Origin of the sequence: Bacillus velezensis (assembly GCF_001461825.1) — a bacterium.
Classification (GTDB): domain Bacteria; phylum Bacillota; class Bacilli; order Bacillales; family Bacillaceae; genus Bacillus; species Bacillus velezensis.
Map to the genome: position 1 here is coordinate 173,015 of NZ_LLZC01000019.1, position 230,686 is coordinate 403,700.

Below are 230,686 nucleotides of genomic sequence, written 5' to 3' on the forward strand. Positions count from 1 at the left end.
GAATCGGCAGCGCGTACAGCGTCAGACGCCGGTAACCGAACGATTAAAGGGCTAAAGCCCCGCTGTCAGGCGGGACTTTTAGCATCAGCTTATTGCTGGTTTTGTATGTAGTTCACAGCGTCGCCGACTGTTGCAATCTTTTCAGCATCTTCGTCAGAAATCTCCATATCAAACTCGTCTTCAAGTTCCATAACAAGCTCAACTACATCTAGGGAATCAGCACCTAAGTCTTCCTTGAAAGAAGCTTCAAGTTTGACGTCAGCTTCATCAACGCCAAGGCGGTCTACGATGATTTTCGTTACACGCTCTAATGTATCTGCCATAGCAATTCACCTCCCCTCAAGTATTATAGTGGATTCGTTTTTAAAAAACTAGAGAAACTAGGATGAAATTTTAAAAACAAATCTTTACATCACCATTCCGCCGTCAATATGAAGGGTTTGGCCCGTCATATAACGCGATCCTTCAGAAGCAAGGAACGTAACAACGCTGCTGATATCGGAAGGATCACCGAAACGCGCGAGCGGAATCTGCTTCAGCATTTCATCTTGGACTTCTTTAGAAAGCTTGTCCGTCATATCCGTGGAAATAAAGCCCGGAGCAATGGCATTAACCGTAATATTGCGGCTCGCAAGCTCTTTGGCTGATGACTTCGTTAAGCCGATTACACCGGCTTTTGCCGCCACGTAGTTCGCCTGGCCGGGGTTTCCGCTGACGCCGACGATTGATGATACGTTGATAATCCGGCCGGAGCGCTGTTTCATCATCTGTCTTGTAACGGCTTTCGTGCAGTTGAATACACCTTTTAGGTTAATGTTAATGACATCATCCCATTCATTTTCTTTCATTCTCATCAGAAGATTGTCTTTTGTGATCCCCGCATTGTTCACGAGAATGTCGATTGAAGAAAATGCAGCGACAGCCTCTTTCATCATGTTTTGTACTTCTTCGGAATTTGATACATCGGCTTTTACCGCGATCGCGTTTCGGCCCAAAGATTTGATTTCATCTACGACTTCGTTCGCTTTCGCTTCATTCCCGGAGTAGTTGACTACTACGTTACAGCCGTTTTTCGCAAGATCAAGCGCGATCGCCCGCCCGATTCCGCGGGACGCTCCCGTTACCACTGCTGTTTTTTCATTAAGCATCCTGATTCTCCTCCTTCAGCGTTTGAATCGCCAGTTCGATGGTTTCATGGTCAGAAACCGCGATTGTTTTAAGGCGGCGGTTCACTTTTTTCACAAGGCCTGAAAGCACTTTTCCGGGCCCGATTTCAACAAACGTCGTGACACCTTCGTCAATCAGTTTGTTAATGGTTTCTTCAAAGCGTACAGGTGAGTACAGCTGTTCGATCAATTTTTTCTTGATATCGTCTTTTTCTGTCATAACGTCAGCCGAAACGTTTGAAATCACGGGAACAGCCGCATTTTTTAACTCACAGGCGCTGAGCACCTCCTCGAGTTTTTGCGCTGCCGGCTTCATTAATTCAGAATGGAACGGTCCGCTTACTTCTAATGGGATTGCCCGTTTTGCTCCGTTGTTTTTCGCTTCTTCTGAAGCCAGCTCCACGCCTTTTGCCGTTCCGGAAATTACGATCTGACCGGGGCAGTTCAGGTTTGCAAGCTGTACGAGATGCCCGTTTTCCGTCACTTGATCCGTTACCTTTTTCAAGGACTCCGCATCCATTCCGAGAATCGCTGCCATGGCGCCTTCTCCGGCCGGCACGGCTTCATTCATGAATTCTCCCCGTTTTCTTACCGTGTAAACAGCATCTTTAAACGTCATCGCTCCCGCCGCAACAAGCGCCGAATATTCTCCGAGGCTGTGGCCGGCGGTGAAATCAGGGGTGATGCCGGATTCTTTAAACTTTTCCAATACGGCGATGCTCGTTGTCAACAGCGCAGGCTGCGCATTGTATGTAAGGGTCAATTCTTCGGCGTCACCTTCAAAAATGAGCGAGCTCAGCTTTGTTTCAAGCGTTTCATCCGCTTCATCAAAAATACGTTTTGACGCTTCTTCGCGTTCGTACAGGTCTTTTCCCATACCGATATATTGTGATCCCTGTCCGGGAAATAAAAATGCAATCTTACTCATGATGCGGTAACCTCCAGACTACTCATCTGTTTTTTCTTCTTTTACTTCTTCTTCTATAAATGCGGCCACGTTTTGGCTGACCATTTCTCTCGCCTGGCGCAGCGCATGGTAAACAGCGCGTGCGTCAGAAGAGCCGTGCGCTTTAACGACGGGCGCTTTCAAACCGAAAAGACTCGCCCCGCCGTACTCAGAATAGTCCATTTTCAGTTTCATTTCCATCAGCTTCGGCTTCAGCACTCCCGCTGCGAGCTTAGTAACAAAACTTGAAGTCAGTGTATCTTTCAGCATTTTGAAAATCGATAACGCTGAACCTTCCAATGTTTTCAACGTGACGTTGCCCGTAAAGCCGTCTGTGACGATGACGTCAGCAGCGCCTTCGAGCAAGTCTCTCGCCTCAACGTTTCCGACAAAATTCACGTTTGTTTCTTTTAATAATTCAAACGTCTTTTTTGTCAGGTCGTTTCCTTTCTTTTCTTCCGTGCCGACATTTAACAATCCGACGCGGGGCGAGCTGATTCCGAGAACCTGCCGGGCATATACAGATCCCATAATTCCGTACTGGACGAGATGCTCCGGTTTGGCATCGACATTGGCTCCCACGTCCAAAAGAAGGAAACCGTCGCCTGAAACGGTCGGAAGCGTCGGCGCAAGCGCAGGCCGGTCGATTCCTTTAATTCTGCCGACGATAAACAGTCCCGCTGTCATGAGTGCGCCTGTATTCCCCGCTGAGATGCAGGCGTCCGCTCTGTTTTCAGCCACTTCCTGCGCCATCAGCACCATAGAAGAGTTTTTCTTTCTGCGTACGGCGCGGACCGGTTCATCCGTCGGTTCAATCACTTCATCGGCGTGCAACACAGTGATGCGGTCTGATGTTGTTGGCAAGTGTGATTCTATCGTTGTCTTGTCACCGACCAGCGTAATATGAAGATCGTCAAATGCCTCAATACTCTTCATTACTCCGTCAATAACAGCTTTGGGTGCGTTGTCGCCTCCCATTGCATCTACAGCTATTCTCATGCATGCTCCACCTTTATGATTGTTTTGAACGGTACATGTCAAAGCTGCCGGAGAACACGACTTCTTCTCCCACATAGCTGTTGACTTCAACTACCGTTCTGCCTTTTTCTTTTTCGACTGCCGTCACTTTGGCTTTCGCAACGACGCGCTCGCCTTCTTTCACCTGTCTTGTAAAGCGGATATTTGCGCTTGCGGTCAGCGCCAGCTCATCATCAATGACGGCTACGGCGAGTGAGTTCGCCTGCGCAAACAAATGATGCCCCCGCGCAATTTGATTGCGGCTGAAGACATGTTCGCGTCTTACTTCTAATATGGAAATGGCCTGGCCGTCAAGCTCCAGATCAATAATTTCACCGATCACTTCGTCTAAAGACAGTGATTTCACTTCATCATCAAGCGTTTGTTCTGCCACGTTTTTAATTCTTTCCCTCAGCTCCGGTATTGAGAGCTCTAAGCGGTCTAAACGGATCGTCTGAATGCTGACGCCGAATTTCCCCGCTAATTCTTCATCTGTGATGAAGGGTGTCGATTTGATCGTCTGCTGCAATAATTTTTGGCGTTCTTTCTTGCTTCTTCTCATCTGTAAACACCATCCGGACAATTAAGACTAGGTACTAATAGTAGTATATAATCTCATAGATTGGAATGCAATGATTGTTTTTTGAAAGCCGCCGAATTTTACAGAATCAGCTTAATTTCTCCCCTTCTAGGACGCCGCTTGAAAGTAATTGACCGCGCAGCATGCGGTATTCGTCATCTTTCCAAAAAGCCTCTGAAGACACCAGATTGGCCGCATCCTGGCGGGCCGTTTCCAAAGCTCTGTAGTCATGAACCATATCCGCCACCTTGAACTCGGGCATACCGCTCTGTTTTTTTCCGAAGAAATCGCCGGGGCCGCGCAGTTCAAGGTCCTTTTCAGACAGCTCGAAGCCGTCGTTTGTCTCTGACATGATTCTCATCCGTTCCTTCCCGGTTTCGGATTTCGGATCGGCCATCAAGATGCAGAAAGATTGGTGGTCTCCCCGCCCGACCCGGCCGCGGAGCTGATGAAGCTGAGATAATCCGAAACGGTCGGCGTCATAGATGACCATAATCGTCGCATTCGGCACGTTCACCCCGACTTCTACGACGGTTGTTGACACAAGTACCTGACATTGATTGGCGCTGAATTCTCTCATCACCTGATCTTTTTCATCAGAATGGAGCTTCCCGTGCATCAGGCCGACATTCCATTTACCGCGGTAAACGTCAGACAGCATGTTATATACGTCAATCGCATTCTGTACATCCAGTTTATCCGACTCTTCAATGAGCGGGCAGATAATATAGGCTTGCCTTCCCTGTTTCAGCTCTTTTTCTATAAAAGCCAAAATCCGCTCCAGCATGTCGTGTTTCACCCAATACGTTTCGATTTGTTTTCGCCCCGCGGGCATTTCATCTATCACGGAAACATCCATTTCTCCGAAGACGGTAATGGCCAACGTTCTCGGAATCGGGGTGGCTGTCATAAACAGCACATCCGGATCCTGACCTTTATTCTTGAGTTTTTTGCGCTGTTCGACTCCGAACCTGTGCTGCTCGTCCGTAATGACAAGGCTCAGCGCTTTAAATTCCACTTCGTCCTGGATTAAAGCATGGGTCCCTACTAAAATATCAATCTCTCCGAGAGCAAGCCGCTCCAAAAGCTCCCTGCGCCGCTTTCCTTTTACAGAACTCGTCAAAAGCGCGATATTTACATCTTCATTTGCAAACAACGATACGAGAGAATCCGCATGCTGTTCGGCCAGAATTTCAGTCGGCACCATTAATGCCCCCTGATACCCCGACAGAATCGCAGCGTACAAAGCGATGGCGGCGACGGCTGTTTTCCCTGAACCGACATCACCTTGCAGCAGACGGTTCATTCGGTAAGGGGATGTCATATCAGCGGTAATTTCCCGAAGCACGCGCGTCTGTGCGGTTGTGAGCGAAAACGGCAGACTGTCTGTGAAAGCGGCGAGCTTTTCAGCAGGAAACACATGGCTGATGCCTTTTGACTGTTCCCTTTCCGCTTTACGGAACGCCTGCATTTTCAGCTGAAATAATAAGAATTCCTCGTAAACAAACCGGCGTCTTGCCTGCTGTAACGATTCCCTCGTTTCAGGCTGATGCATCGTCTGCAGGGCATGTTTGTAATCAGGCAGCTTGTAGCGGATTCTCAATTTTTCAGGAAGCGGATCGGCCGCACTGTCCAAATGATGCTGCAGCGCTTCCTTAATAAACCGTCTCATCATTTTTACGGTGACGTTTTCTTTAACGGAATAAACAGGCTCAATGCTTTTATCTTCTTGATGAGGACCGTTTTTTAATTCCTGCACGGAAACGGTCTGTCTGTGTTTATCCCATTTCCCGGATATCGTGACGACTGAACCTAACGTCAGTTTCTTTTTTAAGTAGGGACGGTTAAAGCAGACCGCGGTAATTAAATAATTGCCGACAAGCACCCTGAATGTCAGCCTGTTTCGTTTTTTGCCGTAATAGGTAAGAGAAGGTTCTGAATGAACCTTCCCTTCTACCGTCACTCTTTCTTCATGTTTTACTTCTTCTAAATCCCTCAGCTCATAGTCGTCATAACGGTAAGGGAAATAATTCAGAAGATCAGAAATGTCATAGATACCAAGTTCGTGCAATGTTTTTTCTGTTTCCGGCCCAATGCCCTTAATCTCCGCTATACTAGTTTGCTGATGGTGTGTCACTTGATTTCAGCGCTCCTCCGAAAATTTTTTTCTCTAATTCTCTTCCCGTCGGTGTCGCGGCTAAACCGCCTTGTCCCGTTTCACGCAGTGCTGTCGGCATTGTCTGGCCGATTTTGTACATCGCGTCAATCACCTCATCGCAAGGAATGCGGCTTGTAATCCCGGCCAGCGCCATATCCGCCGCGATCATTGCGTTGGATGCTCCCATTGCGTTTCGTTTGACACACGGCACTTCTACCAATCCGGCGACCGGGTCACATACGAGACCGAGCATATTTTTCAGTGTAATCGCCATTGCTTCCGCTGATTGCTGAGGCGTTCCGCCCGCCATTTCCACAATCGCAGCCGCTGCCATGCCCGATGCTGACCCGACTTCCGCCTGACAGCCTCCTGCCGCTCCTGAAATACTTGCATTGTTTGCTACGACAAAACCGAACGCGCCGGCTGTAAACAGAAAACGGATCATTTGTTCTGTCGTAGGGTTCAGCTTATGCTTTACGGCGAATAACGTTCCCGGCACAACCCCCGCAGAACCGGCGGTCGGTGTAGCGCAGATCGTTCCCATGGCCGCATTGACTTCATTTGTCGCGACAGCTTTAGAAACGGCGTCTAAAATCAGATTGCCCGACAGGCTTCTTCCCGATTGGATGTATGCCTGAAGTTTCACGGCATCCCCTCCTGTTAAACCGGTCTGACTCGTGACGCCCTTCAGCCCTTTTTCAACAGCTGCTTCCATGACGGAGAGATTGCGCTCCATTCCTTGAAAGATTTCTTCCCGCGTTTTTTGCGTCACTTCCATCTCTTGGGTGATCATCACTTCCGAAATCGGAATTTGTTTTTCTTGAGTGATTTCTATTAATTCTTTTACATTACGAAACATGTCATTTTCCTCCTGACTTTTTAGTCAGCTATCTTAGTAACCTGTATAATATTAGGAAGTGTTGAAAGCTCGTCAAGCACTTCTTCTTCAATATTCTGATCGACCTCAATCGTCATCAGCGCTAGCTGGCCGACGTCCTTACGCGCCACTTCCATATGTCCGACGTTGATGGAGAATTTCGCCAGCACATTGGCGACGCCTGCAATCGTGCCGAATTTATCATTGTGAACGACTAAAATAGCCGGATGGTTTCCGGAAAGACGCAGCTCAAAGCCGTTGAGCTCCGTGATTTCTATTTTTCCGCCGCCGATGGAAATACCGGTAAGGGCAAGCTCTCCCTCATCATCAGAAATGACGATACGCGCCGTATTCGGATGAACGGGCACGGCATCCTCTGTACGGAACTCTACATATATGCCCTTCTCTTCCGCAATTTGAATCGCTGTTTTAATCCGTTCATCAAATGTATCAAAATCAAGCAGGCCGCCGATAATCGCGACATCAGTGCCGTGACCCTTATACGTCTCCGCAAATGATCCGTAAAAAGACACAATGATCCGGCGGGGCTCCCGCCTGAATAGGCTTCTGGCCACTCTGCCGATCCGGGCGGCGCCTGCGGTATGTGAACTGGACGGACCGATCATTACCGGGCCGATAATATCAAAAACGCTTCTATACTTCATGCTGGTTTGTTCCTCCTTAACATCACTTCATTCAGCGCTTTTCTTTAGACTAATTGAACATTTCTCAATTGGCAAGCAGGCACACTGCCGCACTGCCGCAGGTAAATAAAGACATAAGAATAGAAGGGCCTGATAAGCCCTTCTATTCTGCCGCAAATATATATGGATACAGAGGCTGTCTGCCGTTATGGATTTCAACCTCGATATCTTCACAGACGCTAGCAATATACTCAGCGAGTTTCTCAGCTTCTTCTTCCGGCGCGTCCTCTCCGTACAAGATGGTGACAATTTCATCTTCTTCCCCGATCATTTCATCCAGCAGCAATTTCGCCGCACTTATCCGATCTTCGGCGCTGCCGATAATTGAACTGTTTAAAATGCCGATAAAATCACCTTTTTTAATATCTTTGCCGTCAATATGGGTGTCTCTGACTGAATATGTCACCTGTCCGCTTTTCACATTCCGGATGGCCTCAAGCATATTGGCTTCATTTACGTCAGCCGGCTGGTCAGGGTTAAACGCAAGCAGGGCGGTCATGCCTTGAGGGACCGTTTTTGCCGGAATGACAATGACATTTTCTTCAGCCACGCTCGCCGCCTGATTGGCAGCCATCACAATATTGGAATTGTTCGGAAGAATGAAAACCGTCTCCGCATTGACAGACTGAACGGCTTCAACAATATCTTCCGTGCTCGGATTCATTGTCTGGCCGCCTTCGATTACGTGTGAAGCGCCGATGCTCGTAAACAATTCAGAAATGCCCTCTCCCATTGCCACAGTCACGATGCCAAAAGGCTTGCGGGCTTCTTTCATAACGCCGGCCGGCTTTTTTTCATCATGTTCTTGGCTGATTATTGAAGTATGCTGTTCCCTCATGTTTTCAATTTTAATTTTAATCAAATCGCCGTAACGCTGTGCGAGATTGAGTACGTTCCCTGGTTCTTCGGCATGAATATGGACTTTCGCCAGCGTATCATCAGCCACGACCAGCAGTGAATCGCCGAAACGGCTCAGTTCGTTTCTGAACGTCTCTTCCTTGAACGTCCGTTTATCTTGATCCAGCCTCACCATCACTTCCGTACAAAATCCGAATTCAATGTCTTCTGTACTCAGCATGCTCTGCGCGCTTTTATGATGCTCGGCATTCACCATATCATCAAGTGCCGGAAGAACCGCTTTTTTCGGTACGGCCTCTCCTTTTAAAGCAGCCAAAAAGCCTTCATATACACAAAGCAGACCTTTTCCGCCGCTGTCAACGACACCGACGTCCTTTAAAACAGGAAGCAGATCCGGCGTGCGGTTGAGCGACGCTTCCGCTTCTTCAATAACGGCCTCCATGACCGAAATAATATCGGTTTCTTCTTTGGCCGAGGCGACCGCTTTTTTAGCCGCATCCTTAGCCACGGTTAAAATCGTTCCTTCAACCGGTTTCATGACCGCCTTATATGCCATATCCACTCCCGCTTGGAGTGCTGCGGCAAATTCTTGGGCGTCTATTTGGTTTTTGTTTTCAATGCTCTTTGTGAAACCTCTGAACAATTGGGACAAGATCACCCCTGAGTTTCCTCTCGCTCCCATAAGCAGGCCTTTTGACAGGGCGATGCCGACTTTGCCGATGTCGGGTGAGTCAATGTGCTCTACCTCTCTTGCACCGGATGACATCGATAAATTCATATTTGTTCCGGTATCGCCGTCAGGCACGGGAAACACATTCAGCGCATCCACCGCGGATGCGTTTTGAGACAATGTCTCAGCCCCCGCCAGAATCATTGCCGCAAAAGCTCTCCCATCTAAGTTTCGTCTAGACAATACTCATCCTCCTCACTACGGGTTCGTTACTCGTACGCCTTGGACATAAATATTTACAGAATCAACTGCAAGTCCGATTGTTTGATTTACTGTGTATTTTACCTTCGTCTGAACATTGTGGGCTACTTCGGATATTTTAGTGCCGTAGCTGACAATAATGTACATGTCGATATGTATTTGTTCGGCTTCCTGACGGACATGTACGCCTTTTGCGAAGTTCTCTCTCCGGAGGATTTCAGACAAACCGTCTTTAATCTGGTTTTTTGAGGCCATCCCCACTATTCCGTAACAGTCAATGGCAGCGCCTCCGGCAACCATTGCGATGACTTCGTTGGATATATCAATCTGTCCGTATTTTGTCTTCATTTCAATGGACACACAGGTTCCTCCTTCAGGTGCATAGAGTTATCATTATTCTACTATATGTATCCCATTATGAAAAGAAAAGATACAGACAGCGGCCTTCAGCGCGGAAATGTGATTGGTTTTACATGTCAAGTGATTTTTCTTGAAAGTAAGGGAAACAATAGTTGCAAACGGTTTTTAGCTGTGGTAAATTATTTAAAGTATTGTATAACGAAAGCATCTGAGAAACTATGTTTGAAAAGATGTTTCGCGCAGTTAGGAGGGAAACAAATGGCACGTAAATGTTTTATTACAGGTAAAAAAACAAAAGCCGGAAACAACCGTTCTCACGCAATGAACGCTTCTAAGCGTACTTGGGGCGCCAACCTTCAAAAGGTCCGCATCCTCGTTGACGGCAAACCTAAAAAAGTGTATGTATCTGCCCGGGCTTTAAAATCCGGTAAAGTTGAGCGTGTATAAGCAAAAATGAACGCCTGCCCTTTTATGCGGCAGGCGTTTTTTATGCGTTCAAAGAGGGCAATTTCAGCTTCTTGGGCTTACTCTTTTCTAAATGAGCCCAGCATCGCCCGGACAATTCCTCCTAAAAACTTCGGCAATTTAATGGTATAAAATTTCATTTTGTCCCCTCCTATAAGTCCCGTATCCGCTGCGTTCATCACTTTAGGATTCATGGTTTTTTCCGCATATGGCAGAAGCCGCTTTTCTAATCCGCGCTCCTTACCATTATTAATATGCCTTTTGCAAACGAAAAAGTACCTCGTGAATGAATGAGTTCGTTACTAATACATAGTGTGGAACCCAGAGGAATATGACAATTATCAAGGGGATATTTAAAACCGTCGAGTGTCAGGCCGTCTGCCGCTTCCGTAAACGGAATGAAAGAAATATAGCGTCTGCGCGCTTTTTCTTCAATTGTATAACGGCCGGGCCCGAACATCTGAATGTCATTCTGCCGGTCGATCAGCTCGACATCGGTATTCTTGTGTAAGGCTTTATACAGCAGCTGGATGTTCCCTAAAAAGTGATCGGCTCTTCCGCCCGTCACACCGAATATCCGAATGGTTTCCGGTTCTTTTTGTAAAGCCCAGTCAAGGGCGAGTTCAAGATCGGTATAATCTTTTTCCGCCTGATACACATGGAGGGCCGGCGCCGCTTTTTGAATCTGCATGAGCTCCTCTTCCGTAATGCTGTCAAAATCACCGAAAGCTTCCTGCGGAATGATTCCGGCTTCCAAAAGAGCAACCGTCCCTTTATCGACTCCGACCCACGTCGTATCTCCGTCAGTGTATTCGGATAGATCGGGAATAAGCTCCCGCGGGCCGCCCGCAACGATATTGATTGTCTTCATATGTTTTCCTCTCTTTTAGACGCGAAAAGAGCCGGCGGCTTTCACCGGGCTCTTTTTCAGCATGTTTATTACGCGTTTCGGATGTCAGCGATGGCTTTTTTCCGATCCGGCTGATTATATACGGCAGACCCGGCAACAAGCAGATTGGCGCCCGCTTCAGCGCATAAAGGGGCTGTTTCTTTATTAACGCCTCCGTCCACCTCGATTAAAAGCTCAGACAGGCCTTTCTCCTCAGCCAGCTGTTTGACCTGACGGATTTTCGGCAGAACCGAATGAATGAAGCGCTGGCCGCCAAAACCGGGGTTAACCGTCATTAACAGCACAAGGTCAAGTTCCTCGATCACATGTTCAATCATTTGGACGGGCGTATGCGGATTGAGCACAACTCCCGCTTTTACCCCCTGCTCTTTTATCAATTGAATGGTCCGGTGAAGATGCGGACACGCTTCAGCATGAACGGAAAGGATGTCCGCGCCGGCTTTTGCGAATGCCGGTATGTAGCGGTCCGGGTTTTCAATCATAAGATGGACATCCAGCGGCAGATCAGTCACCGGACGGACGGCTTCAACGATAAGCGGCCCGATTGTAATGTTAGGGACGAAATGGCCATCCATGACATCAATATGGATATAGTCCGCCCCTCCTTTTTCCACGTCTTTAATTTCCTCGCCCAGTGAAGCAAAATCGGCGGAAAGAATTGATGGCGCAACCTTAATCATATTAATACCTCGGCTTTCTCTCTTTTATTTCCTGCATAAATTCTTTGTAATGCTCATAGCGGTACGGCTGAATCTCTCCTTCTTCCACCGCTTGCTTTACCGCGCATTTCGGCTCCTTAAGATGCAGACAGCCTCTGAATTTGCAAGAGGCGCTTATTTCTCTGATCTCAGGGAACGTGCTGCCCAGCTCATCTTCCTCAATGCCGGTAAATTCAAGCGAACTGAACCCCGGAGTATCCGCCACCAGACCGCCTGATGTATGAATGAGCTCCACATGGCGCGTCGTATGTTTTCCGCGTCCCAAATGCGCGGAAATCTCGTTTGTTTTCAGCTCAAGCTCCGGGCTGATCGCATTTAAAAGCGAAGATTTTCCGACTCCCGACTGACCGGCAAACACCGTCGTTTTGTTCTCGAAGTGTTTCACAATGCCTGTTAAACCGCTGTTTTCTTTTGATGACGTCACATATACGTCATAACCGATCCCCTGATAGTCTTTCACGTAAGAAAGTATCGCCTCTTTCGATTCCCCGTCTGCAGCTAAGTCTATTTTGGTTATGCAGATGATCGGGTGAATGCCGTTGGCTTCCACAAGGACGAGAAAACGGTCCAATAAAGACGTGCTGAACGCCGGCTGAACGGCAGAAAAGACGAGAACGGCCTGATCGACATTTGAAATCGGCGGCCTGATCAGCTCGTTTGTTCGTTCTTTGATTTCCAGCAAGTAGCCTTCTTTATCATTTTCAGCCTGATAAACGGCATAATCGCCGACCAGAGGCGTTATTTTATTTTTTCTGAAAATGCCCCGGCCCCTGCATTGAATGATCTTGTCCTGTGATTCATCCAAGACATAATAGAATCCGCTTAACGCTTTTATAATTTTGCCCTCAGGCATAGGGTCCCTCCTTGTCAGTCATTATCTTTCGGGTATTCAATCGTTTTGTAGCTGACGACTTTATGATCGACCATCACTTGGTAATACCCCTTCTGTCCCTGATCAATCTTCAGTTCAATTGTTTTTTCAGTCGGCTCTTTTATTTTAAATGAGTCATACGTATCAGAGATGCTGTGGTCCTTATCATCGATGGCGATTTGCACTTCAAGCTCGTCCCCTTCATGTTCGGGTTCGTAAGGAATGCTGATTTTTTCTTTTACCGTTTTCGCCGGTTTTTCTTCAGGTCCGAGCGAGAACGTCACTTCAACATTACTTCCCGGCTTAACCGCAGTGCCGGCTGCCGGCTCTTGCTTCATGACTTGTCCTTTTGGCACGTCATCTGAATGGGCTTGTTTTTCAACAAGCTGCAGGCCGTTATCTTCAAGATACCCTGAAGCCGCTTCTTTGCTGTAAGTCTTTAAGTCCCTCAGCGTAACGTCCGCCGGGCCGAGGCTGACCGTTAGATTGACTTCATCGTCGCTTCCGACCATGTCGGTGCCGGCTGACGGGTCCTGATCAATTACGGTGCCGGCCTCGCTGTCATCGTTCTCTTCTTTGACATTGACATGTTTGAAGCCTTTGTCCTTCAGCGCTTTTTTTGCGTCGCCGATCTGCCGCCCTTTCACGTCGATCAGCTGGGTTTTCGGTTTTCCGATGCTTTTGTACAGTTTTACAGAAGAGCCTTCTTTAACGGTAGACCCCGCTTTTGGGTCCGTTTTGACCATTAATTCCTCTTCTATTTTGTCATCTTCAATGTCCGTTATATCAGGATCCGCCCGGAGCCCGTTCTTTTCAAGCAGTGCTTCCGCTTTTTCGTACTTCATGCCCCGTACGTCGGGGACGCTTACATCTTTAGGCATAAATAAAGACGGGAACACAGTGACAGCAAGAACAGCCGCCATAATGAAAATGAAACAAACGGACAGCAAAACCCACGGCCATTTCCGTTTTTTCTTTTTGGCGGGCTGCTGTTCCTTATCGTCCGTCTCCCCCGGCGTTTCCGCCTGAGGTGCGGCTTTTGCGCCGTCAGTAATAACGGGAATGGCTTTTGTCATTTCCTCATCATCCTGAACGGAAAATTTTTGTTCATTCAGCCTGCCGGCGTCAAAAGCCGTTCTGATGTCCGCTTCCATGTCCTCGGCGCTTTCATAGCGGTGAAACGGGTCTTTAGCGGTTGCCTTTAAAATAATGTTTTCGACGCTCTGCGGAATGGAAGGGTTCCACTTTCTGGCGGAAGGCGTTTCTGTTTGCAGATGCTTAAGCGCTATGCTGACTGCTGATTCTCCGTCAAAAGGGATTTTACCTGTTAAAAGCTCAAACAGCACGATGCCGAGCGCGTAAATATCTGATTTTTTCGTTGCAAGACCGCCTCTCGCCTGCTCCGGAGACAAATAATGAACCGAGCCCAGCACAGAATTCGTATGTGTGATTGTCGTAGACGTAAGCGCTGTGGCGATGCCGAAATCCGTCACCTTGATATGCCCTAAATGATCTATCAATATATTGTGCGGTTTAATATCCCGGTGCACGATATGGTTTTGATGGGCATGGGCGATGGCCGAGACGATCTGCTCCATAACGGACAGCGCTTCTTTCGGATGAAGCGGCCCGTGTGCGGTTATGTATTCCTTTAATGTCATGCCTTCCACATATTCCATGACAATGTAATAAATATCGCCTTCCTCTCCGATATCGTAAATACTGACGATATTCGGATGATCGAGGCTTGATGCCGACTGTGCTTCTCTTCTGAAACGCCTGATAAAATCAATGTCATTCACAAAGTCAAACCGCAGAATTTTAATTGCGACTTCACGTTCGAGAATGATGTCCTCAGCTAAAAAAACGTTTGCCATTCCGCCGCCGCCAATGGGCCGGAGGATATGATAACGCCCGCTGATCCGCTTGCCGGTTAGCACTTGTCTTCACCCTCTTTTGCATCTGCGGAAAACTCAATCAACACAGCCGTGATGTTATCTTCGCCGCCGTTTTGATTCGCTTTGCTGATGAGAAGGTCTACTTTTTCCTGAGGATCAGATTCGGCTTGAAGCATTTGTTTGATCTCGTGATCTTCTATTTTATTTGACAGTCCGTCAGAGCATAAAAGCAGCTGATCGCCGTCAGACAGTTCAAAAGAACGGGCGTCGGAACTGATGGTTTCATCTGTCCCCAGCGCTCTCGTCAATACATTTTTCCGCGGGTGGTGCTCGGCGTCCTCTTTCGAAATTTCCCCCGTCTTGACCAGCTCATTCACAAGCGAATGGTCTTCAGTCAGCTGAGTGAATTCCCCATCTTGAAGCAGGTAGCACCGGCTGTCTCCGATATGAGCCACAGTGACAAACTTCCCCGTGAATAAGGCGCAAACAACGGTGGTGCCCATTCCCCGGCATTCTTCATTCGCTTTAGCGTGGTCATGTACTTTGACATTCGCCTCATGAATCCGGTCTTTCAGCCAATCCTCGCAAGCAGACGGCAGAGAAGGAACCGTTTCGGTCCGGTTCCACTGCTCTTCCATCGCCGCAACCGCCATCCTGCTCGCTACATCTCCGGCAAGATGACCGCCCATGCCGTCGGCGACAACCGCAAGCACCGCGTCTTCTTTTGTGAAAATGCCCGCCGCATCTTCATTATGCCGGCGGACTTTACCTGTATCTGTTTTCAAGGCTGTAATCAACCTCTTCACCTCGTCTCGTCTTGACGCTCCTTCGCGCGAAGCTGACCGCAGGCCGCGTCAATGTCATGGCCTTGCTCTCTTCTGATCGTGACATTTACACCGCGGGATTTTAACGTTTTTTCGAATGCGAAAATCTGATCTCTCGGTGTGCGGACGTAATCCCGTTCAGGCACATAGTTTACCGGAATTAAATTGACATGGCATTTCACGTCTTTTAACAGTTCTGCAAGCTCTTCTGCATGTTCGACCTGATCATTTACGCCGCCGAACAGCCCGTATTCAAAGCTGATCCGTCTGCCTGTTTTCTCGATGTAATATTTGACGGCCTCCATAAGGTCAGGAAGCTTATAGGCTTTGTTAATCGGCATCAGGCGGCTTCTGATTTCCGTATTCGGAGCATGCAGAGAAATCGCGAAATTGATCTGCATTTTTTGATCGGCGAAATCGTAAATCTTCGGAATGATTCCGCTGGTGGAAACTGTGATATGACGCGCTCCGATGTTCAGCCCTTTATCGTGGTTAATGATTTTCAAGAAAGCGAGCATTTCGTTAAAGTTATCAAAAGGTTCACCGATTCCCATGATCACGACTGAGCTGACGCGTTCATCCGTTTCATCAAGCGCCTTTTGCACTTTCACGACTTGAGCGACGATTTCTCCCGCTTCAAGATTCCGTTTCAGACCGCCGAGCGTTGACGCGCAAAATGTGCAGCCGATCCGGCAGCCGACCTGTGTCGTTACACATACAGAATTACCATACTCGTGTCTCATTAAAACCGTTTCGATCGTATAACCGTCATGAAGCTCAAATAAAAATTTCATCGTGCCGTCTTGAGATGTCTGTTTTACAGCCGTTTTCAGCGTTGTCAGCACAAAATGGCTCTCGAGTTTTTCACGCAGGCTTTTTGAGAGGTTTGTCATTTCATCAAATGAAGAAACCCGCTTTTCATAGAGCCATTCAAAAATCTGTGCTGCGCGGAACGGCTTTTCGCCATTCTCAGTCAGCCATTGTTTGATTTCATCTAATTCAAAAGAGTAAATGGACGGCTGCTCAGTCCGCAGCTCTTTCCGTACGCTTGTCTTTTTTAATTGTGTCATTTTTTATCCCTTCTTTCTCATGCTGCTAATAAAGAAACCGTCTGTTCCGAAATAATGCGGAAGAATTTGAAGGCTTCCATCCTGAACAAAGGGTCTCGCCTTTTCAGGCAGCCGCTTTTCAAGAGACAAATCGGGTTCAAACTCAGGGTGTTCTTGTATAAACGCATGCATAACTTCTTCATTTTCTGTCCGGTCCATTGTACACGTACTGTATACGAGTGTGCCACCTTTTTTTACTAATGGGGCGATTTCCCTTAAAATGCCGAGCTGGATTTCTGACAGCCGTCTGCTGTCCTCCGGCGTCTTCGTATATTTCATATCGGGTTTTCTTCTGATGACGCCGAAACCTGAGCAAGGGGCATCAACGAGAATACGGTCAAACCGTTCTGCGCCAAAGGCCTCTCCCGCTTTTCGCGCATCCATCGTTTGTGCGTCGATGATCGTAAGTCCGAGCCGTTCTGCGCCCTCTTTAATCAGCTTCACTTTATGGCGGTGAAGATCAAGCGATGTGAGGCTCCCCTCGTTCTCCATCAGTTCCGCAATGTGAGCCGACTTTCCGCCCGGTGCGGCGCATGCGTCTAAAACGGTTTCGCCCGGCTTCGGGTCCAGCGCCCGCGCGACAAGCATTGAGCTTTCATCCTGTATGGATACCCGGCCGTTTTGGAAAAATGCCGTGTTCGCGATGCTTCCTTTTAAAAGCTTAATCGCATCAGGAGAAAGGTCTCCGGCTTCTGCTTCCAGACCGGCATTCTCCATCTCATTCAGCACCGTTTCCCTGTCGCTCTTTATGTGATTGACACGGAGCGTCTGCTTCGGCGGAATGAGATGAATCCGGCAGATCTTTTCAGCCGCCTCAAAGCCGTACGCCTCGACCCACTCTTTTACGAGCCATTCGGGATGGCTTGTCTCTGCAGAAAGACGGAGAACCGGGTCTTCAATTTCAGCGAATGACGGCGCCCCCTCACGCTGCAGGGAGCGGAGGATGCCGTTGACAAAGGACGCAATGCCCTTATGCCCGCGTTTTTTGGCGATTTCAACCGCTTCATGGATGGCGGCGCGATCCGGAATTTTTTCTAAATACTCCATTTGATACGCGGACAGACGAAGCAGCTGAATCACCCACGGCTTCACCTTATTCGGCTTGCGGATAAAAGGCTTCAGCATAAAGTCTAAGGCGATTTTATTTTGCAGCGTTCCGTAGACAAGCTCTGTCAGCAGCCCTCTGTCCTGATCGCTGAGCGTGTTCGTTTTGATAACCGATGTAAGAAGCAGGTTGCTGTATGCCTGATTTTGCTCAAGCTTCTCAAGCGCTTCGAGGGCGAGCTCCCGGACATTAATTTTTTTCATTTGCTTCTCCTAACACGTCACCGGGCTGCACATTTTTGCCCCTTACAAAATCTTCGCCCTTCATCCGTTTTTTTCCCGCCGGCTGCAGCTCTGTGATTAAAAGGGCGGTGCTGTTTCCTGATGCGACGACAATGCCGTTTTGCTCCGTGCGGATGACTGTTCCGGGCGCAGCTTCAGTTTTTGCCGCAACTTTTTCAGAAGCCCATACTTTAATATTTTGACCGTTCAAAGTTGTATAGGCGACAGGCCAAGGGTTTAAACCTCTGATCTGGTTGTAAATCTCTTCTCCGGGCTTTGCCCAATCAATCCGCTCCTGCTCACGCTTAATGTTAGGCGCGTAAGTCGCTTTTGATTCGTCCTGTTTGATCGGTTTAATATTCCCGGAAATGACGTTCGGAACGGTCTCTGACAAAAGCTTTGCCCCCGCTATGCTTAATTTGTCGTGAAGCGTGCCGACGTTATCCGTTTCATCAATTTCCACTTCGATTTTAGAAATCATATCGCCCGCATCAAGCTTTTCAACCATATACATGATCGTCACGCCCGTTTTCTTCTTGCCTTGGAGAATCGAATAATGTATCGGCGCTCCGCCTCTTAATTCAGGCAATAGTGACGCGTGTACGTTGATACAGCCGTATTTCGGGCCGTCCAGCAGCTGCTTGGGGAGGATCTGTCCGAATGCCGCCGTAACAATCAGGTCCGGCTTCAGGCTGAGCACTTTTTCTATTTCTTCTTCGAGCCTTACTTTTTCGGGCTGAAGCACGGGAATGCCGTGACGTTCAGCTTCAGCCTTTACAGGAGGGGGCGTCATGATTTTTTTTCTGCCTTTCGGGCGGTCAGGCTGCGTAACGACACCAACCACTTCATATCCGTCTTCAATAAGCGTGCGCAGGACGGGAACTGAAAAGTCGGGCGTTCCCATAAAAACGATCCTTGTCATCCAATCATCCTTCCATTTCTGCCAGTTCTTCTTCAGTGTAGTAAGCCGTAATTTTTGATGTGAATAAAATGCCGTCTAAATGATCCATTTCATGCTGAACGGCTCTGGCCAAAAAACCCTCCGCTTCTAAAATAAACGGTTTTCCTTTACGGTCATAGGCTTTTACCTTTACGTAATCCGGGCGGGTGACATCGCCGTAAACCCCGGGAAAGCTTAAGCAGCCCTCGACTCCGGTCTGTTCACCGCTCTTTTCAAGAATAACCGGATTTACAAGGTCGATCCGGCCGCTTTCTTCACCGATGTCCACGACGGCCGCTCTTTTTAAAATGCCGATTTGCGGCGCGGCGAGGCCGACGCCATCCATTTCGAGCATCGTATCGTACATATCATCAAGCAGTTTTTTTAATTTTTTATCAAACACTGTCACTTCTTCGGCAGGTGTTTCCAGAACCTCCGCCGGGTGTGTGACGATTTTTTTCACAGCCAAAATTTTGCCCTCCAAAAACTAATGTTACATCAGCATGTACGGATTCATATCGATTGAAATCATTACATGCTTTTGCGCAATGTCGCGTTTATAGTGCTCCAGTATCTTTTTCAACTGAATCTGCAACTCGTTTTCCTGTCTGTATTTTATCACGCATTGATAGCGATATCTATCTTTGATCCTGGCGATCGGGGAAGCCGCCGGCCCGAGAATTTTCGAATCAGGCCCGCATCCCGCTCTTAAATAGTTTGTAATCTTTTCTGCGGTGACCGCGGCTTTTGCCGCTTCTTCATGAGAAACGGTCACCAGCGCCACGTAATAATAAGGCGGGTATGACTGGGCCCGTCTGTGCGCCATTTCCTGCTGAAAAAAAGTTTCATAGTCGTGCGTTTTCGTCAGCTGAATGCTGTAATGAGACGGTGTATACGTTTGAATGACCACCGTTCCCGGCTTTTCATGCCGCCCGGCCCGTCCGCTTACCTGCGTCAGCAGCTGGAATGTCTTCTCCGCAGCCCTGAAATCAGGGATGTGAAGCGTCGTATCTGCGCTTAATACTCCGACGAGCGTCACGTTCGGAAAATCAAGCCCTTTTGCGATCATTTGCGTACCGAGCAGGATATCCGCCTTCCCTTCACCGAACGCTGACAACAGTTTTTCATGGGCGCCTTTTCTTGAAGTGGTGTCCACATCCATCCTGATCACGCGCGCCTGAGGCAGCACTTTGGTAAGCTCCTCCTCCACACGCTGCGTGCCTGTGCCGAAAAAGCGGATATGTTCGCTGCCGCATTCCGGGCATGTTCCCGGGACAGGTTCCTCATGGCCGCAGTAATGGCATTTCAGCCTTTGTCCGTAGCGGTGATAAGTCATTGAAATGTCGCAATGCGGACATTGCGGCACATAACCGCAGTCCCGGCACATCACAAACGAGGAATACCCCCGTTTATTCAGGAAAAGGACAGCCTGCTCTTTTTTTGCAAGCTTCTCTTCCAGCTGTTCCATCAGCTCTCTTGAAAACATTGATCTGTTGCCGTTTCTCAGTTCTTCTCTCATATCAACGAGAGAAACGTCAGGCATGAGCTGGCGATTTACGCGATGTTTTAACGGTAGCAGCTCATAAACGCCTTTTTTCGCCCGCGCAAATGATTCCAATGTCGGCGTGGCGCTCCCGAGGACGACCGGACAGCTGTGATGCTCGGCCCGGCGGATGGCTACGTCCTTTGCATGATACCGCGGCATTTCCTCCTGCTTATAGGAAGATTCGTGCTCTTCATCAATAATGATCATGCCGAGATTTTCAAACGGGGCAAAGATGGCCGATCTGGCTCCGACAACAAGCCGGACTTCCTTGCGCTGAATCTTCCGCCATTCATCGTATTTTTCACCTGTGGATAATCCGCTGTGCATGACCGCAACCTGTGAGCCGAAGCGGCCTTTAAAACGGTTGACCATTTGCGGTGTCAACGAGATTTCCGGAACGAGCACGATGGCTTCTTGTCCTTTTGCCAGCACTTTTTCAATGGATTGCAGGTAAATTTCCGTTTTGCCGCTTCCAGTGACGCCGTGAAGCAGAAAGACGTGATGGACATGGTCGGCTACGGCTTGTTTAATCGGCTCAAAAGCAGCCCGCTGCTCTTCTGTAAGAGAGAGCGGCTCTGTTTTTTTGAACATTCTGTCCTGATAGGGATCGCGGTAAACCTCCTCAAAGCTTTCCGTAAGAAGCCCCTTTTTAAGAAGCGTTTTCAGCGTCGCGGAACTGGAATCGGTCTTTTTGCAAAGCTCGGCCGCGGAAATCTTTGCTCCCCCGCCGATAAAATAAGTAAGCACGGCGAGCTGTTTAGAAGCCTGCTTTGTCAATGAATCTGCGTGCCGGGCGAGTTCTTCTTTGTCTGCCCCCGCTTCGATCATGCGGATCATTTTTTTATTCGTTTTTTGGGCGACTTTATATGTGACATCAATGCTTCCTTTGCGCACGAATGTTTGAAGTGACGAAAGAATGCTTTCATCGGTAATATCCGAGTAGAGAAGACTTTTTTGATTCCTGAAAAGCTGTTTAATGTCCGGTGTCAGCGCTTCTTCGTCAACGACTTTCAGCTCTTTCTCGTACTTCGCCTTCAGTGCGGCGGGCAGCATTGCCTGAAGCGCCGTGATTTTAAACGACAGCGTTTTGTCAGAAAGCCATGAAGACAGCTGCATCAGTTCCTCAGTCAGAACGGGCGTCAAATCAAGAAGCTTCTCGACTTCCTTCATTGAGCCGCCGTTTAATTCAGACGAATCTTTCAAACCGGTCACAAATCCTTGAAGCTTGCGCGGGCCAAACGGGACAATCACCCGCATGCCGACTTCGATCATCCCTTTTAAATGATCGGGAATTTTGTAATCAAAGGGTCTGTCAATGTTTTTGGAGCTGACATCGACAATGACTTCTGCTACATTCATACCGGTTTTCGGTCCTCGGCTTTCAAAGCGGTCATTTCCTTCAGCATTTCAAAGGAAACATCAAGTTTAGACATAAGCGCAAGCTCCCGTTTTCTTCCGTCCCGGAAATAGAAGGTGACGACATTCGTATCCGTGCCAAATCCGGCCCCTTCCGCTTTCACATTATTCGCAACGATCATATCAAGGTTTTTCTGTTCGAGTTTTCTGCGCGCATAGCGTTCGACGTCTTGCGTTTCAGCCGCAAATCCGACCAGCAGCTGGTGTGTTTTCCGTTCGCCGAGTTCTTTCAGTATGTCTGCCGTACGGTTGAATTCGATCACGAGCGAACCGTCTTTCTTCTTCATTTTGTGATCAGAAACAGCCGCCGGCGTAAAATCGGCCACGGCCGCCGTCTTAATCACCATGTCGCATGAATCAAACACAGAAAGCACGGCTTCTTTCATATCAGCTGCCGATTGCACAGGAAGAAACTGATACAGCCCGACTGGCGGCTCTATTGACACCGGACCTGAAATCAGCGTCACCCGCGCTCCGAGACGGACGGCGGCTTCAGCAGCGGCGTAGCCCATTTTGCCGGTGGATTTATTTGTGAAGAAGCGGACAGGGTCCACGGCTTCGCGCGTCGGACCGGCCGTAATGACAATATGTTTTCCTTTCAGCGGCGCATCGTCTTCAGGCTCCTTAAAATGCTCTCTGACACGCTCAACAATAAGCTCCGGCTCCTCCAGCCTTCCTTTGCCGACATATCCGCATGCCAAATAGCCTTCACTCGGCTCGATAAAGCGGACCCCGTCCTGATAAAGCACAGAGATATTCCGTTTCACCGCCGGATGATCATACATATGGACATTCATCGCAGGCGCCACCCAGACCGGGGCCTCAGCCGCCAGCACCGTCGTTGTGAGCATATCGTCAGCAATTCCGTTGGCAAGCTTGCCGATGATATTTGCCGTAGCGGGCGCGACAATAATTAAATCCGCCCAGTCAGCGGCATCAATATGAGAAATCACCTTCGGATTTTGTTCATTAAATGTATCTGTATACACTTCATTCCGGCTCAGCGCCTGAAATGTCAGCGGAGAAACAAACTCACGCGCGGACTCAGTCATAATCACTTTGACGTTTGCGCCGGCCTGAACCAGCTTGCTCGTGAGTGCGGAAGCTTTATAAACGGCAATTCCTCCGCTTACGCATAGCAGAATGTTTCGGTTTTTCATGAAGTCTTCTCCCCTTTATGAAAGCATTGGACAAATCCCAAACGGAAAAAAATAACAACCTATGTAGAGATAGGTTGCTACGTGTGCTTGTTATTCGCTGTCTTCTCTTTCAAACGAAAGCAGGCCCGCGTCAATTTCTTCTAAAGCTTTGCCTACATATTTGTGAGAAATGGTATGTTCAATCTGCTGGTCTTTTTTGATCTGCATTTCACGCGCGCGTCTTGCAGACACGGTCACCAGCGTATATTTAGAATCTAATTTATTCATTAAAGAGTCAATTGACGGATCTAACATAAGTTATTCTACCTCCAGCATTTTCTTATATCTCGGAGCGACGCGTTCACGTTTTAAGTGCTCGGCGAGAACGATTGCGTTAATCTTATCACAAGCCGTTTGGATATCGTCGTTTTCAACGACATAATCATACGCGTCCATCATTTCGATTTCAGCTTTTGCGGCATTCATTCTGTTTTCGATTAAATCGTCGGTTTCAGTCCCTCTTGTCACGATTCTGTTTTTCAGCTCAGAAAGACTCGGCGGCGCTAAGAAGATAAACAGGCCTTCCGGAAATGCATTACGCACTTGGAGCGCGCCCTGCACTTCAATCTCTAAGAAGACGTCTTTTCCTTCTTGAAGCGTCTGTTCGACATAATCAACGGGCGTTCCGTAATAGTTGCCGACATATTCCGCCCACTCAAGCAGTTTGTTGTTTTCAATCATGCGTTCGAATTCATCTCTTGATTTAAAGAAATAATCGACGCCGTCGACCTCGCCCTCTCTCGGGTTTCTCGTCGTGACTGAAATTGAGTATTCAAATTTCGTGTCCTGTTGTGAAAATATTGCTTGCCGAACCGTTCCTTTTCCAACTCCGGAGGGACCTGAGAGAACGATTAATAACCCTCTTTCTTTCATGCGGCAATTACCCCTGCCCTTCATCCATAATTTCTTCTTTCACAGAAAGTCTGTGTGCAACTGTCTCAGGCTGGACGGCAGATAAGATAATGTGATCACTATCCATGACGACAACTGCACGGGTTCTTCGTCCGTATGTAGCGTCTATTAGCATTCCGCGGTCTCTTGCATCCTGGATCATTCGCTTTATTGGCGCAGACTCCGGGCTGACAATCGAAATCATCCGATTGGCGGAGATGATATTGCCAAATCCGATATTAATCAGTTTAATCGTCATCTTCTACGTTCCCCCTGTAAAATAGACGTCTCTAGTGTAACCTGAAGAGACCGTCTGTAAACAATACGCACAGTCGCTATTCTATATTTTGCACTTGTTCCTTCAATTTTTCAATAGAACTTTTCATTTCAACGACAAGCTTTGTGATTTGATGATCATTGGCTTTTGAGCCGATCGTGTTCGCTTCCCGGTTAAGCTCCTGAACAAGGAAATCAAGTTTGCGGCCGACTGCCCCGCCTTCTTTTAATATATCACGGAATTGAACAAAATGGCTCTTCAATCTGGTAATTTCTTCCGTAATATCAGAACGGTCGGCGAAAATGGCGCATTCCGTGATCAGCCTGCTTTCGTCGAGTGCGTCCTCCGTCCATTCCTTCATTCGGGCGTAAAGACGCTCGCGGTATTGAATAACAACGGCCGAAGCGCGCTCTTTCACCTGTTCGGACAGCGTCTCAAGCCGCTCAATGTGCAGAAAGCAGTCTTCCGCCAAAAGCCGTCCTTCTTTTTCCCTCATGTCACAAAGTTCCTTTACAGCCAGCTCAGCGGCTTCCCTGATGACTTCTTCAAGCTTGTCATCACGCATCTGTTCTTCGTGTATCTGCGCAATATGTTCAAATTTAAAGAAATCCATTGCATCGGGTTCTGCCGCCAGGCTGTAGCGCTCTTTCATGACGCGTGCGGCGCTCACATATTCATCAAGGAGCTCCCAATCGATGTTCAGGCTTCTTTTTATGAGCGCGTCACTGTTTACAGTGAGAAACAGCTCTACTCTTCCGCGCTGTATATGCTGCAATATCGTTTGTTTCAGCTTATCCTCTACATATAGCAAAGGCCGTGGCAGGCGGGCGTTCACTTCTTTGAACCGGTAATTGACGGATTTCAATTCAACGGTTGCCGAGAGATCGCCTTTTGTGCTGCTTGCGCTGCCGAAGCCTGTCATACTCCGTATCATATGAAACACCCAATTCTTTCCCGTTATCAAAATAAAAGGGCAATAGACATGCTATTACCCCTAAGATTATATCATATGGAATTATTTTTTTCTTGTCAAAAGTGAACCCGCCAGCAAAAAAGTAGGTATGCCCGACATACCGATAATCAGCATCCAATCGCCCGGCGTAATCGGCACTGTTTTGAAAATCGGCTGCAGCGGCGGATAATAGATGACGATGACCATCAGGAAGATAGAAGAAATGATGGCGCCGAGCAGATAGATATTTTCAAACGGATTCCGGGAGAAAACAGACGTTTCGCTCCGGCAGTCAAACACGTGTATAAGCTGAGCCAGGACAAGAGTCGCGAATGCAACGGTCTGTGCGTAGGGCAGATTTTCAGGATTGCGGTGATAGACGATGATAAACGCTAAAATGGTTGCGGCTCCGATTAAAAACCCTCTTGATACGACTTTCCAGCCCAGTTTTCGCGCAAACACTCCTTCTTTCGGATGCCGCGGCTTCCGCCTCATCAGATCTCCTTCCGGCTGATCCATACCGAGGGCCATCGCCGGCAGCCCGTCAGTGACTAAGTTCACCCACAATATCTGAATCGGAACGAGCGGCAGCGGCAGAGCGAGAAGCATCGCAAACAGCATCACTAAAATTTCACCGACGTTGGAGGCGAGCAAATATCGGACGAATTTTCTTATATTTTCATAGATATTCCGTCCCTCTTTTATGGCTGATTTAATCGTAGCAAAGTTATCATCCACCAGAATGAGAGAAGAGGCTTCCTTTGCCACATCCGTTCCCGTCACGCCCATGGCAACACCGATATCTGCCTGCTTTATGGCCGGCGCGTCATTAACCCCGTCTCCCGTCATGGCGACGACGTGTCCGTTTTCCTGAAACGCTTTGACGATTTTCAATTTATGTTCAGGTGACACGCGTGCGAAGACGTAGACATCATCGACCGTTTCGATAAGTTCTTTCTCCGTAAGCTCATTCAGCGTCTTGCCGTCCATCACACGCCCCTTTTTCGGAAGAAGACGCAAATCTTTTGCAATGGCCTTTGCCGTTTCGACGTGATCTCCTGTGATCATAACCGTTTTAATGCCGGCCTCACGGCATTCTTTAATGGCCTGTCTGACCTCCGGACGGGGCGGATCAATCATGCCTGACAAGCCGAGCATCGTCAGATTTTTTTCCGCCTGCTCCATTGTCGGCTTTTCTCCGGGCTTAAGCGGTTTATAAGCAATCGCGATCGTACGCAAAGCTTGCGACGCCAGCTCTTTCAGAACCGCTTCCGTTTCTGCTTTCTTTTCTCCTGAAAAAGGCGTACTTCTTGCGCCGTGCATCAGATGTGACGAGCGGTCAATCAGCACATCGGGCGCTCCTTTAGTGATGACGAACTGCTTTTTTTCCTTATCCTCTATAATGACGGTCATCATTTTGCGGACGGAGTCAAACGGAAACTCGGCAACCACGCGGTATTGCCCGCTGAGCCAATCGTTTGAATAGCCGCCCTTTCTTGCAGCCGTCAGCAGCGCTCCTTCTGTCGGATCACCGTCGAGTACATAACGGCCGTCTTTCAGTGAGATTTCAGATGTGTTGCACAACGCGCCGAAAACCAGCATCTGTTCAAGAATCTTCTCATCTTTCGGCTTGATTTCCCGCTCATCGCGAGTGAAAACGCCCTCCGGCACATAGCCGATGCCCGACACTTTATAAATTTTGCCGCCTGACCACATATGGGTGACGGTCATTTTGTTTTGTGTCAGCGTGCCGGTTTTATCAGAACAAATGACAGAGGCGCAGCCCAATGTTTCAACCGCCGGGAGCTTTCTGACAATTGATTTTTGTTTGATCATGCGCTGGACGCCGATTGATAATGCCACCGTAACAATGGCGGGAAGCCCTTCCGGAATCGCGGCGACGGCCAATGACACCCCGGCCAAAAACATGCTGTAAAGATCATGTCCCTGTAAGACGCCGACTGCAACGACCAATACCGTTAAAAGGAGCGCGACGATAATTAAAATTTTGCCGAGCTCTTCAAGTCTTCGCTGTAGCGGTGTTGAAAGGCTGCCGGCGGATTCCAGCATATCGGCGATTTTCCCCATTGCCGTATTCATTCCTGTACCGACAACGACGCCGACACCGCTGCCGCGCGTTACGATCGTACCCATAAACGCCATATTGCTGATGTCGCCTAACGAAACATCCGGCTTTCTCAATTTATCGGCTTGTTTAACCACCGGAATTGATTCCCCGGTCAGCGCCGATTCCTCAATTTCAAGGCTTTTCGCTTCAACGATCCGCACATCCGCGCCAATCCGGTCGCCGCTTGAAAATTTCATGATATCGCCGGGAACGAGCTCCTTGGACTGAATTTTCTTCCAGCTCCCGTCCCGCAACGCTGACACATACGGCGTTGACAGCTCTTTTAATGCATGTAAAGACTTTTCCGCCCGCCGCTCTTGAAAAAAACCGAGAACCCCATTGACAAATACAATCGCCATAATCGCTACGGCATCTACATATTCGCCTAAAAACCCGGATATTAAGGTTGCCGCCAGCAGCACGAGCACCATAAAATCTTTAAATTGGGCGAAAAACACGGCGATCGCCGGTGTCCTCTTGCCCTCCTGAAGCTCGTTCGGCCCGTGCTTTTCAAGGCGTTTTTTCACCTCTTTTTCGGTCAACCCCTGTTTAATGGACGTATTTGTTGCTTTCAGCAAATCGGTTTGTCCCATTTCATGAAACTTCATTCTTCTCGTCCACTCCCCTGCCTCGCTTTAGAGATGTCACTCTGTAAACAAGCTTATTCTGACTCGTCCCTTTTCATGCTATAATTATCGAATGCAGGAAGAAGGAAAGGGTGTTTTATATGTCTTTTGATGGCATGTTTACATACGGAATGACACATGAATTAAACAGCCGGATTGCCGGAGGCCGGATCACGAGAGTCCATCAGCCTTTTAAGCACGATGTGATATTCCATATCCGCGCTAACGGAAAAAACCATAAATTATTATTATCGGCGCATCCGAGCTATTCACGGGTGCACATGACGAATCAGGCCTATGAAAATCCGAGCGAGCCGCCGATGTTTTGTACGCTGCTCAGAAAGCATATAGAAGGCGGATTTATTGAGAAAATAGAACAGGCCGGATTAGACCGGATTATGATATTCCGCATAAAAAGCAGAAATGAAATCGGCGACGAAACCGTAAGAACGCTGTATGTTGAAATTATGGGACGGCACAGCAATATTATCCTGACTGACGGAGAAGGAGCCATCATCGACGGGCTGAAACATTTATCTCCGTCGATGAACAGCTACCGGACCGTTCTGCCGGGCTATGATTACAAGCTTCCTCCCGCTCAGGAAAAAATTTCGCCGCTCGCCGCGGACGAAGAAGACGTTTTGCGTTATCTCAGTTTTCAGGAAGGACGGCTTGACCAGCAGATCGTCAGACATTTCTCCGGTGTTTCTCCGCTGTTTGCAAAAGAAGCCGTTCACAGAGCGGGTCTCGCTAACAAAATAACGCTGCCGAAGACGCTGATTGAAATGTTCCATGCCGTGAAAGATTGCAGGTTTACACCAAACATTACAACAGCCGGCGGAAAGGAATACTTTTATCTCCTGTCTCTCACACATGTAAACGGAGAGGAGCGCACCTTTCACTCACTGAGTGAGCTGTTGGACCGGTTTTATTTCGGCAAGGCGGAACGCGACCGCGTCAAACAGCAGGCTCAGGATCTCGAGCGGTTTGTCGCAAATGAACGGAAAAAGAACGCCAATAAGATAAAAAAGCTGGAAAAGACGCTCGACTACTCAGAGAATGCGAAGGAATTCCAGCTATACGGCGAACTGCTGACGGCGAATTTGTATATGCTGAAAAAAGGTGACAAAGAAGCGGAAGTCATCAATTATTATGATGAAGAAAGTAAGACGGTGACCATCCCTTTAAATCCGAACAAAACACCGTCAGAAAACGCGCAGATGTATTTTACAAAGTATCAAAAGGCGAAGAATTCCGTCGAGGTGGTAAAAGAACAGATCCGTCTGGCCGAGGAGGAAATCGCTTATTTCGATCAGCTGATCCAGCAGCTCTCCTCCGCCTCCACAAAGGATATTCACGAAATAAGGGAAGAGCTTGTGGAAGGCAAATATCTGCGACCGAAACAGCAGCGAGGACAGAAAAAGCAGAAGCAGCACGTTCCTGTTTTGGAGCAATATGAATCTTCACGGGGATTGACGATTCTTGTCGGCAAAAACAATAAACAAAATGAATACTTAACGACAAAAGCTGCCGCAAGGGATGATTTATGGTTCCACACGAAAGACATTCCGGGTTCCCACGTTGTGATTAAAAGCAGCGATCCGGATGAACAATCCATACTGGAGGCGGCTGCGATCGCCGCTTATTTTTCCAAGGCGAAAGATTCCGGCTCCGTTCCCGTTGATTATACAAAAATCAGACACGTGAAAAAGCCAAACGGCGCAAAGCCCGGATTTGTCACCTATGACAGCCAGCATACCGTATTTGTCACACCTGATGCCGACCTTGTCATACGGCTGAAAAAATAAACGCACCTCCAAGCTGAAACCCGCACTCAGCTTGGAGGTGTTTTTTATTACTTATAAACGGTGACGAAACTCTCCCAGCCGTCAGAACCGATCTTTACAGTATCTGATCAGTTTCCCGTCATGTCTGCCTGATCCGCCGGGGCCGTCTCTGATTAAAACGGTCACACCTGATTTGGCGGCGGATACTGTCACCTTCCCTCGCCGAACCTGAGCACATCCGGGCGGGTCTCTGACCTTTCCTTTGTATGCGGGCGGAATCCAGGCGGCATCGGGACCAGATACATATTCCGCGTCACTTCGCAATCCTGACCGCTTGTCGGCATATAACATTCAAACTGCCCGCTTTCGTTTTGAATTGTTCACATTCGGGGACTGTCAGGACAGTATAAAAAATACCCTGCCTGATGACAGACAAGGTGTTTTTTATGATCTTCTTCTTTTCTCAAATAAACGATCCACTTCTTCAGCCAAATCAGCAGTAATGAGAGGCTCTATGTCCTCAGCCAGTCTTTTCGTATGTGCCGGGCTTGCGCCGCTTGTTGATACGGATACTTGAATGCGACCTTTGCGGATGATCTTCGGCATATACACGCTGCCCTGTTCAGCCTCGCTTACACAATTGACCAGCTGTGTTTCAGAAGCGGTCGCGGCTATCTCCTGATTCACGCTGCGGTCATTTGTCGCGGCAATGATGAAAAAAGCGGGCGCGAGATCCTTCATTTCAATTTTACGGGAAACCCAGCGAATACGTCCTTCATCCGCCAGCTGTTTAATTTCAGGCAGGGCATCGGGACTGATTACAGTAATATCCGCGCCTTCCGGAAGCACCGTTTTGAGCCTTCTTAAGGCAACATTGCCTCCGCCCGCGATGATAATTCTTTTTCCGCTTAGATTAATGTGCAGAGGCAGCATACTGTCCCCCCTTAAAATCAAACTGGCCGCCGGGGTTTCGAACAGCTTCTGACACACGGTTCAAAAACGCCTGCTTAATATGCGGGTGAAAACCTAAGTATGAAGCGAGATGAACATTTTGATTGATCGTTTGAAGCTTTTGAACTTCCCGTTCAATCTCAGTCATTAAAAGCCCGGTAAACAGAAGATATGGAACGATAAAAACGGGTGCTCCGTCATCCTCTTCAAGGCCGGCAAACACTTCTTTATAGTGCGGGTCACATGCTGTTAAAAAACAAGGGATGACTTCTTTAACAGGTGTAATCGCCTCAAGTTTTCCGGCAATCTTACTGACTGCGTTTTTAACTGCCGGATCTGTGCTTCCTCTTCCGATCAGCACCACTTTCGCCTGCTCAATGGGCACTCCGGTATCTTCAATGCGATGATGCACCGCTTTTACGACTTCATCGTCCACTCCGATCGGAACACCATATGTCACTTTTATATCGGGATGCAGGGCCGCCGCACGGGCGATTTCAGCCGGAATGTCATGTTTTGCGTGGGCAGCGGTCAACAGCAGCAAAGGCACGGCCGCAATATGAGTGGCGCCTTGTCTGACACATGCTTCAAATCCCGCTTCAATAGACGGTTCCTGCAGTTCTAAAAAACAAATTTCCTGAATGGGAGCGTCAGCGTGCGGCATGCACCCTTTTAAAAACGCCGCCGACTCTGTCTGCGCTTTTTTCAGCCTGCTTCCGTGCCCGATGTATAAAATCGCCTGCTTCATTTACAACGCCTCGCTCAAATCCAGATTTTTCTGTTCAGATGCATACCAGTCCAGTTTGCAGTGATAATTGACGACATCACCGATAACAATTAAGCTCGGGTTTTTGATTTCTTCTTTTATCACTGTGTCTGAAAGCGTGCCGACGGTGCAGACGACTGTTTTTTGCCTGTCCGTCGTTCCCCAATGAATAAAGGCTGCCGGGGTGCCGGCGTCTCTTCCGTTTTCCAGCAGCATTCTTTCTATCTGCCGGATATTTTTAATTCCCATATAAATCACCAGCGTATCAATGCCCGTCGCCAGCGCTTTCCATTTTTCTTCAAAGTCGTCTTCTTGTTTATAATGCCCCGTAACGAATGCGACATTGGAGCTCGCCTCTCTGTGCGTCACGGGAATGCCGGCATAAGCAGCAGCCGCGATTCCTGATGTAATGCCGGGAACGATCTCAAACGGAATGGCGTTTTGCGCGAGAGCCTCCGCTTCTTCGCCTCCGCGGCCGAAAACAAACGGGTCGCCCCCCTTGAGCCTTACAACGGTTTTTCCTTTTTTCGCATACTTCACAAGGAAACGGTTGATCGTATCCTGTTTCATAATGTGAAAATCCGGGAGCTTGCCGCAGTAAATCAGATCCGCTTCTTCTCCGGCATACTGTAAAATCTCTTTGCTTACCAATCTGTCATATAATATAACATCCGCTTTCTGTATGGCTTTCATTGCCTTGACCGTTAATAAGTCCGGATCTCCCGGACCGGCTCCAACGATAAATACTTTCCCCATAGCATGTCTCCCCGATCCGTTTTGAAATCTTCCCAGAACAGCCGCGAGGCCGCACTTCAGCTATTTTACCATATCCCGCCATTAGGGGGGATATCCGGCTGATTGCGCGGCCTTTTTGGACCTATTATGCTAAGCTGTTTTTCACAAAGTCAACCAGTCTTCCCGTGCATTCTTCGCGTTCACATTTGCCTGAATCAAGTACGAGCTCAGGCGCTTTCGGCTCTTCATACGGTGAGTCGATCCCCGTAAAGAACGGAATTTCACCATTTCTTGCTTTTTTATATAAACCTTTCGGATCGCGTTTTTCACATATATCGAGGTCGCATTTCACATAGATTTCATTAAATTCGCCCTCTGCCACAAGCTCTCTCACCTGATCTCTGTCCTCACGGAACGGAGAAATAAAAGCCGTGATGACGATGGTTCCCTGCTGAACGAAAAGCTTCGCCACTTCCCCGATTCGGCGTATATTTTCCTTGCGGTCATCATCGGAAAAACCTAAGTCCTTGTTTAAGCCGTGGCGGATGTTATCACCATCAAGCACGATGACTTGATAGCCTTGTTCAAACAGCTCGCGCGCTGCGGCGTTTGCAATCGTGGATTTCCCTGAACCGCTTAAGCCCGTCAGCCAGAGGATAGAGCTTTTATGCTTGTTTTTCTGCTGGTATTCTTCTTTCGTTATTGAGGCTTCATGCCACACGATATCACGATTTGTCACTCTATTTTCCTCCTTAAGAAACGCCTGCTTCTTCTTTCGTTTTCAGCCCTTTAATCAACACCTCGACAACTTCAGGACGGCTGAATTCCGCCGGCGGCATGACGCCGCTTCGCAGCATTTCTCTAACCTTTGTTCCTGACAGAATGACGTGGTCTTCTCTGTCATGCGGGCATGTTTTGGCCGTTCCCATGTTGCCGCATTTCCGGCAGAAGAAGCTGTGCTCGAATTTCATCGGTGTAATCCCGAGTTCATCCGCTGTAAATTGATCAAACAGCTCTTGCGCTTCATATGTGCCGTAGTAATCACCGACGCCGGCATGATCGCGGCCGACGATAAAATGCGTGCAGCCGTAGTTTTTGCGGACAAGCGCGTGGAAAATGGCTTCTCTCGGCCCCGCATACCGCATTGCCGCCAAAAATACGCCGAGGAAAACACGGTCTTTCGGATAATAATGATCGAGCAGCACCTGGTAGCTTTCCATTCTGACATCCGCCGGAATGTCATCTGATTTTGTTTCACCGACGAGCGGGTTCAAAAACAGGCCGTCAACCGTCTCAAGCGCGGTTTTTTGGATATATTCGTGGGCGCGGTGAACCGGATTTCTCGTTTGGAAACCGACGATGGTTTTCCAGCCCTTTTCTTCGAAGCTTCGTCTTGTATCGGCAGGTTCAAATGTAAACTCGGGAAACTGCTTTGACGCTTTTTTAACTAATGTGATCGGCCCGCCGATATACGTATCGCCGCGTGAAAATAATTTTTTCACGCCCGGATGCGCGGCATCATCGGTTTTATATACGTGAACAGCTTCTTTTTGTTTATCCGGCGTATAAATATCTTCGATGTCGACGACGCCATATGTTTCTCCGCCGTAAGTCAGTTTCACCGTGTCGCCGACGGCAAGCTCAGCCGCTTTTTCTGAATCGACCGGAAGCGTGATCGGCAGGGACCAGACAACCCCGGATGCCAGACGCATATTTTCAACGACTGACACGTAATCTTTTTCTGTGAAAAATCCTTCAATCGGGCTGTACCCCCCGATGCCGATCAGCTCTAAATCAGCGAACGAAATCAAATCAAGCTCAATTTCTTTTTGGACGGATGTAAGATCATACTGCTCATTCACCCGGTTAATTAATGTTCCTCCGTGCGGTGCTAAACTCATAATACATGATTCCTCCCAGTTAACAGATAAATAAACTCAGATTAATAGTTAAATGCCCCCGCCTTGTTCATGGACAGAGCGTTTCTCTTTTCGGATGGCTTTCATCAGACTGGCGGCTCCGCCAGCTGCCAAAAGCACGCTGGCCATCATAAAGATGGAATAGTAATCTCCTTTTAACAGCAGGGAGACAAGCAGATACGAAATCGATAGTGACAAAAACGGCGAAACGACCCATACTTTGAGCATCGTTTTCACGACTTCTTTATGAAAAACGTTCGGCCCGTTTTTGGCCATTCCGATACCGATAATTGATGATGATGTGACTTGCGCCAATGGGACCGGCAGACCGAAGACGGAACTGATAATGACAAGCCCCGCGCCGGTTCCTGAAAGCAGTATGCCTTCTCCGGCTGAAAATCTCGTAATCTTTTTCCCGTTGGTTTCAAGCACTTTACGTCCTAAAAGCAGAGCGCCGAGAGCGACAAAGATGCCTCCGTACAGCGTTCCTTTGGACACGCTGAGCACGCCCGCAGCAACCAGAGGGCCCACTGCATTTGCGACATTATTCATTCCGGCTGAAAAAGCTTCCCAAAACCCCGCAATCAGCAGCACAATCCCTAAAATCTTCTGTTTCCGATTCGAAATGACTCGAATATTCAGAGAACTGAATACCTTCGAGACGAGAAACGTGAAACAGAACGCGACAAACGGTACAAGCACCCAAAAACTCACGATGACCAAAAGATGCTGTAAAAACAATACTTTGTACGCGACGCCGACACCGACAATCGCCCCGACAGTGACCTCACTCGTCGACAGCGGAATGCCGAGCACATTCGCCGTGAATAACGATAGCGCCGCCGATCCGATAATAATGCAGACAATGGTGAGCGTAATGGTTTGTTCGGGAATGATTCCGCCGCTGATCGTCTTAACAACTTCACCGCCGCCGATAACCGCCCCTGACAGGACTCCGGCCGCGCAGATGATCAGCGCATACGTTTTCTTTTTAACGGCGCCGGACCCGTAAGCGACTCCCATTGAAGCCGCGGCTCCGCTGGCTCCGATATTCATGGCAAAAAACAGGCAGAATAAAATAGCGGCTAATTCCATCGTGCAGCTCCTTTATTCATGCAGTCCGCATTCTGTTTTCGCCATGCCGTTCCATCTGCCGCTCCGCAAATCTTCCGCGGTAAATGCAGGTGAAGTGCACGGTTCACAGCCGATGCTCGGATACCCCTGATCGTGGAGGATATTGTAATCCAGCTCATGCTTGGAAGTATATCTCCAGATGTCTTTCCATGTCCAATGGATCAGCGGGCATACTTTAATCGATTGAAACTTGTCGTCTTTATTCAGGAAATTCGTATTCGCCCGGCTCGGCCCTTGATCCCGGCGAAGACCGGACAGCCATGCCGGATGCCCCGCGAGCGCTTCTCTTAACGGCAGAATTTTTCTGATGTAGCAGCACTGGTTCGGTTCTCTTTCCCACAGTTTATCTCCGTGAGCCTCGGCCTGTTCCTCAAGAGTAAGGCTTGGCTTTTTCAGGATAATGTTCAGCCCCGGGTAACGTTCTTTCACTTTTTCAATCGTTTCATATGTTTCTTTAAAGTGAAGACCCGTATCAAGAAACACGATTTCCGCGTCTTTCTTTACTTTAGAAATTAAATCGATCAGGACGATGCCTTCAATCCCGAAGCTGCACGCGTAAACAAGCTGGTCTCCGTAGTGGCCGTATGCCCATTTTAAAACGGACAGCGCGCCTTTATAGGAATCGTCTTCCGGAAATGTAATCGCCGGCTCTTCCCATGTGTCATACGTTAGCATTTTTTCTTTCCTCCTCCCGGAGACAATCAAACAGCTGTTGTTTTCTGCCGGTTGTCTTATCCCTCAATCTTTTTTTCATATAAAAAACTTTCAATCCAGCGGAATGAAAGACAGTGACCCGGTATAGCCCTTATCTTCAAAATGCTGTGCATTTTTCTGGATGCGGCACCTTGCAATTCACGCAGGTTGCCGGGCGTCATCGGTCCAGTCCCTCAGCCGCTCTTGATAAGCTTTTTAGATTTGTACTAAATTTTAGCACAATTCTAACAGAAGTCAACCCGAGTTTTTTGATAGGAATAATAAAACAGGCCCTGAGGCCTGTTTTTATTGTCATTATTTTTTAAACCAATCTTTTGACTCGGGATTTAATTTCCATGATTTCAGTTTTTCAATGTCAGCTGAATGAATCGTTCCGTTTTCAAGCGCGACTTCAATCAGCGTGTCATAATCCGTTAACGAGTAATAAGGAAGACCCGCTTTTTTAAAGGCTTCTTTTGCTTTCGGCAGTCCGTATGTAAAAATGGAAATGACGCCGAGAACTTCCGCGCCCTCTCTTTGAAGGGCCGCCGCAGCTTCAAGCACGCTGCCCCCGGTAGAAATCAAGTCTTCAATCACGACTGTTTTTTGTCCTTTCTTAATGGCGCCTTCTATTTGATTTCCTTTGCCGTGCGCTTTCGGTTTGCTTCTGACGTAGCACATCGGCGCGCCTGTACGATCTGCGAGAAGCGCAGCATGCGGAATGCCCGCCGTTGCAGTGCCCGCGATCATCTCCGCCTCGGGGAAATGCTCTTTCAGCAGTTTGCCGAGCCCGTCCGCCACATCATTTCTCACTTTTGGATACGACAATGTCAGACGGTTGTCACAATAGATCGGTGATAAAATGCCGCTCGCCCACGTAAACGGCTCATTCGGGCGTAAAAAGACAGCTTCAATGTGTAATAGATGTTTTGCGATAGCCTGTTTCATCGGCGAACGCCCTCCCATTCCAGTTTAATTGCTTCATATGCTTTAACGGGGTTTTCCGCTTTTGTAATTGAGCGGCCCACGACGATGGCTGACGACCCGTTTTCTTTCGCAAATGACGGAGTCGCCGTCCGGACTTGATCGTCAGCTGCGTCACTGGCCGTGCGGATGCCCGGTGTGACTGTCAGAAATGAAGGCCGGACCGCTTCATAAATGGCTTTTGTTTCATGTACCGAACATACCACTCCGTCCAGCCCGCACTCTTCCGCCATTTTGCCGTAATGCACAACCGTTTCTAACAGCGGCTTATGCAGCAGAAGCTCTTCCTTCGCCACCTGCTCTGAAGTGCTGGTCAGCTGAGTCACCGCGATTAAAGACGGGCGTTTTCTGCCTGCCGGCGTGCCTTCTTCAAGCCCCTCAAGGGCCGCGCGCATCATGCGTGCGCCCCCTGCCGCATGCACATTGACGAGATCAACGCCGAGGCCGGCAAGCCGCCTCATCGCTTTATTGACCGTAGTCGGGATATCATGAAGCTTTAAATCTAAAAATATATCACAGTTCCGTTCTTTTAATTGGTGAATGATGGCGGGGCCTTCCTGATAAAAAAGTTCCATCCCCGTTTTGACAAAAAGCCTTTCCTTTTCAAACAAGTCTAAAAACGTTAAAGTCTCTTCCCCTGATGCAAAATCAAGCGCGATGATGGGCAGGTTGTTTTTCATGTTTCCAGCTCCTTCCGATGCATTCACTTACAGATTGAAAGCCGTGTTGGCGCAGCACACGGGGGAGCTGTTCTATGATTTCCGGGCAGACGAACGGATTGACGAAGTTCGCCGTGCCGACGGCAACCGCACTCGCTCCCGCAAGAAGAAATTCTAATGCATCCTCTGCGGTCTGAACGCCGCCCATCCCGATAATCGGGATTTGAACGGCCTGGCTGACTTCGTATACCATCCGGATGGCGACCGGTTTGATCGCCGGGCCTGACAGTCCGCCCGTTTTATTTGCTAAGATCGGCCGTCCCGTCTTGAGATCGAGCCTCATCCCGATGAGTGTATTAATCATCGTCAGACCGTCAGCACCGGCCGCTTCAATCGCTTTGGCAATTTCGGTTATGTTTGCGACATTAGGCGAAAGCTTCACATACACAGGCACTGCGGAAACTTCTTTCACCGCTTTTGTCAGTTCGGCCGCCATGACGGGATCAGTGCCAAAAGCAATCCCACCTGTTTTGACATTCGGACATGAAATGTTAAGCTCAAGCGCATGCACATTCGGCGCTTGGCTGATGTGCTCGGCCACTTCTTTATAGTCGTCCACCTGAGAACCGGCGACATTTGCGATAATCGGCGTGTCAAATTGTTCGAGCCAAGGCAGCTCATGATTGAGCACATGCTCAAGCCCGGGATTTTGCAGTCCGATGGCATTCAGCATTCCCGCGCTTGTCTCCGCCACTCTCGGCGTAGGATTTCCGAAGCGGGCTTCGTTCGTCGTTGCTTTAATCATAATGCCTCCGAGACATGATAAATCGTAAAATCCGGCATATTCTTTCCCGAAACCGAAACATCCGGAAGCGGGGATGATCGGATTTTTCAATTGGAGACCCGGCAGATTCACTTCTAACATTACAGCGCCACCTCCTCAGCTTTAAATACCGGCCCGTCAAGGCAGACCTTTACATAGGATGTATCGCTTTCACCCGTGCGGCACACGCAGGCGAAGCAGGCCCCGATGCCGCAGCCCATCCGCTCTTCCATCGAAAGGTAAACCTCTTTATAGCCGTACTGCTGCTTCAGAGCTTTCAGCATCGGTGTCGGTCCGCAGCTTAGCAGGACATCGAATTCGAGCTGCTTTTCACGGATGACATCGGTGACAAATCCTTTCTCTCCATATGTTCCGTCAGCCGTCGCCACATAGGTGTCTCCGTACGCACGACATTCCTGTTCGTAAAAAACATCCTTTGCTGATTGAAATCCAAGCACATGAATGACGTTTACGCCTTTTTCCGTCAGGCGCTTTGACAGTTCCTGCAAAGGCGGAACCCCGACTCCGCCTCCGACTAACAGCGCGGTTTTGCCGGGTTCAATCCGCCGGACGGGGAATCCGTTGCCGAGAGGGCCGAGAACGTCTATCCTGCCGCCCTCTTTTTTCTCGGACAAAAGACGCGTTCCCTCACCGTCAGCTCTGTAGATAACGGATACTTCATTCGCGGCGAAATTGACGTCCGCAATGCTGAGCGGTCTTCTTAATAGCGGCGTGACCGCGTCACTCACCTTCAGATGAAGAAATTGACCCGGCTCGGTAAGGTGCCGGACAAGCTCTCCTTTCAGCACCATCTTATAAATCCTGTCGGCAATCTCTAAGTTGGATTGAACAGTCAAATGCGCTTTCTTCATATCGTGACTGCCGCCTTTTGATTGGTTTCGGATGCAGGCATATGATCCGCCCGGAATGTCATGCTTTCCAATACCCGCAAAATGGCTTCGGCCGTATCTAAAGATGTCAGGCAGGCGACTCCGTTCTCAACGGATTCGCGGCGGATTCTGAAGCCGTCTCTGGCCGGCTGTTTGCCCTTTGTCAGCGTATTGATGACAAATTGCGCTTCGCCGTTTCTGATGACATCGAGCAGATTTTTCCCTTCTTCGCCGATTTTTCCGACGACCTGAGCCGGAATCTGAGCGTCTTTCAAATAAGCCGCCGTTCCTTCCGTTGCCAAGATTTTATAGCCGATGGCGTGGAACCGCTTGGCGATCAGCAGTCCTTCTTCTTTATCTTTATCGGCAACAGTCAACAGCACTGAGCCGTAGTTCGGAATTTGAATGCCAGAGGCAATCAGCGCTTTATAGAGCGCTTTTTCAAGGGTTGAATCTTTGCCCATGACCTCTCCCGTCGACTTCATTTCAGGGCCTAACGTAATATCCACTCTTCTCAGCTTCGCGAATGAGAAGACAGGCGCTTTCACGAATACCCCCTGCTGTTCAGGCTGCAGCCCCTCTTGATAGCCGAAATCAGCAAGCTTTTGGCCGAGGATGACCTTTGTCGCCAGGTTCGCCATTGGGATTTTTGTGATTTTGCTTAAGAACGGCACGGTTCTGCTTGACCGCGGATTTACCTCAAGCACATACACCTCACCTTGCGACAGGACGAACTGGATGTTCAGCAACCCGATGATGTTAAGGCCTTTTGCTAAGGCTACAGTGTATTGTTCGATTTTTTTCTTAATGTCTTCGCTTAAAGACTGAGGCGGATAGACGGCGATTGAATCCCCTGAATGGACGCCGGCCCGCTCGATATGCTCCATAATTCCCGGAATAACGACTGTTTCGCCGTCAGATACGGCATCGACTTCGATTTCTTTCCCCGTCAGATAACGGTCGATTAACACCGGATGCTGCGGGTTGATTTTGACCGCATTTTTCATATAGTGAAGCAGCTCTTCTTCGTGATAGACGATTTCCATCGCCCGGCCGCCGAGCACATACGAAGGGCGGACAAGTACCGGATAGCCGATGGATGCGGCGATTTTGACAGCTTCGTTCACCGACACGGCGGTTTTTCCAAGAGGCTGCGGCACATTCAGCGCCTCAAGCGCCTGCTCGAACTTATCCCGGTCTTCCGCACGGTCTAAATCTTCAAGTGATGTGCCGAGAATTTTGACGCCGCGGGCGCTCAATTCTTCCGCAAGATTGATCGCCGTCTGCCCGCCGAATTGGACAACAACGCCTTCCGGCTGTTCCAAATCAATGATGTGCATGACATCTTCAACCGTCAGCGGTTCAAAATACAGTTTGTCTGATATGCTGAAATCAGTGGACACCGTCTCAGGATTGTTGTTGATAATAATCGCTTCATAGCCTGCCTGCTTGATCGCCCAGACAGAATGAACGGTCGCATAGTCAAATTCGACGCCCTGTCCGATACGGATCGGCCCGGAACCGAGGACGACGACGCTTTTTCTTGAAGTAACCTCAGACTCGTTCTCTTCCTCATATGTGCTGTAGAAGTACGGGGTTTCTGATTCGAATTCCGCCGCGCATGTATCCACCATTTTATATACAGGCTTGATGTCTGCTTCTTTTCGCATTTGATACAGCTCTTGTTCCGGCATATTCCATTCCCGGCTGATATATTTGTCGGAGAAACCGAGTTCCTTCGCTGTTTGAAGGACGGCGAGGCTGCCTTTTTCCGCTTTCAGCTCTGTTTCAAAAGCGACCAGCTTCCAGAGCTTGTGCAAAAAGAATACGTCAATTGCGGAAAACTCATGAAGCTGCTCCACTGTATAGCCTCTTCTGAACGCTTCAGCAAGATAAAACAGGCGTTCATCCCCGGCTTTTCTGATCCGTTTTTCCAAAAGTCCGTCAGAAATCTCTCCCGCATCCTTCAGTTCCAGGTGATAGACATCGGCTTCCAGTGAGCGGACCGCCTTTAACAGCGATTCTTCAAGGGTGCGTCCGATGGCCATGACCTCTCCGGTGGCTTTCATTTGCGTCCCGAGCCTGCGGTTTGCCGACTCAAATTTGTCGAACGGCCAGCGCGGGATTTTAGAAACGATATAGTCAAGCGCGGGCTCAAAAGCCGCATATGTTTTTCCTGTTACGGGATTCATCATTTCATCAAGAGAAAGCCCGACTGCGATTTTCGCCGCAAGCTTTGCGATCGGGTAACCCGTCGCTTTTGAAGCGAGGGCAGATGAGCGGCTCACCCGCGGATTCACTTCGATAATGTAATATTGGAAGCTGTCGGGATCGAGCGCGAGCTGAACATTACAGCCGCCTTCAATGCCGAGCGCGCGGATCAGCTTTAATGAAACATTGCGCAAAAGCTGATATTCCCGGTCGCTCAAAGTCTGGCTCGGGGCAACGACGATGCTGTCGCCCGTATGGATGCCGACCGGATCGATATTTTCCATGTTGCAAACGACGATCGCGTGATCTCTGCTGTCTCTCATGACTTCATATTCGATCTCTTTGTAACCGGCAATGCTTTTTTCCAGAAGGCACTGATGGACGGGGCTGAGTTTTAATCCGTTTTCGACGATCTCTTTCAGTTCTGCTTCATTCGAGCAGATGCCGCCGCCCGTTCCGCCTAATGTGTAAGCGGGGCGCACGATAACCGGAAACCCGATCCGGCCGACAAATTCCTCGGCTTCCTGTAAAGTGCGGATGATCTCACTTTCCGGCACCGGTTCATTCAGCTCATTCATCAGCGTACGGAATAAGTCGCGGTCTTCCGCCTGCTGGATGGCGGACAGCTTTGTGCCGAGCACTTCCACCCCGCATTCCTCAAGAACCCCGAGTTCAGACAGCTCGACGGCAAGGTTCAGTCCGGTCTGTCCTCCCAGAGTCGGCAGGATGGCGTCCGGCCGTTCTTTTCTGATAATACGCGTGAGAAACTCCGGCGTCAGCGGCTCTATGTATACCCGATCAGCCATTTCCGTATCCGTCATAATCGTTGCCGGATTCGAGTTGACGAGAATGACTTCATAGCCTTCTTCCTTTAAAGCGAGACACGCCTGTGTGCCCGCATAATCAAATTCCGCCGCCTGTCCGATAATAATCGGGCCTGATCCGATCACTAAAATCTTTTTAATATCTACGCGTTTTGGCATACCGCTTCCCCTTCTTTCTCAGTTGTTTCGATCAAGTCAATGAATCTGTCAAATAAATGATTGGCGTCTTCCGGCCCCGGTGAAGCTTCAGGGTGGTACTGAACCGTAAATGCCGGCAACGTTTTATGCTTGAGTCCTTCGATCGTTTGATCATTGATCGCAATGTGCGTCACTTCAAGCTCTGTCTCATCTATTGAAGAAACTGTATATCCGTGGTTTTGGGCGGTTAAAGCGACTTTCCCTGTCGCAAGCTCTTTAACCGGATGATTGGAACCCCTGTGTCCGAATTTCATTTTTTCCGTTTCCGCTCCGGATGCCAGCGCAAATAATTGGTGGCCGAGGCAGATTCCGAATAACGGCACCTTCCCGAGTATGCCTTTTATCATTTCAATGGCTTCCGGCACATCTTTCGGATCTCCGGGTCCGTTAGAAAGCATGATGCCGTCCGGCTTGAGCTGAAGCACTTCTTCCGCCGTTACATTGTACGGCACAACGATGACATCGCATTTTCTTTTGTTTAACTCTCTTAAAATGCCGTGCTTCATACCGAAATCGACGAGTACGATGCGTTTGCCGCGGCCCGGACTCGGATATGCCGTTTTCGCAGATACTTGAGCGACTTGATTTCTCGGCAGTTCCGTTTCTTTCAGCCTTGCAAGAACCTCACCGACATTCTCCTCACTTGAAGCAAACGTTCCTTTTAATGCGCCGGCCGTGCGGATCATTCTTGTGAGCTTTCTCGTGTCAATCCCTTGTAAGCCGGGGATATTTTTCATTTTCAGATACTCGTCAAGCGTGTAAGCCGAACGCCAGTTGGAAGGCAGCTCGCACAGTTCTTTTACGATCAGCCCTTTTACAAAAGGAGTGATGGATTCAAAGTCATCTCTGTTAATTCCGTAGTTGCCGATCAGAGGATACGTCAGCGTCACGATCTGCCCGCAGTAAGAAGGGTCTGATAAAATTTCCTGATAACCGGTCATTCCCGTGTTGAATACAACTTCACCCGCGGTATGTTCCAGGCTCCCGAATGCTTCACCCTCAAATACCGCTCCATTTTCCAGCACTAGTCTTCTTTTCATTTGACGAGTCTCCCTTCTTCATATGCAAGCTTACCGGCAGCCATCGTTGCAACAGGCCAGCCGAAGCACTTCATCTTGTTGAATGGCGTATTTTTTCCTTTAGATAAAAATGTATCTTTGTCAATGGCTGCTTCTTTTTCCAGATCAATCAGGGTAATGTCAGCCGGCGCCCCCGGTGCAAGCGTTCCGTACGGAAGACCGAATGCCTCGCAAGGTTTTACCGTCATGAAATCAACCAGCTGCTTCAGCGTCCACGTCCCGTTTTTCACAAAATGTGTGTACAGAAGCGGAAAGGCTGTTTCTAAACCGACGATACCGAAAGGCGCAAGCTTCATATCCGTGTTTTTCTCTTCTTCTGTATGCGGCGCATGGTCAGTGGCGATGAAATCAATCGTGCCGTCTAAAAGCCCTTCAATCAGCGCCTCTCTGTCCTCTTTGCTGCGAAGCGGCGGATTCATTTTAAAATTGGTATCAAGTCCCGGGATATCTTCGTCACAAAGCAGCAGGTGGTGCGGCGACACTTCCGCCGTCACGCGGATTCCCGCTTTTTTTGCGTCTCTTACGGCTCTGACGGATTCTTTCGTGCTGATATGACACACATGGTAATGGCAGTCCGCCGCTTCCGCCAGCAGGACGTCACGGGCGATATGTACCGCTTCACAAATGGAAGGTATGCCGTTCAGGCCGTTCGCTTTTGAAAAAGATCCTTCATGCACGCTTCCGCCGTAAATAAGCGAGTTATCCTCACAATGAGCGACAATCGCTTTATTCATTGAAGCCGCCCGTTTCATGGCTTCATACATCATTCCTGCCGTCTGAACGCCGACGCCGTCATCGGTGAAGGCGAATGCGCCCGCTTCATGAAGCGCCTCAAAATCTGTCATTTCTTCGCCGATTTGTCTGATCGTAATTGATGCGTAAGGAAGGACCCTGACAGATGAGGTTTCTTTGATCCGGTTTTGCAGCCATTCCATCTGCTCTTTCGTATCCGGCACCGGTCTTGTATTCGGCATGGCTGCGACTGTGGTAAAGCCGCCCCGCGCCGCGGCTTTAGAGCCCGTCTCAATGGTTTCTTTTTTCTCGCCGCCCGGTTCTCTGAAGTGGACATGAAGGTCTACGAGCCCCGGTGAAACGAACAGTCCCTCAGCGTCGATCACCGTTTCTCCTTCTTTCGCTGTCAGAAGCCCGGTTTCCGTAATGAATTCACCCGTTACCCGGATATCCTGTGCCACTTTTTCTCCCTGTTCATTTAACATCCAGCCGTTTTTAATGAGATAAGACATAAGCCGCTTCTCCCCTTTTCACATTGGTTTGCAGTGCTCTTTTTAAGACTGCCATTCTGATATACACACCATTTTCCATTTGTTTAAAGATTCTTGATTTTCCGCATTCCACTAATGTTGTGTCAATTTCGACTCCTCTGTTCACCGGTGCGGGATGCATGATGATGGCATGCCGCTTCATGCTCTCCGCCCGCTTTGCGGTCAGCCCGTATGCTTCCAGGTAGCCTTTTTGGTCAGCTTCTGTCTGATGCCTTTCATTTTGGATGCGGAGCAGCATGACGACATCTGAAGCTTGTATGGCTTCATCCGTCTGAACACAGGTGCCGAAGGCGTTTTTCTCATCCTGCCATTGCGGCGGACCAGAAAACAGCACGCGTGCGCCGAGCCTTGTCAGCACCTCGGCATTCGACCTTGCCACCCTGCTGTGTTTGATATCGCCATGAATGGAAACCGTCAGGCCCTGAAAGGTCTCAAATTCCTCTTGAATCGTCATTAAATCGAGCAATGACTGAGTCGGGTGCTGGCCGCAGCCGTCGCCGGCGTTTAAGATCGGAATATTGACTCTGCCGGTCAGATCTTTGTAATATTCATCCGTGCTGTGCCGGATGACGCAGGCGTCCGCTCCGATTGATTCCAGTGTTTTGACCGTGTCATATAAGGACTCGCCTTTTTGAACGCTTGTGCTCGTATCGTCTAAGCTGAGCACGTTCATTCCGAGTTTCTTTTCCGCCACTTCAAAGCTGAACCGCGTTCTCGTGCTCGGTTCAAAAAACAGATTCGCAACAAATTTTCCCGCGAGATCGGGGCGGACTGTTCCCTCTTTTATCGCTTTTGCCTCACGCAGCAGTTCTGTAATTTCAGCCGTGCTCAGTTCAGACATCGCCGTTAAATGATTCATGTTTTTCTCCTCCGTTTCCGCTTGAAGGCCGTAAAAAACACCCCGGTCTATAGACTCGGGGTGCGGTTAAAGAGAGAAGCAGCGTACAGCTTCTTCCCGTTATAACCCTTCCAAGCCTCTCTGGACTTTCTTTAAAAGGTTTTACATATGATTTTGTTTTTCTGATGCAATCGCGTCTTCTTCATTTGCATGCGGCAGGATGAGGTTCAGGATGACTCCGACGATTGCCGCAAGCGCCATGCCGGATATTTGGAACCCGCCTTTTGATACTTGAATAAAAGCCCCTCCGACGCCGATCACGAGGATGACGGATGTGATAATTAAATTTCTCTTGTTTTCATAATCAATGTTGTTGTCAATCAGCATTCTTAAGCCGCTGGAGGCGATAATTCCGAAGAGCAGGAAGGAAACGCCTCCCATAACCGCGGACGGAACAGAGCTGATCAGCGCTGATACTTTTCCTATAAATCCGAAGCACAGCGCAATCACACCCGCGCCGCCGATGACAAAGACGCTGAAAACTCTCGTAATTGCCAGTACACCGATGTTTTCGCCGTATGTTGTCGTCGGCGGGCCGCCGATTAACGAAGCGATAATCGTCGCTACGCTGTCCCCCATTATGGAGCGGTGCAGTCCCGGCTTTTTAATGAAATCCTGTCCGACGACTTTACTCAGCACCATTTGGTGGCCGATATGTTCTGACATCGTCACGAAAGCGACCGGCACCATCGCAGCCGCAATGCCCAATGTCACTGACGGCGTATAGTCTTTGAAAGGGATGATAAATTCAGGAGCGGCGAACCATTTTGCATCAATGACCGGCTGAAAATTGACGATACCCTGTGTCAGCGCAAACAGATATCCGCCTATAATGCCGATCAATACCGGAATCAGGCTTAAAAATCCTCGTAAAAAGATGGCGCAGATAATGGTGATTGCCAAAGTGACGCCGGCTACACTGAAATGTTTCAAGCTGTAGACGAGTTCCTTCGCATTCGGATCAGCATACATTGCCATATTGACGGCTGTGCTTGCCAGTCCGAGGCCGATGACGATGATGACCGGCCCGACGACCACCGGGGGCAGCAGCTTCATCAGCCACCCCGTTCCAAGCTGCCTGATGAGAAGTGCGATCAGGCCGTACACAATTCCCGCCAGGAAAGCGCCGACCATGGCAGCCCCCGGCCCTCCCGTCGCCTTCACCAAGATAATCGGTGATATAAAGGCGAATGATGAGCCGAGATAAGCGGGAATCTGGCCTTTTGTCACCAAGAGATAGGCGAGTGTCCCGATTCCGCTCGTGACAAGCGCCACAGCCGGGCTCATTCCGACCAGTTTCGGCACGAGTATGGTTGAGCCGAACATGGCGAATAAATGCTGCAGGCTGAATGACAGCCAGGACAATGGATTGGGGACGTCCCTGACTCCCAGGTTTACTTTTTTCTTACTCATGGCGTTTTCCTCCCGGTTGACTTTCAAATGGTATAAAAAAACCTCTTTGCTTTTTGCGCAAAGAGGCATACAAAACCCGGCCGCGTCGATCCGCCCGGCTTTGTGTTTTAAAATCCTCTTTGCAAACTCTCTGGAATGCATTTAAAAAGGGTGATTATTCATTTTCATAAATGGCGACCATATCAGTCTGATCAACTTCGCTCAGCTGAACCATCACTTTTTCAGCTTTTGAGGTCGGAATGTTTTTCCCGATATAGTCCGCTCTGATCGGCAGTTCCCGGTGCCCTCTGTCGACAAGCACGGCAAGCTGTATCGATGACGGCCGCCCGACATCAACGAGGGCATCCATCGCAGCTCTCACCGTCCGGCCGGTATAAAGCACATCATCAACCACAATGACCTTTTGGTCTGTGATATCGGCCGGAATGTCCGCGCCTTTTACAAGCGGCTCTTCATTGCTCGTTTTTTTCGTGAGATCGTCACGGTAAAGGGTGATATCGATTTCCCCGACGGTGACCGGATTCCCTTCAATCTGTTCGATCCGCTCGGCCAGCCGCTTCGCTAAATAAATGCCTCTTGTTTTAATTCCTACAAGAATGCAGTCATTCATTCCTTTATTCCGTTCGATCATTTCATGGGCTATCCTTGTCAGCGCCCGCCTGATCGCCTGTTCGTCGAGAATAACAGCTTTTTGATTCACTCGTGACACCTCTCCATTCGTATATAAGAAGAAAAAACCCCTCCTGCCAGAGCATAGAGGGGTTCCTTTCCAGGACGAAGACACACGTGTATCTCTTCTGTCCTATCCGTTATCCTTCTCAGCCTCTCTGGACTGTGTTAAAGAATCTATTCAGCTTGTTTTTATTATTTCAGAAAAGAAACTCGCTGTCAACGGCTATTTCTTAAATCTTCAATGAGTTTTTTCATATCTTCAGGAAGGGGCGCTTCAAACTCCATGTATTCGCCCGTCCGGGGATGATCAAAACCTAATATTCCGGCATGAAGCGCCTGACCGTTAAAATCAACGGTTTTTCTCGGTCCGTATTTCGGATCGCCCGCCAAAGGAAATCCGATATATTTCATATGAACACGGATCTGATGCGTTCTTCCGGTCTCAAGACGGCACTCTACGAGCGTGAAATCTTGAAAACGCTCAAGCACGTGGAAATGCGTGACGGCGTTTTTGCTGCTTTCTCTTGTTACGGTCATGCTTTGACGGTCTTTTTTATCTCTCCCGATCGGAGCGTCAATCGTTCCGTCATCATGTGAAATCATCCCGTGGACAACCGCTGTGTACTTTCTGGTCACGGTTTTATTGACGAGCTGATTAACGAGTGATTCATGCGCCATATCGTTTTTAGCGACCATTAACAGACCGGAAGTATCTTTATCAATCCGGTGGACGATTCCCGGGCGCATGACGCCGTTAATGCCGGAAAGGTCGTTGCAGTGAGCCATCAGTCCGTTTACAAGCGTCCCTGTCACATGGCCGGGCGCCGGGTGTACAACCATGCCCCGCGGTTTGTTCACAACCAAGACGTCCTGATCCTCATAGTAAATGTCCAAATCCATCGGCTCTGCAAGCACGTCCAATTCTTCCGGTTCAGGAATGGTGACGTTTACCTGATCGCCGGGCTGCATTTTATAATTCGCTTTTACGGATTTGCCGTTAACGGATACCAGTCCCTCTTTTACCCACTGCTGCACTTGAGTGCGTGACCAGTTTTCTCCCGTTGAAGCCAAAAATTTATCAATCCGTTCGCTCTTTTGTTCAGGCTGAACGGTTATCTCAAATTGATTCATGTTATTGCTCCTTCTTTTTCCCGCTGTCAAACAGCATATGAATAAATAAAAGTATTACACCGACGCACAGTGAGGAGTCCGCGATATTAAAAATCGGATAGTGATAATCCACGATGATGACATGAATAAAATCCACCACTTCCTGGCGCGCCGCCCGGTCAATAAAGTTTCCGGCCGCACCGCCCAGCATTAAGCCGAGAGAAATTCCGAGTAACATCTGCCCTTTTGCATAACGCTGTATGTAATAAACGATTCCGATAATCACGGCGATGGTAATGACGTAGAAAAACCACATTTGGCCGGCTAAAATCCCCCACGCCGCTCCCGTGTTGCGATGAGATGTGATATAAAGCACCTGATTGATGACAGGTATGCTTTGTCCCAATTCCATATGGCTGACGACAAGCCATTTGGTCAATTGGTCGGCAATAATAATAAAAAGAGCGATAAGATAATAAAGCACACACGTTCCTCCAGTATACAGTTACTTTTATCCTTTATGAATTTTATCAGTAAAAGATGCCAGAGTAAAGGCAGATCATAAGCGCATGCAAACAGACGCTGTCACTCATACAGCGCCTGATCATATGCATAATCTCCGGGTTCCCAATATGGAAGGGTTTTCTTTTCAAATTGAGCGGGATAATAAAAATCATCAGCGGTTCTGGCCGTCGGCAACACCGCAAGTTTTTCAATCGGAATGGGGGCGCCTGTTTTTTCACAATAACCGTACGTATTGTTTTCAAACTTAGACAGGGCAAGAAGAACGTCCTGAAGTTCTTCTTTTATATGATAGATCAGAGTTGCTTCTTGGTCGTTCATTGAAGGTTCAACAGATGCTGACATTTGAAAGCAAGAATATTCGAATAATCTTGATTGAAGTTCTTCTTTCATCATGAGAAGCTCCGTGTGGATTGCGGTCAGTTGATCATTCATTCATCACAACTCCTGCTCTTGATGTTATGGCTTTATTGTTGCCCCCAGAGCGCCATTTGAAGCCCATAAGATTTTTCCTGTCGTTCTAATCGATGACATTGCTGGCATGTAAAAAAGCGCCCGGCTGACACCGGGCGCTTTCCCATTTATTATTTTTGATAATATTTTTCAACGATTTCTGCATTGCGCAGTGATAATGTCGGATATTTCGGATTGGCTCCGACATCTTTAGAAATTACGCGGGAACGCTCACACATCTGGCCTTCCGCTTTTTCTACGGTCATTTTTCCTGTTGTGAAACTTTGCGCGTTTTCAGGCGCTTCACTTTCGTCTTTTACTGTCAGTTCTGAGACGATAAACAGCTGCGCGATGTTTTCTTTAATGGATGACAAGAGGTCGCGGTTTTCTTTGTTCGGATACAAAGTCAGGCTCGCTTCCAATGATCTTCCGATAATTTTTTCGTTACGGGCTGTTTCCAAAGCTTTCAGCACGTCGTTTCGAAGCTCCATGAAGCGGTCGAACTTTTCTTCTGTCGCTTGACTGTCCGGAACAGCAATGGTTTCCGGCATATCTGTCAGCTGCACGCTTGCTTCTTCAACAAATGATAAGTGAGACCACATTTCATCCGCCGTATGCGGGAGAATCGGCGCCGTCAGCTTCACTAACGCCAGCAGCGTTTCATAAAAGACGGTCTGCATGCTGCGGCGGTCCGGATGATCCGCATGCTCGATGTACACAACATCTTTTGCAAAATCAAGATAGAAGGAGCTGAGCTCGATCGTACAGAAATTGTGAATGCTGTGATAAACCACCGCAAATTCATATTCATCGTACGCTTTTTTCACCTTATCAATCAGCTTATTCAGCTTGATCAGCATATATTGATCCACTTCGCGGAGATCTTTTACATCAACGGCATTGACACTTGGATTGAAATCGAACAGGTTGCCGTGAAGGAAGCGGAACGTGTTGCGGACTTTCCGGTATACTTCCGCAACCTGCTTCAGAATGGCGTCAGACACGCGAACGTCCGCCTGATAATCCACTGACGATACCCATAATCTTAAGATGTCGGCACCAAGCTGTTTCATGACTTTAGCCGGAACAACAACGTTACCGATTGATTTACTCATCTTGCGTCCTTCTCCATCCAGTGCGAACCCATGGCTGAGCACACCTTTATACGGCGCTTTTCCTGTTACGGCTACTGCTGTAGAAAGAGAAGAGTTAAACCAGCCGCGATATTGGTCAGATCCCTCTAGGTATAAATCAGCCGGGCGAACGAGGTCATCACGTTCTTCAAGCACTGCTTGATGTGAAGAGCCTGAATCAAACCAAACATCCATGATATCCTGTTCTTTTGTAAATGTGCCGTTCGGGCTGCCAGGATGCGTAAAGCCTTCCGGAAGAAGATCCTTTGCTTCTTTTTCAAACCAAATGTTTGATCCGTGCTGTCTGAACAATTCAGAAACATGTTCAATGGTTTCATCTGTAATAATCGGTTCTCCGTTTTCAGCGTAAAATACCGGAATCGGCACACCCCACGCACGCTGTCTGGAAATACACCAGTCTCCGCGGTCCCGAACCATGTTGTGCAAACGCTGCTCACCCCATTCAGGAACCCATTTGGTTTCTTTAATGGCATCCAGCAGGTCTGATCTGAAATCTTTAATAGACGCAAACCATTGCGCTGTCGCTCTGAAAATGGTTGGTTTTTTTGTTCTCCAATCATGCGGATAAGAATGAGTAATGAATTCAAGCTTCACAAGTGCGCCTTTTTCATCGAGCTGCTGTGTGATCGCTTTGTTTGCATCATCATAGAACATGCCTTCAAACCCAGGGGCTTCGCTTGTCATTACACCTTTTTCATCGACTGGGCAAAGCACATCTAAACCGTATTTTTGGCCAATGATAAAGTCATCTTCCCCATGTCCTGGCGCTGTATGAACACAGCCTGTTCCGGCATCAGTTGTTACGTGTTCACCAAGCATAACGAGAGAGTCTCTGCCATATAGCGGGTGTTCAGCGATAATGTTCTCAAGGTCTTTTCCTTTGACCGTTCTTGTCACTTCATACTGATCAAATCCGCATGCTGATGCAACACTTTCGACTAAGGCACTTGCTACGACAAAGCGGTCTTCACCTACTGCAATCACGCTGTACTCAAGATCAGGGTGCACTGAGATTCCGAGGTTCGCCGGAATTGTCCAAGGCGTTGTTGTCCAAATAATGATGCGCTCGCCGTTTTCAAGAACGCCTTTTCCGTCTTTTACACCAAAAGCGACGTAAATAGATGCTGAACGTTTGTCTTGATATTCGATCTCGGCTTCAGCCAGAGCAGACTCACTTGAAGGTGACCAGTTAACCGGTTTAAGGCCTTTGTAAATGTAGCCTCGTTTTGCCATTTCACCAAATACGCGGATTTGCTGCGCTTCGTATTCCGGTTTTAATGTCACGTATGGGTTTTCCCAGTCACCGCGGACACCAAGACGTTTGAATTGCTCACGCTGTCCCTCGATTTGCTTCCAAGCGTACTCTTCACATAGTTTGCGGAATTCCGCTACTGACATTTCTTTCCGGTTTACTTTTTTGTTTTTCGTCAGCGCCGTTTCAATCGGCAGTCCGTGCGTATCCCAGCCCGGCACGTACGGTGCGTTGTAGCCGCTCATTGATTTATAGCGGACGATGAAGTCTTTCAGGATTTTGTTCAGGGCATGGCCCATGTGGATGTCTCCGTTTGCATAAGGAGGTCCGTCATGCAGCACGAATTTCGGGCGGTCTTTCGTCCGTTCTTGAACAAGACGGTAAATGTCCTGCTCCTCCCAGTCTTTTTGCATGTCCGGCTCACGATTCGGCAGATTTCCGCGCATCGGAAAATCTGTTTTCGGCATTAACAGCGTATCTTTGTAATCCATTTTCATTCCTCCACAACATTTTTCAGAAAATAAAAAAAGCCCTCTCATCCCATAAGGGACGAGAAAGCTTATCTCGCGGTACCACCCTTTTAGAAAAAACGGATCATCCGTCTTTTCCTCTCGAACATCGTAACGTGATGGAACGTCCTATCCTACTCTCGGTTCAGAAAGGAAACTAAAGGGCTGATCTGCATGATTCCGGCCATCCCGGGCTTTCACCTTCCCCGGGTCGCTTTATAGCCTGTTTTGAGTCATGCCGGTCCCTTTCAATCGTCTTTTCATCTGAATTTATGAACGTATTATATTCGAACGGGCCGGAGAATGTCAAGAAAATCAGAAAATTATTCTTTTTCCTCAAAAACCGCGTCGACTTCATATTCCAGCAGATGATCCCAATCATCGTTCTTCAGCAGGTCGAGCTGCGCCTCAATCAGCATTTGGAAACGCGTTCTGAAGACTTTAGACTGTTTTTTCAGCTCTTCAATTTCCATTGCGATTTTTCTTGATTTGGAAAGCGACTCATTGATGATGCGATCAGCATTTTTTTCTGCTTCACGGACGATCAGCTTCGCTTCTTTCTGCGAGTTGCGCTTTACGTCTTCTGCGGCTTCCTGAGCTACGAGAATTGATTTATTCAGCGTTTCTTCGATATTGGCAAAGTGGCCGATTTTTTCGTCCAGCTCGTTCACTTTCGCCTCAAGCTCCGTTTTTTTACGGAGTGCGATTTCGTAATCTTTTCTGACCTGCATTAAAAATTCATTTACTTCATCTTCATCATATCCGCGAAAACCTTTTGTAAACGTTTTGTTATGGATATCATTCGGCGTTAATGGCATATTGCCACCTCCATTTTTACATTTCAGTACGGTTATCTAGTTCACATTATAAAACAAATACGGCACAGATGGAGAAAAAAACTGAAAAAACGACTCATTTTTGCCGTTCAAATGTAACTTTCCATTTGTCTTTTTTCGTTTTTCCGTCAACTTTTGCCAAACTGCATCGTCCGAAGCCGCGAATCGAGAGCATGTCCCCTTCAGCAACCTGATAAGACGGATCTTCAATGGCTTTCCAATTCACCTTAACGAGCCCGTTTTTCACAAGCGCCTGCGCTTTCTGACGGGATTGCCTGCTCATTGAAGCGCAGACGGCGTCGAGACGCAATGAAGAAACCGTGTCATCCCTTATTTCGACATCTGAAGCGGGAATGTGAAGAGCGGAAAGCTCGATTTTCTCAAGCTTTACCGGCGCTTTGCCCGCTTTGGTCAGCTGAGTGCTGACAAAATCGGCGATTTCACCGGAGACGATCAGCTGCACGGCTTCCTCTGAGAAAATCAGATCGCCGTATTTCTGCCGCTTTAAGCCGATCCCCATTAATGATCCGAGAAGAGAGCGGTGGTCAATGCTGACGAATTTTTCAGCGTATTGAACGTCAAAAGCCCGAAGCTCAAAATCATCCTGTTCAGGTTCCATATATTCAGGGTATAAAATCGCGCGTTTGCGCTCAGCTCTGTCATATCCTCCGAAAAACGCAAGACCGCAGGCGTCGCCGATAACGGCTTTTACAATCACCTGTTCTCTGGGATCTAAGAAATCAGTCAGCTTCATCCGATACTGGTCCAGGACAATCTGTTTCCATTCAAGCGCCTGATCAATAAAAGGCCGCTCGTCTTGTCTGAAGTGCTGGTAAATATCGCTCATGTTCTTTCCTTTCTATGTAAAGAGGCTTGGCTGGTGCCAAGCCCGTATCAAACTGTCGCATTCAAGTATACATTGCGATCATGCGGTATAGGCCCCAAAGTCCCGTCGTGGCAAACCGAAGCACGATAATCGCTACAATCGGGGATATATCCAGCATGGCAATGGGCGGAATGATCCTTCTGAACGGCTCTAAATACGGTTCGCAAATCGCTGCGAGAAACCGTCCGACCGCCGTTTCTCTCGTACTCGGCACCCATGACATAAAGATATAGATGATCAGGGCAAACGAGTAGATGTAAATTAAATAACTCAGAACGGAAAAAATTTGATAAAGAATCATCCTGCTTTACCACCTCTGATGTTCGTCTTCATTTATAAGCTCCGAAATCGTGCCGGAAACGTCGACATTATCAGGCGTGCACAGAAAAATATCTGAACCGATTCTCTGAATGTCGCCGCCGATGGCGTAGACGGTACCGCTTAAAAAGTCGACGATTCTTTTCGCCTGATCATGCTGGATGCGCTGCAGATTGACGACAACCGCCCGCCTGTTCTTTAAATGATCGGCGATTTCCTGCGCTTCCGCATATACACGCGGTTCACTCAACACCACTTTAGAGGATTTCTGAACACTTTGCAAGCTTACTACGTTCTGCTTGCCCTGCGGCTTCTGAGCGTAAGCAGGCTGTTTATCTTTCTGCTGTTCATGCTCTTCCGGATGATCCTGCTCCGTTTCAATGTATTCGTACTCGTACTCCTCCTCATCCATTGAGAAAAAGTTTTTCAGTTTATTTTTCATGCTCATTTGTTTACACCCCCCGGTTCATTTCCGACTAATGAAGAGCCGATTCTGATAAAAGTTGCGCCCTCTTCAACAGCGATTTCATAATCATTTGACATGCCCATTGACAGTTCCCGGCACGGTGCGTTTGTCAGATTCAGTTTTTGCACCTGATCCCTCAGATCACGCAATTGCCGGAAGCAGGCTCTGATCGTTTCTGTATCGTCTGTCAGGGGAGCCATCGTCATCAGGCCCTCTACAGAAATGTTTCTAAACTCAGAAAGCTCTCTGATAAAGGGGATGACCTCCTCTGCTTTCAAACCGTGCTTAGACGGCTCAAGCGAAGTATTCACCTGCACAAAACAGCGAACCGTATGCTGCGCCCGTTTTTCAATCTCTTTTGCCAATGACAGTCTGTCTAAGGAATGAATATAAGACACACGGTCAACGACGGCCTTCACCTTTCTGGACTGAAGACTGCCGATAAAGTGCCACTCCGGGCTGCCTTTGATGACTTCCTGCTTACGGATAAGCTCGGCATCCCGGTTTTCTCCCAGACTTGTAATACCGGCATCAACGGCCTCTTGAGCCCTTTCGGCTGATACGTATTTTGTAACCGCGATGACGGTAACATCTTCGGGGCTTCGGCCCGATCTGTTACATGCTTCGTTTATTCTTTCGTTTATATGTCGTAATTGATCAGCAACACGCAAGATCTTACGCCTCCTTCATTCCGATAAAGGACATCATGCGTCCCGTTTTCCCTTTGTCGCGGCGGTGTGAAAAGAATAGTTCACGCTCTCGTTCGGTGCATAAACCGCTGACTGAAATGTTTTCTTCCGGAATGCCGCAATGTATCAGAAGAAGACGGTTGACCTCTTTTAAATCAAGCTGATACTGGCCTTTTTCCGTTTCGCATATGGCGGATTCAGCCGTAAAAGGCAGCGCCCGCACTTCATTGATGACGCGGTCGTCGACTGTATAGCTTCCCGCACTGATGGACGGACCGATGACAGCCTGAATATCTGTTAAACGGGAGCCTTCTTCGTTTACCCAGCGTTCCGTCATGATGCGTCCGATTTGTTTGACCGTCCCCTTCCATCCGGCATGGGCAGCGCCGATAATGGATTTCACCGGGTCATAAAAATACAAGGGCACACAGTCCGCAAAACAAAGGGCCAAAAAAAGATTCGCATCTTTCGTGTAGAGCCCGTCCGTCCCGCGGAATGCGGAAGAATAGTCTCTCGCTCCTTTTCCTTTATCCCCGGCTGTCACGCGCCGGACGCGGTTTTCATGTGTCTGGTCGGCGAACACCCAGGAATCCAGATCAGTACCGCATAAGGACGCTATGACTTCACGGTTTGTCACAACATCATGAGCTTCGTCCCGGACGTGCAATCCGGTATTTAATGACTCATACGGAGGATTGCTGACCCCGCCGTTTTTCGTCGTGAATCCGGCGATGACCTTTGTGTTAAGCTGATTCACACAGTTCCAGTCTTCTATCATGAGTGCCGAGGGGGTGGTAAGACTAAACGGGTGATATGTATTCATGGAGATCCAACCTTTCGACAAACATTAAAAAAGCGTAATTTCCCACTCATTTTAACACAATTTTAAGCATACGTTTAGCGGCTGATTGAAAAATGAGATAAATAAATGTGCCGGAAACATTGAGATTTCCGGCTTTTTACAAGTGAAGGGAGGATTACGCTCCCCCCTTTGGTTCATTTACACGCACTAAGATGACATCTTCCCCAATTTTAACTATATTTCGCCAAGGAATGATCATTTCCTCTTCTTTTCCGAAAAAACCGAGAACTTTTCCGCTTCCGCCTAAAATAATCGCCTGAATTTTTCCCGTTGTCACGTTAATATCAATATCACCGATGCTTCCGAGTTTTTTTCCGTTCGACACGTTTACCACATCTTTTATTTGAAATTCAGATATGCTGATCATCCGTATCACGCCCTTTGCCCGTTCTTTTTCCTATTATATGAACGGCCGGGCTGAACCTTGTCACATCGGGCAATCTTTTTTGCGGCTGCACCAGCCGAGGATAAATCTCAGTATGATTTTCGTATAGTCCATAAGCTCATCAACGGACACTTCCTCGTTTACGGAGTGGGCGTTTTTTAAATCGCCGGGGCCGTATATGACGCTCGGAATCCCGGCATGATAAAGCCACCCTCCGTCTGTTACGGTTTGGGAAACATCAATGACGGGCTCCTGTTTTTTGACGGCTGAGTGTGATGCAGCCAAGACAGAAACTGCCGGATGGTCCGGGTCGATTTTCAGCGCCGGGAACACCTCTCCTCTGTCTTCAATCATCGAAGATCCGCCCCATTTGAACACCGGCCTGTTTTCTTTGAGCCACAGATCACTGTCAGCGACACGATTAATATAGTCTTCGATTTCTGCGGCTGCTTGTTCGTGCGTTTCGTTCGGATAAAAGTGGACGGTGATCCATAACCGGCATTCATCGGCGACAAACGCTGCGTGTCTTCCGCCTTCAATGACGGCGGGGTTGATCGTATTGGTGCCGGGCGCAAAGCCGGGATAGCTTTTCGTTACCGCCCAGTGGCGCTCCAGCTCTCCCAAGGCAGCGATGATTTTCGCCATTTTTTCGATGGCGCTCGCTCCGAATGTGCCTCCGCCCGCATGAATCATATTGCGCCTCATGCCGTCATGAAATGTTTGTTTGCTTTTCAATTCTATCCAGCCGGTGATGACACCGCCCTGCCCTTGAATATGCAGGCTGCTCGTATCCGCGACAACCGCAAAATCCGCGTGGTAGCCGCGTTTGCAGCATTCCAGCGTCCCCGCCTCACCGACTTCTTCTCCGATTACAGACTGTACAATGAGGTCGCCCGGAAGCTTAATGCCGGCATCATGGATCAGCTTCAGAGAGAAAAGAACACACGCCAATCCCCCTTTCATATCAGCGGCGCCCCTTCCGATCAGCATGCCGTCTTTTACGAGCGGCTGAAACGGGTCAGAGTGCCAGTCTTCGCCCCCGGCTTCTGCCACATCAATGTGTCCGTTTAAAATCAGGCTTTGATGCCTGCTTGAATCTGTCCCTTCTAAAACACCGACTACATTCGGGTCTTCCGGATACACATCCCACATATCGACCGAGCAGCCCGTTTCTTTTAAAAAGCCGGCCACCCACTTTTGGGCTTCTGCCGTATTTCTTGCTGGCGGGGCCGGAGTGGGAAAGGCTATCAGTCTTTCAGCAATATGTATGAAGTCGTGCCGCCGTTTCTCCGCCTGGTGTAACAGCATATCAATCTGATGCATTGGAAATCTCCCCTTTGGCTGTATCAAAAAACCCGTTCATTCATGAAATGAAACGGGTAAAAAACGGATCTTCCTCCGCTTTTTTCACCGCTTCCCTCCGCCGGCATGATCCGGATCAGGTCCGTTAAGGGTTGAGACAACGTCTCTCTCAGCCGCGTGGCAGCACCCCCAGGGTGAATTTATGTTATTTTACGGATGATGCCTCATTTGCACGTGTTAAAAACGGGCGGCCATTGTTCCATAAGACATTGACAGGCATATCGAAAAACGCTGTAAGCCGCTCGTCAGAAAGCATGTCCCTGATTTTCCCGGAGGCGAACACCTCGCCCTGTTTTAAAAGCAGCGCCTGATCAAATACCGGCAGAATTTCTTCAGCGTGATGGGTGACATAAAGGATGGACGGCGCATTTTCTTTTTCGGCGATCGACGTAATCGTGTCCAGCAGCTGCTCCCTTGCCATAAAATCAAGACCCGTCACGGGTTCGTCCAAAATCAGCAGTTCCGGATCAGCCATAAGCGCCCGCGCAATCAGCGCTCTTTGTCTTTCCCCTTGTGATAATGTTTCATACCGTCTGTCGGCGTAACCGATGGCGCCCAAATCCTTCAGAAGACCGATCGCTTTTTCCCTTACTTGCTCACTCGGAGTTTCGTACAGCCCGATTGAGGCGTACGCGCCGCTGAGGGCGATTTCAAAAGCGGAGTCCGCGGCATATAATTTGTGCTGAAGACCTGCCGAAACAAGGCCGATTTTCCTTCTGAGCCTGTCACCGAGCTCTGTTTTGCCGAATTGATGGCCGAGCACCTGCATCTCTCCTGAAGTGGGGAAGTAATAAGAGCATAACATATTCAGCAAAGCCGTTTTCCCGGCTCCGTTTAATCCGTACAGCACCCAATTTTCGTTTTTCTCGACGCGCCAGTTGATATCTTTCAAAATCCATTTCCCGTTTCTTTTTAATGACACACTGTCCAGCTGTAAAATCATTGCAGTTTCCCCCGTTTGTTTTATTTAAATTTTCTAAAAACTTTTACACATTAGAATACATCACTTTTTTGCAAACGTAAACCATCGCATAAAAAAAGCCTTTAAACAAGGTTTAAAGGCTTTTTCCGTTATTGATGGATATTCTTATTCATTTGTTTAATGGCTGCCTTTTCAAGCCTTGAGACCTGAGCTTGGGATATGCCGATTTCTTCAGCGACTTCCATTTGGGTTTTCCCTTGGAAAAAGCGCTTTCGCAAAATCATTTTTTCCCGTTCGTTCAGTCTTCTCATGCCTTCTTTCAGAGCCAGCTCCTCAATCCATTGTGTATCCTTGTTGCGCTCATCGCTGATCTGGTCCATCACGTAAATCGGATCGCCGCCGTCATTATAAATCGGCTCAAACAGTGAAACCGGATCCTGGATGGCGTCAAGGGCAAACACAATTTCTTCATGGGGCACTTCAAGAACTTTGGCGATTTCCTCTGCTGTCGGCTCCCTGCTTGTCTCACTGATTAACCGCTCTCTTACTTGAAGCGCTTTATATGCGATATCGCGAAGCGACCTCGAGACGCGGATCGGATTATTATCCCGCAAATATCTGCGGATTTCTCCGATGATCATCGGTACAGCGTATGTTGAAAACTTAACATTATGGCTTAGGTCAAAATTATCAATGGATTTCATTAGTCCGATGCAGCCGACCTGAAATAAGTCATCAACATACTCTCCTCTGTTGTTAAACCTCTGAATGACGCTTAAGACAAGGCGCAGATTGCCGTTTACAAGCTTTTCCCTCGCTGAATCATCGCCCTCATCCTGTAATTGCCTAAACAGCTTTCTCATCTCTTCATTCTTGAGCACCGGTAATTTGGAGGTATCCACCCCGCAAATTTCGACTTTATTTCTTGACACGTTTTTCCCTCCCACTAGGAGCTGCTGTACAACGTTAAGTATCTCCTCGGGTGGGAAAAATATGCACCGCCATTTTACAGAAATAAACATCCGGCTGCGGCAATCCTTGCAGCAGTAAGGGCTGTCAGATGGAAAAAATTTTACACCATTTTGTTAAACTCTTTTCTCAGTCTTTTGATAATCCGCTTTTCGAGCCGGGAGATATAAGATTGTGAAATCCCCATCATGTCGGCTACATCTTTTTGTGTTTTTTCTTCTTCTCCGACAAGCCCGAAACGCAGTTCCATAATCTGCTTTTCTCTTTCGTTTAATTGCTCAAGCGCTTTTTTCAAAAGTTTTTTATCCACATTGGCTTCAATGTCTTTTGTAATAATATCATCATCTGTGCCGAGCACATCCGAAAGCAGCAGCTCGTTTCCGTCCCAATCAATATTCAGCGGTTCATCAAAGGACACCTCTGAACGGATTTTATTGTTTCTGCGCAAGTACATTAAAATTTCGTTTTCGATACATCGCGACGCGTAGGTGGCGAGTTTGATTTTCTTTTCCGGATTAAAAGTATTTACCGCTTTGATCAAACCGATGGTGCCGATGCTGATTAAGTCCTCGATATTGATGCCGGTATTTTCGAATTTGCGGGCAATGTAAACGACAAGACGTAAGTTTCTCTCAATCAGAATGGCCCGCGCCGCCTGATCCCCGCTCGGCAGCTTTAATAAGAGCACCTGCTCCTCTTCTTTAGACAAAGGCGGCGGCAGCGCCTCGCTTCCTCCTATGTAATACACTTCATCGCTTTTCAGTCCGAGTTTCATCAGCCATTTATACCACAAATATGTCAGACGCAGCTTAAGTTTTTTCATCTTCCTCCCCCTTCTAAATACAATGCATTTTGAGTATGATGAATAACAGACTTTTCGTCAGGAAACATGTTTTACAGCCTTCCCTGTCAGCATCTTCGGATGAACGATTCCGTCAAATTCACCGTCCGCGGATAATGGTTTCGTGCTGATGCCGATCAGGCATTTTTCACAAGCGATCATTTCGTCTTTTGTTAAAATCGTGACGTAATCCGGCTTTAAACAGAGTAAAAATTGATTGTCCTGGCCGACGCCCCTGTACGGAATCAGCCTCAGCTTATCCGCATGGCGGAACGAATCATCAAGCTGCTCTATCACTTCAAGCGGACTGGCGGATTTGATGAGGTCCGTTTCCTTTTCGCTGAGAATCGGAGCGAATTTGTCAATGCAAAGGATCATGACCGGCGTTTTCGTCAGCGGATCATACAGCTGATTCCCGGAATCCACCAATCCTTTCGCGCGGATTGTCTGTCCGCTGAATTCCGCCTGCACCATGACAAGTTCATCGTACTGAATGGACTTCGTCTCGATGTCTTCAATTCTCTTTTTCGAAAAAAACCATATGGCCGGAAATCCGATAACTACAAACATCCAGCTGATCGGGTCGCCGAATCCGGTCTGGCTTGTGACCATTACGCCTTGCTGCACAATTGATTCTGTCTGCAGCAGGGAATGTACGCCGATCATTCCCCCGCCGACGAGAAAAGTCGCGAAATAAAAGGCGAACAAATTTTGAAAAAAGTATCGGAACCGTTTAAAGCCAAAAGCCGTAAGCACGATGACTACTGAAAACGCCATTTTTCCCGCCGGATGCTCCACAAAGGGAGAAACAGGCGTAAACATCAGAAGCACAATGGCTGACCCGATGAAACCGCCGGCGGCCACTCTTCTTTTTTTCACCTGGCGTTTTAAAATAAAGGCGGTCAATAAAAGCAAAAGAGAATCAAAACAAAAGTTCAACAGCCAAATGACATCCAGATAGATTTTCACATCTGACCCCTTTCCTCTTTTGTCTTACTTATCTGTTTCTCTCTCTTGTTTCATAAGTATAAAGCAAGCTCTGTGGGAAAGTCTGTCAATTAATGTTGAGGGTAAAGTACAATTTTTAAGGGATAACCGTTTTATTTGTCGAGGGCCGAAAGGGTTGATTTCCTATTGTCCCCTTCAACTAAAAAAGCGCTGCCGTGATTTGGCAGCGCTCTGTTTTTACTCATTGATATAAAGTTTTCCTTTAGCCGTCTGTCTCGTTTCATTTCCGTAGTCATCTCTTGCGATAACGTCAATTTTTGCTCCGCTTGCTTTGATGGAAGAAGTCGCCGTCCAGTAACCCTCATATCGTCCCGGAGAAATTTCTCTCAGCGGAAGCTCTGTTGCGTTTTGGCTCCCTGCCCGGGCGTTTGTCAGAGGCAGACGGATCACGAAGGAAGCGTCTAATTTCTTTCCGCTTGAAAAAGCGATTTTCACTGATTCTCCGGCTTTTAATTCCTTATCCGCTCCGGGAACCAATCCGGAAATGACGGGAGCATTGTAATTGACATCGATTACCGTCTTTTTCGTTGTTTTGTTACCCGCTTCATCTGAGGCCGTGACCTTGATCTCATTGCTGCCGTTTTCCAGAAGGGTTCTCGCTTGATAAGAACCGTTATTTACTTCAGCTTTTTTTCCGTTCACCTTTACCCATTTTAAATGGGCGTCGTGCACTTTTCCTTTTACAGTCACTGCTTCTTTATTTGTTTTATCACCGTTTGCCGGACTGTCAATCGTCACATCCGGCTTATCCTCATCCAGTATGACCGTGACAGGGCGTGACTCATCGGTTGACCCGCTGTCTGTCACAGATGCCGCTGTCAGCCGATTGGCATCTTTAGTGAGTGTGACATCAGCCTGGAAATTGCCGTCTGCATCTGCTTTCGTTTCTGCGGCGGTTTTACCGTTATTGGTAAGACGGACAGCGGTTTTTGGTGAAGCCGTTCCCTTCACCGTGATTGACTTCTTGTTTGTAAATGACTGATCTTCAGGCGAGGTTATCTCAGGCACAGAAGCTTCATAGTCGACCAAAGCCCTGATCATAAAGTTTCCGTCTGATTTATCGGCTTTTGACCAGCGGCCGTCAAGGTATTGCCAGTTTCTGTTCGAGTACGGACTGCCGTCATCAGATGACAGGGCAGGTGTATAAGGATCGGGTTTCGTCTGGCGGAACACAAGATAAAAATCCTTTCCGACCGCGATTCCTTTTGAGCTGAGATCCACTTTGGTCCATTCGCCGTTTCGAAGCGCTTCAGCTTGGAACGGGCCGGCAATTTTGCTGCCCGGAGCTCCATCAGGGCCGGATGCATCATATACTTCTGCTTGAAATTCAGTACCGCCCGGATCAGGCCAGTCGGCGCCCCAAAATTTAAAAAGGCCTCCCGTCAGCATACCGTGTTCTTTTCCGTCTTTAAGCGTCATCTTAACGGCAGATTTGCTGCCGGCTTTAAAATATGACAGCGCGGCTTCTTCCGTCCCGTTATCATAGGCAATTTCCCCTTCATAACCGATATACGGCTTAAGCTTGACGTTTTTTTCAGAATCTCCTTTGATGTCAACAGAAAATTCGCTATTGTAAAAGCCTTTTGCCGCTACTTTGATTGTGTAGGAGCCTTCGTACGCCTTAAGCGAATATTCCCCTTTATCGTTTGTCACCGCCGGTTCAATTGCGGCATCCTCAGCCACATAAAGCGCAGCCCCTTTTACCGGTTTACCTGTTGACTGATTGGTGATGGTTCCTTTTAGCGTACCGGACGGCATTTGCTCCAGTGTAAAGTCTGCCTGTGCGGTTTTGTCTGATTGAATAGAAACTTGTTTCGAAGCGGACTTAAATCCGTAAGCCTCGGCTTTCAGCGTATAGCTTCCCGCCTTATGTGACAGGCTGTAGCTTCCGCTTGCAGGGTCGGAATATACGGATTTCCCCGTCTCGGCGACACTGATTTGCGCTCTGAGCGGCAGGAGGTTTGTTTCACGTTTCACTCTTTTTCCGGGTGATTTCACTGCCGGTTTGGCCTGTTTCGGACTGACGGCTTTTTTCTTCAGGTGGCCGGGAGGTGTTTGTCTTTTGTGTTTATTTTTTTTGGCCGCCTTGCCGAGAGGGCTGCTTGAAAGCCGGACATCATCGATATACCATCCGTCTTCATTCAGTACTTCGTCTGACTGCATATTAAACATGAGCTTTATGTTTTGGCCTTTATACGCAGATAAATCAGCCTCTTCATCGTTCCATCCTGCGGAGTCACCATTGTAAACGGCCGCCTGCTCCCAATTTGATTTTCCTTCCGGCAGAACGAACACATACCCGTAATCAAAAAATTCTTCGAGCTTGTGCCAGCTTTTAAATTGCAAAAACAGCCGTCCTGTTTCCGGAACTTGAATCGGAGGCATCACCAAATTCATGTTGGCTGAATCGGCATAAGGGCCGGACAGATTCGTCGCATACACTTTATCTCCGGAAAATGCGGTGCCGGGCCCTGAACCCGGGGTACCCCATTCCCATTGGTCATGTGTCCCGTAACTGGACCAGCCCGCCGGCTGTGATTCAAAATCCTCTTTGTATCCCGCAGTAATGCTCGGTTTCACGTCAGCCCGGTACGTATCAGATTCTACAGAATGACCTCCGAAATCTTTTATGGTCCATTTATAACTTATCTTGCTTCCCGTTACATCCGGAATTTCCGCCTGGTATGTTCCCTTTTTTTCATCACCGCTTTTTTGAACGGCGGCTGTCGTTTTCCACTCTCCTTCATCAAACTGATAGGAAAGGATGACTTCAGTTACGCTTACATTGTCTTCTGCTGTAACCGTTAACGGAAGGTTTGCCCCTTTGTAAGCCACTGAGACCGGTTCATGGTGAAAGCTGGGCGGATTGTGATCTTCGCCCGCAGAAGAGACCTTGCCTTCTACGCTTCCGATACCGTCCGTTACGGCAGAAACGGCATCAAAAGCGTTAACGAGACCGTGGCCGTAACCGTTATTCGGTGACTCCGGAAAAACGGAATCTGTCAGCTTTTCCGCGGTGCGCGTCAAAACGTCTTCCATTTCATCGACCGTAATAGAGGCGTTTGCCTGCCTTAACAAAGCCGCCGTCGCCGCCACATGCGGCCCGGCCATTGAAGTTCCGTCCCAGCCGCCTTCGTATGTTCCTCCAGGGATCGAAGAACGGATATTCACTCCCGGAGCCGAAATGTCCGGTTTTGTTTCATGATACGGTGAGGGGCCTTGAAGTGAGAAATCAGCGAGTTTCTTGTCGATGTCAGTCGCACCTGTCGCAAATGCTTCAGGATAATTGGCCGGATTTGCGATTGAACCCGGTCCTCCCGGTGTAAATAAGTCTTCATTTCCCGCAGAGAACTCCGGAAAAATCCCTGCCGCTCTCCACGCATTCACCATATCGCGGTACCACTCGTCCATTCCCGAACCGCCTGCCCAGGAATTATTAACAACATCCGGCGCCATCTCGGGATGCGGCGTGCCGTTTTTATCTTTAGGCGCGAGCACCCATTCACCGGCATCCAAAATATCGGCATCGGTTCCTCCGTCATCTGAAAATGCTTTTACTGCGATCCATTTCGCCCCCGGAGCCACACCGATTTGATTTGAGCCGTCAGGTTCTGAACCCGTCATGGTCCCTGTTACATGAGTGCCGTGTTCAAGATCATCGTAGGGAGCGTCTTTATGGGACACGGCATCATACCAGTTCATTTCATTATTCGGCGCTGCGGGATTTTCAGGATCGTAACCCCGGTATTTTTCCTTAAGCGCCGGATGATCCCACTGAACTCCCGTATCAATGGAGGCGACAACCGTGCCGGTTCCGTCGTATCCTGAGGCCCAGGCCTGCGGCGCATCAATTTGGCTGATATTCCATTCGATGCCTTCCTTTGCTTTGATCTCTTTTTGTTTTTTCTTCATTTGAAAAGGAGCTTTTGATTGTCGTTGAGTAAGCTGACGTTTTTCATTCGGAAGAACTTTTTCTACTTCAGGAAATGAGGCGGCTTTTTCCATTACCTCTTTCGAAGCAGTGACTGCCATTCCGTTAACAATATAATAGGAATGGATGTGATCAGCCTTGCCTTTCTTTTTTTGTTTTTCCAAATATGTTTTCAGATTCTGCTGCGCATCATGAGCCGCCAGTTTTAAAGAAGAAACGACGGCTGACCGCTTTTGATATTCGGTTTTTGCTGCGGAAAGCGATTGAGACTTGGCGTTTTTTTCTGCTTCTTTGACCGCTTTTTTCGTATTGGCTTTCTCTTTAAATTTGATAAGAAACGTGACTTTATCATTTTTTTCAAAACGCTTCTTGACTGAATCGGAAATCTTATGCTGAATGCTCTTAGAGGAAGAAAGATCTTTGGTGAAAGAAACTGCCCCCGGTGTGCTGTTCGCTCCGGCTGCACCCGGAAACAACAGTGAACTGACGACAATCGCGCTTAAAACGGAGCCTGTCCATCTGTTTCTCGTTTTTTTCTTCAATCGTATCCCCCCTTATTTGGTAACACCCTATAAAATGTGTATCCCTCCTTCATAATTGGAATCGTTTGTCATTTTCGATGCTGTACGTTAAATGTAGACAATCTTCCATCCAGATATTGTCACATTCTGTAGAAAGCCGTATGAAACTAAAAAACAATCAATTCGTCATAGGTATAAAGTTGCTTTTTTCACCGTATAGATCATGGGGATAGGAAGGAAGACTGGCACAAAAAAGAAAAAGGACAAAACCATGTGGTCTTGTCCTTTTTTACATCAGCCGCGTTTGTTGCGGTTTCTTAAAAATGTAGGAATGTCGAGGGCATCATCCGCCGGCTGTGATGTATGGCGGTTCGCCGTGTTTTGATGCTGTGTTTCTTCTCGTTTCGGCTCACGTTTCGCAGCGTTTTGGCTTTGAGACTTCAATCCTTGGTTTAAAGTCGGGCGCTGCGGTTTTGAGTCATCTTTTTCCTGTTCGATAAAACCGGTCGCAATAACGGTGACGACGATTTCATCTTTCAGATTTTCATTGATAACTGAACCGAAAATCATGTTGACATCAGGGTCAGATGCAGAAGCGACGATGTCGGCTGCTTCCTGCACTTCGTAGAGGCTCAGGTTTGTACCTCCCGTAATGTTCATCAAAACACCTTGCGCTCCGTCGATTGCCGCTTCCAGTAACGGACTGGAGATCGCCTTTTTGGCGGCTTCAGCAGCACGGCTTTCGCCCGTAGCGATCCCGATACCCATCAATGCTGAACCTTTGTTGGACATGATGGTTTTGACATCGGCAAAGTCCAAGTTGATTAAACCAGGCGTTGCGATGAGGTCAGAGATACCTTGCACCCCTTGGCGAAGCACGTTATCAGCTTCACGGAATGCTTCAAGCATCGGTGTGTTTTTATCGACAATTTCAAGAATGCGGTCATTCGGAATAACGATCAGTGTGTCAACGGCTTCTTTCATTGCCGTGATACCGCCTGCAGCCTGCAGCTGGCGTTTTCTTCCTTCAAATGTAAACGGTCTTGTTACGACACCGACAGTCAAAGCGCCTAAGTCCTTTGCGATTTGCGCGATAACCGGTGCGGCTCCCGTTCCGGTACCGCCTCCCATTCCGGCTGTAACGAACACCATGTCAGCGCCTTTTAGCGCTTCTTCGATTTGTTCCTTACTTTCTTCAGCGGCTTTTTTGCCGACTTCCGGATTCGCACCCGCTCCGAGACCGCGGGTCAGCTTTTCCCCGATCTGCATTTTCACTTCCGCTTTTGACAGGTTAAGAGCTTGCGCGTCCGTGTTTACCGCAATGTACTCTACACCCTGTACTTCATTTTCAATCATTCGGTTGACCGCGTTATTACCGCCGCCTCCTACTCCGATTACTTTAATTGATGCTAAGCCGTCTATGTTTGTTTCGAAATCCAACATGCTAAATCCTCCTAATCTGCCGAATGACTATCAATCTATTCCCAAAACATGCTTAATAGTTTTTTCATTTTGCTCGGTTTGTTGTGTTCGGCTTGTGTTTTTTGTTTTGCTTTTGGACGCTGCTGCGCCTCTGGCCGCTGATGATGTTCTTCTTCGTGAGAGACCGCGATTTCCTGCACGGCTTCTTCCGGCATATGAAAGCCTATTTTTCTTCCCTGAATTCTGGCATTTCGGCAGGCAAATTGTATCAAGCCGACACCCGTCATATACTGAGGGTCTCTTACACCGATATAATTCGGGCTTGCAACCCTTACATTGTGCCTCAGCACTTCCTGTGCCAATGAAAGCACTCCGGGCATTGCGGCCTGTCCGCCGGTCAGCACAAAGCCGCCGGGCAGATCTGTAATTCCCATATGCTCAATTTCGGCTGCGGCAATCTCAAGAATCTCTTCCACTCTTGCTTCAATAATATTGGCAATTTCCTGCTGTGTAAAAGATTGCTTTTGATTCGTTCCTATGACGGTGACTTCAAATACTTCATCTTCTGAAGCCTCATCATAGAATGCATGTCCGAATTGTTTTTTTACTCTTTCAGCCTCTTCGGTGGAAGTGCGCAATCCGATCGATACATCTTTCGTGATGTTTTCGCCTCCGAGCGGAATGACGGCTGTCTCCTTCAGGTGCCCCTGTTCAAATACCGCCACCGTCGTCGAGCCGCCTCCGATATCAATCATGGCGACTCCGAGGTTTTTTTCGTCTTTTGACAAAGCCGCCGAACCGGCCGCAAGCGGCTGCAGGCAGATATCAGTAATTTCAACGCCCGCTCTCTCCACACAGCGAAGTAAATTATGTAAGATCGTTTTGGAGCCGGTAATCAGCGTGCCTTCTACTTCCAGGCGCACGCCGAGCATTTTTTTCGGATCGGTAATTTCGTCTCTTCCGTCAACGATAAACTGTTTAGGAACGACGTCAACGATCAGCTGCTCATGCGGAACTGACACGACCTGTGCCGCTTCCATTACCCTGCGGACGTCTTCAACGTGAATTTCTTTGTTTTCACTGGAAACAGCGACAACGCCGTTCGTATCTTGAATATGAATATAATTTCCATTAACGCCGACAATGGCTTTTTTCAGCGGAAAACCTACCATTCTTTCAGCTTGGTCAAACGCTTTTCTTATAGAATGAACGGTTTCATCTATATCAACGATTGAGCCTTTTTTCAACCCTTCAGACGGTACATTTCCCACTCCGATAATGTTAAGGGAATCATCTGTCATTTCTCCGACGATCACTTTTGTATTGGACGTACCGATGTCAAGACTGACGTAAAGTTCATTGTTGTTCATTCTATGGCACCTCCTCACATTTCGATCAAATTCTATTCTATTATTTGCGGAACAACAATACAATGAATGTGGCTTTACAAGTGTGTAACAAAAACAACAGCATCAACAAATTCTTATCTGATTTCTCACAATTTATGTTTAATGAAACTATTCGTTATATTCTATGTATATCCTCTTTTATATCGCATTTTTTTTATTTTTTTTAGAGACGGCCCACCTTACCGTAAGATTTCCTGTCACGGTGCCATAATGTGCAAACCAGATGCAAATATACCCGCTTTCCATTAGTCTACACTAAGATGAACCTCCAGAAAAGCTATAGATATTGCCAGAAACATCCGAAAAAAGAAGAAACAGGAGGAAAATTCCAAATGCAATGCTCATTGCAGAAGACACGCCCATTGCATTGAGAATTTTCCGCTTGTCCGGCAGCCATATCCCGGGCAAAAACAAACATAGTCATAATGATTCCGCTATCGGTTATATCGGCTGCCCCGCTGATTGTAATAGATTCTTTTGAATCACCTTTAAATTAGTTCTTTAGAACTATTAATCATTTTCTTTTTTCTTGCCGGATTTACCTTTGTTAAATTCTTCAAAATACGTAGCGACTTCTAAGTGGATAATCCCCTTTTTCCCGCCGTCCAGCTGGGAAACGATAGAAGGATAGGTCTTCATCCGGCCGGCAAACGTTTTAATAGAAGCGGTAACTACATACCCGTCGTTCATATACAGCTTGATCCGGTCCTGATCCATTTTTACCGGTGTATAATAGATTTCAGAAATCGACTGCTTTAGCGAACCGGAAAGCTTATCAAGCTGCTCCGCCATTTTGACCCGCTTTTTCGCGTTTGTCCAGTCAACCAAAATCGGGCCCGCGTCATCCGGTGTGACTTCGTTCGGCAGCACAGTGCCGTTTTCGAGCACTTCATAATACACATCATGTCGCTGCAGATACGCGATCGTCTTGTATTCTTCAATGTGAATGCTGACTTTGTTAGGAAATACTTTTGAAAGTTCCGCCTTTTTCACCAGCTTATTCTGCTCAATCTTTTCTTCTGTTTGTTTCTTGTTCAGACTCCAGAACTCGGTTTGTCCGTTATGTATATCAGAAAGCGCGTTGATCTCTTTTACAGAAACGTTTTCGTTTCCGGAAACGGTGACAGAAGACACTTTGCTGATCGGCATCTGCAAGTACACGATGATCAGCACCATCATAAAAAAGAGCACAATGAATGAAATCAGCCGGCGGTTTGCTTTTTGTTTCCGCTGCTCTTTGATTTTCGGAATCCGCTCTTCAATATTTACGATTTTTTCTCTTTCATGATTTGGGTTCACTGCCTGTCCACCTCACTAAGAATGAAACAGCTTGACATTCGTCTGATTGAAAAACAAACGGCATGCTGTGATGCCGTTTGACATTTGTTAAAAGTATATCACATGAGCTCATGTAATCAGAGAACCTTTTAACGATTCCCTCCGATGATTTCAACTTCTGTATGCATGTCAACATCATACTGCTCACGGATTGTCTTTTTCACATACTCAATCAGGTCTAGAACGTCCTTGGCAGTCGCTCCGCCGGCATTGACGATAAAATTCCCGTGCATTTCGGATACTTTCGCTCCGCCGATCTGATGTCCTTTTAATCCCGCTTTTTCAACGAGGTTTCCGGCATGATTCGGCAGCGGATTTCTGAATATGCTTCCGGCGCAGGGGCTTGAATACGGCTGAGTATTTTTTCTGTAATCTTTGTTCTGCTGCATTTGCGCCGTAATGGCTTCCCGTTCCTTCTGCTCAAGCTGAAGAACTGCCTCGAGACAGACGCCGGGGCGTTTTTTCTGCAAAACAGACGTTCTGTAGCTGAAATCCATCTCTTCGTTTGTCAGCCATTCGATTGTGCCGTCTTCAAATAAGATACGGGCTTTCACAAGAATCTCACTCATATCAGATCCGTGCGCCCCGGCATTCATATAGACGGCTCCGCCGATTGATCCGGGAATGCCCGCTGCAAATTCGAGACCGGACATTCCTTTTTTACTCATGGAAGTCGCAAGCCGGACGACCGAATAGCCGCCTCCGACCGTCACTTGATCACCGTCAATCTCCAAATGATCCAGACCCGCGCCCAGTTTGATGACAACTCCTCTTATGCCTTCATCAAGCACGAGCAGATTTGAACCGCGGCCGATAACCGTCCATGGCAGATCATGTTTCTTCACAATATCCATAATATCTTTGACCGCTTCCACACGGTTGGGGATGATCAAAATGTCCGCCGGACCGCCGATTTTCATCGTTGTATGGTTCGCGAGCGGTTCTTGTTCCAGCACTTTGCCGACTTCGCGGTCTCTTAATTCCTGAATTACGTTCTCCATCATAAACCTCCGCATTCCATTTGCTCTATTTTTTTATGTCTTTCATGATACTGTACAGTCTGGCTGCCGCATCCGGAACACCGAGTGATTTTGTCCGCTCACTCATGTCCTTTAAGGTTTCTTCATTCATGACGATTTTGTCCAGCGCAGCGATCAGTTTTTCTCCGCTGAGCTCGGTTTCCTTCAGTACGATTGCAGCGTCATGCTGGCTGAGCGCCTTCGCATTGACTTCCTGGTGATTGGCTGTCACATACGGGCTCGGAATAAGCACGCTCGGAATGCCGAGAGCGGTGATCTCCGCAATCGTCGTCGCTCCGGCTCTTGCCACAATGACATCAATTGATTGTAAGTACTCCGGCATTTGGTGCAAAAACGGTTTTGTCACCATATTATCAGCGGCTTTTCCGCCTTTCAGCTCAGCCGTTACCTTCTCGTAATGCACTTCCCCGGTAATATAAAGGACTTGGTAAGGTCTCGTTTTCAATTCTTCCTGCATATCTATAACGGCACGGTTAATGGGAGCCGCGCCTCTGCTTCCGCCGAAAATGAGCACCGTTTTTTGATTGTCTTTCAGCCCGAACTCAGTTAATGAGCGGCCTGTCTTAATTGAGACGACTTCAGAGGCTCTCGGGTTTCCCGTAAACACAACTTTTTCAGCAGGAAAATGCGATTTTGCCTCTTCAAAGCAAATTGCCACCTTATTAACATATTTCGAGAGAAACTTATTTGTGATGCCGGGCAGGCTGTTTTGCTCATGAATGATCGTCGGAATCCCCATTTTTGCCGCCGCGTATACAACCGGACCGCATACATAGCCGCCTGTACCGATAACGGCATCCGGTTTAAACTCTTTTAAATATGATTTGCTTTTCGTCACGCCTTTTAAGAAACGCATGACGGTTTTTACATTTTCAAAAGAAAGTTTTCGTTTGAAACCTGTAATTTCAATGGCGCGAAACGGAATATTTTCCCGTTCAACAATTTTTTTCTCAAGGCCGTTCTCTGTTCCGATATACAAAAATTCCACATCCGGATGCCGGCGCTGAACTTCTTTAATAAAGGCCAGGGCCGGATAAATATGTCCTCCGGTTCCGCCTCCGCTTACTGCAATACGCATTCGTATGTCCCCCTTAATCACATAGCGATAACCCTGTTTTTTAGGACAGGGTTATTGATGTTGTCTGTTTTTTTATAGATAACGAATAAATCATGAGTGATGAGGCAAGATACAGATCAATACCTCGAGTACCGGCTGACATTTAAAAGCACGCCGACCGCTGCGAGCATCAGCGTCAGTGATGAGCCTCCGTAGCTTAAAAACGGCAGCGTAATTCCTGTTACCGGGATCAGCCCCGTCACAACGCCGATATTAATCATGACTTGAATAGCTATCATAGAAATAATACCGATGGCGACAAAGCTTCCGTATAAATCCGGCGCGCCGAGGGCAATCCTGACGCCCCGCCATAATAAAATACTGAACAGCAGCAATATGAGCGAACCGCCGATAAAGCCGAGTTCCTCAGATAAAATAGCAAAAATGAAATCGGTTTGCGGCTCCGGCAGGTAAAAAAACTTTTGCCTGCTTTGGCCGAGCCCCATCCCGAACAGACCGCCCGGACCTACGGCATAGAGCGACTGAATGATCTGAAATCCGCTTCCAAGCGGATCCTCCCACGGGTTTAAGTAAGAGGTAATCCGTTTAATCCGATAAGGAGCGGACAGAACTAGCGCCGCAAATCCGCTTAAACCGATGAGTCCGAGAAACGCGAAATGAGCGATTCGCGCACCGGAAACAAAAATCATCACGATGCACGTGCCCACCATTACCGTCCCCGTTCCCAGGTCGGGCTGGCACATAATAATAATAAATGCAGAAAACACGATTCCGAGCGCGGGAACGAATCCGCGTCTGAATGACGTAATATTCTTCTGTTTTTCAGAAAGAAATTTAGCCAGAAACGCGATCATCGCGAGTTTCATAAACTCCGAAGGCTGAATGCTGAACGCTCCCACTCCGATCCAGCTTCTTGAACCGTTCCGCACCATTCCGACTCCCGGAATCAGCACAAGCACAAGCAGAAAAAAACAAATGATCAGAAGCAGCTTCGACCATGTACGCCATGTCCAATAATCCACATTCATAATGAAAAACATGGCAATGACGCCGATCCCCGCAAACAGCAGCTGCCGTTTCGCGAAGAAAAACGAGTCGTCAAATTTATAATCCGCCCATACCGCACTTGCACTGTAGACCATAATTAATCCTATTGTTAAAAGCAATAACGTAATGATAACTAATAACAAATCAGGCGCTGTTTTTTTAGTAGTCAAAGCAATCGACACCCCAAGCATAAGTCATTTAGGGCTGCCGATGAACAGAGACAAGCCCTTACTTAAGCATATGCACGGCATCTATAAACATGTCACCGCGTTCTTCAAATGTTTTGAACTGATCCCAGCTTGCACACGCGGGTGACAAAAGGATGACGTCTCCTTCATTTGAGAGCGCAAACGCCGCAGATACTGCTTGTTCAACATTATCGACACGTTTGACATGTTGTATTCCCAGCTCATTGCCCAGTTTTTCTATCTTCGGCGCTGTCTGTCCGAACGTCAGGACCGCTTTGACATTGTCCATATACGGTTTCAGGTCGTCAAAACCGTTGCCGCGGTCCAGTCCGCCTGCAAGCAGAATAACCGGTGCTTTGAACGCGGAGAGCGCTTTGCTTGTGGCCAAAATATTCGTCGCTTTGCTGTCATTATAAAATTTACGATTCTGGATCGCAGTTACATACTGCAGACGGTGTTTGACACCGGTAAAGCTTGTCAGCACCTTCTGAATCGCTTTATTAGATGCGCCCGCCGTTTTTGCCGCGGCTACAGCGGCTAAAATATTTTCTAAATTGTGCGCGCCCGGCAGTACGATGTCATCAACAGGCAGAATCGCTTCATCACCGAACATCAGCATTCCGTCTTTAATGAATGCGCCGCTTGACAGTTCCTGGTGAACTGAAAACGGAACGGTGCCGGCTTTTCCGCTTTCGGCAAGCCGCACGACTGTTTCATCGCTTTGATTCACGATGGCCGTATCACTCTCAAGCTGATGAAGATACACGTTCTGCTTGGCTTTTTCATAGTTTTCACGGCTGTGATGGTAATCCAAATGAGCGTCGAACACATTTAAAATCAGGCCGATTTCAGGTCTGAACGCATGAGTCCCCATAAGCTGGAACGAAGAAAGCTCTGTGACGATCCATTCATCACCGTCAGCATGATAAGCCACTTCACTGGCGACAGTGCCGATATTCCCTGCGATCAGCGCCTTTATCGAGTCAGCTTTCAGCATTTCATAAATCAGGGTCGTCGTTGTTGTTTTCCCGTTTGAACCTGTAATGCCGATGAATTTTGCATTGGTGATATAATACGCAAGCTCGATTTCCGTCCAGACCGGGATGCCTCTTCTTTGCGCTTCCTCCACCATGATATTTTCATACGGGATTCCGGGATTTTTGATCAGAATGGTAATGTGATGCTGATCAAAAAGTGACGTCGGATGCTCACCGCAGATGACTTCAATTCCTCTTTCTGCAAGCCTTTGGGCAGGTTCGTTCTCTTCAAAGGCTTTTTGATCATTCACGACGACGTTAACGCCTTTTTCATGAAGAATCGACGCAGCCGCATATCCGCTTTTCGCCAGTCCGAGGACCAGAAAGTTTTGTTTTTGCAAAAAAAGTTCGTTTTCCACTTATAACCACACCTCGATGTAAATTCCTAAAACGGCAAGCAGCAGTCCCGCAGTCCAGAATGTGACGACAACTCTCCATTCAGACCATCCGACCAATTCGTAATGGTGGTGAAGCGGACTCATCTTAAAGATTCGTTTTCCTGTCGTTTTAAAGCTGATGACTTGTAAGATAACAGATAAGGTCTCAATAACAAATACTCCGCCGATAATGACGAGCAGAATTTCAAGCTTCGTCAGAATGGCAACGGTCACGATCGCTCCTCCGAGCGCAAGCGAACCGGTATCCCCCATAAATACCTTGGCGGGATGGGCATTGAATACAAGAAAACCGAGAACGGCGCCGACAACGGCAACCGAGAAAATCGCAACGTCATATTGTGACTGGTTCCATGCAAGGATGGCGAAAGCGCCGAATGCGATAGCCGCGGTACCGGACAAGAGACCGTCCAGACCGTCTGTCAGGTTGACGGCATTTGAACCTCCGACAAGCATAAAGAGAACGAGGATAAAGTATCCCCAGCCGAGATCGATTGACAGATGTGTGCCCGGCACCCGGATGCCGGTTGAAAAATGGCAATAATGATATACTCCGTAAAATACAATGGCAATAATGATCTGGCCGATCAATTTCTGCTTCGACGTCAATCCGAGATTCCGTTTCATTACTACTTTAATATAGTCATCCAGAAAGCCGAGCAGGCCGTATCCGATCGTGACAAACAGCAGAAGAAACATTTCCGCGCTCAGATGCGAAAATTTCTGCGTCATGACAATCGCCGTAATGGCGATGGATACAATAATCATGACCCCGCCCATCGTCGGCGTCCCTGATTTTTTCATATGTGATTTCGGCCCCTCTTCCCTGATACTTTGGCCGAATTTTAAACGTCTTAAAAACGGGATAAGAATCGGAGATATCAGAACACTGATTAAAAATCCCATTATTATTGTAAATAAAATCACTTGCTCAAGCATTGCTCTTTTCTCCTCCCGTTTCGTTCAAACGACATACGTATTTATCATATTCACATTGTGTCCCCGTAATTCTTTTCATTTCCCTCATTCTAACACTCTTTCCTGTTTTACTTTTTATTCAGCTCAACAATAGCTCTACCCGCTACTTCGGCGTCATCAAAGTCGAATGTTTCATTGCCGATCTGCTGATAGGTTTCATGCCCTTTCCCGGCAATCAGAACCACATCTCCCTTTTTCGCGTTGGCAATGGCAAAAAAGATAGCCTGCTCGCGGTTTGCGATACTGTGATAGTAGGTGCCTTCTACCCCTCTTTCCATATCTCTTAATATGGCCAGCGGGTCCTCGCTTCTCGGGTTATCTGAAGTAAAAATCGGTTCGTCGGCAATCCGCACCGCAATTTCCGCCATTTTCGGGCGTTTCGTTTTGTCCCGGTCTCCGCCGCATCCGACGACGACGAAAAGCTTGCCCTCTGTCATGTCTTTACATGTATTCAGAACGTTTTCCAGACTGTCAGGCGTGTGCGCGTAATCGACGATCACAGGAAACGGCTGATTATGATTCACCAGTTCAAACCGGCCTCTGACACCTTGCAGCTCTTCAAGAGCGCATGTGATCGTATCAAACGGCAGACCCGCTGCGATCGCTGTCGCCGCTGCAGCCAGTACGTTATACACGTTGAAGCGGCCGACGAGTGAAACCGTGATCTGCTTTGTTCCTTTTGGCGTAACGAGTTCAAAGCTTGTGCCTTGCGCAGAGATCTCGATTTGTTTCGCCATGACATCGGCATCGTTCTCGATTCCGTATGTAAGGATGTGCGCCGCCGTCACTTTTTCAAAATAAGCACTGGCTTTGTCATCTGCGTTTAAAACGGCCCGCTTCGGCTTTTCATGGTTAAAGGAGCCGCCCAGCTGGGAAAACAGGAGGCTTTTAGCCTGTCTGTAGTCTTCCATCGTCTTGTGATAGTCTAAATGGTCCTGCGTCAGGTTCGTGAATACGGCGATATCATAATCGCAGCCGTGAACCCTGCCGAGTGACAGAGCGTGAGAAGACACTTCCATAATAGCTGTGTCAACATGCTCATCATTCATTTTCTTGAACGTTTTTTGCAGTGTGACGCTTTCGGGCGTTGTATTTTTGACCGGGAATGTCTCATCCCCGATTTTAATGTACATCGTTCCGATTAAACCGGTCTGCCTTCCCGCTTTTTTGAAAATCTCATCAACCATGTGCGTCGTTGATGTTTTGCCGTTTGTGCCGGTGATGCCGATAAGCTGAAGCTGCTTTGTCGGCTGCCCGTAAAACGCGTCAGAAAGAACGCTGAGCGCCCGCTGTGACCGGCGGACGATAATGACAGGAACATCGACGTCAAGCTCTTTCTCGGCAACGATGGCCGCTGCGCCGTTTTCTGCGGCTTTTTGGGCGAAATCATGTCCGTCTACCGTATACCCTTTTATACATACAAAAAGACTCCCTTTTCTCACTTCCCTGGAGTCCATCTCAATTGAAGTTATGTCAGGGTCATGAAAGTCATTTTGAACAGGTTCGGCCATTAAATATGTAAGCAGCTTTGTAAGTTTCATTGTATCAAACCTCTCAGAAATTCTATTCATTCTTTTATCATGATAACCGTTTATAAAAGTCAGAATGGCTTTTAAACATACAGTTCATATTTTAGCGTAAATAAAAGGATACATCCAGTTAATCTTAAAAGTTATCTTCTTTTTTTCTCTTTATGATAAGAGGCAGCCGAAAACAATCGGCTGCCTCAAAAAGACTCATTCTTCACTCAAGTAAACACGGATCTTTGAGCCTTCTTTTACTTTCGTTCCGGCTGCAGGTGATTGTTTCACAATTTTGCTTCCTTTTCCTGAGGAGTCTATATTCAAATTGACAAGCAGCGACTCAAGATCAGAGACAGACATCCCTACAACATTCGGAACCTCTATTGTTTTTGTGTCGTTCCATTGATATTTTTTCTCGATTTGATTTTTTCGCGGTTTGACGCCGAGCTCAGGCAGACTGTCTCTCATCATATTTCCGACAATCGGCGCGGCGACGGTTCCCCCGAATTGAATCGTACCTTTCGGATTATCAACCGCGACATATACGACAAGGCTCGGGTCATCAGCCGGCGCAAAACCGATAAAGGAGACGATATGGTTGTTTTCGAGATATTTGCCGTCTTTAACCTTTTGTGCGGTACCTGTTTTTCCGCCGACGCGATATCCTTCCACAAAGGCATTCCGCCCCGTTCCCTGAGCGACGACGCTTTCTAAAGCATATCTGATCTGCTTTGACGTTTCCTGGGAAATAACTTGCCTTTTCGCAATCGGCGATTGTTTCTTAACGGTTTTTTTCGTAACGGGATCAACCCACTCTTTGGCGATAAACGGAGTATAAAGCGTTCCGCCGTTTATTGCTGCGGAAACGGCTGCCACCTGCTGAATCGGCGTGACGGAAACCCCTTGTCCGAAAGCGGTTGTCGCCTGTTCGACCGGTCCGACTCTGTCAAGCGGGAATAAGATCCCCGTTCCTTCCCCTTGCAGATCAATGCCTGTTTTCTTTCCAAAGCCGAAATCCTTAATATATTGAAACAGCTTTTGTTTTCCGAGCCGTTCCCCCAGCTGTACAAACCCGGGGTTGCAGGAATTTTGAACGACTTCAAGATAAGATTGCGAACCGTGGCCGCCCTTTTTCCAGCATCGGAGGCGGGCGCCGTCGACCTCGGCAAATCCTTTGTCATAAAAATGGTCTCTTTGCAAGTTTACTTTTTGCTCTTGGAGAGCCGCCGCAAGCGTAATAATCTTAAAGGTCGAACCCGGTTCATATGTGCTCCATACCGGCAGGTTCCGGTTGTAAACGGACGGATCCACCGATTGATAGTCAGCCGGATCAAAATCAGGACGGCTTGACATGCCAAGCACTTCCCCGTTTTTCGGATTCATTGCGACCGCAATCATTCCGTCCGGGTTATATTTCGCCGCTGCATTGTCGAGCTCCCTTTCTATAATCGTCTGAACCTTGGCATCAATCGTCAATTTCATATCAAGTCCGTCTTTCGGAGGGGTGTAATCATCCGCTTCATCAGGCATTTTCTTCCCCTTGGCATCCGTATAAAATTTCACAGATCCCTTGACACCTTTTAAGTCATCATCATAATAAGCCTCCAATCCGAGAAGGCCCTGGTTATCAATACCGGCAAAACCGAGAACATGAGACAAAAAGCTTCCGTACGGATAATGGCGGATGCTGTCTTCAGCCACATAAACCCCTTTTAAGTCTAGCGCTTTGATTTCTTTCGCTTTTTTATTGGAAATTTTCCGCCCCTCGGGTGAGATTTTTTCTATGGAGGTTTTCTTAGTAATGTGTTTGTAGACCTTCTCTTCCGACATATTTAAAACTGACGCGAGAAGCTTGCCCGTTTTTATGGGATTTTGGATCTGGCGCGGTACGACAAAGACGGTCGGCGCGCTTTTATTAGTAGCCAGCTTCACGCCGTTTCGGTCAAGAATCTCTCCCCGCTCAGGCTCAAACGGCAAATTCCGGCTCCAGGAATCCTTAGCCAGTGAAGTCAGCTTTTCTCCCATCACAAATTGGACATAGCCTAATCTGCTGTCAATGATCAAAAAAATGATTACGCCAAAAAGCAAAACCAGTAATAAACGTTTTCGAACCGTTACATTTGAAACGCGCAAGGGACCGTCCACTCCTTATTTAGGCTTGTTTCAATTTATGCCTCAGCTTGGACACATAGAACGGCGGCGCATAAAAAAGAAGCCCGCGGGCATCCGCGGACTTCTCTGTCCCGTTAATCAGGATTTTTAAATTTCACCTTGATCACGGTATTTTCTTTCAGTTCTTTGCCTTTTTTCACACTTTGGCTTGAAGCGTAACCTTCACCGCTCACATCAATGTGAATGCCTGATACTTTGCTGAATTGAAGCACTTCCCGTCTCGACCATCCGGACATATCCGGCATCGTCATCTTTCCGTCTGTTTTTAAGAAGATTTTCTGATTGGTGATCACATCTTCTCCAGCTGTCGGATACTGCTCTTTTACGGCAACATCGCTGCCGATGACAATCGGTGTGAGATGTTCATTTTTCGCTTCCTTCTCAGCGCTCGTGACCGTCTTATCTGTCAGGTCAGGCATCTTTTGGCTTTTCGTTTCTTCCTGACCGGAATCTGTTTTTTCCGTCGGTTCGATATTCAGGTAGTGGAGGCTGTTTTTCATCGTCGGGTTAAAGATTTCCGCGACGGGATCAGAGCTGCTTTGACCCGCTTTTAATTGCGGCTGCTGCACGGCTACATAGATGACGAGCTTAGGATCATTTTTCGGCGCCATGCCCATGAATGAAAACACATAGTTGCTCGTTCCCTTTAAATATCCGCCCGTCCCGGCGATTTGCGCGGTTCCCGTTTTACCCGCGACGTCAAATCCTTCAATTTTATAAGGTTTTCCCGTTCCGATGTCTGACGTCACGACTTCTCCGAGCAGGTTCCGGACTTTTTTCGCCGTATCGGCTGAAATCGGCGTGCCTACTTGCTCTGGTTTTGTCTGCTTGACGACTTTTTTCGTATCGGGGTCGACAATATGATCAATGACGTAAGGTTTCATCATTTTGCCGTTATTGGCAATCGCCGTGACGGCCTGAAGCTGCTGGATCGGCGTTATCGCCGATGCTTGGCCGTAAGCCGTAGACGCTTTGTCAAAATCATATTTGTAGTTAATTTTACTTGATACTTCACCGGGCAGATCAATCCCTGTTTTTTGATAGAGCCCGAATTTGTGCAGGTACTCATTAAACCGGTCAAACCCCAGTTTTTCGTTGGCCAGTTTGGCGAAAGCAACATTGGATGACCTCATGAGGCCGTCACGGAAGCTTGTCATACCCCATCCGGCGCCATCGTTCCAATCTTTAACAGGCCCGCCTCCCACTTTATATGTTCCTGATTTATATTTCTCGTTTGCGGAAAACACATTTTCCTGAATCGCCGCGGCAAGCGTAAAGATCTTCATCGTTGAACCCGGTTCATACGCGTACGACACTAAGTCGTTGTAATAATTGGTGACGTTTCTGATATTCGGGTCGAAACTCGGACGCTGCCCCATCGCAAGCACTTTGCCTGTTTTCGGTTCTACGACAGCCGCCATAATTTTTTTCGGTTTATATTTTTCCGCTACTTTCGTCATGCTGTCTTCTAAAAAGGTTTGAATTTTCTGATCAATGGTTAAATATACATTGTCACCGTTTTTAGGTGCGGTGATTTTTTCTTTGCTGTTCGGAAGTTTCCAGCCGGATTTATCACTTTCGTAAGTGACAGATCCGTCGCGTTCCGTCAGATAGTTGTTCAGTATTTTTTCAAGCCCTAAAGAGCCCTGTATCTCGTTTGTTTTTTCATTCACATCGGCATAGCCGAGAACATTTGACAAAAATATGCCGTTCGGATAGTAGCGCTTCGTATCTCTTAAGAAAGAAATACCCGGAAGATTCATTTTTTCGATCTTTTGTTTTTTCGCATAAGAGATATCGCGGCCGGCTGAACCGAATTCCACCTGCTTCGCGCCATCCCTGTTTAAGATGTCCAGAATCTTGCTTTTATCAAGATTGATAACGGTCGCCAGTTTTTCCGCCGTTTTCTCTTTGTCTTTGACATGCTGAGGATGCTTCTTGTCGGTCGTCATCTTTTTATCAAGCACTGCAATGAGCTTATATGTCGCCGTGTCCTCTGCAAGCACTTTGCCGTTCCGGTCAAGAATAGAGCCGCGGCTCGCTTCTATCGTCCGCTTTTTTTCGTGCTGCTCGGTCGCTTTTGTTGCAAGTTCTACACCGTTTGCTTTACCGGTTAATTGAATGTACGCCATTCTCCCGAGAATGACAAAGAAAAAGAGAGCGAAACAAATACTGAGTATCGCTGCTCCTCTGTTCATAAACTTATTTTTTTTCGGCATGGGTTATCATTCCTGTATGTTTTTCACTTTTTTATCTTTCAGATTCAAACCGTGCTTTTTGGCGATATCCATCAGGCGCTGCGGCTGGCTTAAGTCAGCAGCCGTCTTTTCGAGATCACCGATCTGCTTATTCTTCTCAGATACTTTCTCCTCCAGTTTTTGCACCTCAATATTGGATTGGTACGCCGCGTATGCCTTTGATACGATAAACATTGATGTGGAGAGAACGGCAATGGCAAACAGGACGAGCAGCACCTTTTCCCCGAGTGTAATGGAAGCCCTTTTTTTGACAATCACCTTTTTTTCGGGACTTATCACTGGCCGTTGTTGTTTTTCCTGCTGGTAAGCTAAGTTGCTCATAGGCTGATGACCTCCTTTAATGTTGTCATTTGCTGCCCGTTATTTTCGTTTCTCCGCAATGCGGAGCTTCGCTGACCGGGCGCGGTTATTTTCTTCAAGCTCCTCTTTTGATGCCGTAATGGGCTTTCTCGTAATCAGTTTTAATTCCGGTTCAAATTCTTCCGGTATCACGGGAAGACCCGGAGGCAGTTCGGGAAGTGATGATTTTTCCTTGAATGTCGTCTTGCACATTCTGTCTTCCAGCGAGTGAAAAGTGATCACAGACACCCTTCCGCCCGGCTTCAGCACCTCTATCGCTTGCAAGAGGGCCTCTTCAAATACTTGAAGCTCGTCGTTTACGGCGATTCGAATGGCTTGGAATACACGTTTGGCCGGATGACCTCCGCTTCTTCTCGCCGGAGCAGGTATCGCGTCCTTTATTAGATCGACCAGTTGGCCGGTTGTTTGAATAGGCGATTTTTCTCTAGCCTCTTCAATTTTTCGGGCGATCTGCTTGCTGAATTTTTCTTCTCCGTATTTAAAGAAAATCCTCACAAGGTCCTCATACCGCCATTCATTTACGACTTCTTTCGCCGTAAGGGCGGCCGACTGGTCCATCCTCATGTCCAGCGGTGCGTCATGATGATAGCTGAATCCCCGTTCCGGTGTATCAAGCTGCGGAGAGGATACTCCTAAATCAAATAAAATTCCGTCGACACTCGTAATGCCGTGTTCATGTAAACACTCTTTTAAATAACGAAAGTTGCTTTTCACCAGAATAAGCTGTCCTTTGTATTCGGACAATGTTTTCTTTGCGTTTTCAAGTGCTGTGTCATCTTGGTCAAAGGCGATCAAGCGTCCTTTTTCCGATAATTGCTGCAATAAATATGTACTGTGCCCGGCGCCGCCAAGGGTGCAGTCCACATAGGTTCCGTCCGGTTTGATATTTAAACCGTCGACGGTTTCACGAAGAAGTACTGTCTTATGCTGAAACATTTGTGTCGGTCCCACCTTTATCAGGAATGAATTGAATTGTCAGTTGTTGTTGTGATGCACGAAGATCCATTATATATCAAATCCAATCATGTTTTCAGCAATTTCAGCGAATGAATCTTCTTGCTCTTCTGTGTATTGTTCCCATATTACCTTACTCCACAATTCAATTCGATTGGAAACCCCGATGACAACACATTCTTTTTCCAGTTTTGCGTAATTCAGAAGAGATGACGCAATATTAACCCTTCCCTGCTTGTCCAGTTCGCATTCGGTCGCACCGGAAAAAAAGAATCGGGTAAATGCGCGGGCGTCTTTTTTGGTGAGCGGCAGAGCCTTCAGCTTTTCTTCAATCAGCTTCCATTCATTCATCGGATAGCCGAAAAGGCATTGGTCCAGTCCTCTGGTCAGCACAAACTGCTCACCGAGGCCTTCTCTGAATTTTGCGGGTACGATCATGCGGCCCTTTGCATCAACAGTATGCCGGTATTCACCCATAAACATGATAAGGACCCCCACTTTCTCCCCTAAACTCACCACTATCCGCCACTTCTCTCCACAACCTCATTTTACACTGTTTACACATAAAAAAAAACCCTGAACTATTCAGGGTTCTTTAAAACTTTATTTCAAAGTTTGACAATCTGATGTTGGTTTTGAAAAGAAAATGGCAGATGTTTGAAGGTTGTGAAGAATTTTGGACCGTAGCGGTTCAGATAATACATCACATTCCAAATCCGTTCCTGCGGAGCGCCGAGCGGTCTGATGCTGTTTTGGATTCTTTCATAGTCACGCAGCACAAAGCCTTCTTTTTCTTCAATTCTTTTCGTTACCGTCCGTTCTAAAAACAAGAGCTGATCTTGAATGAAAGCGGCATTCTTCTGTAAGAGCGGCTCAAGGCTTGAATCGACCTTCAGCGCTTCGTCCCTTGCGCTTTTATGGACAGCTTCAATCTGCGACTTCGCCTGCTCCATTACAGAAGAAAACTCTTCCGGAATCTGCTCTTCAAAATAAGTGTCTTTCAGGTGTCCGGTGCCGTGTTCGATCGCTTCCTGAAGCGGGATATTCCGTTCTGAAAGCTTCTTTTCAATATGGCGCTCAAGAATCGTAATGTTCAGTCTCGGCACTACCGGCGTCATGCGAAAGCCCATTAATGAGAAAGCCTGCTTCAGCTCACCCCAATAATTGATCTCCCCCGGTCCCGCGATAAACGCCAGAGTCGGGATGAGAAACTCCTGCATAAGCGGCCTTGTCACAACGTTATTGCTGAAACATTCCGGTTTTTCTTCCATATGGGTATGAAGCTCGTCGTTCGTCCACTTCAGGTCAAGCTCCTTAATGACAAAAACGCCGTTTTCTTTTTCAATTAAGAAACGCTCTCCCTCGTGTTCGTAAAACAGATTGGCCTGATCTTTGTCCGATTCAATAATCGGGTGATAACCGGCTTCCCGCATAAGACGCTGCTGGTCTGAAACGGCTTTGGCAAGCTCATGATTGTGTTTTAAAATCTGCTGAAACATACCCGTTTCCAGCTTTTTAATCCCCGGATCTCCCGAGTTCATCAGAATAAGGCCTTCTTCTTGAAACAAGTCGGCGATCAACAGCTCAAAAAAGTCGGTGAATGTCTCTGATGAGCGTAAACATCGCTTCACGTTTTGAAGGAGTGTGTTTGTGTGATCCGTTTCCTCAAAAGCAGCGAACACTTCATCAATCCAAGCCGCGCATTTTTCCTGATCAAGCTCGGTTTTAGCCGCCGATGTTTTTTTCCAGTACGACTGCGGCAGTTTCTGTTTCACCGGACCTTTATTCTCTGTTGACGTATGCACAAAATTGATTTCTTCCAGATCGTGATCTTCACCCGCCACCCAGAAAATCGGAACGACAGGAATCTGTAACGCCTCTTCCTGCTGTCTGGCAAGTACGATAATGGAGATAATTTTATGTATGGTGTAAAGAGGCCCCGTTAAAAGACCGGCCTGCTGGCCGCCTACTACCGCTGCGCTTTTTGGATCTCTCAGTTTTTCGATGGAGGCCTGCATGGCGGCGGAGTGAAATTTTTCGTGATAGGAGGATAAATAATCCGCTAATTCCTCTCTGGCAAACGGCCGCGAAGACAAGTCATGGAGCCGCTTTTGCCATACGTCCTCTGAATGAATATCATAATCAAAAAATGAAGACATGTTTTCTCCATCTATATAGTGCTGCACAAACTTATTTTGACTTTTGATGGAAAGTTCAGTTAGCTGCATCTGTCTGGAACTTCCTTTCTCCAATAAATAGTTAGGTTTCCGAAATGAGTATAGCATGTTACCGGAAAACCTCAAAAGACTTTGTTTCAGTTTCTTTCTAACGCTTTTATGCTGCGGTGTAAAAACGTGAGATGAACGGCCGGCAATCCGCGGCTTTCCGCTTCTTTTACAAGGTAGCCGATAATCGCATCAACCTCTGTCCGCCTGCCTGCCATGATATCGACGAGCATGGAAGAATGATTTTTTTCCGTCAGTCTGCACACTTCGCAAACCTTGTTCCACGCTTTTTCTCTATCGGCGAGGCCAAGAATTGTCTCCGCTTCTTCAAATACGTTTCTCATATACTTTTTGTAAGCGTCATTTCTTAACAGCTCTCCGTTTTTCACGCGCAGCAATGCAGTTAACGGGTTGATGCATACATTTATGATCAGTTTTCCCGTTAACAGCCGATACCAGTCGTTTTCATCATATACGGGAAAATCCCGATGCATGCCGGAAAAGATGCTTTTGATCGTTTCCGGCCGGGATGCGCTGAATACACTCCATCTTACGGCTCCCGCTCCCGTATGTTCAACGGCATGATCTGATATCTTTTTTGCTCCGTGCTCAACAGTGCCGACATAAAGCGAATGATCTGTTTGCCAATCTTTCATGTCGTGTATGTGTCCCATGCCGTTTTGCAAAAACAGCACATTCGTCTCTTTTATCGTCTCAAGATCCCGCAGCACAGCACTGAGCTGGTGCTGTTTAACGGCTGCGATTAAGAGGTCGAATCCGGAAGTGATGCCCGTTTGCGCTCTGCATGCCGCCGTACATTCTATTCCGTCTTTCACAAGCCGTATACCGCCTGAGTTAATCGCATCAGCCTGCTCCGTCCGCCGCGTAATGACCGTTACCTGATGGCGGGACGATAAGTAGTAAGCACATAAAAGGCCTACCGCTCCGCCGCCGATAATTCCGATTTTCACACTGTCACACCCTATATCTGCATTTTTCCATATTATCATAGCAGAAGCCGCCGCAAATTACTTCAATTTCGTTTTGAGCAAAAAGACTGGCAAGCATATTATAGTTGGAATTTTCAATTAAAGCGTTTACAATAATGGTAGAACACAACAAAGGGGGAGTTTGTGTTGAAAATAGAGCGACTGCTCATCAACTTTAAGACACTCGAAGAATTTAAAAGGTTTAAGGAATACGGGATGCAGGAGCTGTCGATGCTTGAAGATCTTCAGGATAATATCATTGAAAATGACAGCACCTCGCCTTTTTACGGGATTTACTTCGGGGATAAACTAGTGGCGAGAATGAGTTTATATCAGGTAAACGGAGGTGCGAATCCGTATTTTGATCAGCGTCAGGACTTTTTGGAACTTTGGAAGCTTGAGGTTCTTCCGGGCTATCAAAATAACGGATACGGAAAAGCGCTTGTTGATTTTGCAAAATCCTTCAGAATGCCGATCAGGACAAATTCACGCATGAAATCAGCAGATTTCTGGGATAAGATGAATTTTGAGCCCGTTAAATATGATATGGCGCGTGATAAAGGAGAAAATCCTTATATCTGGCATCCCGATATGGACGGTGAAATGACATCCGGAGAAACGGCATAATAAAAAACCGGCGGGGCGCCGCCCCCAGGCCGGTTCATTTTACAGGCTCTGCGCCGATTTTCTGTCGTCTTCTTTTGAATTGACCATCCTTCTCGCTCTGTCCATAATGTCAATTAGCGCTTTATAATCTTCTTCCGTCATCTCCAGCTTGTTTCTCAAGCTTTCATTTTCCTCACGCAGATCCTCGACTTCTTTTTGCAGCGCGGTCAGCTGTTCTGTGAGTTTTTCTTTTTCATGACGCACATCCGCTGCGGCCGGCGACTCTTTAAATTGCTGCAGAAACAAAATGACATCATCAATGGACAGCTCTTTTTCTCCTTCCGCCCTGCGGATCGGAGGCTGTTTGACGGTTCCCGGCATATTGGCGGAATGCACCCCGATCTGCTTTCTTAATTCCTTCCGCTGTTTTTTCGCCAGTTCTATCCCTGACTGATATTGTTTTCTGACATAAGAATTCCATCTGAACCCGCAGGCGGCAGCCGTTCTCGTCAGCGCTCTGCCGACTTCTTCAAAAGCGGAAAGCTGGGTCCCGCCTTCCCGAATATGCCTGAGCACCACTTCGGCCAGCAGCAAATCTTCATCTTGCGTCCACGCGTCTTGTCTCGTTATCGTCAATCGTATCTCCCTCCATATTTGCTCATTTACCTCATACATATGCCGCTGATAGATTAGATAGACTACTGGGGCTCACAATTTTTTCGGCGGAAGCAGGCCGGAGGGGCAAAAAAAAAAGAAAAGCGCAGGAACCGAGATTCCCGCGCTTTTCTTCATACATTAATTGCTTTTAACATTTATGTCTTTGCCGTTGTATGATCCGCATGCTTTACATACACGGTGAGACAATTTCATCTCTCCGCATGACGGGCATTCTGTCATACCAGGTACATTTAGTTTGAAATGTGTACGGCGCAATCTTTTTTTCATTTTAGAAGTTCTTCTAAAAGGTACAGCCATTATTCCCACCTCCTTAAAGAGTTAAGATTCATCATCTTGTGTTAAGAGCTTTTTCAGATCCGCAAGTCTGGGGTCGATTTGATTTTTCTTGTCTTCCTCAGAAATCACTTGCCAATCCTTCCCCACTTGGGGAGCGGCTCCTTCTTTTTGTTCAGTTTCACAAAAGACTTGCATAGGAATTTCTAAAAGAATCTCTTCTTTTACGATCGGAGTTAAGTCGACGGTATCGTCTTCAGCAATATGAACGTCCTCATCTTCTATATCATCCGACTTATGAAATCTAAACAGTTCTTTTGTCGCGATTGTAAATGGATACGGCACATCAACTAAAGTTCTTGAGCACGGCAAAACCATTTCGCCTGAAATCGTAAAGTCAAACGAAACTTGCTTGGATTCAATCTCCGCGCGGCCCTTCACCTGGACGGGAGAAATGCGGCGGATGTCAGAATTCAATTTTGTCAGCTCATTTAACTCAACTGTTTCATCAAATTCAAAGCTCTTTTTCGCCATTTGATGAAGCTGATAAATCGTCCATTTCATTTGTATCACCTCAGGAAAGCAACAAACATGATTATAGCTTTTCAGAATGTTTTTGTCAATATTTTTTCTTTACAGCATAATGCCGCCGTCATGCAATCGTTGACAGCCGGATAGGCTATGCATACACTAAACGAAACGGACTAAAATATGCACTTCATTTGCAAATGTACCACACGAAGCAAAACATAGCAAGAAAGGCGGGACAAATATGAAAGCAGTCGGCCTGGTTGTTGAATATAATCCCTTTCATAACGGACACCGCTATCATGCGGAACAAGCAAAAATCAAAACGGACAGCAGCGTCGCGGCGGCGGTGATGAGCGGCCCTTTTTTGCAGCGCGGGGAACCGGCCGCCGTCTCAAAGTGGGCCCGGACAAAAATGGCGCTGGAAAACGGCGTGGATATCGTCATTGAGCTCCCTTATATATATGCCGTACAAAAAGCGGAATTATTCGCGCGCGGCAGCGTTTCGCTTCTTCATCATTTAGGATGCAGCAGCTTGTTTTTCGGCAGCGAAAACGGGCGGATCGAACCCTTTATTGAAGCGTCTGAAGCGTTCAGCCGAAAGGAAGATGACTGCAGCCTGATTCTGAAAGAGGAGCTGAAAAAGGGTCTCAGCTATCCGGCCGCCGCCTCAAAAGCTTTTTCACACATATTCAAAGGGCGGGACATGCTCGATTTGTCCAAGCCGAACAATATTCTCGGTTTTCACTACGTTAGAGCGATACACACCTCCGGTTCCGCTATGAAGCCTTATACAACAGCCAGAATCGCTTCCCAATATCATGACGCCGAGCTTCCCGGAGATAACAGCCGGATAGCCAGCGCAACAAGCATCCGGAGAGCGCTGATAGAAAAAGGAACGGCGGCCGCAAAGAGCTTTCTCCCGGAAGCATCTGCGCGTCAGCTGGAGGCATACAGAAATTCATACGGAATATGGCACAGCACGGAAGACTATTTTTCATATGTAAAATACAGCCTCAGCACTCTTTCCGCTGAAGAATTGAGCCGAATCTATGAAGTGGAAGAAGGCCTTGAGCACAGAATTCTGCGCACCATCAGACAAGCCCGATCCTATCGCGAAATGATGGAACGATTGAAAACAAAACGATACACGTGGACGAGGCTGCAGCGGATGAACACGCACATTCTGACACGGACGAAAAAAGAAGACATGCATCGGCTCTTGCAGCCTTCAAGCGCTCCTTATATCCGTCTTCTCGGAATGACGAAAAAAGGACAGGCGTACCTGTCGGCAAAGAAAAAAGAGCTTACCGCACCTCTCGTCAGCAAGCTCTCTTCTTTCTCTCATCCCGCTCTGGATCTGGACATACTGGCGGGACGGGTTTACAGCCTGCCGATAAAAGAACCTGAACGCACATTGTTTGAGAAGCAGGAATTTTCACAAGCCCCGATCCGCTATGATGAAGACGAAAAGCGTTTTTTGAATGCGTAAAAAAAGCACCTGACTGTATCAGGTGCTTTTTACTTTCATCTGATCCAAATAGTCAAGTGCGTCCTGCATGGTGTCGACAGGGACGATCTTCATATCGGACTTGATTGCTTTCGCCGTTTTTACCGCATTTTTGTAATCAGAATTTTCAGCTCCGTTTTGATTCGGCGCAAAGAAAATATCTTTTCCCGCTTTGTCTGCGGCGACGACTTTCTGATCGATTCCGCCGATCGGTCCGACTTTGCCGTCCACGTCGATTGTCCCCGTTCCGGCTATATTATAGCCTTTTGTTTCGTCAAGTTTTGTCAGCTGGTTGTAAATTTCTAAAGACATCATGAGACCCGCAGAAGGCCCGCCGATGTTTTCAATGCTGAAATGAAGATCCGGCTTCACTTTCACGTTCCGGTCCGTATATAATGCGACGCCGATTCCCGCTCTTTTCGGGTCGTCCGGGAAGGATTTCAGCACAATGTCAACGGTCTTTTCTTTCGTGTCCCGTTCAATGTGAAACGTTACTTTTTCCCCCGCTTTTTTGCTGCTGATATAATCAATCAGCTTTTCAGCGGAATCATATGTTTTCCCGTCCGCGCTGATGATTTTATCACCGACCTCTATTTTTCCTTTTGCCGGCATGTCAGAGACGACTGAGCTGGCATAAATGCCGTTAAATGAGTATTTCACCTGTTTCCCGGCTTTTTGATAAGCGGCAATGACCGCGTTTTCTTGGGAGCTTTTCATCATTTGCAGCTGGCGCTTCATATAATCCGAGTCCGATTCGCCCTCTTCTTTTATGCTTTCGTCAGGGACGATTTCATCGTAAGGATGCACTTTCGCCCAAAGATATGTATACGGATTGGCGGGGCCTACTTTGACAGTCATCAAGGAAAGGCTTCCTTTTTCAGGATAGCCTCCGTCCACCTTAATCAGCGGTCTCAGCTCTGATGCTTCTCCCGGCTGTGTGATGTAATACGGAAGCTTAATAAATGTAACAGCGATTAATAAGATCAGGATGATAAACACCCAGCGAAAATGTTTTGCTTTCATATGAGTTAGCCCTCCCAGTTCTCTATTTCTTGTTTAATCCGGCCGATCATCCGGTCTGCGGCTTCTTCGCCCGCTGTGATCATATGATCAATGTTGGCAAAAGAACTTGAGCTGAATGATTCAAGAGAAGGGCGGATCATGACGTCTGCGGCAATGGTCTGGTGACGGACCAATTCATTTTGCAGTATATCCATACTTTGCATGATTACATCAAAAATATGTGCCGCCTTTTCCGTTTTTTTCACCCGGGATACGTCAGAGGCGATGACGATATCAGCACCCATATCTTTTACGGCGGAAACCGGGATTCTGTCGACCACCGCGCCGTCGACTAACATACGTCCGTTCATTTTTTGCGGGACGAAAACGCCCGGTATGCTGATGCTCGCACGGACGGCTTCGGACACTGAACCTTTCGTAAAAACGAGTTTTTCGCCGGTCTGAAGGTCGCAGGCCACGATGCCGAGCGGGATCCGCAGTTCTTCTATCGGCTTGCCGTACGTATAGGCATGAACGAGCTGCCTGATGCGGTCTCCTTTTAAAAAACCAAGCCTCGGCATCGTATAATCCGCGTACAGCCGCCGCTTAAATGCTTTAGCGACTTTTTTCATCGTGGCCACGTCATGCCCGGCCGCATAAAAGCTCCCGACTAATGCTCCCATGCTGCTGCCGGCAATCATATCAATTGGAATCTGATGCTTATGTAAACTGGATAACACTCCGAGATGAGCGATGCCTCTTGCCCCTCCCGAACCTAACGCTAACCCGATTGTAGGTTTGGCCAACGCGACGAACCCCCTAATAGACATCCTATACATGAATTCTATGGTCTAAATTGAACCCCTATGCTCGTATATTAGTACAGGATGACAAATAGGTACTTGCCCGGCCGCCTTTAAGGTCTGTTCTATATTTTATCATGATATAAATGTCAGTGTGCAATTTTAGCATCGGGGAGGTAAGAATGAATTTGTCTAAGTTTCATACATTTTTGATTTCATTGTTTTTCATTTTTTTAACGGCGACGGTTATTTCACACCCTCAGGCCTCATTCGAAGCCTCCAAAACCGGTCTTTCCATGTGGTGGGAGGTAGTTTTTCCTTCATTGCTTCCGTTTTTTATTCTATCTGAGCTTTTAATCGGATTCGGCATTGTCAAGTTTGTCGGCCTTTTACTCGAACCCTTTATGCGTCCCATTTTCAGAGTGCCCGGGGTCGGCGGATTTGTACTGGCTATGGGCATGGCTTCAGGCAATCCGGCCGGCGCGAAGCTGACTGCACGGCTGCGCCAGGATAAACAAATCTCCAGAGTAGAGGCTGAACGCCTCGTCTCTTTTACCAATTCATCCAATCCGTTATTTATATTCGCTGCTGTGGCAGTCGGCTTTTTTCATAACGCGTCTCTCGGCATTCTGCTGGCATCGGCTCACTATCTCGGAAACATCGCCGTCGGCCTGACGATGCGTTCATACGGACGGAAAGAAGAAGCGGCGTATACTGGTAAAAAGACGATCGCTCTCCCTTCTCTGAAGGAAGCATTTCTGGCCCTCCACAAGGCGCGGCTTTCGGAAAAGCGGCCGCTCGGAAAAATTTTGGGCGACGCCGTCACCTCTTCTGTACAAACCTTGCTGATGGTGGGCGGTTTTATTATATTGTTTTCGGTTTTCAGCCGGTTATTATCAATCGTACAAGTCATGGATGTGCTTTCTGTATTTACAAACGCGCTGCTTTCGCTTTTTCATCTTCCGGCAAATCTGGACATCCCTCTTATCAGCGGGATGTTTGAAATTACACTTGGGAGCAAACTGGTCAGTGAAGCTGATGCCGACTTGCTGCCGAAAGCCATGATTGTGAGTTTTATTCTCGGGTTCAGCGGCCTTTCCGTACAGGCCCAGGTAGCCGGCATTTTATCGGAAACAGATATCCGCTTTAAACCATTTTTCGCGGCGCGTATCCTTCAGGGCATTTATGCCGCACTCTTTATTCTCTTACTGTGGAAGCCGCTTTACCTTGCATTGGACGAACCTTACCAGTCCGTATTCCTCCCTTTCCGCGATCAGGAAGCGGTATCTGCTGCCGTCAGCGGATGGAATACACTTGTTGAAACCGGACCCGCCATCACGCTGACAGCTCTCGCCGTATACGCATTGATTTATTGTTACAGGCTGTCAGCACGGACAAAAAAAGGATGAGACGCCAATCAGCGCTTCTCATCCTTTAAATTTCTGCTTCAGCGCCTGTTCAACTTCCGGAGGAACAAACTCTGAAACAGGCCCGTTATATTTTGCGACTTCTTTTACGATGCTTGAACTTAAAAAAGAATACTGATTGTTCGTCATCATAAAAAAAGTTTCTATTGATTCGTCGAGCACGCGGTTGACGGAAGTCCCCTGCATCTCATATTCGAAGTCAGAAACGGCTCTGAGCCCCCTGATAATCGCCTTCGCCCGCTTTTTTTTCGCATAGTCGATTAACAGTCCCTGTGACGTCTCGACCGTAACATTCGGTATGTCTTTTGTCACTTCTCTTAACAGCTCACATCGTTCCTCAACTGTAAACAGCGGCTGCTTAGAAGAATTATTGAGCACGCATACGTACACCTGCTCAAACACGTTTGCCCCCCGTCTGATAATGTCCAGATGTCCGTAGGTAACGGGATCAAAACTTCCGGGACATACAGCTATACTTGCCACATCATTACCCCCTATTTCGGTATATCGTCACTCCTGTAAGCCCGTAAATTTCCCTTCTTGTTACGGAAAGCGCGCCGACGGCTTCAGGAAGCGCAACGGCTTTATCATGCTCGGCTACGACAAAACCGCCTTCATTCAGCATGTTCTGCTCATCAATCATTTCGATAAGCGCTTTCAGCTTTTGTTCCTTATACGGAGGATCTAAGAAAATTCCGTCAAAACCTTTTTCCCGTTTCGCCGCGGCATAGAGGGCCCGCTCTGCATCATTGCGGTATACTTCCGCTGAAGACAGCAGATCAAGCGCTTTGATATTCGCTTTTACCGTTTGGATGGCTTTGAAATCACGATCCACAAAGATACAGCGGTCAAATCCGCGCGACAGCGCTTCAATCCCGAGACCGCCGCTCCCCGCAAACAAATCCAGCCCCGTTCCTCCGTCAAAATACGGGCCGATCATATTAAAAATAGACTCTTTTACTTTATCCGTCGTCGGCCTTGTTGATGTGCCCGGCACAGCCTTTAAGGCTCGTCCTTTTCTTGAACCGGAAATTACTCTCATTATTCACACCACTTTTTCTGAAAACTTTGATGTTTCTCATCGGCTGAGCCGTTATGTATCAAAACAATCCCTATCTTATCATAAAGCATTCTTTCAAACAATGAACGTGAAACCGTGTATACATATTCACATTCCTGTCAAGACTAAGTGTAACAGCATCAATGAATGATGTTGTTGCCAACCGCGGAGAAGACTTACGTTTCCCCATAAGTTCTTCCTCCGGTTTCTCCTCTCCCTTTTCCTTCTCCTTAACTTGTTAAGGAATAGAAGGACCCCGCAGGTATCTGCGGGGATTTTTTTATATGCCGATTTTATAATCGTACTCTTTCGCTTTATCAAGCTTTGATTCAAATTCCAGCTTTAAAAAAGGTTTATAAGAAGGCTCTACCTTCTTCACATAAGAATAAGAAGAAATCTTTTCCATTGTTTTTTCGATTAGGTCCATATCGCAATACAGCACAACGTATTTCAGCCGCTTGGAAACATAATGAACGTTGCCGAATTTTCTCAGCATTTTGCTGTGTTTTAAAGAATGCAGATATACGATTATGCCTTGGCGCTTATTTTCCATCATGATCACCCGCCTGACTTTCTGTTCATTTTATGTAAAAGACGAGACGGCCGTCTCGTCAGGAAACTTTGCATCCGCAGCCGCCGCCGGAACCGCACCCGCCGCCGCAGGATGACAGGCCGTCAAAATAAGGATTCCCCGTCGGAACTTTTACATGCTCCGAGACGGCCGTTCCGAGTTCAATGCTGATCTCGTCAAGCAGCGACTGAAGCTCAGTCTCCGCTTTTTTAAATTCGGCCACCTTATCGTTTAAATCCAGTTCCCGCTTCATTTCTCTCATTTTGCGGGAAATCTCTCTATAATCAGGATGGTATTTGCCAAAGCGCTGCACATCCTCATACTGCTCTTTAACGCTCATAAAAGAACGAATGATCCGCCCTGCCTCTTCATCTTCACGGAGACGCTTGTAACAATCGCGGTAATTTTCAGCCGTCTCAGACTGCAGAATCATGCCGGCAAGCTGCTCCGCTTCACTTTGAAGCTTGACGGACTCAATTGTTGCATACATAAATACGCACCTCCAGTTGCTAGTTTACCATGAAACCACCCAATTGGAAAATGCGGCGTTTAAACGCTTTTTAATCCTGTGAACGCATGGCGTGAACCATCTGCATCATCATCTGCGCCATTTGAATCCCGTTTGAGAATTGGCTTACCCTATGCGGTATCGTCTTTTCATAAAAATTCATCATGTCAAGCTGAAAGGAATTGAGATCGTCCGGTTTTCTCGCAAGTCTGCGGTACCAGACGGGACGCTGCCGTATAAACCGTTTCCGTTCCTCATCTGCGGATATGAATTCCTGAACCTCTTTTCGCATACATGATCCCCTTCTTTAATCCTTTCTGAACGAAAAAGGATGTTGTCCGGAGCCTTGCCGGGGCTGCTTCGTGCTGCTCCCCGAAAATTGGCTTAAAAGGCTTTGCAATGATGAAATGGACTGGCTCATTTTATTGATCTGCTCATTCATTTGGTTGATATCCATCTTTTTGACGGCAGTGACCATTTTTGAAACGAAATCGTTTTTTTCAGCTGGTTCCTGTTTGGTTTCCGCGTCGGAAGAAGGCTGAACGGCCTCGTCTTTAAAAGGGTCCCATATCGGATCATCCTCGCCCAGAAGAACCCAATTTTCATAGACTTCCTGCCAGCTCCTTTGTTCCTTGCGAACATTTTGGATCAGTTTGGGATGCTTTTTTACGAATTGTTTAAAATCATCGATTGATTGCCGTGATTGCTGATTCGCCACAATTCTCACCCCCTCCGAAAAGTTTTGCCTGCTATAATGTATCGGTTCATTCGCCTTAATGTTCGCCTAAATTGCGAAAAAAAGCAGGTATATATTTTTCAGCAGGAGCGCCGCTCGCGAAAAAACATAAAAAAACCGCGGGGGACGCGCCCCTCTGCGGTTTTTTACTGCCAAGGCTTAATGAAGTTTTGCGTATAATACTTCCGGTCCACGCCGACACCGAGGTGCGTATAATCCGGGCTTAACAGCGCCTTTCTGTGGCCTTCGCTGTTCAGCCAGCCCTCCACGGCGGCAGGACCGTCCACATAGTTGTAGGCAATATTTTCACCGGCCTCCCGGTATTTCACATCGCCTTTTTCTAAGCGGTCCTTCAGAGTCCCGTATTTCTTTGAGACGTGAGAGAAATACTTGTTATCCTTCATGTCCTTGCTGTGGCCGAATGCCACTTTTGCGGCGCCTTCGTCCCATTTCAGCCTTGCCAGTCCGTGTTTCACGCGGATGACATTTGTAATGTCGAGAATCTGCTGCTCACTCGCTCGTTCAATGTCGTTCCATTTTTCATCAGAAACTGGCTCGGGTTCTGTCAGCTTTCCTCTGTACATGACTTCATACGGCCTTTGTTTCACAAGTGTTTCCGCATCAAATGCCCTGATGCTTGACAGATTCCCGTCAAATTTGTCCATGTACAGCTGAACATACATTCCGCCTATCTTGACGGTGGGACGGGTATTGATATCTTCTTCAGAAAACTCGAACCGATACGTGTTTCCCTTGTCAGTCACATTGACAAAAGGAGAAACCTGCGTCGTTTTAAAAACTTCGCCCGTCGATTCGCCGATCTTAAACGGTTTTGCGTTGATGCCGCTTCCCGAAGCGTACAAAGTCACGGCTTTATCATTCAAAATACCGACTTGTACGTATTGGTCTTTCCCCTGGTTGTACACCCACCACTCGTAATCGTAGGCAGAAGGATCTTTCCGGGACGGTTCCCCAAGTTTCTTTTTCACATCGGCGGCAGATTTCCCCATGAGAGAAAGCAGTCCGGATGACGGCATTTTCAGCCGTTTTCCGCTCTCTTCTTCATTGGAAACCTGAGGCTCCTCCTGATCCGTCTTTTTCTGAGGAGCCGATCCATATTGTATAAACAGAACATACGCTCCGTAAATAAGCAAAAGGATAACGAGAGCCCTTGCGATATTTTTCAACCTCTCACCCCCATATGTTCAAACCGTTCTGTTTTTGTTTACTCTTATACAGTACAGCCTATTTGCATCGTCCGTGATTTATGTTTAATGGATAAACCCCTCCGGACCGCCGTCTTCAGAAATGTCAGACAGCGCCCGGCCTGCTTGCTCATTTGATTGCTCGGCCAACGAAAGATCGCCGAGCGTAACAATGCCGACCAGTTTTTTATCCTTTGTGACGGGAATTCTTCTGAGCTGATGTTCAGCCATCAAATGGAGCACCTCCTCCACAGAGGCGTCTTCTTCTGCACTGATAACCCGCTCTGTCATTGCGTCGGTTATTTTTTGAGAGTTCGGCTTTTTTGAAGCAATTCCCCGTAATACGAGATCTCTGTCTGTCACGATCCCGACAAGGGTCGCGCCGTCTTCATCCACTATCGGAATGGCGCCGACATCCGCGTCTTTCATCTTCACCGCAGCTTCATATACATTATCTAATACTGTACAATATTGCAAGTCTGACGTCATGAGCTTATTGATCTTTGTCATTGCGGAATTCCTCCTTTTTCTGCTACTATTGTCGTCAAATTTTTCTTTTTGCATACTTTCACCGTATGAATCATTGAAAGTGTAACGCTTTCATACTATGATTGTCAGGAAAGGGCATTTTTAAAAGGAGGGGGAAGGTTTGAAGTTTGAAAACAGCGGTCTTGAAGGGGTAACAGCGGAGCTCAGCCGCTTGAATGATCTGATGGAAGGTAAAGGGCTCATTCTGGCTGGACAATGGGATTATGAAAGAGTGACTTACGACAAAAAGTTTTCAGTACCTGAGGGGACATTTTATCTGCGGATTCAAGGAACGGCAAAAGAGGGCGATGTCGGCGGCAGCCGGGCCGTGATTCAGCTGAAGGCCCCTCTTTTAGGAAAGCATTATTATCCGCACGGCGTAGAATACGGCAGTGCTGAAGAATTTCCGGAACATGTTGTCGCTGAAAGCAAAGCTTTACTGCTTGAATTGGAAGAGTCATTAAAAACAGTGCAAATGTAATAAAAAAGTACAGCATATTCTGCTGTACTTTTTTTATGAGACGGTATGCTCGATATACGGCGGCTCTGACAGCGTATCTTTTTCCCGTTCCGTTCTGACCCACTGAAAAAAGATGACAGCCAAATATGTTCCGTAGACCGCCTCTTGAATGATTTTCATCAGCACTGCCCCAAGCTGCTGATCTTCCAGAGGAGGCAGCGTGTTAAACATCTCCGGTCCGGATAAAGGAATCTCCTCCAGCAAATCTAAAGGAACGCAAAGCTTCATTGCTTCGGCCCAAGCCGCCGGATCTGTATACGTGGCATACATGGGCGCCCCGCTGAACATAATGAGCGCGCAGGCCGGCGTTAACAGAATCCCGTCTGCCATAATATACCCCAGCTTCATTAAACCGCTGAGACGGGGCAGACCGTCCACCTTATGCACAAGCGGCCACCACATAAAAAACGCCGTTACAAAGATGAGTCCGTTCATCAGCGTGTGATACAGCGAATCCGTTTTGACGAAATCAAATATAAACGGGATGTGATACAGTGAAAAAATACCGTTAAACAGCACTAATGCGATAAGCGGCATTGAAAAGAACGAAAACAGCGGCTTTACGACAGGACGGAAGATCAGTTTTTTCCATGCCCAGCCGGGAATTCCGGAAATCAACAGCGGCGGTACGACTAAAAACAGAACCGCCATCTGCGTCATATGGGCACTGAACATCACATGGCCCAATAAATCAACCGGACTTCCCGCAGCCGTGTAAAAAAATAGCGCGGAAAGCACAAACAGCACCTTCTCCTTAGCGGCCACACGTCCTTTATGCCGGCTGCACCAGTAAAAGTAAATACCTGTTATCACGGCAGTTATACAAAACAGATACGGGCTCCACATTGCGCGAAACCCGAACATTTCCAAATTAATCAAATCTCTCACTCCCCGCCGTCCCGATTACCACCAAATAATCGTGACAAATGCAAGCACGGTGATAAACGCGACAAATATTCCCGAATACAGAAATAATGACGGCGCTTCATGCCCCTTCTGGCTCATATGCATAAAGTAAAACAGCTGAAAGATGACCTGGATGACCGCAAGCAGGATCAGAAACGGCATCGTAAACCATCCGGCAATGCCGTCAGCAGCCACCGTCAAAAACGCGACAAGCGTAAGGCCGATCATCAAACCGAAGGATATGACCTGATATTTCATCTCCTCGGCATTTTTCTTTTTCCGATATTCGAGATCCGTACTGACAGTCCCTCTGTTTTTGTTATCGTCCATCGTTATCCCACCATCCCCATCAAATATACAACGGTAAAGATAAAGACCCACACGACATCGATAAAATGCCAATATAAGCTGGCCACATAATATTTCGGCGCATTATAAAGGCTGAGCCCTCTTTTCGCATTCCGGATCATAAGCGCGCTGATCCACAACAGCCCGAACGCCACGTGTGCTCCGTGTGTGCCGACCAGCGTGTAAAACGCTGAGCCGAGCGCAGAGCTTGTAATGGTAAAGCCGAATTCGTGAGTGTAATGCATAAATTCATAGATTTCTACCCCTAAAAATCCTGCTCCCAATAAAACGGTAACCAAAAGCCACACCTGCATTTTTTTAAAGGAGAAATTTTTCATATGATACATCGCATACACACTCGTTAAGCTGCTCGTTAAAAGAAGCATCGTCGCGATAAACACGATCGGCAGCTCAAACATCTCAGCCGTTGACGGCCCTCCGGCTTTAGATTCCCGTAAAGCAAGAAATGTCGCAAATAGCGAGGCGAACAGAACCGTTTCGCCGCCGAGAAACAGCCAAAATCCCAAAAACTTATTTTTCCCCTCCAGCGTTGCTTTTTCAGGAGAAGCCGGAAAGGTTTCAGCCGTCATTTTTTCCTGCAGCTGCATTACGCCTTCACCCCTTTATCATCATTCGGCAGATCTTCTTTGTGAATATGATAGCCGTAATCATCGACCACAGAGCGAAGCAGCATGGTAAAGAATGTGATGCCGAGCCCTATGAAGATAACCGGAAGCCCCCATGAATAATCGGAGTGGTATAAAAACCCAAACGCTGCGACAAACAGCCCGAAAGATATGATAAACGGCATGATGGAGCCGTTCGGCATATGAATGTCCTCTACAGGCTCTGCAGGCGCCATCCCTTCATTTCCGGCCTGCTTTTCAATCCACAGCGGGTCAAGTCCCCGGACAAACGGAAGCTGTTTAAAATTATATTCCGGCGGCGGCGAAGAGACCGCCCATTCAAGCGTACGACCGTCCAGCCACGGGTCGTTCCCGACGTATTTCCCCTTTATTGAGGTATAAATAATATTGACGACGAGTAAAACTGCCGCGCCCGCCATGAAAAACGCGCCGATTGAACTGATCAGGTTGCCGGTATCAAGCCCCTGGCCGGGCAGATATGTGTAAACGCGCCGCGGCATTCCCATCAAGCCGAGGAAATGCTGAATGAAGAAGGTAAGATGAAACCCGATAAAAAATAAGACGAACGAAATTTTTCCCATCGTTTCATGAAGCACCTTCCCGAACATTTTCGGCCACCAGAAATGCACGCCCGCCAGGATGCCGAACACAACGCCGCCGATAATGACGTAGTGGAAATGCGCTACGACAAAATACGTATCATGGAACTGATAATCTGCCGCTGCGGCCGCCAGCATGACACCCGTGACTCCTCCGAGTACGAAAGAAGGAATAAAGGCGACGGCATACAGCATAGGCGTCGTGAATTTGACATTTCCTCCCCAGATGGTCAAAAGCCAGTTGAAAATTTTAATGCCCGTAGGCACCGCGATCGCCATCGTCGCAACCGCAAATATCGCATTAGCGATCGGTCCGAGTCCCGTCGTAAACATATGGTGAACCCAAACCATGAACCCGAGAAAGCCGATCAGCACGATCGCAAAGACCATAGACGAATAACCGAACAGACGTTTCCTCGCAAATACGGGAATGATTTCTGAAAAAATCCCAAAGGCGGGAAGAATTAAAATGTACACTTCCGGATGCCCGAAAATCCAAAACAGATGCTCCCAGATTATCGTATTGCCGCCCAATTCAGGATTAAAGAAATTCGTTCCGAACAAACGATCCAGCATCATCAGCGCCAAACCGACGGTGAGCGGAGGAAATGCGAATAAAATGAGTGCCGACGCCACAAATGTCGTCCACGTAAACAGCGGCAATCTCATATACGTCAAACCCGGCGCCCTCATATTAATAATCGTGGCGAGAAAATTGATCCCCGCAATCAGCGTACCTAAGCCTGATATTTGCAGGCCGAGCACGAAAAAGTCTATGCCGTGCCCTTTCGAATTCAGCGCAAGTGACGCGTACGACGTCCATCCTGCATCAGGAGCGCCCCCTAAAAACCAGCTCAGATTCAAAAAGATGCCTCCGAAGAAAAACAGCCAAAATCCGAGCGCATTCAAAAATGGGAATGATACGTCACGCGCCCCGATCTGCAGCGGCACAACCGCGTTCATCAGCCCGAATAACAGCGGCATCGCCGCCAGGAAGATCATTGTCGTGCCGTGCATCGTCATAATTTCATTAAACTGCTGCGCACCCATAAAATCGTTCCCCGGCCTCAAGAGCTGAATCCTGATAAGCATGGCCTCAAGTCCGCCGACGACGAAGAAAAATCCCCCGGCGATCATATATAAAATCGCGATTTTCTTATGGTCAACCGTCGTCAAATAATCCCAAAGCAAAGAGCTTTTTCTTTGCTGTCCTGTAAGCGTATTCATCATTTGCGACCTCCCCCCTGATATCTCCCTGTCCTCACTTGTTCTCCGCTTTCAGCCCTTTTAAATATTCATACAGCGCATCCGTTTCAGCGTCCGAGAGCTTCGGATAAGTGCCTGTCATTTTATTGCCCGGTTTAATGCTGTCCGGATTTTTCAGCCAGGCTTTTATATTCTCTTTATTCGCATCCTTAATGCCGGCCACTTTGACCCGTTCACCGAAGGTAGCGAGGTTCGGAGCCGTTCTTGCCGCTTCAGCCCGTTTATCATTGGGCTCAACCGCATGACAGCTCAGGCAGTTTTTTTCCTTAAAGAGCTCTTCTCCTTGCGCGGCTAAACCGGAATCTGTTGTATGCTTATAATTTTTCATCGCTTTCGTCCATTGTTTAAATTCTTTTGACGGCAGCGGTTTCACTTTGAAATCCATCAGCGCATGTGAAGGTCCGCACAGCTCTGCGCATTTCCCGAAGAAATATTCTCCCGCTTCTTTGCTGCGTTTAGAATCGAAGGTCAGAAAGAAAGTATTGTCATTATCCGTATTCGTATCGATTTTTCCCCCGGCTGACGGAATCCAGAAAGAGTGTTTCACATCTGAGGACTTCAGCTTGAAATAGACGCGTTCATCTGTGGGAACGATCAGCTCCTGACTTGTCACAAACCCGTAATCAGGATACTCGAATTCCCACCAGTATAAATTCGCCCTTACATTAATCACGAGCGCATCCTCTGCTTTACGGTTTTTCTTATCCATCGGCGACGTATCCGCCAGCGCCAATGTGTCGATGACAACCGGAATGACAAGAATAATCAGAAGCAAGATCGGAATAACGGTCCAGGTGATTTCTAAAAAACGGTTCCCCTCCACCTGTTTCGGTATCGTGTCTTCCCCTACACGCGACCGTCTGAACCTCACAATGACGTAAAAGAAAATAACTGCTACGACCGCAACGACGACAACCATGATAAGTGTGCTGAGCACCGTCAGATCATATTGTTTATCAGCCACTTCGCCGGCAGGCTTGAGTGTGGACAGAAACGGTTTTCCACAGCCGCTCAATAAAAGCGGCACTAAGGCTAATAATGATAAAAGACGCCAACGCTTTAACATTTCACCCAACCCCTTTTTTGAATCAGTACGAGATGCACAAGCAGTAAATCTGCTTCCAGCCGAAATACTTCATTTCCTCATTTCTTAAAATATGAGATTTTTTACTTAAAATTCCATCTATGTATAAAAGCAAAGCCGCCTGATTAAACAAAAGGTCAAGGCGGCGTTTACTAGTTGTCATTGTTTGTTTTGGCGATCAAACAAGCTCATTATTCAATTAAAACAGCGTGAAGACCACCATCGCTACAAAATAAATGGTCATGTAATTAAGCGAATAGACAAACATAAGAGTTGCCCACTTCATGATGTTTTTCATGCGGAATCCCATCAGTCCGAGAACAAGCCATCCGACATTCAGCAAAGTGCCGAGAATGACGATCGGAAGACCGAGACTGCCGAGGAAAAACGGAAGCGGCAGCAGGCATGCTACCCAGACGATAATCTGTCTTTTCGTCACTTCAAAGCCGTGCACTACCGGAAGCATCGGAATATTCGCTGCTCTGTAATCTTCCGTCTTTTTAATCGCAAGCGCTAAAAAGTGCGGAATCTGCCAGATGAATAAAATCATGAATAAAACCCACGCGACAACACCGATGTGCCCTTCAACCGCTGTCCAGCCGATTAACGGCGGCACGGCGCCTGATACACTTCCGACAACCGTATTAATCGTATAACGGCGTTTCGTCCACATTGTATAAAGAACAACGTACGTAAACACGCCGATAAAACCGATGACTGCTGCCATCACGGTGGTCATCAAAAGCATGATAAGTCCTAAAGCAATGAGTAAAATTCCTGACCACAGCGCTTGATTCGGCTGAATCTTTCCGGTTACCGTCGGTCTTACTTTCGTGCGTTCCATTAAATGATCAATATCACGATCGTAATAGTTGTTAACCGCACAAGAACCGGCGATGATCAAAGAAGATCCTATTAATGTAAGAAGCACGGTGTTTAAATTGCCTAAAAAACTCAGACCGGATATATGTAACGCAAGCCACATGCCGGTAAAAGTCGTAATTAAATTCGAATTGACGATTCCTATTTTGATAAGCGAAAGGAAATCCTTCCATGCCGTCGTCTCTTCAATCTGTCCGTCTATAGCTGTATCGTTTAAAATTCTGGAATTAGCCATAACGTAAACCTCCCTTACAAACCTAAAGCAGGTTTTTTAAGACCTGCAACTCTATCATACAAGATAATGACCTGTAAAAAAACATTCTCTTAAATATTAAACGAGAAACAGGAATTTATTTGTGAACTTTTTATGAATTTTACCAAATCCGCCGGTTTCTTAATAAAGCGGTTACTTTATTTCTATCAGACCCATCTGGAATAATCAACCCCATTATCTAAGAAGTCCTGATTCTATTATATTTTTGTGAACAAACAGAATTGAGAATTGCCACAAAACACATATTCGCTTACACTTGGTACGTATATCATTTTGTCCAGTTTGTTAAGAAGGTGAATGTAAAATGAATAAAGCTTTGAAAGCGCTCGGCGTACTGACGACATTCGTTATGCTCGTCGTGCTGATCGGCGGCGCTCTTGTCACAAAGACAGGATCGGGTCTCGGTTGCGGAAGGCAGTGGCCGCTTTGCCACGGCCGGTTTTTCCCGGAGCTTAACGCCGCTTCTATCATTGAATGGAGCCACAGACTCGCAAGCGGTGTCTCAATCGTTCTCGTGCTGAGTCTCGCTTTTTGGGCATGGAGAAAAGTCACGCCTGTTTTCCGTGAAACAACCTTTCTCGCCATTATGTCCATTATCTTTTTATTTTTACAGGCGCTTCTCGGCGCATTAGCGGTTGTTTTCGGATCAAATGCGCTCGTTATGGCGCTTCATTTCGGCATATCGCTGATTTCTTTCGCTTCTGTTCTGATTTTGACGCTGCTCATATTCGAAGCTGATAAATCAGACAAAAAGCTCGTCAAGCCGCTCAGAATCGGCAGAAAAATGCAGTTTCATATGATCGGTCTTTCGATTTACACGTATATCGTCGTTTATACGGGGGCTTATGTACGCCATACGAAATCAAGCCTTGCCTGCCCTGACGTTCCGCTTTGCAGCAGGCTGAATCACGGGCTTCCGTCCCATTTTCAGGAATATGTGCAGATGGGTCACAGAACGGCAGCACTGCTTCTGTTCGTATGGATTCTTGTCGCTTCTGCGCATGCGGTGCGCTCCTACAAAGATCAAAAACAGATTCTTGGGGGCTGGATAGCGGCTCTTGTCTTTGTTTTATTACAGGCGCTGTCCGGAATCATGGTTGTTTATTCAGAAATGGCCACCGGTTTTGCACTTGCCCATTCGCTCTTTATTGCCGGCCTGTTCGGCGTCTTATGCTATTTCTTATTATTAATCGCCCGCTTCCGCTATGAATCAAAACAGCGGAACATCTGAGGCACATGAAAAGGCCGAAGCATTAGAGCTTCGGCCTTTTTACATATAAAAAACCTGATCGCACACGGGGGCGGATCAGGTTTTTTATATTCATTTTTTACGCTTTTTCAATTTCGATCAGTAAATCACCTGTCTGAATCGGTTCACCGTTTTTCACATGAATCTGCTGTATCGTCCCGGAGAACGGCGCCTGTACCGTCGTCTCCATTTTCATCGCTTCATTAATCATCAGATGATCGCCTTTATTTACCTTTGCCCCGGTTTCCGTTAACAATTTAATGACGGTTCCCGGCATGGATGCCGCAATGTGGCTTGGGTTTGTCCGATCTGCTTTTAATTTTTCCTGTACGGACGATTTTATGCTTTCATCTTTAATGACCACCTCGCGCGGCTGGCCGTTCAATTCGAAATAAACGACACGTGTCGCATCTGGCTGCGGTTCACCGATAGATACAAGCTTCACGATCAGCGTTTTTCCGCGCTCGATTTCCACTTCGATTTCTTCACCGAGTGTCATGCCGTAGAAGAAAGTCGGTGTGTCCAATACGGAAATATCACCGAAGCGTTCAGCCGTTTTAACATATTCTGTAAACACCTTCGGATAAAGAGCATACGCGATTGCGTCCTGATCACTCAATTCCATCTGATGTGTTTCTTTCCATTCTTCTTTAATGCCTTCAAAAGATACCGGTTCAAGCAGCTCACCCGGTCTTACCGTGATCGGCGTCTGTCCTTTCAGAACGAGCTTTTGCAGTTTTTCCGGAAATCCGCCGTGCGGCTGGCCGATCTGCCCTTTAAAGAGCTCAACGACTGAATCCGGAAAATCAAGCGTTTCGCCTTTATCATAAACATCTTGTTCTGTTAAATTGTTTTGCACCATGTAAAGCGCCATATCTCCGACGACTTTGGAAGAAGGTGTTACTTTCACGACGTCGCCGAACATGCGGTTGACGACGCTGTACATGTCTTTCACCTCATTCCAGCGATCACCGAGGCCGACTCCTTTTGCCTGCTGCTGCAGATTGCTGTACTGGCCGCCCGGCATTTCATGATTATAAATCTCAGTATGCGGAGACTTCATCCCGCTTTCAAATTCACTGTAATACTGACGGACTGATTCCCAATATTGTGACAGTCTTTCCACCTGGCGGACATCCATTTCAGGACGGCGGCTGTTTCCTTCAAGGGCATGATAAAATCCGCTTGCGCTCGGCTGTGAAGTCAGACCCGCCATTGAGCTGACGGCGACATCCACGATGTCCACACCCGCTTCAACAGCTTTGGCATAGAGAAAGACGCCATTGCCGCTCGTATCATGCGTGTGAAGATGAACGGGAATATCAATCGTTTCCTTCAGCGCTGAGATAAGTTCGTATGCGGCTTGAGGTTTCAAAAGACCGGCCATGTCTTTAATACCGAGAATGTGCGCACCAGACGCCTCAAGCTCTTTCGCCATAGAAAGATAATACTTCAAATCATATTTCGTCCGGGTCTTATCAAGAATATCTCCCGTGTAACAAATCGCAGCCTCCGCCACTTTTCCGGTTTCACGGACGGCATCGATGGCCAGCGTCATCCCTTTTACCCAGTTCAGGCTGTCAAAGATCCGGAATACGTCAATACCTGACTTCGCTGACTGCCGGACAAATTTTTGGATGACATTGTCCGGATAGTTTGTATAACCGACGGCATTTGATGAACGAAGCAGCATCTGGAACAATGTGTTCGGCACTTCCTTGCGAAGATCTTCAAGGCGTTTCCAAGGGTCTTCTTTTAAGAAACGGTACGCTACATCAAATGTCGCGCCTCCCCACATTTCAAGGCTGAACAGTTCAGGCCACAGGGCAGCCGTAGGATTCGCGATTTTTTTCAAATCATTGGATCTGATCCGTGTTGCGAGCAGGGACTGATGGGCATCCCTGAACGTTGTATCGGTCAGGAGCACGGATTTTTGCTCTTTCACCCAGTCTGCAAGCCCCTCAGCGCCTCTTTCATCAAGGATCTGTTTCGTACCGCTTGCCGGCCTTTCCCCGATATCTAACGTAACGGTCTGAGGCTTATCAAATGCAGGCTTTTCTTTTTTCCCGATTCCCGGAAAACCGTTCACCGTGACATTGCCGATATAGGAAAGCATTTTTGTTCCGCGGTCCTTCTGTTTTGGGAAAACAAACAGCTCAGGCGTTGTGTCGATAAATGATGTGTCGTATTGGCCCGTCAGGAATTTTTCATGCTTTGCCACGTTTTCAAGAAACGGAATATTGGTCTTAATGCCTCTGATCCTGAATTCCTGCAGGTTGCGGACCATTTTCGCTGATGCCTGTTCAAACGTCAGCGCCCATGTCGACAGCTTGACGAGCAGTGAATCATAATAAGGCGTGATGACGGCGCCCTGGAAGCTGTTTCCCGTATCAAGGCGGACGCCGAAGCCGCCGCCTGAGCGGTAAGCCATAATTTTACCCGTGTCAGGCATAAAGTCATTCAGCGGATCTTCAGTGGTCACACGTGATTGGATCGCATACCCGTTTGTAAAAATGTCTTTCTGCTCAGGGATATTGACGGCACGGCTGTGCAGTCCGTGGCCCTGCGCGACGAGGATTTGCGTCTGAACGATATCAACCCCCGTTATCATTTCCGTAATCGTATGCTCCACTTGTACGCGCGGGTTCACTTCAATAAAGTAAAATTCACCGCCCGCTACGAGAAATTCCACGGTCCCCGCGTTGATATAGCCGACATTTTTCGCAAGCGCGACAGCCGCTTCACAGATTTCGTCCCTTAATTCAGGCTGCAAAGATACACTCGGCGCCACCTCAATGACCTTTTGATGGCGTCTCTGAACGGAACAGTCCCGCTCATACAGATGGACGACATTGCCTTCTTTATCTCCGATCACCTGAACTTCAATATGCTTAGGATTTTCGATCAGTTTTTCAACATACACTTCATCGTTTCCGAATGCGGCTTTCGCTTCTGATTTGGCCCGCTCAAACGATTCTTTCAATTCGCTTTCGCTTCGGACGATTCTCATTCCGCGGCCTCCGCCTCCGAGCGATGCTTTAATAATAAACGGAAATCCGTGGACTTTTGCGAATTGTTCGACATCTTTTAATGTTTCAGCCGGTCCGTCACTCCCCGGAATAACGGGGATGCCGGCTTTTTCTGCCTGCTCCCTCGCCTTTACCTTATCTCCGAACATATCCAAATGCGCTGACGTCGGTCCGATAAATACGATGCCCTCTTCTTCACAGCGCCTCGCAAATTGGATATTTTCAGAGAGAAATCCGTAGCCCGGATGAATGGCATCAACGCCGTTTCTTTTTGCGATCTCAATAATCCCTTCAATATCAAGATACGCGTCAATCGGTTTTTTGCCTTCTCCCACAAGATAAGCTTCATCCGCTTTATAGCGATGATAGGAGCCCGAATCTTCTTTTGAATAAACGGCTACCGTTCTGATGTTCAATTCTGTGCACGCCCGGAAAATCCGGATCGCAATTTCTCCCCTGTTTGCTACTAACACTTTTTGGATGGATTGTTGTGACAAACTTTTCTCCCCCTTGGCCTAATAAATATGTAGTTTATAATAAAGGAATATCCGTCCTGTGTATACACTTGTTTTTTAGAGATACACAGATTTTTCCGTCTGCCGTCTTTTTACCCCCTTAGACGGAACGGGCTCCCTCTTTTTCTTCTTTTCTGAGTACTTGACATGCATGCTGACATTCACCAATATACCGGCACTCGTTAATAACAAAAACATTGATGAGCCCCCGTAGCTGATAAACGGCAGCGGAACACCTGTGATCGGAATTAAACCGCTGACACCGCCGAGATTGATAAAGGTCTGAATCGCAATCATGCTGGATATCCCGATTGCCAAAAGGCTTCCGAACGGATCTTCACATTTTCTCGCAATATAAAAACCTTTTAACACGACAAAAGCCAGCAGCACAATGACAAACAGGACGCCGAAAATGCCGAGCTCCTCTGAAATAACCGCCATAATAAAGTCTGTATGCGATTCAGGCAGATAACCGTATTTTTGAATGCTTTCTCCAAGACCGAGACCGAAAAAACCGCCTGAGCCGATCGCATAATACGAATTTATAATCTGCAGGCCTGATGTGCTGGCGTATTTAAAGGGATTTTCAAGACTTTCAAACCGGCTCATACGCCCGGGTGTCAAAATATCGTCCCATTTCAGATAGATGATCGGGCTGACAAGGAGTAATACGATTCCCGCCATGAGAACCAGCTTGAGCAGGGTCCTTCCGCTGAATCCCGAACACATAATAACGCAAAGCGCGATCAGACCGATAATCATCGCCGTTCCGAAGTCAGGCTGAATAGCGATAAGCGCACAAATGACTACGGTGACGATCACCGGCGGAGCAACCCCCGTCAAAAGCTGATCGATGTAGCTTTGTTTCTTTGCGTATACCGCGGCAAGGTACAGTATCAGGGTCAGCTTGACAAATTCCCCCGGCTGAATGGCCATTCCTCCGATTTTAAACCAGCTTTGCGCGTTTCCGGCAACATGTCCGAAAACAAACAGCGCGCAAAGCGCAGCCACTGACGCAAGCAGTATGAATTTCTGAATCTTTTGATGGGCGAACACTTTGTACGGAAAAACGGCCGCGATGATAAACAGCACAAACCCCGCGATGACGGCGAACAGCTGCCGTTTAAAGAAATAGTCGCTGCTCACGCCGTAACGCATAACGGCGGTAATCATGCTTGAGCTGTATACCATTACCAATCCGAAACTGCACAGCAGAATGATAGCGCATATCAATGAATAATCGTAAGATTTTAACATTCTTTTAAACATAACATCCTCTTTCCTGCTTAAAGCTTACGTTTAATACCTATTGCGTATTATATTTTACTATAATTCATAAACAATTTACGCAGTTTCTTTATAGTTTTTCGGATGAAATGCAGATTAAGAGACCGTCTTACGAAAAGAAGATGCAAAAAAACGGTTTACGGTTATAAAAAAACCCAAACCGTTGAATAGTTTGAGTTTGATCATTTATTTTCCTGTAAACGCGTCATGCAAAGCAGACAGTTCTCTTTCAAGTCTGTCCAGCAGCTCTTTGCCGTCGTTTTCGTCAACTAATCCCAGGCGGACAGCAAAATCGATTTCCCTCGACAGTCCGAACATCTGAGTATCCAAGACCTCTTCATACAGAGGACATTGAGGCATCGTTAAGTTATCCATTTGTACTCGGATCAGCTTCAAAATCTTCTCAGCATCTAACTTCAACAGCTCGAATGCTTTCTGCTGATGGTCAACTATAATCTCTGAAGCCAAAAGTATCCCTCCGTTCCCCAGGCGAGTACCTAATTCTTCTATTTATCATAAAGGGTATCAGGTGAAATTGCAAGAGGATTTAAGCAGATGTTATGATAAAAAATGTTTCAAAAAATACTCAGCCTGTATTTCTCAGACATGATTTCCAAAAGCTTCACACCCGCGATGCTGTTGCCTTTTTCATCAAGCGCCGGGCCGAATATACCGATTCCGAAGTTGTACGGCGAAATACCCATGATTCCTCCCGAAACGCCGCTTTTAGCGGGAATGCCGACCTTGATTGCGAATTCCCCGCTCGCATTGTACATGCCGCAGGTCACCATAAACGTCTTGCAGATTCTCGCCACATCTTTTTTAATGACCTGCTCCCCGGTTTCCGGATGCTTGCCGTCAAGGGCGAATACACAGCCGATTTTGGCTAAATCCAGACTGCTCATCTTAATCGCGCACTGTTTTGTATACAAATCCATGACCTCTTCAACATCGCCTTTAAAAATGTCATACTGCTTCATGTAATAACACATGGCCCGATTAATCATGGAAGATTTGAATTCCGATTCCGCGACATGGCTGCAATATGTAATGTCCTGATTATTCGCAAGTCTTCTGATGAATCCGAGCAGGTAATTCAGGCGGTCTTTCGGCGAATGCCCTTTAATTAAACCCGTAACGACGAGAGCTCCCGCATTAATCATCGGATTTAAAGGCTTGCCCGGATTTACTGTTTCAAGCTTAATCATGGAATTAAACGGGTCGCCGGTCGGCTCCTGACCCACGCAGCTGAACACCTTTTCCTTTCCGTAATCCATCAGTACGAGCGCCAGAGAAAGCACTTTCGAAATGCTCTGCAGCGTAAATGTCCGGTCGGCGTCTCCTGCCGTCAGACATGTATTTTCCGCATGATAAATCGTGACCGATAGGCTGTCTTGTTCAGATTCAGCCAGAGCCGGAATATAGTCTGCCACTTTGCCTTCTTCGGTCCTTTTTTTCGCTTCCTGAACTAATGCGTCCAGCTCTTGGTAATGCCGGCATACCATGTCGATCATCCTCACTTCGCTGCCGTTGTATACATCTAATTTGCGACACAAAGTGACAATTCATGCGAAAACTTTTATACTTTAAGTAAAGGGGGGCTTCACCATGAGCGTTATTCAAGTAAAAGGCAATGTTACATACCCGATTACAATTGATCCGAGTGTCTGGATTTTCGATGACCGCAAGTTTCCGTTTGAAAAAAATCAGCCCGTTCATCCGGACGGCTCTGCAGAAACCCAGGAGCATACGCTTGATCCGGAACGGGTGATCAGAGAAGGGCGCATTTCGCCGCCGACTTTAAAAAGCGAAAAACGTTATGAAAAAGAAAGACTGATGAACGGCAGCTTCGCCATGAAGCTCGGCGCTGTTTTAGCAAATGCCGAGCCGAAAGAAAGCGCTGTCCTGTGCGCATTTATTTCAAAATCAGAAAGAACCGAAGTGCCGCTCGAAAAGGCGATGGACGCAATCGCGCATTTCAGCGATGCGGGGAAACCCCTTCAAGACGGCGGCCCGGTCCATTTTTACGTGGACGGAGACTTTGAAAAACCAATAACGGGCGTCACAGAAATCGAAGTTTTATAACAAATCGGCGGCAAGCTGTGCAAGGCCGGATCTCTCACCTTTCACAAGCTTCACGCTGCCGGAGACGGTTTGTTCTTTAAACCGTTCTACAACATAAGCAAGTCCGTTGTTTAAACTGTCTAAGTATGGGTGATCTATTTGCTCCGGATCGCCCATCAGGACAATTTTGCTGCCCTCTCCCACCCGAGTCAAAAGCGTTTTGACCTCGTGCCTCGTCAGATTCTGAGCCTCATCAATAATAATAAATTGATCCGGAATGCTTCTTCCCCGAATGTATGTCAGCGCCTCCACCTGAATCGATCCGATTCCTGCCAAAATCGCTTCAAGTTCACCCGGCTTTTTCGCATTGAATAAAAATTCAAGATTATCAAAGATCGGCTGCATCCACGGCTTGAGCTTTTCCTCTTTTTCGCCCGGCAAATATCCGATATCCTTTCCCACCGGGACGATGGGACGCGCGACGATCAGTTTTTTATAAATACCGAGATCCTCCGTCTGCAGAAGCCCTGCCGCGAGAGCAAGCAAGGTTTTTCCCGTTCCCGCTTTTCCGATCAGGGTGACAAGCGGGATATCTTCCCTCAGCAGGAGTTCAAGCGCCATTGTCTGCTGGACGTTCTTCGGCCTGATACCCCATACGTGCTCATCATCGAAAACGAGTCTTTTTACGGTCTCGCCTTTCTTATCTGCCATGCCGACCGCAGACGAAGATCCTCCTAATTCATCTTTCATCAGCACAAATTGATTCGGATAAACCTGATGCTGCTGAAGCTCCTTGACTGAAATTTGTTTGTTTTTATAAAACGAGGCAAACCGCTCTTTATTCATAAATATATCTTTGTACCCGCTATATATTTCATCATGGTCAACGACTCTGTCGTTTAAAAAGTCCTCCGCCAAAAGCCCGATGGCATCCGCCTTTACCCTGACAAGCACATCTTTGCTGACCAGGATGACGAGGCGGCCGTTTTCTTTCGTTTCCTCCTCAAGGCTTAAATTTTTTGCCACCGCCAAAATGCGGTTATCATTCGTTTTTTCGATAAAAATTTCTTGGAGCTGGTGAAATGACCGGTGGTTCAGTTCAATTCTGAGCGTTCCTCCGCTTTCAAGCGGAACTTTCTCGTGCAGCCTTCCTTTCTCCCTGAGCCCGTCTATCAGCTTAGATACGTGCCTCGCATTTCTCCCGACCTCGTCCATATACCGCTTTTTTGAATCGACCTCTTCCAGCACGACGGCGGGGATGACAACTTCGTTTTCTTCAAAGGAAAAAATGGCGTTAGGATCCTGCAAAAGTACATTCGTATCTAACACATAAATTTTACTCAAGTCTCAGCCTCCTGAAATAAGGATCAAAGCCCATCGTGTGCTTCTCTTTCCGCGAAAAACGGGGATGCCTGCTAAAATATATGATTTGGTGAATAAAGATAGAAGGTTAATTCAACAATAAAATAAATGAAAGCATTCAAGGAGGAAATCTGACGTGCGAATTCTTTTCATTATCATACAAGCCTTGTTTATCCTTACCGGCTGCACTGCTGTACAGGACGGCCGCGGCCGCAATATTCAGAACGAATCAGCCGATCAGCGCGATGCAAAACCGATCCATGTGAAAAATACGGCTCCTGAGACAGCTGAAAATCCAGGCCGGACAGACATCGCTAAGCATCTCGTCGAGGTAACCGAAAAAATCCCCGGCATTTCAGATGCCACCGCGGTTGTACTCGGAAGATACTCCGTTGTCGGTATCGATGTGGATGACAATTTAGAAAGAAGCAAAGTGGAGAGCATTAAATACACGGTTGCCCAGGCGTTAAAAAACGATCCTTACGGCGCCAATGCCGTTGTCGTGGCTGATCCTGATACGGTTTCCCGTCTGAGAGGCATGGGCAGCGACATTAAGGCCGGCCGCCCCGTTTCAGGCATTTTGGACGAACTTGCCGCCATCGTCGGCCGTGTCATGCCGGAAGTCCCGAATGATGTGACCGACAATGAAAAAGAATCACCGACTCAATCGAATGATGATCAGCTGAACGAAAGAGACCAGAACAAGCTGCAGAACGAACAGAACGATCAATCGGATCATCATATGAAAAACCGCCGGTAAAAAGCAGCGCCCGCTTCAAAGGAAGGGCGCTGCTTTCTTTCCCTTTGGCAGGAGGGGCATCCATGATATAATGCTTGTCATAGTGAAAGAGGTGAAAAATCAATGAGAGTAAAATGTTCCATTTGCGACAAAATCGAACAAATTGATGATGAAACACTGACAGCCAAACGCCTCCGCAATCGTCCGATTCATACATATATGTGCCGGGAATGCCATGACCGAATCAAAGTCAAAACGGAGGCGCGGCTGAATACCGGACACTTTTCCTTTCATCCCGGACAAAAAGCGAAAAAAGATAAACTGAAAAAATAAACCGAATAAAAAATGACCCGCCGGAAGGCAAGGTCATTTTTTTATTGCGGTTTAGCTGACTGGTTTTTTTTGGACTGGTGCAGACGGATTTTGTAAACGATCAAAATCAAGGCGGCGACAACAAGCCCTTCTCCGACCGGCAGAAACACACCGAAAAAAGTCAGCACGGTGCAGCCGAGCACGAGAAAGAGATAAACTGCCGCAGCCTTCAACACCGGCAGCCGTTTGGCAAAGCCGAGTTTAAATACAATCACCGAAAGCACGACGATCGTTCCGTATAACAGCCACATTCCCGTCAGCGGATGCTCATCCACTTGGTAAAGAGCCGCAAAGAACGACAGCCGTTCACTTACTTCATTCAAAAGGATCCCCCTCCCCTTTTCCGTTCGGGTTCTACCTTTTCAAATTCTGCAAGTGATTAAGACATTCCTGCTGTTTTTTTCTTTTTCGCCGCTTTTTCACGTTCGTTTTTATTCAGGATTTTCTTTCTTAAACGGATGGATTCCGGCGTTACTTCACAGTATTCATCTTCGTTTAAGTACTCGAGTGATTCTTCAAGCGACATAATGCGCGCTTTCTTAATCGTAGTCGTTTGATCCTTCGTAGCGGAACGGACGTTTGTCTGCTGTTTCATTTTGCTGACATTGACGACAAGGTCATTGTCACGGTTATGTTCGCCGACAATCATACCTTCATATACTTCTGTTCCAGGCTCAACGAAGATGACGCCGCGGTCTTCAATACCTTGAATTCCGTAAGATGTCGCTTTTCCGTTTTCCATGGAAACGAGCACACCCTGACGGCGGCCTCCGACTTGGCCTTTTTGCATCGGCTGATAGCTGTCAAACGTGTGGTTCAGGATACCGAAACCGCGTGTCAGTGACAGAAACTCAGTAGAATAGCCGATGAGTCCGCGCGAAGGTACGGTAAAGATCAGGCGGACCTGGCCGTTTCCGTTATTAATCATATCAAGCATTTCGCCTTTTCTCGCACCCATTGATTCCATAACAGAACCGGTATGCTCTTCAGGCACGTCAATCTGCACGCGCTCAACAGGCTCGCAGCTTACGCCGTCGATTTCCTTAATGATAACTTCAGGCTTAGACACTTGAAGCTCATAGCCTTCACGGCGCATGTTTTCAATTAAAATGGACAGGTGAAGCTCACCGCGTCCTGAAACAACCCATGCGTCAGGTGATGCCGTCGGTTCGACACGGAGACTGACATCTGTTTGAAGCTGCGCGTTCAGACGCTCTTCAATTTTGCGGGATGTGACATATTTGCCTTCACGGCCTGCAAACGGGCTGTTGTTTACGACAAATGTCATTTGGAGCGTAGGCTCATCAATGCGCAGAACCGGCAGCGGCTCATGGTGTTCAGCCGGACAAACCGTTTCACCGACGTTGATATCTTCCATGCCCGAAACGGCAACGAGGTCTCCCGCTCTCGCTTCTTCAATTTCCACGCGTTTCAATCCTTGGAAACCGAAGATTTTCGTTACGCGGAATGATTTTACCGTTCCGTCAAGTTTCATCAATGAAACCTGCTGACCCACTTTCATCGTGCCGCGGAAAACGCGTCCGATACCGATACGGCCGACATAATCATTGTAATCAAGCAGCGCCACTTGGAATTGAAGAGGCTCTTCGGCGTTATCTACCGGGGCAGGGACATGTTCAAGAATCGTTTCATACAATGATTCCATATTTTCGTCCTGCTTTTTCGGATCAAGACTTGCCGTTCCGTTAATCGCAGAAGCGTAGACGACAGGGAACTCAAGCTGTTCTTCGTTTGCGTCAAGCTCGATGAACAAATCAAGCACTTCATCAATGACTTCTTCCGGACGGGCGAAATCACGGTCGATTTTGTTTACGACGACAACCGGATTTAAGTTCTGCTCAAGGGCTTTTTTCAGTACGAAACGGGTTTGCGGCATGCAGCCTTCATATGCGTCAACGACTAACAGAACGCCGTCAACCATTTTCATAATCCGTTCTACCTCTCCGCCGAAGTCGGCGTGTCCCGGAGTGTCCAAAATATTAATGCGTGTATCTTTATAGTTAATCGCAGTATTTTTCGCAAGAATTGTAATACCGCGTTCACGTTCAAGATCGTTTGAATCCATTGCGCGCTCGGCAATATTTTCGTTGGCACGGAATGTTCCGGCTTGGTGAAGCAATTGGTCTACCAAAGTCGTTTTCCCATGGTCAACGTGGGCAATAATCGCGATGTTGCGAAGATCGTTTCGAAGTTTCACATTTTCATCTCCTAAAAAAATTAGATAACTTTCATATTATACCACACATCCTCTTTAAAAGCGTTACGTTTTTCTGTAAACTGAAAGTATGACGTTAAAGGGGATGGAAATATGAAAAAATTGAATTGGCTCTTATTATTATTTGCATTCGCAGCAGTCTTCAGCATGATGCTGATCGGCGTATCAATCGCTGAGAAAAGCGCATGGGGCATCATCGGAAGCATTGTTCTCGTTATCGCCATGATGGGAAGCGGTTTCACCGTAAAGAAAAAAATGCGCGAACAGGGACTGCTTGATTAAAAGCATGGCCCTTTGCAAAATTCGGTAAACATGGAAAGCACAATATCTAATGAAGCCTGAATCAAAGATTCAGGCTTTTTCACATGCTCAAAACAGGCTTTAGATGTAAGGCTTATCTCCCCCGCCGCCTAGTCAGGAAGCCGGAAATGACAGCTCCCATTCTAGTTACATCAGCAGATTCCCTCAGAAGATGCAGTCTGAAATAGTCCGGCATCGTTATGCAGAAAATACCATACCTCCTATATCAATTCCATCATTGTCTTTTTATACTTGTGGCTGTAAGCAAATACACATGACAAGGAGAGAACGAAATGAAAACATCTTTTTTGAAGAAAACCGCTGTAACTGCCGCCGCAACCGCCTCAGCCGCCTTGCTTGCATTCAGTCCGCTTGATTCTGCCGGCGCAAAAACGATCCAGGCAAATGAACCGCATATCCTGCAGGCTTCCGCAGAGAAAACACCGGAAGACGCGGCAAAACTCATTGACATCATCAGCCAATCGATTTACGAAAAAGACGGTGTCTATTATTTTGACAGCGAAAAAGCGGTGGAATTGGGATTAGATCAAGAACAAGCCCAGATCATTCAAAAGCTGTGGGACAGTTCAACCGAATTTTTAACCGTTCTTTCCCAATGTATTGAGAAAACGGACGGCGAATATACATTTAATAAAGAAAAAGCGGTGGAGCTCGGCTTTACGGAAAAAGAGGCCCTTATCGTTGATCAGCTGTTCACCGCTTTTTCCCAAAGTCTTCATATCCTTCAATCTGCGCTGATTGAAGAAGACGGTGAGTATACGTTTGATCAGGACCTTGCTGAAAAAGCAGGAGCAGGAAAAAAAGAAGCAAAGCTGTGTGCCGGATTCTTTAATTCACTGCCCCAGGAATTGCTTGAAGGCATTTATACAGCCTTTCATCCGGCTGAGTAAACGGATTAAAACGCCCGGTCATTCAGCCGGGCGTTTTTTTAAATCAGCAGTTTAAGGATCAGCATGATAAAGAAAACAGCGCCGAACAAACAGGCTGCTTTTATCAGCAGCTTCCCGTAATACCGTTCCTTAAACCGCCTTTCTTCTTCTGCGTAACAGGCTGGCGCCTTCATCTCAGGGCTGCCGAGGTCAAGCGGCTCCTTCATCATATGATATAAACTCCCGCACTTACCGCATGATTCAAGATGGCGGGAAATAAACCGCTCCGTTTCTGTTTCACAATCGCCTTCAATATATAAAGGGAGTAAATCTCTCACTAAACAGCAAGTCATATCTGTCCGTCCTTCCTTTTTTCCGCCAAGTGCTGTTTCAGCTGCATTCTCGCCCTGTACAGGGTGCTCTTCACCTTCGAAAGACTCCAGTCCAAAACATCTGCAATCTCTTCGTAAGACAGCTCTTGAAATATCTGTCGAAATGCTGAATAAAATGACTGAAAATCTCTGACATCTGAAACAATCCTTTTCGTTTATTAAGGCCTCACCCGTTTAGACAAACGGCTATAAAAAAAGTTTTACAAATCGGAACATTTTTCCCCTATCATTTTTCCCGACTTCATTTGTCATTTTTTTCAGAATAAATCGCATCATTCGACTCATGTCTGATTCAACACGTGCCTCTCGGCTTATCCCCCGATGCTGGCCTCCGGAAGCCTTTCCGGGACGATTCTATCAATTCATCAGCGGAGTCTAGTTTTATATTGCAGAATGAGAGAATGCTGGTTTATTATAACAATATAAGTTTTCATTATTTTCAAAAAGGGGGATTTATTGTGGGTTTAGGTAAGAAATTGTCTGTTGCTGTCGCCGCTTCCTTTATGAGTTTAACCATCAGTCTTCCGGGTGTTCAGGCCGCTGAGAATCCTCAGCTTAAAGAAAACCTGACGAACTTTGTGCCGAAGCATTCTTTGGTGCAATCTGAATTGCCTTCAGTCAGTGACAAAGCAATCAAGCAATACTTGAAACAAAACGGCAAAGTCTTCAAAGGCAACCCTTCTGAGAGACTGAAGCTGATTGACCACACGACCGATGATCTCGGCTACAAGCACTTCCGTTATGTGCCTGTCGTTAACGGTGTGCCTGTGAAAGACTCGCAAGTCATTATTCACGTCGATAAATCCAACAATGTCTATGCGATTAACGGTGAATTAAACAACGATGCTTCTGCCAAAACGGCAAACAGCAAAAAATTATCTGCAAATCAGGCGCTGGATCATGCTTTTAAAGCAATCGGCAAATCACCTGAAGCCGTCTCTAACGGCAACGTTGCAAACAAAAACAAAGCCGAGCTGAAAGCAGCGGCCACAAAAGACGGTAAATACCGCCTCGCCTATGATGTAACCATCCGCTACATCGAACCGGAACCAGCTAACTGGGAAGTAACCGTTGATGCGGAAACAGGGAAAGTCCTGAAAAAGCAAAACAAAGTGGAGCATGCCGCTGCAACCGGAACAGGTACGACTCTTAAAGGAAAAACGGTCTCATTAAATATTTCTTCTGAAAGCGGCAAATATGTAATGCGTGATCTTTCTAAACCTACCGGAACGCAAATTATTACGTACGATCTGCAAAACCGACAATATAACCTGCCGGGCACGCTCGTATCAAGCACTACAAACCAGTTCACAACTTCTTCTCAGCGCGCTGCCGTTGATGCGCATTACAATCTCGGCAAAGTGTACGATTATTTCTATCAGACGTTTAAACGCAATAGCTACGACAATAAAGGCGGCAAAATCGTATCTTCCGTTCATTACGGCAGCAAATACAATAACGCGGCCTGGATCGGCGACCAAATGATTTACGGTGACGGTGACGGCTCATTCTTCTCGCCTCTTTCCGGTTCAATGGACGTAACGGCCCATGAAATGACACACGGTGTTACACAGGAAACAGCCAACCTGAACTATGAAAATCAGCCGGGCGCTTTAAACGAATCCTTCTCTGATGTATTCGGATACTTCAATGATACTGAGGACTGGGATATCGGTGAAGATATTACGGTCAGCCAGCCGGCTCTCCGCAGTTTATCCAATCCGACAAAATACGGACAGCCCGACCATTACAAAAATTATCGAAACCTTCCGAATACTGATGCCGGCGACTACGGCGGCGTGCATACAAACAGCGGAATTCCGAACAAAGCCGCTTACAACACGATTACAAAAATCGGCGTGAAAAAAGCGGAGCAGATTTACTACCGTGCACTGACGGTATATCTCACTCCGTCATCAAGCTTTAAAGATGCAAAAGCAGCTTTGATTCAATCAGCGCGGGACCTTTACGGCTCTCAAGACGCTGCAAGCGTAGAAGCGGCCTGGAATGCGGTCGGCTTGTAAACAAGAAAAGAGACCGGAGAAATCCGGTCTCTTTTTTATATCTGAAACATTTCACAATGGCTTCACCATGATCATATATGTTTTTTCCCGATCGTCTTTTTCAAGCTTAAGCTGTTCAAAGCCGCATTGGCTTAAAAACAAAACCCATTCCTGCCTGTCCAGGGGAACGGCTGAAAACATCGCTTTATGCTCCCCTCTCAGCCGGCCCGCAATCTCTTCAATGACCGCGCGTCCGATTCCTTTCTCTTTTGCCTCCGGAGCGACGGCCACGGTTCCGAGCCACGGTTTTCCGTTTGAAGGCGCCCATTCCAAATGAAAACTGACGGCGGCAGGAGCGCCGTCAATCTCCCATACGAGCCACGTTCCATTGTACATGGAGTATGCAAGCATAAACTCCGCCGCATTTTTTGTTCCGAACTCTTCGCTTTTCCACACCGGGTGTGATGCCGCCAGCTGCTCCAGAAACCCGAGATCTTCTTCTTCAAAATCTCTACCTGTCAGCATGTAAATAGTCGTCAAAGATAATTTTATGTATTGCCGGATTGCCCGCAAGCACGCTGTGGTTATCTAAAAACGTAAACGGCTCGCCGTCTGTGGTCGTGTAAATGCCCCCGACTTCGTTCAGCAGCACGCAGCCGGCAGCGTAATCCCACGGCGCGAGCCTCATCGTAATGTATGCGTCAATGCGGCCGGCCGCAACACTGGCCAGCTCAAGTGCCGCCGAACCGTAGGAACGCGTTCCTCTGACCCGTTTTACGAGCGGCGCCAAAATACTCGGGTCAATCCTTCTGTTTTCCGTCACCCATGTGGCATTGATTGCAATAATGGCTTCTTCAATGGAAGCTTCTTTTAAAGGAGCAAGCGGCGTATTGTTCAGATAAGCCCCTTTTCCGCTGAATGCGTGATACAATTCGTCCTGCATCACATCATAAATTAAGCCGATTTTGCCTTTTCCGTCTTCAAAGATGCCGATGGAGATCGCGAAATGCCGCTTTTGATGGACAAAATTCATCGTTCCGTCAATCGGATCAATGATCCAGACAATTCCGTCAAGGGAGCGGAGTTTATCCCCCTGCCCTTCTTCTCCGAGAATCCGGTGTCCGGGAAAAGTTCCTTGTATACGGTCAATGAAAAAGCGTTCCGTCTCTTTATCAATATTTGTGACTAAATCATTCGGATTTGATTTTGTTTCAATCGTCAAGCTTTCCTGCATGGATTGTCTGATTCTCGTTCCGGCTTCTTTTACCCATTTTTTTGCGATATCATCAATTTCCGTCCAATTTGTCATACCGTGTACCTCTTTTCTATGTATAGCTTATTCTATAGCATACTGATAAAGGCGATGAAAAAGCAAGGAAAATGAAAAAAATGCCTTCTCACGTAAAAACGAACCATTTCCTGCGGTTCGTTTTTACTATTCTTTATCCGTTAAGCCGAATCCATTCTTTTCTGAGACGTTCCAGTTTTCTTTTGCTGAGATCGATTTGATCTTCATTCTCTTTTTGCATGGCCTCATACAGGGTTGCCAATTCATAATCAACCTCTAGTCTCCAGACAGCTACACGGTTATTTTTTTCCTCCCTGAATCCTTCCTTCACCACTTGCCTCATTGTCTTTCGCCCCTTCCAGAGATCATTTGTTAAAAAAGCATCCCATTTTTCCAATTTATTAATGATACTTCTTATATCGTATGGAAACTTATATTCGGCTGTAACAACATTCTTAAAATTGTGTGTTTACCTATTCGTTTTTTACCCCAATCCTCTCGGCTCAAACGTTCTCAATGTTTTTGCGGCCGGCGGCGGCTGTGGTAAAATATGAATACTTACGATAAGGAGGAAAAAGATGACTCAGATGCGTTTTACAAAAGAAGACTTCGATACATTTACAATAGAAGGTTTAGATCCGCGCATGGAGGTGTTAAAAGAACAAGTCCGTCCGAAGCTGACCTTGTTAGGAGAGCATTTCGCACCGACATTGTCAGCATTGACAGGCGATGAAATGTTCCCGCATGTCGCCAAGCACGCGAGAAGATCTGTCAACCCGCCGGCTGACAGCTGGGTTGCCTTTGCCAACAGCAAACGCGGGTATAAGAAACTCCCTCACTTTCAGATCGGTTTATGGGACACCCATATGTTTGTATGGTTTGCCATCATTTATGAATCTCCGATAAAAGAGGAATACGGCAGATTGCTGGAAGCGAAGCAGGAGGACATCACAAAACAGATTCCCGGTCATTTTGTATGGTCGCCGGATCATACGAAGCCAGGTGCGTACAAGCAGTCCGACATGGATCAGGAGCAGCTGAAAACATTATTTGAACGCCTGCAGACAGTGAAAAAAGCAGAGCTATTGTGCGGCATTCAGCTGCAAAAAGAAGACGTGATCAACATGAACAACAATGAATTCCTGCAAACCATTGAAGACGCTTTTAGGAAGCTTTCCTTTTTATACACACTGACTCAGAAAGTCTCATAACATAAAAAGCGGGCCGATTGCCGGCTCGCTTTGTTTACATTTTGATAATCGCTTGATCTGATTGTTTCGCCTGTTTCACAGTCCGATACGGGGAATAGGTGCTGTCAGCTTCAAATTGGCTGCAGATTTTCTTTTCTTCCGCTTTCCCGGGAACGATTTCTTTAAAGCGGCGGTACGCATTCAGAAGTCTGTCTCGGTCAGCTCCTTTTTCATAGGCGTTTTCCACCTGCTGAAAAAAAGCAATGACATCCACAGCCTCCTCTGTCGTCCAGTCCTCATTCATCGGATATTGATATTCCAAATGTCTTCACTCCTTTATAATCATGCTCAAAATAAGCATCTTCCATAGATCATAAATTGTTCTTTACTTTCTTTCAAGTTCATAATATAATTCATTTGTTTTACGTTTAAAAAATGGGTAATAAAACTGAATGTAATACAAACTAATCCGTAGGTATTATGATAAAGGTGGGAAAACAATTGCCGCAACATGAAACACCCCTGTACAGCGGACTGAAAAAGCACGCGGACAGACAGCCTGTCCAATTCCACATTCCGGGCCATAAAAAAGGCGCGGGAATGGATCCGGAATTCAGACAATTTATCGGAGAAAACGCGTTAAGCATAGATTTAATTAATATCGAACCTCTGGATGATTTACATGCGCCAAAGGGCATCATTAAAGAAGCCCAGGATCTGGCCGCGGAAGCATTCGGCGCAGACCATACCTTCTTTTCCGTTCAAGGGACGAGCGGCGCCATTATGACGATGGTCATGGCCGTATGCGGACCCGGAGATAAAATCATCATCCCGAGAAACGTTCATAAATCCATTATGTCGGCCATTGTATTTTCCGGAGCGGTTCCGATTTTTATACACCCGGAAATTGACGATGAGCTCGGAATTTCTCACGGCATTACGCTTGAGTCCGCAGAGCGGGCTTTGACGGAGCACCCTGACGCAAAAGGCCTGCTTGTCATAAATCCGACGTACTTCGGTGTGGCAGCGGACTTGAGCAGCATTGTAAAGCTCGCGCATTCTTTCGATGTGCCTGTGCTTGTCGATGAAGCGCACGGCGTGCATATTCATTTTCATGATAAGCTTCCTCTGTCCGCCATGCAGGCGGGCGCTGATATGGCAGCCACAAGCGTGCACAAATTGGGAGGCTCCCTGACGCAGAGCTCCATTTTAAATGTGAGAGAAGGTCTTGTTTCCAAAGAAAGAGTACAGTCGATTTTAAGCATGCTGACGACAACGTCAACATCCTATCTGCTTCTCGCTTCACTGGATGTCGCAAGAAAACGCCTCGCTACAGAAGGCCGCGATCTTCTTGAAGATACGATTCTGCTGGCGGATCAGACACGGGAACGCCTCAATCAAATTGAAGGCTTCCGCTGTGTCGGCGAAGAAATCACAGGGTCTAAAGCTGCCTTCAGTTATGATCCGACTAAATTAATCATTTCGGTCAAAAACCTCGGCCTGACGGGTCATGACGTTGAAAAATGGCTCCGCGAATCATATAATATCGAAGTCGAGCTGTCCGATTTGTATAATATTTTATGTATTTTCACCCCCGGAGACAGAGCAGGAGATGCCGACCGTCTTGTAAGCGCGCTTACAGACATTTCAAAACAGGCTTCCGCCAATGACTATGCTCATCAGCAAACCGAAGTTCTGCTTCCTGAAATTCCTCTGTTAGCGATGACGCCAAGAGACGCGTTTTACGCAAATACGGAAGTCATTCCGTTAAAAGAATCCGCGGGACGGATCATCGCAGAGTTTGTCATGGTGTACCCGCCGGGAATTCCGATCTTTATTCCGGGTGAGATCATTACTGAAGAAAATATCAGCTACATTTTTAAAAACTTGGACGCCGGCCTTCCTGTGCAGGGTCCCGAAGATGCAACGCTTGAAATGATCAGAGTCATCAAAGAGCAAAAAGCCATCCAATAAATATAAAGAAGCCCGAAACGAAATTGTTTCGGGCCTTTTTACGCTTTTTACTCTTCTTCAAGATGACACTGGCATTGTCCGCAGCATGTTCCGTATAACGTCGTGACCTTCTCATCCTCAAAGTAATGAATCGCTTCGTTACAGTCTTGGCAAACAATTGTACCCATCTGTCATTCCCCATTTCTCAGAATTTGAAAACGCTTAATTTTTACTTGTTGTTATTATATTATTATGTCACATTTAATATGTCAACTGATAAATTGTATAACACATTTATTTTTTACGGTCTTTTTATAGCTCGAGGGTCAATCACAGTATATCCTTTATTACGCAATCCTTTTACAATGTCCGGCATGGCTTCTGCCGTCCATTTCCGGTCATGCATCAATATGTTGGCCCCGTCCCGCAGATAAGGACTGCTCAGTGTGATATCGGTAAGCGCTTTTTTGGATTGATATTTCTGATCCCAATCATACCCGAAGGTCCAGTTCATTTTCACCATGCCTTCTTTTTTTATAAGTCTGTCACTGTAGTCCGTATTGCTTCCGAAAGGCGCCCTGAAAAATGCGGGTTTCTCTCCTATTACCTTTTCAACCGCTTTATTGACGCCAATGATTTCTTCCCGTTGTTTTTGTTCGGAAAGATCTTTTAAGTTTTGATGAGTCATTGTATGATTTCCGATCATAAAACCTAACTCATGAATATGCTTAAGCGCTTTCTTATTTTCATCTTTTTTCAAAAAATGTCCGTTTACAAAAAAGATCGCTGACGCATTGAGATCATGCAGTTTGTCCGCAATCTCAGCGGCATGCTGATCAGGCGCGTCATCGATCGTTACCAATGCGATCGGTTTTTTCTCTTTCTGTTCATCCATTTTTTCCACAGAAAAGGTTTTAGGATTGATATAGTAACGAGGCTCCGCCTTCTGTTTTTTCTGTTTTTCCTCTTTTGTATGGTGGTTTTCCCGTTTGGCATGATTGGCCGCGGCTTGAGAATGGGGTTTGTTTGTTTGCATTTTTTCATTTGATTGGCAGCCGGCGAGTAAGCACATACATACGACGGCTGCAGCGGCTTTATACATGACAATCCCTCCTGATATGGTTTTGCCCCCAGTATAACGAAAAAACAGCGCTCTCACGAAAAACAATGTGCCTTTTTTACACATCGGCTGCGCAAGTTGTCACACGTATTATTTCTTCATTAAAAACGGTTTCAATTATATAACAATTCAGTAACAAGCCTTAGGTTTTTCACCTCTCGTGATACACTTGATATAGTCCTTATAAATGGATGAACCAATATATTATATAAAACAGAGGAGTAAGATAGATGCGCTACCGTACGGTGATTCCCTTTTTTTTGATGCTGTTCGTTCTGTCAAGCTGTTCGGTTTCTACTGTCAGTCCATTCAAAAAAAACCGGATCGACAGCATTCATCACACTCAAATCTTGTTTTTTTCCGATGAAAATCATATAGATAAAGAAGTGCCTTATTACGATGCGATCCTTGATTTAGAAAAGAAATATCCCCATCATGTCGATCAAATGAAGGTTTATGACAACAGAAAGGGATGGGAAGAGGAAATCAATACGTTCCCTGCGCTGATGGTGATCAATCATCGGCATGTGGTCATGAAGATTGAGGGATCCGTAAAGAAAAAAGAGGATATCATCAAACCTATGCAGCATGTGCTTGCACAATAAAAACAGCCCCCGCTTTTACAAACGGGGGCTGTTTCTTTGTTACATTATTATTTTACGATATGGATCGGGCTTCCGATTGCTACTTCGGCAGCTTCCATAGTGATTTCGCCCAATGTCGGGTGAGCGTGAATTGTCATTGCGATATCTTCAGCAGTCATTCCGCCTTCGATCGCCAGGCTCAATTCAGAAATCATGTCAGAAGCGCTTGCGCCGGCAATTTGCGCACCGATTACAAGACCGTCTTCTTTACGAGTGATCAGCTTCATGAAGCCGTCAGTTTCGTTAAGAGACAGCGCACGTCCGTTTGCTGCAAACGGGAACTTAGCTGCAACGACTTCAATGCCTTCTTCTTTCGCCTGTGCTTCAGTGTAACCGACAGAAGCCAGTTCAGGCTCAGAGAATACAACCGCCGGAATACCGAGGTAATCGATTTCAGCCGGCTCTCCTGAAATAGCTTCCGCAGCGATTTTACCTTCGTAAGACGCTTTGTGAGCCAATGGAGGTCCGTCAATGATGTCACCGATTGCGTAAATGTTCGGTACGTTTGTGCGGCACTGCTTGTCTGTTTTAATGACACCGCGGTCAGTCATTTCGATACCGACTTGCTCAAGGCCGAGCTCATCAGTGTTCGGACGGCGTCCGACAGTGATTAATACGTAATCAGCATCAACCGTTTTTTCTTCGCCTTTTACTTCGAATGTAACTGTTACGCCGTCAGGTCTTTCTTCAACGCCTTTAGCCATAGCGCTTGTATGGATTTCAACGTTGCCTTTTTTCTTCAGTCTGCGGGTAACGAGAGAACTCATTTGTTTTTCGAAGCCAGGAAGAATTTCATCTCCGCCTTCTAAAATAACCAATTCAGTTCCGAAGTTCGCATACGCTGTTCCAAGCTCAGTACCGATATATCCGCCGCCGATAACAACGAGCTTTTTCGGAATTTCTTTAAGCGCAAGTGCGCCTGTAGAGTTCAGAACGCGTTCGCTATATTTGAAGTTTGGCAATTCGATAGGGCGAGAACCGGTAGCAATGATTGCGTTTTTAAATGTGTATGTTTGCGCAGAGTTCTCATCCATTACGCGGACAGAGTTGCTGTCTACGAAATAAGCTTCCCCTTTTATAACGTCCACTTTATTTCCTTTTAAAAGACCTGCAACACCGCCGGTAAGCTTATTTACAACAGAAGCTTTCCATTCTTGGACTTTTGTAAAGTCAACCGTTACGTTCTCAGCAGTGATTCCCATGTCATCTGAATGTTTTGCATTCTCGTAACGATGGCCTGCATTGATGAGCGCTTTTGAAGGAATACAGCCGACGTTCAGACAAACGCCTCCAAGAGTTGCTTTTTCAACGACTGTTACTTTTTGTCCAAGCTGAGCAGCGCGGATGGCAGCTACATAGCCGCCAGGTCCCGCACCAATCACAAGAGTATCTGTTTCAATAGGGAAATCTCCTACTACCATAACATTACGCCTCCATTAAAATAAGTTGTGGATCGTTCAGTAAACGCTTGATGTGGTTTAACGCATTTTGTGCAGTTGCTCCGTCAATCATACGGTGGTCAAAGCTGAGAGAAAGAGCTAAGACAGGAGCAGCTACAATTTCACCGTCACGGACGATCGCTTTTTCAGCAATACGGCCGATACCGAGAATCGCAACCTCTGGGTGGTTGATAACCGGTGTGAACCATTGGCCTCCGGCAGAACCGATATTTGTGATCGTGCAAGAAGCGCCTTTCATTTCCGCAGGTGCAAGCTTGCCTTCACGCGCTTTTGTAGCAAGGCTGTTGATTTCATCAGAGATTTCGAAAACGGCTTTACGGTCGGCATTTTTCACTACCGGCACAAGCAGGCCTTTTTCGGTATCCGCTGCAATTCCGATGTTGAAGTAATGTTTTTGGATCACTTCATCTGTTTTATCATCAATAGATGTGTTTAAAACAGGGAATTTTTTCAAAGCGGATGTTAATGCTTTGACGACGTAAGGCAGATAAGTCAGCTTGATGCCTTGATCAGCAGCAACTTGTTTGAACTGTTTGCGGTGAGCAACAAGATTTGTTACGTCAACTTCATCCATAAGAGTTACGTGCGGTGCAGTATGCTTAGAGTTCACCATTGCTTTCGCGATCGCTTTACGGATACCGCTCATTTTTTCGCGTGTTTCAGGGAATTCGCCTTCAGGAGCCTGAGCCGCTGCAGGTTTAGCTGTTTCCTGAGGTGCAGCTGTTTCTTGCGGTGCCGCTTCTTGAGCCGCTCCACCATTTGCAAAGCTGTCGATATCTTCTTTTACAACACGTCCGTTATTGCCTGAACCTGTTACTTTACGGATATCCACGCCTTTTTCACGGGCATATTTGCGTACGGAAGGCATCGCGATCACGCGTTTGTTCGGATCAGCTTCCGCTTGGTCCTGCTGTCCTGCGCCGGTTTCTTTTGCAGGCTCTTTAGGAGTCTCTTCTTTAGCGATATCCTGCCCTGCTTCAGCAGACGACTGAACTTGAGCTTCAGTTTTCGCATCTCCTGAATCATGGCTTCCTTTAAATTGAAGATCTTCGTAACCAGGTGCGTCAAACGTAATAATCGTTTGTCCAACAGTTGCAACTGTTCCCTCTTCAACTTTTAATTCTAATACTTTTCCTTTAACAGGTGAAGGAATTTCTACCACTGCTTTATCATTTTGCACTTCAGCCAGAACATCGTCTTCTTCTACCTCGTCGTTCGGCTTAACAAACCATTTTACGATTTCGCCTTCGTGGATACCTTCCCCGATATCCGGAAGTTTAAATTCAAATGCCACAGTTTTCGACCTCCTAGTTGATTAAGCAAATTTTAGTTATGCATTCGCAAGCATTGAACCTAGTAAACAGACTCCTTCATATAGAGAAAAGGACTCTCTTTACCGTCTTTTATGATGCCTGATTAAAATTCAAGAACTTTTTTCGCAGTTTCAAGAACGTCTTTATGGTTTGGAAGCCATACGCTCTCAGCAAGCGAGAAAGGAAATACTGTATCAGGCGCCGCAACACGCAGAACCGGAGCTTCCAGGCTCAGAATCGCGCGGTCATTGATTTCAGCTACAACGTTGGCAGCGATGCCGGCTTGTTTTTGAGCTTCTTGCACGACAATTGCGCGGCCTGTTTTTTCAACAGAAGCAATAATCGTATCAATATCAAGCGGACTTACAGTTCGAAGGTCGATAACTTCAGCAGAAACGCCTTCTTTTTCAAGCTCTTCAGCAGCCTTAAGCGACTCATGAACCATCGCGCCGTATGTGATGATAGAAAGGTCAGTACCTTCGCGTTTCACATCAGCTTTGCCAAGCTCGATTGTGTATTCCTCCTCAGGAACTTCCTGACGGAAAGAACGGTAAAGTTTCATATGCTCTAAGAAAACAACCGGATCATTGTCTCTGATAGAGGCAATCAGCAGTCCTTTTGCATCGTAAGGAGTGGAAGGGATAACAACTTTAATACCCGGCTGCTGAGCGATAAGGCCTTCCAAACTGTCAGCGTGAAGTTCAGGTGTATGAACCCCTCCGCCGAATGGAGAACGGATTGTCACCGGAGAAGTCCAGCGTCCGCCGGAACGGTAGCGGAGACGAGCCATTTGTCCTGAGATTGAATCCATTACTTCATATACGAATCCGAAGAATTGGATTTCCATAACAGGACGGTAATCTTGCAGGCCTAAACCGAGAGCGAGACCGCCGATACCGGATTCAGCAAGCGGCGTGTCAAATACGCGGTCCTCACCGAATTCTTTTTGAAGGCCTTCAGTTGCACGGAATACGCCTCCGGCAACGCCTACATCTTCCCCGAAAAGCAGAACGTTTTCATTGTTTTTCAGTTCTGTGCGTAACGCATCAGTGATCGCTTGAATCATTGTCATTTGCGCCATGGCTTACTTCGACTCCTTCGCTTTGTAAATTTCAAGTTGTTCTTTTAAGTTGAACGTCGGCTCTTCAAACATATTCTCAATCAGCTCTGTTACTTTCGGTTTTGATTCGCCGTCAGCCTTTTTGATAGCTTGTTTGATTTCTTCTTTGGCCTGTTCAATCACTTTGTTCTCTTCTTCTTCAGACCATAGTCCTTTGTTTTCCAAGAACTTGCGGAAACGTACGAGCGGGTCTTTTTGCTCCCATTCATTTTCTATTTCTTTCGTACGGTATTTAGTCGGATCGTCACCGGACATTGTATGAGGTCCGTAACGGAATGTAAGAGTTTCGATCAGAGTCGGACCTTCACCGTTAATTGCGCGCTGGCGTGCTTCTGCGGTTGCAGCGTAAACGGCAAGTGCATCCATTCCGTCTACTTGAACACCTGTAATACCGACGGCAACTGCTTTTTGGGCAATTGTCTGTGCGGATGATTGCTTTTCTACAGGAGTTGAAATCGCATAGCGGTTATTCTGAACAACGAAGATCGCTGGCGCTTTAAATGCTCCGGCAAAGTTCATTCCTTCATAGAAGTCACCTTGAGAAGCTCCGCCGTCACCAGTGTAAGTAATAGCTACCGCTTTTTTACCGCGCTTTTTAAGACCTAAAGCTACACCTGCGGTTTGAATAATTTGAGCACCGATAATAATTTGAGGTGATAAAGCATTTACTCCCTCAGGCATCTGATTACCTTTAAAATGGCCTCTTGAGAACAGGAATGCCTGATGTAAAGGAAGCCCGTGCCAAATCAGCTGAGGAACGTCACGATAACCCGGAAGGATAAAGTCGTCCTGTTCAAGCGCGAAGTGTGATGCAATTTGAGAAGCTTCCTGGCCCGCTGTCGGTGCATAGAAACCTAAACGTCCTTGACGGGAAAGAGAAATTGAACGCTGGTCTAAAATGCGGATATACACCATTCTTCTCATTAATTCCTTTAACTGATCATCTGAAAGATCAGGCATTGCGTCTTTATTTACGACTTCTCCTTCAGCATTTAAAATTTGGAACGTTTCAAACTGCTTATGAATAGCATCAAATTGTTTTTTGCTATCAACAATTGAAGTTTTTGTCTTTGCAGCCATTTTTTAAACCACCTCTTCTTTTGATTTAACAGGGTTAGGATACCGTTTAGCCATCCGTATTAAAAACAGTCTTATCATGCTCTGCAATTCTAAAATTAATCATTCAGAAATTCACATAGCGCTTAAGCAAAGATAATGACGTTTAAACTGTACTAATAAAAAAAGATTTTTTATTAGTACAATATGATCAACAACCATAGTTTACAGTAATTAAACAAAGCCGTCAATTATTTATAACCTCATTTTGAAACCGCTTATAAAACTTAAGACCATATTGCGCCAAACTGTACTATAAAAGACTTTAAACTGTATTATAAAAATACTCTACTGTACTACAATTAAAAAAAATTACAAAGAGTAAATTAAGTTATTTAACTTAGGGGCAGGCTTTGAAAAGATGCCGCGGGATAAAAACGGGCAGTTAGCAATCGTCCCGCCTGCCGAACAGACGGGACGATGCTTTTGTCTAATTATTCAATACCCGCCCACACGATATTCAGCGGCGTCAGCACGGCATGAGGATGAAACTCGGAAATCGGAGTGAAAAATACATACGTAAAATCTTCGGCTGGATCAGAAAACATGCCGCACCAACCCATTCCAAGATGTGAGAAGGTGCCTTCTGTCATGAAATAATGGTCGCCGGCCGGCCACAAATTAACGCCTAAACCAAAGCCGCCTTCCTCTCTGGGCGCTCCGAAGAAGTAAAAAGGAAGACCGGGCTTTATTTGATTTCTCAGCATGGCCTCGACTGTTTTTCTTCCAAGCAGCTTCTTATCTTTCAATCTGCCTTTATTTCTAAACATTTCAGCCAACTTCCAAATATCCCGCAACGAAGAGTACAGACCGCTTGTCGCTTTATTCGGAAAATACGGGTGATGACTTTTTTCCAGCTGTACGCACTCGTGTTCATTGATCACACAAACTTCTTCTTTTAAAGCATCAGGCACATAAAAATACGTTCTTTCTAATCCGAGCGCTTCAATAATATGCTTTGTTACATACTGTTCGTAGGATACGCCTGTTACTTTTGAAATAATGATGCCAAGTATAACAAAACCGGTTCTGGAATAGTTCCATGCTTCATCCACTCCGTACTCCAAAGGCGTACTGACCAGATAGTTTATCCATTCTTCCTCATTCGTTAAGTCAATGCCTTCAGCCTTTTGAATATCCAGCTCAAAACTTAATCCCGCCGTATGAGTCAAAAGGTGCAAAATTTTAATTTCTCCGAAACCCGGTTTATCAAACGCAGGCAAAATGAGCTTGACCGGCATTTTCAGATCGAGCAAACCTTTTTCGACGAGCTGCATGACGGCTACAGCGGTAAACACTTTTGTCAAAGAACCGATTTCTCTGATTGTATCAAGCTGAAATGTTTGCTTTTCGTTTTGTCCGCCGGTAAATTCCCCTAACGACTCAGCTGCAAAAACCTCACCTCCTCTTGACATCATATAACTCGCACATTGCAGATCTCCATTGTCTATCATCGTCTGATAATGGCTGTTAAGAGCGTTAATTTGTTTCATATCAAATGCCGGATTGCTTATTGTTTGTTTCATTGTTTTCTCCCCCTGTACTGTATGTATCGTTTTCATCCTTTACTTACTGATTTCTTGATGAATTCTGACACCGCTTTATTAAATTCTTCCGGATGTGTGAGGTTCGGAAGATGCCCCGCTCCCTTAATTTTCTTTAATTCTGCATTGCTCAGCAGTTTCTGCAGCCTTTTTGTTTCTTTCTGATCAACTACGCTTTCCTTCTCACCCGTAAGGATAAGCGTTCTTGTATGAATGTCTTTTAAAAAGCCGATCGTAGAATAGCCTTCTTGTTGATGTATCTTCATAAAACGTTCAATAGAAGCATTTAAAAATTGATTACTGTATAAACTTTCATATTCATGCGATTTTCCTATAGCTATAAAATCATTTTTCAGTTTTTCCTCGACACTGCTTTCAGGGTCTTCTTCGTATTCGGTGTAACTTCCGGAAAGAATGAGTGTTTTTACTTTTTCAGGGTATTCATAGGCTATCCTCTGCCCTATCATGCCTCCCCAAGAAGCTGCCGCAATGTGGATCGGCCACGCAACCCCTATCTCGTTCAGCACTTCGATAAAAGTCTGAGCCAGCCCGCTCAGTGTAAAATCGGCGCTCCCCTCACTCAGCCCGTAACCCGGTGTGTGTATGACAATTACATTAAATTGATCTGCCCACTCTTTCATTTGTTCTTTCCACATGTAAGCAGTGGTAGCAAAACCGCAAATCAGTAAAATTGTTTCGCCCTTACCGCTCATCAATATCTCCATATGCCGGGCATTTTCTGTGTTTGCCAGAAAATGAACGGTTTCCGTTTCTTCTGTCTGGTAAAAAGCGATGAGTTTTTTTGCGGCATCGCTTTGATTGTGCTGAAGGGCTCCTTTCTTCAGTCTGCTCCAATAATGCAAATAATCGTCGAGATGACGATTGGAAGCCGTGCCGAGTATCCGGAAAGGACTTTCAGCTTCCGTAACGATTGACGAAGCATCAAAATCGGCTGCAATCGCTGAATCTCTTACCAGAGGCGGTGCTGAACGGGCGGATAACGGCTTGAAATCGTTTTGTATTTTTTCTTTTTCTCCGTATAACACGATCAGCTGGTGGCCTTGGCCGAGAAGCGAGTGTTCAAAAGCTTTGATTCCGGCAGTATTTTCTAATGGGTGAAGTCCGTACTCCCTTTTCATAATATCTTGGATGCCGGGATCAACTGACATGCCTCCGTCTTTCCAGAAAGGCCAATTTACAGCGATGGTTTTTCCTGATCTTCCCCCCGCCTTTCTCATACATTCCCTCCACTCGGCAAAATGCTCCAGAAAACGATTGGCGTAGGCATAATCGGCTTGACCCAGACTTCCGATTTCTGAGGAGATGGAAGAAAACAAAACAAAAAAGTCTAAAGGCATATCTCTGAGCGCTTCATCCAAATGAATCACACCATTGACCTTTGATTGCAGCACCGCTTGAGCTTCCGCGTCTGTTTTGTTCATAATGAGAGAGTCTTTTAACACGCCTGCACTGTAAATGACCCCGTTGATTTCGGAATAATCAGCACGAATTTTTTCCGCTAACTTGATGACCTGCTGCTTATCTGACATGTCAGCCTGGATATAAGAAATGCTTGCCCCGTCATATCGGATGCTGTCTAATTTTTCTTCCATGTCTGCTGTCATTTTCGATCGCCCGGCAATGATAACGCTGGCTCCGTGATTTGCATAAAGAAACGCTGAAATAATCCAGCCGATGCCGCTTAACCCTCCGATGATGAGATACACCCCGTTTTTTGCAAACTTTGCGGCCTTTTGTCCTGTTTGCAGCGAAGCGTCTCTATATGCTGTCACCCACCTTTTTTGATCGCCGTCATATTTCACAGCCCGATGATGTCCGGCACTTAATTCATTGAGAAGCAAAGGTGCTTTTTCAATGGTTTGTCTTGAAGAAATCTCAACCGTTTTACACTTTATATTCGGCTGCTCCGCATTCAGCGTTTTAAAAAAGCCTCCAATCGCGGCGTAAACCGGATTTGTATATTGATCCTTGTCATGTACGTACAGAATGTTGATGTTTTCTTTTGTTTTTTGACGGATCAAAGCTTTACTTAAATAAAGGATTGAATAAAAGCTGTGAGTCAGGTCTAACGCCGCTTCAGTATAAGCTTTTTTTGACAGGTAATGAATGATTGACGCCGGAAACGCTCCGGACTTTTTCATATCATCTAACAGTCTGGTGTAATGAGCAGACTGCTCCGGGTTAAATTTATAATGCTTTTCATTTACCATTTCATATTCAGCGGCGGCTTCCGCATAAATAACATTTTCACTGCCGGTGTAGTTGCGGATTTCATCACTCAATGAACTGTCGAAATCGAAAATCAATGTATTTTCCTTAGGTACTTCTCCGGACTTTAATGGCGACTCAATCCATTCTTTTTGTAAATACAAAGATTCAAGCATCGGCTTTTCAGACGGCTCTTTCGTTTGCGTTTTTTCTTTAAAAGCTGCAGCCGGTGTATTACGCACATCATATTTTTCTTCTAAATAAGCCGCTAAATCATGAATATTGTTATAATCAAAAAGCAATGTCGGATACAATTGTGTATCCAATCTTTCCTCGAGCATTTTCGATATATGCAGCAGCTGTTTTGAGTCAAGACCCAGTTCGTAAAAAGATTGGTGTTTGTCCGCTTTATTTGGCGGTGTGTCTGTAACCTCTCCAATAATGGATGACAGCTCATCTGTTAATGTTTTTTGACTGTCTTGGTGCAAAACTGTATCAGAGATAGAGTCTGTAATGTCAGCTCCGTATTTCTCCTGCAGATATTCCGTCAATTCACCGATTGTGGAGTAATCAAATAATAAAGTCGGGTACAGCTTTGTATCTAACATCAGTTCTAATTTTTTGGATAAGTCTAATAATTGTTTAGAATCCAAGCCCATCTCGTAAAAGGAAATATCATTCTTCACTGTTTCAGCAGGTTTTTCAATCATGCCGGCTATCTCTTGGATCAAATTATTTCTGATCATTTCTTTATTGTTCGTTGCGCTGCCGACTTCTTTAGCTTTTTGGGAATGCTCCAGCCTTTGTATTGATTTTTCATTTCTGACTCTTTTCACACCGAATCGCTCATAATAAAAAGCAAGCTCTCCATCAGGCCTGTATACTTCTATGTCCGCATATAAAATGTCTTTAGAAGGCGGCTGCGTTATACTGTTTTTATCAATATACACAAAACAAGACCCAGTTGTTTTATGCAGTGCCCGGAATGTCTCAATATATATAGGGATAAACGCATTTGTTCCTTCATCCGGCAAGTCTGATGTAAGGATTCCCAACAAGCTGAGAGACCCATCCAAAAATGCGGGATGCATGTAAAAGTCATCTGTATATTCTTTTGAAAGTCCGCTTAAACTGACCTCTCCCAGAATATAATTTTCACCTTCAAATACCGTACCTTCCAATTTCATAAAATCTTTATGAATCAGCCCGCCCCTGCGCAAATTACGATAGGCGGATTCAGCATCCGAAATCCGGACGGCTCCTTTCTTTAATTCTTCGATTGAAATTGTCTTTTCGTTTATCGCATTTTTTCTTATGATTTCCGCCTGCAAGTTGACTGACGCTTCACCTTCCGCCTTTTCAGCGACCCATTTCCTGCTTGTTGTTTCAACAAGCCAGCCGTTTTCTTGTTCCGTAAACTGGAAGGTGACTTTTTTATCAAAATGGACTGACGTCGCAACAGGTTCACGGAATAAAACATGTTTGATTTCAAAACTTCGGGGGGATATCCCTTTCTCAGCTAAAAATCGTGTTATTAAATCCAGATACGTTACGCCGGGTATCGTACGCACTTGATGAAGGACATGGTCTGAAACAATATAATCGTCATGTTTGACTAATACGCTGAACCTCATGCAACTCGACAACCTTTCTTCTTTTACAAAGTAAAGAAACAGAGCAGGTGCTACTCTGTTTCATCAATAATTTCAAGAAGCCGTTTTTTATTCTGTTTGATTTGTTTTTTTCGATTTGAATCCGGCCAGTACTCTTTTCTGACAAACTCGGCAGGCGGCAGCGGAGTTCTGACGGCATGATATGAATCATCCAGGCCGCTTACCAAAAGGTGGGCGTTTGTTCCGCCAAAACCGAAAGCGCTGATGCCCGCCCTCCGTTTTCCATCCTTCCAGCTTCTCAGCTCTGTATTCGGATAAAAAGGCGACTTTTCAAATTCAAAGCGGGGATTTGGCGTTTCACAATTCAATGTAGGCGGAATTTCCTTATGCCATATTGATAAAATCACTTTAATGAAACTTGCCGCTCCGGCAGCGCTTAATAAGTGTCCGATATTGGTTTTTACACTTCCTACTCCGCAAAATTGCGTTTTGTTTGTGTCTCTTCGGAATACTTTTGTCAGAGCCTGTAGCTCAATCGGATCTCCAATCATCGTACCTGTGCCGTGAGTTTCGACGTAGCTGACTGATCCGGGAGTGATATCGGCTTTTTCAAATGCATCTTGAATAACCTGCTCTTGAAGCTTAGGATTCGGGGTCGTAATTCCCATTGTCGCACCGTCGTTATTAATAGCTGATGCTTCAATGATACCGTATATCCGATCTCCGTCCGCTTTCGCTTTCTCGAGCGGTTTTAACAGAACAGCGCCAAAACCCTCTCCGGGTACAAAGCCGTTTGCCCTTTCATCAAAAGTAAAACACTGACCGTCCGGCGAAAGAGCTCCTCCTTCTGTTAACATCAGGTAAGGAATTTCATCCAAAAGCAGATCCGCCCCTCCTGCCAGCGCCATCTCTGAATCACCGTTTTTTATGCTTTGGCAGGCTAAATGAATGCTGACTAATGAAGAAGAACAAGCGGTATCAGAAACCATGCTTGGACCGTGAAAATTAAAGAAATGCGACACGTGTGAAGCAATAAAGTTTTGACTAAGCCCGACGATGTGGCTGCTGCTTTCTTTCGGCAGTTTGTGACCGTAGCCGCCCATTCTGGAACCGACAAATACGCCGACTTTTTTTCCCGATAATTCTGTTTCTTCATAACCGGCATCCCGTACAGTCTGTACACTCGTTTCTAAGAAATGTCTTATCAGCGGGTCCGTTTGGATGGCTTTCTCCTCTTCCATGCGGAAATACTCCGGATCAAAGCTGCCGATTCCATTGATAAATCCTCCCCATTTGCTGATGCTTTTTCCCTTTTGCTGCACCGGAGAGTAATTTTCTTCTATATTCCACCGGGAATCAGGTACTTCTTTAATATGATTCTTCCCTTTTTTCAGATTGTCCCAAAATTCCTCTTTATCAGCCGCTCCAGGGAACTTACATCCGATTCCGATAACAGCTATCTTTGCAGAGGAAGCCGTCTGCGGTTCTGTATTTCGGCTCGTCACAGACTGCATATCATGCTGATTGCTGCTTTGAGAATCAGTCTGTTCGATTTGTTTTTTCAACGGCGGCGCCGTCTTACCGATATATTCCGCAAGACCATGAATCGTGTTGTGTTCAAGAAGCACAGTAGGGTCAATTTTTTTCTGAATCATTGCTTCTATACGATGTATAATGCTGACAAGAAGTATAGAATCCACACCGTATTCCTGAAAATCCGTATTTGGGTTAAGCTTTTCAAGGGGAATGCTCAATTCCTCGGCAAATACGGCAGAAAGTTCACTGACAAGCCCTTCTGAATGATCAAAAGTGTCGGGAGTCTCCTGTCTTCGCACTGGAAATGAAGCCTTGCCGGTTTTATTGATATTCAGGAGACTGTCTGCATGAAACACTGTTCCTTTTTTCACGATAGGAATGATATTGGCCGATTTTTTCTCCAGTGCATGATACAAAACCGCCAGTCCTTCCCGTGTGGAAAGAGAGTCCAATCCCAATTCATCATATAAAGGACTCGTCACAGTACCCATTCCGACTTCTTTCCAGCTCGGCCAATTGATGGACGTGAAATACGTTCTCCCCTTTTGAAAATGATAAGCCGCGAAATAGTCCATATATGCGTTTGCAGACGCGTAATCAGTCATTCCTTTCGACAGTTTGGGTGACTGTGCAGCAATTGATGAAAATAGAATAAAGAAATCCAGCGGCCTATTATTAAAAATCCGCTCCAAATTCTGAAGTCCAGTGACTTTCGGGCCGTACACCGTCTTAAATTCACTCATTCTTTTATGAATAAAGGCCGGATTTCCGCCGCTGTGCAGTCCGGCACAGTGTATGACACCGCTTATATCTTTAAATTCAATGCTTACTTGGTGAAAGAATGAACGCAGCCTCTCTTCATTTGTGAGAGAACCGCTGTAATACAGATAGTTGACACCTTTCTCTTCAAAACTTTGAAACAGTTTGATATTGCTGACTGTCTTTTCGTCCTGTCTGCCCTCTTTCAGCAAATGATCCCATTCACTTCGCAAAGGTAATGGACGCGTCCCCGTCAGCACGAGTTTTTTCACTCCCCGTTTCACCAAATCTTCAGCTATTGCTCTGCCAATACCCCCTGTCCCGCCGGTAATCACGATGGCTTTATCCGCAGGAAATGAAACAGGCCCGCCGGTATGGATTCTTTCTTCTTCAAAATACGGAACATATCTGACGCCGCTGCGGTAGCATACTTCATTCTCTCCGGTACATTGCGCCCTTTCATTCTCAAAGATTTGTTTCAGCTCATGCGTTTCTTTCATGCTGTCTATATCTATTGTTTTCACATGAGCAAAGCCGTATTCCGCAGAAAGGGCTTTCAGAAAAGCCGCTGATTCTGCCCCCGTCAGCTTTGGTTTTTCCGCTTTAAATACCTGCAAGCCATTGGTGATTTGTAAAATGGATAATGGTGTTTCCTTTTTACTCCGCTTAATTATTTCTTGTATAAATAAGAATTTACCATATGGGATGCCGTTCTGATTGTCACTCTGGTTTCCGATATCTGAGAAATCAAATATATTTTCGACCTGCCGCTCACCGCCCGAGAAGATCTCACGGATAACGTCGTATGCGTGGTTTTCATCTAATAAAGAACACTTAAACATTTGATCAGAGTGTTTTATAAATGAAGAGTGATGTTTTATGACAATCAGATTCTCCTGATCTATATCCGAACAAATGGTGCGGGCAATTGATTCTGTGTCTTGATTTACAAATGCTACTGTCAGTCCGTACTCTTTTGTTTCGGATGGATTTACAAACGGATTCTCCCTCCATTTTTTTTGCAAGTGATGTTGAAAAGAATGCTGAGGGATCTCTGCCTTCTCAGTCCTGGACGGAACCCAATAACGTTCTTTTGCAAACGGATAAGTCGGAATTGAGATCCGTTTACCCGGCTGCTGTAAATGTTGATGAACGGATTTCCAGTCGATATCCGCCCCCCAAACCCATAATTGAGCCAGCTTTTCCGCTTCACCGTTCTCAATAATGGTCTTTACAAACAATTCACCTGCTCTGCCTTCCGTTAACGCCTTCATTTTTTCAGCGAATGCATCTGCTGATTGCTGATTAACATATACGCCTGGAACTTGCTTGTCACCGCGGCAAAACTCAAATAATTTATCTTTCATTTCTTTAAGAGAGGTACCGGTAATCGCCGCTCTGGCCTCCATCGCTTCTCTGCCCGATTGTGTAGTGTATGCCAGATCCCGTAAAACGACGCTTTCCGAATGGCCGGCTTCCATCACTTCATTCGGGAACATGTTTCTTATCGCTCCGGCATATTCCTTCAATAAGTATTCAGTAACCGCTTGAATGGAGGCGCAATCAGTTAATTCATACATCGTGAGTTCAATATGAAACATTTCGTTAATAAAATCCGCCATCCGGCTTAATTCCAAAGGCCCTACGCCAAATTCACTCAGGTGATCAGCAATATTAATTTCTTCCGGATGGATATGAAGCAATTCCGAAACAAACGGTTTGAGTACTTCATTCACCTTTTCTTTCATATCAGGCTGTTTATCCTTTACTTCAGGACTTAGTGAACGTTGAATAAAATCTTTCATGTTTTCGGCATACTCAAGAAGACGTTCATTGTCTTTGGCAGATAACAGGACAATATGCGGTTCGTTCTCAACATGTTCTGTTGAGACGTTTGTTTCTTCATATTCTTCTATAATGATATGAACATTCGTTCCTCCGGCTCCGAATGAGCTGATCCCCGCTCTTCTCGGAACAGTTACTGTTTTTCCGTTTTCCTGCAGTTTCGGTTTCTTCCAGTCTTGCAATGACCGCTGTACATAAAAGGGAGATGCTTTAAAATCAATATTTGGATTCAACGTCTCCGCATGTATGGAAGGAAACAGTTTTTTCAGTTTCATTTGCAAAAGAACCTTTGTCAAACCGGCAATTCCCGCTGCGGCCTCAAGATGGCCGATATTTGATTTGACAGAACCGATTGAACAATATTGAGTGTGCTCCGTAAATTCCCGAAACGCTTTTGTTAATCCGGTGATCTCAATCGGGTCTCCCAGAGAAGTTCCCGTTCCGTGAGCTTCAATATAACTAATTGTACGAGGGTCAATACAAGCTTTCTGAAGCGCGTCCTGTATCAGTTCAGACTGACCATTTGGATTAGGAACCGTAAAACCGTTTGTTCTCCCTCCGTGATTGACCGCTGTCGCTTTAATCAGCGCATAAATATGATCTCCGTCCCTTACCGCTTCCGCCGCCGGCTTTAAAAGTACGGATCCCACTCCTTCTCCCGGTACATAACCGTCACCGCCCTCGCCGAATGTACGGCACCGGCCATCACTTGCAAAGAAGCGGCTTTGATTTAATAATGTATATTTATTCGGATGAAGCGTAAGATTGACCCCGCCCGCAACAGCAAGGGTGCTTTCTCCTCTTCGTATACTTTCACAGGCTAAGTGAATGGCGTTAAGAGAGGATGAACACATTGTATCAACCGCCATACTCGGCCCCTTAAAGTTAAAGAAATATGATATTCTGTTTGCTATTGCAGAAAATGGAGACCCGACGGCCAGTTCATTTCCTTTAAGTGATTCTTCAACGCCGAAAAATTGATAGCTTCCATATGTGACGCCTGCAAATACTCCGACCTTTTTGCGGGTCAGATCTGAAGGTTTATAACCCGCATCCTCTATGGTATTGTACACTGTCTCTAAAAAGAGGCGTTCCTGAGGATCAAGAAAAGCCGCTTCTTTCGGTGATATCCGGAAAAATAAAGGATCAAACCGGTCTGGATTTTTCAGAAAACCTCCCCACTTATAGCAGCTTCCCTCCAGCATTTCCTTCCGGTCATCAGGAATTTCGCTTACGCAATCCCGTCCATTCATCAGCACATTCTGGAACTCCCTGATGTTTTCCGCACCCGGGTATCTGCCGCTGACACCGATAATGGCTATATCAGCAGAAAGGGGATCGGCCGAAATGTGCTCTTTTGAATCTTCTCCTTCAGAGCGTAACGGCGCTTTTGTTTCCACTGGTTTTCTTTTTGGCTTTTTTTGATATGAAACAAGTTCAGATGTGCCGGCCGGGTTCAGCAGTTTCATCATTCGTTCGCTGTGATGACTCAGGAAATATTCGGCTAACTGCGATATTGAATGATATTCAAAAAATAATGTTTTCGACAATCTGCCGATACTTTGCTCCAGCTTTTTGGTCAGACGCATGATCATCACTGAATCAATGCCGTATTTCTCCAGATATTGTTTTTCATCTATGAGTGAGGCCGGTAATTTCAATTCCTCTGACATTATATTTTTCAGATAACTGATTATATTTTGTCTTAATTCATCATTTTGCAAATCAGCATCTTCCTGCTGCTTTAAATGAAAGCTGATTGTGCCGGCACGCTTCAGCACATCCTCAATCTTTTCTTTACGGCCTTTCAGGGCAATCAGCTGTTCAGATGATTGACACAAGCTGTTCTCCAGAGCCTGTATTCCGTCACTGTCATCTAACGGGTCAAGACCGAGTTCCTGTTTCATGTAGGATACTCCTTCATCGTCAATATTCATCCCGCCGGAAGTCCATAGCGGCCAATTGACTGACACTACCCTTTCGGCAGACTCTTTTGCGGTCATAACTGCTGCATACTGATCCAGAAAGGCATTGGCGAAAGCATAGTCACATTGGCCGGCTGAGCCGAAGACTGCCGATGTGGATGAAAACAAGACAAGTAATTCAACTTTCATTTTTTTGATTTCTTCCGCCAGCCACAGCGTGCCATAAACTTTCGAACCTGTGACTTGATCAATTTCTTCTTTTGTCTTTCTTAAGATAAAAGAGTCACGGAGTACGCCGGCACTGTGAAATACTCCATGTAAGGTGCCGAACTGCTCTTTTGCAAAAGCAAATATCCGTTCAGCATCACTTTGTTTTGAAACATCAGATCGGATATATTCAACTGTTGAACCTGAACTTCTTAAATATTCGATCTTTTTCTCCTGCTCTTCAGTTAAATCAGAGCGCCCCGTTAATATGAGATTCGCTTTCCATTTTTCCGACAGATGTTTTGCCAGAATATAACCGAGACCGCCCAGGCCTCCTGTAATCAGATAATTCCCATGATGTTTCAGCGGCTGGGTTAAATCGAATGAGCCGGCTTTATTATAGCTTTTCGTAAAACGTCTGCCGTTTTCATAGCGCACTTCAAAATGAATATCCCGTTTTTCGTCAAACTCTCTCTGATATATGTCCGCTATTGCAGGAAGAGCGGCTCCCGCACCCTCTGATTGCGTGATATTGATAATCTGATAGTGAAAATTGGGGTGTTCCTGGTGAACGGTTTTCACCAATCCGCCGAGCGCATGATGCAGCGGCAGTTGTTCTTTATTCTCTGTTTGAAAAATATGCGTCAGCTTTATTATCTTTTTCCATTTTAGTTCAATCAGCGCCTGTGTAATATACAGAAGAGAAAACAATCCGTTTTCCAATTGTTTCTGTATACCTCCTTTACTCATGTCAGCCTGAGAATCAGACCACAAGTGAAGAATCTTTTCGGGCAGCTGATAATGATCATGAATGTATCGGAACAGCTTTAGATAATCGTGTTTTTTCACGTGGTTCATACAAATCGTATCATCATGTAAAACAGCAAATTCTTTTCCGCGGATGACAAACAAGAGAGTACAGCCCTTAAACAAACCGCTCAATTCTTGTATTTGCCGTTCATTTTCTGCAAAAATCAGGAGCAATCCCGTCAAGGGTACGCTCTTCTTACTCGGAATGAACGATTCTGTCCATTCCGGCTTGTAATAAAAAAGCGGATGGTTCGATGCCCGTGATTTTTGATTCTGAATGGATGTCACACGGGCATAGCCTTCGTCAGCCGACATTTGTCCTGTTTGAATCAGATCAAGAATATCGCTGATTTGTTCACGTTTTCCGTTCATCATTCTTCCCCCATTAATTGTTTCAATACAGCCTTCTGATCAATATCATTGGTTTCCAATTGACGCAGGAGACGAATGAGTTCATCGTCCGTCTGAACAGTGTCTTTTTCATGACCATACCTGAATCTCACATCTCTGCACTCTGCCAGAATGCTTCCGTTTCCATCTGTAAATGTCATATGACACGTTACATCACGGCTGTTCTGCCGGTTCTCTTTTTGAGTATAGACATAAAAATTTTGAGCGAGAGGCTGATAGACATCCGCCGCTCCCATTCCGATCAATTCCGGGAAGGTTTCTCCGCTGACAAAAAACGCACTGGCTTGAATCGCGGACTCAAGCGCTTCAGGAGAGATCGTAAAATTCTCTCTTTTTGCATAAAGCTCATCCGGCAATGAATGAAGCGACAGCATTCCGTCACTGTTTTTCGCTGATTCAATGACAAAAGGCGCTTCAGCCGGATGTTCAGTCATTTCTGATTTGACTTCAGCAATATCAAGCGCTTCAGGAAGCATACCGCTTTCAGGCTTAACAATATGCGCATTTCCCCTGGCAAGACGTACTTTATTCTCATTTTTTGTGTTTGCATATATCTCAAATCGCGCAAAGCCGCGCTCAGGCGTCAGCGTAATCATCAGTTCCCGTATATCAGTCATTCCGTTCATGCTTTCGGTCCACAATAAATCAGTCAATGTATGAACTGGTTGTCCAAATGCCTCCGCTGCATTGACGATAGCCATTTCAGCCAAAGATGCATAAGGGAAAAAGGACACGTTTCCTTCAGACAGACTTAGTGCAAACGGATGATTACGGCTGATTTTTTTCGTGAAACTGAACTGATTAAAATCGGACGTGTTACTCCCCAAGAAAGGGTGACCCGGCTTACTCACATCCGCTGAAGCAAGTGCGTCCCCTTTTTCCGCTATCCAATACCGCTGTTTGATCAGCGGTTGTCCCGGAATAGAAATCCTGCGAGCATTCCGATTCACCTCAAAAGTCTCCCAATCTATCTTTCTTCCATTTACCCATTTGGATGCTGCTTCGGCGTAATCTGAACAAACGTGAGGCATTTCATTGTGAACTTCTGATTCGAATGTATGACCGGTATGGCTCAAGCTGCTTTTTTCACCCCTGATATAAGCTGAAAGCTCTTCAGCAATGACCTGCCCGGAATCTGCCACTATCGCCAGCCGTTCTTCCATATGATCGCGTCCCGTCTGAAGTGTATAGGCAATATCCTGAAGACGCAGTTTATGATTGTTATCCTTCGATTCATTTTCTGATAGAAAATCAGCCATAACCTTTGCATATTTTATCAGCCGTTGTTTGTCTTGAGCCGATAAAACAAAGATCACTCGGCCGCTTTGATGATCAAAAGCTTTTGGCGGCTCATACGCTTCCAATATAAGATGCGCGTTTGTCCCTCCTGCCCCAAAAGCGCTTACCCCGGCTCTCAAAGGATGAACAACATTGCTGTTTTGCGGAATATTCCATTCAGCCGCTTTCCGCTGCACTTGAAAAGGAACCTGATCAAAATCTATAAACGGATTAACAATATCGGAATGCAGAGAAGGAACAAGCTGCTTATTCTTCATTTGGAGAAGCACTTTCGTTACCGCAGCGATTCCTGCCGCAGATTCTAAATGTCCGATATTTGATTTCACCGAACCGATGGCGCAAGGATGGTTCAATTGATAGGAATCTTTCAGTCCTTGAATTTCAATCGGATCGCCTAATGACGTCCCTGTTCCATGCGCTTCAATATAATTGACGGTGTTCGGATCAATGTCAGCTTTACGAAGCGCTTCTGAAATGACCTCCGCCTGCGCATCCGGATTCGGTATGGAATACCCGCTCGCCTTTCCTCCATGGTTAACGGCGCTTCCCTTAATCACGCCATATATTTGATCTTGATCTTCTATTGCTTTTTTCAATGGTTTTAACAATACGGCTCCGACTCCCTCACCGGGAACATAACCGCTTCCGTCTTTTCCAAAACTCCGGCATCTGCCGTCACTTGATAGAAACTGTCCCATACTGAGGAACTTATATTTATTCGGATGTATTGACAAATTCACTCCGCCGGCTAATGCCATATCGCTCTCTCCGCAATGTATGCTTTGGCATGCGTAATGAATAGAGGTCAGTGATGAAGAGCACATTGTATCCAGAGCCAAACTCGGACCTTTTAAATGAAAATAATAAGACACCCGATTGGCAATTGAAGAATAGACGGACGCCGGCGAGAAAGCCGCTCCGTTTTCTTCCCCTTCAAATAGTTGATATTGGCCCCACATTGCACCGACAAATACACCGACTTTCATCTTTTCCAGCATGTTTCTCGGGTACCCTGAGTCTTCAAAACAATTTTTGGCCGTTTCTAAAAAGAGCCTTTCCTGGGGATCCATAAGTTCTGCTTCCCTTGGGGAAATATGAAAGAAAAGCGGATCAAATTGATCGGCTCCGCTGATAAAACCTCCCCACTTGCTGTAAGACTTCCCTTTCATATCTCTGTCTTCGCTGAAGAAATCATCCATATTCCAGCGGTCAGGCGGGATTTCTGTAATACAATCTTTTCCGCTCTTTAAATTCTTCCAAAATTCAGGTAAGTCTTCAGCCATCGGATACTTCCCGCTTAATCCGATAATGGCAATGTCCTCATGCCTTGTATCAGCTTTCTCATTTATTTGGATCTCGCAGTTTTCATCCTCTATGAAGGTATCTTGAAGTACAGATTCTAATTTTTCTTTGTCACCTTCAAACACGATCAGCTGTGATGCGTTCAGAGAGAGTGAATCTTGAAAAGCTTTGATCCCATTGGTTTTACTAAGGGGAACCATACCGATTTTTTGTTTCATCCATTTTTCAGTTTGTTTATCCACTTTCATGCCGCCGTCTTCCCATAGCGGCCAGCCGATGGCTACTGAGACGCCGGAGCGTTCTTTTTTCCGCCTCATTCCTTCACGCCACTCAGCGAAAAGATCAATGAACCGGTTGGCCAATGCGTAATCCGTCTGTCCGATATTCCCGTACATCGAGCTGCTTGATGAAAACATCACAAAGAAGTCCAAAGGTTCGGTTTGCAGCAAGCTGTCCAATAAGACCGTCCCATTTATTTTCGGAGCGATCACTTCCTGAATTTCATCTTTTGATTTTTGAATCAATAAAGCGTCGTGCGTCACACCGGCACTGTGTATCACACCGTTGATTTCTCCGAATTGCCTTTTTATGGTTTTTATGATTCGCTCTGCATCGCGGCTATCTGAAAAATCACCTCTTATATATTGAACCGAAGAACCGCCTGCTTTCATTCGGCTGATTTTGTTCTTTTTGTCTTCCGTAAGTTCAGAACGGCCCGCTAAAATAATATTGGCTTTCGTTTGGGCTGCGATATGTTCTGCAAATATAAGGCCTAAGCCGCCGGCCCCTCCTGTAATCATGTATACTCCGTTTTCTTTAAAGGAGAAACCTGAGTTTTGAGCCGGTTCCGCTTCCCGTAAGGCACGGACCCAGCGCACATTTCTTTCATAATAAAGATCGGTTTCTCCCGGATGCGCTTCCGTAGATTCGACTCTGATGATTTCAGCTGTAAGTTCCGGCAACGATGACTTGTCTGAAACTGATATCCCGATTGTCTTAAGGGCCAGTTTCGGGTTCTCAAGCAAAATAGACTGCCCTGCGCCATGGACTGAAGCGTAAAGCGGCTGATCATTTTTATGGTCCGCCGGATAAAGGAAAAGCGATACAACCTTTTTTTCCGCCTTGCTGCGCATCAATGCCCGGCTGAAAAAGAATAGCGGGTAAGCCCCTTTAGAAAGCTGTTCACTTATTTTTTCCGGGCCGGCAAATGACCCTTCCGGCCACCCGTAAACCACGGTGTCGGGCATTTGCCCCCTTTTTTTCAGATCAGCTGCAAGCCTGTCAAAGTGAGCTTCCTCCCTGTGATCTATCTCATAAACACCGTCTCCGTGATAGGAGAAACGATTCCCTGATAAAACGAGAATGATCTGTGTATTTTCGAATCCATTTTCAGCATTTTCCCGCATAAAATGAAAAAGCTCTCTGTCATATTGAAACAGCAGGCATGTTCTTTTCTTTTTATTTCCGCAATTCGGGTCCCAAGCGGCAGCCTTTTGTCTCCAATGCGGCGTTAAATAGGTCAGAGCCGTATGATTCTCTCCATGATGAAGAGGGCGGTCTTTTTCAACGGAAGTCTTTTCGCCGCTCTCTGCAAAATAATTTGCAAGTTTTTGAATCGTCGGATACTCAAACAATAAAGTAGGGTACAGTTCCCTGCCTGTTTTCTCTTCCAATGCCTTTACGGCTTGCATAAGTGTTACGGAATCGAGGCCTTGTTCATAAAAACCTTTTACAACAGAGAGTGTTTCAGGAGCAGTCCCTTTGATATCTGCGATCAGCTGCTGAATGTCTCCTTCTGTTATAAGAGCGGAAAGATTTTCGTTCTTACTTTCTTTCAAGTCAGGCTTTTCAGCCGGTAGATTTCGCGTTAAGAAATAACTGGACATTTTTTGATTTTCTTTAATATACGCGGCGAGTTCCCGGATCGTTTTCTGCTCAAACAGGAGTGTAGGATACAGCTGTTCCCCTGTTTTGTTTTCAAGTTCTTTGACAATGGCAAGCAAAGAAGCTGAATCCAGGCCCTGTTCATAAAAACCAATGTCTGTCCTTATGTCACGCAGATCTATATTTGAAACCCCGGATATTAATTCTTTAAGGTGTGTCTCGATGCTTTCGCTTCGATTTATGATTGAATCTTTTCTGATCAGGCTGTCTTTTGGCTGAGAAGCCGCTTCAGTTTCCAAACGAGTCTGCTTCAGGTTTTCAATTAAATCTTTTGAGCGGATATGTTTCACAGACAGCCGCGTAAAATAAGCGATCATCTCCCCGTGTGCATCGTACAAACCGTAACTTACTTGGATGACATCCCCTGAATCATGATTTTGGTCTTGCTTCTCTATGTACACATAACACCTGTCTTCCAGGCGCTTCGTCATACGGAAAGATTCAATATGAATGGGAATATACGTTTTCATCCGGCTTGCCGGAGATCCTTGTGTAAAATATTCGGGACATGCCTGATAAAGGATCGATATGATGGTAGACGCATCAAGAAAAGTGGGATGCAATTGAAAATAGCCGGTATATTGATTGGCAATTTGGCTGAGCGTCAACTCTGCAAGTACAGAATGGTCAGACGCATAAACCTTCCCCAGACTCTTCATAAATTCAAAATGCTCTATATCGACCTTTTTTAAATAGTCATAACATATCTCCATATCGGCTTCACGGACGGAGGCATGTTTGATTTCATCAATATTGATTGAACTCATGCTTTCCGGGATTTTCGGCATGAGCCTGCAGTTCATATTCTCATCCCAGCTTTCATCCAGAATGCGGTCATCTTTTACTTTTCTGCTCTTCGCCTGAATTTCCCATCCCTGTTCCAATCCCTGAAAACGGATGCGGATTTCTCTGTCAAAGGTATCCGATGTTGCTACAGGTTCCAAATACAAAATATTCTGACACTCGAGTTCTTCAATAGGCAAACCTTTGCTCAGCGCCATACGGTATATCATATCTAAAAATGTGACACCGGGTATAATCCGGGTGCCATGCACCCGGTGATCCCTGACAATATAGTCCGTATGTTTAATTGTTAATGTGAACTGATAGTTTTGTTTACTGGCCACCTGTCTCATTCCTTTTCTTTTCTTTATAATTCTTTGAAATCAAGTAAAGGAATCAGCAATTCTGACTCTTCCTTTTCTGGAGTTTCTCCATTGTCGATCCAGCATTGTTCCTTATTGAATATAATCGGAGAAAGCGGGTGTCTTTTTGTCTCTCCATATCCTAATGTGAGATGGCTGTCGCTCAATATCATATGTGCGTTCGTGCCCCCGAATCCAAAAGAACTGATTCCGGCTCTCAAAACCCCTTTTCTGGGACGCCATTCTTTTAAAGACGTGTTCGGAAAGAATGGCGACTGATCAAATTTAAAACGCGGATTTGGCGTTTTACAATGTAATGTCGGCGGGAGCATCTGATTTTTTATGGATAAGGCAACCTTTATAATACTCGCTATCCCCGCTGCGCTCATTAAATGTCCGAAATTCGTTTTTACGCTGCCTACTCCGCAAAATTGCGTTTCTTCCGTAACCTCCCGGAACACTTCAGTCAGCGCTTTTAATTCAATCGGATCTCCTATCATCGTACCGGTGCCATGCGTCTCGACATAACTGAGAGTATCTGCATCAATTCCGCCTTTTTTCAGGGCTTTTTTTATCACTGCGCTTTGCGCTTTCGGATTAGGTGTTGTCATTCCCATTGTCTGTCCGTCATTATTAACCGCGGATGAGTCAATTACCGCGTAAATTCTGTCACCTTCGGCAAGGGCATCATCAAGTCTTTTCAAAAGGACTGCGCCGCATCCCTCTCCCGGTACAAATCCATCTGCCTTCTCATCAAATGTATGACATTTTCCTTCAGGTGAAAGCGCCCGAGCCTCACTCAGCATGACGTAAGGCTTTTGATCCAGCAAAATGTCAACCCCGCCCGCAATCGCCATATCTGACTCTTTTGACATCAGGCTTTGACAAGCGAGATGGACGCTGACCAATGAAGAAGAACAAGCCGTGTCTACAACCAGATTCGGTCCTTTCAGATTAAAAAAGTGTGAGATATGCGCGCCTATGAAATTTTGTCCTATACCAACGATCGTATTTTTTGAAGGGGAACCTATTTTGGACATAAACGTCCCGGTCCGCGAACCGACGAAGACGCCGACTTCTTTATTTGATACTTCTTCTTTTGTATAGCCGCCGTCTCTCAATGTCTGGACGCTGACCTCAAGGCATTTTTTGATTAACGGATCAAGCTCTGATGCCTCACTTTTGTTCATATTAAAAAATGCGGGATCGAAAGACTCAATATCTTGAAGAAATCCGCCCCACTTACTGATACTTTTTCCCTTTTCATAGGTGTCAGAGTAGTATGAAGAAATATCCCATCGCGACGCCGGGACTTCGCGGACACTATTTTGTCCTTTCTTCAAATTTGTCCAGAACGTTTCTGTGTCCGGAGCATCCGGAAACTCACAGCCCATTCCGATAATAGCGATTTGGTTCAGACTGGTTTGTTGCATTTGAGATCCGCTGTCCCGTACTTCGGAAGCATTTTGATTTATATGTTGCTCTTTTTTCCGAACCTCAATGTTTTCTGAATCAATTTGAGGACTGATCCCCTCACTTGCAAATAATTCGTTTAAATAGACGGCCAGTTGTGAAAAACTCGGATACTCCAGAAAAGCTGAAGGTTCAATTTTTATTTGAAATGCATCTTCCGCTTTTTTGACAAGCTGAACCAGTAAGATTGAATCAACTCCGTAATCCGCAAAAGACGTATCTTGATCTAAATTCCCGTAAGGTATTTTCAGCTCTGCGGAAAAAATCTCCATTAACTTCCTGATCATAGCTTCATTGTCTCCCTGACCAGAAATCACTTTTTCCTCAGCATCCGGGTTATTTTTAGCAGCTTGAATTCTTGTCTGAAGCAGCTGCTGCAGCATGAATTTCTCCGGATGTGTCTTTGCCGGTATAAGGCAGGGGTATCCGTTTATCGTCATCATTTCATCCAGCATGGCAATACCTGTTTCTGTTGAGTGAGATAGTAAACCAAGTGCCTGATATGATGGACTTGTCACCTCGCCCATCCCAATGTCCTTCCAGCTCGGCCAGTTAATTGATTGATAATATGTTCTGCCGGCTGCATGCTGATACGCCGCAAAGTAATCCATAAAAGCGTTCGCTGCGGCATAGTCACTTGTTCCGGCGCCTAATAAAGGAAAAGCGCTCGCAACAGATGAAAACAAAATGAAGAAATCAAGTTCGTCATCAATAAAAATGTCATGAAGTACCTGCATCCCCTGCACCTTTGGCTCAAATACTTCTCTTATTTCTTTATCAGATTTATGAATAAAAGCCGGATTCGAATGATTGGCTGCACCAGCGCAATGAATCACCCCGCCGATTTTGCCGAACTTCAGTCTCACCTCTGAAAAGAAGCGATGTAATGTTTCTTTTTCCGTGAGCGGCCCGGAATACACTTCCACCTGAACTCCCTTTTGATCCAACTCATGCAGCAGTTGTAATTTCGAATAAAGAGGTGACTTTTCATCGGTGTCTTTTAACATGCCGGCTATTTTATCAGATTCCGGAAGGTCGGTTACTCCCATCAACACAAGTTTTTTGACTCCCTTGCCGGCATAATGTCTGGCAAGTTCTGCTCCGATCCCTCTTGTTCCCCCTGTAATTACCAGGGTTTGATCCGTACGGCATACTGGCAGACCGGATAGTTTCCGGTTTATTTCCGCTGCATGTAATTTCTCGACGTATGGAATATAACGTTCACCGTTCCGGTAGCAGATTTCACTATACAGCCCGTCAGCGCAAGCTTCATCTGTGATTACCTGTCTCAGTTCCGCCGCAGTCCCGACATGCCCGTCTACATCTATTGTTTTTGATTTTATCTTTTGATACTCCGCACTCAGCATTTTATATAGTCCGGCTGTTTCGGCTCCGGCTAACGACGGCTTGTCATTCAGAAATGTCTGCAGCCCTCTGGTCACATGTAAAACGAAAAGCTGTTTACGTGTCTTTATGATTTCCTGCAGCAGTGTCAGCTTCCCGATTGTGCCAGTGCGTGCCCCGTTTTGATCACTCCGGAAATCTGACAGGTCAATCATGCCGATGATTTCCGGATTTTCTTCTATGACCGCTAGAGCCGTTTTTTTGGCTTCCCCATCCGAATGATCCCAGTTATCTGCGCAAATGACAGCGGATTCAATCATAGGGTCTGAATCAAACAATTCGAATGCAAGCCGCTCACTTTCACTATTAGCCAGGATCATCACCTGTCCTTTCGTAAAAGCGGAAGGCGCAGCCTTTTGTTTTTTCCACGATTTTTTTAATACATCAAATGATAAGTCAGTCGGTGCATGGGGCAGACTCTGCGGTACGCCTGTTTTTTTCTGTTTCTGTGCTGCTTTTGCGGCAGGCACCCAATATCTGTTCCGTTCAAAAGGATATGCAGGAAGAGAGATAAGCTTCGGTAATTCCGAAGTGTACATCTCTTCCCATTGAACATCTCCTCCGTTCACCCAGTGAATGGCCATTTCTCTTGCACTTTTAAAGTGAGCGGCTGACATGGCATCCTTTTGACCAGCGCCTCGGCGGGCCTTTCCCCTATATAAACCGTTTAACTTATGATCTGAACGCAAATACATCGTCAGCTTATTGCGAAGATCGTCAATGCTGCTAACCTCAACAGCGAGCCGCTCTTCCATAGCGTTTCTCCCGGTCTGCGAGGTGTACGCAGCATCAGCTAATGACGTTTTTGGCTCCAGTTCTTTTATATATGCATCAATCAAGAGTCTGAGCCGTTCTTCATTTTTGGCAGAAAGCAGAATAATTTGCGTCTTGTTGCTCTGTACCGTTTCCATCTTTTCTTCATTCTTATACTCTTCGATGATAATGTGGGCATTAGATCCTCCAGCGCCGAAAGAACTGATGCCTGACCTTCTGGCTTGATTTTGCGGCGTCTCCCAATCGGTCAGTTCAGACTGCACGTAAAACGGTGTTTCCCCAAAATCAATATTAGGATTTAAGTGATCGGAATGAAGGGAAGGAGCAAGCTGTTTATACTTCATTTGCATCAGCACTTTTGTAATAGAAGCAATTCCCGCCGCAGCCTCTAGGTGTCCGATATTTGACTTAACCGAACCAATTGCACAACGATAATCGCTTTTCGAGCTGTGCAAAGCTTTGGTTAATCCTGAAATTTCAATCGGGTCTCCCAAAGATGTCCCGGTGCCATGCGCTTCAATATAACTTATGCTGTCTGCATCAATCCCCGCCTTATCAAGAGTTTCACTGATGACGTTTGCCTGCTCGCCCGGATTTGGCACAGTGTATCCGTTTGTTTTTCCGCCGTGATTTACAGATGTTCCCTTAATCACACCGTAAATCCTGTCCCCGTCAGCCTTCGCGGCAGAAAGCGATTTCAAAAGAACGGCCCCGACTCCTTCTCCCGGCACATATCCGTCTCCTCCCGCTCCAAAGCTTCTGCAGCGCCCATCGCTTGAAACAAAATGATTTTGTGAAAGCAAAGTATATTTATCAGGGTGTAAGGATAAATTCACTCCTCCGGCAATAGCGAGGGTGGATTCTCCCCTTTTTATACTTTCACATGCAAAATGAACAGCAGAAAGTGAAGAAGAACACATTGTATCAATTGCAAGGCTGGGTCCGTGCAGGTCAAAGAAATATGACACCCGGTTTGCGATAGACGAATAAGAAGACAGGAGCGCCTGACGTTCCTCATCATCTGAAGCACCGGCTGCAAATAACTGATAGTGGCTGTAGGTGACGCCGACAAATACACCTGTCTTATGCCGTTTCAACTTTTTCTTTGTGTAACCCGCATCTTCAAACGTGTGCCACGCTGTCTCTAAAAATAACCGTTCCTGAGGATCAATTAACTCGGCATCACGGGGCGAAATTGAGAAGAACAGCGGATCGAATTTATCAGCGTCTTTTATAAAACCTCCCCATTTGCTGTCATGACGGGCATTGTCACCTGTGTGATAATATTTCCGAAAATCCCAGCGCTCTTTCGGTATTTCCGTTATACAATCTTTTCCGGAAGAAATATTTTCCCAAAACTGTTCCACATCCTTCGCCATCGGGTAGCGGCCGGCTATACCGATAATTGCAATATCTTCCTCGGAAGGTGCGGATGGTATGCGGGAAACGGAAAGCTTCTCCCGTTTCGCCGGCGCCGAATGATCAATTCGCTGTTCGGCTGCCGGTAAAAACGCCTTCTTCAACTCATGATGATAGTGTTCAAGAAAATACTCTGACAGCTCTTCAACACTGCTGTATTCAAAGAAAAGAGTCTTAGACACTCTTCCAAAATATTTTTCCAGACGGGAGTTAAGACCTAAAATCGTGAGAGAATCAATTCCGTAACGGTCAAACGTATCCTCGGGTAAAATACTGTCCGCCGGTCTTCCCGTTTCCGCACCGACGATCTCTGTCAAAAGACGGACCGTTTGCTTTTTCAGATCTTTTTCATTTAATTGCGGCAGATTACTGTTGTTTTCAGGCACAGTCTCTATTTCTTTATGATCAGTTGAGAGTAATTCACTTATTCTATCTTTGTCTCCGCTGATAACAGCCAGCTGAGAAGCAGAGCGGCTCATACTGTCCTGAAAAGCGGCAAGCCCTGCTTGGGCGGATAAAAGTTCCAGCCCTGCATGTCTTAAAGCTTGCAGCTCTCCCGGCCCGACTGTCATATTGCCCGCATCCCATAACGGCCAATTAATAGAAAGTGTTTTCCCGGGACGTCCTTTAATGCTTCGATACTGAGTGAATCCATCCATACATCCGTTAGCGAAGGCGTAGTCGCTTTGACCCGCATTAGGCAGAACGGCCGAAAGGGATGAAAACATAACGAAGAAATCAAGAGGCTCTTCTTCAGCTGCTTTATCCAGCCAAACGGTTCCGAATACTTTAGGCGCTATAACTTCTTCTATGCTTTCTTTCGTTTTTTTTATGATAAATGCATCCTTAACAAGTCCGGCACTGTGCAAAATTCCGTTTAATTCTCCGAATGTCTGCTTAATGTGCTTAATCAAAGCGTCCGTCTCTTTTTCCTTTGAAATATCTGCCGGGACATATAAGGCTTCAGCGCCAAGATTTTCAAGAGCGCTCAATTTTTGCGCCGTTTCACTGGAGGCCGGGGAACGCCCGGTTAATACCAGCTTGACTTCTGCCTGTTTCGCCAGATATTCAGCAAACAGATACCCAAGACCGCCGGCTCCTCCCGTAATTAAATACACACCGTTCTTTTTTACACTGAAACTATGTTTCTCCCCATCTTCTTTTTTTACTCTTTGAAGCTGCCTTTTATAATAATGCCTCGGCTCATAGCAGGTAAAGTGGTCCGTTTTACATTGATTGTTCCATTCAAAAGAGATGACATCTGCAATATGCTGCTTTGTAAACGGCTCGTCAAACATTGATTTCAGCTCTGCAGCCTTACATGTGAAATTCGGATTTTCGGCCTGTACGGTCTTAAGAAAACTTTCAACCGCGTTATAAATCGGCTGAACCTCGCCCTCGGTATTTTCATACAGGTACAAAATTTCTGCTTTCGGACAAAGTTTGTTCGCCATTAAGGCCTGAAACATTTGAAACAAGGAATACAGACTTTTATTGAGCTGCTTTCTCATTGCATCTTCCGTATTTTTGAAGAGCCCGGCAGCTAAAAAATGAATAATGTGGCGGGGTCTTATATTTTGAGAACGCAGAACCCCGCATAACGCATCATAATCCTCACCTTTTGTAAAGTTCATTGTAAAACGACCGTTCCGGCAATCTTCGAAACGCTCGCCGGAAGTCACGTAAATGAAAGGTGCCTCATAGCCTTCAAGCTGCCTCTTCATTACGGTATACATGCTGTCGTCTTCGCAAAAAAATAAAATTGGCTCTTTCGTATGCGGGAATTTTTCACTGCCTTTAAATTCATGTCTATCCCATACCATTTCATATAGATGGGTTTTCCCCAAGCTCTTAATGAATTCCAGCCCTTCTTCAGGCGTCAGGCTGCGTTCTTTCACCTTTTTCACGATTTGCTCAATTTGCATCGTTTTTTCATTCATGGAAAAGCAACTCCTCTATCAGCTCTGACGTCTCTTTCGTATTCATCTCACCTGTTTGTGCTTTTTCAAGAAGCGACATGATTTCTCCATCTGCTGTATCTTTATTTGAGTTGTGAAGCTCAGTGTTCGAGAAAGCCTCAGCCTTCTGCGCTTCATCTTTATTTAAATGAATCCAATGTCTGTTCTTGCTGAAAGGATAAAGAGGAAGAGACAGTTTAACCGGTTTGAGTTCCTCCTCATACAAGTCTTCCCAGCTGATTTCACAACCGATCGTCCACAACTGAGCCAGTTTGGCCGGCTTGTTTTGCTGAATTAGTGATTGAACATATGCATGACCTTCGGGGCCGCCGAATAAAGGAGCGTACAGACTATCAAAATCCGTTACATTTCCTTCATAAACACCTTGCAGCCTGCTCCCCTGGATGTAACCGTTTAATTTTTCAAGAAGATCTCCGGTATTCGAGCAAGTGATCGCAAGGCGGCATTCAAATGGTTCCCTTCCGGTTTGCAGCGTATATGCTATTTCTTCAAGACCGAATCCGGACTTTTCTCTAAAATTGCCGTTATGCGGTTTATCAGCTGATCGATTCCGGATGCGGCTGATATAGCGGCACAGCTCGCTCAGTGTCTTTAATTCCTGAAATATGTCAAGTGATATTTCTGTGCCGTACATTTGGTTTATAAAAGAGATTAATTCGGAATAAGCCAACGGATCAAATCCGAATTCCGAAAGAGGTGTCTTTGCATCTATATCTGCGGTATCTAAACGCAGGATACCCGCTGCCGCTTCCCGAACCGCCTCTTGTAAATCACGTTCCTGCACCTCTTGCTGACTGAATTGAACTGATCGTTCTTCATGTAAAAATGTTGTTAACTCTTTGGCTTTAACCATCAGCCTTTCCTTTGTTTTGGCCGATAGAACAATGATTTGTTCCCGCTCGGCAGTTACTGCTTTATCTTGGCCGTATTCAAATTCTTCCACGATGACATGAGCATTTGCCCCGCCGAATCCAAAGGAACTGACTCCGGCACGGCGCGGAATTTCATTTCCTTTTCGATCTTTTAATCTGGCCCACTTCATCGTTTTATTGACAATATGAAACGGTGTTCCGCTTAATTGAATGTAAGGGTTCAGCTCCTTGACATGAAGTGTGGCAGGCAATGTTTTATACTTCATGGATAGTAATACTTTAATCAGCCCCGGCATTCCAGAGGCGGGCTCTAAATGACCGATATTCGTTTTTACTGAACCGATGCCGCAATATTGGTCATGATTCTTTCCTGGATGCGGCTCAAAAGATCCAAACGCTTTTTTCAAGCCTTCAATCTCAATCGGATCTCCCAGTTCTGTCCCGGTTCCGTGTGCTTCAATATAAGATATCGTATCAACAGGAATACCGGCATTTTTGTAAACAGACGTTAACAGTTCAGCCTGAGCTTCCGGGTTCGGAGCGGTCAATGAAGCAGATCTTCCTCCGTGATTTTCTCCGGTTCCTCTCAGGACTCCGTAAATATTGTCTCTGTCATTCATTGCCGCTTGCAATGGTTTCAATAACAGAACAGCTGCACCTTCACCGCGGACATAACCGTCGGCAAGTTTATCAAACGTCTTACACCGGCCGTCCCTAGACAAAATACCGAGTTTATCAGTATACATATGCGTGACTGGATCTAAGAGCAGCGAAACCCCGCCTGCTACCGCCAGCTCACTTTCGCCATTTTGAATCGAGCGCACAGCTCTGTGGATTGCTGCAAGACTGCTTGAGCAGGCTGTATCAATGGACTCACTCGGACCTCTGAAATTAAAATAGTGGGATACACGATTGCTGATGAGCGCCTGGCTGTTTCCGGTTCCCGCAAACGCATGCGCCCCGTCCGAATGCCTCATCAGCAGCTGGCGGTAATCATTAAATTGAATGCCCGTAAACACCCCGATATTTTTTCCAGACAGCTTTGAAGCTTTGTAACCCGCATCTTCTATCGCTTTCCAGGTTTCCTGCAAATAAATTCTGTGCTGAGGATCCATGAGTTCTGCTTCCCGCGGATTAATATTGAAAAACGCCTCATCGAATTTATCGGCATCTGTGATAAAGCCGCCCCATTTCGAATGTACTTCGCTGCTTCCTTTGCCTTCGGCGTATTTTTTCCAATCCCAGCGATCCGGGGGAATTTCCTGAATCAAATCTTTTTCATTGATTAAATTGATCCAAAACTCATCTGCATTTTTTGATCCCGGAAAAACACAACTCATCCCGATAATGGCAACTGGCTGCTTCTCTGGATGATGGTCAGCCTGTCTTGTTGTCTTTTTTTCAAACGGAAAACTTCGCGGCGGCTTCACGGTTTTCCCGGCGGTTTTCCCAGCGTGCACTACTTTCCTTTTTTCAGAAATGTTTTTTTCTGCATCTGTATTCCCTTTTGCAACAGTACGCAGTTCACTGTTTAGAAATTCTGAAAGAGATTTTATATGGCTGTAAGTAAAGAAAACGGCAGGTGTCAGCTTAAGCTTGTATTTTTTATTCAGTCGGACAGCTAATGTTTTCAAACTGATAGAATCAAAGCCGAGATTGCCGAAATTCTCTGCCGTATCCAGCTGTTCAATGTTAATTTTCAATAATTCCGATACCATTTGCTTCAGTTCTTCCAGGACATTGTCTGCAGACACCGGTGCTGTATAAGAAATTTCCTCTTGACGAACCGGAAGCGTATTTACTTTTTGATGCGGCAGGTCTTTTTTTGCTGGTGTTGTTCCGGCATCCCCGGTAACAACCGAAATTTGCGGACAGTCACTTGCCAAAATCGTCTCAAAAGCCGCTATCCCTTCTTCCGTTTCCAAATAATCAAACCCGGATGCGGAAAGATATGCTTCTTCAGCTTCTTTGTTTAAATGCATTCCGCCTTTACGCCACAACGGCCAGTTAATCGAAATGCTCTTGCCTTGTCTCTCTTGCCGGCGGCTCTGTTCGGATCTCCAATTTATATATTGATCTTGAAAATAATTGCCCAACGCATAATTAACCTGTCCAAAATCTCCGAAGACCGCAGAAATAGAAGAAAATACGATAAAGAAATCAAGCGGCTCATCTTTCGTTAATTCATCTAAGCATACCGTTCCTTCAATTTTAGCAGTCATGCCTTCTGAAAAATCAGTCAGATTCATCTCTGTAAATAACCGATCATCGGCATGACCAGCTGAATGAATAACGCCTTGAATGGAGCCCCAAGTCCGTTTCGTTTCTTCTATGACCCGTCCCATCGTCTTTTGATCTGCGGCATCAGCTTGATAATATACCGCATCTCCTCCAAGCGCCTGCAGCCGGTCAATGTTATGTCGTTTATCAGCTGTTAACGGTGACCTTCCCGTCAATACTAATTTTGCTTGATATTGAGAGGCTAAATATTTGGCGAAAATCAGGCCCAGACCGCCCAAACCGCCCGTTATGAGGTAAATCCCTTTCTGTTTCAGCTGATGAGAGTGCTCTGTATGATTGAATACATACTCCTTTAATGTCTTAACATACCTCTTGTCATTTATATATTTAACTTCTTCCGCCTGCCGTTCCACGCCTGAAACCATTTCGTTAAGACAAAATTCAGCCATTTTTTCAATTGATATACGTTCTGAAAAACCGATTGACTTCACATTCTCTGCGGATGGCACCAACATATTTGCCGTTTTTAAACAGCCTGCAAGAGCGCCCGTATACGGATCATTCACGCCTTCTTTAAAAGAGTGAACAAGAAGCAGAGAATGAAGATAAAGAGCGGCGTCACTGCGGGCGTTCAGCGCTTTTAATAAATAAAAAATTGATTCCAGGCCGCTGAGAAGGCGGTCACCCGCGTAAAATGTTTCTCCCGTGTGCAAGATGACATCAGGAGAAAACCCCTTTTTCTCCAATTCTTCGAATAAACGAATGTAATCTGACGTCACTTCCGGGTTTATACAGAATGTCAGCAGATTTTGATCGGTCTGCCGCTGATCCGGCGTGACGAGAATGACACGGCTGTCTGATTGATTTTTCAGAGCTCCAGCCAATGCTTCATCTTTTGCAAAGACCAGAATTGTTTTAGGCTCCCTATCTTTCATTTCAATCAGAGGGTTTTTTTGATCCCACTTATGCTCATAAAAACGTACATTTTTATTAGGCTTTCCGCCAAAAACCAGTCCGCTCAGTTCCATCAAAATCCCGCCGGCATTGTCTAATACATACACATCATAAGCCGAATCGCTTTCTTCAGTTTGTTCTGCATATACATAAACGGGTTCAGTCTCATGATCAAAAATCGTACATTCTTTAATGTTTTCCGGGAGCTCTCCGGCATTTTCCCCCGCAAGGTATATGACGGCTTGATATACGCTCTCAATAACTTCCGGTTTGATTATGCACCCTTTCGGCTCGGCCTTTGCTTTTATCTTTAAAAGTACCTGTCCGTTCCTGCTGACACATTGCTCTGCGGCTTTCAGACTGTCACTGCAGCTGTATCCGAATTCGGCAAGCCGCTGATAAAACGCTTCATACGGTATGCGGTCTGCGCGCTGAGACAGAAACGGCTCAAGACGAATATTTCCGTTCTCGTACGCCCCGCCTTCTAATTCGAGCCGCCCTGAGGAATAAATGGATGAGTCGCTCTGTTTTTCTATAGAATACGATGCACCCTGATTATCCGGGGTTAATACAATCCGGATCTGCTCATTGCTTCCGCTTTGTAACATCGGTTCTCTAAAGGAGAGCTCTGTTAATTTAATAATCGGATTCCCTGAAGCCATCGCTCCGGCAGCTCTCGCCATTTCAATCTGGCTGAGAAACGGAAACATTTCCTTGTCTTGATACTTTGTTTTTATATACAAATCGGTATCGCTTACATTGATAAGAAACTTCTGTGCTTTAAAATCAGATATATTGCATGAAATGTAAGGATGCAGATCGTTATTTACGTTCATCCGGCGGCTTCCCGTATTTTGCGCATCTATTCTGCATAGCTCTTTGGCAAATGGATATCCGGGTGCTGATACCCGTCTCAGAGTGACATCTTTATAAAGTGACGGCCAATCTACCCCGTTACCGGCAACCCAGTATTCAGCAATCTTCAAAAGATCCCTGTTTGCGGCTGCTTCTTCAATTTCAGCTTTGTTCATCCTTTTTGCTTCTGTTGTGTCTTTGCCGCTTGTAAAAATATGATCCATCGCGTTTCCGAGAGTATAGTCTGTCAGTCCTTTAAGCAATTCATCTCTTGTGGAGGCGATAACAGCCAATCTGTGCGGCATTTCTTCTCTGCCGGTTTGTAAAGTAAATGCTGTATTTCTAAGTGTTTCTAATGGATAATCTCTGGCTGCTATATGTTCTTTTGCGCGTTTTGCATATTCTTCCAGCCTGTCGGCATTTTTTGCAGAAAAAACAAATAAAAGCTGTTCAGGTTCTTCAGCCGCGAGAGGAGAGATAGCTTCATCCGCAAATTCTTCTAAAATAACATGGGCATTAGCTCCTCCTGCCCCGAAAGAACTGATTCCGGCACGCCTGGGAACGGATGACTCCCATTTTTCGGCACTGTCCGGTACATAAAAAGGTGTTTTTTGAAACGGTATATTTTCATTCAATTCAGCAGAATGAGTCAGTGACGGAACAATTGTTTTATGTTTCATTTGAAGAATAACTTTCGTAATGCCCGCTATGCCTGCAGCAGCCTCAAGATGTCCGATATTTGATTTAATCGACCCGATCGCGCATGTCTTCTTATCGCGTTCGGCACCTGAAAATGCTTTGGTCAGACCGGTGATTTCAATCGGATCTCCTAACGCGGTGCCTGTTCCGTGAGCCTCTATATAGCTGATGCTGTCTGGATCAATAAATCCTTTTTTTAAGGCTCTCGTAATGACCTCACTTTGAGCTTTGGGATTCGGCACGGTATATCCATTCGTCTTAGCACCGTGGTTGATGGCTGTTGCCTTAATCACTGAATAAATCTGATCACCGTCGGCAATAGCCTTTTTTACGGGTTTCAGCAGCACGGCACCTGTCCCTTCTCCCGGCACATAGCCGTCTCCTCCTGAACCGAAGCTTCTGCATCGGCCATCACTGGATAAAAATCCGCCTTGAGTCAAGAGTTCATATTTATGAGGATGAATGGATAAATTGACGCCTCCTGCAATTGCAATTTCACATTCATTCCTGATTAAACTTTCACAAGCAAAATGAACAGCCGTTAATGATGAGGAACACATCGTGTCCAAAGCAATACTTGGCCCGCTGAAATTAAAGAAGTAGGATACCCGGTTGGCGATTGATGCATATGAGGAAGAAACGGCCGCTTCGTGACCAACGCTGTACAGCTGATATTGGCCGTACATAACCCCTGCAAAAACACCGACGTTTTTTCTTTCAAGCGTTTTCTTTGCGTACCCCGCATCTTCTATGGTGTGCCAAACCGTCTCTAAAAACAGTCTCTCCTGCGGATCAATTAATTCAGCTTCGGCAGGAGAAATATTAAAGAACAACGGATCAAAATGATACACATCGTCAATAAATCCCCCCCATTTGCTTTGGTTTTTTACTTCATCGCCCGCTGCGGGCTGATAGTGCAGCCCCGAATCCCACCGATCCTTAGGTATCTCAGTTATACAGTCTTTACCGTTCAATAAGTTTTCCCACAGAGTATCAAGATCATTTGCCATCGGGTAACGTCCGCTGATACCGATAATCGCGATATCATTGTCATGATACTTCTCCTGCTGCTGCACCTGATTTTTCATCTGGATTTTCTGTTTCCCGTTAACTTCGGCTGTCTGTTTATTGTCTTTTTTCTTCTGAGATGGGGTGCTGCTCCTGTTTTCTCCTAACCGGAGTTTATGAAGAAGAGTATCCCTGTGCTCCTCAACGAAATACTGTGACAATTCTGCCGCAGTCTGATATTCGAATAACAGCGTTTTTGAGAGCGCGCCGAAATGTTTTTCAAGCTCATTCGTCATATTGATAATCATAACGGAATCAAGTCCGTATTTTTCCAATGCCTCTTCTGCATCTATTTTGTCCGCAGGCATCCTGAATTCTGCAGCAATCATTTTTATAATAAAATCAGATGTTTCAGCTGTCAGTTTCTCTGAATCAAATGATTCGATATTTCTCCCTGTTCCTTCATCTGCCTGAATATTGTCTTTTCGTTCATATAATTGATGAACATGATTGTCAATTTGCTCATCTCCGTAAAATACAGTAAATTGCGAAAAACCGGAGGACAATGCGACTGCAAACGCTTCTTTACCTTCTTCTTTTTCTAAAGGATAAAAACCCGCCTTTTTCATTGTCTCTACCGTGCGCTCATCCACTTGCATGCCGACTTCTTTCCACAGCGGCCAGTTCAGAGAGAGAGAAATCGTATCAGAATCCTGGGCAGAACGCATATTCATGAAATGATCCATATAACTGTTTCCGAACGCGTAATCAGATTGCCCGACATTTCCCAACACTGCGGAAGTAGAGGAGAAGCAAATGAAAAAGTCAGGATTTTCTTTCTCAACAGCATCATTCAGCCACATCGTACCCAATACTTTCGGTCTGATTACCTGATCGAATTCCTCTCGTGACTTGTTAAGAAGGAAAGAATCACGGATGATTCCCGCGCCCTGAATGACCCCGTTTACTTTTCCATAAGAAGTTTTGGCTTTTTTGACTACATATTCGGCTTCTTCCTTATTGGTAATATCAGCCTGAACATAAACAGCTGAAGAACCGGCATCCTCTAATCGTCTCAGCTGTTTTCTTATATGATCTGAAAGCGGAGATCTCCCCGTTAAAACAAGGCAGCATTTTGTTTGAAAAGCCAAATATTCTGCAAAGGTAAATCCTAATCCGCCCGCGCCTCCCGCGATAATATATACTCCATTTTCTCTCAGCGGCACATCTCCGCTTCGGGAATTTTTTTCGGGTTCATACGTTTTGAGCTGTTTAACATAACGCTGCATGTCTTTATAACGGATCTCTACATCTGAAGGCTGGAAATCACTCAGCTCATTGCGTATGATATCAGCCGCGTGAACGGCTGCTATTGACTGCTCCAATTCAATGCTTTTTGCTGAGATTAACGGATTTTCCAGCTGCAATGTCCGCAAAAATCCGCTTGCCGCCGCGTAAAGAGGCTGTTCTCCGGAAAGATGCGAAAAATATCCGTATAACAGCTTGATCGGTTTGCGGCAGTTATTTTTGAAGAGCGCCTGTTGCAGTAAAAACAAAGAATAGACTCCGCTGTCGCATTGTTCACGAATCGCTCTCTCAGTCTTTTCAAACGGCATGTCTGACCATAAATGCACCGCTTCCCGTATATCTGACTTCTCTTCTTCTATAAGCCATCCTAACAGGTTTATGTAATCTCTTTCAGAGCGGGGGTCGATTTCAAATACACCGTCCCCGGTTTTTCGAAACTCTTTCCCCGGCTTAACCAAAATAACCCTTGTATCATGCAATGCAGCAAGTTCATTTCTCACAATTTCATTTTTATCAAATAATAAAAGGCTGCCCTCACGTCGGCCGCCTTTTACATGAATGCTGAGATCTGTCCGCTGCCAGACCGTCTGATAATATATCGCCTGTCCGTTACCCCCTGCGGAATGAGAACCAAGCTGCTGTATCCGCTTTACTCCTTCTTCCAAAGAAATGATGCCGCTTTCTATGTCAGAAAGTACTTTTTTTCTAATATGACGGGCTTCTTTCATAAAAATCTTCATCCCCTTTACAAATGGCACTTCCGCAAAATGATAAACTAATCCTGCATACGCTCCAGCGCATAATCTGCTTCCTCCGCAGTCAGTTCGCCCGCTTTTAATTGTCTGAGGAGCTCTTTTACTCTCTCGTTCTTTCCATTGGAATCCGCTGTTGCACGAGTCTGTGCCTCCGCGGAAAACGTTTCTTTTTTACGAATGGTTACATCCTTCAAACCTGCAAGTCTCTCTCCTTGTTCATTAAGCAGCTGAATATCGTAAATAAGCTCGGATTGACCTTTTTGGCCTGTTTTACGCGCATAAGCCCAGCATTCTGCTGAAACCTTTTTCCGAATCGTAATCTCTCCTATTGAAAAAGGAACATAAACAGATGCCTCTTCTCTTCCGTCGGTAATTCCGAACAAAGATTGCAGAGCCCCATCAATTAAAGACGGATGCAATGTATAATTTTCAAGAGCATATGCGGCTTCTTTTGGCAGCAATAAGTGTGCAACCGCTTCCGTTCCGCCGCCCCATAAACGTTGAATCGGCTGAAAAGCGCGCCCATACAGGAACCCGTTTTCCCGAAAATACTCGTAACATTCATCTTGTTCACGGACAAAAGCACTTCTGTTTATCATCTCTTGTCTGTCGATGTTCTCTATATCATCATCACTGTAATGATGATCATAATCTAATTCCCCCGTCACAAATCCAGTCCTTACAGCAGCATCCTCGTCAGGTGACATGTTAAATAATATGCTGCCGTCTTTTACGGAAATGTGAGTGTAAATGGTCAGGCTCTCTTGCAAAAGCATGGCCGGTCTGGCAAATATCACGTTTTTTAAACGAGTGACCTTTTTCTTTCGATATGACCGCGTTCCCGCTGCGCATGCCATTTCAAGAAAAGCAGCTGCCGGGAGAATGCTCTTGTTTTTTACAATGTGGTCTTTTAACCAAATCTCTTTTTCTCTTAATGTCGTTTTAAAAAACTGCTGTTCCAGAGTAGATTCATTCGAATCCAGAAGCGGGTGCAGTGAAGACTGCTGCGGCAATGTTTCCGGAAATATTGCACTTTGATTTCGAGGCACCCAGTAAGACTCCTCAGCAAATGGATATAAAGGAAGCTTGACCTTTTGCGGGGTATATTCTTCATATAACTCTCGCCATTGAATATCAGCCCCGAAAGACCATAATTTTGCAAGAAGATTCAAGTCCTTTGTCTCCATCATCACCTCGAGGAATTTATCTTTCATCTTTTGGTCATGAAAGATAAAGACTTTATCAAAATCTTTCGTAACATTGCCTTTGTATACGCCCTCTCCAATTGTTCCTTCAGTACAGAAAGTTCTCAGCTTCTCCTTAAGCTCCGGCAAATCGGAAGCTACAACAGCAAGTCTGTCTTCCATCGGTTGCCTGCATGTCTGCAATGTAAAAGCGATATCAGCTGCCGAGGCCTTTGTCTCCCGCTCTGTGAATTGCAGAAGGCGCCGAGCGTATTCTTTCAGTCTGTCTTCATTTTTGGCTGAGAGAACTGCGGCAAACGGCCCGCTTATTGTTTGTGTGTCCGCATGGTTTTGATATTCTTCCACAATGACATGGGCATTTGCTCCTCCCGCTCCGAACGAACTGATTGCTGCTCTCCTGTTGGAGGCGCCTGATTCTTTCCGCCACTCTTCTTCTTTCCGCTGAACGTAAAAAGGCGTCTTTTCAAATCGGATATTTTGGTTCAGCTGTTCCGAGTGAATGGATGGCGCCAATTTCTGATGCTTAAATTGTAAAAGAACTTTTGTAAGAGCTGCTATACCTGCAGCAGACTCCAAATGTCCGATATTAGACTTCACTGAACCTATAGCACAAAATTGTTTATCATCCGTAAATTTCTCAAACGCTTTTGTCAATCCTGCGATCTCAATCGGATCTCCGAGCGAGGTACCCGTTCCGTGTGCTTCCAAGTAGCTGACGGATCGCGGACTGATGCCTGATTTCTTGAAATTTTCAGCAATCAGCTCAGCTTGTGCATTCGGATTCGGAACCGTAAATCCATTGGTTTTTCCGCCATGATTTACAGATGTTCCTTTAATCACTCCGTATATATGATCCTGATCAGCAATTGCTTTTTCCAGAGGTTTCAAAAGGACGGCTCCCGAACCTTCTCCCGGGACATAGCCGTCTCCGCCCTCTCCGAAACTTCTGCACAATCCTTCGGTGGAAACAAAATTACCTTGACTCAGCCAAAGGTATTTGCTGGGATGTATGGACACATTAACGCCGCCCGCAAGCGCAATTTCACTTTCCCCTCTTTTAATGCTCTCACATGCCAAGTGAATGGCCGTCAGCGATGATGAACACATCGTATCCAGTGCAATGCTCGGGCCGGAGAGATTAAAAAAGTATGAAACCCTGTTCGCAATAGATGAAAAGAAGGAACTGAGCGCAATCGGATTGCCCCGCGCAGTTTCTTCTGCGCCGAATAATTGATATTGTCCGTACATGGCTCCGACAAACACACCGGCTTTCATACCGTCAAGCTTCTCTTTTGTATATCCTGAATCTTCAAACGTATGCCAGGAGGTTTCGAGAAAAATTCGCTCCTGAGGGTCCATCAGCTCAGCTTCTTTATGAGAAATGTGGAAAAACAGCGGATCGAATTGATCAACACCGCTGATAAAACCGCCCCACTTACTGTTGATTTTCCCCTTCTCCATTCTGTCGGGACTGTAATTCGATCTGAAATCCCAACGTTCCTCGGGGATTTCAATAATACAGTTTTTCCCTCCGGCAATGTTTTCCCAGAACTCCTCAAGAGTATCGGATTTCGGATATCTTCCGCTCACACCGATAATGGCAATATCCTCACCCGGCGGAACCATGCTCGGTGCAGATGCAACCTTCTGCTGCCGGTGCTGTTTTTTACTCAGATTTTCTCTTTTCTTCGGCACTCTTGTTACCGGAGCTGCCCCTGCGGCCTTAAGCACTTTTTCTTTAAAAGATGTTAGGAAGAAGTTTGAAAGCTCTTCAATGTTCTGATATTCAAAAAAGATTGTTTTTGGAAGATCCCCGAAAGTATCTTCAAGCTTTGAAATAAGTGACATGATCATAAGTGAGTTGATTCCGAATTTCTCAAAAGAGTCTTTCGCATTTATTTTATGAGATTGGATTTTCAAGACACCGCTGATGATCTTGATTAAATAGTCATTGACTTTTTCTTTCGCAGCATATTCCTCTTCTTCATCGTGTTCCGCCGTGAGTGTATCTTGATCTGCTGCAGCTGTATTTCTTTGAATCGAAAGCGCTTTTATCATTTTATCCCGCTCTCCTTCTGCAGGCATTAAGCTGGTAAATGAAGACCGCAGCATTTTCAGAAACGCTTCCAAAACAGAGGAAGTTCGCATCGGAGTCATTCCGTATTTTTCTTTTATTTGAATGATTCCATTGCTGTCGAGACTCATCCCGCCATCTTTCAATAACGGCCAATTGATTGAAAGGGTTTTTCCGTTTCGGGAGAGCTGAGATCGAAGCACTGCAAAACTGTCCATAAAATGATTTGCGTACGCATAGTCACTTTGGCCGGCATTTCCGTAAGCGGAAAAAGAAGAAAAGAGAACAAAAAAATCAAGATCTTCGTCTTTTGTCAGCTCATCCAGCCAGATTGTCCCGTAAACTTTCGGGTTCAGTACGTCCGTAAAATCACTGAGACTTTTATTTACAAGAAATGAGTCACGAAGGATGCCGGCAGCATGAATGATCCCGTTTATGCTGCCGTACCGCTGTTTAACGCCGAAAATGAATCGCTCTGTCTCTGTTCGATCTGTTATGTCCGTCCGCTGATATTCAACAATAGAGCCGCTCTCATTAAGCTTACTGATCCGTTCTTTTTGATCAGCGGTTAAAAAAGAACGGCCTGTAAGTATAATCACGGCTTGGTTTTCTTTAGCGATGTGTTCCGCAAACAGCAGCCCGAGTTTTCCCGCTCCTCCGGTAATGATATATATGCCGCCTTTTTGATACGTTACAGATCCGTTATCGTGTTCCGGATTATCAATATGCTGCAGCCCTTTCACATAACGGGTATGTGAGTCTATTAAAACCTCACATTCATCGGATTGAAAGTGCTGTATTTCACTGATTGCAGCATCCCACACCTCGGAAACCGGAGGATTTATCTCAGAATGCTCATGGCGAATCTGTATGGTTTTCGCTTTAAGCTTGGAGCTTTCCATGTTTACCGTTTTCATGAACCCTCCGACAGCTTCATGAAACGGCTGATTCAGACCGCTTGTCCAATAAATATGCAATAACGTAACAGGTTCGTTTCTTCGCATTAAAGCTTTTGATAATAAAAAGAGCGAGTTTATCCCTCTGCGAAGAGTTTCGTTAACGGATTCTTCAGTGAATTCTCTGATTTCTCCGTTCCATAAATAAAGCACGACATCAGGTGTAAATCCGTTTTCAGCCAAATCAGACAGCAGCATTTCGACATGATTTTCATCAGAAGGATTGATTATGCATCTATTCCGTTCAATTCTATAATCAGAATCGGGCGTTACGAGAATGACACGGTTATGTTCTCCATTCATCATCTCGGCATGCTGAAAAAGACGGTTATCCTGATCAAAAATCAGCATATTTCCCGGCGCCTGCTGATTCGGCATATCAATGTTATTTGTCCTTACCCAATCGTTCTTGAAAAAAATGGTTGGGGACGGAGCTTGTGATTCCGGCTCCGCCTTTTTTTCCATTTGTTCTTTTCTGTAAGTGCGAATTAGCTCCAGTCCTGCATCAGGAGACATTTGCTGTTCTTCAATTAAGGAAAGTATTTGTTTGATCTGCACTATTTTCCCTCCAGCAGCTGATAAACTTGGTCAGCAGAAAGTTCACCGTTTTTCAATCGTTCTAATAAGAAGAGAATTTCCTGATCTTCATTTTTACGTCCTGCGGTTAATTCTCCCCCGGTCACTTTTCTGACAGAAAAGTCTTTCATGCTCACGGCTATTTCGCCGCTCTCGTTAATAAAATCAATGTTATACGTATAAAAACCGGTTTCTTTCACCGAAACATGGCATCGGGCAGTAAGCGCCCTCTTAATGTGAAGCTCTCTAAGTGAATATGGAACAAATAAGCCCTCTTTCTCATTATCTCTTAACAAAAATGCCGCCGCTTGAAAACCGCCGTCAATCAATGAAGGATGAAGTGTAAAATGTGAAAACCCGTTCGCTAAATGAGCAGGAAGCTCCAATTCTGCCATTAACTCCATATCACTGCGATATACGGCTTTCAACGTTTGAAAACTGCTATGATATGTCAGGCCCATACGGCTGAAGCGGTGATAACACTCTTCCCGGCTTATGACCGGCTCACTGCTGCGTATGAACTGATCAATATCGACATACTCAGGATTGCTGTTTATGTCTCCGAATACTGTTTCACTTTGTGTGCAGATTTGCTGCACGCCATCCGGACCCTCCTTACATATCATTACGTTCAACTTATCTTGTTTCATTTCCAAGTCGGTATAAATGTGCAGCGTTTTTCCTTTATATAATATAGGTCTGTTCCACATCACGTCTTTTATTTTATATACTTTACTTTCTCCGCTTATTTCCGCACAAACAAGAGCCATTTCAAGCGAAGCGGCTCCTGGCAGCACATAGTCTCCTGAAACAAGATGATCAGTGACGAAAAATTCAGTTCCGGAAATAACAGTTTTAAATGCTTGTTTCTTTAATGTTGAGACATTCTCGCTGATTAATGGGTGAAGACTTTTACTATTAACCTCGCTTTTGTTCTTTTTCGGAGTAAACCAATAACTCTCTTTTGCAAACGGATAAGTTGGCATCGGCACTCTATTCAATTTCTTATTGCCGATTGTCTTCCATTCAAACTCGGCTCCATTGGCCCACCATTGTGCGAGCAGCTCCTCTTTTCCGCTTTGAAGAGCCTCCTGAATCATATATTCAGAAACAGCTGTGCGCTCTTCAGTGTTTTCGCTTATAAATACGCCTTTTTGCACCTTGCTGTCATCAAGAAAGCTGACGTATTTATCTCTCAGCTCAGTCAGACTCGCTGCACATACGGCAATTCTTTCGTTCATTGCTTCCCGGCCGTTTTGCAATGTAAATTCCATGTCACTGGCATTAACGGTCATGTCACCGGCAATCACGCGATCCAAGTACTGAACCATAAGCCGGATATACTCAAGTAATTGATCTTTGGTTTTCGCAGATAAAACAAAAATATGTGTGTTACCGTTGTTTTCCGGCACTTCTTTTTGAGGTTCCCTATATTCCTCTAAAACAATATGCGCGTTCACACCGCCGAATCCGAATGAGCTGACACCTGCTCTCCTCGGCAGATCGTTGTTCTCTTCATCTTTTATCGAATTCCACTTTTGAGCGGTTTCTGTGATATAAAATGGCGTATTTTCCAGTTTGATGTATGGATTGAGTTCTGAAAAATGGGCGAGTCCCGGAAGTTTGCGATATTTAAAAGCCAGTAACACTTTCAGCACTCCGGCTATTCCGGCAGCGGTTTCGAGATGGCCGATGTTTGTTTTCACAGACCCGATTCCGCAGCATTTCTGTTTCGCAAAAGGAATGTCCCATTCTTGATATAACGTTTTAAATGCCTTTATGATGCTGTTCACTTCAATCGGATCACCAAGACTTGTCCCTGTGCCATGCGCTTCTATATATCCCGCAGTGGCAGGACTGACCCCCGCCTTCCGCCAAGCTTCGGTTAATAAGTCCGCCTGTGCGTTCGGATTCGGAGCTGTCAAAGAATTGGCGCGGCCGCCGTGATTTACAGCTGACCCTTTAATCAAACCATATATATGATCACCGTCTGCCTGTGCTTTGCTGAGCGGCTTGAGCAATACTGCAGCCGCCCCTTCACTCCTTACATAGCCGTCAGCGCTTTTATCAAACGTTTTGCACTTTCCGTCTTTGGAAAGCATACCTGCTTTATCAAAAGCTATAAACAGAGTAGGGCTTGTCATAATATGCACTCCGCCTGCAATCGCCATTTCAAAATCGCCTCTTTGAATCCCCTCAGCCGCACGATGGAGCGCAACTAACGAACTTGAACAGGCAGTGTCAATCGGTTCGCTCGGACCCGTCAGGTTCAGCTGGTAAGAAATACGATTTGCCAATATACAATGATTTAAACCGGTTGCGGTCTGCGCCTGAACAGAGACGCCATTTTCATTCAGACGTTCAGCATAATCCGTTGTGGCGACCCCTGCAAACACCGCGGTTTTCGTCCCTGCCAAATCAGACGGCTTATAGCCCGCATCTTCTATTGTTTTCCATACAGTCTCCATAAAAATTCTTTGCTGGGGATCCATTAATTCTGCTTCGGCGGGAGAAATCCCGAAAAACAACGGATCAAAACTGTCCGCGCCTTTGATAAATCCGCCTTTTTTTATTTTTGTTCTATTGACGTCCCTGATCGGATCGCCGTCAAACTCTTTCCAGTTCCAACGGTCTTCAGGAATGTCTGTAATCATATCCCGGCCTTTTTCAATTCCTTCCCAAAAGTCTTCCAGCGTATCTGTTTGGGGGAAACGGCCGCTTATTCCCACTATTGCCACCGGCTCATTCATATGTCTTTCCTCTTGCCTAGTTTTATTTTCAGGCTCAGGGGAATGTTCATAGGATTCCGGCGGAGGCGTGCTGTACAATGTTTTTTCGTCAGCTGCAGAAAAAGATTCTGTCTCAGCAAAAAGGATTTCTCCGTATTCCTCGATTACATAATCAGTCATTTCAGCCAGTGAATTGCATTCAAAGAAAATGGACGGCAATAATTCCGTACCATATTGTTGATTGATTTCATTTCCGAGTCTGGTAAACGTAATAGAATCAAATCCGTACTCGCCGAATGAAGTCTCTTCTTCTATTTCCTTTCTGTCAATCTTCAAAATACTTGACATCATCTTTGCGATGCCCTCAATCAGATTTTCTCTCCGGTCTTTCGCCGCAGATTCATCTGAAGAAAAAGAACCGCAGAGATGAAGCTTCTCGGAATACTCACTCTTTAAAAACTCAAGAAGTTCATTAAAATCAGTAAGACCGAAAAAATCTGACGGCATCATTGATATTCCTAATGACTCGTTTAATTCGCTGCCCAGCATTGTAAACATAATTGAATCAAATCCGTATTCACTTATCGGCAGTTCAAAATCAAATTCCCGTTCTTCAATTTTTAATACGCCGGTGATGATGCGCGTCAAAGTGCTTTTTAAAGATTCAGTTATTGACAGCTCTTTCGGTTCGTGATTTTCGTCGGCGATTGCCGGATCACTTTTTCCGCTGTCAATCGTTATCATTCGTTCCAGCTTTAATTCATTACCGCTAAATACCATTATTTGATGTTCACACCCTGTCATTGCTTGATCAAATGCTGCAAGGCCTTCCCGTTTTCCCAGAGGCAGCATTCCGAAACGGTCATAAAGGAACTTCTCTGAATGAATATCAATTTGCATACCGCCTTCTTTCCATAAAGGCCAATTAATCGAGACTGTTTTTCCAGGTTTATTTTCCGCCGCTCTCATTTCCGCAAAATAATCCATAAACCGGTTTGCATAAGCATAATCGGTTTGTCCCGCGTTCCCGATTATTGCGCTGATAGATGAAAACATTACAAAAAAGTCCAGAGGTTCTCTGTCTGTATACCGGTCAAGCCATATCGTTCCGTAAACCTTGCTGGCCACGACTGAATCGAGATCCTCTTCACGCTTATTGATGAGTAATGAATCTTTTATCACACCGGCACTGTGAATAATTCCTTTAACAGGACCTAATTTGTTTTTGACGAGGTTTATCAGGTTATTGACATTTTCCTTATCAGAAATATCGGTTCTTACATAAAAAACCTCTGATCCGTTTTTTTCGAGCTCTTTTACATTGCTTACGGCTTCCTCAGAAAGCTCTGACCTGCCGATAAGGACAAGTTTTATTCTCCCTTTTCGCACAAGATGTCTGGCGAAAATCAGTCCCAGACCGCCCGTTCCTCCTGTAATGAGGTAAACTCCCCCTTCTTTTACTTCCATCTTTTTGGGGGGCTCGGCACTTTCAATTTCTGCAGAGTGCTTGACCTGCCTGATTCCATCTCTGTATCTGATTTCTGAAGTACCATCGCTGATGATTGTTTCTTTCACAAGGTTTTTTAATTCAGGCAGACCGGTGTTCAGCTGTAACTGAATTTCACCGCTTTGTATTTCAATATTTTTACCGGACAACATTGGATGTTCCAAATGAAGTGACCTAAAAAAGCCGCTGATTGCCATTTGATAAGGTAAGATTTGATTTTCCCTTGTGAAAAATACATGTGATATCAGGATTTTATGTCTTGGGATTGTTGCTAGCAGAGCTTTCGTTACATTGAAAACCGGCAAAACAGCCTCTTCCAGCTTTTCATGAATGTTCTGCTCAATTCCCGTTTCAGGGCTCATCCCGATTAAAATGACGCGGTCAATTGTCACTTGTCTTTCTTTAAGAATCGCCAGCAATTTCTGATAGCCGTCAAGTTTGACGCTGTTCAATTCAAAGGAATCAGCTCTTTTTTCTTGAAAACTGCCGCCATGGCGGACAAAGATCATGTTCAAGCCGATATCTTTATATGCCTGGCGGATCAGCGGTTCTGATATATCCCGACGGAGTGAAATCACAAGGCAGCTGTTTAAACCGCTGGCTTCAGGCTGATGAAGCAGAGGGGCCCGCTTCCACATATCAGTGTAATACTTAACTGAATGCCGCTCATCCTGAGTCTGCGGTGCAGCCCTTAACGCCTTTAACGCTAAGTTTTTTATTTTAAGACTTACAGATCCGTTTTCATCCATAAATAATATATGAAACCTTTTGACATCATCATGTTGTCTTTCATCGGCAGCTGTAATGTAAGCATAGCCGTTTGCCGAAGGTGTATGAAGAATCTCCAGCTCACCTAATTCAAAAGGCAAATATGCGGTGTGATCTCCTTCTTGACCGGACGTAAACCCGGTTGTGGATTGAAAAATGCCATCCAATAAACACGGTTCCAGCAGCGTGCCGGATTTTTTATGAATGCTCTCAGGAAGTGATATTCGTGCAAGAACAGCATTTTCATGGATAAACAGCTGTTTTATTACCTGAAAACTGGCTCCATAGTCCAAACCGCTCTGCCGGAAATCCCTGTAACACTCAGCGCCGCTGATTAATCTTTTCTGTCCGGTTAACCAGCTGTCCAATTGAAAACGCTCTGTATGAGAGGCATCTTTATCTCCGCATGTGATAATGTTTCCTTGGCAGTGAACTGCCGCTTCAGGTTGCATATCGGTTTTCACCACAAATCTGCCGTCTTTTTGATTCGGCAGCAGATCTATCATTATCGTCTTTTCTTTTTCAACGGTTATTGGAACCGCCCATACAACCTGACTCAGTTTTATGACTGATTTTCCGTACAGCCTCTCTCCCGCTTCTCTGGCCGCTTCGATGATTGCCGCTCCTGGCAGAACCATATTCCCATGCACAACATGATCTTTTACATAATATTCAGAATCTGAAAGCGTTTTATAAAATCGGCACTCACCTGCAGAAAAATCAAATAAAGGAGCTTTATCAGCTGTTGATTTTGATTGCGCCTTATTTGACACCCACAGTCTGTTTTTTAAGAAAGGGTAAGTCGGCAGGGTAAGTTTCGCCGGTTTTCTGCCAGTGCGGAAATCTTCCCAGCTTAAATTGCCTCCTGATACCCAGAATTCAGCCATTTCGGCTAATGTGGTTCTGCCGGATTTGAGCGGAAGTTCCGATTGCTGCTGTCTGCGTTTATGATTCAGTTTTTTCCCTCTAAATATTTCGTGATCGTCAATTCCATTATAAAAGTGATTTAATTTCAACATCAGATCATCGATATTATTTGAAATGACAGCAAGCCTTTCCGGCATGGCTTCACGCCCTTCAAGAAGGGTATACGCAATATCAGAAAGGTGAAGCGGCTTGTTTGTTCCCGCTTGCTGCAAAAACTCGCCCTGTTGTTGACGGGCCTTTTGAAGATATTCCACCAGCTGTTTTGCCGATTCCCGTAAACTCAGTGAATGCTTGGCTGAGAGTACGATAAGTTCCTCACTTTCCTCACAATCCGTATAACAGTCAGCAGCAGACTCATACTCTTCCACAAGAATATGAGCATTCGCCCCGCCCGCTCCGAAAGAACTTAATCCCGCACGCCGCGGATATTTGCTGTCAGAATGTTTTTCATTCGCGGGTTTTATCCAGTCGGCGGTTTCCTGCTGAAGGCAAAAAGGTGTCTCTTCCAGATAAAGATCCGGATGCACCCGTTCAGCATGCAGTGTTGCGGCTATTTTTTTATACTTCATTTGTAAGATAATCTTTGTCAGGCCGGCAATACCCGCAGCCGCTTCGAGATGACCGATGTTAGATTTAATCGATCCGAGAGAGCAATATGAAACATCTTCGGTATAAGCTCTAAACGCCTTGGTCAGGCCTCGGACTTCAATCGGGTCACCCAGCGGCGTTCCCGTGCCGTGGGCTTCAATAAAGCTGACACTTCTGGCGCTCCAACCGGCCGCTTTAAGAGCTCCTTGGATTAAATCCGCCTGTGCGGCAGGATTAGGCACCGTATAGCCATTCGTCTTTCCCCCATGATTAATTGCCGTTCCTTTAATGACGGCGTACACAGTATCATTATCACGTATGGCATCTTTAAGCGGTTTAAGAATAACGGCCCCGACACCTTCCCCGGGTACGAAACCGTCGCCGCCTTCTCCAAAACTTCTGCATTTTCCCGATTTTGAAAGCATTCCCATCTGACATCGGTATAAATAGTCAGAAGGATGAAGATACAAATTTACTCCTCCCGCAACCGCAACCGAGCACTCACCTTTTTTTAAACTTTGGCAAGCCATGTGAATTGCCGTTAAGGATGAAGAGCAAGCCGTATCTACAGGGACACTGGGACCTGTAAAGTCAAATGTGTAAGACACTCTGTTCGCGAGAGACCATGGGAACGAATTTGGAAGTACATCGTTTTTGTCCGTCGGTATTCTTTCGCCGAGCAGCTTGTAAGAATTGGTTGTCACTCCCGCAAATACACCGACATGTTTTTCGGTCTGCTTTCTCAACCCTTCAATGGTATATCCCGAATCTTCAAATGCTTTCCATACGGTTTCGAGAAATATTCGTTCCTGAGGATCCATCGCTTCTGCTTCTCTTGGAGATATTTGAAAAAACAAAGAATCAAATGATTCAGCATTCTTTAAAAATCCGCCCCATTTGCAATAAATTTTCCCCTCATGCGCTTTAGCGGGGTCTGGATCATAGTAGGTCTCATAATTCCATCGTTCTTTCGGAATTTCTGTGATTGCGGTTCTCTCTTTTGATAGAAGCTCCCACAATTCTTCGATATTTTCAGCCCCGGGATAACGGCCGCTGATACCGATTACCGCTATCCCGTCAAGATGTTCTTTTTCCTCCGCCGCAGGTGCAGTGATGTTTTGTTCCGGCCTGGCGGGGGTAATGCTCTGAATCTGTTTTCCTTTTTCCTCCCGTGAAAATAAACGCCCCAGCCGATCCGGATATTCCTTTACAAGATGATCTGCTAAATCTCTGATTGTATGAAATTCAAATAAAAGCGTTTTCGAAATTGCTCCCAGTGACTGCTCCAGCTTTGTGTTGCATTGATGAATCATAACCGAATCCATTCCATATTCAGCCAGATGCACATCTTGATCGATCTCTTCCCGTTCTGCACCGACCTCAGAGGAGATGATATTGGTTAAAAACAAAACTGTCTGATCCAAAATATCGCCTTGAGCCAAAGGAATGGCACTGCCTGTCTCTGTTTCGTCCGTCAAAAATCTCTGCCGCATAAATTGTTCAAAGCGCTCATGATCACCGCAGACTGCAATATTATGCAGCTGACCCGAAGTTACAATCCGCGAAAACCATTGCGTTCCGTTTTCAGCAGGAAGTTCTTCGAGCCCGGAACCATGAAAAAGAGACGTCCGCCCTTGACCTGACAGGTTCGCCCCCATTCCGATGTCTTTCCATAAAGGCCAATTGATTGTCAGCGTGCGGCCGCTGCGCAGAGAATTTTGCCGTTTCCATTCCCGATATTCTGCAAAATGATCTAAAAAGCCGTTTGCATATGCATAATCACACTGGCCTTCGTTCCCTGCAATAGAGACGACTGAAGAAAAAACGGCGAAAAAATCCAATTCCAGCGACTTCGTTGCATGATCAAGATTCAATGCACCATGAACTTTTGGAGCAATCACCTCTGAAAGTTCCTGCTTTGTTTTTTGAAAAAGCAGCGAGTCTCTGATAACTCCTGCGCAATGAATGACGCCATGAAGACCTGCATGCTGATCGGTAATACCGTCAATCATTTTTTTTACCGCTTCTTTATCGGATATATTCGCCTGTATATAATAAACCTTGGCTTTAAAGCTGTTCAGATATTCTAAATGTTTCTGCTTATCTCCGGTTAAAGCAGATCGCCCCGATAGAATAATGGTGGATCTTTCAGTTTTCGCGCAATATTCAGCGACTTTACTGCCAATCCCCCCAAATCCCCCTGTAATTAAATATACTTTATCTTTTTCAGGGTATTGAATGGTCTTTGTGTATGTTTCTCTCTGCTTCTCTAACATCCGTGCATATCTTACGCAGCCTCTGTAAGTGATATGAATATGCCGATCAGGCGCTGTGTTTATTTCTTTATAAAGAATGGCAGCCTTCTCTGAAAATGAAACGGCTGCAGAATCATGTTCAAAGCAAACCGTCTTACAATGCAGCTGCGGATATTCTTGTTTTACCGATTTAAAAAAACCGTTCACACCTTCAAAATACGGCAATTTTTCTTTTTGATCTGCGCTGAATGTATAAATGAACGTTACTTTGTTTATAAGGTTCTCGCTGATTAAAGCCTTAGTCAGATAAAACACGGAATAAATTCCTGATTCGAGTGTTTCTTCCAGTTCAGGCTGTTTTTCAGACCACGTATGCAAAATTGCATCAGGCGCTGCGCCTTTTTCTTTTAACAGACGAATGACACTTTGATAATCATCGGGACGCTGCCTGTTGATCGTGAAAACACTATCGCTTATCTGCTCTAAACGGTCACCGGGCATAATAAGATATGCGGACGTATTCTCTCTTTTTTTCATCTCTTCAAAATAGTCTTTATTCTCGGAGAACAGCAAAATAGTACAGGCTTGTCCGCTGTCCGCTTCATTCTCAAGTGCGGTTTCTTTCCATATCGGCGTATAAAGTGCCTGATTCTTCTTTGCTGAAAAAGCCGCGTCTGATTTTACCTGCTGAGGGTTTAAAGAAAATTGACAGCGCTCAAACGGATAAGGCGGAAGCGGGGCTTTTCTTTTATGATAGTCACCTAGTTTCGCCCATTCAATCTCTTCTCCTGAAAGCCACATTTGCATAAATGAATGATAAAGAGCCTCATCAGCTGCTTTGTCCGCTTCAAAAGCAGCCGCTTTGTTTAGTTTTGCTGATGGAGGGAGCGATCCGAATTGAAAAACTGAAAACTCAGAAATATCCACATCCGGCTCCGTTCCCTTTTCTTCCGTGTGAAGCGGCATATGATCAGCTATCTCCTGAGACACGGCATCCATTTGATTGTATTCTGTCATCAACGGAAAACGATCCTTATCATAAAAATCTGCCGGCTGCTCATTCATACAAGCAACAGCCTGTTTAATTCCGTCTTGCTTTTTCAATAACATGCTCAGAAAAAGTTCTTTAGACAAAATTCCTTCGTCCAGTAAATTTAATATTTCCAGAACATAATCATTATTAAAGAATCCATCATAATCTGTTAAATCCCATCTCTTATACAGTCTCCTCATAGAGGCAAGGATAGCCATGATCGCCGCTTCCTCATCAGCCGGCAATGCGTTTCTTTTATCCGCCGTGCGATTCACAATATAAGATAAAATCTCGATTTCCTGAGTCTTTCCCGCTTTATCCCACTCTTCTAAAAACCCTTTAAACGTATATTGGTGCTCAAGAAGCAGCCGTGTTTTCCCGTACAGGCGGTCTGCAAAATCAGCCGGGAAGCTCAGACCGTTCAGCAGCATCCTTACATATTCTTCATTTAATCGAACCGGCGGGTACGTTTTTGAAGTGTACGGATTGACAAATGGAATGGACGGCGGCTCACAGGATAAGTGCGAAGGTTTTTCAGCGCCTGTGATGACAGAAATGGCCTTTTCAATTTTGATGATACCCGCTGCTGCAAGAGCGACGTAATATCCGTCTCCGGCGCCTGTAATGAGGCTTGGCTTAAAACCGGATGCCAGGATACTTTTTATGATTTCCGTATTGATAACTAAAGAATACAAGCGGATTTTCTCAGGCGTCCATTTTCTTTTAAATGAACTGTGCAATGTCGGTATACCCTTCAGCACCGGCCTTACGTTCTTTTCTAAATCAGGGAACACCCGTTTCAAAACGGCAAATTGTTTATAACTTTCCCATTTGAAGTCACCGATGGCAAGCGCCCATTCAGAATCTTGTTTCCTCCGAAAACTCAATCCCTCTTTAAGCTGATTTTTAAATTCCTCCTTGCTGCCTGCCAATAAACCAGCCCTGTAATCAAACGATGTCCTCCCTGTTAAAAGGGTGCTGCTGATCACTTCATTTGATATTTTGCAAAATTCCTCTGAATCGTCAGCAAAGGTTCTCCAATGATGTATCATTTGTTTCATGCTTTCTTCACTTTTAGCGGAAAAAAGGAAGGGTACCCTTCCTTTTCTGTCAGATTCGTCTTTTGTATGTATAAATTCTTCGATGATGACGTGAGAGTTGACACCCCCAAAACCGAAGGAGCTGATTCCCGCCCTGAGCGGAGCCCCGTCTGCCGCCTTCCAATCACTTGAATCAAGTGCCGGCCTAAACGGTGTTTTTTCAAACTGTATAATTGGATTTACCGTATGTACATTCAGGCTTTTCGGCACCCTCCGGTGTTTCATCATCATTAGAACTTTTATCAATCCGGCCATTCCCGCCGCTGCTTCTGTATGACCGATATTTGTTTTCACACTTCCGATCCTGCAATATTGAGTATCCTCAGTATATTGCCGATACGCTTTTGTCAATGCTTCTATTTCTATCGGATCGCCCAGAGATGTACCTGTGCCGTGTGCTTCTACATAAGAAACCGTCGCAGCATCGACAGCAGCGTTGTGTAAAGCTTCTGAGATGACCCGGCTCTGCGCTTCTGCTCTGGGAGCGGTTATGGAACGGGATTTACCGCCATGATTAACAGCTGTCCCTTTTATGATCCCGTATATATGGTGACCGGCTTTTACTGCATCACCAAGGCGCTGCAGCAATACAACGCCTGCCCCTTCTCCGGGAACGTACCCGTTCGCCGCTGCGTCAAAGGTTTTACATTTGCCGTCAGGACTCAGCATTCTGGCTTTGGAAAAAGAAATATATTTTCCGGGTTGGAAATTCAAGTTTACTCCCGATGCGATTGCATAATCGCTTTCTTTTGTCCGCAATGACTTAACCGCTTCATGTAAAGCAACAAGCGACGATGCACAAGCGGCATTTACAGACATGCTTTTTCCGGTCAAACCGAATGTGTATGAAAGCCGGTTGGAAAGCATAGCTTCGAAACTTCCTAAACAGGCGTAACTGTCGATTTCCGATTCAGTATGACCTGTCTGCCGGTAGTCAGAATTCATAATACCCGCAAAAACAGAAGTGGTTTTACGCTGGAGATCCTGCAAAGAAATCCCGGAATCTTCGATGCACCGCCAAGTTTCTTCTAAAAGGATTCTTTGCTCAGGGTCCATGTTTTTCGCTTCCCGGGGAGAGATATTAAAAAACTTATGGTCGAAATGGTCAGCTTTATGAATAAAACCTCCCCACTTGCTGATTGTTTTGTTCGGTATACTGATATCGGCTGAATAATAAAGATCGGGATCCCACCGTTCAATCGGCACTTCCCGGATGGAATCTTTGCCGCTATTTATGTTTTCCCAGAATTCATGATAATGATCTGCATCGGGGAATCTGCAAGCAACCCCGATTATCGCGATATCCGCACTCTGTTTATTCAAATGAACCATTGGCCTCCACCCGCCCCTTCTTTAGTGTAGAAATAACGTATCCAATCTGCGCCTCAGCAGACTTTCGGTCTCATTCATCAATTTTTCACCAATGTCATCGACATGTCTGTTTCTCCATGATTCCAAATCCGTGCCCTTTACCCAATGATTAAAAGCGCCTAAAGACGGGCCGCAATGAACTTGGAAATTCACCTTTTGTTCTTCCTGCCCTTCCAAAGCAAGCAGACATCCTCTTTGCAAATACCACTTAAATAGTAACAGCATCTTATATTTTTGATTGCGCTCAGCTTTTTGGGCCAGGTTCGGCTGTTTTTCTATTATGCTTTCGTAGATTTCATCAAAAGTCTTGTTAAAATAATCATTTTCGAGCTGAATCTTTGTCTTTTCATCTATCTCATTCAAAGACTCGTATTGTTGGTAGATTTGAAATAATTTATTTGCCCTGACCGGAAACAGCGTGCCCTTTTTCAGCACCTGAACCTTTGTTCCGAACTCAAACAGAGTCTCCGAAGGCGCATAAGCAGTATCGCATATTCCTGTCTCACTCAGCATTTCTTTAACAAAACCGCTTGTTTCGGCTTCAACTGTACATTGATTAATGGATCCCGTCATAATAAAATCAGCGCCCATTAAAAAAGCAGACGCGGCAGACTCGGGAGTCCCGATTCCTCCCGCAGCCCCGATCCTTATCTTCCTTGCGTATTTGTGTGTTTCCATCATTTCATCCCGCAGGTTAACAAAAAACGGCAGCATCGCCGTCAATGAGCCCTGTTCGGTATTACTTCCGCAATCTGCTTCAATAATGATATCGTCTGCTAACGGAATACGGCTGAGCCACTCCGCCTGCTCTTCCGTCAGCATACCGTTCTGACACATTCTCTTTACGATACTTTGAGGAGGCGGACTCAGAAATGCGGCCGCAACTTCCGGCCGTGAAACTTTGGCAATGATCCGATTATGAGGTATGACGCTGCCGCTTTTGTCTATCTTCAACTGATGCGCTTTGTAATAAATTAATGGCGCGCTGACGGAAAGATACGAAGACGCTTCTATTACTCGTACGTCATGCTTGATATATAAATCTATCAATTCCTTTTCTCTATCTTGATGAGCCGGCTCAAATCGCAGATTCATACCGTAGGGCTGGCCATTTTTGAGTGTCTTCTTAATAGAAATAAGGGCCTGTTCAATTTCCCTTATCGTTAAACCTGCTGTTCCAAAGAACCCCAGCATTCCTTTCTTCCCGAGGCGGATCAGCATTTCAGCGGAAGAGATCCCTCTATGCATCGCACCTGCCAAATACGCGTATGTCAAACCGTAATCTTCTTTGAAAGATTGATCACCCAATCGGGACACCGGTGAAGCTGCACCGCTCTCTATATTTTCGGCCAAGAGGCTATGCTCTTTCCCGCTTTCCGAATTGTCCTTGTTCCCTTCAGGAAAAAAGAGACTGTCTTCCGGCGCACTGATAGTAAGCGGTTCCTCATCTCTTTGTATGGTTTGAATTAATTTAGTCAGAATGTTTCCGGGACCGATCTCTTCAAACACAGTGACGCCTTGTCCCATTAGATACCTGATGCTTTCAGTCCATTTTACCGAGTTTGTTATTTGTTCAATTAAATTCCGTTTGATATCTTCTTGTTTATAAGGTCTTGCCGTATAGTTAGAAATGACCGGGAAATTCAATTCAGAAAAATGAAACCCCTCGATAAATTCCGCAAATTCACGCTGTGCACTTTCCATGAAACGAGAATGAAAAGCCCCGCCGACCTGCAATACGATATAAGCTTTCGCCCCTTCTTTTTCAAAAAAAGAGGCTGCCCGCTTTATCTCTTCTGCAGCCCCTGCTATCACAATTTGTGAAGATGTATTGTAATTGGCGATATCTATTTGGCCGAATTCATACTTTTGAAGTATTTTTTTTATGTGGTGCTCATCCAGTCCGATCACGGCAGCCATTCCGCCCTCGGAAGCCTCACTCATTAACTCGCCTCTTTTAGCAACCAGCCGGAGACCTGTTTCAAAATTAAAAACACCGGCCGCAAAAAGCGCAGTATATTCACCCAGACTATGTCCTGCAACAGCATCAGGACGTGTATGACCTTCTTTTAAACCCTTTAAATATTGCAGTGCGCTCACTGTATAAATTGCAGGTTGTGTATACTTCGTATCAGTCAGCCTCTCTTTTTCGTCTGAAAGGCATAAATCCTTTATGGAGTATCCTAAAATATGATCTGCCTTTTTAATGAGCTCACCGAATTCATCGAATAAGTCTCTGCCCATTCCTTTAAACTGCGCTCCCTGTCCGGGAAAGACGTAAGCAAGCATTTGTTTTCCTCCTGTTCCGTATTTCTGCCGTTTCTTTTCGTTACGATTTTGATAAACGTTTTTCACTTCAATTTTAAAATTGTCGTTTACTTTCAGCACCCTTACTTAATAAGCATTACTAAGCAAAATAAAAAAACCTTTATGCCGGATAAAGGTTTAAAAGCAAAAAGCATGTACAAATATCATATTGCCGTAAATATAAATAGATAGAATTTTCTGATAATTAAAATCACATTTTCATTCTGTTTTATATATATATATATATCAATATAATAAAAACATTCCAACGTGCCGAAACAACGATTGGTTTTATGTGAATATTTCCCTAAATAAATACTATACTATGATTTACTTGTTGTCAATGGGAAACACACGTATTTACCAATTCTTCAGCCGCCTTTTTACAGGCGGCTGAACTCGGTTGTTATCAGTTCATCAGCCCATGCCGATATGCCTTCACTATACTATTTGCGGAATAATAGTTCTTTCTCTTTGTTGTAGTCTTTAGTAAATTGATTGAACTCATCTGCTTGTTTATGCACCTTTTCGTAAACTGAGTTTACTTTGCTGATTTGCTCTTCCAGCTGCGCTAATGTGAGCTTTTTATCTTTAATCAGTTTATAAAGGTCCTTATCAAGTGAAATGGCTTTTTCGTACTTTTTGTACAAAAGGTCATAAGATGCATACCTTTTCTCCATTAAAGCGACCGCATGCCCGGCTTTTTCTTTTACTTTCTTATCCTTTATTTCTTGAGAAGTTTTTTTTGCGGATTCAAACGCTTGTTTTGAATCATCAATACTGTCTTTTTCTGCTTTCAGATGTTTTTTTCGCTGATTTGCATTGCTCAGAGCCTGATCAGACAGTGTGACAATTTTCTGGTAATCATCCATATTCAGTTTAACCGCGCTGTCGTATAGCTGATGCTCTTTTTTCTCCAATTTTTCTAATGTTTTCTGCTCTTTTTGAAACGGTTTTTCCGCTTGAACGGCTTTTTCCATCGAGTCATGAAGCGATTCAACCGGATCTTTTCCCCCGCAGCCGGCAAGCAGCATACTTGCGGCGCCGAGCGCTCCGATTCCTGCTAATACCTTTTTTTGAATCATATTCACTTAAAATCCCCCAATCTTGACAATTTCCACTATAGAAGCCCGAACGCTTTTTGACAATAGCTGAGCTGTAATTGGCATGACCGGGTAAAGACGCTTACGGTGCTTTCAAAGAATACTTGCGTAAAAAATTGAGAAAACAGGGCGGATGACCATACATCTTTTTGGCTTTTACATAGTTTATAGTAGACGCCGGCCCTGCTGACAGAGGGTCAGCGTAATTAAAAGAGGAGGTTTTTTTATGTACGGATATGGATTTGGCGGCGGATTTGGCGGCGGTTGTTGCGGCGGCGGATATGGTTATGGCGGCGGTTACGGTTACGGCTGCGGCGGCGGATACGGCCGCACATTCGCATTAATCGTCGTATTGTTTATCTTATTAATCATCGTCGGTGCCGCTTATTTAGGCTGCGGCTGCTGACCTTATACACCATGAACATCGGCCGGCCTGCTATGGCCGGCCAATTGTTTCGTTGCGCCGCGATAAAGAAATTCGCTATAATTTACATATTAAGCTTTAGGAGTGAAGTTTCTTGATTACTATGGAAAATATTGTACGCGACGGACATCCCGCGCTCAGAGAGATCGCTGAAGAGGTTCAGCTTCCCGCTTCTGACGAAGAAAAACAGCATCTTGCTGATATGATTGAGTTTGTGAAAAACAGCCAAAATCCTGAATTAGCCGAGAAATACAAGCTTCGTCCGGGCGTCGGTCTTGCCGCTCCGCAAACAGACGTAAAAAAACGGATGATCGCCGTCCATGCAGAAGATGCGAAAGGCACTTTATACAGCTATGCTCTTTTTAACCCTAAGATCGTCAGCCACTCAGTGGAAAAAAGCTACTTGACGAGCGGAGAAGGCTGCCTGTCGGTAGACGAACCCATTCCCGGCTATGTGCCGCGCTACGCCCGCATCCGCGTAAAGGCGGTGACGCTTGAAGGAGAACAGATTGACATCCGTCTCAAAGGTTTTCCGGCCATCGTGTTTCAGCACGAAATCGATCATCTGAACGGCGTGATGTTTTACGACCATATCGACAAAGAAAATCCGTTCAAAGAACCTGAAAACGCCATTGCCATTGACCGTTAAAAATAACCGGCACTTCCCAAAGTGCCGGTTTTCTCTATTTCAAAAGGCCCAGTTCTTTGACGGCCCAGCTGATTCCCTCTTCATCCACCGGCTTTGTGACGAAATCGGCGGCAGCTTTTAATTCCGGAACCGCATTTCCCATCGCCACCCCGGTGCCGACAAAACGGATCATCTCAAGGTCATTTAGTCCGTCGCCGAATGCATAAGTGTCACTTACCCCGTACGGAAGCCGCTCAAGCACTCTTTTAATGCCTTCCGCTTTTGAACCGCCTTTCGGAAGCACATCCGTTGACAATTCATGCCAGCGGACATAATCAAACTCCGGAAAAGCGGCATATGCTTTTTCTTCATGACCGCGGCAGAATAAAAGCAGCTGATAAATTTCTTTTCCTTTATAAAATGTTTCATCAACTTCGGGATAAGGCGCTTTCAGACTGCCTATTCCTTCCGAGACGTGCGGATGTCCGGGGACGGTCGTTTTCATCGTGTCTTCCGCCATAAATACGACGGGGTGCTCCCCTTCTGCCGCCTGCTTTAATAAACGCGCAACTGCATCTTCAGGAAGCGGATTTTTATAAATGACCTCACCTTCAAATACGACATACTGGCCGTTGTATGAAATAAATGATTCAATCTCAAGCTCTTCCAGAATCGGTTTTACCATAAACGGGGACCTTCCGCTGGCGATAAAAACGTGATGGCCAGCCTCTTTAAGCGCCGTCACGGCGTTTCTTGCGCTATCGGGAATATGTTTATCATGGTCATAGATCGTGCCGTCAATATCAAAAAAAATCAATTTTGGTTTCATGTCAATTTCTCCTTTTTCCCGTTTATCAGTCGTGTCTTTTTCAATATCATCATACATAAAGTTTTTCTTCCGGAAAACCGCCTTGATGAAATTCCAGTTTTACCCACGAAAACAAATTCAGTTTTTCCGCATACTACTGCTATAAAGGGCTTCAAAGGAGGTATACGATGCTGCGCCGATTACGGAAGAAACTCAGAAGACAGTGGGGCGGAATGCTCCGGAAAAAAGTCATCGCGTAGAAGGGGTCTTTCGGTTTTTGAAAGTCCCTTTTTTGCTCGAGACTTTCCTTATAATCCGTTTTCGAATATAATAGAATAAGCGAGTCTAACATACGGCATTTAAGGAGAGATTTGGATGATTTATAAGGTATTTTATCAAGAGAAGGCTGACGAAGTACCTGTTCGGGAAAAAACAGATTCACTTTACATTGAGGGCGTTTCAGAACGGGACGTCAGAACGAAACTGAAAGATCAGAAATACAACATTGAATTTGTTCAGCCTGTGGACGGTGCTTTTTTAGAATATGAGAAGCAGAGCGAAAATTTTAAAGTATTGGAGTTATGAGCGGAATGAAATTTGTAAAAAATGACCAGACTGCCGTTTTCGCCCTCGGCGGATTGGGCGAGATCGGGAAAAATACGTACGGGGTGCAGTTTCAGGATGAAATTGTACTGATTGATGCGGGAATCAAGTTCCCGGAAGATGAACTTCTCGGCATTGATTACGTAATCCCCGATTACACGTATTTAGTAAAAAATGAAGATAAAATTAAAGGTCTGTTTATCACCCACGGTCACGAAGACCATATCGGCGGTATTCCGTACCTGCTCAGACAAGTAAATATTCCCGTTTACGGCGGTAAACTCGCGATCGGCTTACTTCGGAATAAACTTGAAGAGCACGGGCTGCTAAGACAGACCAAATTAAACATCATCGGTGAAGACGACATCGTGAAGTTCCGCAAGACGTCTGTATCCTTCTTCAGAACGACACACAGCATTCCGGATTCATACGGAATCGTCGTCAAAACACCGCCGGGCAATATCGTACATACCGGGGACTTTAAGTTCGATTTCACACCGGTAGGCGAACCGGCAAACTTGACTAAGATGGCTGAAATCGGGAAAGAAGGCGTTCTGTGCCTGCTTTCTGACAGTACAAACAGTGAGGTTCCTGATTTCACCATGTCAGAACGCCGCGTAGGCGAAAGCATTCACGATATTTTCCGAAAAGTGGACGGCAGAATTATATTTGCGACATTCGCTTCAAATATACACCGTCTTCAGCAGGTGATTGAAGCAGCCGTTTTAAACGGCAGAAAAGTTGCCGTATTCGGACGCAGTATGGAATCGGCTATTGAAATCGGACAAAATCTCGGTTACATTACCTGTCCTAAAAATACGTTTATTGAGCATAACGAAATCAATCGTATGCCTGCCAATAAGGTAACGATTTTATGTACGGGAAGCCAAGGTGAACCGATGGCGGCGTTATCACGCATCGCTAACGGGACGCACCGGCAGATTTCCATTAATCCCGGAGATACGGTCGTCTTTTCTTCCTCTCCGATTCCCGGAAACACAATCAGCGTAAGCCGCACCATCAACCAGCTGTACCGTGCGGGCGCAGAAGTCATTCACGGTTCATTGAATGACATTCATACATCCGGACACGGCGGACAGGAAGAGCAGAAATTAATGCTCCGCCTGATCAAACCGAAGTTCTTTATGCCGATTCACGGTGAGTACAGAATGCAGAAAATGCACGTCAAACTCGCGACTGATTGCGGCATACCTGAAGAAAACTGCTTTATCATGGATAATGGCGAAGTGCTGGCCCTCAAAGGCGAAGAAGCCGCTGTGGCAGGCAAAATTCCGTCCGGCTCCGTTTACATTGACGGAAGCGGAATCGGTGATATCGGCAATATCGTGCTCCGCGACCGCCGCATTCTTTCAGAAGAAGGCCTTGTTATCGTTGTTGTCAGCATCAATATGGACGACTTTAGGGTTTCGGCGGGACCTGATTTAATCTCAAGAGGTTTTGTTTACATGAGAGAATCCGGTGATTTGATCAATGACGCGCAGCAGCTCATTTCGAACCATCTGGAGAAAGTAATGGATCGGAAAACAACGCAGTGGTCCGAAATTAAAAACGAAATTACCGATACACTAGCTCCGTTCCTATACGAAAAAACAAAACGCCGCCCGATGATCCTTCCGATCATTATGGAGGTCTAAAAAAAACTGCACTCATTACGAGTGCAGTTTTTTTATTGCAGCGGAATATGCTGAAAGGCTTTGACATCAAACAGACCGGCCGCCGTCATTTTAATATCCGGAATCACCGGAAGCGCTAAAAACGATAATGTGAGAAACGGATTGAAATCACCGGTGAATCCGAGCAGAGAAAGCTTTTCATGAAGCACGCCCAAGCTGTCATTGACCCATTCCGCCGACTTATCAGACAAAAGCCCGGCGATCGGAAGCGGAACGGAATGAAGCAATTCTCCGTTTTTCACGGCTGTTAATCCTCCTCCGGTGTCACGGAGCCTGTTGATTGCTTTTGCCAAATCGGCATCGTTTGTACCGACGGCGATGATATTATGGGAATCGTGAGAAATGGTTGTGGCGATGGCGCCTTCTTTTAACCCGAACCCTTGTACAATCCCGAGTCCTATCATTTTTTCGCCGCTGTGCCGCTCTGCGACGGCGATTTTTAATAAATCATTTTCTGTATCAGGACGAAACGCGTCAGCAGACGGTGCAGGCACTTCTTTTTTTCTCGTCTCCAAATGATTCGGTATCATTTCGATTACGTTCATTTTCTTGCCCTCTTGAATCGGTATATGAAAATCCGATTCAGTCAGCGGCGCTTTCAGCCGCACTGTATCCAACAGCGCCTGGTCCGGCGAATAGGAACCGGCAGACTGTTCATAAACCGTGCGTCCGTTCTCGGCAACGGTCCGGCCGGCGACCATGGTCTTCGTGACGGCAGCCTCCCGTACATCTGAAATGAACAGCAGATCTGCGTCAAAACCCGGCGCTACCGCCCCTTTTGTTTCAAGACCGTAGCACTCAGCCGCATTTAAGCTGGCGAGCTGATACGCAAGGAATGGATCAAGTCCCGCCTTTATCGCCATTTTGACTTGGTGGTTCACACTTCCTTCTGAAAGCAGATCATCTACATGCTTATCATCCGTGCAAAAGAAAAAGCGCCGCGCGTTTTTTTCATTCACCGCCGGCAGCACATTGAGCGTATTTTTTGCCACCGATCCTTCGCGCAGCATGACATACATCCCCCGTCTGATTCTGTCCAGCGCTTCTTCTTTTGTCGTCACTTCATGATCATTTGACACCATTGCGGTTCTATATATATTGATGATATCTGAAGAGAGTCCGGCTAAATGCCCGTCGATCCGTTTTCCGTGACGCTTGGCATCAAGCAGTTTCTGAAGCATATCCTCTTGACCTTCCGCAACAGACACATAATCCATTACTTCCGCAAGTCCGAGCACCTCTTTCTCCTGATAAAAAGGCTTTAAATCCTCGGCTTTTAATACGGCTCCTGAGCGTTCAAAGCTAGCGGCGGGAACACAGGAAGGAAGCATGAAACGGATGTTCAGCGGCGCCTTTTTCGCCTGCTCTATCATAAATGAAATGCCTTTTGCTCCGGAAACGTTCGCAATTTCGTGAGGATCAGTAATGACCGTAGTCACTCCGTGTGGGAGGACGGCTTTAGCAAATTCAATCGGAGTAACCATAGAGGACTCGATATGAACATGTCCGTCAATAAAGCCCGGAACGATCATTTGGCCTTCTGCATCAATGACTTCTTCCCCTTCATATTCGCCCAGCCCGACGATCACTCCGTCCGTAATGGCGATATCTGCAGAAATCCATTCCTGGTTAAATACATCCATGATTTTTCCGTTTTTAATGACGGTATCGGCTTTTTGTCTGCCGGCTGATGCATTCAGCCGTTCAGCCAGTGTTTCTTTGTTCAAAATGAGGCCTCCTCTTTTTCTTTATATGGTACAATATGCTATCGGATCGCTTGATCATAGTCAATAAAAATCGCAGAAAATACCGCTTACACGATAAATGTCTTACTATTCTGACATAATAAAAGACCGCCCTTTTACGGACGGCTTTTCACTTTGTATGAAGCACTCTTTTTTCAAATCGGGAAATGTCCGTAAGAGAGCCGATAACGATGAGAATATCTTCTTTTTGGATCATTTCAGTCGCCAGCGGAGATACGATCACTTCTTTTTCTCTCTTGATGGCCACGATATTAATGCCGTACTTCGCCCGGATGTCCAGGTCAAGCAGTGTGTTGCCCGCAAGCCTGCTGTTGGCCACGATCTCCACAATGCTGTGTTCGTCGGACAGCTCCAAATAATCAAGCACATTATTTGATACGATGTTGTGGGCGATGCGTTTTGCCATGTCACGTTCAGGGTGGACGATGTGGTCGGCCCCGATTTTCGCAAGCACTTTCTCATGATAATCGTTCTGCGCTTTAACCGTGATCGTGTTCACGCCGAGTTCCTTTAAGATCAGCGTCGTTAAAATGCTCGCCTGTATATTTTCGCCGATTGCCACAATGACGTGGTCAAAGTTGCGCAGCCCTAAGTTTTTCAGCACCGATTCATCGGTTGAATCGCCGATGACCGCGTGTGATGCGATTTTGGCGTATTCATTTACTTTATCTTCATCAATATCCATCGCCATGACCTCAAGGCCTTCTTCACTTAATGCTTTGCAAATACTTCCGCCGAAGCGTCCGAGACCGATAACGGCAAACTCTTTTCTCATAACAGTACTCCTTTAAACAATATCTCTAATAGGAATAGTATCACATTTTCGGCAATGAGTTCATATAGCGTTTAAGCTTTTCTGAAAAGGCGGGCGATAAATACAGGTCCGCTCCGCGTTCGATTTCTTCCTGATAGTGACCCGGAGGCGCAATTTCCTCAGCTTTATCAAGAACGAGAAACGTCAGGACGCCTCTGTATACACGGCCGCCGGCACACACTTCTATGAATGCTGGACGGTATGTGTGGTTATCAACACCTTCTCTTTTGTACAGATAGGTTGCCGCTTCAAACGGGAGCTTGTACAGCACGCCTTCAGTTCGTCCCCCGTCTTCAACAAGATCGGCTCTGGAACCGTCAGGACGCCTTAACGTGAATCTCGTCGAATACCCTTCAACAACCGCCCCTCCGACCGGCTCGGCAAAAAAGTGGTCGACCCCCGCCTGTTTAAACCGGGCATTGTCCATACAGGAGCCGTAAGCGAAATAATAAACCGGACTGTCATCCTCCCGTTTCATAAAACGGTATTCTTTCCAGTCTCCGCTTTTGATACGGCTGAATGAGGCACACTGGCCGGGCTTTACGACATATGCGAAGGCGGTTTTATTCCCGGCATCCGTCGTCACGGCAACCTCTTTCCGATCAAAATCAGCATAATACGCATCCAGCTTACGGATCATCTGATGATCTGTTTCATACAATTCCCCGTACACAAAAGCTGTTTCTGCTAAAGACGCCGCAGGCTGACCTTTATCCGTTTCGTACAGCACGCCGTTTATCGCGGCCTGCTCGCACACACACGGAGCGCCTTTCAGCAGTTCATGGTTTTCTTCACGCTTCCGTAACAAACCGTATACAAAAAGAAGCAAGTTATTTTTCCTCCTTTTGGACAGCAGCCGCTTCTAACGGCAGAATCACCTGAAACGTACTGCCTTCTCCATTTTTGCTCTTAATGTTAAGTTTACCATTATGCTCCTTCAGAATTCGTAAACAAATCGGAAGACCGAGACCCGTTCCCTGATCTTTTGTTGAGAAAAACGGTTTCCCGATGTTTTCAAGCTTTTCTTTCGACATGCCGTTCCCTTCATCCTGTATGCTGATCACCGCGTATTCTTCATCCCGTTTTGTATAAATATGAATATTCCCGCCGTCAGGCATCGCTTCAATCGCATTTTTAATAATATTGATAAATACCTGTTTCAACTGGTTTTCGTCACCGTTGACCATACAGGACTCAGTCTGCCTGAAATCCTTCTCAATCACAGTGTTCGACAGCACCGCGTTCGTGTCAAGAAGCGTCGCCACCTGCCTTAAAATATGGTTGAGATGATGAGCGGTAAACGTCACGGTCTGCGGCTTGGCGAGCAGAAGCAGCTCCCCCAGCACGAGATCAATCCTTTTAATCTCCGAAAAAATAATATCAAAATAATCCGTTCTTTCCGGATACTGGGCTTTCATCAGCTGGAGAAAGCCGCTGACTGACGTTAAAGGATTTCTTACTTCATGGGCGATTCCTGCCGCAAGCTCCCCGGCAATGGCCAGCTTTTGAGATTGCATGGCAAGGCGTTCGTTCGTCTCCAGAAGCTCGTCGACCGCTTTTTTCCGTTCACTGATATCAGACATCGTCCCCAGGCTTCCGACAAATTTCTGTCTGCGGTCATAATACAGCTTATAATGGACTTCTCCCCAAAAGATCGAGCCGTCTCTTTTAATATATTTGGCCGTAAACATTCCTGACGGGGACTGCTGCTTGATTTGGGAGATAATATAATCAATGATATGTTTTTCTTTTATAAAATAATCATTATACATCGTGCCCATACATTCGCTGATGGAGTGGCCCGTAATCGCCGTCCAGGCCTGATTCAAATATGTAATATTCCCTTGTGCATCCGTCTGAAAAACGATTTCCTGCAGATTGTCCATGATCCGGTTTTTCTCATCTGAAAGCGCCTTTGCTTTCTGCTCGCTGTCCTTCAGCTCCGCCAGCAGCTGCTTTTTATTATCCACATAATAAGCCAGCAGCCAGACGCCGATTAATGTGACGGCGGTAAAGGTGATGTCAACTGGCCAGTTAATCGGATTCCGTTCAATCATATAAAATAAATAATCCCAAAACATAATAAAAATCATTGCCAAGATTAAGGAAATGATACGCGCTTGATATTTTCCCATAGTCCCACCTGCCGCTAGCATTTCTACATATATTGTAACATTGTTGACTGCATTATTGACTAAAAAATGATAACTATTCCCAATTAATTGAGCAGGTTCGCTTACTTTTCCCGTGAGTTTTTGCACAAGTTCATAATAAAAGGACGGAATGATGCTCCGCCCTTTTTGCCGATTATGATCTACCTTTTAACGCTTCCTCGATTTCCTCAAGCAGCATTTTCGCTCCTTCAGGACTTAAAATAATTTTGCCGTTGCCGTACTCCTGATTTTCGGAGGTAATTTCCCCCGTCATTAAGCAAATGCCGTGCGGCTTGTATTTTTTTAAGACAATTTTGTCTCCGTCAACGAAAAATTCAATACTATCTTTAATAGCGATATCCAATGCTCTTCTCAATTCAATCGGCATGACAATACGCCCGAGTTCGTCTACTTTTCTTACTACACCAATTGATTTCATAGAAATCCCCTACTTCCTTTAATGTCTCTTCTTTATGTCCAAGGAAAATCCTTCATAAACGTAGACGAAAGGAACGGAGCAAAAGTTTCTCAGCATCCGGAACTGAATGTTTTTTTACAGAAGAAAATCCTTTTGAAATATGGGATACAGACTTTCCCTCCTTTTTTACAAAAACATTTCATTCCCGGCGGAAACCCCCAAAAATCGTGGTTTTTCTCAGAAACTTTAAATGTAGAATCAATTAAATCAGGATAGGGATTGGGTGAAAACATGTTTCAATCAACTGAGATCGGAATCGACTTAGGAACCGCTAATATACTTGTTTACAGTAAAAATAAAGGAATTATTTTAAACGAACCTTCCGTTGTCGCTGTAGATACAACAACGAAAGCGGTGCTTGCCATCGGAACGGATGCCAAAAGCATGATCGGAAAGACGCCGGGGAAAATCGTCGCCGTACGGCCGATGAAAGACGGTGTCATTGCTGATTATGATATGACAACTGACTTATTAAAACACATTATGAAAAAAGCCGGAAAAAAAATCGGAATGACTTTCCGCAAACCGAATGTCGTCGTCTGCACGCCTTCAGGCTCAACAGCCGTTGAACGCCGCGCCATCAGTGACGCTGTCAAAAACTGCGGAGCGAAAAACGTTCACTTGATTGAAGAACCCGTAGCCGCTGCAATCGGGGCCGACCTCCCTGTTGACGAGCCGGTCGCAAACGTCGTCGTAGATATCGGCGGCGGTACGACTGAAGTCGCCATCATCTCATTCGGGGGCGTCGTATCCTGCCATTCGATCAGAATCGGCGGCGACCAGCTTGATGAAGATATCGCCTCGTTCGTCAGAAAAAAATACAACCTGCTGATCGGGGAACGTACGGCAGAACAAGTGAAAATGGAAATCGGTTTTGCATTGATTGAACATGTGCCGGAAACGATGGAAATCCGCGGCCGTGACCTTGTAACCGGTCTGCCGAAGACAATCAGACTGCAGTCTAATGAAATTCAGCACGCGATGCGTGAGTCGCTCCTGCATATTCTTGAAGCGATCAGAGCGACACTTGAAGATTGTCCGCCGGAGCTCAGCGGCGATATCGTTGACCGCGGCGTCGTGTTAACCGGCGGAGGCTCCCTTTTAAACGGGATGAAAGAATGGCTGACAGAAGAAATCGTCGTTCCCGTTCATTTGGCGGCAAATCCGCTTGAATCAGTGGCTATCGGCACGGGGCGTTCATTAGACGTCATCGACAAGCTGCAAAAAGCGATTAAATAATAAGATTGTGCTTCTTTTTTCTCCGGCCGGCTCATATTGTGAGAACTGGAGAAACATTAAGGAGGAAGCATATGCTTAGAGATGTGGGAAGACGCGTAGCAGTAGCCGTCATTTTAAGCGGAATTATTTTGGGGGGTATGAGCATTTCACTGGCCAATATGCCCCATTCTCCGGCCGGCGGCGCCGTAAAACTGAATCACCCGTAAAGACGCAGCAAAAGCTGTGTCTTTTTCGTTTGTGCTCCTTTCTTTCCTTTATGAGGCGATATTTGATATGATGAGAAAAACCGATGAGGAGGAATGAACGATGAGTTCGTTTACTGAAAAGTTACATACATATGCTCAGCTGGCGGTAGAAGTCGGCGTCAATGTCCAAAAAGGACAGCATGTCGTAATCAATGCCTCAACTGATGTTAGGGAACTTGTCAGACTGCTTGCCAAACATTCTTATGAAAAAGGCGCAAAAAACGTCACCGTAAATTGGCAGGACGATGAACTGTCCAGATTAAAATACGAGATGGCACCGTTTGAAGCGTTTGAAGAGTATCCTGAATGGGAAGCAAAAGGCAAAGAAGAGCTCGCGAAAAAAGGGGCTGCGTTTATTTCTGTCGTCTCATCCGACCCCGACCTGTTAAAAGGCACTGACGGCAAACGGATTGCAGCGTTCCAAAAAGCCGCCGGAAAAGCATTGCATACATACAGACAATATATTCAATCAGATAAGGTCAGCTGGACGGTGATCGGAGCGGCTTCAACAGGCTGGGCGAAAAAAGTGTTCCCGGATCAGCCGGAAGAAACAGCCGTTCAGCTTTTATGGGAAGAAATTTTCAAAACGACCCGCGTAAATGAAGAAAACCCTGTGGAAGCATGGAAAAAACATGATCAAAATCTTCATGAAAAAGTGGAACACCTGAACAAAAAACATTACAGCGCCCTGCATTATCAGGCTGAAGGAACAGACTTAACCATTGAACTGCCGAAAAAACATGTATGGGCAGGCGCGGGAAGCGTGAATGAGAGCGGGCACGAATTCATGGCCAACATGCCGACAGAAGAGGTTTTCACCCTTCCGCAGCGTGACGGGGTGAACGGCACGGTTTCCAGCACGAAACCGCTGAGCTACGGCGGCAACATTATTGATAACTTCACTCTTACCTTTGAAAACGGCCGCATTGTCGATGTGAAAGCTGAAAAAGGCGAGGAGATTTTAAAAGGCATCGTCGAAACCGATGAAGGCTCACACTATCTCGGAGAAGTGGCCTTAGTGCCGTACGATTCACCGATTTCACAATCAAATATTTTATTTTACAACACACTGTACGATGAAAACGCCTCTAACCACTTGGCGATCGGCAGTGCGTATGCCTTTAATATTGAGGGCGGTAAACAAATGACACGGGAAGAGCTTGTCAAAGAGGGCTTAAATGAAAGCATTACACACGTAGATTTTATGGTCGGTTCCAAAGATATGAATATCGACGGCATTACGGCGGACGGCAAAAGAGAACCGATCTTCAGAAACGGAAACTGGGCATTTTAATAAAAAAGGAGGCGATCAGGCCTCCTTTTTTTATTTCGCTTCATACATTTGCAAGTTGGCGCAGACGGTTTCCAAAACAGGTGTATCAACTGACAAGCCTTTCGCTTTCTCAAGCAAAAATCCGTGTAAATGATCACCTTCCGTCACCCTGCCCTTTTCCATATCTCTCAGCATCGACGATTTCATATGGTAAGACATGCTTGTCAATGTGCGATAACTCTCTTCTTCCAGACCAGGATCTTTCGGGATGCCGGCAGCCTTGAAAATGGCTCCGATTTCAGCAAAGAGGCGCTTTGCCGTGTTGAGGCCGCCTTCTGTTTCTAAAATCGGTCCGACCGGCTGTTGAAACAGAGTGGTCACTCCCGCCTGCGCGGCAATAAACATATATTTTTTCCAAATGTCCTTTTCAATATCCCGGCTGATGATGACATCCGCTTTCACACCTGCAAATGCGTTTTCCAGCTCGTTCATACGTTCTGTGCGTTCCCCGTTCCATTCACCGAAAACAAAGCGGTGGGCAGCGCTCGTATGAAGAATGTCCCCTTTGTCGTTAAGGGCGCTCTCAATAAAGCAGAGGCCGCCCAGCACCTGCCGTTTTGAAAAAGCTTCAAACAGCTGGTTATAGTGCCTGTATCCGTTTAAAAAAGGAATAATGACCGACGAAGGTTTGACAAACGGTTTGACATCCCGAATAACGTCCTGCAAAGAATACGCTTTTGAAGCGATAATAACGGCGTCAAATGCTCCTTCTTCGCCCGCCATCATTAATTTCGGCTTGATTGAAACATCACCTTTTGCACTTTTGACGATCAAACCCGTTTCTTGTAATTGTTCCGCCCGTTTCTTGCGGACGAGAAACGTAACGTCATTTCCCTTTTCTGCAAGACGCGCGCCGATATATCCGCCCACTCCTCCAGCTCCGACAATTAAAAACTTCATGATGCATTCCTCCTTATCTTTTCAAGTTATGTATTCATTTATTGTAACGGGAAGTCAGAAGATTGAAAACTTTTTTCATAAATAAAGAAGCAGAGTCTCCCCTGCTTCTTTATTACGCGTATAGCTCTTCAAGCTTTTTCTGTACATCCGCGTTTTCAAGAAATTCGTCATAAGACATTTGTTTGTCAACAATGCCTTTAGGCGTTAATTCAATGATGCGGTTGGCAATTGTCTGTACAAACTGATGGTCATGAGATGAAAACAGCATAGCGCCTTTAAAGCTGATTAAGCCGTTGTTAAGCGCCGTAATGGATTCCAAATCTAAGTGGTTTGTCGGTTCATCCAGAATTAAGATATTCGCGCCGGAAAGCATCGCTTTTGAAAGCATGCAGCGCACTTTTTCTCCTCCGGAAAGAACGTTTGATTTTTTGTTGACTTCTTCTCCTGAGAACAGCATGCGTCCTAAGAAACCGCGCAGAAAGCTTTCACTTTGGTCATGCGGCGAGTATTGGCGGAGCCAGTCAACAAGGTTCGCATCGCTGCCGTCAAAATACTCGCTGTTGTCTTTAGGGAAGTACGCCTGAGAAGTGGTCACGCCCCATTTAAATGTGCCGCTGTCAGCTTCCATTTCCCCGGAAATGATTTTAAACAATGTCGTAACGGCAAGTTCGTTGCGGCCCGTAAAAGCGATTTTATCTTCTCTGTTCATAATAAAGCTGACGTTATCAAGCACTTTTACCCCGTCAATCGTTTTTGTTAAGCCTTCAACCCGCAGCACGTCATTTCCGATCTCGCGTTCCGGCGTGAAATTGACATAAGGATAACGGCGTGATGACGGTTTGATATCATCAAGCGTGATTTTATCAAGGAGTTTCTTTCTTGATGTCGCCTGCTTTGATTTAGAAGCGTTGGCGCTGAATCTGGCCACGAATTCCTGAAGCTGTTTAATCTGCTCTTCTTTTTTCTTGTTGGCTTCCTGAGAAAGCTTTAAAGCAAGCTGGCTGGATTCATACCAGAAATCATAGTTGCCGACGTACACTTGAATTTTATTAAAATCAAGATCGGCGATGTGCGTGCACACTTTATTTAAAAAGTGACGGTCATGGGATACGACGATGACTGTGTTCTCAAAGTTGATTAAAAACTCTTCCAGCCACTGAATCGCTTTCAGATCCAAGTGGTTGGTCGGTTCATCAAGCAGCAGAACGTCCGGCTTGCCGAACAGCGCCTGTGCCAAAAGCACTTTCACCTTTTCTGAACCGCCTAAGTCCGCCATTTTCTTCGTATGCAGGTCTTCAGAGATGCCCAGGCCCTTTAACAAAATAGCGGCTTCACTTTCAGCTTCCCATCCGTTTAATTCCGCAAACTCTCCTTCAAGCTCAGCGGCGCGGATGCCGTCTTCATCTGAAAAATCAGGCTTCATATAAATCGCGTCTTTTTCCTGCATAACTTCGTATAAACGTTTATGTCCCATAATGACGACTTTCAGCACTTCGAAGTCTTCATATTCAAAGTGGTTCTGCTTCAGAATGGCAAGACGTTCACCCGGGCTCATATGGACATCGCCGGTCTGCGGCTCCAGCTCACCGGATAAAATTTTCAAAAATGTTGATTTTCCGGCACCGTTTGCGCCTATTAATCCGTAGCAGTTGCCCGGCGTAAATTTAATATTGACATCTTCAAATAACTTGCGATCCGCAAAACGCAAGCTCACATTATTTACAGCAATCATTTAGAATCCTCCATCGTGTCTATCATCATTAAAAGTATACCATGAATAAAGGGGAAGAGAAATGTTTCCCTGCGAATATACGGGTTTGAAAAGATGCAGGCGTCAAACCCGGAGCGCTGTGATACAATAGATATATATACATATTCATCACGGAGGAACAAGTTGAAGCTTTTAACACTCACAGAATACTGTCTTATGATTTTCTTCACCGGGGTTTTTCTGGCCGTCACAGGCTTTACGGCCCGTGACATCGGCTTGTACGTGGGAATCGCCCTCATTTATACGTTTTCGCATCTCTTTTCAAAACGGATGCTTGAAAAACGCGGCAAAGAGAAGAAGCAGGTGAACCTTTTTTTCAGCGTTCTGGCCATTGTCGGATCAGTGCTGGCCACGGTATTGTTCATCGCCGTCGCCGCCTCGTTTGCCAAATAAAAAACGCCTGCTGTCCAAATCGGGCAGCGCGGCGTTTTTATTTTGTCTGACGCATATCATGAAATGGGAAGAACACAAACTTCGAGGTGCCGACGATCCGGTTTTCGGCAATTAAACCGAGTCCGTTCCGGCTGTCCATTGAGTTCAGCCGATTGTCGCCCATGACGAAGTATTTGCCTTTCGGAACCTTTACGGGGCCGAAATCTCCCGTCAGGTTGACTCCCAGTTTTTTCGCTTCTTTTTTATTGCTCGCGAGGTACGGTTCTGCGATTTTTTTGCCGTTTATATAAAGCGTGTCATTTTTCATTTCCACCGTTTCTCCCGGTTTTCCGATGAGACGCTTTACATAATGGACTTTCGATGTATCGCCGTTAATAATGACGATGTCCCCCCGCTCGATTTCTCCGATATAATTGACGCTTTTGTTGACAAACAGCCTTTCACCGTCATGTAATGTCGGGTACATTGATGATCCTTCCACTAAGTACGGTTCGAACAGGAAATGGCGGATTAACAGCGCAAGTGCGACCGCTATAATGATGGCCTTTCCCCATTCCCAATACGTGTTGGATTTTCTTTTTACCGATTTTTCAGAAGTAGGTTTTTGTTCTTCAGTCAACGTGGTTCCTCCTAGACGATCACTGTTTCAGTTCATGCACCATCTTTACTTTATCATAACTCATCACAAAATACATAACGCTTCTATGCGTACATGATTGAAAAAAGCGCCCGTAAAGGACGCTTTTTGCTTATTTCTCTACAACCGGTTTTTTGACGATTCCCAAGATAACAGCCGTTACAATCGCTCCGATCACGATGCTCATTAAATAAAGCAGCGGATGGTTCGTAATGAATGCAACGAATATTCCTCCGTGCGGTGCAGGAAGCGTTACACGGAAAAACTCTGTCAACCCGCCAGCTACCGCAGAACCGACAACGGCTGCAGGGATGACGCGAAGCGGATCAGCCGCTGCAAACGGGATGGCGCCTTCTGTAACGAAAGCTGCTCCCATGAAGTAGCACGTAATACCGGCTTCACGGTCACGTTTAGAGAATTTGTGTTTAAAGAATGTTGTCGCCAGTGCGATTCCAAGCGGCGGAGCCATTCCGCCCGCCATGATGGCCGCATGCGGCGCATAGTTTCCGGCATCGATCATCGCAATTCCGAAAGTGAACGCCGCTTTATTGAGCGGGCCGCCCATGTCGATAGCCATCATACCGCCTAAAATAATCCCCATTAAAACAAGGTTTCCAGTTCCAAGGCTTTCAAGCCAATTTGTTAAGAAATTCATGAACGCTGCTACAGGTGTGTTAATGACAAATTGCATCAGAACTCCTGTGATAAAAATACCGAGCAGCGGATAAATCAATACAGGTTTTAATCCGTCAAGAGATTGAGGGATAAAGACAAACAGCTTTTTCAGCAGGATTACGACATAACCGGCTAAGAATCCGGCAATCAGTCCGCCCAAGAATCCGGCATTCGCCTGCGTAGCCATAAATCCGCCGACCATACCCGGCGCAAATCCCGGACGGTCCGCAATACTCATTGCGATGAATCCGGCAAGAACGGCAACGATCAGTTTTAACGCATTATCGCTGCCGATAAAGTTCAGCGCTGCGGCAAACGTGTTGTATGTCGGGTCTTTCGGATCAGCTGAATGAATTCCCCAGAAGAATGAGATCGCAACGAGAATTCCGCCACCGACGACAAATGGCAGCATGTTGCTGACACCGCTCATTAAGTGTTTATAGAAAGTGCTTCCGATACTTGTGCCTGATTTCTGTTTCGGGCCGTCTTCATTTGAAGCGGAAGATCCGCCGCCGCTGCCCTCGTAAATCGGCGCATCTTGGTTAACGGCTTTTTCAATCAGTTCCTGAGGACGTCTGATACCAGCTGTTACAGGTACTTGAAGAACATGTTTGCCTTTAAAGCGCTCCATTTCAACCTGTTTATCAGCCGCCACGATGATCGCAGGCGCGTCTTCAATTTCTTGAGCCGTCAGCTTATGTTTGATACCGCTTGAGCCGTTTGTCTCGACTTTAATGTCAACGCCGAGCTCTTTCGCTTTTTCCTTCAGTGCGTCAGCTGCCATGAACGTATGGGCGATACCTGTCGGACATGCCGTAACGGCAAGGATTTTGCCTTTTCCTGACGGCGCTGCCTGTTCTTCCTGCTCTTCTTCTTCCTCATCGTCATCTTTGTCATGCTGATTGATGATGTCAATGATCGCGTCTTCTGATTCAGCTTCAAGAAGCTGTTTGCGGATTTCCTCACGCATAAGAAGCGTTGAAAGTCTTGATAATGCCTCAAGGTGCGTATTATTCGCTCCTTCGGTTGCCGCAATCATAAAGACCAGGTGTGCCGGCTGACCGTCTAATGATTCATAATCCACACCATCTTTTGAACGGCCGAATGCGATGGCCGGGTTAATGACGCTCGCCGTCTTCGCATGAGGAATGGCAATGCCTTCGCCGATTCCCGTCGAGCTTTGGCTTTCACGATTTAAAATGGCTGCTTTGTAAGCCTCTCTGTCATTTAATCTGCCGGCTTTGTCAAGCACTGTCACCATTTCATCGATAACGTTTTCTTTCTCTTTGCTTTCTATATTGAGATGAATTGTATCTCTTGTTAACAGCTCAGTTATCTTCACTTTTCTTTCCTCCTCTATAGACGTGTGACTTTAACTTCAGGAAGAAGCTGCTGTACAAACTCTTCAGTTCCGAGTTCTTCAGAAAATGCCGTCGCGCTTCCGGAAGCAACTCCTAAACGGAACGCATCTTCCAAAGGCAGCTGTTTTGAAATTCCCGCAAGGAATCCCGCGACGACGGAATCACCCGCGCCTACCGAATTGACAAGCTTTCCTTTAGGAACATTGGCGAGGAAAACCGCCTCTTTCGTAAATAAAAGCGCACCGTCGCCAGCCATCGAAACAATCGCGTGTTCAGCGCCTTGTTCAATTAATTTTTTACCGTAAGGAACGGCAGCTTCGGCTGAATCAATGACCGTATTGAACATTTCCCCAAGCTCATGATGATTCGGCTTCATCAAAAACGGTTTCATTTCTGTCGCTTTCATCAGCGCTTCACCGGAGATGTCCACCACTACCCGGGCATTCTGCTTTCTGCATGCCTCAGCAATTTTTTCATACGTGTTATGCGGCAGGGAAGAAGGAATGCTTCCCGCTAAAACGATGATGTCTCCCTCTTCCAGAGCGGAGAACTGTTCTAAAAAGGCATTGAACACTTCATCTGAAATCGTCGGGCCCTGTCCGTTAATTTCCGTTTCATCGCCCGTTTTCAGTTTTACATTTATACGCGTGTCTTCATCTACCTCAGAAAAAGCCGTTTCCAGACCTTCCTGCTGCAAAAATGACGTGATATAATTTCCGGTAAATCCGCCGACAAACCCCAATGCTTTTGACGGCACATGGTGTCTTTTCAGTAATCTCGAAACGTTGATGCCTTTTCCGCCGGGATACTTCGTGTCATAGCTGGAACGGTTTAAACCGCCTACGGCAAAATCTTCAACGTGAACGATATAGTCAACAGACGGATTGAGGGTTACAGTGTAAATCATGGTTTCACTACCTTTACGACAGTTTTTTCTTGGTAATTATCGAATGCAAGTTCTTCAGCTTCAGTGGTAATGATAGCGGCATCGCCCAAGGCGGCGAACGCTGCGAAAGAAATCTCGCCGAATTTAGAAGGATCGGCTAAAACATACGCATTTTTCGCCTGTCTCACAGCCTTTGTCTTCAGAAGAGCCTCATCCGGATCGGGTGTTGTAAAGCCGGCTTCAATGTGCACGCCGTTCACCCCGAGAAAGCTTTTGTCAAAACGGTACTGGCTGACCGCCGTTAATGAGGCGCCGCCGATCATCGCACCTGTTCTATGCTTCACATATCCTCCGAGAAGATAAAAAGGAATCCCTTTCCTTATTAAAGCGTCGATATGCATAACTCCGTTTGTGACAACCACAATGTCCTTTGTATGATCTATAAAATCAATCATGTGCAATGTAGTTGTTCCCGCATCGAGGTAAATACAGTCACCTTCTTCTAATAAAGATGCCGCTTCTTCTGCGATCTTCAGTTTATCTTGAAGGTTTTTGGAGGATTTTTCAAGCATATCGGGTTCTTGCCTGCTGTTGGAAAGTTTAGACGCCCCGCCGTGAACGCGCTTTAAAAACCCGCGCTCTTCAAGTGTTGATAAATCTCTTCTGATCGTTGATTCAGAAGCGTTTGTCATGCTTATCAGCTCTTGAATCTTCACCACATCTCGCTTTTCAATCTGATCCATAATCAGCTGATACCTTTCAGGAGTGAGCATATTCCGCCTCCTTTGAAAACGTATTCATTTCGGCTGCAAGATAATTGTAAACGCTTTTTTTACTTCAAGCAACTAAAATCACTCAAATTCATTCAATAACTATCAAAATCTTTCACATTTGTTCATATTAACGTATGTACATAGGGTTTGTAAACTGTAAATTCGACAAAAAGGGGGACAATTGTATGACATTTTCTTTTTATCATAAATGAAAAAAGTCTATTATATTCATTCAATCATTAAAACACAAAAAACCCCATGCAGACTGCATGGGGCGCAGGTTATTCATACCTTAATGCTTCAATCGGATCTAAGCGTGATGCTTTGTTGGCGGGCAGCATGCCGAAAATGACACCGATCAGCATACTGAACAGTACGCCGATACAAACCACCTGCCAGGAAACGAGCGACGGCCAGCCTGCGATAAGAGAAACGAGTGATGCTCCCCCGTAGCCGAGACCGATTCCGATTAAGCCGCCGATTAATGTAAGCACAACAGATTCAATTAAGAATTGTGTCAGAATCTGTCCTCTCGTGGCACCGAGCGATTTGCGGATGCCGATTTCTCTTGTCCGTTCCGTCACTGATACGAGCATAATATTCATGACCCCGATCCCGCCGACAATGAGAGAAATACCGGCGATCGAACCGATGATCGTCGTCATGACGGTCGTGACCTGACCGATTCCCGCCGCGATTTCTTCCATATTCATGACTTGATAGGCCTCTTTTGTACCGTGATTGTCATTTAAGAGACGGGCCGCTTCTTTTCCTGTTGTTTTGATTTGATCAGCGGACTCCGTCTGAACGGAAACGTTACTGTAGTCGTTAGTACCGAAAGACGTTTTCAGCATGTTGAACGGCACATACATTTCACTGAGTCCTAACGATAAAAAACCGCTCTCTTCTTTCAGTACGCCGATTACTTCAACGGGCTGTCCGCCGGCCCAGACGATTTTTCCGAGCGGAGACGTTTTCCCGAACAGCTTTTCAGCCATTTTTTTCGAGATGATTCCCGCTCTTTTCCCGGAAAGAAAATCATTGTCCGTAAATGTCCGTCCATCTTGAACGTCCAGCTTTTTTACGTCCATGTAGCCGCTGTTAATGCCGTTCAGCGTAATATCCGTGTCTTCTTCATGGTAACGGGCCGTCATGGATTTTACCGCGGAAGCGACAACCTGCTTTACGCCGTCCACTCCTTTTAATCCATTAATATCTTCTTCTGTAAAACTCGCTTCCTGTAAGGCGTTCGGATTGGCTGTTAATTCTTCATCACTCGGAAGGTAAAACAATTCAATCGTATTGCCCGGCCCGCTGATGGATTGCTTCAGCATTTGCTCTCCGCCCTGGCCGACAGCCACAACCACGATTACTGAACCGACGCCGATAATGATTCCGAGCATTGTCAGGATCGATCTCAGCTTGTGAGCTCTTACGGAACTGAGGGCCATCCGGAGATTTTCTAACAGGCTCATTCCCCCACTCTCCTCTGCTCAGCATCGCGGGAAACGATCATGCCGTCACGGACGAAAACCACTCTGTTTGTACAGTCCGCCACTTCAGGCTCATGAGTCACAAGCACCACGGTCACGCCCTCTGCATTAAGCTCTGTGAACTGCTCCATAATGGAAATGCTTGTTTTCGTATCCAGCGCGCCGGTCGGTTCATCAGCTAAAATGAGCTTCGGTTCGTTCACGATGGCTCTTGCAATCGCGACACGCTGCTTCTGGCCGCCTGACAGCTCATTCGGCATGTGACGCATCCGATCCGCCAAACCGACTTTTTCCAGCGCATGCTCAGCCCGTTCCTCACGCTCTTTTTTGCCGATACCGGCGTAGATCATGGGGAGTTCGACATTTTTTCTTGCATTCAATCGCGGCAGCAGCTGAAATTGCTGAAAGACAAATCCGATTGATTTGTTCCGGACCGCCGCAAGCTCTTTTTCGGTGCATGAAGAAACATCTTCGCCCGCAAGCCTGTAACTGCCGGACGTCGGTCTGTCCAGACAGCCGATGATATTCATGATCGTAGATTTCCCCGATCCCGACGGTCCCATAATTGACACATATTCTCCTTCTTCAATCGTCAGGTCGATTGAACGGAGAACATCAAACGTCTCCTTGCCGATCTGATAGCTTTTTTTCACCTTTGAAAGCTGAATCATCTATGCTTTCACATCCGTTCCGTCAGTCAAACCGTCAGCCGGATTCAGAATGACTTTATCATCCTTTGAAAGCCCCTCTTTTATCTCCGTAAGCTGATTTGCGGTATCGCCGACTTTAACTTTCACGCGTTTGGCCTTCCCGTCTTTTACCGTAAAGACCCAGTGCTCATCTCCGTCTTTTTTGACCGCGGAGGACGGCAGCGTATCGGCTTTCCGTTTGTCGGTTTCAATGTTCATAATTAATTTAAACCCCGGCTTGCCCTCCGGAAGGTTTCCGATCAGCTTAACCTGAAACGGATACTGCACAGCCTGTTCCGTGCTTTCCCCCGAAGCAGCGCTTGACTTTTGATCAGGAACGAGTCCGACAGCCGCCACTCTCCCTTTCCACGTTTTACCTGGAATGGCGTCTGAGGTAATCGTAACGCTTTGTCCCTTTTTCACTTTCAGCGTGTCGTATTCGGACAAATTGCCGGCAACGATCAGGTGTTCCGGGTCTCCTATATGTATAACCGGTTCTTGAATATCCGATTTTTTAGAAGCCGCTTCTTGATTTACCGAGATTACCGTCCCGTCCATCTCACTCTTAACATTGAGATTCGCCACTTGATTTTCAAGAGACTGCTTTTGCAAATCAGATTGCTTTAATTCGATTTCCGCCGTTTTTTGCTGAAGCTGCAGATCAGTCCGTTCGGATTCAATTTGTTTTTTGGCTTCCGCTTCTCCAACTTGTTTTGCCAGATCTTGTTCCTTGCTGTTTAATGCTCTGAGTTTTTCTTCAACTTGTTCGATTTGCATCCGTTTTGATTGTTCTGTCAACTCATTTTGTTCTTTATCAAGATTGAGCTGCTCATTTGTATACGTGACTAACGACGACCCTTTTTTTACTTTGTCGCCTTCTTTTACTTTCACTTTATCAAGAGTTCCTTTATCCGCTTCATAAAAAACATACTGTTCTTTAGAGAATTTAAGTGTTCCCGGAACCATAACCGTAGAGGAGATTTCTCTGTTTTCCATGGTTCCGGTTTCGATTTTTTTCCCGGCGCTGCCGCCCGCGGGAGCGGCAGACTTATAAATATTGATACCGATGAATACTGCAACAATTACGGCGATGCCGATTCCGATCCAAATTTTTTTCATGTTATACACCTGCTGTCACTGAACTTAACAGTCCTCCGACTGCCGAAACCAAAAGCATAATAACAAACAGGACAATCGCGGAAGTCCAGGCCGCTTTTTTCGAAATGCCGCCTGTATAGCGAAGTCCCAAAGCGAGCAGAATATAGCTCCAGATGCTGAAAATGTCGAACGCGCTTAAAAAGACCGCAACGCCGTCTCCGGCCGGTATGATACTCGCCAAAGATGTAACGGCGTGCAGGGAGCCCGCTCCGGTAAAATAAGTGACAAGACCGTTAATGACTAAGCCGATATTGGTAATAAATGCCGTGAACAGGCTGAGTGAGAGCATTTTTTTATAAGTTGTCACGCCGCCTGAAATTTTGACGCACAGCCAGTAAATGAGCGGAACGATAAACAGAGCGATAATGCCCCCGAAGATTCCTCCGAACATCGAGCCGAATTTAGCAATGGTTTTGGTCATTTCAATCTGATCATCCGACAATCCGTCAAGAGATGTGCTGTTCAGCACTTCTTCATAATTCATCCCCAGTCCGCGCAAAATACTGCCGGCCGCGATGAGAATGATGACAATCAGGAGAGGAATGCCGATGACCGGCTTTTCTTTTAATCTTTTAAACTGCACAACAGGACTTGTAATGACGCCGAAAATTGACGGCTTTTCCGTTACTGCCGTATTGCTTTTTTCCAGGTTTGGTTCCATATTGCTGATGCCTCCTATGTATTATTCTGTTTATACGTACGCTTTAGGCTGAGAGAAGTTTCAATTTTTTTGCCGTTTGCGTATTTATGCTAAATTGTAACACAAATTCTCAGCTTTACGTTCCATAATTATGTAAAAAAAAGTATTGTCAGACCGGTATGACGGGAGGCTCAAAGCCTTGTGAAGGCACTGTCTTCAGCCTATTCATCTAATCAAAACCGTCTCAATCACAAATTCCTTTAAATCCCATTTAGATATTCTCTGGAATTCAGCTCCTATATACAAAAAAGCCGGATGGCAATGATGCTCATCCGGCTCTTTTTTCACCCTCCGCTTACAGGAGGGATAAAGGCAATGGTATCACCTTCTGTTACGATGCTGTTGTCTTTTACATATGTTTCATTGATTGCGATCATGGCATTGTCAATCGTCTGAAGTCCGTACCGTTCCTTTAACAGTGTTTTTACAGCAGACGCCGCCGTCTCTTTTTCTTCAAGTTCAATGACCGGTGTTCCCGCCTGCTCCGCAAGCCCGGCAAACAATAATACTTTAATCATCGCGATTCCCCTTTATCCAAATCCGGTTTTCCGTTCGGATAGGGCGTTGTTTCCAGCTGATCGCCTATCCATTCTTCGCCGTCTTCCCAGATTTCTTTTTTCCATATCGGCACAATCTGTTTTATCCGTTCAATTGCATATTCATTCGCCTCATATGCCGCCTTTCTGTGCGGTGAAGACACGGCGATTACGACCGCTGCTTCTCCGATATCAAGGACGCCGACACGGTGAGTGATTGCAGCTTCGGCTCCTTCCCATTTCGCACTGATTTCATCGCCGATTTGAGAAAGCATTTGAACAGCCATCGGTTCATACGCTTCATATTCGAGCCGCACCGTCCGCCGCCCGGCAGTCCACTCTCTGACCGTGCCGATAAACGTTGTGATGGCGCCGGCTTCACGCTTTTCAACTTTTTTTACGATATTTTCCGCAATGATAGGTTCCCTTGTAATTTGAAAACGTTCCATTTATGCTGATTCCCCTTTCAGCTGCGAAAGCACAAACATAATGGCAGCCGGATCGTCCGCATGGAATACGGGCATGCCTGCATCTGCCGGCATATGCTCCGTATTTCTGCTGATAACCGCGATCACGCGCTCCAAATGCTTCAGCTTTTGCCAATCTTCGCTGTCTTTGATCATAATGATTTTCGGATGCGGCGCATGTTTAAATCCCTCTATAAGAAGACCGTCAATTCCCAGACATTCATACAGACTGATCAAACCCGCCAGATCCCATTTTTTTCGCGCCGTAAGCTGCAGGACGCCGTCCCCTTCTACTGCCGTAACCGCGGCTCCGGCTTTTGAAAAACGCTCCGAGTCTTTTCCGTCAGAAAAAGGTTCCGGTTCTCCGCCATGTCCGTGATGTTTTAAACATCCAATATCGCACTCTTTCGGCGCCGCTTTCAGCACACGTTCAATAAACGTTGTTTTACCGCTGTTTTGAAAACCTACGATCTGGACGATCGGGAAAGAATTGACCACGGCCATTCACTTCCATTCTCATCACGGATGAGGAGCACGTGAACCGTCCGTCCCGCTTCATACCCCCTCGTTCCTCCCGGCAGAAGGATAAACGCGTTTGCTTCGGCTAGAGATGTGACTGAGCTTGATTTGTCGAGACCGACCGGTGACGCCATCATCTTTCCGTCCTTATGATAAACAAATGCTCTCACAAATCTCGTAAACGGATTCGGTTTCGGAAAGTCGTTTGTTAACACGGCTTCCGCCCATCCGGAATGAGGTTTTTCATTCAGAAGCCACGTCTGAATCATCGGTTTGACAAACAGGGTGAATCCGACATAACATGCGGACGGATTGCCTGAAAGGCCGAACAGCAGCATGTCATCGGCCCGGGCGACAGTTGTCACGCTCCCCGGGCGCATTGCCACTTTGTTAAAAAGAACTTCCGCTCCGAGCTTATTATAAATGTCTGGAAGAAAATCAAAATCGCCGACTGACACGCCGCCGGTCGTGATCAGAAAATCAACTTTTTTCATAGCTTCCTTCACCGCAGCATAGCTGTCATCAAAATCATCGGAAATTTTCCCTAAGTTCAGCGGTACCGCGCCCGCTTCAATGACCTGGGCATACACCATGGCAGCGTTGCTGTTGCGGATTTTCCCCGGCTCAAGCGGATCGCTGACATGAAGAAGCTCGGTTCCCGTTGCGATAATGCCGACAACCGGCTTTCTGACCACGGGAACGGAAGCATAGCCGAAGGTTGCTAAAAGAGCGGTTACGCCCGGCGTGATTTTCGTCCCTTTTTTTAATAGCGAGCTGCCCTTTTTCGCATCTTCTCCTTGATATGAAATATTATCACCCGCATGAAAAGGGCGTTTCACTGACATGTAATTCGTCCCGTTTTCAGAAAACGTTTTTGTCAGTTCAAGCATCACTACGGCATCCGCGCCTTTTGGAATCTGCGCCCCCGTCATAATGCGGACCGCTTCATAAGGCCCGAGTTCTTTTTCTGACACGGCGCCGGCTCCGATATGGTCAATGACTTCAAAGGTGACGGCATTGTCACGGGAAGCCGTTTTTGAATCGCTCGCCCTGATGGCAAACCCGTCATACGGGGAACGGTTAAAGGCCGGCACATCATGATCCGCCTTAACATCCTCCGCCAAATAGCGGTGGAGACTGTCCTCAAGCGCCACCCATTCGGTATCCCCCTGTTTTTTATACCGGCTCACCCGGCGGACTGCTTCGTCCACCTGAATCGGCGTTCTTTTTTCAAGCATAGCAATATCTCCCCTTCCTACAGTCCGATCACTCTGGCCAGAACTGAATTTGCTTCTTTTATATCGTTTGTACCGTGAATCAAAGCCCGTCCGTCCTGAAAAATAACGATTCTGAAGCGCTCATACGCCATGTGCAGCAGAAATTCATTTGCTTCCACTTTACCGATCTGCTTCAGGCGTTTGACAAGCTCTTCTTTATCCAGCCTCTTTAAGGCTTCCGATCTGATTTGAACGGTGTCTCTTCCGCACAGCACGCTTGCTTTCGGCCTGTTTTCAGGCTGCAGATACGGATATACGGGCTCCGCGCCGCAGGAAGGGCAATGATCCCGTTTGATCTGATCCACATTTATGCTCATATTGGTGTTATTCCACACGTCAAACGTGAAAAAGCGCCGATTTACCGCTGCATGATTTCCTGTCAGCAATTTCAGCGCCTCAGCCTGCTGATAAGCGGAGACGATATGAACCGCCGGAGGTATGATACCTGCTGTATCACATGTCGCTCCGCCCACGGGCATTTGCTCAAACAGGCAGGATAAACACGGCGTAACCCCCGGAATAATCGTCATGCACATTCCCTGACTGCTGACACAGGCACCGTAAATCCAAGGTGTTTTCGTTTTCAGCGCCAGATCATTGATGACCATTCTCGTTTCAAAATTATCTGTCGCATCCACGATGCAATCCGCTTGTTCGATCAGCGGTTCGAGCGTTTCCGCCGTACCTTCCGCCGCGTAAGCATCGATATGTATATCACTGTTTACCGCCAAAAGACGCGCCTTGGCCGCCATTGCTTTCGGCAGGCGCTGTCTCGCGTCTTCTTCTGTATACAGCTGCTGTCTTTGTAAATTGCTCCATTCCACATAATCCCGGTCAATAATCGCCATACGGCCCGCTCCGGCTCTTGCCAAGCCCTCTGCCGCGGCTGTTCCGAGGGCTCCGGCTCCGACAATCAGGACACTGCTGTCAGCCAGCGCCTGCTGCCCTTTTTCCCCTATCGGCTTAAATCTTGTCTGCCGCGAATAGCGCTCTTCCATCTGTGTTGTCCCCTTGCATTTTTATTTCCATCATACCATGTTTCTTCCCGATCAGTCCTGATTTGAAGACTCGACATGCGCCAAAAGTCTGGTGTAATCGTCCCGTGTGTTGATATTAGCGAACTCCTCCGGCCCGGCGCCGATGTCTTCAGCCTGCACATAACAGACAGACAGCCGTTTCAGCGTGTCTGTCATTTTCAGTTTGTTTTGTGTCAGCTGATCAAAAAGCACATCCTGCACCCGTTTATGGTAAACCGCCAAGAGGGGATGCTCTCTGTTTTCACAAACCGGTATGACAGCGTCCAGATTTCCGGTCAGCTTCATTTCAAGCGCAGCCATCGTCTTTCTTGTCACGAGCGGCGTGTCACAGGATATGACCGTGTATGTTTCGCCTTCCGTTTGTTTCATTGCCGTATATATGCCGGCCAGCGGGCCCATTCCCCGAAACCGCGGCTCATCGGCAAAAACATGCCGCTCCCTGTTTGATAAGAACTTTTTTATATGCTCAGGGCGGCTGATAATTACCGTTTCTCCGCCGCCGAAGGCTTTTTTCGCCTGTTCATAAAACATGCCGCCCTTCCACTTTGCAAAAGCTTTCGGTTCTCCGAATCTTCGGGAAGCTCCCCCCGCTAATATTACATTCACCCGTTTCATGTCATCTCTCTCCCATTCTATATAAAAGCATAGCAAACGCCTCAGCCGAAATACAATATTACGGTGCTTGTCTGTTTAAATAAGAGGAATAGCCGTTGTTCCTTTCCCATATTGTAGTGTTAACATCATGAGGGAGATGGTTCTTATGAAAATATCCGGTCCGTTTTTCCACGACACTTCTCAAGAGAACCTTTACTTGAAATCCGAACTTTCCAGATGCAGAAAATTAATTTCAGAATTTGAAGCAAGCTACTTCCATCAGAAAAATAATAAGCTTCAAGAGGAAAACGCCAATATTAAAGAGCGGCTTCACAAGCTTTCTGACGAATTGGAAGCCATGGCTCAAAAACACAAACAGACAAGTGACACGGAACGTTCTTTGCAGGAAATCAGAGCCGGGCTGCTCGATAAAATCGTCATTCTGCAAGAACTGCTTCAGCAGGAAACGTTTCGGCGGAAGAATGAGATGGAAGAAAAGCACCGTCTGCATCTTACAAATGTAAAATTTGAAGAAGAAAATAAAAACTTACATACCCGCATCCGCTCACTTGAGACCGCCATTCAAACTGAACGGACTTCTCACGAAGATATGAAACAGCGTTATCATGCCGCTGCAGACGAAAATACCCGGCTCCAAACACAAATGATAGAAAAAGAATACCAGCTCAAACATATTAAAATAGAAATTAATCATATGAGAGATCGAATACTAGAAACAAAAGAACGGCTTGTAGAAATAGAAAAAACGAAAGAAAAGTTATTTCAAGAAACCATTCTTTCGTATAAACGGCAGCTGGACGAAAGTGATGCTTGGATTGCCGGCCATTTTGCTGATATTGACAGCCGCACGGCGGAACCGGCGGAACAAGCTCTGGAAATCCCTTCTGTTTCCAAAGAGACTGTTCAGGCAGAAGACTTGCTTAAAGCCGTTACCGAACAAGTCATCTCCCTGCAAAAACAATTTGTACAATCAGAGTCCCGCGATCAGTCGTTTGATGAAAAACTGGATGCGTTGAAAGAACGTGCTGACGGCGAAAAGCCTTTCCAAAAATATGTCGTCAAGCTTGAAAAAAAGCCGGGAAAAGATGCGTCACTTCCGCAGAATAAGCGGGAAAACGCAAAAAAACTGCTTGAGTAACGCAAGCAGTTTTTACTGTTTTATTCAGCAGCCGTATCATTTGCCGTTTCTGCTGTTTCCTGAGAAATTTCTCCCTCAAGAATATATTGGCCGCGGTATGGTTTTTTCACTTCCGGATACATTTTAATTAAGCTTTGCATAAATGTTGTCATATTAGGAATTTCAAGGCCGCTTTCCTTTTCAATTTCCTTTTGCAGTTCGGAACTTTTGATCGCTGCATTGTGGCGTTTCAACGTTTTAATCGCTGCTTCGCGCAGTTTTGCCGCTTTTGATCCCGGTCTCGCCGTCCCTCTTCTTCTTCTTGTAGAACCGTCCGGAATGCCGGCGGGAAGAGACGTAATAGACTGCATCTGCGGCTGGGAGGATTGAGTCTGTGTCTGCGGCTTTTGATAGCTTCTCATTTCCTGTGCCGCAAGCTCTGCAAGCACCGGGAGAGAGTCACTTTTTTTCTCCGGACGAAACTCTTTTTTTGTATCGGACAGGCTGCCTGTATTGTCTAATTCTCTCAGTTTTGCATATATTTTATCACGTTCTATTTGATATTCACGAATGACTTTTACCTCTGCTTCGTTCAATTGTTCTAAACGTAAGCGCAGCGCTTCTCTTTCATTAAACATGTGTAAAACCCCCTGTCAAAAATTTAAACGCTTTTATTAAGATATTAGATTACAAAAGTAATTTTATCAACTATTATTTTATCATTTTACTATTTTATTTACTCTATGAAAAATTGCTTATTTTCTGAAAATGGTACTTTATATACAAAAATCCTTATCATATAGGGGATTCTGGACAAAGTTCCAATTTATTCAACCATTTCAAAATATAACTTGAAATTACTTCTTTAATGAAAATTAGCGTGATATCTACAATTTTCGACTATAATATGTAAAAGATAATGATATGGATAAAACAAGCGGTACAGCGTGTTTACGGCTGTTTCTCTTATTTTTTAAGCCACACATGTCATATTGGAATTTTTTATCCAATAGGCACAAAAAAACCCTGTTACCTAAACGGCAAAGGTCTTGCGGAACCGAGACAATAGTCCGGCGGAGATTGTCCCGATTACTCAGAAGCCTGCTCCGTTTCTGAAAGTACTCGGCTGACGCGTTTTTCAAGCATTTTCATCCCGCTTCCTCCCGCTTGAAAATGGCGGAGCTGTCCGCTTTTATCAAAAACGTAATAAGCCGGCACATATTCATTTTCAAATGCTTCAGTCAGCGTATGATCGCTGTCGACGTAAATCGGCTGAGAGATATCATGTTCAGCCGCTGTTTTCTTGATTTTCTCAAGATCAAGATCATCTTCGGAACGGGGCATGTGAACGGCCACCACATTCAGCTGATCTTTATATTTATCACGAAACCCGTTCACCTCAGGCATCGCTTCTTTACACATGCGGCAGCTGGCGGACCAGAAGTGAATCAGTGCCGGCTTTCCGCCGACCAGCTGTTCCTTCGAGACTTCTCTGTTAATCCATGCTTTAGCGCCTGTCAATTCAGGCATTTGCTGACGTAATTTCATCTTATTTCCCTCCTTACGAAAAAGGTTTTTTGCCGGGGCTTTCAGTCCGCCGGGCAACGTTCTCCTGTTTTCCCTCCAAAGGATATGATTTGGCTGAATCACCATGTTAAAATGAGTGTGGCGATTCCTTAGTTCATATCTTCACAAAAATGATGATATTGAAACCGGGCAATATGAACAAATCATAAATGAAATAACTGATTTCTATTAAAAGGTTTATTTTATTTTAAAAACGGGTATATCACTTTTAGCTTTTTCCGCAATAGACTTGAAAGGAAGACATCACTATGATTGATTTAAAACACTTTGATTGGGCCGGGCTTCTCACATCTGCCGGGATTTTCATCATAAAGCTGGCTCTCATTATTTTAGCGTACTTTATTTTCCGGACGGCAGGAAAAAAGCTGATCAAGCATCTGTTTCAGAAATTCGAGCAACAAAACAACCTCTCTACAGGCCGCGCTTATACTTTGCGAAGCCTCGCGCTTAATGTATATGGATACATCCTGATTTTCGTTTTTATCGTAATGATTTTGGATTTATTTCACTACAATCCGAGCGCTCTCATTGCCGGCGCCGGCGTGGTCGGTCTCGCAGTCGGCTTCGGGGCTCAGGGGCTTGTCAGTGACATCGTCACCGGATTTTTTATCCTTTTGGAAAAACAGATCGACGTCGGTGATTATATTACGGTTGCCGGCTACAGCGGCATTGTCGAGCAGGTCGGTCTCCGTACGACGCAAATCCGGAGCTTTGACGGCACGCTTCACTATCTTCCCAACCGGGGCATTACGAATGTGAGCAACCATTCCCGCGGAACGATGCAGGCGCTTGTCGATATTAAAGTGCCGCTTGAAGAAAATCTTGATGAAACCATTCAAATCCTGCAAACCGCGTGTGACAAAGCAGCCGCTGAGCTCCCGCAGATTAAGGAAGGGCCGGACGTCATCGGGGTTCAGGATTTAAGCTCGTCAGAAATGGTGCTCAGAATCATTGCCAAAACAGAAAATATGGAGCAATGGCGGGTTGAACGCGTACTGCGGAGAGAAATGAAAATCGCGCTCGACCGTTTTAAAAACGCCGCTTCCGCCGAATAGAAAAACCGAAGCGTAAGCTTCGGTTTTTTCTTTTTAATGAAATTTTTTTTCCACTTCGCTGCAGATTTCGTCGGCGGTCATTCCGGAAGCCGTAATGACGGGAGCCTGAGTTGACGTATCTGCAATTCCTTGGACATTGCTGTCAAGTCCGGTTACAACACAGCAGTCACAATTCTTCGCATCCTCAGGAGTCTTCATCATCACTACGTCATATCCTTTTTGTTTTAACGCCTGTTCTACATCCGATAAAGATTGTTCAATTCCAATTTTTTTCGTCATATTGAACACCTCCGTTATGTAGAATGCTCAATTTTTGTTAGATTATTCTTCTTTTCGGATTTAATTGGCATACTTCGAAAAATATCCGACCATGACATTTACCGCGGTTTCCATCGCATCTTCATCCGGGTTCAGCTTTGCGTGATGAAGCCCGTGGGATGAATCGGTCCCCAGCCAGAACATAAAGCCGGGATATTTTTTCAGCATATATCCGAAATCTTCTCCGGTCATCGCTTCTTTCGCCGTTCTCACGTCAGCAAGCTGATGATCGCTGACAAATTGCATAAATTCTTCGGTCAGGCCGCTTGTATTATAAACTTGATGATAAACGGACGGATACGTGACTTTTCCTTTGCATCGGAAGCCGATTTCAATTCCTTTGACAAGCTCTTCAATCCGCTTTTTCACCATACGCATTGATTCCTCGGAAAGCGTCCGGATGGTTCCCTCCAGATGAGCATCCTCTGCGATGATATTTTGCGCCGTGCCCCCGGTAATCGTTCCGACAGTGATCACAGCGCTGTCAAGCGGATCCGTATTTCTGGATATGACCGTCTGCAGCTGCGTGACAAGCGTGCTCGCGGCGACGACCATGTCGTCTGCTGTATGCGGATATGCCGCATGCCCGCCTTTCCCCTCGAGATCGATGACGAGTTCGCTCGTATTGGCAAACAGCAATCCGCTTTTGGTGGAGATTGTGCCTACAGGAAGCTCAGGTGCTATATGGAGAGCGGTAATCAAATCCGGTGTCCATTTTTTCAGCACATCGCTTTCAAGCATCGGTTCCGCTCCGCCCGGTCCTTCTTCAGCCGGCTGGAATAAAAAGAGCAGATCATGTTTGACGGGATGATGGACAAAATGATCAATAATGCCTAGCGCGATGGTCATGTGCATATCGTGGCCGCATGCGTGCATAAAACCGGGGTGTTCAGATGCAAACGGAAGCCCCGTCTGCTCTTCAATCGACAGAGCGTCTATATCCGCTCTGTAGGCGAGCATTTTTTCCGGAGCCGTGCCGTTGACTTTAACAAAGATCCCGGTTCTCCAAGTTTCGATTTCAATTCTTTCCTCCGGATATTGGTTCAATAGATTCAGCAGGTACTGCTGGGTTTTATATTCCTGAAAGCCGATCTCCGGAATGCGGTGCAGATCTCTTCGGATGGCAATGAGCCGCTCTTTTTCCATATGTATTCCTCCTTGAGATAAGAATAAGGCGTGGATTTTATCATCCACGCCCATTCTATCAAACCATTCCTTACAGCTGGCGTAATTCCTGTTTGATTTCTGTTTTGCCTTTTGTTTTTTCATCGATATCTTTGATTTTTTTCGCAGGTGTTCCCGCTACAACGGTATATGGTTCGACATCGTTCACAACGATGGCTCCCGCAGCGACAACCGCGCCTTTACCGATTGTTACGCCTTCAAGCACAACCGCATTTGCGCCGATCACAACGTCGTCTTCCACGACAACAGGCTTAGCGCTAGGCGGCTCAATAACGCCCGCTAATACAGAACCCGCTCCGATGTGGCAGTTTTTGCCGACAGTCGCGCGCCCACCGAGAACAACGTTCATATCAATCATCGTACCTTCGCCGATGACTGAACCGATATTAATAGACGCACCCATCATGATAACGGCATTGTCGCCGATTTCGACTTGGTCGCGGATAATAGCGCCGGGCTCGATTCTCGCTTTAACATCTTTTAAATCAAGCATCGGGATCGCAGAGTTGCGGCGGTCATTCTCAATGACGTAATCCTCAATTTTGTCTTTGTTTTCTTCGATTGCGCTTTTAATTTCAGCCCACTCGCCAAAAACGACGCCGGATTGGCCGTTCAGGAATGTTTTAGCGGAATCGCCAAAGCTGATTCCTTCGAGATCGCCTTTTACATACACTTTTACAGGCGTTGATTTTGTACTATTTTGAATAAATGAAATAATTTCATTTGCATCCATCATTTTCATATGTATTGTCCTCCTCTGATTTTCTACCTCATTACTGTAACAAAGGAAGGATACAAAGACAAGAAAAAAAGGAACAAGCCTTTATTCTGCCGGCTGGCTGCACAGCGCGGCAAACTGTCTTCCGAATTCCCGGAGCTCTTCTTCCTCACTGCCCTCAGGGTTGTTTTCAATTTTGACCGACGGCAGCACCACCCGCCCGCCGCGGGCCGTGATTACTTTTTCCAATTCGTCAACTGCTCCGCAAAAAAACTCATAGGACGTATCTCCGGAACCGAACAAAGCAAATGTTTTTCCCGTAAACTCCAGGTTTTCCATATCTTCAGCAATATCGAGCATTTCATCAGGAAGATCCCCGTCTCCCCACGTATATGTGCCTAATAAAATATACTCGTAATCATTAAAAAGTTCGGCATGAATATCCATCGCTTCATATCTGTCTACGGATGCTTGTGCTTGGATCAGCCCTTTTTCAATTAAATCCGCCATCGCCTCGGTGTTTCCTGACATTGTAGCGTAAACAAGCAGTACATTCCCCATCTTCGTCTCTCCTTTATGCATAAAAACTAATGTGCGAGCCGAACCGCCTCATACGGTCTGACAAACTTACTTTCGTAAAGGCCCGCGCAAAAAAAGTTTTCTTCCCGGTTTGCCACCCGCCATCCGTGACCGCGGATCGTATCAAACCACTTTAATTCACCGGCGGCGAGATCAGCTTGATAAATACGCGAAAATCCGTTTTCGTCCTGTGACGATGTGACATAAATAATCCCGTTATCCTCAGAAACGTCGAGAAATGATTTTTCCCGTACGGCGGGCCCGGCTGTAATGGCAAACTCCTCTTGCGTCCGCACGTTTCGGACGGCAACCTCCCCCCGTTCTCCCTTTGCCGCGCCCTTTGCTGCAATGAGCCAGTCATTCTGATACATCATCATTGAAGCCGTCATGCGCTGCCTTTCGCGGCTTATACGCCGGATGCGGTCTTCCGTCAGATCATACGCCCAAATGCCGCCATGATTCATATGAATCCGGGTGCCGATATAAATCGTCTGACCGTGTAAACAAAGCGAACGGATGACAGGCGGCTCCTTTAATTGTGAAAAGGGCTTAGCCACATGCCAAGTGACGCCGAAATCATCAGATAAGTAGAGGCAATATGTGCCGTGCGCACAGACAAACCCGTCATTCCGCCCGGCAACGGCCCATACGGAGGCGCTGGTCGGAAATCGGGAGACCGTCCAAGTCTTTCCCTGATCGGCTGATCTGAGAACGGCGCCTTTTTCTCCAGCCGCGAATATGTAGGGCCCTATATAAGTCAGCACATGAATTCTGCTTTTCACTCGGAATAGTCTTTTCCAGCCTTCTTCCGCGGAAAAATGAAAAATACCTTCGTCTTTCACTGCGACAAAATATCCTAAAGTCACTGATGCCATGACAGCCGTCGCGCCTTTATGAAACATGGCACCGGTCTCCGTGGTGAGCGGCCCATGCAAGAAAACCGCGGACAAATTCTTTGCAGCATTCCTGATCCTCAGCCGTCTCGGGCGCCAATTCGATTTTCAGCGTTTCCGGATATAAATTGGCTCCGGCCTGTTCAAACGCATCGCAAAACAGCGTGACCGCTTCGCAAAACTTCGGGTAGGCGTGATCGCCTGAACCGAAACAGGCCGTTTTCAGTCCGTTGAGCTGGCTGTGCAGAATATCTTCGTAAAAATCTTCCGCTTCGTAAGGAAGATCACCATCCCCCCATGTGTACGTGCCGACAAAAACATAATCATATGCTTCGAGAGAATCCGCATCTGCCTCATCCATGTCGAGACAGTCAACTGCTATCTGATGCCCGCTCAGTGTTTCTTTTATAATGCCGGCAATATCCTCTGTATTCCCCGACATGCTTGCGTATATCATTAATGCTTTCTGCATATGATCACCTCGTAATTGATAATGATTTTCATTAACATATATAACACTTTAAATGATAATGATTTTCATTGTCAATAAAAAATAAAAAAAAGACAGCATGATTGCTGTCTTTCTAAAATGGGCGTTCCTGCTTCAGCATATCTTTAATGACAGAAACAAAAGCCTGCACCTGTTTTAATTCAAATGCCGGCTCATAACCGAGCAGCCATGTGTCACGGCCGATCGGATGATCTTTTGTATCAAGCAGGGGCATTTTATTTACTTTGTCTTCCTCTTCTAAAGTGACTGACGGCAGAATGGCATAACCGATTCCGTGCAGCGCCATCTGCTTGCACGTTTCAATCTGATCGACGAGGATGGTCTGTTTCGGCGAGGTTTTGAATTTTTGATGCCACCAATGCTGAATTTCCTGAAAATATGTACTGTCACTTTTGAATTGGATAAACGGCCGATCGGTATGGGCAATATCATCAATACAGGAAATTTCCGTATCAACCAAATATAAATGATCGGTCATTAAATAATCTTTCCGGCCTTTCCATTCCGGATTTCCCCGGATAATGCCGATATGTACCTGATCTTCATACAGACTTTTCAGCATTTCGCTGCTCCACCCTGTAATGAGAGAGACCTTTGCATTCGGATATCGTTCCACATATGTTTTTAACACTCTCGGAAGCCAGTGCTGCCCGATAATGGAGGCGACGGCAAGCTTTAATGTGCCGTGAATCTCACCCTCAAGTTCATCAATGTTTTCTCTGATTCTTTCTTGCCGATCCGTGACGTCATTTGCAAATTGTATGATTTTTTCTCCTGCCGGCGTTACCGTAAGTCCTTTTTGAGATCTTAGAAAGATCTTTGTTCCCCAGGCTTTTTCAATGGTCTGCAATCGCTGGGACAGAGCCGGCTGTGACACGAATAACCGTTCGGCAGCCTTCCTCATGTTTAATTCCTCAGCTAAAACTACGAGCATATGAAGCTCTTGAAGCTGCATGTCGTCCTCCTTTTCAATGCCTTTCGTATTTCTTATCTACCATTCTAATAAAATAAAGGCTGCCGAGGCAAGCGCCACTCATATGTATGCGTTTTCTTTTTCCGGCATGCAAAAGAACAAATAGGCTGATCGTGCGAGCCTACTTATTCAATGATCTGATATGGCTGCTCAACTGTTTTAACACGACTCTTCTCGTGAAAATGCCTTCAAAGACGCCTTCATCATTTTCAACGCAGACAAAGCCGTTGTTAATGACCATGCTGAACCCTTTGATAATCGGATCATTGATGTGGAGACGGGGAATGTCTTTCAGCATGACTTCCTCAACCGTAATTTGATCCAGTTTCTCAAACTCGATCCGTTCAAGTCCGAAAATGCTGTTCATAATCATATTTGTCCCGATCAAACCGTGCAGACGGTACGAAGCGTCGAGGACGGGAATGGCGGTATAGCCGGTTTTGGTCAGCACTAAAAGAGCATGCTCAAGGTTGTTACCGACTTGAACGTGCGCCACTTTATCCGCCTCGATCATAAATTGTCCGACTGTTGCATCAAGAAGCTGATCTGATTGTAAGCTAATCATGTCACTTCGACCCCTTTACATTTTTCATCAAAGCATGTATTCCCTATATTGCAATAATATAAACATTATCATTTTTTGTCGAAAAGTTTCCGTCAATAAAAAAGATACTCTTTGCAATCGAGTATCAATTTATAGGCCGCTGATTAATTTTCATTCCGAAAACGGTCATAGAGCGTTACGAGTTTTTTATAAGTGGTTCCATCAACGCTTTTTGACCCTGCTTCTATATCGTTGATTTCGCTGGTCAAAAGCTCAATGGCATATTCTTGATTGATCAGGATATTCAGCAGAAGTTTCTGTTCTTCTTCCGTAAATCGTTCACTGATAAGACTCATACGTAATCAGGCCCCCTATTTTTAACTGAATACCTCTGAAAGCAAGGTGAAATTTGCTTTCAGCTCTACCGCTAGAATAAGTAAACAGAAAAAAATCGTCAACCGCATAATTCGACATTTTGCGGATTCTGTATGAAATATTATTTTGTGTAACGATTGGCATAACTGAATGCTGTGCAGGAATCGGGCTTGATTTTCGCTTCAATGCCCATCGAGGTAATGCGGCCGGTCATTTCTTGTATCAATTCTTTTGTCAGCCCTTTTTGACCGATATCCAGATGCACTTCAAATGAAAGATCCGCCCCTTCATCCGCAAAAGGCAAGAGTAAATCTGTCATTTCCATAAGACGGCCGTCGAGGATATGCGCAGCCATCTCCTGGCTGAACGCGGTTTCCAGCGAAATTTTTTCGCGAAGGCTATGTATCGGTCTTGCAAGATCATGATTTTTCAAACAGCCCCAAGCTCCCTTGCCTGTACGGTGCAAGTGTATAGCCGTAATAAACTTTGTGAAGTCGCGGTAAACTTGTGAATCAGTCCCTACAGACAGCACGTATGCTGAACGGGGGTCTTTATTGACAAAGCGTTTCAGCCGCTCCGTCACGTCTTGAAAGGTCATCTGTGCCTCAGAAAGATTATAAAACAGAAAAGAATCAGCCATGTACGGACACTCCTCTTTCCAGAGTCTACAACCAAACGAACAAGCACGTTCCTTTGCATAATTTAATAAAGCTCCGCTTGCGGAAGACCGGAAGCTTGGTCAGCCTGAAAAATCAAATCAAATTACTGAAGGAGCTCAAAAATTTCAATAGAAATCATGTCAATGTTATCAAACGGATATGTGTTAGGTTTTTCACCTTTTTGGAAAACCGTCAGTTCAAACGTTTGATTTTTTTCGAAATATTTAACACTGCAAATTTTTTCGCCGTTAACTTCAAAATAACGCTGCATCGGCTCGTTCGCCGCTTCCGCTGTTTCTTGCAGACTTTGCAGCCGCGTGATGATACCCATTAATTGTGACATTCTAAAAAAAGACTCCTTTCAAAAAACAACTTCAAATCAACAAGTATTTATTATAATACAAGTTCTACAGAGCATCATACCATAAAGTAGACCGGGATGGCATTTTCCCGCTGGATTTTCAAAAAGAAATAAACGGGAAAACCGTGTTTTCGAATAGTTTGAAGCTTTTTTCGGAATGTCATACACCTTTCAAAAAATTTTTTCGCTTTTTGAGCCGCCATTGTCAGATGTATGTGAGAAGAAGCCTTTTTATGCGCAGACGGCATAAAAAAACTTGGCGGGGGTAGCGCCAAGTTTTTTCGGATCTTGATCTGATAGAGGGGTTGGGGAACAGAGAGTAACTTCTCTCTATAACTAAATGATAATGATTATCAGTATCATTGTCAATCGTTTTTTAAAACTTTTTCACACTTATAAAAAAAGCGGCATACAGCAGCCGCTTTAAAGTAACCCGTCCTGTTCATATAAATAAGAGTAAGGCAGATCGATAAATAAATACATATTGTCATCCATCGGGTATGAAAAGGTTCTGATCATCTCACCCGTCTCAATATCACTGTACAGGTCACTGAAAAAACCTTTTCTTGAATTCCGCATCTTCATGATGTTTTCTAAAAAGTACGGACGCCAGCTCCAGTTTTTCTCCATGTATTCAGGCTGATAAAGCCATTCGCCGGACTGCTTGAACACATTTCCCGTCAGCTGATAGCCTTCTTCATCACACATATAAATTCTGAAGCAGCAGTCGGTCAGGTTTTCCGCCAGTTTTTTAATAAACTCATCGTCCGCCTGATGGGTTTTCTTCAGCTCGGAAACTGCCTGATTGACCCGCTTATAAAAATTCTCAGAGTGTTCATATACCGTTTCCAGCTTCTTTTTTTCTCTCGTGATAAATTGCTGAAACTCCGTTTTCAAGCGTGCTTTTAACAGGCTCCGGTCTATAAAATCCCCGCTCGGCGCCTGCAGATAATAGCCTTGAAAAAATCGGCCTCCGTTTCTCCATGCGTACTGGAGCTGGAAATCAGCTTCTATATCTTCATACAGCAGCGCGGCGCCGATTTTTCTCGCCAGCAATGAAATGCTGTACAGCACATGCTCATATGATGGTGACGGCTGAGATACCTTCAGCGCCTGCAAATCTATTTTCAGAAGGTCCGGTGAAAGGAGCGCGATTCTGTCCAGGTTGCTGCTCTCCTTACCTATATTGTCCACCGCGATTTTAATGCCGTATGTACGATAATAGGCAAGCATATGGTACAGCTGTTCAATGTCGCCTTCGAAATTGTGCTCGGTGATCTCAAGCACAATACGGTTCAATTCAATGCCCTGCTCTTCGTATTCTTTCAAAAGCTCAAGAAAGCTTTCGCCGTGGTCAAGCATCAATACATTCGCATCCTGATTGATAAAAATCAACAGATCACGGTCAGCTTCTTTAAACCGCTCCAGCGCCTGCCTGATGACTCTGTCATCGACCTCAAGCTTATATTCTTCCGGAATGCCGGAATCTAAGAAAAACGACCCGAGGCTCTCAATCTCCGCATCTGCCAAAATACGCCCAAGCACCTCATAGCCTACGACTCTTTGTTCTTCAGCGTTAAAAATCGCTTGGTAATACGGAATGACATCATCAATATTCGTCAGTATATCAAGTGGGTCCAACATGTTATCACCTGCTTCTCTATCTTTGTCTGATTATACACAATTATATCAGCACCACAAATGTTTAGATTAGGGGAAAAGGAGGCAGTATGGCAGCAGCTTAAAATAAAAGGGGGACATTTTTAAGATCACTCTTCAGACCGGTTAATTAAGGACGTTATTCATTTGTTTCACAATCACAAATAAAAGGATAAATATAAGAGCATTATAACCGGCAGCTGTCCAAAAATAATGGCTCCAATCAGTGCTGTTAAATATCCAATCATCATCATGTTTCAACTGAAAGAAAGTTCCTTTTTTATCTAAAATGCCAAATGTAAGAGTTGTTAACCCGCCAACACTCTCGGAAACGTCAACTCCATACATTGAACCGGCATGATCAGTATGATTTATTGGCATATACGTATAATCAGATAAAATTGTTTCCGCCAGCTTGGTTGGCAGAGACACATATAATACAGCCGATGTATCGCCTCCGAGCCCACTCAAATACTCCCTGGCTTTAATACATTTCGTTTCATCAGGAAAATCTATGTGATATAGCTTTTCAAATCTGATTATTTCATCAGATGTAAGATTGGTATTTTGATAATACTCCGGAGTAAAAGCACAAATAATAAAGTACCAAATATTAAAGATGATAGCTAAACTGCTTACAAATAGTACAACGAACCATTTTAATAATTTCTTCAATTAATCGCCCCTTAATCTTTCAAAATTATATCATAATTTTGAATAGAAAATAAAACAAGCGAACGGCGGCTTTAACGTTCGCTTGTTTTGCAAAATCATCAATATCTGAAAAATTAAAACGGATAAGGATTCAGCCATTGCCCCCCGTCCATTGTGATACAATCCCCGTTTATATAGGACGCTTCATCAGATAGCAAAAACGCTGCCAACGCGGCGATTTCTTCCGGTGTGCCCAGCCGGCCGAGCGGCACACTGTTCATAGTGCGGGACGCCGCTTTTTCCGATTCAAACAGCTTCTCCGCACCGCCTGTCCGTTCAATCGGGCCTGGGGCTATCGCGTTTGTGCGGATGCCGTATTTGCTCCCCCATTCAACGGCCAGCGTTCTTGTCAGTGACAATACCCCCGCTTTGGCTGCAGCGGAATGAACGACACCCGCTCCCGCTCCCCATGCGTATGTAGCGGCCATATTTAAGATGACGCCCTTCTGCTCCTGCTCGATCCAATGCCTTGCCGCGGCTTGGCTGCAGAAAAATGTGCCGTTTAAAACAATCTCAATAACAGCTTTCCATCCATTGGGCGTCAGCTTCTCTGCCGGGCAAATAAAGTTGCCGGCCGCATTGTTAATCAGCGCATCGAGCCGGCCAAAGACTTTTTTCGCTTCTGTAATCATGTCTGAAGCGGCGGAATCAGAACGGACATCCATTTGAAAACAGGCGACCTGCCCCTCAAAGGTCTCAATTTCTTTTTTTGTTTCCTCAAGTGCTTCATGGTTCCTCCCTGTCACCATGACGTGCCATCCTAATTCAGCCTGTTTTTTCGCCATTGCTTTTCCCATGCCGCTTGAACCGCCTGTAATGATTACCGCTTTCTTATCCATAACAAACCCACCCCTTTTATTGAATGAATAATCATTCATAATTTTATCATAGATGTCTTTCCGCGTCATTACATGCTGAGAAGGGATTTTTCAGCCAAGCTGATGATATAATAGAAAAACTCTGACAAAGGTTGGTTTTACATATGGAGAAAATGACCAGAAGAACATTTTTAAAAAGAGGATTCGGTGTTTTGGGTGCAGCTCTTGCAACGGCTTGCGGTGGCTACGGCTATGCCCGGTATATTGAACCGCGCATGATTGAAATCACCCGGCATACAATCACCAACCGCCTGATCCCCCGCGGCTTTGACAATTTTAAAATCGTTCAATTCAGCGATACGCATCTCAGTGATGTGTTTACATCCGTTGACTTGAAAAAAGCAGCGGAAAAGATCAATCAGCTGAAACCCGATCTGCTCATCTTTACGGGAGATTTAATTGATAAGCCGCATTTATTTAATGATCACCAGCGTGCACTCGCCGTGCTGCAAAATCTTGAAGCTCCCTTCGGCAAACTTTGTGTTTACGGAAACCATGACCACGGAGGCTACGGTACGAACACGTACAAGGCTCTGATGGAAGCGGCTGATTTTCAAGTGTTTCGAAACGGCTATCGTCAGGTGCAGCTGACAGACGGAAGCCGGATTGAACTCGCGTTTTTGGATGATGTAATGCTCGGAAAACCCGATTATGAAGGCACCCTGTCCCGCCTTTCCGAAGATGCGTTTTCCATTTTAATCGTCCACGAGCCTGATGCCGCTCTCGAGATAGGCGGATATCCCGTAAACCTCCAGCTGTCGGGACACACTCACGGCGGCCAGGTCCAGCTCCCGTTTTTCGGCCCTCTCATTACGCCTCCTTACGGAAAAACGTATACCGACGGCATGTATACGCTGCATGACACAGCCGTTTACGTCAATCGCGGGCTCGGTACGACAAGACTGCCGTATCGATTTTTAGCCAGACCGGAAATCACGCTGTTCACATTGAAAACCGAGCAAAAATAAGACTTTTATCCTGATGCACAGACACCCCCTCCGTAATATGTATATGGAAAAGAGCAAAAAGGAGGGTGATGAAACTGCTGACATAT

At 46.0% G+C, this 230,686-nt stretch carries 191 protein-coding genes, 1 pseudogene and 2 riboswitches (1 of these 194 only partly in view); of the genes and pseudogenes, 28 read left to right on the forward strand and 164 right to left on the reverse strand.

Annotation, left to right across the window (positions count from 1 at the left end):
• Positions 1-89 precede the first annotated feature (89 nt).
• The 10 genes from acpP to AR442_RS11605 all read right to left on the reverse strand — a co-directional run bounded on the left by acpP (position 90) and on the right by AR442_RS11605 (position 9,597).
• On the reverse strand, positions 90-323 hold the full coding sequence (gene acpP, locus AR442_RS11560; RefSeq protein ID WP_003154310.1) for an acyl carrier protein: 234 nt from the start codon (positions 321-323) through the stop codon (positions 90-92).
• A gap of 84 nt (positions 324-407) precedes the next feature.
• Complete coding sequence (gene fabG / locus AR442_RS11565; protein ID WP_003154312.1) at positions 408-1,148, reverse strand: 3-oxoacyl-[acyl-carrier-protein] reductase; 741 nt, start codon at positions 1,146-1,148, stop codon at positions 408-410.
• Complete coding sequence (gene fabD / locus AR442_RS11570) at positions 1,141-2,094, reverse strand: ACP S-malonyltransferase (protein ID WP_007409759.1); 954 nt, start codon at positions 2,092-2,094, stop codon at positions 1,141-1,143. The genes fabG and fabD (AR442_RS11570) overlap by 8 nt, the downstream gene beginning before the upstream one ends.
• An 18-nt stretch (positions 2,095-2,112) precedes the next feature.
• The gene (gene plsX / locus AR442_RS11575; protein ID WP_017417766.1) at positions 2,113-3,111 is read right to left on the reverse strand and encodes a phosphate acyltransferase PlsX; all 999 of its coding nucleotides are present in this window, start codon (positions 3,109-3,111) and stop codon (positions 2,113-2,115) included.
• Between the two features lie 13 nt (positions 3,112-3,124).
• Positions 3,125-3,691: a transcription factor FapR gene (gene fapR / locus AR442_RS11580; RefSeq protein WP_003154320.1), complete on the reverse strand. Its 567-nt coding sequence runs from the start codon at positions 3,689-3,691 to the stop codon at positions 3,125-3,127.
• Positions 3,692-3,797: 106 nt separating this feature from the next.
• Positions 3,798-5,846, reverse strand: a complete 2,049-nt coding sequence (recG, locus tag AR442_RS11585; protein ID WP_014417753.1) for an ATP-dependent DNA helicase RecG — start codon at positions 5,844-5,846, stop codon at positions 3,798-3,800.
• Positions 5,824-6,726, reverse strand: a complete 903-nt coding sequence (gene sdaAA / locus AR442_RS11590; RefSeq protein WP_003154324.1) for an L-serine ammonia-lyase, iron-sulfur-dependent, subunit alpha — start codon at positions 6,724-6,726, stop codon at positions 5,824-5,826. Before sdaAA ends, recG begins: the two co-directional genes overlap by 23 nt.
• A 20-nt stretch (positions 6,727-6,746) precedes the next feature.
• Positions 6,747-7,409, reverse strand: coding sequence for an L-serine ammonia-lyase, iron-sulfur-dependent subunit beta (gene sdaAB / locus AR442_RS11595; RefSeq protein ID WP_017417764.1), 663 nt, complete (start codon positions 7,407-7,409; stop codon positions 6,747-6,749).
• A gap of 142 nt (positions 7,410-7,551) precedes the next feature.
• Complete coding sequence (locus AR442_RS11600) at positions 7,552-9,219, reverse strand: DAK2 domain-containing protein (protein ID WP_022553356.1); 1,668 nt, start codon at positions 9,217-9,219, stop codon at positions 7,552-7,554.
• A gap of 15 nt (positions 9,220-9,234) precedes the next feature.
• The gene (locus AR442_RS11605; protein WP_003154327.1) at positions 9,235-9,597 is read right to left on the reverse strand and encodes an Asp23/Gls24 family envelope stress response protein; all 363 of its coding nucleotides are present in this window, start codon (positions 9,595-9,597) and stop codon (positions 9,235-9,237) included.
• Positions 9,598-9,855: 258 nt separating this feature from the next.
• Between AR442_RS11605 and rpmB the strand changes: the two genes are divergently transcribed.
• On the forward strand, positions 9,856-10,044 hold the full coding sequence (gene rpmB / locus AR442_RS11610) for a 50S ribosomal protein L28 (RefSeq protein ID WP_003154328.1): 189 nt from the start codon (positions 9,856-9,858) through the stop codon (positions 10,042-10,044).
• 77 nt (positions 10,045-10,121) lie between these two features.
• On the opposite strand, the gene spoVM is transcribed toward rpmB, so the two are convergent.
• From spoVM to AR442_RS11695, 17 genes are all read right to left on the reverse strand, one after another.
• On the reverse strand, positions 10,122-10,202 hold the full coding sequence (spoVM, locus tag AR442_RS11615; protein WP_003154329.1) for a stage V sporulation protein SpoVM: 81 nt from the start codon (positions 10,200-10,202) through the stop codon (positions 10,122-10,124).
• 86 nt (positions 10,203-10,288) lie between these two features.
• Entirely contained in the window at positions 10,289-10,933 is a 645-nt protein-coding gene (locus AR442_RS11620; protein WP_022553357.1) for a thiamine diphosphokinase, read from the reverse strand.
• Positions 10,934-11,001: 68 nt separating this feature from the next.
• Positions 11,002-11,652, reverse strand: a complete 651-nt coding sequence (gene rpe / locus AR442_RS11625) for a ribulose-phosphate 3-epimerase (RefSeq protein WP_014417749.1) — start codon at positions 11,650-11,652, stop codon at positions 11,002-11,004.
• 1 nt (position 11,653) lies between these two features.
• Positions 11,654-12,544, reverse strand: coding sequence for a ribosome small subunit-dependent GTPase A (rsgA, locus tag AR442_RS11630; protein WP_021493697.1), 891 nt, complete (start codon positions 12,542-12,544; stop codon positions 11,654-11,656).
• A gap of 14 nt (positions 12,545-12,558) precedes the next feature.
• The gene (gene pknB, locus AR442_RS11635; RefSeq protein WP_021493698.1) at positions 12,559-14,502 is read right to left on the reverse strand and encodes a Stk1 family PASTA domain-containing Ser/Thr kinase; all 1,944 of its coding nucleotides are present in this window, start codon (positions 14,500-14,502) and stop codon (positions 12,559-12,561) included.
• Entirely contained in the window at positions 14,496-15,257 is a 762-nt protein-coding gene (locus AR442_RS11640; protein WP_017417762.1) for a Stp1/IreP family PP2C-type Ser/Thr phosphatase, read from the reverse strand. Before AR442_RS11640 ends, pknB begins: the two co-directional genes overlap by 7 nt.
• A 5-nt stretch (positions 15,258-15,262) precedes the next feature.
• Positions 15,263-16,354, reverse strand: coding sequence for a dual-specificity RNA methyltransferase RlmN (rlmN, locus tag AR442_RS11645; protein WP_014417746.1), 1,092 nt, complete (start codon positions 16,352-16,354; stop codon positions 15,263-15,265).
• 3 nt (positions 16,355-16,357) lie between these two features.
• Positions 16,358-17,701, reverse strand: a complete 1,344-nt coding sequence (rsmB, locus tag AR442_RS11650) for a 16S rRNA (cytosine(967)-C(5))-methyltransferase RsmB (protein WP_053284996.1) — start codon at positions 17,699-17,701, stop codon at positions 16,358-16,360.
• Complete coding sequence (gene fmt, locus AR442_RS11655) at positions 17,688-18,641, reverse strand: methionyl-tRNA formyltransferase (RefSeq protein WP_017417760.1); 954 nt, start codon at positions 18,639-18,641, stop codon at positions 17,688-17,690. Before fmt ends, rsmB begins: the two co-directional genes overlap by 14 nt.
• Positions 18,642-18,645: 4 nt before the next feature.
• Positions 18,646-19,128: a peptide deformylase gene (def, locus tag AR442_RS11660; protein ID WP_014417743.1), complete on the reverse strand. Its 483-nt coding sequence runs from the start codon at positions 19,126-19,128 to the stop codon at positions 18,646-18,648.
• Positions 19,129-19,152: 24 nt separating this feature from the next.
• Positions 19,153-21,564, reverse strand: coding sequence for a primosomal protein N' (priA, locus tag AR442_RS11665; protein ID WP_053284997.1), 2,412 nt, complete (start codon positions 21,562-21,564; stop codon positions 19,153-19,155).
• On the reverse strand, positions 21,561-22,781 hold the full coding sequence (gene coaBC / locus AR442_RS11670) for a bifunctional phosphopantothenoylcysteine decarboxylase/phosphopantothenate--cysteine ligase CoaBC (protein ID WP_014417741.1): 1,221 nt from the start codon (positions 22,779-22,781) through the stop codon (positions 21,561-21,563). Before coaBC ends, priA begins: the two co-directional genes overlap by 4 nt.
• A gap of 90 nt (positions 22,782-22,871) precedes the next feature.
• Complete coding sequence (rpoZ, locus tag AR442_RS11675) at positions 22,872-23,075, reverse strand: DNA-directed RNA polymerase subunit omega (protein WP_003154346.1); 204 nt, start codon at positions 23,073-23,075, stop codon at positions 22,872-22,874.
• A 3-nt stretch (positions 23,076-23,078) separates the two neighbouring features.
• A complete protein-coding gene (gene gmk, locus AR442_RS11680; RefSeq protein WP_003154347.1) occupies positions 23,079-23,693 on the reverse strand; it encodes a guanylate kinase in 615 nt (204 codons plus the stop codon).
• Between the two features lie 7 nt (positions 23,694-23,700).
• Positions 23,701-23,970 (reverse strand): extracellular matrix/biofilm regulator RemA, encoded by a 270-nt coding sequence (gene remA, locus AR442_RS11685; protein WP_003154355.1) that lies wholly within the window; start codon positions 23,968-23,970, stop codon positions 23,701-23,703.
• A 76-nt stretch (positions 23,971-24,046) separates the two neighbouring features.
• Complete coding sequence (locus tag AR442_RS11690; RefSeq protein WP_014417740.1) at positions 24,047-24,922, reverse strand: YicC/YloC family endoribonuclease; 876 nt, start codon at positions 24,920-24,922, stop codon at positions 24,047-24,049.
• An 81-nt stretch (positions 24,923-25,003) separates the two neighbouring features.
• A complete protein-coding gene (locus tag AR442_RS11695; RefSeq protein WP_014417739.1) occupies positions 25,004-27,676 on the reverse strand; it encodes a calcium-translocating P-type ATPase, SERCA-type in 2,673 nt (890 codons plus the stop codon).
• Positions 27,677-27,795: 119 nt separating this feature from the next.
• On the opposite strand from AR442_RS11695, the gene AR442_RS11700 reads away from it, so the two are divergent.
• The gene (locus AR442_RS11700) at positions 27,796-29,502 is read left to right on the forward strand and encodes an Rqc2 family fibronectin-binding protein (RefSeq protein ID WP_014417738.1); all 1,707 of its coding nucleotides are present in this window, start codon (positions 27,796-27,798) and stop codon (positions 29,500-29,502) included.
• A gap of 81 nt (positions 29,503-29,583) precedes the next feature.
• On the opposite strand, the gene AR442_RS11705 is transcribed toward AR442_RS11700, so the two are convergent.
• The 51 genes from AR442_RS11705 to AR442_RS11960 all read right to left on the reverse strand — a co-directional run bounded on the left by AR442_RS11705 (position 29,584) and on the right by AR442_RS11960 (position 87,004).
• Positions 29,584-29,832, reverse strand: a complete 249-nt coding sequence (locus AR442_RS11705) for a hypothetical protein (protein WP_014417737.1) — start codon at positions 29,830-29,832, stop codon at positions 29,584-29,586.
• Between the two features lie 93 nt (positions 29,833-29,925).
• Positions 29,926-30,414: a precorrin-2 dehydrogenase/sirohydrochlorin ferrochelatase family protein gene (locus tag AR442_RS11710; protein ID WP_014417736.1), complete on the reverse strand. Its 489-nt coding sequence runs from the start codon at positions 30,412-30,414 to the stop codon at positions 29,926-29,928.
• Complete coding sequence (locus AR442_RS11715; protein WP_014417735.1) at positions 30,395-31,180, reverse strand: sirohydrochlorin chelatase; 786 nt, start codon at positions 31,178-31,180, stop codon at positions 30,395-30,397. Before AR442_RS11715 ends, AR442_RS11710 begins: the two co-directional genes overlap by 20 nt.
• Positions 31,181-31,954, reverse strand: coding sequence for a uroporphyrinogen-III C-methyltransferase (gene cobA, locus AR442_RS11720; protein WP_007409740.1), 774 nt, complete (start codon positions 31,952-31,954; stop codon positions 31,181-31,183).
• Positions 31,955-32,078: 124 nt separating this feature from the next.
• Positions 32,079-32,672, reverse strand: coding sequence for an adenylyl-sulfate kinase (gene cysC / locus AR442_RS11725; RefSeq protein WP_007611313.1), 594 nt, complete (start codon positions 32,670-32,672; stop codon positions 32,079-32,081).
• A gap of 13 nt (positions 32,673-32,685) precedes the next feature.
• Positions 32,686-33,834, reverse strand: a complete 1,149-nt coding sequence (gene sat / locus AR442_RS11730) for a sulfate adenylyltransferase (protein ID WP_014417734.1) — start codon at positions 33,832-33,834, stop codon at positions 32,686-32,688.
• 48 nt (positions 33,835-33,882) lie between these two features.
• Positions 33,883-34,947: a sulfate permease gene (locus tag AR442_RS11735; RefSeq protein ID WP_012117522.1), complete on the reverse strand. Its 1,065-nt coding sequence runs from the start codon at positions 34,945-34,947 to the stop codon at positions 33,883-33,885.
• A gap of 12 nt (positions 34,948-34,959) precedes the next feature.
• Complete coding sequence (locus tag AR442_RS11740; protein WP_003154369.1) at positions 34,960-35,661, reverse strand: phosphoadenylyl-sulfate reductase; 702 nt, start codon at positions 35,659-35,661, stop codon at positions 34,960-34,962.
• 127 nt (positions 35,662-35,788) lie between these two features.
• Positions 35,789-35,893: riboswitch (SAM riboswitch) on the reverse strand.
• Positions 35,894-35,994: 101 nt separating this feature from the next.
• Positions 35,995-36,627: an orotate phosphoribosyltransferase gene (gene pyrE / locus AR442_RS11745; RefSeq protein WP_007611309.1), complete on the reverse strand. Its 633-nt coding sequence runs from the start codon at positions 36,625-36,627 to the stop codon at positions 35,995-35,997.
• Positions 36,624-37,343 carry an orotidine-5'-phosphate decarboxylase gene (gene pyrF / locus AR442_RS11750; protein WP_014417733.1) on the reverse strand — a complete coding sequence of 240 codons (720 nt, stop codon included), beginning with the start codon at positions 37,341-37,343 and terminating at the stop codon, positions 36,624-36,626. The genes pyrE and pyrF overlap by 4 nt, the downstream gene beginning before the upstream one ends.
• The gene (locus AR442_RS11755) at positions 37,312-38,247 is read right to left on the reverse strand and encodes a dihydroorotate dehydrogenase (protein WP_003154377.1); all 936 of its coding nucleotides are present in this window, start codon (positions 38,245-38,247) and stop codon (positions 37,312-37,314) included. Before AR442_RS11755 ends, pyrF begins: the two co-directional genes overlap by 32 nt.
• The gene (locus AR442_RS11760; protein WP_053284998.1) at positions 38,247-39,017 is read right to left on the reverse strand and encodes a dihydroorotate dehydrogenase electron transfer subunit; all 771 of its coding nucleotides are present in this window, start codon (positions 39,015-39,017) and stop codon (positions 38,247-38,249) included. Before AR442_RS11760 ends, AR442_RS11755 begins: the two co-directional genes overlap by 1 nt.
• Positions 39,014-42,229, reverse strand: coding sequence for a carbamoyl-phosphate synthase (glutamine-hydrolyzing) large subunit (gene carB, locus AR442_RS11765; RefSeq protein ID WP_014417731.1), 3,216 nt, complete (start codon positions 42,227-42,229; stop codon positions 39,014-39,016). Before carB ends, AR442_RS11760 begins: the two co-directional genes overlap by 4 nt.
• A complete protein-coding gene (locus tag AR442_RS11770; protein WP_007409730.1) occupies positions 42,214-43,308 on the reverse strand; it encodes a carbamoyl phosphate synthase small subunit in 1,095 nt (364 codons plus the stop codon). The genes carB and AR442_RS11770 overlap by 16 nt, the downstream gene beginning before the upstream one ends.
• A complete protein-coding gene (locus tag AR442_RS11775) occupies positions 43,305-44,591 on the reverse strand; it encodes a dihydroorotase (RefSeq protein WP_014417730.1) in 1,287 nt (428 codons plus the stop codon). Before AR442_RS11775 ends, AR442_RS11770 begins: the two co-directional genes overlap by 4 nt.
• Entirely contained in the window at positions 44,575-45,489 is a 915-nt protein-coding gene (locus AR442_RS11780; protein WP_014417729.1) for an aspartate carbamoyltransferase catalytic subunit, read from the reverse strand. Before AR442_RS11780 ends, AR442_RS11775 begins: the two co-directional genes overlap by 17 nt.
• Positions 45,490-45,630: 141 nt before the next feature.
• Positions 45,631-46,941: a uracil permease PyrP gene (gene pyrP / locus AR442_RS11785; protein ID WP_025649477.1), complete on the reverse strand. Its 1,311-nt coding sequence runs from the start codon at positions 46,939-46,941 to the stop codon at positions 45,631-45,633.
• 154 nt (positions 46,942-47,095) lie between these two features.
• Entirely contained in the window at positions 47,096-47,641 is a 546-nt protein-coding gene (gene pyrR, locus AR442_RS11790; RefSeq protein WP_003154392.1) for a bifunctional pyrimidine operon transcriptional regulator/uracil phosphoribosyltransferase, read from the reverse strand.
• Between the two features lie 188 nt (positions 47,642-47,829).
• The gene (locus tag AR442_RS11795; RefSeq protein WP_014417727.1) at positions 47,830-48,744 is read right to left on the reverse strand and encodes an RluA family pseudouridine synthase; all 915 of its coding nucleotides are present in this window, start codon (positions 48,742-48,744) and stop codon (positions 47,830-47,832) included.
• 1 nt (position 48,745) lies between these two features.
• A complete protein-coding gene (gene lspA, locus AR442_RS11800; RefSeq protein WP_014417726.1) occupies positions 48,746-49,207 on the reverse strand; it encodes a signal peptidase II in 462 nt (153 codons plus the stop codon).
• A 101-nt stretch (positions 49,208-49,308) separates the two neighbouring features.
• Positions 49,309-49,680 (reverse strand): TraR/DksA family transcriptional regulator, encoded by a 372-nt coding sequence (locus AR442_RS11805; protein ID WP_003154399.1) that lies wholly within the window; start codon positions 49,678-49,680, stop codon positions 49,309-49,311.
• A gap of 149 nt (positions 49,681-49,829) precedes the next feature.
• On the reverse strand, positions 49,830-52,595 hold the full coding sequence (ileS, locus tag AR442_RS11810) for an isoleucine--tRNA ligase (protein ID WP_012117512.1): 2,766 nt from the start codon (positions 52,593-52,595) through the stop codon (positions 49,830-49,832).
• A gap of 341 nt (positions 52,596-52,936) precedes the next feature.
• Entirely contained in the window at positions 52,937-53,431 is a 495-nt protein-coding gene (divIVA, locus tag AR442_RS11820) for a septum site-determining protein DivIVA (RefSeq protein WP_003154406.1), read from the reverse strand.
• Between the two features lie 94 nt (positions 53,432-53,525).
• Positions 53,526-54,296 (reverse strand): YlmH family RNA-binding protein, encoded by a 771-nt coding sequence (locus AR442_RS11825; RefSeq protein WP_007409722.1) that lies wholly within the window; start codon positions 54,294-54,296, stop codon positions 53,526-53,528.
• A 61-nt stretch (positions 54,297-54,357) separates the two neighbouring features.
• Positions 54,358-54,636 carry a YggT family protein gene (locus tag AR442_RS11830; RefSeq protein ID WP_003154408.1) on the reverse strand — a complete coding sequence of 93 codons (279 nt, stop codon included), beginning with the start codon at positions 54,634-54,636 and terminating at the stop codon, positions 54,358-54,360.
• A 6-nt stretch (positions 54,637-54,642) separates the two neighbouring features.
• Positions 54,643-55,101 (reverse strand): cell division protein SepF, encoded by a 459-nt coding sequence (gene sepF / locus AR442_RS11835; protein WP_007409719.1) that lies wholly within the window; start codon positions 55,099-55,101, stop codon positions 54,643-54,645.
• Positions 55,098-55,790 (reverse strand): YggS family pyridoxal phosphate-dependent enzyme, encoded by a 693-nt coding sequence (locus AR442_RS11840; RefSeq protein WP_053284999.1) that lies wholly within the window; start codon positions 55,788-55,790, stop codon positions 55,098-55,100. The genes sepF and AR442_RS11840 overlap by 4 nt, the downstream gene beginning before the upstream one ends.
• A gap of 4 nt (positions 55,791-55,794) precedes the next feature.
• Positions 55,795-56,631 (reverse strand): peptidoglycan editing factor PgeF, encoded by an 837-nt coding sequence (gene pgeF, locus AR442_RS11845; protein WP_014304972.1) that lies wholly within the window; start codon positions 56,629-56,631, stop codon positions 55,795-55,797.
• A gap of 154 nt (positions 56,632-56,785) precedes the next feature.
• Positions 56,786-57,037, reverse strand: a complete 252-nt coding sequence (locus AR442_RS11850) for a YlmC/YmxH family sporulation protein (RefSeq protein ID WP_003154415.1) — start codon at positions 57,035-57,037, stop codon at positions 56,786-56,788.
• Between the two features lie 60 nt (positions 57,038-57,097).
• Positions 57,098-58,378 (reverse strand): acetylornithine deacetylase, encoded by a 1,281-nt coding sequence (locus AR442_RS11855; protein ID WP_022553374.1) that lies wholly within the window; start codon positions 58,376-58,378, stop codon positions 57,098-57,100.
• 75 nt (positions 58,379-58,453) lie between these two features.
• Positions 58,454-58,558: riboswitch (TPP riboswitch) on the reverse strand.
• A 4-nt stretch (positions 58,559-58,562) separates the two neighbouring features.
• Complete coding sequence (locus AR442_RS11860) at positions 58,563-59,360, reverse strand: ABC transporter ATP-binding protein (protein WP_022553375.1); 798 nt, start codon at positions 59,358-59,360, stop codon at positions 58,563-58,565.
• Positions 59,361-59,488: 128 nt separating this feature from the next.
• Complete coding sequence (sigG, locus tag AR442_RS11865) at positions 59,489-60,271, reverse strand: RNA polymerase sporulation sigma factor SigG (RefSeq protein WP_003154420.1); 783 nt, start codon at positions 60,269-60,271, stop codon at positions 59,489-59,491.
• A gap of 140 nt (positions 60,272-60,411) precedes the next feature.
• Positions 60,412-61,131, reverse strand: a complete 720-nt coding sequence (sigE, locus tag AR442_RS11870; RefSeq protein ID WP_007409714.1) for an RNA polymerase sporulation sigma factor SigE — start codon at positions 61,129-61,131, stop codon at positions 60,412-60,414.
• Positions 61,132-61,188: 57 nt separating this feature from the next.
• The gene (gene spoIIGA / locus AR442_RS11875; protein WP_014417723.1) at positions 61,189-62,118 is read right to left on the reverse strand and encodes a sigma-E processing peptidase SpoIIGA; all 930 of its coding nucleotides are present in this window, start codon (positions 62,116-62,118) and stop codon (positions 61,189-61,191) included.
• Positions 62,119-62,334: 216 nt separating this feature from the next.
• A complete protein-coding gene (locus tag AR442_RS11880; RefSeq protein WP_014417722.1) occupies positions 62,335-66,630 on the reverse strand; it encodes a S8 family peptidase in 4,296 nt (1,431 codons plus the stop codon).
• Between the two features lie 273 nt (positions 66,631-66,903).
• Positions 66,904-68,052: a cell division protein FtsZ gene (ftsZ, locus tag AR442_RS11885; protein ID WP_014417721.1), complete on the reverse strand. Its 1,149-nt coding sequence runs from the start codon at positions 68,050-68,052 to the stop codon at positions 66,904-66,906.
• 35 nt (positions 68,053-68,087) lie between these two features.
• Positions 68,088-69,401 (reverse strand): cell division protein FtsA, encoded by a 1,314-nt coding sequence (ftsA, locus tag AR442_RS11890; RefSeq protein WP_003154425.1) that lies wholly within the window; start codon positions 69,399-69,401, stop codon positions 68,088-68,090.
• Positions 69,402-69,950: 549 nt separating this feature from the next.
• Positions 69,951-70,739 carry a cell division protein FtsQ/DivIB gene (locus AR442_RS11895; protein WP_007409710.1) on the reverse strand — a complete coding sequence of 263 codons (789 nt, stop codon included), beginning with the start codon at positions 70,737-70,739 and terminating at the stop codon, positions 69,951-69,953.
• A 128-nt stretch (positions 70,740-70,867) separates the two neighbouring features.
• A complete protein-coding gene (gene murB / locus AR442_RS11900; RefSeq protein WP_015388267.1) occupies positions 70,868-71,779 on the reverse strand; it encodes a UDP-N-acetylmuramate dehydrogenase in 912 nt (303 codons plus the stop codon).
• 25 nt (positions 71,780-71,804) lie between these two features.
• Positions 71,805-72,896, reverse strand: a complete 1,092-nt coding sequence (gene murG / locus AR442_RS11905; RefSeq protein ID WP_022553377.1) for an undecaprenyldiphospho-muramoylpentapeptide beta-N-acetylglucosaminyltransferase — start codon at positions 72,894-72,896, stop codon at positions 71,805-71,807.
• A 116-nt stretch (positions 72,897-73,012) separates the two neighbouring features.
• Positions 73,013-74,113: a stage V sporulation protein E gene (spoVE, locus tag AR442_RS11910; protein ID WP_003154430.1), complete on the reverse strand. Its 1,101-nt coding sequence runs from the start codon at positions 74,111-74,113 to the stop codon at positions 73,013-73,015.
• 58 nt (positions 74,114-74,171) lie between these two features.
• Positions 74,172-75,527 carry a UDP-N-acetylmuramoyl-L-alanine--D-glutamate ligase gene (murD, locus tag AR442_RS11915; protein WP_025649484.1) on the reverse strand — a complete coding sequence of 452 codons (1,356 nt, stop codon included), beginning with the start codon at positions 75,525-75,527 and terminating at the stop codon, positions 74,172-74,174.
• Positions 75,528-76,502, reverse strand: a complete 975-nt coding sequence (mraY, locus tag AR442_RS11920) for a phospho-N-acetylmuramoyl-pentapeptide-transferase (RefSeq protein ID WP_007409707.1) — start codon at positions 76,500-76,502, stop codon at positions 75,528-75,530.
• Positions 76,503-76,609: 107 nt separating this feature from the next.
• Positions 76,610-78,082, reverse strand: coding sequence for a UDP-N-acetylmuramoyl-L-alanyl-D-glutamate--2,6-diaminopimelate ligase (locus AR442_RS11925; RefSeq protein WP_022553379.1), 1,473 nt, complete (start codon positions 78,080-78,082; stop codon positions 76,610-76,612).
• 195 nt (positions 78,083-78,277) lie between these two features.
• A complete protein-coding gene (locus AR442_RS11930) occupies positions 78,278-80,197 on the reverse strand; it encodes a stage V sporulation protein D (protein ID WP_003154438.1) in 1,920 nt (639 codons plus the stop codon).
• Positions 80,198-80,310: 113 nt separating this feature from the next.
• Positions 80,311-82,455: a penicillin-binding protein 2B gene (gene pbpB / locus AR442_RS11935; protein ID WP_053285000.1), complete on the reverse strand. Its 2,145-nt coding sequence runs from the start codon at positions 82,453-82,455 to the stop codon at positions 80,311-80,313.
• Between the two features lie 6 nt (positions 82,456-82,461).
• Complete coding sequence (gene ftsL, locus AR442_RS11940) at positions 82,462-82,815, reverse strand: cell division protein FtsL (RefSeq protein ID WP_003154442.1); 354 nt, start codon at positions 82,813-82,815, stop codon at positions 82,462-82,464.
• A gap of 39 nt (positions 82,816-82,854) precedes the next feature.
• Positions 82,855-83,790, reverse strand: a complete 936-nt coding sequence (gene rsmH / locus AR442_RS11945; protein WP_007409704.1) for a 16S rRNA (cytosine(1402)-N(4))-methyltransferase RsmH — start codon at positions 83,788-83,790, stop codon at positions 82,855-82,857.
• Between the two features lie 69 nt (positions 83,791-83,859).
• Positions 83,860-84,291, reverse strand: coding sequence for a division/cell wall cluster transcriptional repressor MraZ (gene mraZ / locus AR442_RS11950; protein ID WP_007409703.1), 432 nt, complete (start codon positions 84,289-84,291; stop codon positions 83,860-83,862).
• Between the two features lie 125 nt (positions 84,292-84,416).
• On the reverse strand, positions 84,417-86,036 hold the full coding sequence (bshC, locus tag AR442_RS11955) for a bacillithiol biosynthesis cysteine-adding enzyme BshC (RefSeq protein WP_014721143.1): 1,620 nt from the start codon (positions 86,034-86,036) through the stop codon (positions 84,417-84,419).
• Between the two features lie 86 nt (positions 86,037-86,122).
• Complete coding sequence (locus AR442_RS11960; RefSeq protein ID WP_014417713.1) at positions 86,123-87,004, reverse strand: 2-dehydropantoate 2-reductase; 882 nt, start codon at positions 87,002-87,004, stop codon at positions 86,123-86,125.
• 162 nt (positions 87,005-87,166) lie between these two features.
• On the opposite strand from AR442_RS11960, the gene AR442_RS11965 reads away from it, so the two are divergent.
• The gene (locus tag AR442_RS11965; protein ID WP_007611262.1) at positions 87,167-87,649 is read left to right on the forward strand and encodes an N-acetyltransferase; all 483 of its coding nucleotides are present in this window, start codon (positions 87,167-87,169) and stop codon (positions 87,647-87,649) included.
• A gap of 39 nt (positions 87,650-87,688) precedes the next feature.
• Here the strand turns inward: AR442_RS11965 and gerR are convergent, their stop codons facing one another.
• The 3 genes from gerR to AR442_RS11975 all read right to left on the reverse strand — a co-directional run bounded on the left by gerR (position 87,689) and on the right by AR442_RS11975 (position 89,143).
• Complete coding sequence (gerR, locus tag AR442_RS11970) at positions 87,689-88,264, reverse strand: sporulation-specific transcriptional regulator GerR (RefSeq protein WP_014417712.1); 576 nt, start codon at positions 88,262-88,264, stop codon at positions 87,689-87,691.
• Positions 88,265-88,423: 159 nt separating this feature from the next.
• On the reverse strand, positions 88,424-88,603 hold the full coding sequence (gene rpmF / locus AR442_RS19995; protein WP_003154457.1) for a 50S ribosomal protein L32: 180 nt from the start codon (positions 88,601-88,603) through the stop codon (positions 88,424-88,426).
• A 21-nt stretch (positions 88,604-88,624) separates the two neighbouring features.
• Positions 88,625-89,143 carry a YceD family protein gene (locus AR442_RS11975; RefSeq protein ID WP_053285001.1) on the reverse strand — a complete coding sequence of 173 codons (519 nt, stop codon included), beginning with the start codon at positions 89,141-89,143 and terminating at the stop codon, positions 88,625-88,627.
• 208 nt (positions 89,144-89,351) lie between these two features.
• Between AR442_RS11975 and AR442_RS11980 the strand changes: the two genes are divergently transcribed.
• Positions 89,352-90,599, forward strand: coding sequence for a nucleotidyltransferase (locus AR442_RS11980; protein WP_021493721.1), 1,248 nt, complete (start codon positions 89,352-89,354; stop codon positions 90,597-90,599).
• Positions 90,600-90,617: 18 nt separating this feature from the next.
• On the opposite strand, the gene AR442_RS11985 is transcribed toward AR442_RS11980, so the two are convergent.
• Together AR442_RS11985 and AR442_RS11990 are read right to left on the reverse strand one after the other, a co-directional pair.
• Complete coding sequence (locus AR442_RS11985) at positions 90,618-91,640, reverse strand: SepM family pheromone-processing serine protease (protein WP_053285002.1); 1,023 nt, start codon at positions 91,638-91,640, stop codon at positions 90,618-90,620.
• 5 nt (positions 91,641-91,645) lie between these two features.
• Positions 91,646-92,425 carry a patatin family protein gene (locus AR442_RS11990; RefSeq protein ID WP_014304961.1) on the reverse strand — a complete coding sequence of 260 codons (780 nt, stop codon included), beginning with the start codon at positions 92,423-92,425 and terminating at the stop codon, positions 91,646-91,648.
• Between the two features lie 179 nt (positions 92,426-92,604).
• On the opposite strand from AR442_RS11990, the gene ylbJ reads away from it, so the two are divergent.
• Positions 92,605-93,831 (forward strand): sporulation integral membrane protein YlbJ, encoded by a 1,227-nt coding sequence (gene ylbJ / locus AR442_RS11995; protein WP_022553383.1) that lies wholly within the window; start codon positions 92,605-92,607, stop codon positions 93,829-93,831.
• Between the two features lie 18 nt (positions 93,832-93,849).
• Here ylbJ and coaD read toward each other — a convergent pair whose 3' ends face one another.
• The 8 genes from coaD to AR442_RS12035 form a co-directional block, all read right to left on the reverse strand.
• Positions 93,850-94,332: a pantetheine-phosphate adenylyltransferase gene (gene coaD, locus AR442_RS12000; RefSeq protein WP_014417707.1), complete on the reverse strand. Its 483-nt coding sequence runs from the start codon at positions 94,330-94,332 to the stop codon at positions 93,850-93,852.
• 4 nt (positions 94,333-94,336) lie between these two features.
• Complete coding sequence (rsmD, locus tag AR442_RS12005; RefSeq protein ID WP_014417706.1) at positions 94,337-94,891, reverse strand: 16S rRNA (guanine(966)-N(2))-methyltransferase RsmD; 555 nt, start codon at positions 94,889-94,891, stop codon at positions 94,337-94,339.
• A 298-nt stretch (positions 94,892-95,189) separates the two neighbouring features.
• Positions 95,190-95,462: a YlbG family protein gene (locus AR442_RS12010; RefSeq protein WP_014417705.1), complete on the reverse strand. Its 273-nt coding sequence runs from the start codon at positions 95,460-95,462 to the stop codon at positions 95,190-95,192.
• 58 nt (positions 95,463-95,520) lie between these two features.
• Positions 95,521-95,970 carry a regulatory iron-sulfur-containing complex subunit RicF gene (gene ricF / locus AR442_RS12015; protein WP_003154472.1) on the reverse strand — a complete coding sequence of 150 codons (450 nt, stop codon included), beginning with the start codon at positions 95,968-95,970 and terminating at the stop codon, positions 95,521-95,523.
• A gap of 70 nt (positions 95,971-96,040) precedes the next feature.
• Positions 96,041-96,280: a YlbE-like family protein gene (locus tag AR442_RS12020; protein WP_003154475.1), complete on the reverse strand. Its 240-nt coding sequence runs from the start codon at positions 96,278-96,280 to the stop codon at positions 96,041-96,043.
• A gap of 15 nt (positions 96,281-96,295) precedes the next feature.
• A complete protein-coding gene (locus AR442_RS12025; protein WP_007409691.1) occupies positions 96,296-96,706 on the reverse strand; it encodes a YlbD family protein in 411 nt (136 codons plus the stop codon).
• Between the two features lie 164 nt (positions 96,707-96,870).
• Complete coding sequence (locus AR442_RS12030) at positions 96,871-97,911, reverse strand: CAP domain-containing protein (protein WP_014417703.1); 1,041 nt, start codon at positions 97,909-97,911, stop codon at positions 96,871-96,873.
• A gap of 84 nt (positions 97,912-97,995) precedes the next feature.
• Positions 97,996-98,439 (reverse strand): CBS domain-containing protein, encoded by a 444-nt coding sequence (locus AR442_RS12035; protein WP_014417702.1) that lies wholly within the window; start codon positions 98,437-98,439, stop codon positions 97,996-97,998.
• Between the two features lie 139 nt (positions 98,440-98,578).
• Here AR442_RS12035 and AR442_RS12040 point away from each other — a divergent pair, with 139 nt between their 5' ends.
• Positions 98,579-98,938: a YugN family protein gene (locus AR442_RS12040; RefSeq protein ID WP_007409688.1), complete on the forward strand. Its 360-nt coding sequence runs from the start codon at positions 98,579-98,581 to the stop codon at positions 98,936-98,938.
• A 33-nt stretch (positions 98,939-98,971) separates the two neighbouring features.
• Here AR442_RS12040 and ctaG read toward each other — a convergent pair whose 3' ends face one another.
• The 6 genes from ctaG to cyoE form a co-directional block, all read right to left on the reverse strand.
• A complete protein-coding gene (gene ctaG, locus AR442_RS12045; protein WP_100261768.1) occupies positions 98,972-99,856 on the reverse strand; it encodes a cytochrome c oxidase assembly factor CtaG in 885 nt (294 codons plus the stop codon).
• Positions 99,857-99,880: 24 nt separating this feature from the next.
• On the reverse strand, positions 99,881-100,213 hold the full coding sequence (gene ctaF, locus AR442_RS12050) for a cytochrome c oxidase subunit IVB (RefSeq protein ID WP_007409686.1): 333 nt from the start codon (positions 100,211-100,213) through the stop codon (positions 99,881-99,883).
• 2 nt (positions 100,214-100,215) lie between these two features.
• Positions 100,216-100,839 (reverse strand): cytochrome c oxidase subunit III, encoded by a 624-nt coding sequence (gene ctaE / locus AR442_RS12055; RefSeq protein ID WP_003154482.1) that lies wholly within the window; start codon positions 100,837-100,839, stop codon positions 100,216-100,218.
• Positions 100,839-102,707 (reverse strand): cytochrome c oxidase subunit I, encoded by a 1,869-nt coding sequence (ctaD, locus tag AR442_RS12060; RefSeq protein WP_014417700.1) that lies wholly within the window; start codon positions 102,705-102,707, stop codon positions 100,839-100,841. Before ctaD ends, ctaE begins: the two co-directional genes overlap by 1 nt.
• A 31-nt stretch (positions 102,708-102,738) precedes the next feature.
• Positions 102,739-103,809, reverse strand: a complete 1,071-nt coding sequence (gene coxB / locus AR442_RS12065; protein WP_014417699.1) for a cytochrome c oxidase subunit II — start codon at positions 103,807-103,809, stop codon at positions 102,739-102,741.
• 217 nt (positions 103,810-104,026) lie between these two features.
• Complete coding sequence (cyoE, locus tag AR442_RS12070) at positions 104,027-104,944, reverse strand: heme o synthase (protein ID WP_003154486.1); 918 nt, start codon at positions 104,942-104,944, stop codon at positions 104,027-104,029.
• Between the two features lie 343 nt (positions 104,945-105,287).
• Here cyoE and ctaA point away from each other — a divergent pair, with 343 nt between their 5' ends.
• A complete protein-coding gene (ctaA, locus tag AR442_RS12075; protein WP_053285003.1) occupies positions 105,288-106,214 on the forward strand; it encodes a heme A synthase CtaA in 927 nt (308 codons plus the stop codon).
• Positions 106,215-106,311: 97 nt separating this feature from the next.
• On the opposite strand, the gene pyc is transcribed toward ctaA, so the two are convergent.
• From pyc to glsA, 4 genes are all read right to left on the reverse strand, one after another.
• A complete protein-coding gene (pyc, locus tag AR442_RS12080; protein WP_014417697.1) occupies positions 106,312-109,758 on the reverse strand; it encodes a pyruvate carboxylase in 3,447 nt (1,148 codons plus the stop codon).
• Between the two features lie 75 nt (positions 109,759-109,833).
• Positions 109,834-111,045, reverse strand: a complete 1,212-nt coding sequence (locus AR442_RS12085; protein WP_014417696.1) for an FtsW/RodA/SpoVE family cell cycle protein — start codon at positions 111,043-111,045, stop codon at positions 109,834-109,836.
• A gap of 204 nt (positions 111,046-111,249) precedes the next feature.
• A complete protein-coding gene (locus AR442_RS12090) occupies positions 111,250-111,531 on the reverse strand; it encodes an Fpa/YlaN family protein (RefSeq protein WP_003154494.1) in 282 nt (93 codons plus the stop codon).
• A gap of 107 nt (positions 111,532-111,638) precedes the next feature.
• A complete protein-coding gene (gene glsA, locus AR442_RS12095; protein WP_040221710.1) occupies positions 111,639-112,568 on the reverse strand; it encodes a glutaminase A in 930 nt (309 codons plus the stop codon).
• 103 nt (positions 112,569-112,671) lie between these two features.
• On the opposite strand from glsA, the gene AR442_RS12100 reads away from it, so the two are divergent.
• On the forward strand, positions 112,672-113,148 hold the full coding sequence (locus tag AR442_RS12100; RefSeq protein WP_007409680.1) for a hypothetical protein: 477 nt from the start codon (positions 112,672-112,674) through the stop codon (positions 113,146-113,148).
• On the opposite strand, the gene AR442_RS12105 is transcribed toward AR442_RS12100, so the two are convergent.
• Positions 113,143-114,471, reverse strand: coding sequence for a PhoH family protein (locus AR442_RS12105; protein ID WP_014417660.1), 1,329 nt, complete (start codon positions 114,469-114,471; stop codon positions 113,143-113,145). The genes AR442_RS12100 and AR442_RS12105 overlap by 6 nt on opposite strands.
• A gap of 154 nt (positions 114,472-114,625) precedes the next feature.
• On the opposite strand from AR442_RS12105, the gene AR442_RS12110 reads away from it, so the two are divergent.
• Both AR442_RS12110 and AR442_RS12115 read left to right on the forward strand, forming a co-directional pair.
• On the forward strand, positions 114,626-115,249 hold the full coding sequence (locus tag AR442_RS12110) for a YhcN/YlaJ family sporulation lipoprotein (protein ID WP_014417659.1): 624 nt from the start codon (positions 114,626-114,628) through the stop codon (positions 115,247-115,249).
• A gap of 102 nt (positions 115,250-115,351) precedes the next feature.
• Complete coding sequence (locus AR442_RS12115; protein ID WP_007409677.1) at positions 115,352-115,561, forward strand: YlaI family protein; 210 nt, start codon at positions 115,352-115,354, stop codon at positions 115,559-115,561.
• Between the two features lie 41 nt (positions 115,562-115,602).
• Here the strand turns inward: AR442_RS12115 and AR442_RS12120 are convergent, their stop codons facing one another.
• Positions 115,603-115,923: a YlaH-like family protein gene (locus AR442_RS12120; RefSeq protein WP_014417658.1), complete on the reverse strand. Its 321-nt coding sequence runs from the start codon at positions 115,921-115,923 to the stop codon at positions 115,603-115,605.
• 56 nt (positions 115,924-115,979) lie between these two features.
• Positions 115,980-117,818, reverse strand: coding sequence for a translational GTPase TypA (gene typA, locus AR442_RS12125; protein ID WP_014417657.1), 1,839 nt, complete (start codon positions 117,816-117,818; stop codon positions 115,980-115,982).
• A 111-nt stretch (positions 117,819-117,929) separates the two neighbouring features.
• Here typA and AR442_RS12130 point away from each other — a divergent pair, with 111 nt between their 5' ends.
• Both AR442_RS12130 and AR442_RS12135 read left to right on the forward strand, forming a co-directional pair.
• Positions 117,930-118,118: a YlaF family protein gene (locus AR442_RS12130; protein ID WP_003154504.1), complete on the forward strand. Its 189-nt coding sequence runs from the start codon at positions 117,930-117,932 to the stop codon at positions 118,116-118,118.
• Positions 118,119-118,429: 311 nt separating this feature from the next.
• Complete coding sequence (locus tag AR442_RS12135) at positions 118,430-119,047, forward strand: hypothetical protein (protein WP_014417656.1); 618 nt, start codon at positions 118,430-118,432, stop codon at positions 119,045-119,047.
• Between the two features lie 38 nt (positions 119,048-119,085).
• On the opposite strand, the gene AR442_RS12140 is transcribed toward AR442_RS12135, so the two are convergent.
• Entirely contained in the window at positions 119,086-119,379 is a 294-nt protein-coding gene (locus tag AR442_RS12140) for an anti-sigma factor family protein (protein ID WP_007409673.1), read from the reverse strand.
• A pseudogene (locus tag AR442_RS20005) lies at positions 119,376-119,510 on the reverse strand (RNA polymerase sigma factor); the annotation flags it as partial. The gene AR442_RS12140 and the pseudogene AR442_RS20005, both read right to left, overlap by 4 nt.
• 366 nt (positions 119,511-119,876) lie before the next feature.
• Between AR442_RS20005 and AR442_RS12145 the strand changes: the two are divergent.
• Positions 119,877-121,442, forward strand: coding sequence for a M4 family metallopeptidase (locus AR442_RS12145; protein WP_017417711.1), 1,566 nt, complete (start codon positions 119,877-119,879; stop codon positions 121,440-121,442).
• A 51-nt stretch (positions 121,443-121,493) separates the two neighbouring features.
• Here AR442_RS12145 and AR442_RS12150 read toward each other — a convergent pair whose 3' ends face one another.
• From AR442_RS12150 to AR442_RS12160, 3 genes are all read right to left on the reverse strand, one after another.
• A complete protein-coding gene (locus AR442_RS12150; protein ID WP_014417654.1) occupies positions 121,494-121,946 on the reverse strand; it encodes a GNAT family N-acetyltransferase in 453 nt (150 codons plus the stop codon).
• Positions 121,933-122,730, reverse strand: a complete 798-nt coding sequence (gene suhB / locus AR442_RS12155) for an inositol-1-monophosphatase (RefSeq protein WP_017417710.1) — start codon at positions 122,728-122,730, stop codon at positions 121,933-121,935. Before suhB ends, AR442_RS12150 begins: the two co-directional genes overlap by 14 nt.
• Positions 122,731-122,863: 133 nt before the next feature.
• A complete protein-coding gene (locus tag AR442_RS12160; RefSeq protein ID WP_003154513.1) occupies positions 122,864-123,052 on the reverse strand; it encodes a hypothetical protein in 189 nt (62 codons plus the stop codon).
• Positions 123,053-123,287: 235 nt separating this feature from the next.
• Between AR442_RS12160 and AR442_RS12165 the strand changes: the two genes are divergently transcribed.
• Entirely contained in the window at positions 123,288-123,920 is a 633-nt protein-coding gene (locus AR442_RS12165) for a DUF1054 domain-containing protein (RefSeq protein ID WP_007409668.1), read from the forward strand.
• A gap of 34 nt (positions 123,921-123,954) precedes the next feature.
• On the opposite strand, the gene AR442_RS12170 is transcribed toward AR442_RS12165, so the two are convergent.
• Positions 123,955-124,221 carry a UPF0223 family protein gene (locus tag AR442_RS12170; RefSeq protein ID WP_007409667.1) on the reverse strand — a complete coding sequence of 89 codons (267 nt, stop codon included), beginning with the start codon at positions 124,219-124,221 and terminating at the stop codon, positions 123,955-123,957.
• Positions 124,222-124,400: 179 nt separating this feature from the next.
• On the opposite strand from AR442_RS12170, the gene AR442_RS12175 reads away from it, so the two are divergent.
• The gene (locus AR442_RS12175; RefSeq protein ID WP_014417652.1) at positions 124,401-125,873 is read left to right on the forward strand and encodes an aminotransferase class I/II-fold pyridoxal phosphate-dependent enzyme; all 1,473 of its coding nucleotides are present in this window, start codon (positions 124,401-124,403) and stop codon (positions 125,871-125,873) included.
• 47 nt (positions 125,874-125,920) lie between these two features.
• On the opposite strand, the gene AR442_RS20015 is transcribed toward AR442_RS12175, so the two are convergent.
• On the reverse strand, positions 125,921-126,040 hold the full coding sequence (locus tag AR442_RS20015) for a GapA-binding peptide SR1P (protein WP_003154518.1): 120 nt from the start codon (positions 126,038-126,040) through the stop codon (positions 125,921-125,923).
• Positions 126,041-126,153: 113 nt separating this feature from the next.
• Positions 126,154-126,954: a polysaccharide deacetylase family protein gene (locus AR442_RS12180; RefSeq protein WP_014417651.1), complete on the reverse strand. Its 801-nt coding sequence runs from the start codon at positions 126,952-126,954 to the stop codon at positions 126,154-126,156.
• 248 nt (positions 126,955-127,202) lie between these two features.
• Here AR442_RS12180 and AR442_RS12185 point away from each other — a divergent pair, with 248 nt between their 5' ends.
• Positions 127,203-127,577, forward strand: a complete 375-nt coding sequence (locus AR442_RS12185; protein ID WP_014417650.1) for a hypothetical protein — start codon at positions 127,203-127,205, stop codon at positions 127,575-127,577.
• Positions 127,578-127,624: 47 nt separating this feature from the next.
• On the opposite strand, the gene lpdA is transcribed toward AR442_RS12185, so the two are convergent.
• The 14 genes from lpdA to AR442_RS12260 all read right to left on the reverse strand — a co-directional run bounded on the left by lpdA (position 127,625) and on the right by AR442_RS12260 (position 187,416).
• Positions 127,625-129,037: a dihydrolipoyl dehydrogenase gene (lpdA, locus tag AR442_RS12190; protein ID WP_007409663.1), complete on the reverse strand. Its 1,413-nt coding sequence runs from the start codon at positions 129,035-129,037 to the stop codon at positions 127,625-127,627.
• A 4-nt stretch (positions 129,038-129,041) separates the two neighbouring features.
• Positions 129,042-130,370, reverse strand: coding sequence for a pyruvate dehydrogenase complex dihydrolipoyllysine-residue acetyltransferase (pdhC, locus tag AR442_RS12195; RefSeq protein ID WP_014417649.1), 1,329 nt, complete (start codon positions 130,368-130,370; stop codon positions 129,042-129,044).
• A gap of 122 nt (positions 130,371-130,492) precedes the next feature.
• A complete protein-coding gene (pdhB, locus tag AR442_RS12200) occupies positions 130,493-131,470 on the reverse strand; it encodes a pyruvate dehydrogenase complex E1 component subunit beta (protein ID WP_003154528.1) in 978 nt (325 codons plus the stop codon).
• Positions 131,471-131,473: 3 nt separating this feature from the next.
• Positions 131,474-132,589 (reverse strand): pyruvate dehydrogenase (acetyl-transferring) E1 component subunit alpha, encoded by a 1,116-nt coding sequence (gene pdhA / locus AR442_RS12205; protein ID WP_007611171.1) that lies wholly within the window; start codon positions 132,587-132,589, stop codon positions 131,474-131,476.
• A gap of 470 nt (positions 132,590-133,059) precedes the next feature.
• Positions 133,060-134,151 (reverse strand): serine hydrolase domain-containing protein, encoded by a 1,092-nt coding sequence (locus tag AR442_RS12210; protein ID WP_014417648.1) that lies wholly within the window; start codon positions 134,149-134,151, stop codon positions 133,060-133,062.
• Positions 134,152-134,183: 32 nt separating this feature from the next.
• The gene (locus tag AR442_RS12215) at positions 134,184-138,032 is read right to left on the reverse strand and encodes an alpha/beta fold hydrolase (RefSeq protein ID WP_053285004.1); all 3,849 of its coding nucleotides are present in this window, start codon (positions 138,030-138,032) and stop codon (positions 134,184-134,186) included.
• 50 nt (positions 138,033-138,082) lie between these two features.
• Positions 138,083-145,465 carry an SDR family NAD(P)-dependent oxidoreductase gene (locus AR442_RS12220; protein ID WP_032863758.1) on the reverse strand — a complete coding sequence of 2,461 codons (7,383 nt, stop codon included), beginning with the start codon at positions 145,463-145,465 and terminating at the stop codon, positions 138,083-138,085.
• Positions 145,465-151,176: a type I polyketide synthase gene (locus AR442_RS12225; RefSeq protein ID WP_014417645.1), complete on the reverse strand. Its 5,712-nt coding sequence runs from the start codon at positions 151,174-151,176 to the stop codon at positions 145,465-145,467. The genes AR442_RS12220 and AR442_RS12225 overlap by 1 nt, the downstream gene beginning before the upstream one ends.
• A 23-nt stretch (positions 151,177-151,199) precedes the next feature.
• The gene (locus tag AR442_RS12230; RefSeq protein WP_014417644.1) at positions 151,200-158,204 is read right to left on the reverse strand and encodes an SDR family NAD(P)-dependent oxidoreductase; all 7,005 of its coding nucleotides are present in this window, start codon (positions 158,202-158,204) and stop codon (positions 151,200-151,202) included.
• Entirely contained in the window at positions 158,197-166,908 is an 8,712-nt protein-coding gene (locus AR442_RS12235) for a type I polyketide synthase (protein WP_014417643.1), read from the reverse strand. Before AR442_RS12235 ends, AR442_RS12230 begins: the two co-directional genes overlap by 8 nt.
• 47 nt (positions 166,909-166,955) lie before the next feature.
• A complete protein-coding gene (locus AR442_RS12240) occupies positions 166,956-171,728 on the reverse strand; it encodes a type I polyketide synthase (RefSeq protein WP_053285005.1) in 4,773 nt (1,590 codons plus the stop codon).
• Positions 171,728-183,985 carry an SDR family NAD(P)-dependent oxidoreductase gene (locus AR442_RS12245; RefSeq protein ID WP_014417641.1) on the reverse strand — a complete coding sequence of 4,086 codons (12,258 nt, stop codon included), beginning with the start codon at positions 183,983-183,985 and terminating at the stop codon, positions 171,728-171,730. The genes AR442_RS12240 and AR442_RS12245 overlap by 1 nt, the downstream gene beginning before the upstream one ends.
• 21 nt (positions 183,986-184,006) lie before the next feature.
• Entirely contained in the window at positions 184,007-186,313 is a 2,307-nt protein-coding gene (fabD, locus tag AR442_RS12250) for an ACP S-malonyltransferase (protein ID WP_014417640.1), read from the reverse strand.
• 464 nt (positions 186,314-186,777) lie between these two features.
• Positions 186,778-187,416, reverse strand: coding sequence for a YkyA family protein (locus AR442_RS12260; RefSeq protein WP_014417638.1), 639 nt, complete (start codon positions 187,414-187,416; stop codon positions 186,778-186,780).
• A 244-nt stretch (positions 187,417-187,660) separates the two neighbouring features.
• Between AR442_RS12260 and AR442_RS12265 the strand changes: the two genes are divergently transcribed.
• Both AR442_RS12265 and def (AR442_RS12270) read left to right on the forward strand, forming a co-directional pair.
• A complete protein-coding gene (locus AR442_RS12265) occupies positions 187,661-187,840 on the forward strand; it encodes a YjcZ family sporulation protein (protein WP_007409651.1) in 180 nt (59 codons plus the stop codon).
• Between the two features lie 112 nt (positions 187,841-187,952).
• Complete coding sequence (def, locus tag AR442_RS12270; RefSeq protein WP_003154544.1) at positions 187,953-188,507, forward strand: peptide deformylase; 555 nt, start codon at positions 187,953-187,955, stop codon at positions 188,505-188,507.
• 34 nt (positions 188,508-188,541) lie between these two features.
• Here the strand turns inward: def (AR442_RS12270) and AR442_RS12275 are convergent, their stop codons facing one another.
• Entirely contained in the window at positions 188,542-189,315 is a 774-nt protein-coding gene (locus tag AR442_RS12275) for a Cof-type HAD-IIB family hydrolase (RefSeq protein ID WP_031378771.1), read from the reverse strand.
• Positions 189,316-189,669: 354 nt separating this feature from the next.
• Between AR442_RS12275 and AR442_RS12280 the strand changes: the two genes are divergently transcribed.
• On the forward strand, positions 189,670-189,879 hold the full coding sequence (locus tag AR442_RS12280; protein ID WP_003154548.1) for a DNA-dependent RNA polymerase subunit epsilon: 210 nt from the start codon (positions 189,670-189,672) through the stop codon (positions 189,877-189,879).
• A gap of 5 nt (positions 189,880-189,884) precedes the next feature.
• On the forward strand, positions 189,885-191,552 hold the full coding sequence (rnjA, locus tag AR442_RS12285) for a ribonuclease J1 (protein WP_053285006.1): 1,668 nt from the start codon (positions 189,885-189,887) through the stop codon (positions 191,550-191,552).
• A gap of 32 nt (positions 191,553-191,584) precedes the next feature.
• Here rnjA and ade read toward each other — a convergent pair whose 3' ends face one another.
• From ade to AR442_RS12310, 5 genes are all read right to left on the reverse strand, one after another.
• A complete protein-coding gene (gene ade / locus AR442_RS12290; protein WP_053285007.1) occupies positions 191,585-193,318 on the reverse strand; it encodes an adenine deaminase in 1,734 nt (577 codons plus the stop codon).
• 148 nt (positions 193,319-193,466) lie between these two features.
• Entirely contained in the window at positions 193,467-194,132 is a 666-nt protein-coding gene (gene ktrC / locus AR442_RS12295; RefSeq protein WP_003154554.1) for a Ktr system potassium transporter KtrC, read from the reverse strand.
• A 40-nt stretch (positions 194,133-194,172) separates the two neighbouring features.
• Entirely contained in the window at positions 194,173-195,000 is an 828-nt protein-coding gene (locus AR442_RS12300) for a gamma-glutamylcyclotransferase family protein (RefSeq protein WP_014417635.1), read from the reverse strand.
• A gap of 1 nt (position 195,001) precedes the next feature.
• Complete coding sequence (locus AR442_RS12305; RefSeq protein ID WP_014417634.1) at positions 195,002-196,306, reverse strand: ATP-binding protein; 1,305 nt, start codon at positions 196,304-196,306, stop codon at positions 195,002-195,004.
• 172 nt (positions 196,307-196,478) lie between these two features.
• The gene (locus tag AR442_RS12310; RefSeq protein ID WP_014417633.1) at positions 196,479-196,763 is read right to left on the reverse strand and encodes a transcriptional regulator AbhA; all 285 of its coding nucleotides are present in this window, start codon (positions 196,761-196,763) and stop codon (positions 196,479-196,481) included.
• Between the two features lie 270 nt (positions 196,764-197,033).
• On the opposite strand from AR442_RS12310, the gene mreBH reads away from it, so the two are divergent.
• The 3 genes from mreBH to AR442_RS12325 all read left to right on the forward strand — a co-directional run bounded on the left by mreBH (position 197,034) and on the right by AR442_RS12325 (position 199,580).
• On the forward strand, positions 197,034-198,041 hold the full coding sequence (gene mreBH / locus AR442_RS12320) for a cell shape-determining protein MreBH (protein WP_014417632.1): 1,008 nt from the start codon (positions 197,034-197,036) through the stop codon (positions 198,039-198,041).
• A gap of 71 nt (positions 198,042-198,112) precedes the next feature.
• Complete coding sequence (locus AR442_RS20330) at positions 198,113-198,247, forward strand: protein YkpC (RefSeq protein WP_003154559.1); 135 nt, start codon at positions 198,113-198,115, stop codon at positions 198,245-198,247.
• A 100-nt stretch (positions 198,248-198,347) separates the two neighbouring features.
• A complete protein-coding gene (locus AR442_RS12325; protein ID WP_007409644.1) occupies positions 198,348-199,580 on the forward strand; it encodes an aminopeptidase in 1,233 nt (410 codons plus the stop codon).
• A 30-nt stretch (positions 199,581-199,610) separates the two neighbouring features.
• Here AR442_RS12325 and AR442_RS12330 read toward each other — a convergent pair whose 3' ends face one another.
• Positions 199,611-200,519, reverse strand: coding sequence for a ketopantoate reductase family protein (locus AR442_RS12330; RefSeq protein ID WP_053285008.1), 909 nt, complete (start codon positions 200,517-200,519; stop codon positions 199,611-199,613).
• A 112-nt stretch (positions 200,520-200,631) separates the two neighbouring features.
• Positions 200,632-202,251: an ABC-F family ATP-binding cassette domain-containing protein gene (locus AR442_RS12335; protein ID WP_007409642.1), complete on the reverse strand. Its 1,620-nt coding sequence runs from the start codon at positions 202,249-202,251 to the stop codon at positions 200,632-200,634.
• 162 nt (positions 202,252-202,413) lie between these two features.
• Here AR442_RS12335 and AR442_RS12340 point away from each other — a divergent pair, with 162 nt between their 5' ends.
• Positions 202,414-202,683: a hypothetical protein gene (locus tag AR442_RS12340; protein WP_021493749.1), complete on the forward strand. Its 270-nt coding sequence runs from the start codon at positions 202,414-202,416 to the stop codon at positions 202,681-202,683.
• A 37-nt stretch (positions 202,684-202,720) separates the two neighbouring features.
• Here the strand turns inward: AR442_RS12340 and sipT are convergent, their stop codons facing one another.
• The 14 genes from sipT to AR442_RS12410 form a co-directional block, all read right to left on the reverse strand.
• Positions 202,721-203,302, reverse strand: a complete 582-nt coding sequence (sipT, locus tag AR442_RS12345; RefSeq protein ID WP_003154568.1) for a signal peptidase I sipT — start codon at positions 203,300-203,302, stop codon at positions 202,721-202,723.
• Between the two features lie 130 nt (positions 203,303-203,432).
• A complete protein-coding gene (locus AR442_RS12350) occupies positions 203,433-205,337 on the reverse strand; it encodes a PTS fructose transporter subunit IIABC (protein ID WP_014417629.1) in 1,905 nt (634 codons plus the stop codon).
• 14 nt (positions 205,338-205,351) lie between these two features.
• Positions 205,352-206,263 carry a 1-phosphofructokinase gene (gene pfkB / locus AR442_RS12355; RefSeq protein WP_014417628.1) on the reverse strand — a complete coding sequence of 304 codons (912 nt, stop codon included), beginning with the start codon at positions 206,261-206,263 and terminating at the stop codon, positions 205,352-205,354.
• On the reverse strand, positions 206,260-207,015 hold the full coding sequence (locus AR442_RS12360; RefSeq protein WP_014417627.1) for a DeoR/GlpR family DNA-binding transcription regulator: 756 nt from the start codon (positions 207,013-207,015) through the stop codon (positions 206,260-206,262). The genes pfkB and AR442_RS12360 overlap by 4 nt, the downstream gene beginning before the upstream one ends.
• Before the next feature lie 281 nt (positions 207,016-207,296).
• Positions 207,297-208,490: an ABC transporter permease gene (locus AR442_RS12365; RefSeq protein WP_014417626.1), complete on the reverse strand. Its 1,194-nt coding sequence runs from the start codon at positions 208,488-208,490 to the stop codon at positions 207,297-207,299.
• The gene (locus tag AR442_RS12370) at positions 208,487-209,179 is read right to left on the reverse strand and encodes an ABC transporter ATP-binding protein (protein WP_014417625.1); all 693 of its coding nucleotides are present in this window, start codon (positions 209,177-209,179) and stop codon (positions 208,487-208,489) included. The genes AR442_RS12365 and AR442_RS12370 overlap by 4 nt, the downstream gene beginning before the upstream one ends.
• Positions 209,180-210,316 carry an efflux RND transporter periplasmic adaptor subunit gene (locus tag AR442_RS12375; protein ID WP_012117453.1) on the reverse strand — a complete coding sequence of 379 codons (1,137 nt, stop codon included), beginning with the start codon at positions 210,314-210,316 and terminating at the stop codon, positions 209,180-209,182.
• 1 nt (position 210,317) lies between these two features.
• A complete protein-coding gene (yknW, locus tag AR442_RS12380; RefSeq protein ID WP_014417624.1) occupies positions 210,318-211,016 on the reverse strand; it encodes a YknW family membrane protein in 699 nt (232 codons plus the stop codon).
• Positions 211,017-211,339: 323 nt separating this feature from the next.
• On the reverse strand, positions 211,340-211,573 hold the full coding sequence (gene moaD, locus AR442_RS12385; protein ID WP_014417623.1) for a molybdopterin converting factor subunit 1: 234 nt from the start codon (positions 211,571-211,573) through the stop codon (positions 211,340-211,342).
• Positions 211,570-212,040 carry a molybdenum cofactor biosynthesis protein MoaE gene (locus AR442_RS12390; protein ID WP_007611116.1) on the reverse strand — a complete coding sequence of 157 codons (471 nt, stop codon included), beginning with the start codon at positions 212,038-212,040 and terminating at the stop codon, positions 211,570-211,572. The genes moaD and AR442_RS12390 overlap by 4 nt, the downstream gene beginning before the upstream one ends.
• Positions 212,041-212,562, reverse strand: coding sequence for a molybdopterin-guanine dinucleotide biosynthesis protein B (gene mobB / locus AR442_RS12395; RefSeq protein WP_032863763.1), 522 nt, complete (start codon positions 212,560-212,562; stop codon positions 212,041-212,043). It abuts the gene before it with no gap.
• Entirely contained in the window at positions 212,523-213,815 is a 1,293-nt protein-coding gene (locus tag AR442_RS12400) for a molybdopterin molybdotransferase MoeA (RefSeq protein WP_014417621.1), read from the reverse strand. The genes mobB and AR442_RS12400 overlap by 40 nt, the downstream gene beginning before the upstream one ends.
• Positions 213,816-213,832: 17 nt before the next feature.
• Entirely contained in the window at positions 213,833-214,852 is a 1,020-nt protein-coding gene (locus AR442_RS12405) for a molybdopterin-synthase adenylyltransferase MoeB (RefSeq protein ID WP_007611113.1), read from the reverse strand.
• 51 nt (positions 214,853-214,903) lie between these two features.
• Entirely contained in the window at positions 214,904-215,506 is a 603-nt protein-coding gene (locus tag AR442_RS12410; RefSeq protein WP_014417620.1) for a molybdenum cofactor guanylyltransferase, read from the reverse strand.
• Positions 215,507-215,651: 145 nt separating this feature from the next.
• Between AR442_RS12410 and AR442_RS12415 the strand changes: the two genes are divergently transcribed.
• Positions 215,652-216,644: a coiled-coil domain-containing protein gene (locus AR442_RS12415; protein ID WP_014417619.1), complete on the forward strand. Its 993-nt coding sequence runs from the start codon at positions 215,652-215,654 to the stop codon at positions 216,642-216,644.
• A gap of 20 nt (positions 216,645-216,664) precedes the next feature.
• Here the strand turns inward: AR442_RS12415 and rok are convergent, their stop codons facing one another.
• The gene (gene rok, locus AR442_RS12420) at positions 216,665-217,261 is read right to left on the reverse strand and encodes a transcriptional regulator Rok (protein WP_014417618.1); all 597 of its coding nucleotides are present in this window, start codon (positions 217,259-217,261) and stop codon (positions 216,665-216,667) included.
• A gap of 451 nt (positions 217,262-217,712) precedes the next feature.
• Positions 217,713-218,171: a TlpA disulfide reductase family protein gene (locus AR442_RS12425; protein ID WP_014417617.1), complete on the reverse strand. Its 459-nt coding sequence runs from the start codon at positions 218,169-218,171 to the stop codon at positions 217,713-217,715.
• A gap of 287 nt (positions 218,172-218,458) precedes the next feature.
• Here AR442_RS12425 and AR442_RS12430 point away from each other — a divergent pair, with 287 nt between their 5' ends.
• Positions 218,459-219,265, forward strand: coding sequence for a mechanosensitive ion channel family protein (locus AR442_RS12430; protein ID WP_014417616.1), 807 nt, complete (start codon positions 218,459-218,461; stop codon positions 219,263-219,265).
• A 33-nt stretch (positions 219,266-219,298) separates the two neighbouring features.
• Here the strand turns inward: AR442_RS12430 and AR442_RS12435 are convergent, their stop codons facing one another.
• From AR442_RS12435 to fadH, 14 genes are all read right to left on the reverse strand, one after another.
• On the reverse strand, positions 219,299-219,544 hold the full coding sequence (locus AR442_RS12435; protein ID WP_003154596.1) for a YkuS family protein: 246 nt from the start codon (positions 219,542-219,544) through the stop codon (positions 219,299-219,301).
• A gap of 60 nt (positions 219,545-219,604) precedes the next feature.
• Entirely contained in the window at positions 219,605-220,729 is a 1,125-nt protein-coding gene (locus AR442_RS12440; RefSeq protein ID WP_014417615.1) for an N-acetyldiaminopimelate deacetylase, read from the reverse strand.
• A gap of 70 nt (positions 220,730-220,799) precedes the next feature.
• On the reverse strand, positions 220,800-221,510 hold the full coding sequence (gene dapD, locus AR442_RS12445) for a 2,3,4,5-tetrahydropyridine-2,6-dicarboxylate N-acetyltransferase (protein WP_007409623.1): 711 nt from the start codon (positions 221,508-221,510) through the stop codon (positions 220,800-220,802).
• Between the two features lie 81 nt (positions 221,511-221,591).
• On the reverse strand, positions 221,592-222,047 hold the full coding sequence (locus AR442_RS12450) for a flavodoxin (RefSeq protein ID WP_014417614.1): 456 nt from the start codon (positions 222,045-222,047) through the stop codon (positions 221,592-221,594).
• A 26-nt stretch (positions 222,048-222,073) separates the two neighbouring features.
• Entirely contained in the window at positions 222,074-222,967 is an 894-nt protein-coding gene (locus AR442_RS12455; RefSeq protein WP_032863766.1) for a WD40/YVTN/BNR-like repeat-containing protein, read from the reverse strand.
• Positions 222,957-223,430 carry a flavodoxin gene (locus AR442_RS12460; protein ID WP_012117440.1) on the reverse strand — a complete coding sequence of 158 codons (474 nt, stop codon included), beginning with the start codon at positions 223,428-223,430 and terminating at the stop codon, positions 222,957-222,959. The genes AR442_RS12455 and AR442_RS12460 overlap by 11 nt, the downstream gene beginning before the upstream one ends.
• Positions 223,431-223,542: 112 nt before the next feature.
• Positions 223,543-224,424, reverse strand: coding sequence for a transcriptional regulator CcpC (ccpC, locus tag AR442_RS12465; RefSeq protein WP_014417612.1), 882 nt, complete (start codon positions 224,422-224,424; stop codon positions 223,543-223,545).
• Between the two features lie 139 nt (positions 224,425-224,563).
• On the reverse strand, positions 224,564-225,007 hold the full coding sequence (cbpB, locus tag AR442_RS12470; protein WP_003154608.1) for a cyclic-di-AMP-binding protein CbpB: 444 nt from the start codon (positions 225,005-225,007) through the stop codon (positions 224,564-224,566).
• A 143-nt stretch (positions 225,008-225,150) separates the two neighbouring features.
• A complete protein-coding gene (gene abbA / locus AR442_RS12475; RefSeq protein WP_003154609.1) occupies positions 225,151-225,342 on the reverse strand; it encodes an antirepressor AbbA in 192 nt (63 codons plus the stop codon).
• 140 nt (positions 225,343-225,482) lie between these two features.
• Entirely contained in the window at positions 225,483-226,001 is a 519-nt protein-coding gene (locus tag AR442_RS12480) for a ribonuclease H-like YkuK family protein (RefSeq protein ID WP_012117439.1), read from the reverse strand.
• Positions 226,002-226,123: 122 nt separating this feature from the next.
• On the reverse strand, positions 226,124-226,363 hold the full coding sequence (locus tag AR442_RS12485) for a YkuJ family protein (RefSeq protein WP_003154613.1): 240 nt from the start codon (positions 226,361-226,363) through the stop codon (positions 226,124-226,126).
• 441 nt (positions 226,364-226,804) lie between these two features.
• Entirely contained in the window at positions 226,805-228,025 is a 1,221-nt protein-coding gene (locus AR442_RS12490; RefSeq protein WP_014417611.1) for an EAL domain-containing protein, read from the reverse strand.
• Positions 228,026-228,166: 141 nt separating this feature from the next.
• The gene (locus AR442_RS12495; RefSeq protein WP_014417610.1) at positions 228,167-228,715 is read right to left on the reverse strand and encodes a hypothetical protein; all 549 of its coding nucleotides are present in this window, start codon (positions 228,713-228,715) and stop codon (positions 228,167-228,169) included.
• A 113-nt stretch (positions 228,716-228,828) separates the two neighbouring features.
• Positions 228,829-229,593, reverse strand: coding sequence for a 2,4-dienoyl-CoA reductase (fadH, locus tag AR442_RS12500; RefSeq protein WP_014417609.1), 765 nt, complete (start codon positions 229,591-229,593; stop codon positions 228,829-228,831).
• A 143-nt stretch (positions 229,594-229,736) separates the two neighbouring features.
• Between fadH and AR442_RS12505 the strand changes: the two genes are divergently transcribed.
• Together AR442_RS12505 and AR442_RS12510 are read left to right on the forward strand one after the other, a co-directional pair.
• Positions 229,737-230,600: a metallophosphoesterase gene (locus tag AR442_RS12505; protein WP_053285009.1), complete on the forward strand. Its 864-nt coding sequence runs from the start codon at positions 229,737-229,739 to the stop codon at positions 230,598-230,600.
• Between the two features lie 74 nt (positions 230,601-230,674).
• Positions 230,675-230,686: the 5' portion of a L,D-transpeptidase family protein gene (locus AR442_RS12510; protein WP_088056573.1), read on the forward strand. 483 nt of this gene lie beyond the right edge of the window; 12 of the gene's 495 nt are visible here — the first part of the coding sequence; the start codon lies at positions 230,675-230,677; its stop codon lies off the right edge, out of view.

Excerpts from the sequence above, each read along its gene's own strand:
- sepF (WP_007409719.1), bottom strand. The coding sequence starts at position 55,101 with ATGAGCATGAAAAATAAACTGAAAAACTTTTTCTCAATGGATGAGGAG.
- murB (WP_015388267.1), bottom strand. The coding sequence starts at position 71,779 with ATGGAGAACGTAATTCAGGAATTAAGAGACCGCGAAGTCGGCAAAGTG.
- ftsL (WP_003154442.1), bottom strand. The coding sequence starts at position 82,815 with ATGAGCAACTTAGCTTACCAGCAGGAAAAACAACAACGGCCAGTGATA.
- AR442_RS11850 (WP_003154415.1), bottom strand. The coding sequence starts at position 57,037 with ATGATCAGCATATCTGAATTTCAAATAAAAGATGTGGTAAACGTGTCG.
- mraZ (WP_007409703.1), bottom strand. The coding sequence starts at position 84,291 with ATGTTTATGGGTGAATACCGGCATACTGTTGATGCAAAGGGCCGCATG.
- AR442_RS12490 (WP_014417611.1), bottom strand. The coding sequence starts at position 228,025 with ATGTTGGACCCACTTGATATACTGACGAATATTGATGATGTCATTCCG.
- ctaF (WP_007409686.1), bottom strand. The coding sequence starts at position 100,213 with ATGGACGATAACAAAAACAGAGGGACTGTCAGTACGGATCTCGAATAT.
- AR442_RS11735 (WP_012117522.1), bottom strand. The coding sequence starts at position 34,947 with ATGGAATTAGCCGCTATTTTATTCTGCCTGTTTTTTGCCATGAATATC.
- mreBH (WP_014417632.1), top strand. The coding sequence starts at position 197,034 with ATGTTTCAATCAACTGAGATCGGAATCGACTTAGGAACCGCTAATATA.
- pbpB (WP_053285000.1), bottom strand. The coding sequence starts at position 82,455 with ATGCCGAAAAAAAATAAGTTTATGAACAGAGGAGCAGCGATACTCAGT.
- coaBC (WP_014417741.1), bottom strand. The coding sequence starts at position 22,781 with ATGAAAAACCGAAACATTCTGCTATGCGTAAGCGGAGGAATTGCCGTT.
- AR442_RS12455 (WP_032863766.1), bottom strand. The coding sequence starts at position 222,967 with ATGTTTCATAAAGGCGCGACGGCTGTCATGGCATCAGTGACTTTAGGA.
- cyoE (WP_003154486.1), bottom strand. The coding sequence starts at position 104,944 with ATGGCTAATTCCAGAATTTTAAACGATACAGCTATAGACGGACAGATT.
- spoVM (WP_003154329.1), bottom strand. The coding sequence starts at position 10,202 with ATGAAATTTTATACCATTAAATTGCCGAAGTTTTTAGGAGGAATTGTC.
- AR442_RS12370 (WP_014417625.1), bottom strand. The coding sequence starts at position 209,179 with ATGATTCAGCTTTCAAAGGTGAAAAAAAGCTATCAGATCGGCAAGGAG.
- AR442_RS12480 (WP_012117439.1), bottom strand. The coding sequence starts at position 226,001 with ATGGCTGATTCTTTTCTGTTTTATAATCTTTCTGAGGCACAGATGACC.
- pdhA (WP_007611171.1), bottom strand. The coding sequence starts at position 132,589 with ATGGCTGCAAAGACAAAAACTTCAATTGTTGATAGCAAAAAACAATTT.
- AR442_RS11715 (WP_014417735.1), bottom strand. The coding sequence starts at position 31,180 with ATGAAGCAGGCGATTTTATACATCGGGCACGGAAGCAGGCTGAAAAAA.
- rpmB (WP_003154328.1), top strand. The coding sequence starts at position 9,856 with ATGGCACGTAAATGTTTTATTACAGGTAAAAAAACAAAAGCCGGAAAC.
- rpmF (WP_003154457.1), bottom strand. The coding sequence starts at position 88,603 with ATGGCTGTACCTTTTAGAAGAACTTCTAAAATGAAAAAAAGATTGCGC.
- AR442_RS12035 (WP_014417702.1), bottom strand. The coding sequence starts at position 98,439 with ATGACAAAGATCAATAAGCTCATGACGTCAGACTTGCAATATTGTACA.
- AR442_RS12265 (WP_007409651.1), top strand. The coding sequence starts at position 187,661 with ATGTACGGATATGGATTTGGCGGCGGATTTGGCGGCGGTTGTTGCGGC.
- AR442_RS12020 (WP_003154475.1), bottom strand. The coding sequence starts at position 96,280 with ATGCGAAAAGAGGTTCAGGAATTCATATCCGCAGATGAGGAACGGAAA.
- AR442_RS12505 (WP_053285009.1), top strand. The coding sequence starts at position 229,737 with ATGGAGAAAATGACCAGAAGAACATTTTTAAAAAGAGGATTCGGTGTT.
- cbpB (WP_003154608.1), bottom strand. The coding sequence starts at position 225,007 with ATGATTAGCTTACAATCAGATCAGCTTCTTGATGCAACAGTCGGACAA.
- AR442_RS11695 (WP_014417739.1), bottom strand. The coding sequence starts at position 27,676 with ATGAAGTTTCATGAAATGGGACAAACCGATTTGCTGAAAGCAACAAAT.
- AR442_RS11855 (WP_022553374.1), bottom strand. The coding sequence starts at position 58,378 with ATGCATCAGATTGATATGCTGTTACACCAGGCGGAGAAACGGCGGCAC.
- pyrF (WP_014417733.1), bottom strand. The coding sequence starts at position 37,343 with ATGAAAAACAACCTGCCCATCATCGCGCTTGATTTTGCATCAGGGGAA.
- AR442_RS11755 (WP_003154377.1), bottom strand. The coding sequence starts at position 38,247 with ATGTTAGAAGTGAATCTGCCGGGTCTCCAATTGAAAAATCCGATCATC.
- AR442_RS12365 (WP_014417626.1), bottom strand. The coding sequence starts at position 208,490 with ATGAGCCTGTTAGAAAATCTCCGGATGGCCCTCAGTTCCGTAAGAGCT.
- AR442_RS11780 (WP_014417729.1), bottom strand. The coding sequence starts at position 45,489 with ATGAATCATTTAACGGCGATGTCTGAACTGAGCACGGCTGAAATTACA.
- AR442_RS11975 (WP_053285001.1), bottom strand. The coding sequence starts at position 89,143 with ATGAAATGGACGATTTATCAGCTTCATCAAATGGCGAAAAAGAGCTTT.
- AR442_RS11700 (WP_014417738.1), top strand. The coding sequence starts at position 27,796 with ATGTCTTTTGATGGCATGTTTACATACGGAATGACACATGAATTAAAC.
- AR442_RS12305 (WP_014417634.1), bottom strand. The coding sequence starts at position 196,306 with ATGGGAAAATATCAAGCGCGTATCATTTCCTTAATCTTGGCAATGATT.
- AR442_RS12180 (WP_014417651.1), bottom strand. The coding sequence starts at position 126,954 with ATGTATAAAGCCGCTGCAGCCGTCGTATGTATGTGCTTACTCGCCGGC.
- fadH (WP_014417609.1), bottom strand. The coding sequence starts at position 229,593 with ATGGATAAGAAAGCGGTAATCATTACAGGCGGTTCAAGCGGCATGGGA.
- ftsZ (WP_014417721.1), bottom strand. The coding sequence starts at position 68,052 with ATGTTGGATTTCGAAACAAACATAGACGGCTTAGCATCAATTAAAGTA.
- ccpC (WP_014417612.1), bottom strand. The coding sequence starts at position 224,424 with ATGCAGCTTCAAGAGCTTCATATGCTCGTAGTTTTAGCTGAGGAATTA.
- AR442_RS12415 (WP_014417619.1), top strand. The coding sequence starts at position 215,652 with ATGAAAATATCCGGTCCGTTTTTCCACGACACTTCTCAAGAGAACCTT.
- priA (WP_053284997.1), bottom strand. The coding sequence starts at position 21,564 with ATGAATGTAGCAGAAGTCATTGTCGATGTCAGCTCCAAAAACATTGAC.
- lpdA (WP_007409663.1), bottom strand. The coding sequence starts at position 129,037 with ATGGTAGTAGGAGATTTCCCTATTGAAACAGATACTCTTGTGATTGGT.
- AR442_RS12160 (WP_003154513.1), bottom strand. The coding sequence starts at position 123,052 with ATGAGGCAAGTGGTGAAGGAAGGATTCAGGGAGGAAAAAAATAACCGT.
- coxB (WP_014417699.1), bottom strand. The coding sequence starts at position 103,809 with ATGTTAAAGCGTTGGCGTCTTTTATCATTATTAGCCTTAGTGCCGCTT.
- AR442_RS12280 (WP_003154548.1), top strand. The coding sequence starts at position 189,670 with ATGATTTATAAGGTATTTTATCAAGAGAAGGCTGACGAAGTACCTGTT.
- sdaAB (WP_017417764.1), bottom strand. The coding sequence starts at position 7,409 with ATGAAGTATAGAAGCGTTTTTGATATTATCGGCCCGGTAATGATCGGT.
- sat (WP_014417734.1), bottom strand. The coding sequence starts at position 33,834 with ATGAGTTTAGCACCGCACGGAGGAACATTAATTAACCGGGTGAATGAG.
- AR442_RS12335 (WP_007409642.1), bottom strand. The coding sequence starts at position 202,251 with ATGATTGCTGTAAATAATGTGAGCTTGCGTTTTGCGGATCGCAAGTTA.
- AR442_RS12390 (WP_007611116.1), bottom strand. The coding sequence starts at position 212,040 with ATGGAACGTTTTCAAATTACAAGGGAACCTATCATTGCGGAAAATATC.
- fabG (WP_003154312.1), bottom strand. The coding sequence starts at position 1,148 with ATGCTTAATGAAAAAACAGCAGTGGTAACGGGAGCGTCCCGCGGAATC.
- ricF (WP_003154472.1), bottom strand. The coding sequence starts at position 95,970 with ATGTATGCAACAATTGAGTCCGTCAAGCTTCAAAGTGAAGCGGAGCAG.
- AR442_RS11760 (WP_053284998.1), bottom strand. The coding sequence starts at position 39,017 with ATGAAGAAAGCGCATTTGACTGTTCAATCCAACTTAGAGATTGCCGAC.
- AR442_RS11690 (WP_014417740.1), bottom strand. The coding sequence starts at position 24,922 with ATGATACGGAGTATGACAGGCTTCGGCAGCGCAAGCAGCACAAAAGGC.
- pgeF (WP_014304972.1), bottom strand. The coding sequence starts at position 56,631 with ATGAATACATATCACCCGTTTAGTCTTACCACCCCCTCGGCACTCATG.
- AR442_RS12140 (WP_007409673.1), bottom strand. The coding sequence starts at position 119,379 with ATGACTTGCTGTTTAGTGAGAGATTTACTCCCTTTATATATTGAAGGC.
- sdaAA (WP_003154324.1), bottom strand. The coding sequence starts at position 6,726 with ATGTTTCGTAATGTAAAAGAATTAATAGAAATCACTCAAGAAAAACAA.
- ileS (WP_012117512.1), bottom strand. The coding sequence starts at position 52,595 with ATGGATTACAAAGATACGCTGTTAATGCCGAAAACAGATTTTCCGATG.
- pdhB (WP_003154528.1), bottom strand. The coding sequence starts at position 131,470 with ATGGCGCAAATGACAATGATTCAAGCGATCACTGATGCGTTACGCACA.
- AR442_RS12410 (WP_014417620.1), bottom strand. The coding sequence starts at position 215,506 with ATGAAACGGGTGAATGTAATATTAGCGGGGGGAGCTTCCCGAAGATTC.
- AR442_RS12310 (WP_014417633.1), bottom strand. The coding sequence starts at position 196,763 with ATGAAATCAATTGGTGTAGTAAGAAAAGTAGACGAACTCGGGCGTATT.
- AR442_RS11775 (WP_014417730.1), bottom strand. The coding sequence starts at position 44,591 with ATGTCTTATCTCATTAAAAACGGCTGGATGTTAAATGAACAGGGAGAA.
- acpP (WP_003154310.1), bottom strand. The coding sequence starts at position 323 with ATGGCAGATACATTAGAGCGTGTAACGAAAATCATCGTAGACCGCCTT.
- rsmH (WP_007409704.1), bottom strand. The coding sequence starts at position 83,790 with ATGTTTCAGCATAAGACAGTACTTCTTCGTGAAACCGTCGACGGTTTA.
- divIVA (WP_003154406.1), bottom strand. The coding sequence starts at position 53,431 with ATGCCATTAACGCCGAATGATATCCATAACAAAACGTTTACAAAAGGT.
- AR442_RS12130 (WP_003154504.1), top strand. The coding sequence starts at position 117,930 with ATGAAAAAATTGAATTGGCTCTTATTATTATTTGCATTCGCAGCAGTC.
- pyrP (WP_025649477.1), bottom strand. The coding sequence starts at position 46,941 with ATGAGTAAGAAAAAAGTAAACCTGGGAGTCAGGGACGTCCCCAATCCA.
- rpe (WP_014417749.1), bottom strand. The coding sequence starts at position 11,652 with ATGATTAAGGTTGCGCCATCAATTCTTTCCGCCGATTTTGCTTCACTG.
- AR442_RS12405 (WP_007611113.1), bottom strand. The coding sequence starts at position 214,852 with ATGGAAGAGCGCTATTCGCGGCAGACAAGATTTAAGCCGATAGGGGAA.
- AR442_RS12325 (WP_007409644.1), top strand. The coding sequence starts at position 198,348 with ATGAGTTCGTTTACTGAAAAGTTACATACATATGCTCAGCTGGCGGTA.
- rsmD (WP_014417706.1), bottom strand. The coding sequence starts at position 94,891 with ATGAGAGTAATTTCCGGTTCAAGAAAAGGACGAGCCTTAAAGGCTGTG.
- AR442_RS11705 (WP_014417737.1), bottom strand. The coding sequence starts at position 29,832 with ATGTTATATGCCGACAAGCGGTCAGGATTGCGAAGTGACGCGGAATAT.
- dapD (WP_007409623.1), bottom strand. The coding sequence starts at position 221,510 with ATGAAAATGATGGATGCAAATGAAATTATTTCATTTATTCAAAATAGT.
- AR442_RS12275 (WP_031378771.1), bottom strand. The coding sequence starts at position 189,315 with ATGAAACCAAAATTGATTTTTTTTGATATTGACGGCACGATCTATGAC.
- AR442_RS12450 (WP_014417614.1), bottom strand. The coding sequence starts at position 222,047 with ATGGGGAATGTACTGCTTGTTTACGCTACAATGTCAGGAAACACCGAG.
- ktrC (WP_003154554.1), bottom strand. The coding sequence starts at position 194,132 with ATGAGAAAAGAGTTTGCCGTTATCGGTCTCGGACGCTTCGGCGGAAGT.
- AR442_RS12485 (WP_003154613.1), bottom strand. The coding sequence starts at position 226,363 with ATGTCACAATTAATGGGTATCATCACGCGGCTGCAAAGTCTGCAAGAA.
- AR442_RS12360 (WP_014417627.1), bottom strand. The coding sequence starts at position 207,015 with ATGCTCACTCCTGAAAGGTATCAGCTGATTATGGATCAGATTGAAAAG.
- AR442_RS12375 (WP_012117453.1), bottom strand. The coding sequence starts at position 210,316 with ATGAAAAAAATTTGGATCGGAATCGGCATCGCCGTAATTGTTGCAGTA.
- moaD (WP_014417623.1), bottom strand. The coding sequence starts at position 211,573 with ATGATTAAAGTATTATTGTTTGCCGGGCTTGCGGAGCAGGCGGGAACA.
- AR442_RS11740 (WP_003154369.1), bottom strand. The coding sequence starts at position 35,661 with ATGCTAACGTATGACACATGGGAAGAGCCGGCGATTACATTTCCGGAA.
- pfkB (WP_014417628.1), bottom strand. The coding sequence starts at position 206,263 with ATGATTTACACTGTAACCCTCAATCCGTCTGTTGACTATATCGTTCAC.
- fabD (WP_014417640.1), bottom strand. The coding sequence starts at position 186,313 with ATGCTTGCTTACGTCTTTCCCGGACAGGGAGCGCAGTTTAAAGGAATG.
- AR442_RS12430 (WP_014417616.1), top strand. The coding sequence starts at position 218,459 with ATGATTGATTTAAAACACTTTGATTGGGCCGGGCTTCTCACATCTGCC.
- mraY (WP_007409707.1), bottom strand. The coding sequence starts at position 76,502 with ATGCTTGAGCAAGTGATTTTATTTACAATAATAATGGGATTTTTAATC.
- fabD (WP_007409759.1), bottom strand. The coding sequence starts at position 2,094 with ATGAGTAAGATTGCATTTTTATTTCCCGGACAGGGATCACAATATATC.
- AR442_RS11830 (WP_003154408.1), bottom strand. The coding sequence starts at position 54,636 with ATGATTCTTTATCAAATTTTTTCCGTTCTGAGTTATTTAATTTACATC.
- AR442_RS12330 (WP_053285008.1), bottom strand. The coding sequence starts at position 200,519 with ATGAAGTTTTTAATTGTCGGAGCTGGAGGAGTGGGCGGATATATCGGC.
- ctaA (WP_053285003.1), top strand. The coding sequence starts at position 105,288 with ATGAATAAAGCTTTGAAAGCGCTCGGCGTACTGACGACATTCGTTATG.
- AR442_RS11805 (WP_003154399.1), bottom strand. The coding sequence starts at position 49,680 with ATGAATGATCAACTGACCGCAATCCACACGGAGCTTCTCATGATGAAA.
- AR442_RS12230 (WP_014417644.1), bottom strand. The coding sequence starts at position 158,204 with ATGAATGAAAAAACGATGCAAATTGAGCAAATCGTGAAAAAGGTGAAA.
- AR442_RS12010 (WP_014417705.1), bottom strand. The coding sequence starts at position 95,462 with ATGGAAAATAAGCGCCAAGGCATAATCGTATATCTGCATTCTTTAAAA.
- bshC (WP_014721143.1), bottom strand. The coding sequence starts at position 86,036 with ATGCAGCTAACTGAACTTTCCATCAAAAGTCAAAATAAGTTTGTGCAG.
- rpoZ (WP_003154346.1), bottom strand. The coding sequence starts at position 23,075 with ATGTTAGATCCGTCAATTGACTCTTTAATGAATAAATTAGATTCTAAA.
- murG (WP_022553377.1), bottom strand. The coding sequence starts at position 72,896 with ATGCGTATTGCAGTAAGCGGAGGCGGAACCGGAGGACATATTTATCCG.
- AR442_RS12115 (WP_007409677.1), top strand. The coding sequence starts at position 115,352 with ATGAGAGTAAAATGTTCCATTTGCGACAAAATCGAACAAATTGATGAT.
- AR442_RS20330 (WP_003154559.1), top strand. The coding sequence starts at position 198,113 with ATGCTTAGAGATGTGGGAAGACGCGTAGCAGTAGCCGTCATTTTAAGC.
- carB (WP_014417731.1), bottom strand. The coding sequence starts at position 42,229 with ATGCCAAAACGCGTAGATATTAAAAAGATTTTAGTGATCGGATCAGGC.
- AR442_RS11925 (WP_022553379.1), bottom strand. The coding sequence starts at position 78,082 with ATGAAACTTACAAAGCTGCTTACATATTTAATGGCCGAACCTGTTCAA.
- AR442_RS12185 (WP_014417650.1), top strand. The coding sequence starts at position 127,203 with ATGCGCTACCGTACGGTGATTCCCTTTTTTTTGATGCTGTTCGTTCTG.
- AR442_RS12435 (WP_003154596.1), bottom strand. The coding sequence starts at position 219,544 with ATGACGAAAAAAATTGGAATTGAACAATCTTTATCGGATGTAGAACAG.
- AR442_RS11825 (WP_007409722.1), bottom strand. The coding sequence starts at position 54,296 with ATGAGCGATATTTACCAGCACTTCAGACAAGACGAGCGGCCTTTTATT.
- rsmB (WP_053284996.1), bottom strand. The coding sequence starts at position 17,701 with ATGAAAAAAATTAATGTCCGGGAGCTCGCCCTCGAAGCGCTTGAGAAG.
- AR442_RS12150 (WP_014417654.1), bottom strand. The coding sequence starts at position 121,946 with ATGCTGACAGGTAGAGATTTTGAAGAAGAAGATCTCGGGTTTCTGGAG.
- AR442_RS11710 (WP_014417736.1), bottom strand. The coding sequence starts at position 30,414 with ATGCTGCCTCTGCACATTAATCTAAGCGGAAAAAGAATTATCATCGCG.
- pyrE (WP_007611309.1), bottom strand. The coding sequence starts at position 36,627 with ATGAAACAGGCTATCGCAAAACATCTATTACACATTGAAGCTGTCTTT.
- AR442_RS12100 (WP_007409680.1), top strand. The coding sequence starts at position 112,672 with ATGAGCGTTATTCAAGTAAAAGGCAATGTTACATACCCGATTACAATT.
- rsgA (WP_021493697.1), bottom strand. The coding sequence starts at position 12,544 with ATGCCTGAGGGCAAAATTATAAAAGCGTTAAGCGGATTCTATTATGTC.
- sigE (WP_007409714.1), bottom strand. The coding sequence starts at position 61,131 with ATGAAAAAACTTAAGCTGCGTCTGACATATTTGTGGTATAAATGGCTG.
- AR442_RS12135 (WP_014417656.1), top strand. The coding sequence starts at position 118,430 with ATGAAAACATCTTTTTTGAAGAAAACCGCTGTAACTGCCGCCGCAACC.
- rlmN (WP_014417746.1), bottom strand. The coding sequence starts at position 16,354 with ATGACACAATTAAAAAAGACAAGCGTACGGAAAGAGCTGCGGACTGAG.
- glsA (WP_040221710.1), bottom strand. The coding sequence starts at position 112,568 with ATGGTATGCCGGCATTACCAAGAGCTGGACGCATTAGTTCAGGAAGCG.
- mobB (WP_032863763.1), bottom strand. The coding sequence starts at position 212,562 with ATGGCCGTGGTCAATTCTTTCCCGATCGTCCAGATCGTAGGTTTTCAA.
- AR442_RS12220 (WP_032863758.1), bottom strand. The coding sequence starts at position 145,465 with ATGAACGGAAAACGTGAACAAATCAGCGATATTCTTGATCTGATTCAA.
- AR442_RS12215 (WP_053285004.1), bottom strand. The coding sequence starts at position 138,032 with ATGAGGTTCAGCGTATTAGTCAAACATGACGATTATATTGTTTCAGAC.
- plsX (WP_017417766.1), bottom strand. The coding sequence starts at position 3,111 with ATGAGAATAGCTGTAGATGCAATGGGAGGCGACAACGCACCCAAAGCT.
- AR442_RS12440 (WP_014417615.1), bottom strand. The coding sequence starts at position 220,729 with ATGGAAAAAGAGCGGCTCATTGCCATCCGAAGAGATCTGCACCGCATT.
- AR442_RS12210 (WP_014417648.1), bottom strand. The coding sequence starts at position 134,151 with ATGAAACAAACAATAAGCAATCCGGCATTTGATATGAAACAAATTAAC.
- AR442_RS12245 (WP_014417641.1), bottom strand. The coding sequence starts at position 183,985 with ATGGTTCATTTGAATAAACAGAGTGCGGATATCGCGATAATCGGGGTT.
- AR442_RS11795 (WP_014417727.1), bottom strand. The coding sequence starts at position 48,744 with ATGAATCAATTTGAGATAACCGTTCAGCCTGAACAAAAGAGCGAACGG.
- fapR (WP_003154320.1), bottom strand. The coding sequence starts at position 3,691 with ATGAGAAGAAGCAAGAAAGAACGCCAAAAATTATTGCAGCAGACGATC.
- AR442_RS20015 (WP_003154518.1), bottom strand. The coding sequence starts at position 126,040 with ATGGGTACAATTGTTTGCCAAGACTGTAACGAAGCGATTCATTACTTT.
- yknW (WP_014417624.1), bottom strand. The coding sequence starts at position 211,016 with ATGGAACCAAACCTGGAAAAAAGCAATACGGCAGTAACGGAAAAGCCG.
- AR442_RS11980 (WP_021493721.1), top strand. The coding sequence starts at position 89,352 with ATGAAAGCAGTCGGCCTGGTTGTTGAATATAATCCCTTTCATAACGGA.
- suhB (WP_017417710.1), bottom strand. The coding sequence starts at position 122,730 with ATGACAAATTGGACGGAAATTGATGATATCGCAAAAAAATGGGTAAAA.
- ctaE (WP_003154482.1), bottom strand. The coding sequence starts at position 100,839 with ATGCAGCTGCAGGAAAAAATGACGGCTGAAACCTTTCCGGCTTCTCCT.
- AR442_RS11860 (WP_022553375.1), bottom strand. The coding sequence starts at position 59,360 with ATGATTTTACAGCTGGACAGTGTGTCATTAAAAAGAAACGGGAAATGG.
- AR442_RS11985 (WP_053285002.1), bottom strand. The coding sequence starts at position 91,640 with ATGAAAGCAAAACATTTTCGCTGGGTGTTTATCATCCTGATCTTATTA.
- ctaD (WP_014417700.1), bottom strand. The coding sequence starts at position 102,707 with ATGATGAATACGCTTACAGGACAGCAAAGAAAAAGCTCTTTGCTTTGG.
- AR442_RS11620 (WP_022553357.1), bottom strand. The coding sequence starts at position 10,933 with ATGAAGACAATCAATATCGTTGCGGGCGGCCCGCGGGAGCTTATTCCC.
- AR442_RS12460 (WP_012117440.1), bottom strand. The coding sequence starts at position 223,430 with ATGCAGAAAGCATTAATGATATACGCAAGCATGTCGGGGAATACAGAG.
- AR442_RS12085 (WP_014417696.1), bottom strand. The coding sequence starts at position 111,045 with ATGTTTAAAAGAATGTTAAAATCTTACGATTATTCATTGATATGCGCT.
- cobA (WP_007409740.1), bottom strand. The coding sequence starts at position 31,954 with ATGGGGAAAGTATTTATCGTTGGAGCCGGTCCGGGAGATCCGGACTTA.
- ftsA (WP_003154425.1), bottom strand. The coding sequence starts at position 69,401 with ATGAACAACAATGAACTTTACGTCAGTCTTGACATCGGTACGTCCAAT.
- remA (WP_003154355.1), bottom strand. The coding sequence starts at position 23,970 with ATGACGATTAAACTGATTAATATCGGATTTGGCAATATCATCTCCGCC.
- fmt (WP_017417760.1), bottom strand. The coding sequence starts at position 18,641 with ATGACAAGGATCGTTTTTATGGGAACGCCCGACTTTTCAGTTCCCGTC.
- abbA (WP_003154609.1), bottom strand. The coding sequence starts at position 225,342 with ATGAGTCTTATCAGTGAACGATTTACGGAAGAAGAACAGAAACTTCTG.
- AR442_RS12425 (WP_014417617.1), bottom strand. The coding sequence starts at position 218,171 with ATGAAATTACGTCAGCAAATGCCTGAATTGACAGGCGCTAAAGCATGG.
- ylbJ (WP_022553383.1), top strand. The coding sequence starts at position 92,605 with ATGAATTTGTCTAAGTTTCATACATTTTTGATTTCATTGTTTTTCATT.
- AR442_RS12235 (WP_014417643.1), bottom strand. The coding sequence starts at position 166,908 with ATGAAAGAAGCCCGTCATATTAGAAAAAAAGTACTTTCTGACATAGAA.
- AR442_RS12400 (WP_014417621.1), bottom strand. The coding sequence starts at position 213,815 with ATGCTTGAAAAAAGAACGCCGATTCAGGTGGACGAAGCAGTCCGCCGG.
- rok (WP_014417618.1), bottom strand. The coding sequence starts at position 217,261 with ATGTTTAATGAAAGAGAAGCGCTGCGCTTACGTTTAGAACAATTGAAC.
- AR442_RS11770 (WP_007409730.1), bottom strand. The coding sequence starts at position 43,308 with ATGAAAAGAAGACTAGTGCTGGAAAATGGAGCGGTATTTGAGGGTGAA.
- gmk (WP_003154347.1), bottom strand. The coding sequence starts at position 23,693 with ATGAAAGAAAGAGGGTTATTAATCGTTCTCTCAGGTCCCTCCGGAGTT.
- AR442_RS12165 (WP_007409668.1), top strand. The coding sequence starts at position 123,288 with ATGACTCAGATGCGTTTTACAAAAGAAGACTTCGATACATTTACAATA.
- rnjA (WP_053285006.1), top strand. The coding sequence starts at position 189,885 with ATGAAATTTGTAAAAAATGACCAGACTGCCGTTTTCGCCCTCGGCGGA.
- AR442_RS12260 (WP_014417638.1), bottom strand. The coding sequence starts at position 187,416 with ATGATTCAAAAAAAGGTATTAGCAGGAATCGGAGCGCTCGGCGCCGCA.